This window comes from Thalassomonas sp. M1454 (assembly GCF_007097525.1).
Taxonomy (GTDB): domain Bacteria; phylum Pseudomonadota; class Gammaproteobacteria; order Enterobacterales; family Alteromonadaceae; genus Thalassotalea_A.
On record NZ_VKDD01000001.1, the window covers coordinates 1 to 230686 of the forward strand.

The 230686-nt window shown below is 37.3% G+C and carries 201 protein-coding genes, 1 tRNA gene and 1 pseudogene (1 of these 203 cut by a window edge); 82 read left to right on the forward strand and 121 right to left on the reverse strand.

Annotated features, from left to right (window positions below; all coding sequences use genetic code 11):
• The first annotated feature begins 867 nt into the window (after nt 1–867).
• On the forward strand, nt 868–1326 hold the full coding sequence (locus FNN08_RS00005) for an RNA recognition motif domain-containing protein (RefSeq protein WP_143582591.1): 459 nt from the start codon (nt 868–870) through the stop codon (nt 1324–1326).
• A 79-nt stretch (nt 1327–1405) separates the two neighbouring features.
• Here FNN08_RS00005 and purD read toward each other — a convergent pair whose 3' ends face one another.
• From purD to prmA, 6 genes are all read right to left on the reverse strand, one after another.
• A complete protein-coding gene (gene purD, locus FNN08_RS00010) occupies nt 1406–2689 on the reverse strand; it encodes a phosphoribosylamine--glycine ligase (protein ID WP_143582592.1) in 1284 nt (427 codons plus the stop codon).
• Between the two features lie 29 nt (nt 2690–2718).
• The gene (locus FNN08_RS00015; RefSeq protein WP_143582593.1) at nt 2719–3537 is read right to left on the reverse strand and encodes a class I SAM-dependent methyltransferase; all 819 of its coding nucleotides are present in this window, start codon (nt 3535–3537) and stop codon (nt 2719–2721) included.
• Nucleotides 3538–3653: 116 nt separating this feature from the next.
• Nucleotides 3654–5240, reverse strand: coding sequence for a bifunctional phosphoribosylaminoimidazolecarboxamide formyltransferase/IMP cyclohydrolase (gene purH / locus FNN08_RS00020; RefSeq protein WP_143582594.1), 1587 nt, complete (start codon nt 5238–5240; stop codon nt 3654–3656).
• A 116-nt stretch (nt 5241–5356) separates the two neighbouring features.
• The gene (fis, locus tag FNN08_RS00025; RefSeq protein ID WP_033075879.1) at nt 5357–5644 is read right to left on the reverse strand and encodes a DNA-binding transcriptional regulator Fis; all 288 of its coding nucleotides are present in this window, start codon (nt 5642–5644) and stop codon (nt 5357–5359) included.
• A 16-nt stretch (nt 5645–5660) separates the two neighbouring features.
• The gene (gene dusB / locus FNN08_RS00030; RefSeq protein WP_185962541.1) at nt 5661–6626 is read right to left on the reverse strand and encodes a tRNA dihydrouridine synthase DusB; all 966 of its coding nucleotides are present in this window, start codon (nt 6624–6626) and stop codon (nt 5661–5663) included.
• A 216-nt stretch (nt 6627–6842) separates the two neighbouring features.
• Complete coding sequence (gene prmA, locus FNN08_RS00035) at nt 6843–7724, reverse strand: 50S ribosomal protein L11 methyltransferase (protein ID WP_143582596.1); 882 nt, start codon at nt 7722–7724, stop codon at nt 6843–6845.
• A 175-nt stretch (nt 7725–7899) separates the two neighbouring features.
• Between prmA and FNN08_RS00040 the strand changes: the two genes are divergently transcribed.
• Nucleotides 7900–8835 (forward strand): bifunctional precorrin-2 dehydrogenase/sirohydrochlorin ferrochelatase, encoded by a 936-nt coding sequence (locus FNN08_RS00040; RefSeq protein ID WP_185962525.1) that lies wholly within the window; start codon nt 7900–7902, stop codon nt 8833–8835.
• A 20-nt stretch (nt 8836–8855) separates the two neighbouring features.
• Here FNN08_RS00040 and FNN08_RS00045 read toward each other — a convergent pair whose 3' ends face one another.
• Genes FNN08_RS00045 through FNN08_RS00055 form a run of 3 tightly spaced genes read right to left on the reverse strand, consistent with a single transcriptional unit; the run spans nt 8856 to nt 10055 of the window.
• Complete coding sequence (locus FNN08_RS00045; RefSeq protein ID WP_143582957.1) at nt 8856–9215, reverse strand: MmcQ/YjbR family DNA-binding protein; 360 nt, start codon at nt 9213–9215, stop codon at nt 8856–8858.
• Between the two features lie 22 nt (nt 9216–9237).
• Entirely contained in the window at nt 9238–9630 is a 393-nt protein-coding gene (locus FNN08_RS00050) for a hypothetical protein (protein WP_143582598.1), read from the reverse strand.
• Between the two features lie 26 nt (nt 9631–9656).
• Nucleotides 9657–10055: a hypothetical protein gene (locus FNN08_RS00055; protein WP_143582599.1), complete on the reverse strand. Its 399-nt coding sequence runs from the start codon at nt 10053–10055 to the stop codon at nt 9657–9659.
• A gap of 322 nt (nt 10056–10377) precedes the next feature.
• Between FNN08_RS00055 and FNN08_RS00060 the strand changes: the two genes are divergently transcribed.
• Nucleotides 10378–11631 carry a S1C family serine protease gene (locus FNN08_RS00060; protein ID WP_143582600.1) on the forward strand — a complete coding sequence of 418 codons (1254 nt, stop codon included), beginning with the start codon at nt 10378–10380 and terminating at the stop codon, nt 11629–11631.
• Nucleotides 11622–12584: an FHA domain-containing protein gene (locus FNN08_RS00065; protein ID WP_143582601.1), complete on the forward strand. Its 963-nt coding sequence runs from the start codon at nt 11622–11624 to the stop codon at nt 12582–12584. Before FNN08_RS00060 ends, FNN08_RS00065 begins: the two co-directional genes overlap by 10 nt.
• A gap of 86 nt (nt 12585–12670) precedes the next feature.
• On the opposite strand, the gene trpS is transcribed toward FNN08_RS00065, so the two are convergent.
• Both trpS and rpe read right to left on the reverse strand, forming a co-directional pair.
• Complete coding sequence (gene trpS, locus FNN08_RS00070; protein WP_143582602.1) at nt 12671–13675, reverse strand: tryptophan--tRNA ligase; 1005 nt, start codon at nt 13673–13675, stop codon at nt 12671–12673.
• An 89-nt stretch (nt 13676–13764) separates the two neighbouring features.
• Entirely contained in the window at nt 13765–14439 is a 675-nt protein-coding gene (gene rpe / locus FNN08_RS00075) for a ribulose-phosphate 3-epimerase (RefSeq protein WP_143582603.1), read from the reverse strand.
• 310 nt (nt 14440–14749) lie between these two features.
• Between rpe and FNN08_RS00080 the strand changes: the two genes are divergently transcribed.
• Complete coding sequence (locus FNN08_RS00080) at nt 14750–15412, forward strand: TorF family putative porin (RefSeq protein ID WP_143582604.1); 663 nt, start codon at nt 14750–14752, stop codon at nt 15410–15412.
• A gap of 135 nt (nt 15413–15547) precedes the next feature.
• Nucleotides 15548–16471, forward strand: a complete 924-nt coding sequence (locus FNN08_RS00085; protein WP_143582605.1) for a LysR family transcriptional regulator — start codon at nt 15548–15550, stop codon at nt 16469–16471.
• Nucleotides 16472–16550: 79 nt separating this feature from the next.
• Here the strand turns inward: FNN08_RS00085 and gabT are convergent, their stop codons facing one another.
• From gabT to FNN08_RS16285, 3 genes are read right to left on the reverse strand one after another with little or no spacing between them, the layout of a single operon-like run.
• Nucleotides 16551–17828: a 4-aminobutyrate--2-oxoglutarate transaminase gene (gene gabT, locus FNN08_RS00090; RefSeq protein WP_143582606.1), complete on the reverse strand. Its 1278-nt coding sequence runs from the start codon at nt 17826–17828 to the stop codon at nt 16551–16553.
• A 12-nt stretch (nt 17829–17840) separates the two neighbouring features.
• Nucleotides 17841–19298, reverse strand: a complete 1458-nt coding sequence (locus FNN08_RS00095; RefSeq protein ID WP_143582607.1) for an NAD-dependent succinate-semialdehyde dehydrogenase — start codon at nt 19296–19298, stop codon at nt 17841–17843.
• Nucleotides 19299–19332: 34 nt separating this feature from the next.
• Nucleotides 19333–19497 carry a hypothetical protein gene (locus FNN08_RS16285; protein WP_185962526.1) on the reverse strand — a complete coding sequence of 55 codons (165 nt, stop codon included), beginning with the start codon at nt 19495–19497 and terminating at the stop codon, nt 19333–19335.
• A 318-nt stretch (nt 19498–19815) separates the two neighbouring features.
• On the opposite strand from FNN08_RS16285, the gene FNN08_RS00100 reads away from it, so the two are divergent.
• From FNN08_RS00100 to FNN08_RS00125, 6 genes are all read left to right on the forward strand, one after another.
• Nucleotides 19816–20217, forward strand: coding sequence for an acyl-CoA thioesterase (locus FNN08_RS00100; protein WP_143582608.1), 402 nt, complete (start codon nt 19816–19818; stop codon nt 20215–20217).
• Between the two features lie 253 nt (nt 20218–20470).
• Nucleotides 20471–21241: a gamma-glutamyl-gamma-aminobutyrate hydrolase family protein gene (locus FNN08_RS00105; protein WP_143582609.1), complete on the forward strand. Its 771-nt coding sequence runs from the start codon at nt 20471–20473 to the stop codon at nt 21239–21241.
• Nucleotides 21234–22577 (forward strand): glutamine synthetase family protein, encoded by a 1344-nt coding sequence (locus tag FNN08_RS00110; protein WP_143582610.1) that lies wholly within the window; start codon nt 21234–21236, stop codon nt 22575–22577. The genes FNN08_RS00105 and FNN08_RS00110 overlap by 8 nt, the downstream gene beginning before the upstream one ends.
• A 12-nt stretch (nt 22578–22589) precedes the next feature.
• Nucleotides 22590–23945, forward strand: coding sequence for an aspartate aminotransferase family protein (locus tag FNN08_RS00115; protein ID WP_143582611.1), 1356 nt, complete (start codon nt 22590–22592; stop codon nt 23943–23945).
• Nucleotides 23946–24081: 136 nt separating this feature from the next.
• Nucleotides 24082–24915 carry a hypothetical protein gene (locus tag FNN08_RS00120; RefSeq protein WP_143582612.1) on the forward strand — a complete coding sequence of 278 codons (834 nt, stop codon included), beginning with the start codon at nt 24082–24084 and terminating at the stop codon, nt 24913–24915.
• Nucleotides 24916–25095: 180 nt separating this feature from the next.
• Nucleotides 25096–25431 carry a hypothetical protein gene (locus FNN08_RS00125; protein WP_143582613.1) on the forward strand — a complete coding sequence of 112 codons (336 nt, stop codon included), beginning with the start codon at nt 25096–25098 and terminating at the stop codon, nt 25429–25431.
• Between the two features lie 105 nt (nt 25432–25536).
• Here the strand turns inward: FNN08_RS00125 and FNN08_RS00130 are convergent, their stop codons facing one another.
• The gene (locus FNN08_RS00130; RefSeq protein WP_143582614.1) at nt 25537–26823 is read right to left on the reverse strand and encodes an NAD(P)/FAD-dependent oxidoreductase; all 1287 of its coding nucleotides are present in this window, start codon (nt 26821–26823) and stop codon (nt 25537–25539) included.
• A 156-nt stretch (nt 26824–26979) separates the two neighbouring features.
• On the opposite strand from FNN08_RS00130, the gene FNN08_RS00135 reads away from it, so the two are divergent.
• Nucleotides 26980–27528, forward strand: coding sequence for a cupin domain-containing protein (locus FNN08_RS00135; protein WP_143582615.1), 549 nt, complete (start codon nt 26980–26982; stop codon nt 27526–27528).
• A gap of 74 nt (nt 27529–27602) precedes the next feature.
• On the opposite strand, the gene FNN08_RS00140 is transcribed toward FNN08_RS00135, so the two are convergent.
• Both FNN08_RS00140 and FNN08_RS00145 read right to left on the reverse strand, forming a co-directional pair.
• Nucleotides 27603–30035: a TonB-dependent receptor gene (locus FNN08_RS00140; RefSeq protein WP_143582616.1), complete on the reverse strand. Its 2433-nt coding sequence runs from the start codon at nt 30033–30035 to the stop codon at nt 27603–27605.
• A gap of 316 nt (nt 30036–30351) precedes the next feature.
• A complete protein-coding gene (locus tag FNN08_RS00145; protein ID WP_143582617.1) occupies nt 30352–31848 on the reverse strand; it encodes an aldehyde dehydrogenase in 1497 nt (498 codons plus the stop codon).
• 234 nt (nt 31849–32082) lie between these two features.
• On the opposite strand from FNN08_RS00145, the gene FNN08_RS00150 reads away from it, so the two are divergent.
• Nucleotides 32083–33375, forward strand: coding sequence for an NAD(P)/FAD-dependent oxidoreductase (locus FNN08_RS00150; RefSeq protein ID WP_143582618.1), 1293 nt, complete (start codon nt 32083–32085; stop codon nt 33373–33375).
• Nucleotides 33376–33529: 154 nt separating this feature from the next.
• Complete coding sequence (gene purU, locus FNN08_RS00155) at nt 33530–34390, forward strand: formyltetrahydrofolate deformylase (RefSeq protein ID WP_143582619.1); 861 nt, start codon at nt 33530–33532, stop codon at nt 34388–34390.
• Between the two features lie 5 nt (nt 34391–34395).
• Here the strand turns inward: purU and FNN08_RS00160 are convergent, their stop codons facing one another.
• Entirely contained in the window at nt 34396–35295 is a 900-nt protein-coding gene (locus tag FNN08_RS00160) for a LysR family transcriptional regulator (RefSeq protein WP_143582620.1), read from the reverse strand.
• Nucleotides 35296–35443: 148 nt separating this feature from the next.
• Here FNN08_RS00160 and FNN08_RS00165 point away from each other — a divergent pair, with 148 nt between their 5' ends.
• Nucleotides 35444–35968: an NADPH-dependent FMN reductase gene (locus tag FNN08_RS00165; RefSeq protein ID WP_143582621.1), complete on the forward strand. Its 525-nt coding sequence runs from the start codon at nt 35444–35446 to the stop codon at nt 35966–35968.
• Nucleotides 35969–36019: 51 nt separating this feature from the next.
• Here the strand turns inward: FNN08_RS00165 and FNN08_RS00170 are convergent, their stop codons facing one another.
• Nucleotides 36020–36934 carry a permease gene (locus FNN08_RS00170; RefSeq protein ID WP_143582622.1) on the reverse strand — a complete coding sequence of 305 codons (915 nt, stop codon included), beginning with the start codon at nt 36932–36934 and terminating at the stop codon, nt 36020–36022.
• 106 nt (nt 36935–37040) lie between these two features.
• Between FNN08_RS00170 and FNN08_RS00175 the strand changes: the two genes are divergently transcribed.
• Complete coding sequence (locus FNN08_RS00175; protein ID WP_143582623.1) at nt 37041–37331, forward strand: ArsR/SmtB family transcription factor; 291 nt, start codon at nt 37041–37043, stop codon at nt 37329–37331.
• Between the two features lie 78 nt (nt 37332–37409).
• Here FNN08_RS00175 and FNN08_RS00180 read toward each other — a convergent pair whose 3' ends face one another.
• Nucleotides 37410–37844 carry a PACE efflux transporter gene (locus tag FNN08_RS00180; protein ID WP_143582624.1) on the reverse strand — a complete coding sequence of 145 codons (435 nt, stop codon included), beginning with the start codon at nt 37842–37844 and terminating at the stop codon, nt 37410–37412.
• A 97-nt stretch (nt 37845–37941) separates the two neighbouring features.
• Between FNN08_RS00180 and FNN08_RS00185 the strand changes: the two genes are divergently transcribed.
• On the forward strand, nt 37942–38820 hold the full coding sequence (locus FNN08_RS00185) for a LysR family transcriptional regulator (protein WP_143582625.1): 879 nt from the start codon (nt 37942–37944) through the stop codon (nt 38818–38820).
• Between the two features lie 102 nt (nt 38821–38922).
• On the opposite strand, the gene speB is transcribed toward FNN08_RS00185, so the two are convergent.
• From speB to FNN08_RS00200, 3 genes are all read right to left on the reverse strand, one after another.
• Nucleotides 38923–39879, reverse strand: a complete 957-nt coding sequence (gene speB, locus FNN08_RS00190; protein ID WP_143582626.1) for an agmatinase — start codon at nt 39877–39879, stop codon at nt 38923–38925.
• Nucleotides 39880–39889: 10 nt separating this feature from the next.
• Nucleotides 39890–41308, reverse strand: a complete 1419-nt coding sequence (locus tag FNN08_RS00195) for an aldehyde dehydrogenase family protein (RefSeq protein WP_143582627.1) — start codon at nt 41306–41308, stop codon at nt 39890–39892.
• Between the two features lie 83 nt (nt 41309–41391).
• Nucleotides 41392–43683 carry a TonB-dependent receptor gene (locus tag FNN08_RS00200; RefSeq protein ID WP_143582628.1) on the reverse strand — a complete coding sequence of 764 codons (2292 nt, stop codon included), beginning with the start codon at nt 43681–43683 and terminating at the stop codon, nt 41392–41394.
• Nucleotides 43684–43831: 148 nt separating this feature from the next.
• On the opposite strand from FNN08_RS00200, the gene FNN08_RS00205 reads away from it, so the two are divergent.
• The 3 genes from FNN08_RS00205 to FNN08_RS00215 all read left to right on the forward strand — a co-directional run bounded on the left by FNN08_RS00205 (nt 43832) and on the right by FNN08_RS00215 (nt 47442).
• A complete protein-coding gene (locus tag FNN08_RS00205; RefSeq protein WP_143582629.1) occupies nt 43832–44656 on the forward strand; it encodes a helix-turn-helix transcriptional regulator in 825 nt (274 codons plus the stop codon).
• Between the two features lie 81 nt (nt 44657–44737).
• Complete coding sequence (locus tag FNN08_RS00210) at nt 44738–45931, forward strand: MFS transporter (protein ID WP_143582630.1); 1194 nt, start codon at nt 44738–44740, stop codon at nt 45929–45931.
• Between the two features lie 101 nt (nt 45932–46032).
• Entirely contained in the window at nt 46033–47442 is a 1410-nt protein-coding gene (locus FNN08_RS00215) for an FAD-binding oxidoreductase (RefSeq protein ID WP_260679240.1), read from the forward strand.
• A gap of 67 nt (nt 47443–47509) precedes the next feature.
• On the opposite strand, the gene FNN08_RS00220 is transcribed toward FNN08_RS00215, so the two are convergent.
• The 5 genes from FNN08_RS00220 to FNN08_RS00240 form a co-directional block, all read right to left on the reverse strand.
• Nucleotides 47510–48922: an NAD(P)/FAD-dependent oxidoreductase gene (locus FNN08_RS00220; protein ID WP_143582631.1), complete on the reverse strand. Its 1413-nt coding sequence runs from the start codon at nt 48920–48922 to the stop codon at nt 47510–47512.
• Nucleotides 48923–48976: 54 nt separating this feature from the next.
• Nucleotides 48977–50452, reverse strand: a complete 1476-nt coding sequence (locus FNN08_RS00225) for an aldehyde dehydrogenase family protein (protein ID WP_143582632.1) — start codon at nt 50450–50452, stop codon at nt 48977–48979.
• Nucleotides 50453–50578: 126 nt separating this feature from the next.
• Nucleotides 50579–51250 (reverse strand): cupin domain-containing protein, encoded by a 672-nt coding sequence (locus FNN08_RS00230; RefSeq protein ID WP_143582633.1) that lies wholly within the window; start codon nt 51248–51250, stop codon nt 50579–50581.
• Nucleotides 51251–51328: 78 nt separating this feature from the next.
• Nucleotides 51329–52819 carry a CoA-acylating methylmalonate-semialdehyde dehydrogenase gene (locus FNN08_RS00235; RefSeq protein WP_143582634.1) on the reverse strand — a complete coding sequence of 497 codons (1491 nt, stop codon included), beginning with the start codon at nt 52817–52819 and terminating at the stop codon, nt 51329–51331.
• A gap of 69 nt (nt 52820–52888) precedes the next feature.
• Nucleotides 52889–54226, reverse strand: a complete 1338-nt coding sequence (locus tag FNN08_RS00240) for an aspartate aminotransferase family protein (protein ID WP_143582635.1) — start codon at nt 54224–54226, stop codon at nt 52889–52891.
• A gap of 184 nt (nt 54227–54410) precedes the next feature.
• Here FNN08_RS00240 and FNN08_RS00245 point away from each other — a divergent pair, with 184 nt between their 5' ends.
• The gene (locus FNN08_RS00245; protein WP_143582636.1) at nt 54411–55331 is read left to right on the forward strand and encodes a LysR family transcriptional regulator; all 921 of its coding nucleotides are present in this window, start codon (nt 54411–54413) and stop codon (nt 55329–55331) included.
• A 67-nt stretch (nt 55332–55398) separates the two neighbouring features.
• A complete protein-coding gene (locus tag FNN08_RS00250) occupies nt 55399–55620 on the forward strand; it encodes a DUF2970 domain-containing protein (protein ID WP_143582637.1) in 222 nt (73 codons plus the stop codon).
• A 10-nt stretch (nt 55621–55630) separates the two neighbouring features.
• On the opposite strand, the gene FNN08_RS00255 is transcribed toward FNN08_RS00250, so the two are convergent.
• The 8 genes from FNN08_RS00255 to FNN08_RS00290 all read right to left on the reverse strand — a co-directional run bounded on the left by FNN08_RS00255 (nt 55631) and on the right by FNN08_RS00290 (nt 63149).
• The gene (locus tag FNN08_RS00255) at nt 55631–56470 is read right to left on the reverse strand and encodes a Dam family site-specific DNA-(adenine-N6)-methyltransferase (protein WP_143582638.1); all 840 of its coding nucleotides are present in this window, start codon (nt 56468–56470) and stop codon (nt 55631–55633) included.
• Between the two features lie 59 nt (nt 56471–56529).
• The gene (gene aroB / locus FNN08_RS00260; RefSeq protein ID WP_143582639.1) at nt 56530–57594 is read right to left on the reverse strand and encodes a 3-dehydroquinate synthase; all 1065 of its coding nucleotides are present in this window, start codon (nt 57592–57594) and stop codon (nt 56530–56532) included.
• A gap of 6 nt (nt 57595–57600) precedes the next feature.
• Nucleotides 57601–58119 carry a shikimate kinase AroK gene (gene aroK / locus FNN08_RS00265; RefSeq protein ID WP_143582640.1) on the reverse strand — a complete coding sequence of 173 codons (519 nt, stop codon included), beginning with the start codon at nt 58117–58119 and terminating at the stop codon, nt 57601–57603.
• Nucleotides 58120–58307: 188 nt separating this feature from the next.
• Nucleotides 58308–60380 carry a type IV pilus secretin PilQ family protein gene (locus FNN08_RS00270; protein ID WP_185962527.1) on the reverse strand — a complete coding sequence of 691 codons (2073 nt, stop codon included), beginning with the start codon at nt 60378–60380 and terminating at the stop codon, nt 58308–58310.
• Nucleotides 60380–60913, reverse strand: coding sequence for a pilus assembly protein PilP (locus FNN08_RS00275; protein ID WP_143582641.1), 534 nt, complete (start codon nt 60911–60913; stop codon nt 60380–60382). The genes FNN08_RS00270 and FNN08_RS00275 overlap by 1 nt, the downstream gene beginning before the upstream one ends.
• Nucleotides 60914–61507, reverse strand: a complete 594-nt coding sequence (locus FNN08_RS00280) for a type 4a pilus biogenesis protein PilO (RefSeq protein WP_143582642.1) — start codon at nt 61505–61507, stop codon at nt 60914–60916.
• Nucleotides 61507–62082: a PilN domain-containing protein gene (locus FNN08_RS00285; protein ID WP_143582643.1), complete on the reverse strand. Its 576-nt coding sequence runs from the start codon at nt 62080–62082 to the stop codon at nt 61507–61509. The genes FNN08_RS00280 and FNN08_RS00285 overlap by 1 nt, the downstream gene beginning before the upstream one ends.
• Nucleotides 62070–63149 (reverse strand): pilus assembly protein PilM, encoded by a 1080-nt coding sequence (locus FNN08_RS00290; RefSeq protein ID WP_143582644.1) that lies wholly within the window; start codon nt 63147–63149, stop codon nt 62070–62072. Before FNN08_RS00290 ends, FNN08_RS00285 begins: the two co-directional genes overlap by 13 nt.
• A 131-nt stretch (nt 63150–63280) precedes the next feature.
• Here FNN08_RS00290 and FNN08_RS00295 point away from each other — a divergent pair, with 131 nt between their 5' ends.
• Nucleotides 63281–65938, forward strand: coding sequence for a penicillin-binding protein 1A (locus FNN08_RS00295; protein WP_185962528.1), 2658 nt, complete (start codon nt 63281–63283; stop codon nt 65936–65938).
• 99 nt (nt 65939–66037) lie between these two features.
• Here FNN08_RS00295 and argH read toward each other — a convergent pair whose 3' ends face one another.
• The 5 genes from argH to argC all read right to left on the reverse strand — a co-directional run bounded on the left by argH (nt 66038) and on the right by argC (nt 71994).
• On the reverse strand, nt 66038–67930 hold the full coding sequence (gene argH / locus FNN08_RS00300) for an argininosuccinate lyase (RefSeq protein WP_143582645.1): 1893 nt from the start codon (nt 67928–67930) through the stop codon (nt 66038–66040).
• A gap of 1 nt (nt 67931) precedes the next feature.
• A complete protein-coding gene (locus FNN08_RS00305; protein ID WP_143582646.1) occupies nt 67932–69146 on the reverse strand; it encodes an argininosuccinate synthase in 1215 nt (404 codons plus the stop codon).
• A gap of 60 nt (nt 69147–69206) precedes the next feature.
• Nucleotides 69207–70118 (reverse strand): ornithine carbamoyltransferase, encoded by a 912-nt coding sequence (locus FNN08_RS00310; RefSeq protein WP_143582647.1) that lies wholly within the window; start codon nt 70116–70118, stop codon nt 69207–69209.
• 74 nt (nt 70119–70192) lie between these two features.
• Nucleotides 70193–70975, reverse strand: a complete 783-nt coding sequence (gene argB, locus FNN08_RS00315) for an acetylglutamate kinase (RefSeq protein ID WP_143582648.1) — start codon at nt 70973–70975, stop codon at nt 70193–70195.
• Entirely contained in the window at nt 70975–71994 is a 1020-nt protein-coding gene (gene argC / locus FNN08_RS00320) for an N-acetyl-gamma-glutamyl-phosphate reductase (protein ID WP_143582649.1), read from the reverse strand. The genes argB and argC overlap by 1 nt, the downstream gene beginning before the upstream one ends.
• Before the next feature lie 237 nt (nt 71995–72231).
• Here argC and argE point away from each other — a divergent pair, with 237 nt between their 5' ends.
• Nucleotides 72232–73380 carry an acetylornithine deacetylase gene (gene argE / locus FNN08_RS00325; protein WP_143582650.1) on the forward strand — a complete coding sequence of 383 codons (1149 nt, stop codon included), beginning with the start codon at nt 72232–72234 and terminating at the stop codon, nt 73378–73380.
• A 69-nt stretch (nt 73381–73449) separates the two neighbouring features.
• Here argE and FNN08_RS00330 read toward each other — a convergent pair.
• The 4 genes and pseudogenes from FNN08_RS00330 to metB all read right to left on the reverse strand — a co-directional run.
• Nucleotides 73450–73545 (reverse strand): annotated as a pseudogene (locus tag FNN08_RS00330) (methylenetetrahydrofolate reductase); the annotation flags it as partial.
• Between the two features lie 110 nt (nt 73546–73655).
• Nucleotides 73656–74537 (reverse strand): methylenetetrahydrofolate reductase, encoded by an 882-nt coding sequence (metF, locus tag FNN08_RS00335; RefSeq protein WP_143582651.1) that lies wholly within the window; start codon nt 74535–74537, stop codon nt 73656–73658.
• Nucleotides 74537–76990: a bifunctional aspartate kinase/homoserine dehydrogenase II gene (metL, locus tag FNN08_RS00340; RefSeq protein ID WP_143582652.1), complete on the reverse strand. Its 2454-nt coding sequence runs from the start codon at nt 76988–76990 to the stop codon at nt 74537–74539. Before metL ends, metF begins: the two co-directional genes overlap by 1 nt.
• Complete coding sequence (metB, locus tag FNN08_RS00345) at nt 76990–78156, reverse strand: cystathionine gamma-synthase (protein ID WP_143582653.1); 1167 nt, start codon at nt 78154–78156, stop codon at nt 76990–76992. Before metB ends, metL begins: the two co-directional genes overlap by 1 nt.
• Before the next feature lie 205 nt (nt 78157–78361).
• Here metB and metJ point away from each other — a divergent pair, with 205 nt between their 5' ends.
• A complete protein-coding gene (metJ, locus tag FNN08_RS00350) occupies nt 78362–78667 on the forward strand; it encodes a met regulon transcriptional regulator MetJ (RefSeq protein WP_143582654.1) in 306 nt (101 codons plus the stop codon).
• A 106-nt stretch (nt 78668–78773) separates the two neighbouring features.
• Here the strand turns inward: metJ and FNN08_RS00355 are convergent, their stop codons facing one another.
• From FNN08_RS00355 to FNN08_RS00410, 12 genes are all read right to left on the reverse strand, one after another.
• On the reverse strand, nt 78774–80015 hold the full coding sequence (locus FNN08_RS00355) for a malic enzyme-like NAD(P)-binding protein (protein ID WP_143582655.1): 1242 nt from the start codon (nt 80013–80015) through the stop codon (nt 78774–78776).
• A gap of 248 nt (nt 80016–80263) precedes the next feature.
• Nucleotides 80264–81562, reverse strand: a complete 1299-nt coding sequence (locus FNN08_RS00360) for an adenylosuccinate synthase (protein WP_143582656.1) — start codon at nt 81560–81562, stop codon at nt 80264–80266.
• 145 nt (nt 81563–81707) lie between these two features.
• Nucleotides 81708–81896 carry a DUF2065 domain-containing protein gene (locus FNN08_RS00365; RefSeq protein WP_143582657.1) on the reverse strand — a complete coding sequence of 63 codons (189 nt, stop codon included), beginning with the start codon at nt 81894–81896 and terminating at the stop codon, nt 81708–81710.
• A 101-nt stretch (nt 81897–81997) separates the two neighbouring features.
• Nucleotides 81998–82876 carry a protease modulator HflC gene (gene hflC / locus FNN08_RS00370; protein ID WP_143582658.1) on the reverse strand — a complete coding sequence of 293 codons (879 nt, stop codon included), beginning with the start codon at nt 82874–82876 and terminating at the stop codon, nt 81998–82000.
• 2 nt (nt 82877–82878) lie between these two features.
• On the reverse strand, nt 82879–84039 hold the full coding sequence (gene hflK, locus FNN08_RS00375) for an FtsH protease activity modulator HflK (RefSeq protein ID WP_143582659.1): 1161 nt from the start codon (nt 84037–84039) through the stop codon (nt 82879–82881).
• A gap of 158 nt (nt 84040–84197) precedes the next feature.
• Nucleotides 84198–85484, reverse strand: coding sequence for a ribosome rescue GTPase HflX (gene hflX / locus FNN08_RS00380; RefSeq protein ID WP_143582660.1), 1287 nt, complete (start codon nt 85482–85484; stop codon nt 84198–84200).
• Between the two features lie 32 nt (nt 85485–85516).
• A complete protein-coding gene (gene hfq, locus FNN08_RS00385) occupies nt 85517–85756 on the reverse strand; it encodes an RNA chaperone Hfq (protein ID WP_143582661.1) in 240 nt (79 codons plus the stop codon).
• A gap of 186 nt (nt 85757–85942) precedes the next feature.
• Nucleotides 85943–86869: a tRNA (adenosine(37)-N6)-dimethylallyltransferase MiaA gene (gene miaA / locus FNN08_RS00390; RefSeq protein ID WP_409574589.1), complete on the reverse strand. Its 927-nt coding sequence runs from the start codon at nt 86867–86869 to the stop codon at nt 85943–85945.
• Between the two features lie 14 nt (nt 86870–86883).
• Nucleotides 86884–88749, reverse strand: a complete 1866-nt coding sequence (mutL, locus tag FNN08_RS00395) for a DNA mismatch repair endonuclease MutL (RefSeq protein ID WP_143582663.1) — start codon at nt 88747–88749, stop codon at nt 86884–86886.
• 3 nt (nt 88750–88752) lie between these two features.
• Entirely contained in the window at nt 88753–90060 is a 1308-nt protein-coding gene (locus tag FNN08_RS00400) for an N-acetylmuramoyl-L-alanine amidase (RefSeq protein WP_143582664.1), read from the reverse strand.
• A 48-nt stretch (nt 90061–90108) separates the two neighbouring features.
• Entirely contained in the window at nt 90109–90579 is a 471-nt protein-coding gene (tsaE, locus tag FNN08_RS00405) for a tRNA (adenosine(37)-N6)-threonylcarbamoyltransferase complex ATPase subunit type 1 TsaE (protein ID WP_143582665.1), read from the reverse strand.
• 3 nt (nt 90580–90582) lie between these two features.
• A complete protein-coding gene (locus FNN08_RS00410; protein ID WP_143582666.1) occupies nt 90583–92076 on the reverse strand; it encodes an NAD(P)H-hydrate dehydratase in 1494 nt (497 codons plus the stop codon).
• A 10-nt stretch (nt 92077–92086) separates the two neighbouring features.
• Between FNN08_RS00410 and queG the strand changes: the two genes are divergently transcribed.
• Nucleotides 92087–93238, forward strand: coding sequence for a tRNA epoxyqueuosine(34) reductase QueG (gene queG / locus FNN08_RS00415; RefSeq protein WP_143582667.1), 1152 nt, complete (start codon nt 92087–92089; stop codon nt 93236–93238).
• Nucleotides 93239–93778: 540 nt separating this feature from the next.
• Here the strand turns inward: queG and FNN08_RS00420 are convergent.
• The 3 genes from FNN08_RS00420 to orn form a co-directional block, all read right to left on the reverse strand.
• Nucleotides 93779–94216, reverse strand: a complete 438-nt coding sequence (locus tag FNN08_RS00420) for a hypothetical protein (RefSeq protein ID WP_143582668.1) — start codon at nt 94214–94216, stop codon at nt 93779–93781.
• Nucleotides 94217–94288: 72 nt separating this feature from the next.
• On the reverse strand, nt 94289–95950 hold the full coding sequence (locus FNN08_RS00425) for an Hpt domain-containing protein (RefSeq protein WP_143582669.1): 1662 nt from the start codon (nt 95948–95950) through the stop codon (nt 94289–94291).
• Between the two features lie 185 nt (nt 95951–96135).
• The gene (gene orn, locus FNN08_RS00430; protein ID WP_143582670.1) at nt 96136–96681 is read right to left on the reverse strand and encodes an oligoribonuclease; all 546 of its coding nucleotides are present in this window, start codon (nt 96679–96681) and stop codon (nt 96136–96138) included.
• 159 nt (nt 96682–96840) lie between these two features.
• Here orn and rsgA point away from each other — a divergent pair, with 159 nt between their 5' ends.
• From rsgA to FNN08_RS00445, 3 genes are all read left to right on the forward strand, one after another.
• Entirely contained in the window at nt 96841–97872 is a 1032-nt protein-coding gene (gene rsgA, locus FNN08_RS00435; protein WP_143582671.1) for a small ribosomal subunit biogenesis GTPase RsgA, read from the forward strand.
• A 51-nt stretch (nt 97873–97923) separates the two neighbouring features.
• Entirely contained in the window at nt 97924–98790 is an 867-nt protein-coding gene (gene asd / locus FNN08_RS00440) for an archaetidylserine decarboxylase (RefSeq protein WP_143582672.1), read from the forward strand.
• An 81-nt stretch (nt 98791–98871) separates the two neighbouring features.
• The gene (locus FNN08_RS00445) at nt 98872–99600 is read left to right on the forward strand and encodes a glycerophosphodiester phosphodiesterase (protein ID WP_143582673.1); all 729 of its coding nucleotides are present in this window, start codon (nt 98872–98874) and stop codon (nt 99598–99600) included.
• A 43-nt stretch (nt 99601–99643) separates the two neighbouring features.
• On the opposite strand, the gene FNN08_RS00450 is transcribed toward FNN08_RS00445, so the two are convergent.
• The 12 genes from FNN08_RS00450 to gspC are packed head-to-tail and all read right to left on the reverse strand — an operon-like array spanning nt 99644 to nt 111127.
• Nucleotides 99644–100396: a type II secretion system protein N gene (locus FNN08_RS00450; RefSeq protein WP_143582674.1), complete on the reverse strand. Its 753-nt coding sequence runs from the start codon at nt 100394–100396 to the stop codon at nt 99644–99646.
• Entirely contained in the window at nt 100393–100863 is a 471-nt protein-coding gene (gspM, locus tag FNN08_RS00455; protein WP_143582675.1) for a type II secretion system protein GspM, read from the reverse strand. Before gspM ends, FNN08_RS00450 begins: the two co-directional genes overlap by 4 nt.
• On the reverse strand, nt 100860–102083 hold the full coding sequence (gspL, locus tag FNN08_RS00460) for a type II secretion system protein GspL (protein WP_143582676.1): 1224 nt from the start codon (nt 102081–102083) through the stop codon (nt 100860–100862). Before gspL ends, gspM begins: the two co-directional genes overlap by 4 nt.
• Nucleotides 102083–103186, reverse strand: coding sequence for a type II secretion system minor pseudopilin GspK (gene gspK / locus FNN08_RS00465; protein ID WP_143582677.1), 1104 nt, complete (start codon nt 103184–103186; stop codon nt 102083–102085). The genes gspL and gspK overlap by 1 nt, the downstream gene beginning before the upstream one ends.
• A complete protein-coding gene (gspJ, locus tag FNN08_RS00470; protein WP_143582678.1) occupies nt 103179–103820 on the reverse strand; it encodes a type II secretion system minor pseudopilin GspJ in 642 nt (213 codons plus the stop codon). The genes gspK and gspJ overlap by 8 nt, the downstream gene beginning before the upstream one ends.
• Nucleotides 103820–104206 (reverse strand): type II secretion system minor pseudopilin GspI, encoded by a 387-nt coding sequence (gene gspI / locus FNN08_RS00475; protein WP_143582679.1) that lies wholly within the window; start codon nt 104204–104206, stop codon nt 103820–103822. The genes gspJ and gspI overlap by 1 nt, the downstream gene beginning before the upstream one ends.
• Nucleotides 104193–104771, reverse strand: coding sequence for a type II secretion system minor pseudopilin GspH (gene gspH / locus FNN08_RS00480; protein WP_143582680.1), 579 nt, complete (start codon nt 104769–104771; stop codon nt 104193–104195). The genes gspI and gspH overlap by 14 nt, the downstream gene beginning before the upstream one ends.
• A gap of 34 nt (nt 104772–104805) precedes the next feature.
• Entirely contained in the window at nt 104806–105246 is a 441-nt protein-coding gene (gene gspG, locus FNN08_RS00485; protein ID WP_143582681.1) for a type II secretion system major pseudopilin GspG, read from the reverse strand.
• A gap of 9 nt (nt 105247–105255) precedes the next feature.
• Complete coding sequence (gene gspF / locus FNN08_RS00490; protein ID WP_143582682.1) at nt 105256–106470, reverse strand: type II secretion system inner membrane protein GspF; 1215 nt, start codon at nt 106468–106470, stop codon at nt 105256–105258.
• 2 nt (nt 106471–106472) lie between these two features.
• Complete coding sequence (gspE, locus tag FNN08_RS00495; protein ID WP_143582683.1) at nt 106473–108044, reverse strand: type II secretion system ATPase GspE; 1572 nt, start codon at nt 108042–108044, stop codon at nt 106473–106475.
• Nucleotides 108034–110166, reverse strand: coding sequence for a type II secretion system secretin GspD (gene gspD / locus FNN08_RS00500; protein ID WP_143582684.1), 2133 nt, complete (start codon nt 110164–110166; stop codon nt 108034–108036). The genes gspE and gspD overlap by 11 nt, the downstream gene beginning before the upstream one ends.
• A 16-nt stretch (nt 110167–110182) precedes the next feature.
• Entirely contained in the window at nt 110183–111127 is a 945-nt protein-coding gene (gspC, locus tag FNN08_RS00505) for a type II secretion system protein GspC (RefSeq protein WP_143582685.1), read from the reverse strand.
• Nucleotides 111128–111313: 186 nt separating this feature from the next.
• On the opposite strand from gspC, the gene hslR reads away from it, so the two are divergent.
• The 3 genes from hslR to pckA all read left to right on the forward strand — a co-directional run bounded on the left by hslR (nt 111314) and on the right by pckA (nt 114429).
• Nucleotides 111314–111733 (forward strand): ribosome-associated heat shock protein Hsp15, encoded by a 420-nt coding sequence (gene hslR, locus FNN08_RS00510; RefSeq protein ID WP_143582686.1) that lies wholly within the window; start codon nt 111314–111316, stop codon nt 111731–111733.
• A 1-nt stretch (nt 111734) separates the two neighbouring features.
• On the forward strand, nt 111735–112592 hold the full coding sequence (hslO, locus tag FNN08_RS00515) for an Hsp33 family molecular chaperone HslO (protein ID WP_143582687.1): 858 nt from the start codon (nt 111735–111737) through the stop codon (nt 112590–112592).
• A gap of 229 nt (nt 112593–112821) precedes the next feature.
• The gene (gene pckA / locus FNN08_RS00520) at nt 112822–114429 is read left to right on the forward strand and encodes a phosphoenolpyruvate carboxykinase (ATP) (RefSeq protein ID WP_143582688.1); all 1608 of its coding nucleotides are present in this window, start codon (nt 112822–112824) and stop codon (nt 114427–114429) included.
• Nucleotides 114430–114500: 71 nt separating this feature from the next.
• On the opposite strand, the gene FNN08_RS00525 is transcribed toward pckA, so the two are convergent.
• Nucleotides 114501–115106 carry a hypothetical protein gene (locus FNN08_RS00525; protein WP_143582689.1) on the reverse strand — a complete coding sequence of 202 codons (606 nt, stop codon included), beginning with the start codon at nt 115104–115106 and terminating at the stop codon, nt 114501–114503.
• Nucleotides 115107–115237: 131 nt separating this feature from the next.
• Between FNN08_RS00525 and FNN08_RS00530 the strand changes: the two genes are divergently transcribed.
• Nucleotides 115238–115576, forward strand: coding sequence for a hypothetical protein (locus FNN08_RS00530; protein WP_143582690.1), 339 nt, complete (start codon nt 115238–115240; stop codon nt 115574–115576).
• Between the two features lie 22 nt (nt 115577–115598).
• Here FNN08_RS00530 and envZ read toward each other — a convergent pair whose 3' ends face one another.
• From envZ to greB, 3 genes are all read right to left on the reverse strand, one after another.
• Entirely contained in the window at nt 115599–116891 is a 1293-nt protein-coding gene (gene envZ, locus FNN08_RS00535) for a two-component system sensor histidine kinase EnvZ (RefSeq protein ID WP_143582691.1), read from the reverse strand.
• 10 nt (nt 116892–116901) lie between these two features.
• The gene (gene ompR / locus FNN08_RS00540; protein WP_143582692.1) at nt 116902–117624 is read right to left on the reverse strand and encodes a two-component system response regulator OmpR; all 723 of its coding nucleotides are present in this window, start codon (nt 117622–117624) and stop codon (nt 116902–116904) included.
• A gap of 140 nt (nt 117625–117764) precedes the next feature.
• The gene (gene greB, locus FNN08_RS00545; RefSeq protein WP_143582693.1) at nt 117765–118253 is read right to left on the reverse strand and encodes a transcription elongation factor GreB; all 489 of its coding nucleotides are present in this window, start codon (nt 118251–118253) and stop codon (nt 117765–117767) included.
• Nucleotides 118254–118369: 116 nt separating this feature from the next.
• Here greB and FNN08_RS00550 point away from each other — a divergent pair, with 116 nt between their 5' ends.
• The 4 genes from FNN08_RS00550 (at nt 118370) to FNN08_RS00565 (ending at nt 123972) form a co-directional block, all read left to right on the forward strand.
• Nucleotides 118370–120697 (forward strand): Tex family protein, encoded by a 2328-nt coding sequence (locus FNN08_RS00550; protein WP_143582694.1) that lies wholly within the window; start codon nt 118370–118372, stop codon nt 120695–120697.
• Nucleotides 120698–120823: 126 nt separating this feature from the next.
• Nucleotides 120824–122176, forward strand: a complete 1353-nt coding sequence (locus FNN08_RS00555; protein WP_143582695.1) for a GntP family permease — start codon at nt 120824–120826, stop codon at nt 122174–122176.
• Nucleotides 122177–122203: 27 nt separating this feature from the next.
• Nucleotides 122204–123343, forward strand: coding sequence for a glycerate kinase (locus tag FNN08_RS00560; RefSeq protein WP_143582696.1), 1140 nt, complete (start codon nt 122204–122206; stop codon nt 123341–123343).
• 59 nt (nt 123344–123402) lie between these two features.
• Nucleotides 123403–123972, forward strand: a complete 570-nt coding sequence (locus tag FNN08_RS00565; RefSeq protein ID WP_143582697.1) for an NADPH-dependent FMN reductase — start codon at nt 123403–123405, stop codon at nt 123970–123972.
• Nucleotides 123973–124141: 169 nt separating this feature from the next.
• On the opposite strand, the gene FNN08_RS00570 is transcribed toward FNN08_RS00565, so the two are convergent.
• On the reverse strand, nt 124142–124570 hold the full coding sequence (locus FNN08_RS00570; protein WP_185962529.1) for a Spy/CpxP family protein refolding chaperone: 429 nt from the start codon (nt 124568–124570) through the stop codon (nt 124142–124144).
• 219 nt (nt 124571–124789) lie between these two features.
• Here FNN08_RS00570 and FNN08_RS00575 point away from each other — a divergent pair, with 219 nt between their 5' ends.
• Genes FNN08_RS00575 through FNN08_RS00585 form a run of 3 tightly spaced genes read left to right on the forward strand, consistent with a single transcriptional unit; the run spans nt 124790 to nt 127948 of the window.
• A complete protein-coding gene (locus FNN08_RS00575) occupies nt 124790–125485 on the forward strand; it encodes a response regulator transcription factor (RefSeq protein ID WP_143582699.1) in 696 nt (231 codons plus the stop codon).
• Nucleotides 125485–126909 carry an ATP-binding protein gene (locus tag FNN08_RS00580; RefSeq protein WP_143582700.1) on the forward strand — a complete coding sequence of 475 codons (1425 nt, stop codon included), beginning with the start codon at nt 125485–125487 and terminating at the stop codon, nt 126907–126909. Before FNN08_RS00575 ends, FNN08_RS00580 begins: the two co-directional genes overlap by 1 nt.
• Before the next feature lie 28 nt (nt 126910–126937).
• Nucleotides 126938–127948, forward strand: coding sequence for an alpha/beta fold hydrolase (locus tag FNN08_RS00585; protein WP_143582701.1), 1011 nt, complete (start codon nt 126938–126940; stop codon nt 127946–127948).
• On the opposite strand, the gene FNN08_RS00590 is transcribed toward FNN08_RS00585, so the two are convergent.
• Nucleotides 127941–128843 carry a cation diffusion facilitator family transporter gene (locus tag FNN08_RS00590; RefSeq protein ID WP_143582702.1) on the reverse strand — a complete coding sequence of 301 codons (903 nt, stop codon included), beginning with the start codon at nt 128841–128843 and terminating at the stop codon, nt 127941–127943. The two genes, FNN08_RS00585 and FNN08_RS00590, sit on opposite strands and share 8 nt — an antisense overlap.
• Nucleotides 128844–128940: 97 nt before the next feature.
• Between FNN08_RS00590 and trmL the strand changes: the two genes are divergently transcribed.
• Nucleotides 128941–129405 carry a tRNA (uridine(34)/cytosine(34)/5-carboxymethylaminomethyluridine(34)-2'-O)-methyltransferase TrmL gene (trmL, locus tag FNN08_RS00595; RefSeq protein ID WP_143582703.1) on the forward strand — a complete coding sequence of 155 codons (465 nt, stop codon included), beginning with the start codon at nt 128941–128943 and terminating at the stop codon, nt 129403–129405.
• Nucleotides 129406–129594: 189 nt separating this feature from the next.
• Here trmL and gpsA read toward each other — a convergent pair whose 3' ends face one another.
• From gpsA to FNN08_RS00615, 4 genes are read right to left on the reverse strand one after another with little or no spacing between them, the layout of a single operon-like run.
• Nucleotides 129595–130593, reverse strand: a complete 999-nt coding sequence (gene gpsA, locus FNN08_RS00600; RefSeq protein ID WP_143582962.1) for an NAD(P)H-dependent glycerol-3-phosphate dehydrogenase — start codon at nt 130591–130593, stop codon at nt 129595–129597.
• A 5-nt stretch (nt 130594–130598) separates the two neighbouring features.
• Entirely contained in the window at nt 130599–131102 is a 504-nt protein-coding gene (gene secB, locus FNN08_RS00605) for a protein-export chaperone SecB (protein WP_143582704.1), read from the reverse strand.
• A gap of 55 nt (nt 131103–131157) precedes the next feature.
• A complete protein-coding gene (gene grxC, locus FNN08_RS00610) occupies nt 131158–131415 on the reverse strand; it encodes a glutaredoxin 3 (RefSeq protein WP_143582705.1) in 258 nt (85 codons plus the stop codon).
• A gap of 22 nt (nt 131416–131437) precedes the next feature.
• Nucleotides 131438–131863 carry a rhodanese-like domain-containing protein gene (locus FNN08_RS00615; RefSeq protein WP_143582963.1) on the reverse strand — a complete coding sequence of 142 codons (426 nt, stop codon included), beginning with the start codon at nt 131861–131863 and terminating at the stop codon, nt 131438–131440.
• Between the two features lie 212 nt (nt 131864–132075).
• Here FNN08_RS00615 and gpmI point away from each other — a divergent pair, with 212 nt between their 5' ends.
• Entirely contained in the window at nt 132076–133620 is a 1545-nt protein-coding gene (gene gpmI / locus FNN08_RS00620) for a 2,3-bisphosphoglycerate-independent phosphoglycerate mutase (RefSeq protein WP_143582706.1), read from the forward strand.
• Nucleotides 133621–133693: 73 nt separating this feature from the next.
• Nucleotides 133694–134797, forward strand: coding sequence for a murein hydrolase activator EnvC family protein (locus tag FNN08_RS00625; RefSeq protein ID WP_143582707.1), 1104 nt, complete (start codon nt 133694–133696; stop codon nt 134795–134797).
• 7 nt (nt 134798–134804) lie between these two features.
• Here FNN08_RS00625 and FNN08_RS00630 read toward each other — a convergent pair whose 3' ends face one another.
• A complete protein-coding gene (locus FNN08_RS00630; RefSeq protein ID WP_143582709.1) occupies nt 134805–135383 on the reverse strand; it encodes an RDD family protein in 579 nt (192 codons plus the stop codon).
• A 246-nt stretch (nt 135384–135629) separates the two neighbouring features.
• Here FNN08_RS00630 and FNN08_RS00635 point away from each other — a divergent pair, with 246 nt between their 5' ends.
• Nucleotides 135630–136415 carry a divergent polysaccharide deacetylase family protein gene (locus FNN08_RS00635; protein ID WP_260679241.1) on the forward strand — a complete coding sequence of 262 codons (786 nt, stop codon included), beginning with the start codon at nt 135630–135632 and terminating at the stop codon, nt 136413–136415.
• 9 nt (nt 136416–136424) lie between these two features.
• Here the strand turns inward: FNN08_RS00635 and FNN08_RS00640 are convergent, their stop codons facing one another.
• Together FNN08_RS00640 and prsT are read right to left on the reverse strand one after the other, a co-directional pair.
• Nucleotides 136425–137207: a serine protease gene (locus FNN08_RS00640; protein ID WP_143582711.1), complete on the reverse strand. Its 783-nt coding sequence runs from the start codon at nt 137205–137207 to the stop codon at nt 136425–136427.
• A 6-nt stretch (nt 137208–137213) separates the two neighbouring features.
• A complete protein-coding gene (prsT, locus tag FNN08_RS00645) occupies nt 137214–139976 on the reverse strand; it encodes an XrtA/PEP-CTERM system TPR-repeat protein PrsT (RefSeq protein ID WP_185962530.1) in 2763 nt (920 codons plus the stop codon).
• 248 nt (nt 139977–140224) lie between these two features.
• On the opposite strand from prsT, the gene FNN08_RS00650 reads away from it, so the two are divergent.
• Nucleotides 140225–141262, forward strand: coding sequence for a GNAT family N-acetyltransferase (locus FNN08_RS00650; protein ID WP_143582713.1), 1038 nt, complete (start codon nt 140225–140227; stop codon nt 141260–141262).
• Here the strand turns inward: FNN08_RS00650 and FNN08_RS00655 are convergent.
• Nucleotides 141252–142334 carry a GNAT family N-acetyltransferase gene (locus FNN08_RS00655; protein WP_143582714.1) on the reverse strand — a complete coding sequence of 361 codons (1083 nt, stop codon included), beginning with the start codon at nt 142332–142334 and terminating at the stop codon, nt 141252–141254. The two genes, FNN08_RS00650 and FNN08_RS00655, sit on opposite strands and share 11 nt — an antisense overlap.
• 113 nt (nt 142335–142447) lie before the next feature.
• Between FNN08_RS00655 and FNN08_RS00660 the strand changes: the two genes are divergently transcribed.
• Genes FNN08_RS00660 through FNN08_RS00675 form a run of 4 tightly spaced genes read left to right on the forward strand, consistent with a single transcriptional unit; the run spans nt 142448 to nt 148127 of the window.
• Nucleotides 142448–145060: a hypothetical protein gene (locus FNN08_RS00660; protein WP_143582715.1), complete on the forward strand. Its 2613-nt coding sequence runs from the start codon at nt 142448–142450 to the stop codon at nt 145058–145060.
• Nucleotide 145061: 1 nt separating this feature from the next.
• Nucleotides 145062–146030: a glycosyltransferase gene (locus tag FNN08_RS00665; protein WP_143582716.1), complete on the forward strand. Its 969-nt coding sequence runs from the start codon at nt 145062–145064 to the stop codon at nt 146028–146030.
• Nucleotides 146023–147141 (forward strand): glycosyltransferase, encoded by a 1119-nt coding sequence (locus FNN08_RS00670; protein WP_143582717.1) that lies wholly within the window; start codon nt 146023–146025, stop codon nt 147139–147141. The genes FNN08_RS00665 and FNN08_RS00670 overlap by 8 nt, the downstream gene beginning before the upstream one ends.
• Nucleotides 147141–148127: a polysaccharide deacetylase family protein gene (locus tag FNN08_RS00675; RefSeq protein ID WP_143582718.1), complete on the forward strand. Its 987-nt coding sequence runs from the start codon at nt 147141–147143 to the stop codon at nt 148125–148127. Before FNN08_RS00670 ends, FNN08_RS00675 begins: the two co-directional genes overlap by 1 nt.
• A 5-nt stretch (nt 148128–148132) precedes the next feature.
• Here the strand turns inward: FNN08_RS00675 and FNN08_RS00680 are convergent, their stop codons facing one another.
• A complete protein-coding gene (locus tag FNN08_RS00680) occupies nt 148133–148990 on the reverse strand; it encodes a glycosyltransferase (protein ID WP_143582719.1) in 858 nt (285 codons plus the stop codon).
• Between the two features lie 153 nt (nt 148991–149143).
• Between FNN08_RS00680 and asnB the strand changes: the two genes are divergently transcribed.
• From asnB to FNN08_RS00740, 12 genes are all read left to right on the forward strand, one after another.
• Entirely contained in the window at nt 149144–151030 is a 1887-nt protein-coding gene (asnB, locus tag FNN08_RS00685) for an asparagine synthase (glutamine-hydrolyzing) (RefSeq protein ID WP_143582720.1), read from the forward strand.
• Nucleotides 151027–152079 (forward strand): acyltransferase family protein, encoded by a 1053-nt coding sequence (locus FNN08_RS00690; protein WP_143582721.1) that lies wholly within the window; start codon nt 151027–151029, stop codon nt 152077–152079. The genes asnB and FNN08_RS00690 overlap by 4 nt, the downstream gene beginning before the upstream one ends.
• Complete coding sequence (locus FNN08_RS00695; protein ID WP_260679242.1) at nt 152076–153185, forward strand: glycosyltransferase; 1110 nt, start codon at nt 152076–152078, stop codon at nt 153183–153185. The genes FNN08_RS00690 and FNN08_RS00695 overlap by 4 nt, the downstream gene beginning before the upstream one ends.
• Nucleotides 153186–153187: 2 nt before the next feature.
• Nucleotides 153188–154492, forward strand: coding sequence for an O-antigen ligase family protein (locus FNN08_RS00700; protein WP_143582723.1), 1305 nt, complete (start codon nt 153188–153190; stop codon nt 154490–154492).
• Nucleotides 154489–155424, forward strand: coding sequence for a glycosyltransferase family 2 protein (locus FNN08_RS00705; protein WP_143582724.1), 936 nt, complete (start codon nt 154489–154491; stop codon nt 155422–155424). Before FNN08_RS00700 ends, FNN08_RS00705 begins: the two co-directional genes overlap by 4 nt.
• On the forward strand, nt 155421–156929 hold the full coding sequence (locus FNN08_RS00710) for an oligosaccharide flippase family protein (protein ID WP_143582725.1): 1509 nt from the start codon (nt 155421–155423) through the stop codon (nt 156927–156929). The genes FNN08_RS00705 and FNN08_RS00710 overlap by 4 nt, the downstream gene beginning before the upstream one ends.
• Nucleotides 156926–158182, forward strand: coding sequence for a hypothetical protein (locus FNN08_RS00715; protein WP_143582726.1), 1257 nt, complete (start codon nt 156926–156928; stop codon nt 158180–158182). Before FNN08_RS00710 ends, FNN08_RS00715 begins: the two co-directional genes overlap by 4 nt.
• A gap of 12 nt (nt 158183–158194) precedes the next feature.
• Nucleotides 158195–159385: a hypothetical protein gene (locus FNN08_RS00720; protein ID WP_143582727.1), complete on the forward strand. Its 1191-nt coding sequence runs from the start codon at nt 158195–158197 to the stop codon at nt 159383–159385.
• A complete protein-coding gene (locus tag FNN08_RS00725) occupies nt 159378–160280 on the forward strand; it encodes a sulfotransferase family protein (RefSeq protein WP_143582728.1) in 903 nt (300 codons plus the stop codon). Before FNN08_RS00720 ends, FNN08_RS00725 begins: the two co-directional genes overlap by 8 nt.
• Nucleotides 160281–160341: 61 nt before the next feature.
• Nucleotides 160342–161565 carry a TIGR03087 family PEP-CTERM/XrtA system glycosyltransferase gene (locus tag FNN08_RS00730; RefSeq protein WP_185962531.1) on the forward strand — a complete coding sequence of 408 codons (1224 nt, stop codon included), beginning with the start codon at nt 160342–160344 and terminating at the stop codon, nt 161563–161565.
• A gap of 208 nt (nt 161566–161773) precedes the next feature.
• A complete protein-coding gene (locus FNN08_RS16575; RefSeq protein WP_313904966.1) occupies nt 161774–162145 on the forward strand; it encodes an acyltransferase in 372 nt (123 codons plus the stop codon).
• 262 nt (nt 162146–162407) lie between these two features.
• Complete coding sequence (locus tag FNN08_RS00740; RefSeq protein ID WP_143582731.1) at nt 162408–163187, forward strand: hypothetical protein; 780 nt, start codon at nt 162408–162410, stop codon at nt 163185–163187.
• On the opposite strand, the gene xrtA is transcribed toward FNN08_RS00740, so the two are convergent.
• The 3 genes from xrtA to FNN08_RS00755 are packed head-to-tail and all read right to left on the reverse strand — an operon-like array spanning nt 163177 to nt 166917.
• Nucleotides 163177–164658 (reverse strand): exosortase A, encoded by a 1482-nt coding sequence (gene xrtA, locus FNN08_RS00745; protein ID WP_143582732.1) that lies wholly within the window; start codon nt 164656–164658, stop codon nt 163177–163179. The genes FNN08_RS00740 and xrtA overlap by 11 nt on opposite strands.
• Complete coding sequence (locus FNN08_RS00750; protein WP_221931754.1) at nt 164651–165532, reverse strand: XrtA system polysaccharide deacetylase; 882 nt, start codon at nt 165530–165532, stop codon at nt 164651–164653. Before FNN08_RS00750 ends, xrtA begins: the two co-directional genes overlap by 8 nt.
• A gap of 2 nt (nt 165533–165534) precedes the next feature.
• Nucleotides 165535–166917: a TIGR03013 family XrtA/PEP-CTERM system glycosyltransferase gene (locus tag FNN08_RS00755; RefSeq protein WP_260679243.1), complete on the reverse strand. Its 1383-nt coding sequence runs from the start codon at nt 166915–166917 to the stop codon at nt 165535–165537.
• Nucleotides 166918–167090: 173 nt separating this feature from the next.
• Here FNN08_RS00755 and FNN08_RS00760 point away from each other — a divergent pair, with 173 nt between their 5' ends.
• Genes FNN08_RS00760 through FNN08_RS00780 form a run of 5 tightly spaced genes read left to right on the forward strand, consistent with a single transcriptional unit; the run spans nt 167091 to nt 172893 of the window.
• A complete protein-coding gene (locus tag FNN08_RS00760) occupies nt 167091–167729 on the forward strand; it encodes an XrtA/PEP-CTERM system exopolysaccharide export protein (RefSeq protein ID WP_143582734.1) in 639 nt (212 codons plus the stop codon).
• A 22-nt stretch (nt 167730–167751) separates the two neighbouring features.
• Nucleotides 167752–169338, forward strand: a complete 1587-nt coding sequence (locus FNN08_RS00765; RefSeq protein ID WP_143582735.1) for an XrtA system polysaccharide chain length determinant — start codon at nt 167752–167754, stop codon at nt 169336–169338.
• A 1-nt stretch (nt 169339) separates the two neighbouring features.
• Nucleotides 169340–170254 carry an XrtA-associated tyrosine autokinase gene (locus FNN08_RS00770; RefSeq protein WP_143582736.1) on the forward strand — a complete coding sequence of 305 codons (915 nt, stop codon included), beginning with the start codon at nt 169340–169342 and terminating at the stop codon, nt 170252–170254.
• A complete protein-coding gene (locus FNN08_RS00775; protein WP_143582737.1) occupies nt 170211–171827 on the forward strand; it encodes a TIGR03016 family PEP-CTERM system-associated outer membrane protein in 1617 nt (538 codons plus the stop codon). The genes FNN08_RS00770 and FNN08_RS00775 overlap by 44 nt, the downstream gene beginning before the upstream one ends.
• A 1-nt stretch (nt 171828) precedes the next feature.
• Complete coding sequence (locus tag FNN08_RS00780) at nt 171829–172893, forward strand: ExeA family protein (protein WP_143582738.1); 1065 nt, start codon at nt 171829–171831, stop codon at nt 172891–172893.
• 25 nt (nt 172894–172918) lie between these two features.
• Here the strand turns inward: FNN08_RS00780 and prsR are convergent, their stop codons facing one another.
• The 4 genes from prsR to FNN08_RS00800 all read right to left on the reverse strand — a co-directional run bounded on the left by prsR (nt 172919) and on the right by FNN08_RS00800 (nt 178398).
• A complete protein-coding gene (gene prsR / locus FNN08_RS00785; protein ID WP_143582739.1) occupies nt 172919–174274 on the reverse strand; it encodes a PEP-CTERM-box response regulator transcription factor in 1356 nt (451 codons plus the stop codon).
• On the reverse strand, nt 174275–176353 hold the full coding sequence (gene prsK, locus FNN08_RS00790) for an XrtA/PEP-CTERM system histidine kinase PrsK (RefSeq protein ID WP_143582740.1): 2079 nt from the start codon (nt 176351–176353) through the stop codon (nt 174275–174277).
• 886 nt (nt 176354–177239) lie between these two features.
• On the reverse strand, nt 177240–177914 hold the full coding sequence (locus FNN08_RS00795) for a hypothetical protein (RefSeq protein WP_143582741.1): 675 nt from the start codon (nt 177912–177914) through the stop codon (nt 177240–177242).
• A 97-nt stretch (nt 177915–178011) separates the two neighbouring features.
• Nucleotides 178012–178398 (reverse strand): hypothetical protein, encoded by a 387-nt coding sequence (locus FNN08_RS00800; protein ID WP_143582742.1) that lies wholly within the window; start codon nt 178396–178398, stop codon nt 178012–178014.
• A 220-nt stretch (nt 178399–178618) separates the two neighbouring features.
• Here FNN08_RS00800 and FNN08_RS00805 point away from each other — a divergent pair, with 220 nt between their 5' ends.
• Entirely contained in the window at nt 178619–179260 is a 642-nt protein-coding gene (locus FNN08_RS00805) for a hypothetical protein (RefSeq protein ID WP_143582743.1), read from the forward strand.
• A gap of 107 nt (nt 179261–179367) precedes the next feature.
• Here the strand turns inward: FNN08_RS00805 and FNN08_RS00810 are convergent, their stop codons facing one another.
• Nucleotides 179368–179757 carry a Cd(II)/Pb(II)-responsive transcriptional regulator gene (locus tag FNN08_RS00810; protein ID WP_143582744.1) on the reverse strand — a complete coding sequence of 130 codons (390 nt, stop codon included), beginning with the start codon at nt 179755–179757 and terminating at the stop codon, nt 179368–179370.
• 80 nt (nt 179758–179837) lie between these two features.
• Here FNN08_RS00810 and FNN08_RS00815 point away from each other — a divergent pair, with 80 nt between their 5' ends.
• From FNN08_RS00815 to FNN08_RS00840, 6 genes are all read left to right on the forward strand, one after another.
• Entirely contained in the window at nt 179838–180494 is a 657-nt protein-coding gene (locus tag FNN08_RS00815; RefSeq protein ID WP_143582745.1) for a cation transporter, read from the forward strand.
• 12 nt (nt 180495–180506) lie between these two features.
• Nucleotides 180507–181247, forward strand: a complete 741-nt coding sequence (locus FNN08_RS00820; RefSeq protein WP_143582746.1) for a transglutaminase-like domain-containing protein — start codon at nt 180507–180509, stop codon at nt 181245–181247.
• On the forward strand, nt 181228–182112 hold the full coding sequence (locus tag FNN08_RS00825; protein ID WP_143582747.1) for a cation diffusion facilitator family transporter: 885 nt from the start codon (nt 181228–181230) through the stop codon (nt 182110–182112). The genes FNN08_RS00820 and FNN08_RS00825 overlap by 20 nt, the downstream gene beginning before the upstream one ends.
• A 79-nt stretch (nt 182113–182191) precedes the next feature.
• The gene (locus FNN08_RS00830) at nt 182192–182533 is read left to right on the forward strand and encodes a hypothetical protein (protein ID WP_143582748.1); all 342 of its coding nucleotides are present in this window, start codon (nt 182192–182194) and stop codon (nt 182531–182533) included.
• Nucleotides 182534–182597: 64 nt separating this feature from the next.
• Nucleotides 182598–183827, forward strand: coding sequence for an efflux RND transporter periplasmic adaptor subunit (locus FNN08_RS00835; RefSeq protein WP_143582749.1), 1230 nt, complete (start codon nt 182598–182600; stop codon nt 183825–183827).
• Between the two features lie 11 nt (nt 183828–183838).
• On the forward strand, nt 183839–187039 hold the full coding sequence (locus FNN08_RS00840; protein ID WP_143582750.1) for an efflux RND transporter permease subunit: 3201 nt from the start codon (nt 183839–183841) through the stop codon (nt 187037–187039).
• A gap of 469 nt (nt 187040–187508) precedes the next feature.
• Here FNN08_RS00840 and FNN08_RS00845 read toward each other — a convergent pair whose 3' ends face one another.
• The 8 genes from FNN08_RS00845 to FNN08_RS00880 all read right to left on the reverse strand — a co-directional run bounded on the left by FNN08_RS00845 (nt 187509) and on the right by FNN08_RS00880 (nt 195914).
• Complete coding sequence (locus tag FNN08_RS00845; RefSeq protein ID WP_143582751.1) at nt 187509–187931, reverse strand: sigma-70 family RNA polymerase sigma factor; 423 nt, start codon at nt 187929–187931, stop codon at nt 187509–187511.
• Between the two features lie 261 nt (nt 187932–188192).
• Entirely contained in the window at nt 188193–189110 is a 918-nt protein-coding gene (locus FNN08_RS00850) for a hypothetical protein (protein WP_143582752.1), read from the reverse strand.
• 15 nt (nt 189111–189125) lie between these two features.
• Nucleotides 189126–193337, reverse strand: coding sequence for a site-specific integrase (locus FNN08_RS00855; protein ID WP_143582753.1), 4212 nt, complete (start codon nt 193335–193337; stop codon nt 189126–189128).
• A 286-nt stretch (nt 193338–193623) separates the two neighbouring features.
• Nucleotides 193624–193698, reverse strand: a tRNA-Arg gene (locus FNN08_RS00860).
• 76 nt (nt 193699–193774) lie between these two features.
• Nucleotides 193775–194122: a hypothetical protein gene (locus FNN08_RS00865; protein WP_143582754.1), complete on the reverse strand. Its 348-nt coding sequence runs from the start codon at nt 194120–194122 to the stop codon at nt 193775–193777.
• A 32-nt stretch (nt 194123–194154) separates the two neighbouring features.
• On the reverse strand, nt 194155–194502 hold the full coding sequence (locus tag FNN08_RS00870) for a hypothetical protein (RefSeq protein WP_143582755.1): 348 nt from the start codon (nt 194500–194502) through the stop codon (nt 194155–194157).
• A gap of 26 nt (nt 194503–194528) precedes the next feature.
• On the reverse strand, nt 194529–195692 hold the full coding sequence (locus tag FNN08_RS00875) for an Arm DNA-binding domain-containing protein (protein ID WP_143582756.1): 1164 nt from the start codon (nt 195690–195692) through the stop codon (nt 194529–194531).
• A gap of 9 nt (nt 195693–195701) precedes the next feature.
• Nucleotides 195702–195914, reverse strand: coding sequence for a hypothetical protein (locus tag FNN08_RS00880; protein ID WP_143582757.1), 213 nt, complete (start codon nt 195912–195914; stop codon nt 195702–195704).
• A gap of 162 nt (nt 195915–196076) precedes the next feature.
• Between FNN08_RS00880 and FNN08_RS00885 the strand changes: the two genes are divergently transcribed.
• Nucleotides 196077–196280 (forward strand): helix-turn-helix domain-containing protein, encoded by a 204-nt coding sequence (locus FNN08_RS00885; RefSeq protein WP_143582758.1) that lies wholly within the window; start codon nt 196077–196079, stop codon nt 196278–196280.
• A gap of 142 nt (nt 196281–196422) precedes the next feature.
• Here FNN08_RS00885 and FNN08_RS00890 read toward each other — a convergent pair whose 3' ends face one another.
• The 8 genes from FNN08_RS00890 to FNN08_RS00925 form a co-directional block, all read right to left on the reverse strand.
• A complete protein-coding gene (locus tag FNN08_RS00890; protein ID WP_185962532.1) occupies nt 196423–197394 on the reverse strand; it encodes an aldose epimerase family protein in 972 nt (323 codons plus the stop codon).
• A gap of 1 nt (nt 197395) precedes the next feature.
• Complete coding sequence (galE, locus tag FNN08_RS00895) at nt 197396–198415, reverse strand: UDP-glucose 4-epimerase GalE (protein ID WP_143582760.1); 1020 nt, start codon at nt 198413–198415, stop codon at nt 197396–197398.
• Nucleotides 198416–198419: 4 nt separating this feature from the next.
• Complete coding sequence (gene galK / locus FNN08_RS00900) at nt 198420–199571, reverse strand: galactokinase (protein ID WP_143582761.1); 1152 nt, start codon at nt 199569–199571, stop codon at nt 198420–198422.
• Nucleotides 199572–199580: 9 nt separating this feature from the next.
• Nucleotides 199581–200621 carry a UDP-glucose--hexose-1-phosphate uridylyltransferase gene (locus tag FNN08_RS00905; RefSeq protein WP_143582762.1) on the reverse strand — a complete coding sequence of 347 codons (1041 nt, stop codon included), beginning with the start codon at nt 200619–200621 and terminating at the stop codon, nt 199581–199583.
• A gap of 69 nt (nt 200622–200690) precedes the next feature.
• Nucleotides 200691–201677 carry a family 16 glycosylhydrolase gene (locus FNN08_RS00910; RefSeq protein ID WP_143582763.1) on the reverse strand — a complete coding sequence of 329 codons (987 nt, stop codon included), beginning with the start codon at nt 201675–201677 and terminating at the stop codon, nt 200691–200693.
• Nucleotides 201678–201718: 41 nt separating this feature from the next.
• On the reverse strand, nt 201719–203605 hold the full coding sequence (locus tag FNN08_RS00915; RefSeq protein ID WP_143582764.1) for a CRTAC1 family protein: 1887 nt from the start codon (nt 203603–203605) through the stop codon (nt 201719–201721).
• Nucleotides 203605–206394: an Ig-like domain-containing protein gene (locus tag FNN08_RS00920; protein WP_143582765.1), complete on the reverse strand. Its 2790-nt coding sequence runs from the start codon at nt 206392–206394 to the stop codon at nt 203605–203607. Before FNN08_RS00920 ends, FNN08_RS00915 begins: the two co-directional genes overlap by 1 nt.
• Nucleotides 206395–206415: 21 nt before the next feature.
• The gene (locus tag FNN08_RS00925; RefSeq protein WP_143582766.1) at nt 206416–207147 is read right to left on the reverse strand and encodes a hypothetical protein; all 732 of its coding nucleotides are present in this window, start codon (nt 207145–207147) and stop codon (nt 206416–206418) included.
• Between the two features lie 450 nt (nt 207148–207597).
• Between FNN08_RS00925 and FNN08_RS00930 the strand changes: the two genes are divergently transcribed.
• A complete protein-coding gene (locus FNN08_RS00930; protein WP_143582767.1) occupies nt 207598–207975 on the forward strand; it encodes a hypothetical protein in 378 nt (125 codons plus the stop codon).
• A gap of 109 nt (nt 207976–208084) precedes the next feature.
• Here FNN08_RS00930 and FNN08_RS00935 read toward each other — a convergent pair whose 3' ends face one another.
• The 3 genes from FNN08_RS00935 to FNN08_RS00945 all read right to left on the reverse strand — a co-directional run bounded on the left by FNN08_RS00935 (nt 208085) and on the right by FNN08_RS00945 (nt 211084).
• Entirely contained in the window at nt 208085–209563 is a 1479-nt protein-coding gene (locus FNN08_RS00935) for a sulfatase (RefSeq protein WP_260679245.1), read from the reverse strand.
• Nucleotides 209564–209857: 294 nt separating this feature from the next.
• Nucleotides 209858–210292 carry a hypothetical protein gene (locus FNN08_RS00940; RefSeq protein ID WP_143582768.1) on the reverse strand — a complete coding sequence of 145 codons (435 nt, stop codon included), beginning with the start codon at nt 210290–210292 and terminating at the stop codon, nt 209858–209860.
• Between the two features lie 96 nt (nt 210293–210388).
• The gene (locus tag FNN08_RS00945; RefSeq protein ID WP_143582769.1) at nt 210389–211084 is read right to left on the reverse strand and encodes a hypothetical protein; all 696 of its coding nucleotides are present in this window, start codon (nt 211082–211084) and stop codon (nt 210389–210391) included.
• 198 nt (nt 211085–211282) lie between these two features.
• On the opposite strand from FNN08_RS00945, the gene FNN08_RS00950 reads away from it, so the two are divergent.
• Nucleotides 211283–212482 carry a hypothetical protein gene (locus FNN08_RS00950; RefSeq protein ID WP_143582770.1) on the forward strand — a complete coding sequence of 400 codons (1200 nt, stop codon included), beginning with the start codon at nt 211283–211285 and terminating at the stop codon, nt 212480–212482.
• Between the two features lie 259 nt (nt 212483–212741).
• On the opposite strand, the gene FNN08_RS00955 is transcribed toward FNN08_RS00950, so the two are convergent.
• The 7 genes from FNN08_RS00955 to FNN08_RS00985 all read right to left on the reverse strand — a co-directional run bounded on the left by FNN08_RS00955 (nt 212742) and on the right by FNN08_RS00985 (nt 222473).
• On the reverse strand, nt 212742–213476 hold the full coding sequence (locus FNN08_RS00955; protein ID WP_143582771.1) for a FadR/GntR family transcriptional regulator: 735 nt from the start codon (nt 213474–213476) through the stop codon (nt 212742–212744).
• A gap of 126 nt (nt 213477–213602) precedes the next feature.
• On the reverse strand, nt 213603–214229 hold the full coding sequence (locus FNN08_RS00960) for a 2-dehydro-3-deoxy-6-phosphogalactonate aldolase (RefSeq protein ID WP_143582772.1): 627 nt from the start codon (nt 214227–214229) through the stop codon (nt 213603–213605).
• Nucleotides 214226–215131, reverse strand: coding sequence for a 2-dehydro-3-deoxygalactonokinase (locus tag FNN08_RS00965; RefSeq protein WP_143582773.1), 906 nt, complete (start codon nt 215129–215131; stop codon nt 214226–214228). Before FNN08_RS00965 ends, FNN08_RS00960 begins: the two co-directional genes overlap by 4 nt.
• Before the next feature lie 4 nt (nt 215132–215135).
• Complete coding sequence (locus FNN08_RS00970) at nt 215136–216704, reverse strand: MFS transporter (protein ID WP_143582774.1); 1569 nt, start codon at nt 216702–216704, stop codon at nt 215136–215138.
• 261 nt (nt 216705–216965) lie between these two features.
• Nucleotides 216966–218948: a glycoside hydrolase family 127 protein gene (locus FNN08_RS00975; protein ID WP_143582775.1), complete on the reverse strand. Its 1983-nt coding sequence runs from the start codon at nt 218946–218948 to the stop codon at nt 216966–216968.
• Between the two features lie 20 nt (nt 218949–218968).
• On the reverse strand, nt 218969–220015 hold the full coding sequence (locus tag FNN08_RS00980; protein WP_221931755.1) for a hypothetical protein: 1047 nt from the start codon (nt 220013–220015) through the stop codon (nt 218969–218971).
• A 13-nt stretch (nt 220016–220028) separates the two neighbouring features.
• Nucleotides 220029–222473: an alpha-amylase family protein gene (locus FNN08_RS00985; protein WP_143582776.1), complete on the reverse strand. Its 2445-nt coding sequence runs from the start codon at nt 222471–222473 to the stop codon at nt 220029–220031.
• A 279-nt stretch (nt 222474–222752) separates the two neighbouring features.
• On the opposite strand from FNN08_RS00985, the gene FNN08_RS00990 reads away from it, so the two are divergent.
• The 5 genes from FNN08_RS00990 to FNN08_RS01010 form a co-directional block, all read left to right on the forward strand.
• Complete coding sequence (locus FNN08_RS00990; RefSeq protein ID WP_260679246.1) at nt 222753–224228, forward strand: sulfatase-like hydrolase/transferase; 1476 nt, start codon at nt 222753–222755, stop codon at nt 224226–224228.
• A 337-nt stretch (nt 224229–224565) separates the two neighbouring features.
• Nucleotides 224566–225717, forward strand: a complete 1152-nt coding sequence (locus FNN08_RS00995; protein ID WP_143582778.1) for a mandelate racemase/muconate lactonizing enzyme family protein — start codon at nt 224566–224568, stop codon at nt 225715–225717.
• Between the two features lies 1 nt (nt 225718).
• On the forward strand, nt 225719–227146 hold the full coding sequence (locus FNN08_RS01000) for an aldehyde dehydrogenase family protein (protein WP_143582779.1): 1428 nt from the start codon (nt 225719–225721) through the stop codon (nt 227144–227146).
• A 7-nt stretch (nt 227147–227153) separates the two neighbouring features.
• A complete protein-coding gene (locus tag FNN08_RS01005) occupies nt 227154–228599 on the forward strand; it encodes a sulfatase-like hydrolase/transferase (protein WP_143582780.1) in 1446 nt (481 codons plus the stop codon).
• Between the two features lie 97 nt (nt 228600–228696).
• Nucleotides 228697–230686, forward strand: the 5' portion of a protein-coding gene (locus tag FNN08_RS01010; RefSeq protein ID WP_143582781.1) for a TonB-dependent receptor. It continues 1658 nt past the right edge of the window; the window shows 1990 of its 3648 coding nt (coding positions 1–1990); it begins with the start codon at nt 228697–228699; the stop codon falls past the right edge of the window.

Genomic DNA, 230686 nt, shown 5'->3' on the forward strand with positions numbered 1-230686 from the left:
GTTAAGCCTGCCGCCAGCGTTCAATCTGAGCCATGATCAAACTCTTCAATTAAAAAGTGTTTTTGAATCAACAAGTGATTCGGCTCAATGAATTCTGAATTTGCTTAATCCGAAGATTAAGACTTTACATAAAACCATAACCAATCTTAAGAGCAAGTCCGAAGATTAATTAAGTCGTTTTGTGTGTTCATTCATCATTAAGTTAATTTGCTACTAAGTAGCTATGTAAAATCAACATCAATGTGAGTGCCCACACAAATTGCATGATAACTAATTGTTAAAGATGGCTACACGATGTAGTTATGCAAATCTGTTCATGGATGAACGTTTTGATTTGTACTTCGTATAGAAGAGCTGGTCGCATTCGCCTCGCTCTTTATCTTCAGGCCTTGCCCGAAGCGGATGCGCATTGTACGTCACCCAGTTTTAATGTCAACCTATTTTTTAAAGTTTTTGCTAGTATTTCTAAAAGCTATTTTAAAACGTTTGGTTGCTGTTATCTAAATCAATCAACTTAGTTAACTTATTAAAACACTGTCTTGGGTTGCCCCGAAGAAGTGGAGCGCATTCTATAGATTTAAGGCTGTACGTCAACACGTTTTTTAATTTAATTTGAAATTAATTGCTTTTCGGTCAATAAATCAGCAAAAGCGTTCAAAAACACGTATTAACATACATTTTTTTCACTTTTTATTAGCACAAAGTTATTCAATAGTCGTTAAACCTATTATTAAATTATCTACAGTTATCAATAAGCTCAAAATTTAATCGGCTTTTTTGAGTGATTTGAATTGCAGTTTGTTAAAATTTGGTTAACATAGGAATTGATTAGAATAATTTTATTAAAATAAAAATCAGGTATTTAAAATGAAATCTCCATTAATATTAACTTCGGTACTAGTCGCTTCAGGTCTTACCTTAGTAGGCTTCTTTAGTGCACCTCTTGTAAATTTAGACGCAACCGCTTTAGCAGTAGGCCTTTTTCTAGGTGCTTTACTATCTCCAATCATCATTAAAGCCATGTCTGGTACGGGTACATCGACAACGACTAGTGTTGAGATAAAAACATTATATGTCGGTAATCTTCCTTACCGCGCAAACGAAGGGGCAGTTCGAGAACTTTTTTCTGGCCACGGTACTGTTCACTCTGTTCGACTTATGAAAGACAAGCAAACAGGTAAGCGTCGTGGATTTGGTTTTGTCGAAATGTCTGCTCAAGATATAGATAATGCAGTTTCTTCTCTTAACGATACTGAGTTTCAACAGCGAACTTTAAAAGTACGTGAAGCAAAAGAAAGACCAGAGCCTGTACATAATCACGATTAAGCTTCAGCTTTAAACAAAAAAGGCCATTACTTATTTGAGTAATGGCCTTTTTAATTTCTATAGGTTAGTTAATGACTAACTATACTTCTCTCGCAATTGCTCGATAGGCAATATCAGTTCTAAATTGAACTTCTTCCCAGCTAATTTGATGTAATAACTCATAAGCTGCTTTTTGTGCTTCGGTAACTGTATTACCCAATGCTGTTGCACAAAGAACTCGGCCACCAGCAGTAACAATTTTACCATCTTGTTCAGCTGTACCGGCATGGAAGGTTTTGCGGTCTTTTAAGTCATTTAATTCTAAGCCAGAAATAACCTTACCTTTTGCATATGCATTTGGGTAACCACCTGCGGCTAAAACGACACCTACAGCTGGGCGTGGATCAAATTCAATTGTTGCTTTGTCTAATTGGCCTTTACACGCAAGTAAACATAAATCAGCTAAGTCTGATTTAAGTCGCATCATAATTGGCTGAGTTTCCGGATCACCAAATCGACAGTTATATTCGATCACTTTCGGTGTACCATCGGCATCAATCATTAAACCTGCATATAAGAACCCGGTGTATGGAGTTCCTTCTTTTGCCATGCCTTCAACTGTAGGCATGATAACTTCATCCATTATACGTTGGTGGATTTCAGGAGTAACAACAGGAGCAGGAGAATATGCCCCCATACCGCCAGTGTTTGGACCTTCATCACCGTCATAAGCACGTTTGTGATCTTGGCTAGTAGCAAATGCTAATACATTTTTACCGTCAACCATCACAATAAAGCTTGCTTCTTCACCTTCAAGAAATTCTTCGATTACCACACGATGGCCAGCGTCACCAAACGCATTACCAGCTAACATATCTTTAATTGCGCCTTCAGCTTCAGTCAAAGTCATCGCCACAATCACGCCTTTACCTGCAGCTAAACCATCCGCTTTAATAACAATTGGAGCACCTTGCTCACGTACATAAGCAATGGCAGGTTCAATTTCGGTAAAGTTTTGGTAATAACCCGTTGGGATATTATTACGAGCTAAGAAGTCTTTAGTAAAAGATTTTGAACCTTCAAGTTGCGCAGCTTTTGCACTTGGGCCAAAGATCATTAAACCTTCGGCTTGAAAAGCATCTACTACACCATCAACTAGTGGTTGCTCTGGACCTACAATAGTTAATCCAATATTTTCTTTTTTAGCAAATTCAATTAAGCCATCAATATTTCCTACTGAAATATTAACGTTTTCAATTTTATTTTCAGTTGTTGTGCCTGCATTACCAGGAGCAACAAATACTTTTTCTACTTGATTAGATTGCGCAGCTTTCCATGCAAGAGCATGTTCACGACCGCCACTACCAATAACTAAAACTTTCATTAATTTTATAATCCTATTTGAATTGACCGCTATTTAGCAGGTTTTACAAATTTTAAAGTCATACGATCACTTTCGCCTATAGCTAAGTATTTCGCTCTATCTTTTTCACCTAAACGCAATACCGGAGGTAAAGTCCAAACACCTCTTTCATGATCTGCACTATCTTTAGGGTTAGCATTGATTTCAGATGACGCTGCAAGTTTAAAACCAGCATCAGCAGCTAAATCAATTGTCATTTTCACCGGGAAATAACCGCTTTTTTTGTTTTCTTCCCAAGATTGTGAAGCTGGCATTCTATGTTCAACAACGCCTAAAACGCCACCTGGTTTAAGTGCTTTATAAGCATCAGCAAATACTTGCTTAACGCCAGCATCACCCCAGTTGTGCAAATTACGGAAAGTTAGTACTAAGTCAGCGCTACCTGCAGGAGCAAGTTCACTGGCAACTTTCGGTGTAAAATTAGTAAGTTTAACCTCACTGAACACTTCATTGCTGGCTAGTTTTTTTTCTAACTTACGGCGAGATTTTGAGTAATAATCATCTTTACCTGTATCTGGGTAGTGTGCACCATATAAGGTACCAGTACCTTTTAAAGCAGGTGCTAAGATTTCTGTATACCAACCACCGCCAGGTGCAATTTCGACAACAGTAGAACTTGGCTTTAATCCAAAAAATTCTAGAGTTTGTTGTGGATGACGATACTGATCACGAGACTTGTTTTTAGCAGAACGATGTTCGCCTGAAATAGCTTGTTCTAAAGACGTTGCAGCAAGAGCGGTATTGATACCAGCACTCATGGTAAAAGTTGCTAAAACTGTTGCAGCTAGTAAAGATTTGATTGTTTTCATTGTTATTTTCCCAAAACCTGATTGTTAAACAATCTATGTTATAGCAGATTTTTAAAAGAGAATCAGGCTTTAACCTGACTCTCTTTAAAAACGTTTCAATTGCTATGCTTTAGGTATTAGTGACGGAAGTGACGCATGCCGGTGAAGACCATGGCAATACCATGCTCGTCAGCAGCCGCGATAACTTCTTCATCACGCATAGAACCACCAGGTTGAATAACAGCTGTGATACCTGCTTCGCCAGCTGCATCTAAACCATCACGGAATGGGAAGAATGCATCAGATGCCATAACTGAACCAGCTACTTCTAAATTTTCATCCGCAGCTTTAATACCTGCAACTTTAGCTGAATATACACGGCTCATTTGGCCTGCACCAACACCGATAGTCATGTCATTTTTAACATAAACAATGGCATTTGATTTAACAAACTTAGCTACTTTCCAACAGAATAATAAATCACTCATTTCTTGCTCTGTAGGTTGACGTTTAGTAACTACTTTCAAGTCATCTAAACCAACCATGCCAGTGTCACGGTCTTGTACTAATAAACCGCCATTAACACGCTTTTGCTCAAAACAAGTAGTTTTAGTTTGCCACTGACCACATTCTAATAAACGAACATTTGGTTTAGCAGCAACAATTTTTGATGCCTCTGCAGAAATGCTAGGAGCAATAATTACTTCAACAAATTGACGAGAAACAATAGCTTCAGCTGTAGTTGCATCTAATTCACGGTTAAACGCAATAATGCCACCAAAAGCAGAAGTAGGGTCGGTTTTAAATGCACGCTCGTAGGCATCTAGAATATTTTCACCTAAAGCAACGCCACATGGGTTTGCATGCTTAACGATAACACAAGCAGGTTGGTCAAATTCTTTAACACATTCTAGTGCTGCATCTGTGTCAGCAATGTTGTTATAAGATAATGCTTTACCTTGTACTTGCTTAGCAGTTGATACTGAAGCTTCTTCAGGATTTGCTTCAACGTAAAAAGCAGCATCTTGATGTGAGTTTTCACCGTAACGTAAATCTTGTTTTTTAATAAACTGGCTATTGTAAGTACGAGGAAACTTAGTAGCACTCGCCTCTGCATCGCCGTGAGCAGGAAGCATTTTTCCGAAGTAGTTAGCGATCATGCCATCGTAGCTTGCCGTATGCTCGTAAGCAGCAATAGCTAAGTCGAAACGTGTTTGGTAATTTAAAGAACCATTGTTTGCTGTCATTTCAGCTAAAACACGATCATAGTCACTAGCATTTACAATAATAGTCACATCTTTATGGTTTTTAGCCGCGGCGCGAACCATAGTAGGGCCACCGATATCGATATTTTCAATCGCATCTTCTAAAGTACAGTCTTCATTAGCTACGGTATTAGCGAATGGGTAAAGGTTAACAACAACCATATCAATTGCATCAATATTGTTTTCTGCCATTACAGCTTCGTCCATATCACGACGAGCTAAAATGCCACCATGAATTTTAGGATGTAATGTTTTAACTCGTCCATCCATAATTTCTGGATGACCGGTGTGATCAGAAACTTCAGTAACAGGGATACCGTTTTCAGCTAATAATTTAGCTGTGCCACCTGTTGATAATAAATCGACACCTTGTTTAGATAGTGCATGAGCAAACTCAACAATGCCAGTTTTGTCAGAAACACTTAATAGAGCGCGTCTAATTGGGCGTGGAGTATTCATAGTTTTTCTATACCTTAAATGAAATATTGTTAATTTTATTGTTAGCTATATTGCCAACTTTTAAAAAAAGAAAAGCACCCGAAGGTGCTTTGTTTCGCAGGCGTACCTGCTCGTGTTTAGTTCATACCGTACTTTTTAAGTTTCTTGCGTAAAGTACCGCGATTGATACCTAGTAAGTTAGCAGCTCGGGTTTGGTTACCGCGAGTATATTGCATTACTTCTTCAAGCATTGGCGCTTCGATTTCTGATAATACAAGGTCATACATGTCATCAACATCGTTGCCGTTTAATTGTGATAAGTAGTTTTTAATCGCTACTTTAGCTTGGGTACGTAAAGGTGATGCCTTGGTCTGAGTTTGCAGGTCACCGATAACAAATGGAGAAGTAATATTTTGTTCAAACATATAGTTCAGACTCTTTCTAAGTTAATTTATCAAAAAATACATTTAATGCTGCAAGTTGCTCTTGTGGCTGCTCAATAGCATTAAATATGGAACGAAATTGTTTTCCTTGGTCGTGCGTTTGCAAATACCAAGATACGTGTTTACGAGCTATCCTTGTGCCCATAAATTCACCATAAAAATTATGTAACTCTTGCACATGAGCTAATAAAATAGCTCTAGTTTCAGCCATAGTTGGCGGAGCAAGATGCTCGCCAGTTTTTAGATAATGTGTAATTTCTCTAAAAATCCAAGGCCTACCTTGTGCTGCTCTACCTATCATTACTGCATCGGCATTAGTGTAATCTAATACCTGTTCTGCCTTTTCAGCAGAAGTAATGTCACCATTAGCAATAATTGGAATGCTCACTGCATTCTTTATTGCTTTAATGGTGTCGTATTCTGCATTGCCTTTATAAAAGTCATTGCGAGTACGGCCATGTACAGCTAACGCCTGAATTCCATTTGCTTCGGCGATTTTTGCTATTTCGACACCGTTTCGTGTATTTTCACACCAACCGGTACGAATCTTCAATGTTACTGGTATATCTACCGAGTTCACTACAGACTTTACAATTTGCTCAACCTGCAATGGTTCTTTTAATAACGCTGAACCAGCTAATTTTTTATTCACTTTCTTTGCTGGACACCCCATATTGATATCAATAATTTGGGCACCACTTTGCGCATTCATCTGAGCTGCAAAAGCCATTTCGTCAGGATCAGAACCAGCAATTTGTACTGACCTAATTCCTACTTCATCGCCATGTTCCATACGTAATTTAGATTTTCCTGACGCCCAAACCTTAGGATTGGATGACAGCATTTCTGAAACAGCCATACCCGCCCCTAATCGACAACATAATTGACGAAATGGTCGGTCTGTAATTCCAGCCATAGGGGCTAAAATCACATTATTGTCTAACTGATAAGAACCTATACGCACGTGATTGTTTTTTGAGCTCATCTTCAAAAGGGCGCTAAGTTTACGTGTTTTTTTTGAGAAATAAAAGCATATAATTTGAACAATTTTGTGTTTTTTTGTGCTTTTTAATATTGACTTTTATTGAAACTTATTTGAGCAAATAAAAAGGCTGTAAATAGCAATTATTTACAGCCTTATTTGTTCGGTAATTAACATCTAATCACATAGAAAATTATTTTACTTACGAGTTCCTGATAAACGCACCCATTCTTCTTGCACAGCGATAGGGTCCATATCACACCACTGCCCATAATTAGCTTGTAGTTCACTACCTTGCTCTTCAAGGATCCCTGACAAAGCTAATAAGCCGTTATCACCAACATAGCTCATGATCACAGGAGCAAGTTCACGAAGTGGCCCGGCTAAAATGTTAGCAACAACAACATCAGCTTTAAACTCTGGTTGGTCTTTAGGTAAATACAACTCTAATCTGTCTTCTACACCATTACGCTCGGCATTGGCTAAACTCGCTTGTAATGCTTGCGGGTCAATATCTATACCTATCACTTTTTTAGCGCCAAGTTTTAACGCAGCGAGTGATAAAATACCTGAGCCACAACCAAAATCAACAACCGTTTTGCCCTCTAAATCTAAAGAATCTAACCAAGTTAAACATAATGCTGTTGTAGGATGAGTACCAGTACCAAATGCCAAGCCAGGATCAAGCATAACGTTTACAGCTTCTGGCTCTGGCACTTCACGCCAGCTTGGACAAACCCATAATCGATTACCAAACTTCATTGGATGGAAGTTATCCATCCATTCACGTTCCCAATCTTTATCTTCTAATTGCTCAAGTTTATACTGCATATCAGCTTTATCTGGGTGGATACTCTGTAAATAAGCAATTGCTTTATCCATATCATGACTAGCATCAAACAAGCCCATCACCACAGTATTGTGCCAATAAAGCACTTCATCACCAGGAAGTGGTTCATAGATAGGCGTATCTTGAGCATCAATAAACGTTACCGCTTGCGAACCACAAGCCATAAGCCAATCACTATATTTTTCAGCTGTTTCTTCATTTGCAGCTAAGCGAAGCTGGATCCAAGGCATCTTTTAATCTCTATCTAAATATAAAGTTGAATATAATTGTCTGTAGTTTAACACTTCTTCACTAATAGGTTGTAATTCTTATAACTAATTCGTAAAAATTATTGTTGCTACTCTATGCAGGATCAAGGAAATAAATTAAGCTCGAATGGACTAAATCAGCAAAAAGGCGATATCAGTGGACTACTTTCCTATTTTTTTAGATGCAAAAAAACTCAATACGGTAGTAGTTGGCGGAGGTAACGTTGCTGCGAGAAAGATTGAGTTACTACTAAAAACGCCAGCTAAAATAACAATTGTTAGTCCTGAATTAAAAGCCAGTGTTAAAGCATTATTAAATAACCCGCAAGTGTGCTGGCAACAAGCTTTATATAATAAAGCGGTGTTAGCAAATAAACAGCTAGTGATTGCTGCTACCAACATTGAAGCAATTAACCAACAAATATGCACTGATGCAAACGAGTTAGGTATGCTTATTAATGTAGTTGATGATCCTGCACGATGTAATTACATCACTCCAGCAATCATAGATCGTTCGCCGATGATAATTGCTATGTCAAGTTCAGGTAATGCGCCTATTTTATTGCAAATGCTCAAGTCAAAAATTGATTTAATGCTACCGAGTGGTTACGGTAAATTGGCTACCTTTTGTGGAAAACATCGCTTAAAAATACAAAACGCAATATCGCAATTTTCACAAAGAAAAGCTTTTTGGCAAAATGCCTTAGAAGGTGAGATAGCTAAGCAAGTGCTAGCAGGTAATGAAGATAAAGCAGAACAACTACTAATCAACAATATTGCCACAACAAGTGCAATGCCAACAGGCAGCTTAACCTTGATTAAGGTATTCAATCAAAATCCCGATAATTTAAGCCTAATCGCTTATCAAAAACTTCAGCAAGCCGATACTATTTTCATTGCACAAGGTATTGATAATAATTATTTCGATTATGGTAGGCGTGATGCAGCTAAGCATCAGATGATTGACAAGCAGCTTATAGAGCAATTAATAAATCAAAATCAACAAGTCGTAATCGTTGGCAATGAACAGGAGCATTTTAAAACAAGCTCTTTAGCATTAACGACAATAATTTGTGGTAAGACCGTTGAGTAATTAATTTTATTTTTAAGCGGTTATAAATGTATCTTAATAGCCGCTTGTTCTTTCTTAGTCATTTTATTCACGACTAAGGTAAACGAATTATCAATTAACCGCTCTACTTCCCCCTGTGGTACTGAACCATCAAAATAAACACTAATCCAATGCTTTTTATCCATATGGTAGGCGGGCTTGATTGCGGGAAATATATCTTGCAGTGCTAAAGACTCATCCGGGTCACATTTTAAGTTAATCATATCTAGGTCATTATGATGACCTAATAAGGCGAACATTTTATTGTTAACCTTAAACACAGCGACGTCATCACCAAAAGGAAAACTTAGTGAGGTACATGGCTTACTAAGAAGGTAGGGTTTTAGGTTTAGGTGTGACATAGTACTGCGATGAAGACTCATCTTAAACTTTAATAGTATTTAATTCTTTTTCTAACCACTTAAGCGCTTTTTCTCTACCCATCTGCAAACCAGAAAATTCTTTAAGATTCCAACCATCATTAGCTCGTGTTTGGACAACGTCTTTGGTTTTAGCTACACCCTCTTTATTGTATGTTACGACAGCAATCGCAACTAAATTTTCTAAAGAGGCTATATGTAATTTAGCTTCGAAGGTATAAGAGTAGTTGTGTAATTTATTAACTAAAATTGCGAAAGGTTCGGTAAAATATTCTATTAGAAATTCATCATATTCTTCACACATTTCTAATGTCATCATAGTACCTTGATCAACAATGACTTCTGCAATATTGTCAGCAAGAATATTTATATAACCAAAGCTAAGCTCGTATCTCATAAAAACCTTATTAATTAAATTGTTTCTCAAACACTAGTACTTGATTTAGTTAATTCACTTTCTAACCAGCGAATTGCTTTACCACGTCCCATTTCTAAACCAGAAAAAGAATTAAGATTGATAGCGCTTACATCTTTATATTTAAAAAATTCATCAATGATAGCAATGTTTTCTTTTGAATAAGAAACAACTGCAATAGCAGATAAATCTTCAGTAGAGCCTGATAAAGCAATAGCTTCAGGAGTAAAGCAATAATTATTTATATTGTTTACTAAAACGGCATACGGTTTTTGTAAGTTGTCAGAGATAAACTCTCGGTATTCATGATACATATCAGCATTGACAACTGTATTATTATCAATGATCAATTCGACAATATTAGGTGTGGCTAAATTTAAATAGCCAAAACTTAATGTATAACGCATGACATATCCTTTTTTGATAATGGAGAATATACGCAGGCACATTATTTGTACAGAAATACAAAAATATCAATGAGTAACTCAAAGAAATTCCATAAAAGTTGAAGACCCCTCATCCGTGGGCAGTATCAGTTGAATTATTAGCGTTTAATTATATTTTTAATACATTATTTATAGATGACATTTTTATGAAATGCTAATTTTTTAACTGCTATTTGTTTATATTTCTATTATGTTATTGAAACTAAAACAATAAAACCTAGCTTTTCACAACGATTGATAAGTGGCACAATGAATAATAATAAAAATATCTTTAGGAAGCTCCATGCATCGCATTGCCGTACTGCTACTTAGTTTGTTTAGTTCGCTAGCTCTAGCGACAGAACAAGCACAACAAATATTTCAAGAAATGGCCCCATCTTTATATCAAATTAGGTTAATAGATAAGGCTACTTCAGAAAAATCATCGATAGGCTCTGGCTTTCAAATTAGTGAAAACGGTTATATCGCAACAAATTACCATGTTATTTCTGGTTATGCGCAGTATCCCGAAAAATACATTATTGAGTATGAAGATAGCTTAGGAAAAAAAGGCCAGTTAGATTTACAAACCGTAGATGTCATTAATGACCTTGCTATCGTGTTATTAGCTGAAAACCCGCAACCTCAACATTTTATTATTTCAGAACTTACGCCTGAAAAAGGTGAGGAAATTTATTCGTTAGGTAATCCCCACGACTTAGGCATGATAGTAGTACCGGGAACATATAATGGCTTAAAGAAAGAAGCATTTAATGATCGCATCCACTTTACTGGCTCGGTAAACCCCGGCATGAGTGGCGGACCTGTAGTAAATCGCTTCGGTGAAGTTGTTGGCATTAATGTGGCTTCTTCAGGTAACTCTATTGGCTTTTTAATCCCTCACGACAAATTAGCCAATCTAATTAATCAGTTCGATGCACAAGTAGAAAAAACCATTGATGAGCAAATTACTGAGCAGTTACAAGCAAATCAACAAAGACTTATTTCAGAAATAATCCAAGGAGACTGGCAAAGTAAAGCCTTTGCTGATGCCAACATTCCTGATGTAGGCGTTAATTATATCCGCTGTTGGGGCGATTCAAATGCCGACAAGCCCGACGCATTAATATTTAAAGCGGTAACCAACTGCCAAATGGAAGAGTATGTCTATATATCTGAGTCATTAACAACAGGTCAAATAGATATGGAGTTCCATTATTTTGCCGCACCTGAGTTATCTAGTTCTCGTTTTTATCAAATTTATCAAGCTCAAATTGCCCGTGCAAATACCGGTAACAATGTAAGCAAAGAAGATGTTACAGAATTTGAATGCCAGCATGATATTACTGGTTTAGAAAACCAATCGATTAAAAATAAATCTATCCTTTGTGTTCGTGCCTATAAAGAGTACCAAGGTTTGTATGATGTGATGTATATCGCAGCATCGGTAGATAAAAATAACAAAGCATTAGTAAGTCATTTTACTTTAGCTGGGGTTGAGAAAAAACTGTCTCAGCAGTTCAGTAAGAAATTTATGGAGTCAGTGACATGGAACTAATCATTGAAGAGATAAATAGAGGTAAAAAGCTTATTGGTCGTCACAAGTTTTTCACTAATGAGATACAAGTTGGCCGAGGTTATCATAATGACATGATCCTCAGCGATCCTCATGTATGTGCAAATCACATCAGCTTAAAGTGTGTTGATGACGAATGGTTTATTGAAGACCTTGGCTCCATTAATGGTACAACTATTGGCAAAAAAACTAAGATAACTCACCCTCAAAAAATCCAATCGGGTGATGTAATTGTGCTAGGTAAAACTCAATTACGCTTTATACTGCCTGCCCACCCTGTTGTTGCCAGTGTTAAGTTTAGCGCCGTTGAAAACGTTGTTGAAATGCTTGGCCGTTGGTCAGTTATTGCTGCTTTACTCGCTGTATTTACCGGTTTAAATGTTACCTTTATGTACTTAAACATGCCAACCAAGGAAGTAAACTATAACTCTTTATTCCTTTGGGGGTTTGGCCTAACATTAGCTTACTCTTTATGGCCACTGTTCTGCTCGTTAATGGCACATTTAAATAAACGAGAAACACGTATAAGTGATCAATTAGGTATCTCATTTTTAATCATTAATTTATTTTGGATAATTGATTTCTTAGAAGCCTTTTTAGGCTTTAATGGTTCAAGTGATTGGTCAGGTCAGTGGTTTACTTTGCTGCTCGCCATAGGCCTAACGTATGCAATGTTTTGGTTTAATTTCTATATAGCGTTTGAGCAAACTACAAAGCGTAGAGTTAAATTTGCTTTAGGATTAACCACATTTATTTATGGTAGCTTGTTTGTGTATGACTTAAGCAATCAACCAGAGTTTAAATCTTATCCGCTATATAACAGCACAATAATGTCACCAACTTTTGCTATTGCTAGCCCTATCAGCCCTGATGAATTTATTAGTAACAGTGATAGTTTGTTTAAAGCTGTAGATGAAGAAAGTAAGGAAGAATAGTAAGCCTTATATTAATTCTTTATCCCGATAAAAAAGGCCAATTAATTTTCATTAATTGGCCTTTAAATTTTTATCAGTAGTAACGTCTATGGGCGAGCAATAAAACCTACCGCGTCATAAACTGAAGTTAATACCTTACTAGCTTGTGCAGAAGCTTTTTCAGCACCTTCTCGCATCACGGTATTTAAGAATTCTTGGTCTTCACGATACTGATGGAACTTTTGCTGAATAGGCTCAAGCATAGCAACTACAGCATCAGCTACATCACCTTTAAGGTGACCATACATTTTATCTTCATATTGTGGCACTAAGCTTTCAATAGAATTACCGGTTGCACAAGATAACAATGACAGTAAGTTAGAAACGCCCGGCTTTTCAGCCACATCAAAATAAATATTTGCTTGTTCGTCTGAATCAGTTACAGCACGTTTAATCTTTTTAGTGATTTTTTTAGGGTCTTCTAATAAACCAATAAAGTTGCCTGGATTATTATCAGACTTTGACATTTTTTTAGTAGGCTCTTGTAAGCTCATAACTCTTGCACCAAATTCAGGGATGTAAGGATCTGGAACTTTAAAAGTATTGCCATAGATATTGTTAAAACGGTTAGCAATATCACGAGCAAGTTCTAAATGTTGTTTTTGATCATCGCCAACAGGCACTCTATCCGCTTGATAAAGTAAAATATCAGCAGCCATTAATACCGGATAAGTAAATAAGCCAGAGTTCATATTTGCTTCAGCTTTTTGTGACTTATCTTTGTATTGAGTCATACGATTTAGCTCACCCATTTGCGTATAACAATTTAGGATCCAACCTAACTGGCTATGCTCTGGTACATGTGACTGCACGAAGATAGTACTTTTTGTATGATCAACACCACAAGCTAAATACAATGCTAAACCATCAAGACAAGCTTTATGTAATGCTTTAGGGTCTTGGCGAACGGTAATCGCATGTAAATCAACTAGGGAGTAATAACATTGGTGATCATCTTGCATATCTACCCATTGGCGTAATGCACCTAGATAGTTACCTATAGTTAAATCACCCGATGGCTGACAACCACTTAACACGACTGGCTTGGTCATAATATTCCTTTGTACCTTTTAATACTGTTTACGTTAACTAATTGACCTTAAATTTGATCAATTATTACTTAGTAATTCTTGTTACTTTACTACTGTGCTACTTTACTTAATTCACTGCGCATATGGTCAATTGCAGCTTTGTAATCATTGGTTGAAAAAATAGCTGAACCGGCAACAAACATATCAGCACCCGCTTCGGCAATCTCTTTAATGTTATCGCCTTTAACGCCGCCATCAACTTGCAAGCGGATATCTCGGCCACTGGCTTTAATTTTTTCTTTCACTAACTTTAATTTTTCTAACGTTGATGGAATAAATGATTGTCCACCAAAGCCCGGATTAACTGACATCAACAAAATAACATCGAGTTTATCCATCACAAAATCTAATACTTGGATAGGCGTTGCAGGATTAAGCACTAAACCTGCTTTACAGCCATTGTCTTTAATTAACTGTAACGTACGGTCTATATGGTCACTTGCTTCCGGGTGAAAAGTAATAATATCAGCACCAGCTTTCGCAAACTCAGGCACTAAACTATCTACCGGTTTCACCATTAGATGCACATCAATAGGAGCCGTTATACCGTAATCTCGCAGTGCCTTACAGATCATTGGACCAAAGGTTAAGTTTGGCACAAAGTGATTATCCATAACATCAAAATGCACAACATCTGCGCCAGCAGCTAGTACCTTGGCGACATCATCACCTAAACGAGCAAAATCAGCAGACAAAATTGATGGAGCTATTAAAAACGAAGACATACGCTACCTTAAAATGGGTTCGTTATTTTAGGCGCTACTTTAACCAAATAAACACTTAAGTTGAAGTAACAAAGAGTAAAAAACTCAATTTCACGCATTTTACCTTAAAAACCAACGCACAAAAAGTAATCAATCCGCACCAACTAGGTGCATATGACATTTCGCAAACTTCCTATCAATCCATAAACAAATTCTTACAAGCCTTTATCTATGGGCATTTCAGCATAAAATTTAGTATTGGCACCCTGTTTGCAACTCTTAGTTCAGTAAATTTAAAACTTAAAATAAAAATTTAAATCAGGGAAACATTATGAAAAAAACATTAACTACCTCACTATTACTATCGACTATCGCTCTAGGTTCAACAGTTTCAACTTCAGCTTCTGCTATTGAAGGCATTGAAGGCTTAAGCGCTAACGTTGGTGTTGTATCGCAATACTTCTTCCGTGGTATCGCACAAACAAGTACTGCTTCAGCAAGTGCTGGCTTAGATTATGAAATGGGTAACTTCTCTGTAGGTACATGGGCGGCTGACGTTCAAGACGGTATCGAAATTGATTTTTACGGTGCATACAGTTTAGAAACTGACGGCGGTTTAGGTTTAAGTGCTGGTTTTACTTCTTACCAATACACAGGTGATTTTGACTCAGCTTACAACGAAGTTAACTTAGGTTTAAGCTACAGCTTTTTATCTGCTTCTTTTAACGTAGGTACACACGAAGAAGATACTGGTTTAGGTATCCCAGAGTCAGATTACTCATTCATCAGCGTAACAGCTGAATACGAAGGTTTTTACGCAACAGTTGGTACATGGGGTGAAGACTTTGACGGTGATTACGTAGAATTAGGTTACGGTACTTCAATTGGCGGTTTCGATATTGGTGTAGCACTACTATCTAACTCAGAAGAACTAGACCTTGAAACTGGCGAAGGTGAAGAATCATTAATCTTTAGCGTTGGTACTTCTTTCTAATACGCTTTTATAAATACTGAAAACCGCCACTGCTTGCAGTCGGCGGTTTTTTATTGTCTAAATTTTACTTGAATCAAAATTTAACATGCAGGTATAGTGCAAACTATTGTTAATAAGTTTTAAGTTGATAAAACATTGTCTAAAGCCTCTATAATTCCAAAACCAGTCGCCGAGTATGATTTACGTTTGCTTAGGATATTTAAAGCTGTCGTTGAAAATGGTGGCTTTGCCGCAGCTGAAAAACAATTAGGAGTTACTCGCTCCACAATCAGTATCCACATGACCAATTTAGAAGCTCGGATGCAATTAAAACTATGCGTACGCGGTAGAGGCGGATTTGCTCTTACTGAAGATGGACAAGCAGTTTATCATGCAGCGATTAGTTTATTCGATTCTCTTGATGACTTCTCATTGATTGTTGGTACTCTGGGGAAAGAGCTTAGTGGTGAATTAACTATTTTATGTTCAGATCAACTCGACAAAGAAAAACAGTTAAAGCTTGCACAAGTAATTCAACAGATCCACGACCAATCTCCCAACTTACATTTAGTTCTCGATACCGATTCAATCAACAATATCGAAAAATTACTGTTAAAAGATAAAGCTCATATCGGTCTTTTTCCAAGTTATCAAAGCATTGAAGGACTTAGTTATGAAAACATTCATAGCGAGCCTATTTATCTTTGTTGTGCAAAAGAACACCCATTTTTTAAAGTTAAAGACAGCGAAATAACTGCTGATGCATTAGCGAAAGCGCCAGCTATTCACCCTGGAATAGATATTGATAATGAAGGTCGAGAGCAGTTAAAAAAATTAAACTTAGCGGCTAAGGCATATCAATTTGATACTCGAAAATCGATGATTTTATCAGGGAGATATTTAGGTTATATGCCTCAAGGATACATTCAAAGAGAGTTAACCGAAGGTGATATACGCATTATCCAACCGCAAACATTAACCTATCAATTTGATTTATCTATGGTGCATAAAAAATTTCCAAGAGAAGTGGCTAAAGTTGAATTAGTGAAAGAAATAGTCAATAAGGTATTTAAAGACTAGCTTAATATCAGTAGACGTATAATAAAAAAGAGCAGCTAAATAGCTGCTCTTGTTGTATCAAAGTTTATAAAATATACGGTTAAGCAAGGCTATCAAACAATTGCTCAAATTTATCTAAGCCTTCATTTAGCAAGTCGTCACTTATCGTTAATGCTGGTAAGAAACGGATTACGTTACCGTAAAAGCCACAGGCTAAAAGTACTAAACCATACTCAGCAGCTTTGCCAATAATCGCTTGGGTAAGCTCTGCATTAGGTTGTTCCATATCACCATCTTTAACTAATTCAATCGCAATCATCGAACCCAAATTACGAACTTCACCAATAAGCTTAGGGTGCTTAGCTTGAATTGCAGTTAAACGCTGGTTAAATTGCTCACCAATTTGCGCTGAGCGAGCAACTAAGTTTTCTTCTTCAATAACATCAAGAACCGCTAATGCTGCCGCACAAGCAACCGGAGAGCCACCATATGTGCCGCCTAAACCGCCTGGTAAAGGAGCGTCCATAATTTCAGACTTGCCAACAACAGCAGAAATAGGGAAACCGCCAGCGATACCCTTAGCCATAGTGATAAGATCTGGTTCAACGTTGGCATATTCAAAGGCAAACATTTTACCAGTACGAGCAAAGCCCGTTTGAATTTCATCGGCAATTAATACAATTCCGTGCTCATCACATAAGGCACGCAGAGCTTGTAAAAATTCAGCAGGTGCTTGATAGAAACCACCCTCACCTTGAACAGGCTCAACAATAATTGCTGCAACATCAGTTGGCGCGATATCAACTTTAAATAAGTTTTCAATTGCTTTTAATGACTGTTTTACTGAAATATCATGACTTTCGATTGGGAACGGGGCATGAAAAATATCACCTGGGAATGGACCAAACAAATGCTTATAAGGGCTAATTTTACCAGTTAATGCCATGGTTAAATTAGTACGGCCATGGAAACCACCATTAAAGGCAATAACACCACGACGACCAGTATGAGCACGTGCAATCTTTACACAGTTTTCAACTGCTTCTGCGCCGGTAGATACAAAGATAGCTTTCTTTTCACTCTCCCCTGGAGCAATATCAGTTAGCTTCTCAGCAAGCTCAACCGCTACTTCGTATGGATTAACCATAACGCAAGTATGGCTAAACTTTTCTAATTGCTCTTTAACCGCGGCAACAACTTTTGGATGACTGTGGCCAGTATTACACACGGCAATACCTGTACCAAAATCAATATAACGCTTGCCTTCAACATCCCAGATCTCTGAGTTTACTGCTCGCTCTACGTACACTGGGTACATGTTACCTTGACCACGAGCGATTGCTTTTACTTTACGTGCTTGTAATTGTTGATTGTTCATTTTCATCTAACCTTATTTACCTAAACCGCCCATACAAAGATATTTAATTTCTAAATAGTCATCTAAACCATATTTAGAACCTTCGCGGCCATTACCTGATTGTTTAACACCACCAAATGGTGCGGCAGCATTCGAAATTAAACCTTCGTTAATTCCGACCATGCCATATTCTAAGCCTTCAGCAACTCGCCAAATTCGGCCGATATCTCGAGAATAAAAATACGCTGCTAAGCCATATTCGGTATCATTTGCCAGAGCGATTACTTCGTCTTCATCATCAAAAGCAATGATTGGCGACACCGGACCAAAAATTTCATTACAGGCAATGGCCATATCATTAGTGACATTAGTTAAAACCGTTGGCTGATAGTAATTAGCACCCTGTTCACCACGCTTACCGCCTAAGGCTACTTGCGCACCTTGGCTGATTGAATCGGCAACTAATTTATCAACATCTTGAGCAGCCCCTGCGCTGATCATTGGACCAATTTGTACGCCATCGTTTAAGCCATCACCAACATTAAGCGCAGCTACTTCAGCTACATATTTTTCAGTGAACTTTTCTAACACACCGCGCTGTACAAAAATACGATTGGTACATACACAAGTTTGCCCGGCATTACGGTATTTAGAAACCATAGCACCAGCAACTGCGGCATCAATATCAGCATCATCAAATACGATAAACGGTGCATTACCACCAAGTTCCATTGAAACCTTTTTAACTGTACTAGCGCTCTGGCTTATTAACGCTTTCCCCACAGGGGTTGAACCAGTAAAAGTAAATTTAGCCACATCTTTATGTTCAGTTAACACTCTCCCCATACCACGAGCATCGTCGCCAACCACAACATTAAATACACCTGCTGGAATACCTGCACGCTCAGCGAGTTCAGCCATAGCTAAAGCAGAAAGAGGCGTTTGTGTTGCAGGGCGAACAACGAAAGTACAACCGGCAGCAAGTGCTGCAGCAGCTTTACGAGCAATCATCGCATTTGGAAAATTCCAAGGCGTAATCGCGGCAACAACACCAACAGGTTGTTTGATCACAACAATGCGTTTATCACCTGAAGGCGCAGGAATCGTGTCACCATAGACACGCTTACCTTCTTCAGCAAACCATTCGATAAATGCCGCGCCATAACCTATTTCACCTTTTGCTTCGGCTAAAGGTTTACCTTGCTCAACCGTTAAAATGCGTCCCAAGTCATCTTGGTTTTGCATCATTAAATTAAACCAAGTACGTAATAAGCCTGCTCGCTCATTTGCTGATTTTGCTGACCACATTGGCATAGCTGCTTTAGCTGCTTGTACTGCTAACTCAGTTTCTTTGATCCCAGCATTTGAAACACTTGCAACTACTGCATCATTAACAGGGTTAGTTACATCAATTTGCGCTTCGCTTTGATGCCATTGGCCATTAATATAAGAATGCGTTTTCAGTAATTGTGCATCATTTAAATTTTGCATATTTTCTACCTTGTTTTCAGACTTATCGCTGCGATTAGTTATATCCTAACTCGTAACTATCATTGTTTATTGCATTATATTCATCACAAGAAGCTGTTGACGTTTTGCTTATGCTATTGTTTTCAACCGTAGATTGTTCAGACGGTTTAACTAGCGCAATATCTTTATTGTCTTCATTTATTTGTTCAGATCGAGTCATAACATGCTCCTAACAACGATTAAGTTACACAAATCGCATAGATTTTTATTTCTCTATACTATGAATACATTAAATACCATTTATTAAAGCCAATAAATACTAAACTTTAAACCATAAGTTTGAAGCTTATAAAACTTATAAGCGGCAACATATTAATCGGTTATAAGTACTATAAATAAAGCCTTTAAGGTGTGTTTAAATTATTGAACAAAAAAATGATTGCGTGTTATCTTATAACTCATGGTTTAGGTTAAAAAATAAAGCGATGTTTCAAATAGTTATTCTAATAATACAGCGCTGGTTCAATAGGTATTAAACATGTTCTACGAAATAATTAAACCAAGAGTTGGTGAAACTGACGCGCTTGGGCACATTAATAACACAGTATTTCCTCAGTGGTTTGAAGCGGCTCGAAATCCTATTTTCAAATTATTCAACCCTGATGCATCTCTTAACCTTACCCAATGGAATCTTATTTTAGCTAACATGACGATAGATTTTCATGTACCGCTGAAGTTTGGTAAAGATGTTGAGATTAAAACATTTGTTAAGCGCATTGGTAACACATCGTTAGATATTTATCAGGAAGCTTGGCAAGATAATGTAAAGTATGTATCAGGTACCGCGGTCATGGTTCATTACGATTATGCCAATAAAAAACCACAGCCTATTACTAATGAATTTAAACAAAAACTACATGTTCACTTTTTTAGAACATAAGTAAATTTTATACGGTTGATTTATTTTTTTTGTAAAATATATCAACCGTTTTATTGTTTAATAAATTACTTATCTCCCCAGAACTAGCTACTATAATTAATAATCAAATAAGTAGATTTACCTTATTCACCATAATCTTAGTAACACCTCCTCTAATAAAAGCAGCAACTTTTTTAACATATTTCTCGACTGTAAATAATTTTATATGCTAGTGTGTATTAAATTGAACACCATTATTTAATCACTAAAGTTTATGTCTGATAAAAGTTTACCTGTTGTTGGTATTATTTGTGACCGAGAAATTATTGGTCCACACCCTTTTCATATTGCTGGAGATAAATACATTCAAGCAATTGTTAAAGGTAGTAATTGTTTACCGTTATTAATTCCTGCTTTAGGTAGTTCTTTGGCACTAGAGCAACTGGTTTCCTCTGTTGATGGTATATTATTTACTGGCGGTTACTCTATGGTTGACCCTAACTATTATCAAGATGAAGGCGCAGAGCCTGGCACTAAACTTGACTTACACCGCGATAGTACAAGCCTGCCTTTAATTAAAAAAGCCGTGGATTTAGGCGTACCTATTATGGGGATTTGCCGTGGGTTTCAAGAAATGAACGTGGCATTTGGTGGCAGTTTACATCAAAAACTCCACCAAGTTTCGGGCCTCATTGAACATAGAGAAAATAATGACCTTCCTTTAGAACAACAATACGCAGCAGCGCATCCTATATCAGTTAAAGAAAATGGTAAGTTGGCTCAGATAGTCAATGACTTAAGTTTTAATGTTAACTCCTTACATACTCAAGGGGTAAATCAATTGGGTAAAGGTTTAACCAGTGAAGCAACAGCAGAAGATGGCTTAATTGAAGCTTTTTCTGTAGATAATGCCAAATCATTTGCTCTGGCACTGCAGTGGCACCCTGAGTGGAAATTTCAACAAAATCCGCAAAGTACAAAACTATTTCAAGCTTTTGGCGAAGCATGCTCATTAAGAAAACAGGACAGAAATACCCATGAATAAAGTCACTCAGTGGTTGCAAGATAATAATGTCGAAGAAGTGCAATGTGTTACAGGGGATCACACCGGTATTTCAAGAGGTAAAATTTTACCCGTACAAACATTTATCGATGATCAAGGATTTAGAATTGCAGAAGCAATTTTATTACAAGCTGCTTGTGGTGACTTAATTGACGATAAGTTTTTATTTAAATTAGTTGATGAACGCGATCTCGACATGGTGTTAAAACCAGATGAAAACGCTTGCTATTTACTGCCTTGGACAAAAAAACCAACGGCAATGATCATCCATGACAGTTTCTTACAAGATGGTACGCCTAATAGTTTATCGCCAAGGGTAATTTTACAAAAAGTTTTATCATTATATAAAGATAAAGGCCTTACTCCAGTTGTCGCTCCTGAGATGGAGTTATATTTAACCCAAACAAACGATGATTCAAATATACCTTTAAAGCCACCTATTGGCCGCTCTGGTCGACGTGAATCTGGTCGCCAATCTTTTGGTATTGAAGCGCTTAGTGAATTTTCGCCATTTGTTGATGATATTTATGATTGGGCAAAAAAATTAAACCTCGACCTAGATGCAGTAGTGCATGAAGAAGGTACTGCACAATTTGAATTTAACTTAGTTCATGGTGATGCCTTATCACTAGCCGATCAAGTATTTGTATTTAAGCGTTTAGTTAAAGAAGCAGCAACCAAGCATGGTTTTACAGCAACATTTATGGCAAAACCAATAAGTGGTCAACCAGGCAGTGCCATGCACATCCATCAAAGTATTGTTGACAGTAAGACCGGTGAAAACATATTTGCTAATGAAGATGGTGATACCGAAGCTTTTGCTCATTACATTGGTGGTTTACAACGCTACACTCCTGAAGTACTTGCTATTTATGCACCTCACGTAAATTCATATCGCCGTTTTGTCGCAGGCATTGCTGCTCCGGTAAATATTCATTGGGGATTAGAAAATAGAGCCGTTGGATTAAGAGTTCCTAGCTCACCAATACAAGCTAGACGAGTTGAGAATCGTTTGCCTGGTGCAGATTCAAATCCTTATTTAGCCATTGCCGCAACTTTGCTTTGTGGCTATTTAGGTATGGAAGAAAAAATCGAGCCAACCGAAGCAACGAACCACAGAGCTAATTACAATTTAGACGATAGATTACCTCTTAACATTGATGCGGCAATAGCGGCATTTGAACACAGTGAAACACTTAAAAAGTACTTGGGCGAAGCATTTGTTAAAGGCTTTGCTGAAACGCGTAAGGCCGATTACGAAAATTTTAAAAATGTGATCAGCTCTTGGGAAAGAAACTTTTTATTAACAACCGTTTAGTAAGGCAGTCCAATGCAAAACGAATTACAACAAAAAAATAATGCCCATCACTTTCAACCTTTTAGTGATAACAAAGCACTTGCCGAAAAAGGCCCTCGCATCATTACTAACGCACAAGGCGTATATATGTACGATAGCGAAGGTAATAAATTTTTAGATGGCATGGCTGGCCTTTGGTGTGTAAACATTGGTTACGGTCGTAAAGAGCTTGCTGAAGTTGCCAAAGAGCAAATGAATGAGCTGCCGTATTACAATTTATTTTTCCAAACAACTACGCAACCAGCAACTAAGCTTGCAACTAAAATTGCAGAGTTAGCACCAGCTCACATGAATAAAGTATTCTTTGTTGGCTCTGGCTCAGAAGCAAACGATACTAATTTTAGAATGGTTCGCCGTTACTGGGACTTAAAAGGTAAGCCGACTAAGAAAACTATTATCAGTCGTAAAAATGCTTATCATGGTTCAACCGTTGCAGGGGCAAGCCTTGGCGGCATGGGTTACATGCATGAGCAAGGTGACCTACCTATTCAAGGTATTGAACATGTAGAACAACCGTATTGGTTTGCTGAGGGTAATGGCTTATCTAAAGAAGAGTTTGGTATTAAAGCTGCGCAGTCTTTAGAAGCAAAAATACTTGAACTTGGTGAAGAAAACGTAGGTGCTTTTATTGCTGAACCTTTCCAAGGAGCAGGCGGCGTTATTACCCCGCCAGATTCTTACTGGCCAGAGATCAAACGCATTTTAGCTAAGTACGATATTTTATTTATTCTTGATGAAGTGATCTCGGGCTTTGGTCGAACAGGTGAATGGTTTGCAAGTACTTACTTTGATTTAAAGCCTGATTTAATAACTATTGCCAAAGGCTTATCGTCAGGGTACCAACCAATTGGCGGTGTTATTGTTTCAGATAAAGTAGCTGATGTTTTGATTGAAGAAGGTGGTGATTTTAACCACGGATTTACTTACTCAGGTCACCCAGTTGCTGCAGCTGTAGCCTTAAAAAATATTGAGCTATTAGACAGTGAAGGTATTGTTAGCAATGTTAAAGCAAGCACATCTCCTTATTTACAAAAACGCTGGCAAGAACTCGCTGAGCACCCAATCGTAGGTGAAGCTCGTGGTTTAGGTATGGTAGCAGGTATTGAACTAGTAAAAGATAAAGCTACAAACGAGCGCCTAGAATCTGATGGTAAAGCCGGCGGTGTATGTCGAGATTTCTCAATAGCTAATGGCCTAGTTATGCGTCCTTGTGGTGATACTATGATTATTTCTCCGCCTTTAGTTATTACTAAAGCAGAAATTGACGAGTTAATTGAAAAGGCTAAAAAAGCACTTGATGAAACAGCTAAGCATTACGGCATTATGTAACTGTTATCATTAATAAAATAGACAAATTTAAAATGGTAAATTTGTCTATTTTTTTATATTTTATTGTTTGCCATGACCTAACTCAATATAAAAACAATATGAGCGGCTTAAATCCAAAGGCAATTTAGGAAGTAGAATGATTAGTATATTTAAGAAACATTTTGATTCATGGGGCTACCAAGCTTTTAAGTACATTATTTATGCCCTGCTTGCTTATAACGTGGTGTTGTTCTTTGAAGAAGAATCACTTGCCAGCGCAGTAACCTTTGCCAATGGCTTTTCACTTACTGACATTATTGCGGCATTCTCAGCAACTATTGATACCGCTGCTTGGGTTTTACTTTTGTTGTTATTCGAATTAGAAACCTACACCTTAGATGATGATAAAATTACTGGCTGGACTAAAAGAGCGATGCACGGTATTCGTGTGTTTTGTTATTTTTTTATTGTTTATGCAGTTTATGGCTATATCACCAAAATAGGCTTGGTATTAAACTTCTCAGAATCAACAATCACTGATTTATGTGCAGTAGCGTCTGATTGGCGTTATATGGAAGGCTTAAATGAGTATGTGCAACTGAGTCAATCAAACTGTGCAACTTACCTTGCCAACGGTGCTAGTTTCTACACCTATGACAGCTTAAATGTTATTACTAACTCTGATGATTTATTTACTACGCAAGCTCTTGCATGGGTCGATGCCATTAATGCTGTTGCTTGGCTTCTTGTTGTATTAATGCTTGAGTTTGATGTGCGTGTGCAATTAGGTAAATACACCAGTGTATTTTGGGAAAATAACAGCCACATCATCAAATCTATTGTGTATTTAATTTTACTGGCCGCGTCTATTTTCTGGGGTTTTGAAGGTAGTTTTGTTGACTTCTGGGATAGCTTCTTGTGGTTAGTTGCATTCTTCTTAATTGAAATGAATGTGTTTGAATGGCAAGCCGAAACCGAGCAAGCAAAATAACAAAAAGAAAATTAATTTTTTAACTACAACACATACAACAGGCATTGCATTAGCAATGCCTTTTTTGTGCCTAAAAATGGATCTCATATTTTACCAAGTGCAGATTAACCCGAAATACTAGACATTAATATTTAATTCTGTAGGATAAATAATGTGCTAATCAATAAGTTAAGGAATCTTATGAAAAGAATTAAGGAAGTACAGCAGAAAGTTGAATCACTTTACAATGAGTATAATGCTGCTGTTGGTAAACAACGTCCTGCTTTAGATTTTGATTCACTCGAATCTATCGAAAAGGGATTCCAAGCCATATTCAATGCTGATGCTCGTGCAACACGCAATAAAACCTCTTTACCCAAAGCACTCTCCCTAGAGCTCAGAAAATCATTTGCTGACTTACTATTACTTATGGATGGTAAAGATTTAGTCGGTGATAAACTCAAAGCAGCTGCTAAAGCTGAAAAAGAAGCTGCAGCAAAAGCCGCTGAAGAAGTGCCTGAATCAAAAATAGCATAAATGCAATTAATCCAATAAGCCTAGATTAGCTCGCAGTTTCGAATTAATTTAGGCTTCTTATCATTTTAGAGGACACATACCTCATCTAGCCTAAGCACTAAACCATTAATCGAACATTTTATGATACAGCATCCCGAGTGCTAGCAGCGGTGAACGTAAGTATTTCCCTCCCGGGAAAGTAATGTGCTTAACTTGATTAAAATATTCAATACGAGAGCTTTCATTGGTAATCGCTTCAGCGAGTAATTTAGCGGCCATATGAGTCACATTTACGCCATGGCCTGAATATGCCTGCGCGTAATAAACATTAGTTTGCAAGCGGCCAATTTGTGGCAAACGATTAGCACCAATACCAATCATCCCGCCCCATTTATAATCAATATTAATACCTTTAAGCTGTGGAAATACCTTCAACATTTTCGGGTATAAAGCATCTTTAATATCTTTAGGATCTCGTCCAGAATAGTTACACATGCCACCGAATAACAAACGCTTATCAGCAGATAATCGAAAATAATCTAACGCCACACGTTGGTCACAAACAGCATGGTTTCCTGGCAGTAATTTATTGTGGACTTCTTCAGATAAAGGCTCTGTAGCAATAACGTAACTGCCTGCTGGCAGTATTTTTCCTGATAATTTAGGTTCTAGTCCTTCAATATACGCATTACCTGTTAGTACTAATTTTTTTGCACGAACTTGACCTTGTTCAGTATGTATAACATTGGTTTCGCCTTTCTCTATTTTGATTACTTTAGAATTAGCAAATAACTGAGCGCCAAGATCGCTGGCAATTTTAGCTTCAGCCAAACAAAGATTGAGTGGATGCAAGTGACCACTGCCCATATCCTCTAACCCTGCTAATGCTGTGGCCGAGCCAATGACATTTTGTTGAACTTGGTCTTTATCAAGTAATTTGATCGCGTGCGGATAGTTAGTTTGCTTTAGCTGCTGATAACTTTCTTCAAGCCATTTAACATGTTTGCTTTTATTGGCAAAATCGCAATAGCCCATGGTTAAATCACAATCGATGGCGTATTTTTTTACTCGGTTAGTAACAATTTCAACCGACTCAACCCCCATAGCTGTTATTGCATCAATGCCTTCTTGGCCAATTGATTTTCTAAACGCTTCTAAGTCATGGCCAATGCCACGGATCAGTTGCCCGCCATTTCGACCCGAAGCACCCCAACCAATTTTATTGGCTTCGAGCACAGCGACTTTTATGCCGCGCTCTGCCAATTCCAGTGCTGTAGCAACCCCACTAAAGCCACCACCAACAATACACACATCAACATCGATAGATTCAGTTAAAGTCGGATAGTCAGTTTTGTTATTTACAGAGGAAAAATAATAAGACTCTGGATAGTCATTGGTATGAATTGCTGTCATAAGTTACCAAACAATATTGTAAAATATATCAAACGATATTAGCCTATATAATCTAATATTCCAACACTTGCATGCAATATACTGAACAGCATTGCTTTATATTATGAACACCTATATATTTATCACTATATCGCTTTTAAAACTGAGGAAATTCAATTGGATGTAGGCATAAGATTGAAAGAAGTTCGAATTCTTAACAACCTATCTCAGCGAGAGTTAGCCAAACGCGCAGGCGTGACTAACAGCACTATTTCAATGATTGAAAAGAACAGTGTTAGTCCATCAATTAGTTCGCTAAAAAAGGTTCTTAATGGCATACCTATTTCTTTAGTGGATTTTTTTGCTGAAGAAGTAAACCAACCAAAAACTCAACAAGTTGTTTATACCCCTGAAGAGTTAATGGATATTGGTACTGGTGATGTAGCAATGAAATTAGTTGGGAAAGCATTTCCGCGTAGGCAAATGACATTTTTAGTTGAAACCTACCCGCCAGGATCTGACACAGGTACCGAGATGCTGCAAAATGATGCTGAAGAAGGTGGCTTAGTATTGGAAGGTAAAATTGAGTTAACTATTGGCTCCGAAGTCTTTATGCTATCAAAAAATGACAGCTACTATTTCGATAACAATAAACCTCACCGTTTTCGTAATATATCAAATAAAATTTGTAAAATTGTTAGTGCTACTACCCCTGGTAATTTCTAGTCTCTAGTCTATAAAACAAAAAACCTTTACTGAGCTCAGTAAAGGTTTTTTATTAGCTAAACAACGACAACAAACTAGAAGTTATATTTAACTTTAACGCCACCATTAGTGCCTTGTCCAATACCAAAGTGGTTATAGCCAGTATCTACAACATCATCTTCATAGTAGACTTCATCGGTAATGTTATCTACATAAGCAGATACACTCCAAGCTTCACCTTCAATGGCCAGCTGTGCACCAAGTAAACCGTATGAATCTTGTGATACTAAATCACTACCGCCCATGAATTCATCTGTACCAGTTTCTGATTGCCATGCGTATGAAACTTGCATAGACATGTCGATACCTGCAGATAACTCATAAAAATAAGTACCAATGAAGGCTGCGCTTAATTCAGGACCATCTAGTCTTTGCCCTGCAATAGATACACCTGCTTCGCTCTCGCCTTCAATAACCTCGGTATCTTGGTATGCAGAAGACATAAACAAGCGTAAGTTATCGGTAGCCATGTAAGTAACATCTAGCTCAACACCTTTACCTTCAGCTTCACCAATGTTTTTAATGATTACACCGCCACCATTAGGGAAAGTACCTTGAAAGTCAGTGTAGTCATAGTAATAAGCACCAATATTGACACGTAAAGCGTTATCTAAGAAATCACCTTTCATACCGATTTCATAGCTATCAACAATCTCAGGGTCGTACGATGCTAATCCACTACCTTCAGGCAAGGCTCCACCATATAGCTCAGATGCCCAATACTCTTCATCGGTTTCATCAACTACGCCATCAGGCTCTTCATCAAACCACTCTTCATCCGCATCCCAACCGGTCCAATCCATATAGTTAATATCGAATGAGAAGGTGTTGTAACCACCGGCTTTATAACCGCGAGAGTAGTTAGCATAAATATTTACTTCGTCAGTCAACTGATGATTTACTGCAACACGAGGCGTAAATTCAGACCAGTCAGATTCATCATCGATCCACTCGCCATCTGTGTGCGCACCAGTGATCCAGTAATGGCCTAACCAACCATCTGGCTCAGGGTTATTTAAACCAAATTCTTTTTCATCGTATGAGTAACGAGCACCGACAGTAATATCTGTTTTCTCTGTCACTGACCAAGTCACATCACCGTAAATACCCCAACCGCTATTGGTACCGCGAGCAAAGGTTTCTTCTCGAACGCCGTCAACACCATCTCCAGGAGCTGGAATTTCTTCATCATCAACTAACATCTGAATTTCAGCAGCATCTGCAACCGGATCTAAGCCATACCAGCCATCAACCATAAACTCATGACAGTCAGTGTAATACGCTCCTGGATCGCTTGTTATATTTGATAGCGGCTCATCCCACTCTTCAAAGTAAGGTAGGTATGAACAAAATTCATCGTCGTCGTATTCATTATAAAATTGCGAGTCGATTGTTTCTTCATAAACAGACACACCAATAAACCAGTAGATATCAGAATCGTTATCTGAATTTAAACGAAATTCTTGACTAACGTATTCGGTGTCATCTACTTGCGAGTAGTTACCAAAGGCATAGCTTGTTCCATCGTAATCTTCGACGTAGTCCCAAGTATAATTTTTAAGAGCAGTTTGCGAGGTAAAAATTACGCCACCAAAATCGTGAGTAATATCTAATGTAAGGCTTTCTACTTCAGCAACATCTTTACTGTCTTTACCTAAATCAGAAGAAATTGCATCATCAGGACCTTCAGTCCAAATTGAGCGGTAAATACCACCATCCATATCACGGTCTTCATAGTTCGCAGTTAAACGAATTTTTGTATCATCAAAGCCTTCATAAGTCATGGTTGCACGAAATGCCGTGATCTCTTTATCACGCATTTTTGAACCACCGATATTCTCTACGTGGCTATCTTCTGCCGAGTGGAAACCTGCCACACGCACAAATAAATCATCAGTTAACGCAACATTAAAAACACCGGTAGCTTCGGTTAAGTTATCGCTACCAACGCCAAGCTCAATACTACCTTCGGTAGCATCAACCGCTTCATTGGTATAAATACTGATAGCACCTGACGCCGCGTTACGACCAAATAGAGTACCTTGCGGGCCTTTAGTTACCTCGACACGAGCGATATCAAAAAAACTAGAGATAGCACCACCGCTTCGACCTTGATATACACCATCTTGGTATAAACCAATAGAAGGGTCACCACCGATACCATAATCTTGAGTTACAATACCGCGTATACCTATCGTATCAACAAAGCTATCGTTTGATGTGCCACCATTTAAACCTGGTGTATATTTTGATAAATCAGTCGCATTACCAATATTAAAATCATCAATGAATTCTTCATTAAAAGCACTAACCGATACAGGTACTTCTTTTAATGATTGAGCTCGTTTTTGGGTAACAACGATAACTTCATATTCATCTTTTTTCTCTTCCTCTTGCTCAGCATAAGCAAAGCTAGGTAACAGCACTGATGCCACTGCTAAAGACAGTATGGATTTACGATAGTTCATAGCGTGTAACTTCCCTAAAATATTTTTTTAATGTTATTATTTTATTAATAAAGCGTTGTATTTTAATTATTGCTTACTTCGATAATACACACCGCGTAAAATAAATCAAACAGTATTGTTAAATTTGTGTGAATTTTATTCTACGTTCATATTTTCCCTTAAATAGCTCCCCGATCCTGTGCGCACATGCACCAAAATCATTCATGCAATTGAAATAAATAACTATTTTTTAAATATACGCTAGTAAAATACAGATAAAAAAATAGGAGGCCAAAGCCTCCTATCTCATATTACGTTAATTTTATTTTACAGCGTTTTAATCAAGCTTCATCCAAGTAGCTTTCACTTCAGTGTACTTTTTAAATGCATGCAAAGATTTATCACGGCCATTACCAGACTGCTTAAAACCGCCAAATGGCGCAGTCATATCTCCACCATCCCATTGGTTTACCCACACAGAACCAGCTCGTACTGCTTTCGCCATTTTATGTGCCTTTGATAAATCTTTGGTCCATATACCTGCAGCCAAACCGTAGTCACTATCGTTGGCAATAGCAATTGCTTGCTCCATAGTTTCAAAAGTTATAACCGAAAGCACAGAACCAAAGATTTCATCTTGAGCGATAGCCATAGAGTTATCGACATTTTCAAAAATAGTTGGGTTGATATAAAAACCATTTTCTACTGGCTGAGCTTTATCACCACCTGCGTATAAAGCAGCGCCATCTTGTTGACCTTTTTCAATATAAGAGAGCACACGTTCATGCTGTACTTTATCAACAATAGCGCCAACGATTGTGTTTGGATCGAGTGGATTTCCCGGTTGCCATATTTTTATGGCTTCTTTAACTTTAGCAATAAACTCGTCTTTGATACTTGCTTCTACGAGCAGGCGAGTTCCAGCGGTACATACTTCACCTTGGTTAAAACAAAAAGCAGACGCTGCAGATTGTGCCGCAGTATCTAAATCAGGCGCATCAGCAAAAACTATATTAGGACTCTTACCGCCAGCTTCACACCAAACTCGTTTCATATTTGATTGGCCAGCATAAACCATTAATTGTTTAGCTACACCGGTTGAGCCAGTAAACACTAAAGTATCGACATCGTTATGCAGTGCTAACGCTTTACCTACAGTGTGACCAAAGCCTGGTAATACATTAAATACGCCATCAGGGATCCCTGCCTGTTTAGCAAGCTCGGCAATACGAATCGCGGTAAGTGGCGATTTTTCTGAAGGTTTTAAAATAACACTATTACCAGAAACAAGCGCTGGGCCAATTTTCCAAGCGGCCATATTTAATGGAAAATTCCAAGGTACAATTGCCGCAACAACACCAATTGGCTCATGGGTAACTAACCCTAATTCGTTGTCAGGAGTCGGTGCTACTTCATCATAAATTTTATCGACTGCTTCAGCGCTCCAGCGAATACAGCGTAACGTACCGCCAAGATCCACAGCTAAAGCATGTGAGATAGGTTTACCCATATCTAGTGTTTCAAGTAATGCCAACTCTTCTTGGTGTTGCTCAATTAAGTCGGCAAACTTAAGCATTACTTGTTTACGTTGCGCTGGTGCTTGTTTAGCCCAAACACCACTTTCAAACGCTGCTCGCGCAGCAGCAACAGCAATATCAGCATCGGCGCTATCACAGCTTGCAATATCACTAAGTTTTCTAGAGTCGATTGGACTTATGCATTCAAACTGCTGTTTAGTTGCCCCGTCAACATAACTACCATTGATAAATGCTCGACCTTCGATTGAAAGCTGCTCTGCCTGTTGTTGCCAATAGGCTAAATCTTGCTGACTCATGCAAAACTCCAAAAATGTGAAAATAATTTAATCTAGCTAAACTAGCGAATAGCATAGTAAAATTCAATATATTTTACACTTAAATCCTTAACCTATCGTATCATCTCGAATATTTTTGTTTAAAATTGCCATTAATTAGCATAATATCAGCAAAAACGTTCAATATATAAAACACCAATATTTATTATTAAGTAAATATTTTTAGTAAATAACCCTATAACTAATGAGTAATTCATGACTAATTATCCAGATTCTTATTACGCTGCTTCGTCTAACAGAGATATTGACTACCCAAGCCTAACTGAAAATATTTCAGCTGACATTTGTGTTGTGGGCGGTGGTTATAGTGGCTTATCAACCGCAATTGCATTACAAGAAAAAGGCTATAGCGTGGTGTTACTTGAAGGCAGTAAGATTGGTTTTGGCGCATCAGGTCGTAATGGCGGGCAACTGGTCAATAGTTTTAGTCGTGATATCGACCATATTGAAAAACATTATGGTAGTGATACTGCCAATGCTTTAGGAGCTATGGCATTTGAGGGTGCTGACTGTATCCGCGACTTAATAAAACGCTACAACATTGATTGTGATTATAAACATGGCGGATTTTTTGCTGCATTTACTGAAAAGCAAATGCATGAATTAGCTGCTAAAAAACAGCTTTGGGAAAAGCACGGCAATAAAAAATTATCTTTAATTGATAAAAGTGGTATTGCTAAAATCGTTAATACCGAGGCTTATGTTGGTGGTTTAGTTGATGAACATTGTGGCCATATTCACCCGCTTAAATTAGCTCTAGGTGAAGCTGCAGCATTAACCTCTATTGGCGGCCAAGTATTTGAGCAATCAAAAGTAATTAATATTGACGAAGTTCAACAAGCTGATACCACAAAGTCTATTGTTAAAACTGATTCAGGTAGCGTTACCGCAACTAAAGTGGTTTTAGCTGGTAATGCTTATATGGGTAATTTAGAGCCAAAGTTATCAAGAAAGTCTATGCCGTGTGGTACTCAGATAGTTACTACAGAAGTTTTGCCTGAAGAATTAGCTAAAAGCTTAATTCCGTCAGAGTACTGTGTTGAAGATGTTAACTACAAATTAGACTATTACCGTATAACTGCCGACAACCGTTTATTATTTGGTGGCGGAGTTACTTATGGTGGTGGCGATCCCGCAAGCATCGAACGCTTTTTAAAGCCGCACATGGATAAAATATTTCCGCAAATGGCCAACTATAAAATTGATTTTGCTTGGGGTGGCGATTTCTTATTAACGTTGAGCCGTTTACCGCAACTTGGCCGCATAGGTGCAAATGTTTATTATACCCAAGGCTACAGTGGCCACGGCGTTAACACCTCACACTTAGCAGGTAAACTATTAGCCGAAGCAATTCATGGTGATAGCACTCGTTTTGATGTATTTGCTAATTTACCCCATTACCCATTCCCTGGCGGGCGGTTATTTAGAGTGCCATTTACTATGATGGGTGCTTGGTATTATGGACTCCGAGATGCATTAGGTTTTTAATGCTCATTTTAACTAGGTATAGAAGTAAATATTTTAGTTAATACTAAACTGTACTTAATAAAATTCCTGTTAGGGTCACTCTCTACTAGCACATCATAAAGCTCTTGTGCTAAAAGTATAAATTCAGTTTTAAACTTTTAGCACAAGGCATTCTATGACAAATTCTTACCGCTTAACATTATCCTGTGCCGACAGGCCTGGCATTATTTCCGATGTTAGTGGCTTTATTGCCGGCCATGGTGGCAACGTTACCGAGTCACACCAATTTAGTGATGCCAATAGCGGCATGTTTCATATGCGTTATGTTATCGACCCGAGTACGTTACGCATGGATTGTAAAGGCTTTGAAGAATTGTTTACGCCTATTGCACAGCGATACGCCATGAATGTGCGCTTAACCGATACCAGTAAGAAAACTAAAGTGCTACTTATGGTTAGTAAAATAGACCATTGCTTAAAAGATATTTTATATCGTTGGAAAAGTGGTGAGCTTGAATTCGATATCCCATGTGTTATCTCTAACCATGCAGACTTAAAAGAGTACGTTGAATGGTTTGGTATACCGTTTTTTCATATTCCAGTGCCAAAAGACGCTACAGGAAAAGAACAAGCATTTAACCAAACTTCAGAGGTAATTGATCAATACCAACCCGATACCGTTGTACTTGCGCGTTACATGCAAATTTTACCGCCGTGGATGTGTGCAAAATATCAAAATCAGGTAATTAATATACATCATAGTTTTTTGCCTTCATTTATGGGAGCGAAGCCGTATCATCAAGCATTAGAGCGCGGCGTAAAACTAATTGGTGCTACTTGCCATTATGTCACCCAAGATTTAGATGCCGGGCCAATTATTGATCAAGACATAGCTAGAGTGCACCATTACCATACTGTTGATGACTTGGTGCGCCTTGGTAAGGACGTTGAAAAAAACGTTTTAGCTCGCGGTCTAAGAAATCATTTAGAAGAGCGTGTCTTAGTACACAACAATAAAACGATTGTGTTTGCTTAATATGATTAATCAGGTAGCTGGGCGACCAATAAATCGATAAAACTTCGCACTTTAGGTGATAAATGTTTCTTACTTGGGTAAATCACATAAACATTTATTTCGGGGGTAACGTAGTCTGCAAATAAGATTTCTAGATTATCTCTTGCTAGCTCAGCTTCCATACAAAATGCAGGGAGTCGGCATATTCCATGGCCATCAAGTACCATTTGTAATTCCACTTGCGAGCTATTACATAGGATAGTTTGCTCTACATCTACTTGAGATTTATTATTGTTGGTATCAACAAACTCCCACCTATTTGGCGCTTTTAAATTGCTATAACAAATACATTGATGATTAATAAGATCTTGTGGAGATCTTGGCCTACCAAAGCGTTTAAGGTAGGCTTTCGAGGCAACGACATAAGCTTTACTGGTATGAATTTTACGGCATATAAGACTCGATTCAGCCAGTTGATTTGTCGCTCTTATAGCTAAATCAAAACCGTCTTCAATCACATTTACCTTGCGGTCATTAAAATCCAGTTCCAATTTAACATCTGGATATTGAGATAAATAATTAGATAATATCGGTTGTAAATAAGTTTCACCAAACGCAACCGGACAACTGACTTTCAACAGCCCTTTCGGTTTACTGTTACCTAAATTCAGACCTTCTAATGCTTGAGTAGCGTCTTCAATCATTTGCTCGCACTGTTGATAAAATACCTTTCCTTCCGGCGTAAGACCAATAGAGCGAGTAGTTCGGTTAATTAAACGTAACCCTAGCCTAGCTTCAAGCTTGGTAATTGTTTTACTTATATGTGATGTTGAGTGCCCGGTTTTTTCCGCTGTGGCTGAAAAACTGCCATTTTGGATAACCTGAGTAAAGATCACTATGCCATCAAATAATTTACTATTAACCAACGGTTATACCTTGCCATTATTGAGATAAATACAGTATAACCAATAACAATTCACTGTCATATGGAAACAATTATTATCAATTTAATGTATTAATAATCATAAAGAATATATGTATAGTATCTCCATCAACCAACGAGAAGGTATTATCATGAACGTATTAGCATTCGCTGCAAGTAACAGCAAAAACTCAATCAACAAAAAATTAGCAACTTTCACTGCCAACCTAGTTGCAGATGCGCAAGTAGAAGTTTTAGATATTAATGATTATGAAATGCCGATTTTCAGTGAAGATCGTGAGAAAGAATTAGGTCAACCTCAACAAGCTAAAGATTTTTACCAGAAGCTTGGCGCTGCCGATGCCATCGTTATTGCCTTTGCTGAGCATAATGGTTCGTACACTGCAGCATATAAAAATTTATTTGATTGGACATCAAGAATTGATATGAAGGTGTTCCAAAATAAACCTATGCTGATGCTAGCTACTTCACCAGGACCTGGTGGTGCTGCAACAGTATTAGCTGCAGCAACTGGTTCAGCACCATACTTTGCCGCCGATGTAAAAGCTTCAGTATCTATACCAAGTTTTTACGACAATTTCGATATGGAAACTAATGCCATTACTAACCAAGAAATTTTAGAGCAACTACAACAAGCAGCCCAACAATTAAAATAACTTTAATTTATATAACGCCACAGCCCTTGTGGCGTTATTTATTCTTACCAATTAAAAGATAAATTGGTATAAGAAACCCGCACCTACTGCCATCGATAGAATTACGGTTAAGAAAGCGATTATCATCTGATTTCTAAAAATAGATTTTAATAACACTACTTCAGTTAAGCTTGCCCCTGCACTTCCAATAATTAATGCCATTACCGCTCCTAACCCCATACCTTTGGCAGCCAATGCTGCGCTTAATGGAATTACTGCTTCAGCACGTATGTAAAGTGGGATACCAATTACTGCTGCAATTGGTATTGCTAATGGGTTATCTTCACTGGCAATGTTTGCCACAAATTCGGTAGGCATAAAACCATATATCATTGAACCCACTGCGATACCGCCAATTAAGTAAGGTAAAACTTTCTTAAAATCTGCCCATGTTGTATTCCAAATACGAGCCCACTTACTAATCGGCTTGCCACTTTTAGCGCAGCTTGAGCCACAACCGCTAGACTCTGGGGCTATGTAGGCTTCTGCTTTAATGTATTTTTCAAAACCTAATTTTTCTAATAGATAACCTGCTACAACCGATACGCCCATAGCGATAACAAAATAGAAAGCCGTCACTTTAAGACCAAATGTTACTGCGAATAAACCTATGATTATTGGGTTGAGTAATGGGCTGGCAAATAAGAATACCATCATGGTACCAAAACCAGCTTTTGCACTAAGTAAGCCCTTTAAGAATGGGATGGTAGAACATGAACAGAAAGGCGTAATTGCTCCTAAAAAGCTAGCAATAATATAGCCTTTGCCATTTTTACTGCTCAGTATGCTTTGAATTTTACTTGGTGGAATGTATTCCTGAAGTACGCCAACAAGGTAGCTAATAAGTAAAAACAGTAGAGTTAGTTCGACTGCTAAAAAGGCAAACATGTTTAATGTTGCGAAGATCATTTCAGTGCTAATAGTCATAACTTAAATCTCGGTATTTCTAGATTTGTCGAATTATAAAGAAATACATTCCCTTGTCAATATATTTCTAGTAATATCGAATTATTAACTAGTAAGTGAGAATGTTATGGATATTGAAATTATTGCCAAAGCCTTAAAAGAATTAGGCCACCCGACTCGATTAGCTATATTTAAACGCTTAGTAAAATCAGGAGACCAAGGCATAGCTGTTGGTGCTGTACAAGAAGAGTTAAACGTACCGGGCTCAACTTTATCACACCATATTTCTAGTTTAGCCTCGGCCGGGCTTATTAAGCAGCGCCGTGAAGGCCGAACACTTTATTGTGTAGTTGAATATGAAAAACTACAATCAGTTCTCTCATTCTTGCAAGATGAATGTTGTATTGACCAACAATAAATACAATTAAAGCAAGTGGTTGATGATAGAAGGGTTCAAACCAAGTTGGTCAACAGCGCTATAAAATTTCTGAATTAATTATGTTTGAGGTAAGTTTTCAACAGGCTTTTGCTGCAAACGGTGCGATATCAAATCATAGAGTAAATTAAATAAATAGGTATAAATTACAAAAAAGATAACAGCGCCAAAATCCATAACTAAGGCTTTCAACAAACTCACTTCAAGCACCCACATGATAAGAGGTACAGTGAAAATAACTAGTCCAAATTCAAATGCTAAGCTGTGTATCACTCTGATTTTAGTTGTACGATTAATGCGTGCTCCGGTGAAGATACGATCGAAGAATATATTAAAAATATAATTCCAAAGCATTGCTATGGTAGAAATAACAACAGCTAAACCGGTTAAGCTGGGCAGGCTTTTTTCACTGACAAATGTAGCTAAAGCGACCAATAATAAAATAGCCGTTAACTCAAATAAAAGCGCATGAAAAATTCGTTCTTTAGTCGTCATAGTTTAGAAATGATCAATAAATAAAACGCAATTATATTCATATATATGATACTTTAAAGTTAGTAACTATCACATTTATTGATACAAGAGTTTTACTATGCTGAACCCTGAACAACTAAAAATGCTGGTTTTAACTGATGAGTTAGGATCATTTAGTGCTTGTGCAAAACATTTAGGAAAAGTGCAATCGGCGGTTAGCCAAGGCATAGCTAATTTGGAAATAGACTTAAATGTTAGTTTATTTGACCGTAGCACAAGAAAACCTACTTTAACCCCTGAAGGGTTAAGATTGTTAGATTACGCAAAAGCAATATTACGTCAAAATGAAGAATTATTAAGTGCTGCGGCAGCAATAGACAAAGCAGAGGAACCGCAAGTAACCTTTGCTATTGATAGCGCCTTAATGTTGCCTAAACTAGCAGATATACTTAAACAGTTTAGTGAAAAATTTAAAGTTACCCGTATTAACTTAATGACTATAGAAAGCAGTCAAGTTGCAACAATGGTAGCCAATGGCTCTGCTGATATAGGCCTCATGTTTGCAGATCCTAACTTTTTAAGAGAGATTGAGCTTTGTTATATAGGTAATCTACCGCTTTATGGCGTTTGTAGAAAATCTCACCCACTAGCCATGCTTGAAACCGTAAAAGCAGGAGATTTAATTCCACATAGAGAAATTTTATTTAAAGATTTTCAGCAAAGTAAAAAAACTGAACTACCAACCTTTGGGGCTGAACACTGGTACGCTAACAATTTTCATGAGATAAAAACATTAGTCGAGACAGGTTTGGGTTGGGCCTATATTCCTGAACATATGGTGGGAAAAAATCATTCAGAACAAGACTTAAAAAAGCTCAATTTTAGCTTTGATCATAAACCATGGAGTCCACCGATCGATTGCATTACTCAAAAAAATAGGGCTATGGGAGTATCGTTAACTTGGTTATATGAACAATTAAAAGGATTGTTAGACTAAATACACGCTAATCGATCTTGAGTAGAACTGGTATCGCTACTTTAATTATCCCTATATCAGATAAGAATAACTCAAGTAGCAATATCCAAGTATGTCTACAGTTTATCGGCGGATACAGCCTGGAAAGCTACACAACATTTCAAAAATTAAGTTGGCAGCTAATAAAGAAGTATTACCTGTAGTATCGTAAGGAGGTGATACCTCTACTAAGTCTGCTCCAATAAGGTTAGTGCCGTGCATTCCTCGAATAATTTCTAACGCTTGTGGAGATGTTAAACCTGCAGGCTCTGGCGTACCAGTACCAGGGGCAAAAGCTGGGTCGATACCATCAATATCAAAGGTTAAATAAGTTGGGGTATCCTCACCAATTAATTCACGTACCTCGCTCATTAGAGGTGTTAATGATTTTAACCAGCATTCTTCTGCTTGTACTACTCGTACGCCTTGATCAATTGCCCATTGAAAATCTTCAGAACTATAACCAGTAGCACGTTGACCTATTTGCACCATTTTTTTAGGGTCAACTAACCCTTCTTCAATAGCACGTCTAAAAATTGTACCGTGGCACTCTTTTTCACCAAACATACTGTCATTGATATCTGCATGTGCATCAACATGTACTAAAGCCATAGTGCCGTGCTTTTTATATAAGGCACGTAAAATAGGTAAACTAATTGTATGATCACCACCAACACTAACTGGCTTGATGTCTTTTGCCATTATCTCATCATAGTGAGCTTCGATGATCTTAATCGACTCAGCTAAGTTAAATGTATTGATAGCAACATCGCCAATATCGGCAACTTGAAAACTATCAAATGGTGCCGCTTTGGTATACATACCGTAAGGACGTACTAAAACAGATTCATTACGAACTGATCTTGGGCCAAAGCGAGTTCCACTTCGATTACTAGCACCTATGTCTAGTGGAATACCAATAATGCCAATATCTAGGCTTGCATCTAATTCACTGCTTGGTAAACGAAACATGGTACCCGGGCCACCAAAGCGCGGCATTTGATTACCACCTAATGGCTGATTAAAATTTTGTTCTGTCATGTTACTTACCTTATGTACACGTAATTATGGCTTTAGTTTCTAAGAATTCTTCAACACCTGTTGCGGTGAACTCTCGACCATTACCAGATTGTTTATAGCCACCGAATGGGGCATGATAATTAAATTCACCACCGTTGATCATGCACTGGCCACTCCGAATTTTGCGCGCAATAGCAATGGCACTTTCATCATCTTTAGCAAATACCGCTGAAGACAGGCCAAAAGGTGAATCATTGGCGATAGTAATCGCCGAATCTAATGTTTTGTACGGGATCATACATAATACCGGACCAAAAATCTCTTCTTGGGCAATACGCATGTCATTGGTTACATCCGCAAATATAGTTGGTTTTACATAAAAACCTGATGTTTGGTTTTCAGGGAAATCAGTACCACCATAAACCAAACGCGCACCTTCATCTAAACCTATTTGTATATAGCTTAATACTTTCTGCTGATGAGATTTAGAGCTTAACGGCCCCAAGAAATCACTTTCAGTCATGCCAACAGTTAAGTTCTCTGCCACACTTTTTGCATGCGCAACCGCTTCATTATACAAAGCTTGCGGTACTAACATTCTTGAAAGAGTATTACAGCTTTGACCACTATTAAGCATCACATCTTCAACACCGTAGGTAACAGCAGTTTGTAAGTCGGCATCTGCAGTAATGATTAATGCTGATTTACCGCCAAGCTCTTGAGTTACTCGCTTAACCGTTGGAGCGGCAGCTTGTGCCACTTTAATGCCTGCTCCAGTTGAGCCGGTAAATGAAACCATATCAACATCAGGATGACTAGAAAGTTGTGCACCAACCACCGGACCAGTTCCCGGTACTAAGTTGAATACCCCTTTAGGGACACCACATTTTTCTAATATTTCAGCCATGATGAAGTCAGCTGTAGGCGTTTGCTCGCTTGGTTTAACAACCATGGTACAACCTGCAGATAATGCCGCACCAACTTTGCCGATAAACTGATGTAAAGGAAAATTCCAAGGGTTAATAAAAGCACAAACACCAATGGCTTCTTTAACAATGATACATTTTTCGGCCTTTTCTACTTGTTCAGTAACTTGGGTATGATCAGCAAATAGTTCCATTGCATAAATAGCCCCTTCAACATGCAACCAGCCGGCAATATGCTCTGGACAACCCATAGTCGAAGAAATCGCTGTAACTAATTCATCTTGGCGCTTAGTCATTTCTTTAGCAATATTCTTAATGATTTCACTACGCTTAACTGCAGGGGTATTCGACCATGCAGGGAAAGCTGCCTTGGCAGCAGCAACAGCGATATCAACATGCTCATTAGTACCACAAGCAACTTGCGATATTACTTGTTCAGTCGCAGGGTTAATCACGTCTAGGCTTGCACCATCATGATTATCGACCCATGCGCCATTGATATAAAATTTATTTAAGTTATTCATGATATTTTCTTCGAGATGTTGGAGGTATAAAATAAAAAAACAGTTGTGGCACTAGGGCCAACAACTGTTTTGTTTAAGCAGATTTAGTAATAATTATATTTAACTGTTAAACCAAATGTCGTTGGTTTTTGACGGTAAACTGTACGGCCGGCAAAACCAGTGAATGAATAGGTTTCAGCATCATCATCAAGTAAGTTTCTTGCCCATAATGATACTGTCCAGTTATCTTCATCAGAGCTAAGTGAAACTAAACCATTTAACGAACTAACCGGACCATATTCTGCATTATCATCTGCCAGTTGTGCGTATTGAGTATCAGACCAGCTGTAGCTTGTTTGGAATTTCAAATATAAATTATTTTCTAGTGGCATATCGTAAGCAACTAAGGCGTTATAACTCCACTCTGGTGCTTGCGATAATACGGTACCGTTTTCTAATGGCGCTGCTAATGCATCAACGAAACCAAAGCCATTTTCATTAGCCATGTCATTTACTGATGGATCGGCATTGATACCACGTAAATCCTCAGTAGTTGGTGCTTTAGTCACTTCTGAATCAAGAAAAGCAACACCAGCTTGTAATGTTAGTTCATCTGTCGGTAACCAGTGAATGTCCATTTCAAAACCTGTGGTTTGTGACTCTGGAATATTTGCTAACGTAGTATCAGCAACAGCAAATTCACTAAAGTTACTAAAATCATCAGATACAAAGGTAAGTAATGATTGACGGTTTTCATATTCTAATGCAAATGCGGCACCATTAAATTGCATAGAACCATCAAGTAAAGTCCACTTAAAACCAAGCTCAGCTGATGTTACATCTTCCGGCTCAACGTAACTCCATGCTGATGAATCTAAGATTGCACCACCGTAATAAACGCCACTTTTGTAACTTGTAGATACGTTACCAAATACTAATAAGTCATCATTTACTCGATAATCTAAGCCTAACTTACCTGTTACAGCATCTTCTTCATTAGTTTCGTTTAATTCAGTTACAGGGAACACTTCACCAAAACTTAGGTTGGTTGATTCACCATTGAAGCTACGTTCATCATTTGAGTAACGAATACCTGCAATTAACTTCCAGCTATCATTTAGCTGTGTTTCAGTATGTAGATATAAGCCATAAGAGTCAGTTTCTTGTACGTAATCGGCAGTAAAACGATCAAGGTTGTATGCAGAAATATCTTCTGGATATAACACACCATCAAATGCAGAATCGGTTAAGAAAAATGAATCATCAAATGTATCTACGGTATCAACTTCTTCATTTGAAATATTAAAACCGGCTACCCAAGTAAAGTCGCTACTTGCAGTACTTACGAAGCGAATTTCTTGAGACCATTGAGATAACTCATTCTCTTGTAGTAGTTCCATAGTAGCAATGGCTGAACCATCGTAATTATCGACAACACTACGATCGTATGTGTCCACAGAAGAAATAGAAATCACATCGAAGTTATCAAAAGAATAATCTAAGGTAAGTGATACACCAGAGCCTTCTTCATCACGTTGTACATCAAGCTGGCCAACACTTACTTTATCAGGAGCTGAAGGCGAATTTAGTGTCGCAAATGAGTCATCACCAAATACATCTTCAATGCCTTCACTATCTGGTGAACTAGGCTTTGATTTATCTTGACTCATATACACACGTAATAAGCCCGTACCGGCACTACCTAGCTCAAAACCAAGTTGTCCACGAACAGCAAAAGTATCAATAAAACCGAACTCTTCACCTGTTTCATCATCAGTTTGCCAACCTTCATTTGAGTTAGCATAGTTAACAGCAATTCGACCATTTACTGTATCAGTAATAGCACCACCAACAGCGCTAGTAACTTCTAGTGTTTGATAACTGCTGTAATCAACTTCAACATAAGATTCGAAATCATCCGTAGGCTTTTTGGTAATAAAATTAATTGCACCACCGGTCGTATTTTTACCATACAGAGTACCTTGAGGGCCTTTAAGTACTTCCACACGTTCAATATCAAATAATTGACCGCCTAAATATACAGGGCTACTGGCAAAAATTTCATCAGTGTAAACACCTACACCACTAGTATTGTTTGGACTAAAATCATCTAGACCAATACCACGTATTGCAAATATCGGCGTACCGCCAGATGTTGCGTTAACGGCAACTAAACCAGGAGTATGAGCACCTAAATCTACCGCATTTTCAACGCCGATATCTTCAAGCATATCACCTTGGAAAGCTGTAGCTGTTACACCAACATCGGTAATTGCTTGTGTTCTTTTTTGCGCTGTTACCGAAATTTTTTCAATTTCTTCAGCATAAACATTTTGTGTAACCGCCATTACAGCTAATGCGACAATCGACTTAGTAAACTTAGATTTATTACTCATTTTATATCCCCCTAATGATTTATTTGTTACTTTGTACAAATATTATTTTTGTTATAGTTTTAAGTAACACTTTTTTAACTATTGCAGTTTGTAGTCGTTTTGTTTATCCCCCAAAAAGGGGAGATATAAAAATAAGTTCCAATTATTCATGATTTCTTTAAAAAAAATAAACCTGTGGAGTGATGTTTTAGCTAACGTCATCAGTAAAAAGTTCAGCACCGATTCGATTAATGAATTATTACAAGGTGTAGAGAGCATGCTCGATGGCAGTAGCGGCATGATCACCCTGTACCCTTATTTAGGTAAACCACAAACTACTCACCACCGACTGCTCGCCAACGAAGATCCTAATTGGCATATAAGTACCTATGAAGATGGCGCCTACTTATTAGACCCTTTCTATCGATACGCCTTGGATAACCAAGCTGAAGGGGTATTTAAATTAGATGATGTGGCGCCTGAAGGATTTAAAGAGTCTGAATACTATTCAGTTTTTTATGAAAAAAGTGGTTTTGAAGATGAAGTCTGTATTATGTTGCAGCTCAGTGATAAATCAATTTTAAGTATCTCGGTAGTAAAACATTCTATTCATCAAAGTTTTAACCAAGATCACTTAGCATTTATCGAAAACACTTTTAGCCTAGTAAAAAGTATTTTTACCCAATGGCTACAAGCTTATGAAACAGCTTTTGATGGTAGTTTTGAAGGACACTTAGAACACGCGTTAGGGGCTTTTGGTAGCTCACTACTCACTCCAAAAGAATGTGAAATATTGCATTACGTACTACATGGTTACTCGGTAAAGTACATTGCTGAAAAGTTAGAGAACAGTGTTGAAACCATTAAACACCACCGAAAAAACATCTATCTGAAGCTTGATGTTACTTCACAATCAGAACTATTTTATCTATTCATTGCCTCACTTAAGGCTTTACCTAAAGGCTCAAAAGAAGATCCTTTAAGCTTTATTTAGGTCCCTCCCCCGAATGGGGGATATTATGTTGAGCTAAAATTTGAAATAGTTTGTTTACATTCTATTACAGATATAATTACTATGACTCAACCAACAACCCTTTCCTTATTTGATAACCCCAAAGCCATTGCGGCAGCAGTGATTATTAGTATTGTTGGTAATGCGGTATTCATCGGCATGCCTATGCTAGTTGGCTCTTTAGCTGAAACTTTAGGTTTTGATGAACAACAATTAGGTTGGTTAGCTTCTGCCGATTTAATCGGTATTTTTATAGCATCCATTGCAACTTCATTATTAGTTAACCGCTGTAACCGTCAAACCTTAGCCATAATTGGCACCATAGTTGCGATTATAGCTAATTACAGCTCAACTATTTTTCATGATTTTGACACCTTATTTGCGATTAGAATTATTTCAGGTCTTGGTGGTGGTATTTGTTACTCTGTAGGTGTTGCAAGTCTAGCCGGTACTCATAAGACCGCACGTAATTTCAGTATTTTATTATTTGCTCTAGTTGCGGTAAATGCTATTGAGTTATACACATTCCCATCTATATCAGACGCCTGGGGCGTGAATGGGATCTTCATCTTCTTCTGTTGTGCATTCATAGCAACCTTATTTTTCATACCTTGGCTACCGAAGAAAAGTGATGTTAACGACACCACGGCAACAGATAAGTCAGCCTACTACAACGCTAAAATACCTAAATGGATCCCTTGGTTATGTTTAGTCGCTGTTGCCTGTGTATATATTAATGTTGGAGCATTTTGGGCCTTTATTGAACGTTTAGGTGCGGACAGTAGCCTAAGTGACGACTTCATCGCTAATACCCTTGCTATTGGTACACTGTTTACACTTTCAGGCTGTGCTATTGCTACTTGGATGGGTAATAAGTTTGGCCAATCAAAACCGCTTATTGGCGCTTTTGTTTTAATGACAAGTATTTTGTGTTTACTAATGCTTGAAGTAACACCAATTAAATACGTAATTGCGGCTACCATCTTTAACTTTAGTTGGTTATTTATTGACGTATTCCAACTTGGTACATTAGGTAATATTGATCACACAGGCCGTTACGCTGCACTTGTACCCGCAGCGCAAGGATTCACCCAATCTCTATCCCCTGCCGCTGCAGGATATATCCTTACTAATAACTATGGTTATGACGGCGTAATGATGCTTTGTGCTGTTGGCACCATCAGCGCCATGCTTATCTATATGGTGGTGTATAAGCACTTACGAAAAATTGCACCCGAGATTGCTGATGCAAGTTAGCCCTTAGCAAATATCCTTATTTTATTTGGCTTAACTTAGCCGCATACAGATCAATTAAATTGCTCTTTATTTCATAAATTGCATTAGTAACTGGAACTACAATGATGAACGAACAAGCACAAAAAGCATTACTTAAAACTAAGTTTTTTCCTTACTGGTTAGATAATGAAAATGCCCCTGAGAATGAGCCAAAGCTAACCGAAGACAAACAATGTGACTTACTTATTGTCGGCGGTGGCTTTACTGGGCTATGGGCGGCTATCCAAGCAAAAGAAAATAACCCTGAACGCGATATCATCATCATTGAAGCTAAATGTATGGCAATAGGTGCTTCGGGGAGACCAGCAGCAATTTTATCGACTTCAGTTATGCATGGCCTAATTAATGCTGCAAGATTATTCCCTGAAGATATGGAAGAATTAGAGCGTTTAGGCAAAGAAAATATGGATCAATTTAAAGAGACCATTAAGCGCTATGATATTGATTGTGATATTGAATGGGGCGGAGAGCTTACCGTCGCTATTGGTGATGAAGGCTTACCTGATATAGAAAAAGAATTTGTTCTATATGACAAATATGGTCACGATGCACACTTACTTAATAAAGAAGAAGTACAAAAAGAGATTAACTCACCACTATTTCATGGTGGTTTATGGTCGAAAAAACGCAGCGGTACAGTACACCCTGCTAAGCTAGCTTGGGGCTTAAAAGCTGCGGCGCTAAAATTAGGCGTTCAAATTTTTGAATATACGCCATTAGTTGACAGTAAACACTTAAATCCGGGTGTATTAGTAACAACACCGCATGCCAATATCACAGCGAATAAAGTACTATTAGCCACCAATGCATTTGCTGCTGGACACAAAAAAATCAGTCAAAGAGTTTCTGCTATTCGCGATCGAATTGTTGTTTCAGAGCCATTAACTAAAGAGCAAATGGATAGTATTGGTTGGCAAAATCGTCAAGGCATCTATGACACACGCACGCAATTAAACTATATGCGTTTAACTGCAGACAATCGTATTTTATTTGGCGGTCGCTTAGGCTATTTCTTTAATAATGATACCGACCCTAAAGATGACAAAACAGATAAAAATTACCTGCCGTTAGTACAGCAATTTTACAAGACATTTCCTACTCTAACTGATATGAAATTCTCGCATGCATGGAGTGGCCCTATCGGCTTAACCACAAGAATGGCAGTACATTATCAGCGCTATTATAATGGCGACATGATCTATGCTGGTGGCTATTCAGGTTTTGGCGTTACCGCCACTAGATTTGGTGCGCGCGTTGCTTTAGATATTATCGATAAAAAAGACACGCTAGAAACAAGAATGAAATTTGCTAATACATTACCTGGTTACATTCCACCAGAACCATTTCGCTGGATTGGCGCTAAAATCACTATGTATGCATTAGATACTTTAGATGAGAAAGGTGGCTGGAGAGAGCCTTGGGTAAGATTAGTTGAAAAGATGGGCTTCCCTATTACTCAAAACGAACAGTAATTTCGAGTTCAACTTTAAAAGACAGCAAACTAGTATTTATTAGTTTGCTGTCTTTTCTTATATAGATTTAACAAGTAAAACCTAGGTTGAGTTTATCAAGAAGCTTTAACCATAGCCCTCGTTTACCATTATTTTTATCCGCTTTAACTAATGCCGCGTGAGTTATTTTTACCCCTAACCAACGAAATGGCTCAGGTGCCCAAGGCATAGGTTTCTTTTTGATAAATTGCATATCGAGAATATCTGTTGGGTCATAGCCGAGCAATTCTAAAGCAACGCGAGCGCCAAATCGAGATGCTCCAACACCTAAACCTGTATAGCCAACAGCCCAAGCAACACGTTTATCATAAGCATGACCTGGTACCATACAAAAGCGAGTTGATGTAGCAATGATACCGCTCCAACGATGACTAAATTTAACATCTTTAAGCTGAGGGAAAGTTTCAAAAAACTCTGCGGCTAACTGCTCAAACCTTTCAGGTATATCGGCACAGTCTCTGCGCTTAATATTTTTATTATAATAATAACGTACTGCACCGCCGCCGCCCCATGTAATGCGCTTGTCTTTGGTCATACGATAATAGTGGAACATATTATTGTTTTCACCCAAAGCATGGTGAAACTTATCCCAACCTATGGCTTTAAGCTGCTCTTCGGTTAGTGGCTCTGTAGCAATTTGATAATCCCAAACAGGGATAATGGATTTTCTTATTTGACGTACTGGCGACCTAAAAGCATTCGTACCAACTAGCACTTTGTCAGCGATAATAAGGCCATTAGGGCAAGATGCTTTCATCTTATCTTGGCCTAAAGGTTTTAACATTTCGACAGGAGTATGTTCATAGATACGAACCCCTAATTTAAGTAAAACCTCTTTAAGTCCCCAACAAATTCGAGCAGGGTCAACAATGCCATCTAAGCCATTTCGATATAACATACCCGCCTTATAGGTAGGCGAGTTAACCTGTTTTTGCATTTCTTCTTGGTTATACCAAACCACATCTTCACCAGCGGCTTTTTCTTCTTCGTATAATTCACGAAGATCAGCTTTGGCAGCATCATCTACTGCAACCTCTGTTTCGCCAACACATTCGTAATGAACATCAATTCCATATTTATCAAAGGTAGCGAGCATTTCTCTGATATTTTGTTTGCCTAATTCAGCGAGTTTTTCCTCTTCTCCGGGGAAGTGGTATTCAGTGTTATTTTCACCATGGGCTAGATCGGAACTTAGGAAACCGCCGTTTCTACCCGATGCACCATCTGCAATAAAAGTTTTTTCAATCAAAATGATGTCTAAATCAGGGCGCCTCTCTTTAGCTTGCAATGCTCCCCAGAGACCGGTAAAACCACCTCCGACAACAAGCAACTCGCAAACAACATCCTCCTCTAAAGCAGGCTCTGACTCTGGACGGTCGTCAGAGTCTAACCATAATGAACCATATTTAGAATGTTGTAATGCTTCTAATGCCTGCTGCATAAATCCTCTTTTTATTGAAATTATTTTACTGCTATTAATTTAATTTTTTAATAATTACTTTATGTACCAACCCCAAGGTTCGTCACTTTTAAACGTGGTAATTTGTTTGGTTTCAAGATAATTATTTAAGCCCCATTGCCCTAACTCGCGGCCAATACCCGATTGTTTGTAACCACCCCAAGGCGCTTCCACAAACGTAGGCTGTGAACAATTAACCCAAACAATTCCTGCTCTAAACGCTCTGGCAACACGCTCGCAGCGTTGCTCATCTTTAGACATTACTGCAGCAGCTAAGCCAAAACGTGAATCATTGGCCATGCGCACAGCGTCGGCTTCATCTTTAAATGGTTTAACACATACCACTGGGCCAAAAATTTCTTCTTGCCAGATCCAACTGTCTTCACTCATATCGGTTAATACGGTTGGCTCAATGTAGTAGCCTTTACCAAAACTTGCCGCACGCTTACCACCAGTTGCAATTTTGGCACCTTCAGCGGCACCTTTGGCAATGGCAGCTAAGACTTTTTCATATTGAGTTTTATTTACTAATGGCCCTAATAACACGCCGTCGCTATTACCTTCACCGATAGTAATTTTTTTAGCTTCGCTTATTAAGCACTCTAATAACTTCGGATAAAGAGATTCGGCCACTAATACTCTTGATGTTGCCGAACAAACTTGACCTTGATTCCAAAAAATACCAAACATAATCCATTCAACGGCTTCTTCGATGTCGGCATCTTCAAAAATAACTAATGGCGACTTGCCGCCAAGCTCTAAGCTAATATTTTTAATTTGCTTAGCCGCCATTTCCATAATTTTACCGCCTGTAGGTACTGAGCCGGTAAACGCCATTTTATCTACATCAGGGTGCTGTGCTAATGGCTGACCAGCATCTTGACCAAGGCCGGTAACTATATTTAACACGCCAGCAGGTAAGCCAGCTTCTTCGGCAACTTCACCTAAGGCGATAGCGGTTAAAGGAGTTATTTCTGAAGGCTTAAGCACCATAGTACAACCTGCTGCTAATGCTGGAGCTACTTTCCATGCCGCCATTAACATAGGGAAATTCCAAGGAATAATGGCGCCAGCAACACCAACAGGCTCTTTAATTGCTTTCGAGGTAAAGCGAGGCTCTGGTAATTCCACGCTAGACTCTGAGCTGTTATCAAGTTCTTTAGCAAGGTTTGCATAATACTCAAAACAACCGGCAGTATCTTCAATATCCCACTCGGCTTCAGGGTAAGGCTTACCATTATCAAGTACTTCTAGTTTTGATAATTCAGTTAAACGGCGATTAATGATATCCGCCATTTTTTGCAAATAAACAGCTCGCTCTGCACCACTTAGCTTAGGCCATGGTCCATTATCAAAAGCATCACGCGCTGCTTCTACCGCTAAATTGATATCATCACTATTCCCAGCAGGGATTTGAGCAATAACTTCTTCGGTTGCAGGATTAATAGTGGCAAATGTATTTGTTGTTGCTGGAGTTGTCCATTGACCATTAATAAAGTGTTTGCTTTGCATTGCGAGTCCTTTGTTGTGTTTATAGCTAACCTGACTTTACAGACTAGTTGTTCTTAGCGACAAATGTATCTTATATAAAACTAGTGTGTTCAATTTATTAAACACATTCAAGTGTTAATTTAATGTTTATACCACTACATTACAAAAATATGCCTTAAAATCATCACTTATATTGCAATCAAGGTGTTCATTATTTTTGATAAAAATTGACTCACTAGCGGTGAATGTCTGTTCTTTGTGCGAGCTACTTTTTACCGTTAATGAGCCAGATAAAACGTAGATAAAGCGGTGTTCGTTATTTGCCTTAATATATTCAGTGCTATTACAAATGCCTGCTTTAAATGTGTTTTGCTCATTAATAAATACCTTATTAGTTTGGCTTGTTTTAAATAGGGCTACCGAATCAACTTCACTGTTACCCGGCGCTAGTGTGTCATTGTCTAAAATTACATAGAATTTTTTAAGATAACCTTGTTGCTGCCATTGGCAATCGTAACCTTTAGGAATAACAAAACCTTCACCAGCCTTAATTGTTTCAATATTACCGGTTTTATTATTTTTAATTTGCGCCTGACCTTCTAGCACCACCATAAATTCTTCCATGCCATAAGGTCCTGGAGTCTCATCCATAGTATCAGTGTCCCAAACACCAACGTATAAGCCAAGATCTTCATCACAATAATAGTCATGGCTATGTTGCAACGGAATATCGGATGCAAACATATCGGCAGTCAGTTCATCGGCTTCATCATGGAAACCTTCAGGATACGCTGAAAGGGATATTATCTGGTTAGTCATATATTATCGTTCTCTAGGTATAATTTTTAATATAGGGATAAAAAAGGCCGTTATTTAACGACCTAAGCTTTAACTTAATCAACTCGGGAAGGCGAATGAAACCCCTTCACGCACACCACTTGATGGCCAGCGCTGAGTAATAGTTTTACGTTTAGTATAAAAACGTACGCCATCTGGACCATAAGCATGTAAGTCACCAAATAATGAACGTTTCCAACCGCCAAAACTGTGATAAGCAACCGGTACAGGTAAAGGCACATTAATACCAACCATACCTACTTGAATGTGATCAGAGAAGTAACGTGCCGCTTCACCATCTCGGGTAAAGATACAGGTACCATTACCATATTCGTGATCGTCAATTAATTTCATGGCTTCTTGCATGGTTTTAACGCGAACGACTTGTAACACAGGGCCAAAAATCTCAGCTTTGTAGCTATCCATTTCAGGTGTTACCCCATCGATTAACGTTGCACCAACAAAGTAGCCGTTGTCATAACCTGCAACTTTAGGATTGCGGCCATCAACAACAACGGTTGCACCTTGTTGCTCGGCACTGGTAATAAAACCATTTACTTTATCTTTATGCTGACACGTAATTACCGGACCAAAATCATTACTCGCATTGTCATAAGCACCAACACTTAAACCTGTCATCGCATTTTGCATTTTAGCAACTAGCGCATCGCCCGCTTCATCACCTACTGCAACAGCAACAGATAATGCCATACAACGTTCACCTGAGGAACCAAATGCAGCGCCAAGAAGTTGGTTTACCGCATTATCCATATCGGCATCAGGCATAACAATCGCATGGTTTTTCGCTCCACCAAGGGCTTGGCAACGCTTACCATTAGCATTAGCTGTAGCGTAGATATATTCAGCAATAGGAGTTGAACCAACAAAGCTCACTGCTTTAATACGCTGATCGGTTAATAACGTATCAACGGCTTCTTTATCACCATTAACAACGTTCATTACACCATCAGGCAAACCTGCTTCTTTTAATAGTTGAGCAATATAAAGTGTTGAACTTGGATCACGCTCTGATGGTTTTAATACAAATGTGTTACCACAAACAATCGCCAGTGGGAACATCCACATTGGTACCATTGCCGGGAAGTTAAATGGCGTAATACCAGCAACAACACCTAATGGTTGAAACTCAGACCATGAATCAATATTAGGACCAACATTACGGCTGTGCTCACCTTTAAGTAATTGTGGCGCACCACATGCAAACTCAACGTTCTCAATACCTCGTTGCAACTCACCCGCTGCGTCATGACTTATTTTACCGTGTTCTTGGCCAATTAATTTACAGATATGATCAGCGTTTTCTTCTAATAACTCTTTAAAACGAAACATTACACGTGCACGTTTAATTGCAGGGGTATTGCGCCACTCTGGAAAAGCTGCTTCCGCACTTGCTATTGCTTGCTCTACCGTTTGTTTTGAGGCAAGCAGTACTTTTTTCTCTGCTTCGCCGGTTGCAGGATTAAAAACATCTTGCGTGCGATCACCATCGGTAACCATTTCACCATTAATTAAATGACCAATTGTTGTCATGAGTTTTCCTTGTTTATACCAGCACTTATTGCAAGTAAATAATTCTTAAAAAGTTATATAAATTTATTGTTATTCGACTTCAGCGATAGACTCGCCAATAGCATTGATTAAGCTGTCTATTTCGCTCGCTTGCGTACTAAATGGTAAGCCAAGCTGAATCGTGTCGCCGCCATAGCGTACGTAAAATCCTTTCTGCCAACATTTCATCGCTATTTCATAAGGACGAAGGGCCGGTTGACCATCTTTAGCGACAATGGAAATACCGCCGGCTAAACCATAATTACGTATGTCTGTAATATGATTTGAACCTTGTAGGCTATGTAGTTTTTGTTCAAATGTAGGTGCCAGTGCTTTCGATTGAGCGATAAGTTGTTCTTCTTCTAATAGCTCTAACGTTGCTAAGCCGGCTGCACAGGCAATGGGATGAGCAGAGTAGGTATAGCCATGAGGTAACTCAAGCATATATTCTGGACCTGCGGTATCCATAAACGTATCGTAGATTTCTTGCTTAGCGATTACCGCACCCATAGGGACAACACCATTGGTAATTTGTTTCGCCGTAGTCATTAAGTCTGGTACAATACCAAACTCTTCAGCTCCGGTTTTACTACCCACTCGCCCAAACGCAGTGATTACTTCATCAAAAATAAGTAAGATATTATGTTTTGTACAAAGCTCACGAAGACGTTGCAAATAGCCAACTGGTGGTGGAATAACACCAGCAGAGCCAGCCATAGGTTCAACAATAACCGCGGCAATATTGGATGCATCATGCAAGGCGATCATTTCTTCTAATTCATTTGCTAAGTTAGCACCATTTGCCGGCATACCTTGGCTAAATTTATTTTCCGGCGTCATGGTATGAGGTAAATGAATAGCATCAATACCTTGGCCGTAAAGTGCGCGGTTTGCGCCAATACCACCAACACTTATGCCACCCCAATTAACGCCATGGTAGCCTTTAGCTCGGCCGATAAAACGAGTCTTAGTGGCTAAACCTTTTTTACGCCAATAACCTCGCGCCATCTTTAATGCAGTTTCAACTGATTCAGAGCCAGAGCCGGTAAAAAATACTCGATTTAAACCTTGCGGCATATACTCAGTAATTTTATGAGCTAGCTCGAATGACTTAGGGTGACCAAATTGAAATGCTGGAGAGTAGTCTAATTGCTTTGCTTGTTTGGCAATGGCTTGAGTTATCTTATCGCGCGAATGCCCAGCACCACAGGTCCATAAACCTGACAAACCATCAAAAATTTTACGACCTTGTGCATCGGTATAATAACGACCTTCGGCGCTAACAATAAGACGTGGGTCTTGTTTAAACTGACGATTTGCCGTAAATGGCATCCAATGAGCATCAAGTTGCTCTTGGCTTAAACCACAATTTGCAGGATTATTATTCATTTTTGTCTCGCTCTTTAAAGCCGGTTAATACTGATTAAGCGCTAACCAATAAATATAAATGTTGCTGCTATTATCAATAGTTTGTTAGATTATTAAATCTATAATTAATTAACCTTAGTTAAGTAATCACTTAACTAAGTGATTAACCAAATAACTTGCTAGCTTTAAATTGAATTAAGTAACTATGTCAGCCAATAAAAATTTACTGCCAAAACAAATTGGCGATGCCCATATTCGACTACTGCGGATCTTTAGAGCCGTTATTGAGTCGGGCGGTTTTGCCGCTGCAGAAATTGAGTTAAATATCAGCCGCCCAGCTATTAGCCAAGCCATAACTGAACTTGAAAGTTTGATGAAGATGAAATTATGCCACCGCGGTAGAGCTGGGTTTTCAATAACGAGTGAAGGTGAGCAGTTTTATCAAGCAACAATGCAATTAATGTCTAGCTTAGAAACATTTCGCTCGCAGGTTAATGCGATTAATACCGAATTGGTGGGTGACTTAAATATAGGCATTACCGACAACTTAGTCACCATACCTCAAATGCGTTTAACCAAAGCATTAAGTACACTAAAACACAAAGCGCCTAATGTAGTCATTAATATTAAAATGATCCCGCCAATTGATATTGAAACACAGATTATCGATGGTCAATTACATATTGGCATTGTGCCAGAACTGCGAACATTACCTGGCCTTAACTACCGTAAGTTATATAAAGAAACCTCCCTACTTTACTGTAGTGATCAGCATCCATTATTTAATCAGGATTTAGATAGTATAAGCGACTCAGCGTTAAGCCAATATGATGCTGTTGTACCTAATTACCCACAGCCAGTATCAATTAAGCAACAACAAAATGTATTGAACGCTACCGCAACGTCAACTGACCGAGAAGGCATTGCGTTTTTAATTTTAACCGGGCGCTTTATTGGTTTCTTACCAACTCATTATGCAGAGCGTTGGGTTAACCAAGATAAACTCCGTGCTATTGGCTCACATACCAGAAGTTTTTCTACTAAATTTTCTGTTATTACCCGTAAAGGTGCGCGTGATAACCTAATACTACAAGCCTACTTAGATGCACTAGAAAGTAGTACTTAGCATTATTAATGACGCCGCTTTAAAAAAGATTTAAGCTAGTAACAGTATATTTAATGGATTATTTATTATGAGCAGTAATGAGACTAAAGAAAAAGACGAGAGTAGCCCTTCTTTAAAAGATGTAGTAGCAAGCGTTGCTGCAGCTTTTATTGGAGTACAGAGTAATAAGAATCGTGAACGTGACTTTACTAAAGGTAAATTTAGTCACTTCGTTGTGGTTGGTCTGATTGGCGTTGTACTATTTGTTGCTATGCTAATCGCTATTGTTAGCTTAGTATTACCAAGCTAACTTTCACACATTAATTTTTCGGTTTATACAGGGCTAGTAACTCACCCACTTTTTTCCTATTACCACCTTTTTGGCTAATGGTTCTAGCAACTTTCAATGATTTTATTTTATCGGCATGCTCGTAAATTTTACGTGTCCAAATAGTATCGTGGTTAGAAATTAATACCGTAACATTCTTCTCAGCAGTAACTTCTTCTGCAGCATTTGCTAAATCAGCTTGTTCATCTAAACCAAAACCATTTCCAGCATAGCTAGTGAAACTTGCGGTTTTACTTAGTGGTACATATGGTGGATCGCAATAAATCACATCACCATCTTGAGCACGCGCAAATGTATCTCGGTAATTTTCACATACAAACTCAGCTTGTTTAGCTTGTTCAGCAAAAGCGGTTAGCTCAGTTAAAGGAAAGTATGGACGCTTATACTTACCAAACGGCACATTATAGCCACCTTTAGAGTTATAACGACATAAGCCATTATAGCCATGGCGATTCATGTATAAGAACAGCAGAGAGCGTTGGTAAGGATCATCTGTGGCATTAAACTGCGCACGTAAATTATAATACTCTTCAGCAATATTATATTCTGGAGTAAATAACTTGGCTGCATCAGCAATGAATTGCTCAGGCTTGTATTGCAAAATTTTATAAAGATTTATTAAGTCTTTATTAATATCGTTAAGTACGTATTGCTTGAAATTAGTATTAAGGAAAATAGAACCAGCACCGGCAAAAGGTTCAATCAGTCGTTGACCTTTTGGCAGCATTTTTCGGATTGTGTCACTAAGGGTATATTTACCACCAGCCCACTTTAAGAATGCTCTTTGCTTATTATTATTGCTGTTAGTCATATACTACTTAGATTGCAAAAGGTTGAGCTAGTTAGATTTGGTAGACTTGCTAAAACAGTTTAAATAACCAAGGCTAATTGTTCAAAGGTTATATCATCAAAGATATCGCTTGCTCCAATTGCCGTTGGAATTATCAAACGTATCTTACCCGCTAAATTTTTCTTATCACGGCTCATGTGCTTGATAAAATCATCAAAGCTCATCGATTCAGGCGCTGTAGTAGGTAAATCGAAGTAAGAGATTAATGCTTTAATTCTGGCTACATCATCAGCATTCAGTAATTCAAGATGCTGAGCAAGTTCTGCAGCCTGCACCATACCGGTAGCAACAGCTTCACCATGTAACCAAACACCATAGCCCATTTCAGCTTCGATGGCATGGCCAAAGGTATGACCTAAATTAAGTAAAGCGCGTACACCTGACTCTTTTTCATCTTGTGCTACAGTATCGGCTTTTTGCTGACAACAATGCAAAATCATTTGTTTTAATGTTGCTACATCATTGGCTTTAATGGCTGCTTTGTTTTGCTCTAACCAAGCAAAAAAGTTTGCATCACCAAGAATGCCATACTTAATAACTTCAGCCATACCTGCATTAAATTCACGTACCGGTAAAGTAGTTAGGCTGTCGGTATCAATTATCACCGCTTTAGGTTGATAAAAAGCGCCAATCATATTTTTACCAAGCGGATGATTTACAGCTGTTTTACCACCAACACTTGAGTCTACCTGCGAAAGCAATGTAGTTGGAATTTGAATAAAATCTATACCACGTTGATAACATGCAGCAGCAAAACCAGTTATATCACCAATAACCCCACCGCCTAAAGCGATTAGTGTTGAATCACGACCATGATTCTCACTCAACATGTGGGCCATTATTTTTTCAAAGTTTGCTAAGCTTTTTTCTGCTTCGCCATCTTTCAAAGTGACAACATCAACTTTGAAGTCGCTCAAAATATTTGTTAACTGGGCAAGGTAGAGAGGCGCAACAACTTCGTTAGTTACGATACAAACTCTCTTACTTTTGATGTGTTTGATTAAAGAGCTATTAGTTGATAATAGCCCTGAATCAATATAGATAGGGTAACTACGGTCACCAAGTGCAACATTTAACGGTGCCATTAGTGATTAAAAGTCCAAACGCTCTACGATTTTATGAGCAACAACTTTTGCACTTTGATCATCAGTTTGTACAACAACATCCGCAATTTCTTCATAAAGCGGATTACGTTCAAGTGCTAATCTTTCTAATACTACGCGAGGATCTTCTTCTGTTTGTAGAAGAGGACGTTTGCGGTCACGTTGGGTACGAGCGACTTGCTTGTCGATAGTAGTTTCTAAATAAACAACTATGCCTCGTGCTGATAAGCGATTGCGAATCTTATCGCTGATCACTGAACCACCACCTGTAGCTAAAACAATACCTTGTTTTTCAGATAAGTCTTCAATGACACCTTCTTCGCGAACACGGAAACCTTCTTCGCCTTCTAAATCAAAGACCCAAGCAATGTCAGCACCAGTGCGACGTTCGATTTCTTGGTCAGAATCGAAAAACTCTAGGTGTAGCTTTTCCGCTAATTCTCTGCCAATTGTGCTTTTACCTGCGCCCATAGGGCCGACTAGGAAAATGTTACGTTTTTCTGCCATGAGATTTCTTTAATACTCGTAAATTGTTATACCAAGTTGAGATTTACGATTAACTTGGTAAGAGTTAACGAAAGTGAGGATACTCCTCGAAAAAATTAAGGGCGCAATTATCGCAATTGTTTAGGTCAAATTGCAAGTAAAGCGCCCATATTTCGTTAAATTTTAGCTAAATTATTCTTAAAGTAAGCTTAAAACTTCTCCGTTACGATTCTTGGTGTTACAAAAATCAGTAACTCTTTCTTCTCATTAAACTCACTTGTTGTTCTAAATAACCAACCTACATAAGGAATATCACCAAGTACCGGCACCTTAGATACTGAGTTAATAATTTGTTGCTGATAAATACCACCAAGTACGATAGTTTCACCATTATTAACTAATACTTGCGTACCAATTTCTTGGGTATCAATCGCTGTAGCTAAACCAGTACCTGTAGCAATCGTGTCACCACGGGTATCTTGAGTAATAACTAAATCTAAAATAATACGATTATCAGGTGTAATTTGCGGCGTTACGCGTAAACCTAATACCGCTTTTTTAAATGTTACCGATGTTGCGCCACTTGAAGCTGCAGATACAAATGGAATTTCTGTACCTTGCTCTATGTATGCTTCTTTCTGGTTAGATGTGGTAATACGCGGACTAGCAATGATTTCACCTTTATTTTCTTGCTCCATAGCAGAAAGTTCAAGGTCAAGAATAGTACCATCAGCTAATCGAGCTACTTGGAATGCAATCGCACCAGCAGGATCTGCAACCGGTAAATTAACATTTAAGCGTTGGTCAATTGGAGGTACGATACCAGCATTAGCTGAATCAGCACCTTCTAAACTACCTGAGCTCGATGTATCACCGCCATTGTGAGTTACACCCCAACGGATACCTAGCTCTTCAGAGATATTATCTTTTACTGTTACCATGCGTGATTCAATCACTACTTGGCGAATTGGAATATCAAGCACGTTAATCATGCGTTTAATATCTTCAATACTTTTTGCCGTATCACGAATTAATAAAGTGTTAGTACGTTCATCAACCGTTACGCTACCACGTTCAGATAATAAGCTAGTACCTTCACTCTTTAAGATATTTGAGAAATCAGCCGCTTTGGCATAGTTAACTTGGATGTATTCAGCATACAAAGGCGCAAGCTCAGAAACTTGTTGTTGCGCTTGTAATTCTTTAGCTTCACGAGCAACCAGTTCATCATTAGGAGCAACCATAAGAATGTTACCATCCATACGCTTACCTAAACCTTTAACCTTCAAGATGATGTCTAACGCTTGATCCCAAGGCACGCCATCTAAACGAAGAGTGATGTTACCGTTTACTGTATCTGATGTTACTAAGTTAAAGCCGTTATAATCAGCAATGATCTGTAATACAGTACGAATTGGGATATCTTGGAAGTTTAGAGAGATAGCCTTACCATTAAAATCTTCACCATTTTCTAAGTAAGATTTTTTCTCTTCTTGCTCTTTGATTGTTAACGAGAAGATATTATCAATTTGGTCATGCTCAAAAGTAAATGGCTTACTGGTTGTAATTTCTAAACGAGCACTAGTGCCTTCTTTAAAAGTTTCAATGCTTGAAACAATCGTGCCGAAATCAGTAACGTCTAATTGGTATAGTAAGTCATCCATAATAGCCGTGTTATGGAATTCTACTTGGATTTTACCTAGTTTATCTGCAACATCGACAACTGACATACTGTCGTCTAAAAATACTAAAACTTGGCCGGCTTCTGCTTCGCCCTTTCTAAAGTCAATTGCTTGAATGTTATTAATAAAATCTGAAGATGCATCATCTGCTGCGGCTTTCGGGTTATCAAATGCAGTTAAGCTATTCAATAAAATAACGAATTTACCTTCAACAACAGCTACTTGATAAAGCTTTAACTCTTCAAGAAATATTGTTGCAGTAACTTGACCAGCTACTTGTTTCACATCGATATATTTAATACCAGCATGATTTACTTGAGTATCAGCAAGAGGCTGTGCAAAATCAGCAGCATTAAATACAATTTCAATGCGAGCAGGGTCGGTGAATGTTTTTACCGTTGGCTCTTCAGTAATGGCTTCTTCAAAACCAAAGGTAAACTCGATTTCATCAGCTAACAGGGTATTATAGTAAATATCATTAAGCTTGCCTTCAGCAAACGAGCTGAAAGAAGTTAATAGTAACATTGCTGCCAATGTACTTTTTAAGATTCCCTGATCTGATTTTCTTTGCAATATTTTTGTTATTATACGACTAAACATTAATTCCCTTGCCCCTCTTGATCCGGCTCAACCATGGAGATGGTCGTTTCTCGTTCAACCCAACAGCCTGCGCCATCAGGAATTAACTCGACTATGATAATTTCTTCTTGGCCAACATTGGTAATGCGACCATTATACAAACCTAAATAACTGCCTACAGATACTCTGTGCAATGTTGAGTCGGATGCCTCAACTAGAGCCCAAATAATACCTTGTTCACCTAATGTACCACTCATATTCAAACTTTCTAAAGCAAATTTTTCTAAAGGTTGCTTGCGACGTCTTGGATCTGGGTGTAAACAATCGGACATTTGCTGCATTTTTTCTTGAATCGCTTCAGGTTTAGGTGCAACAAATGGGCTACGTAATGCAAATGCTGAATAATCAAAGTGTTGGAACTCTGTTAGAGTCGGCATAGGCTTAATTTTATTCGGCGTCGATGCTTTAACTTTCTCAATGTGGGCATTGATTTCAGTTAAATCATCAAAACAAGCCGATAATAAAAATACGGAAAGTAAGACTAAATAACGCATCTATTTGCTCTCCCTATATTTGTATGTTTTTGCTTGTAACTTCAAAGTAAGCGAGTTTTCACTGCCCTTCGCATCACCAACAATAGCAAAATCATGCAAGGTAACAATTCTTGGTAATCCAGAAATTTTTGATACAAATTCACCAAAATCATGATAAGAGCCGCTAACTTCAACCTCTATAGGTAATTCAGTGTAGAATTCTCGTTTAATTTCTTCTAACCAATTTAGCTTTTTAAAATCTAAGCGTGAAGTGGTACCAACGAAAGTAATATCATCAAGCAAACCTGGTGTTTCATGACTTTCTGGTAAGCGCTTAACTTGTTTAGCAAACATTTCTTCCGCTTCTTCCATTTGCTCACGGAATAACTCTAAATTAGCCGCCACAAAATACTTAGCTTGATAATCTGTTTTTAACTTACTTTCTTCAGCAATTACTCGATCGAGTTCAGTAATTTTGTCACTTACTAATATGTAATAAACAAAGTAAGAAACAAATACAACCAAAACTACGGCTAAGATAATCTTTGCTGCTTTTGGCCATTGACCAATATTATTTAGATCCAGATTATCAAATTGTGATAAATCAATATTCATTATCGACCACCTCCATTTGCTACTGAATCATTAACTAAACCTTGAATCTTAAGGCTCATTTTAAAGTCACTTAACAATTTGCTCGATTTACCGCTATTTGTTATCGATTGTAGTTCAGCATCAGCTAATAAACTTGAGCTTTGGATCTCGCGAATCATATTAGCCAAGTGGTTATTCGATTCACTTTTACCTTCTAGTAATAATTCATTACCTACTTTTTCAAGTTTAGTAATATAAACCCCTGAAGGAACAATTTTAGCTATTTCATCAAGTACTTGCGTACCAACGTTACGACTTTTCTGTAATTGTTCAATCAGCTTCATACGTTGAATTAAGTCTTTCTTTTTCTCTTCCAGTGTACGAATCTCGGCAATGCGAGCATCGAGGATCTTAATCTCGTTCGTTAAATACTGGTTACGAGCTTTTTGACCGTCTATTTTTGCTTGATAAAACTGGCTAATTAAAAATACCACTAAAAAGCTAATCAGAGCCAAGAAAGTCAGAATCGAAAAGTATTGTTGTTGTTGCTGCCTTTGCGCTTCTTCACGCCAAGGCAATAGATTTATATGTGGCATGGCGAAAAACTCCTTAATGCCAAGCCCGAAGCAACCATTAATTGAGGTGCAACCTTAATTAATGCTTCTTCATCAACTTGTTCCCCTAGCTCCATAGAGTTAAATGGGTTTGCAATGATAGTGTGAATGCCAAGCTCAGCAGATAGTAGCTCTTGAATACTCTCTAGAGCAGCTGTGCCACCAGAAACAACTAAATAATCTAACTTTTCTTTACCACTGAAAGTTAAATACATTTGAATTGCACGTCTAATTTGTTGAATTAGTGTTGTTTGGAAAGGAGCTAATACTTCAAACGTATAGGTTGGTGGAAGTGCATTAGTAATTTTTTCTTTTTCCGCTTCTTCATAAGACTTATTGTAATAAGAAACGATAGAACGGGTATATTGCTCACTGCCAAATAATTGATCACGGGTATAAATATTATTACCGTCTTCATTAACGGTAAACAGTGTCATGGTGGCGCCAATATCAATGAATGCGACTACTTTATCTGCGGCATCATCAGGTAACATTGGCATACATAAATCAGCGGCACGATTAAGGGCATAAGATTCAACGTCAACTACTTTAGTTTTAAAACCACCAGCATCAAGGCCTGCGACTCTGGCTTCAATAGTTTCGGTTCGAACCGCACTAAGTAATACATTTACTTTACTTGGGTCGGATTCGTTTACTTCAAGCTTCTCAAAATCTAAGCTAACTTCATCAAGAGGATATGGGATCAAGCTATCGGCTTCAATTTCAATTTGACTGGCAAGTTCATCTTCGTTTAGGGAAACGTCCATATAAATGATCTTAGTGATCACCGTAGAACCAGATACAGCAACCGCTGCATTTTGAACAGAAGAGATAACTTTTTTGCGAATTTTACGAACCACTGCGCCGACAGCTTCAATGTCTTGCACTTTACGATCGACAACAGCCCCTTTCGGCATGGGCTCTACTGAAAAAGCTTGTAGCTGATAGCCATTCTTGTCTTCGTTTATAAGAACAGCTTTGACGGAGTGTGACCCTATGTCAATCCCGACCATCAACGATGCTTTTTTATTCCATAATTTATTTAGCATAACTTCCTGTGATCATTCTTATTTTTTTTCTTATATAAACATAATATAACTAAAAATACATTTATTACACTAAATATCTCTATATAATAGTAATATTATTTTTTAAATTTAACTTTTTGGTAACAAAAATAGTGCAAATTATTAAACGTTTAGTACAACTTGGTTTTATCTTAGGTCTAATTGCAAGCCTTATTCTAGGCGGGTTTTACCTGTCTATGCGCAGCGATCTACCTAGTGTCGAAATTTTAAAAGATGTGCAATTACAAATACCTATGCAGATCTATACTAGCGAAGGTGAATTAATTTCGCAATTTGGATCGAAACGTCGTATCCCAGTTAAGTTTGAAGATATTCCGCAACAACTGATTAATGCATTCCTAGCAACCGAAGATAATCGTTTTTATTTGCACTACGGTGTTGATCCTATCGGTATGAGCCGAGCGGTGTTGGGACAATTAATGGGCCAAGATAAAGGTGGTGCAAGTACCATCACTATGCAAACTGCTCGCAACTTTTTCTTAACTCGAGAGCAAACCTATACTCGTAAGTTAACCGAGATTTTCATTTCTATTCATATGGAAACGCTATTAACAAAAAATGAAATTTTAGAGCTCTACCTTAATAAAATTGAGCTTAGCCATCGTGCTTTCGGTATTGGTGCAGCTGCACAAGTATATTATGGCAAAGAATTAGATGAGCTAACTTTAGGCGAAATGGCGGTAATTGCAGGCTTGCCAAAAGCGCCAAGTACTTATAACCCAATTAGCTCTCCTGAACGCGCACGTTTTCGTCGCACCACAGTACTACAACGAATGCTTGAGAGCGGTTACATAACCGAAGAAGAGTATACGCAAGCAAATAACGAAGAAATCAAAACTAAGCGCCATGGTGTTGAAGTAGATATTCGAGCACCATATGTTGCCGAGATTGCTCACCAGAAAGTAGTTGAAATGTTTGGTAAAGAGTTCGCTTATAGCAAAGGTTTAAAAGTATACACTACAGTCAATGCCAATCTGCAAAGAGCAGCAACAGATGCTGTTGTGGGTAATGTTTATGCTTACGATGAACGTCATGGTTACCGTGGCCCAATTTCACGCTTATGGATTACACAGCCTGACAAAGAAGAGTTAACCTTGCATGCAGTTACTACCTTAGATGCTGATGAAGCAGATATTTACATCGATAAAATTGATGCGCTTTCAAATGAGGTGGTAAGTGATGATGAAATAGCAAAGCACCTTGCTAAAATTCCAACCTACCAAGGTTTAGTTGCGGCTGTTGTAATGTCAGTAACAGAACAACAAGCAACAGTACAATTAAAAGATAACAGCACAACCATATTAAACTGGGATGGTTTAGCTTGGGCTCGACCTTATATCGATGACAAGACCCAAGGTAAAGAGCCTAAGCTTGCAAGTGAGATACTTAAAGCAGGGGAAGTAATTTACATTAGGGCAATGCCAAATGTAGAGGTAAACGCAGATATAGCAGCAAATGCTGATGAAAACGAAGCAGAAACAGTTATTGCTCAGCGTTACCAGTTAAGTCAACTTCCAGAGGTATCAGGCGCATTAGTTTCTATGTCTCCAGATACTGGCGCTATATACGCAAGTGTTGGTGGCTTTAGCTTTAGCCAAAGTCAGTTTAATAGAACCACGCAAGCTAACCGCCAAGTTGGTTCAAACATAAAACCTTTTGTTTATTCAGCAGCATTAGATAACGGCTATACATTAGCTTCTATCGTAAATGATGCACCGATCAATCAGTGGGATAAAAGCTCAGGATTTGCATGGCGTCCAAAAAACTCACCAGCAATTTATGAAGGACCATTACGTGTAAGAACTGGTTTAGCTAAGTCTAAAAACGTAATGTCGGTAAGGTTGCTTCGTGGTATTGGTATAAAACCACTAATTGATCATTTAGCAAGTTTCGGTTTTGATAAAGCGGCATTACCACGCAATGAAGCTCTAGCTCTGGGCTCTGCCTCATTAACACCACAACAAGTTGTTACTGGCTATTCGGCATTTGCCAATGGTGGTTATTTAGTAACACCGTATATTGTAGATCGAATTGAAGACTCTAATGGTGAAGAAATTTATAAAGCAGAACCAAAAGTTGCTTGTTATGAATGTGAATTAGAACAAGAACGCTATGCAAATAGTTTTGACGCTACAGATGAATTTGATATTGATATGATCGGTAAGGTTATCGCTCCTAGAGTTATTAGCCGTCAAAATGCTTTCCTTGTTACAGAAGCTATGCGCGGCGTTATTTGGGATGGCGGTGGTAACTGGTCAAAAGGTACGGGCTGGAGTGGTACAGGTTGGCGCGCTAAAACCTTAAAACGTCGTGATTTAGCAGGTAAAACCGGTACTACTAATGAATCTAAGGATGCCTGGTTTAGTGGCTTTAGTCGTCGAATCACGGCAAGCTCTTGGATTGGTTTTGATGACCCAAGACGTAACCTTGGTGCAACTCGTGTTAATCGAAACTTAGGAAAAGGCCAAACCGCCGGTGGTGAAGCAGGTGCTAACGCAGCACAGCCTGCATGGATTAAATTTATGGAAACGGCACTTCAAGACTTTGAATATGAAGCTTTTGAACAGCCAGAAAATATTATTTCTATTCGTATCGATAAATTAACAGGTAAACGCACCAATAAAACTGATAAAACATCTACTTTTGAATACTTCATTAAAGGCACAGAGCCGAAAGAATGGGTAGCAGAAAGCACAAGTGATATCTTTGTTGGTGAAGATGATGAAGAAGTTGAAGAAGAGTTATTCTAGTCTCTAGTCTCTAGTCTCTAGTCTCTAGTCTCTAGTCTCTAAAATAAAAAAGGGTGTCAGTTAAAACTGACACCCTTTTTTTTCTACTCTGTGAGTAAATTAACTCACTTCAACCACTTCAATACTTTTCAGCATTTGCGGCATCGAGTGGTGTTCACTCAAATTATAAGTTAATGCCTCTTCATCACAATTATCTTGCTTAGGACATAAATCACAATCTTTCATTACCTTCTCTGGCAAATCATCTTTATTACCAGGAATAAAGTCTAATTTCTCAAAGAAGCTTGGCTTACGTGTTAACACAAAGACTTTTAATAGTGACAAGCTTTGCGCTCTGTCTAATAAAAATTGACAAAGTTTTTGACCGTAACCTTTACCTTGGTGATCAAGGTTAACACCAAGAGAACGAATTTCAGCAAGACCAGTACTATATATGTATAAAGCTGCACAAGCACAAACTTTGCCGTCCACTTCAATTACGGCAAAATCTCTGATGCTTCTGATCAAATCATCTTCACTGCGAGGAAGGTTTTCTTCTTTAGATGACCAGTAATTCACTAACTTCACAATTGCTCTTAAGTCAGTTAATTTCGCATCACGCACAACATAGTCTGCTGTACCAAATTGATGTCTGTTTTGATCAATAACTTTTTGTACTGGCTCAATACCTGTACCACCAAGAATATTACGTTTATCAACTAAGTACTCAAGCTCAAGTACAGGGTAAACGTCTTTTTCAATTAATGGTGAGAATTGTTTAAACTCTTCTAAGCGTAAGCTTTCTAGAGGCTCATCTTGTTGAATAGCATAAAGTACAGCAGCACCCGTAATGTCATGAGCGGTTCTAAAAGGCACTCCTTTAGATACTAAGTAATCAGCAAGCTCAGTAGCATTAGCATAACCTTCACGCGCCGCTTTTTGACACCGAGCACTATTTAACTCGATTGAGTTAACAACTTCACCCGCCATAACTAAACAGCTTAACCACTGTTCCAGTGCATCAAATAAGCCTTGCTTATCTTCTTGCATGTCTTTGTTATAGGCTAAAGGTAAACCTTTAAGTGTCACTAATAGCGCCTGCAGTGAGCCATATACTCGACCACATTTACCACGAATTAACTCCAACGCATCTGGGTTTTTCTTCTGTGGCATTAATGAGCTGCCAGAAGTTACCTGATCGCCCAAGGTAATAAAGTTTGCTTCACCCGAATTAAAGAAGATTAAATCTTCTGCAAAACGAGATAAATGCATCATACCGGTACTTGCAGCGAATAATAGTTCAAGTACATAATCACGATCAGATACTGCATCTAACGAGTTCATACATGGGCCGTCAAAACCTAACGAATTAGCAAGTTCGACTCTATCAATTGGGTATGTGGTACCTGCTAATGCACCACAACCAAGTGGAGATTGGTTTAAACGTTTACGTGCATCTTCCAAACGAGAAATATCACGTTTAAGCATCTCTACATAAGCCATACACCAATGGGCAAAACGAATTGGTTGTGCACGTTGTAAATGGGTATAGCCCGGCAGTATGTGTTGTTTGTTGTTGTCAGCTAAGTTAATTAACTCTTGTACGCAAATTTTTAATTGCTCAACAATAACATCTGACTGCTCACGTGCCCATAAACGTAAATCAGTAGATACTTGGTCATTTCTACTGCGACCTGTATGTAATTTACGAGCAATGTCACCTAGCTTTTCAGTAAGCTCTGATTCAACCCAGCTATGGATATCTTCAGCTGTTGACTGGGTAAAGTCTACTTCACCGTTTTCAACACGCGCAGCAAGATCGAGTAAACCTTGCTCCATTTTTTGCTGTTCTTCAACCGTTAGCACGCCAGCTTTTTGAATAGCTTTAGACCAACCGATTGAACCTTGAATATCTTGTGATGCCAAAACAAAATCAAACGGTAGCGAATCGTTAAACGCTTTAAAAATATCACTACTGCCTGATTTGAAGCGACCGCCCCATAGTGCTGCCATATTATTTCTCCTGCTGTTTTAACGCATTAATTCTGCTTGATAAGCTGAATAAACGGATAAAACCTTCAGCATGTTTTTGATCGTATACATCGTCTTCACCAAATGTAGCAAACTCTTCAGAGTAAAGGCTATTTGGGCTACGACGCTGTGTAACGTTAGCTGTACCTTTGTAAAGTTTAACCACAACATCACCAGTAACTTGCTGAGCAAATGAATTAGTTGCAGCCATTTGCGCTTGTGCCAGAGGAGTAAACCAACGACCATCGTAAATTACGTGTGAGAATTCAAGCGCAACAGATTCACGGAATTTTAGTGATTCTTTATCAAGGATTAATGACTCTAAGCCTTTATAAGCGGCCATTAACACTGTACCACCTGGAGTTTCGTAACAACCACGAGATTTCATACCAACTAAACGGTTTTCAACAATATCTATACGGCCAACACCATGAGCGCCGGCTTTACCATTAAGATAAACTAATGACTCATACGCAGACATCGCTTTACCGTCAACAGCAACTAGCTCACCTTTATCAAATGAAAGCATTACTGAACCAGGCTCATTTGGAGCATCAAGTGGATCTGTTGTCATCGTCCACACTTCTTTAGTCGGCTCACACCATGGGTCTTCTAACTCACCACCTTCGTGCGAAATATGCCATGCGTTCGCATCACGGCTGTATATTTTAGTTAATGAAGCTGAACAAGGGATATTACGCTCGGCTAAGTAATCAAGTAAGTCTTCACGAGAAACCATATCCCACTCACGCCATGGCGCAATTACGGTTAGTTGTGGTGCTAGTGCAGCAAAACAAGACTCGAAACGAACTTGGTCATTACCTTTACCAGTACAACCGTGACATACCGCATCAGCGCCAACTTTTAACGCCACTTCAACGTGTGCTTTAGCAATAACAGGACGAGCCATTGACGTACCAAGTAAATATTGACCTTCGTACACTGCCCCCGTTTTTAAGATAGGGTAAATATAGTCTTTAACAAACTCTTCTTTTAAATCAACTACGTGACATTCAGAAGCACCTGATGCGATTGCTTTTTCTTGAATACCAACAAGCTCTTCGTCGCCTTGGCCAACATCAGCACAAAAGGCAACAACTTCACAGCCGTCGTAGTTTTCTTTTAACCATGGAATAATCGCTGATGTATCTAAACCGCCAGAATATGCTAATACGATTTTTTTGATTTTCTTGCTCATTTTTACTTCTCTCAATTCTTAAATTTTAATTTTTTGCTAGCTAATAAGTTTTATAAATAATTACTTAAATAAACTCACTAGTACTGAATTTTGTGCCCACATACGATTTTCTGCTTGTAAGAAAGCAATCGATTGCTCAGAATCGAAAACCTCAGTGGTTATCTCTTGCTCTAAATGCGCAGGCTGACAGTGCATTACTGCAGTCGCACCAGCTTTAGCCATTAATTGGCTATTAATTTGATACGGCATGAACTTTTCTAATAACTGCTCAACTTTAGTATCATCGCCCATAGAAATCCATGTATCAGTATAAATAACTTGCTGATTTTTAGCATCTTCTATATCGGTTGAAATTGTTAACTTAGCGCCACTTTTTTCTGCCAAATCTTGTGCTGTACTAACAAGAACAGGGTCTGGTTCATAGCCTGTAGGTGTTATGACAGTAACATTGGCCCCTAAAATACTACCCATTAACATCAGTGAATTAGATACATTATTACCATCACCAATATAAGCAATATTTAAGTTTTCAACACTACCAAAGGTTTCTGTTAAAGCCATGTAATCGGCTAGTGCCTGACAAGGGTGATATAAATCACTCAATGCATTTATTACCGGAATCCCTGCATGCTCGGCCATTTCATCTAAAACGCTTTGCTTAAATACACGTGCAACAATTGCATCAGACCAACAAGCTAAGTTTTTAGCAACATCGCTTACACGTTCACGCTCACCTAGCTGGCCATTTTGCTGACCGATATAAAGGCTGTGACCGCCAAGTTTTTGAATGCCAATATCAAAGCTGATATGAGTACGTAATGATGGTTTTTCAAATAACATCACGATTGATTTACCAGCTAATGCTTGTGCATATTTAGATGGATTAGTTTTAATATCGATTGCTTGCTCAATCAGGTCTAGAAGCTGTTGTTTGTCTTGCAGTTGATCTGCTAAAAAGTGTTGTAATGACATAAGTATCTCAATAAAAATTTGTTCGTATTTATACGTAATAAGGTTAAGTTAATTATTTATCGCTGATAAAGCGTTTAACTTAAAGAAGGCTTAATGCGGGTGCCAAAAACATGTCCATTTTGCAATTGTAATAACTGCTCTGGAGTTTTCCAACTGGCCACCGCGATACTTCGTCGTAATTGATTAGCAGCACTAAACGCCGCATTAACTTTTGCCACCATACCGCCAGCGATAACGCCGTCATTAATAAGTTGCTCGGCTAAGACACTATCTAAGTCCTGCATATATTCGCCATCTGCGCCCTTTACCCCGGCAACATCAGTTAATAAGATCAAATCACCTTGAATTAACTGGCTAATAGCTACGGCAGCATCATCGGCATTTACATTGACTAATTGACCATCATCTAATGCGCCAATCGATGAAATAATGGCTAAGCAGTTATTGTTGATAACGGCATTTATAAAATTGTCTTGGTTGGCTTGCGGGATACCCACACAGCCTAAAAACTCTTCTGCAGGAGTACACTTGATCATATTGCCATCGTGCAACGCAAGACCAACAGCAGATAAGTTAAGTGTATTGGCACTAGCGACTAATGCTTTATTTACTGTGCCAGCTAAAGCGCCAGTGATCACCGGCATATGCTCTGGTTCACTAACACGTAAGCCGTTTACTTTTTTACTCACGAATCCTGCCTGAGCTAATAATTCATCGGCAACACAACCGCCGCCATGAACTATCACCACGCTTTGTTTTAGCGCTTGTAATTTTTTTACTACTGAAAACAGGGCAATTAAGGCATCTGGTGATTCCATGATAGCGCCACCAATTTTAATCACTAAAGGAGCTGACATTATTGTGCTCCTCCTAATAAACCTTGGCTGACATTAAATCCATTGGCTAAATTGAAACATTGGATTGCTTGTGAAGCAGCCCCTTTTAATAAATTATCAATTGCACAACTCACTACAACCACTTGTTTTTCTTCGTCTACTTGCCAAAATAAGCTAGCAAAAGGAGAGCCACTAACGTCATCAATTTGCGGCCATGTTTTAGCAATACGAACTAGTGGTGTATTGTCATATGCTTGATGAAAAGCTTGCGCAACATCATCAGCACTTACGCCTGATTTAAGTTGCATAGTAACTGTTGATAATAAACCACGTTTAAATGGTGCAATATGGGGATTGAAAATAACCTGCTGACCACATTCTTGGCTGATTTCTGGTTGATGACGGTGTTGTAAAACGTTATATGCTTTTAGGCTTAATTCATTAAAACTGGTAGCTAAAGATGCTTTTCTACCTGCGCCACTCACGCCGCTAATACCATTAACTACAGTTAAACCATCTTTAACGTTTAAGTCATTGGCAGTAATAGGTTTTAAACCTAATAAACTAGCGGTTGGGTAACAACCTGGTACGGCAACTAACTGCGCATTAGCAATCTCTTTGCTATTCCACTCAGCTAAACCATAAACAGCTTCATCAATTAGGTTCTGATGCTTGTGCTCAAAACCATAATACTTAGGGTAATCGCTACTTTCGCTTAAACGAAACGCCCCTGATAAATCAAAGACTTTAATGCCTAATTCAACAAAGGCGTGTGCCCATTGTTGTGAATATTCATGTGGGGTAGCAAAAAAGACTGCATCTAAATCATTATTAGCACTAAGCCATGCTTGACTAAATGCTTGTAAAGGTAAATCACAGATGGATTGCATGCGAGGATATAGATCAGAAAACAATAATCCTTTCGATTCACTATTTTCAGAAACTAATAAGTGCATTTCATTAATTTGGCTATGTTTTCCTAGTATTTCTACTAGCTCGGCACCGGCATAACCACTTGCGCCAACTACTGCTACCTTCACATCTTTTCCTTTTCTGCAATTTTATTCAATAAATGTAACTTAATAATCTGTAATTCACCAGACAAAAATACGAGTATATAACCTTTTAACTTATTAAAATTACCTTTGATTACAAGCAGAAAAAATAAGAAGTAGCCAGAAGCTTTGGGGTTTATTACACTGAAGGCAACAAAATAACAATTATTGACTACTTATGCAATTATTTAACATAAGTATTTTACGGTTTTAATCTAATTTATGAATAATCTACCTAATTTTAGTGAATCACTTAGCCAACTTATCGCATCTAATTCAATAAGTGCTACAGATAGCTCGTGGGATCAAAGCAATAAAGGTGTTATCACCCTACTTGCTACTTGGTTTGAACAACTCGGTTTTAACATTACTTTACAAGAAGTTCCTGATAGTAGAGGTAAGCTCAATTTATTAGCAAAACTTGGTGATGGTGAAGGTGGTTTATTATTATCAGGGCACAGTGATACCGTACCTTTTGATCAAGAACGCTGGAATAGCGACCCTTTTAGTATTAAAACCGACAATGATAAATTCTATGGCTTAGGTACTTGTGACATGAAAGGCTTTTTTGCCTTTATTTTGCAAGCTTGCAAAGGTCTAAATGCCAAGCAATTAAAAAAACCTTTATATGTGTTAGCTAGTGCTGATGAAGAAACAACAATGGCTGGTGCTAGGTTTTTTATTGAAAGTAAGTTAGCCAAACCAGATGTTGCTGTTATTGGTGAGCCAACTAACTTAGTACCTATAATTATGCATAAGGGCCATATGTCGCACCGTATTTCTGTACAGGGTAAATCTGGTCATTCAAGCCAACCCTCAAAAGGGGTAAATGCGATAGAAATAATGTATTTAGTTATTGGTCGCCTAATGCAATTAAAGCAAGATTTAAAAGCCAACTATGTTAATGAAGCATTTACAGTAACAGAGCCAACGTTAAACTTTGGCGCAATAAAAGGTGGCGATAGTGCGAACCGAATTTGTGGTGATTGCTATTTAGATATTGATTTACGTGCCCTGCCCGGCATTAAAGATGAAGAGTTAGTACACTGGTTGAGCGAGGCACTAAAACCTCTAGCCGAAAAGTTTCCAGGCAGAGTAACAATGGCAGAGATGCACCCAAGCTCGCCAGCATTTGCAGAAGATAAAGACAGTGAATTAGTTAAAACCGCCGAGAAAGTATCAGGACATTGTTGCCAAGTAGTGAACTACGCTACCGAAGCACCGTTTATCCAACAACTAGGCTGTCAAACAATAGTCTTAGGCCCTGGCTCTATTGAACAAGCTCACCAACCGGATGAGTTTTTGGCCTTTGACCAAATAGCCCCTACAGAAAAAATCCTATTAGATTTAATCCAGCACTACTGCTTATAAAATCAAGGGGGTCAGATCAACTTGAAATTCTATTTTTATTTCAAGTTGATCTGACCCCCTTGATTTGCTTTATGGGCGAACGCCTAATGTGTGGCAGATAGCGTAAGTAAGTTCCGAGCGGTTTAATGTATAAAAGTGAAAATCGTTTACGCCTTCGCTGCGTAATATTTTTNCTATTAGATTTAATCCAGCACTACTGCTTATAAAATCAAGGGGGTCAGATCAACTTGAAATTCTATTTTTATTTCAAGTTGATCTGACCCCCTTGATTTGCTTTATGGGCGAACGCCTAATGTGTGGCAGATAGCGTAAGTAAGTTCCGAGCGGTTTAATGTATAAAAGTGAAAATCGTTTACGCCTTCGCTGCGTAATATTTTTACTTGTTCCATCGCAATATTTGCTCCAACTAAATTACGAGTAGTTGGGTCGTCGTCTAAACCTTCGTACATTTTCCCCATCCAGTTTGGCACATTAACGCCAGCTAATTTAGAAAAGCGTTTTAATGTGGCAAAGTTTGATACTGGTAAAATCCCCGGTACGATTTCAACATCAATACCAATTGCGGCACAGCGATCTCGAAATCTTAAGTATGAGTCCATATCAAAGAAGAACTGAGTGATGGCACGGTTAGCACCTGCGTCAATTTTGCGTTTAAGGTTAACCAAATCAAACTGTGCGTTTTTAGACTCAGGGTGTGCTTCTGGGTATGCTGCTACTGAGATATCAAAATCAGCTACACCTTTTAATAATTCAACTAAGTCATTGGCATACATATCTGGTTTTTTACCACTGTTAGGTAAATCACCACGTAGTGCGACAATATGACGAACCCCACTTTCCCAGTAATCTTTGGCGATATCGATAAGCTCTTCACGGCCAGCATCAATACAAGTTAAATGCGGCGCTGCAATTAAGCCGGTATCTTGTTGAATGCGTTTGATCACACCGTGAGTACGATCACGAGTACCACTACCAGCACCATAAGTAACCGAAACAAAGCTTGGTTTTAATGGTGCTAAGCGTTCAATTGAGTTCCACAACGTTGTTTCCATCTCAGGAGAGTTTGGCGGGAAAAACTCAAATGATACATTTAAATCTTGATCTAAATCGCGAACAGTTTGGTTTAATAAGTCTAATTGGCGTGCTCTAGCATTCATTAGTTGATTCCTTTGATTTCTACGGCTTTCGTTGTTACTGCTAACTCTTTACAAAGGTTAACTAAGTCTGAGTGTAAGCCACCTGCGGTGACATCTCGTCCAGCGCCTGGACCTCTAATTATTAATGGGTTGTCTTGATACCATGCTGACTTTAATAAGAAGACATTATCACACGGCGTCAAGTTAGCAAAAGCATGGTCATTAGGTAATATTTCTAAGCCTACTCTTGCGCTAATTTTATTATCTACATCGATAAAGCGAGCTATATAACGTAAGCAACCATTTTGCTGCTGTGCTTGCGCTAGTTTATCTCCATAGTAGCTGTCTAATTCATTGGCTCTGGCTAAAAATTCACTAAGTTCTAGTTTTTGTGCAAACTCAGGAACTAAATTTTCACAAGCAATATCTTCTAGCGCTAAGTCATAGCCTGCTAGCCTTGCCAAAATTAGTAATTTACGTTGTACATCAAGCCCAGATAAATCGTCACGAGGATCTGGCTCAGTAAATCCTTGCTCTAAAGCATCAATTAAAAGTTCAGAAAAAGGTACGCTTCCGTCAAAATTTGCGAATAACAATGATAAAGTACCAGAAAATATACCTGATATTTCCTCGATCACATCGCCACTTTGTTTTAAGTCATTTAACGCGTAATTAATTGGTAAACCTGCGCCAACAGTTGCATTGACTAACCACTTACTTTTAGATAACTCCATCTTAGCAAGTAAGTTATGGTAGTTTTCTGGGTCACTTGCACCAGCAGATTTATTTGCACTAATAACATGGATCCCTTGCTCGAAGAAATCATGGTATAAATCACTAAAGGCACTACTTGGCGTTATATCAACCAACACTAGTTCATCATAAGGATGGTGTTCTAACCATTGCACAAGTTGTTTATTGTCATAATTTTTACTTTGCTCAGAAAATAACTCAACTGCGTGTTTAGCATCAATACCATCAGTATTAATTAATGCTTTTTTAGACGTTGCTAAACCTACCAGATGTACATTCTCTAAAGCATGTACTCGAGTTAATTGTGCTGGCAGCATTTCTAAAAATCGTTGCCCAATATTACCTAAGCCGGCAACGACTAAGCCGATATTGCGAGTATCTTTGGTTACTTTATTATGAACTTTATTCACAAACTCAACCGAACACGCATCATCAAAAAAGGCTAATAAACTATGGCCATTTTCAGAACCGACAAATTTAGCTATTGGCTCACCAGTTAAGGCTCGCTTAAACCTTGCTTTAATTTCACCGCGACTAGCAATGTTATAACCTACAACGGCAATAAGCGACACTGGTTTTTGGCTAAAGCTTAACTGCTGTTGCTCTAAATACTGTAAGGCTAAATCTACAAATTGCTGCGAAAGTACAACACAAGTTTGATCAACACATTGATAAAGAGGCTGAAAACGTAATTCTATTTGCGCAAGGATATCTGCAGTAAACTCATCGCTATGAATATAAAGTAAATCATTATTATGAGTTACTGATATTTCTTGTTTGGCAATTTCACCAAAAGCACCGATTTCCGTACCCGTAATTGTTGGGGCAAAACTACTGGCGACATGTAAATGGATATTATGTGTTGCAAGAGGATTTAACGTATTTGCGTGCAATACAGGGTTACCTAATCGTCCTAACTCCTTTGCAACCGAATTCTCTAGGCGATGTAATTTTCTGGCATTTGGTACTACTCGCGGGTCTGCACTATAAATACCATCTATATCGGTCCATAACACGGTATTACTAGCATTAAGTAAATGCGCTGCAATTGTGGCACTAAAATCTGAGCCATTACGGCCTAATGTTTGTGCTCGCCCTTGCTCATCACTAGCAATAAAGCCGGTAAGTATATTCAATTGGCCAGTTACTTTTTTATTAACTAAGTTTTGCTGACTCAAACTCTCATCTAATTGAAAGTTATTGGTTGAGTCTAAAATATAAACTTGGCGAGCATCTATGGCGTTAGCTGGGCAAATTTTTGTGCTGATAACTTTTGCTAATAAGCGAGCCGACCAAACTTCACCAAAGGCTAATAAGTTATTACGTTGCGCAGCTAACTCTATATTGCTGCGCCATAACTTAATTTGATCAATATCAGCACTTAATGCGCTCAGTAACTCGTGTTCATTCTGCCCACTAAGTAATTCACTAATTAATTGCTGTTGATTAGCCAGAACAAGTTCAAGCTGCTGATTAAACTCGCTTTCGTCATTGTCATTCGCAAGTAATGCAAATAATTGGTCAGTGGTTTTACCATTAGCTGAAACAACAACTAAATCAGATAAATTGGCATTATCCTTTAAAATGGCTACAACACGCTCAATACACTGAGCGTTAGCTAAACTGCTACCACCAAATTTATGAACGCTTATTTCTTTTGGTACAACGCGTAAAGGCTCTGCGCTAGCCTCTGTTGCTATTTTATTTAATTGCTGAGACATTATTCTGATACCGCTAGTGTTGCATTTAAAGCATTATCTAAGTCCGCGATAATATCGTTAATATCTTCGATCCCTACCGACACTCTTATTAGTGTTTGGCTAATGCCTGCTACTTTTTGCGCTTCAATATCCATACCTGCATGCGTCATGGTTGATGGATGCGCGATTAAACTTTCAACGCCTCCTAATGATTGCGCTAACGTAAATAACTCTAATTTTGCAAATAATTCTCGCACCTGTGCATCGCCACCTTTTAATTCAAATGAGAACATACTGCCAAAACCTTGCTGTTGGGCTTTAGCTATTTGATGGCCAGGATGATCAACCAGACCTGGGTAATAAATTTTTTCTATCGCCGCATGGCTTTGTAAAAACTCAACCAATTGTTCGGTATTTTCTTTATGCTGCTTTAAACGTACAGGTAAGGTTTTAATGCCACGCAAAGTTAAGAAGCTATCAAATGCAGCGCCAGTAATACCAATACAATTAGCCCACCAAGCAAGGTGTTCACCAAGTTCAAGATCTTTAGTTACCACTGCACCACCAACAACATCAGAATGGCCATTGATAAACTTAGTAGTTGAGTGAATAACGATATCGGCACCTAACTCTAAAGGCTTCTGCAGAAGAGGTGATAAAAAGGTATTATCAACGGCAACTAAGGCGCCTACTGCTTTAGCTTGCTCACAGATGGCAGCAATATCAATAATACGTAATAAAGGATTGCTCGGTGTTTCTAATAGCACTAATTTTGGTTTTTGTGCTAATGCTTTACTTAATTCAGCCTGATCATTTTGATCAACAACAACTAACTTAAATAAGCCTCTTTGCGCTAAAAAGGTGAATAAGCGGTAACTGCCACCATAACAGTCGTGGGGAATTAATAAAGTGTCTTCAGTACTAAGTAACTGACAGATGAGGTGAATAGCCGACATGCCCGTACTAGTAATAATGCCTTTGCTACCACCTTCAAGATCAGCAATAACTTCAGCGAGTGTTGCTCTTGTTGGGTTGCCTGTGCGAGAGTAATCAAACTCTCGTTTTTCATTAAAGCCTTTTAAACTATAAGTACTCGATAAATGAATTGCAGGTACTACTGCACCGTGATGCTCATCACTATTAATGCCTGCTCTTACTGCAATTGTTGTACTTTTATCGTGTTTCATAGTCGTCTCTTTTGTATTTTGGGGCAATCGGATGTTTAGACGTCTATAAATCTAAATGGTTTATTGTCTTAGGTCAAGAAGTTTTAGCCATCTAAACATCTTTGCTTTTAGATGTTGACTAGAATCTCAGAACCAGTACAATTTATGGTTATTAAAATAAGTGGTTTAAAAGCCAACATAAAAAATAAATTAATGGGGAATATCCATGGCAGAGTGGAATGGGGAATACATCAATCCGTACGCGGAGCATGGTAAAAAAAGCGAACAAGTAAAAAAAATTACTGTTTCGATCCCGCTTAACGTACTAAAAGTATTAACTGATGAGCGTACTCGTCGACAAGTGAACAACTTACGTCATGCAACAAATAGTGAATTACTATGTGAGGCTTTCTTGCATGCATTTACCGGGCAGCCATTACCAGATGATAGTGACTTAACTAAAGATAATGATAACGCTATGCCTGAAAGTGTTCGTAAGCTGTTAGCCGAAAAAGGTCTGCTTGAAGAATAACTATTTTCTACAGCGATTAAATACAAAAAAAAGCACCTAAGGTGCTTTTTTTATTTGTGTTACTCAAAAATTTATTGGTGCTTTAATAGTGAGTTTATTTTATTGCCTACTGCATGTAGTTTTCAGGCATATCAATTTTAGCTACACCTGAATCAACCGCTGCTTGTGCAACAGCAAATGCAACTTGTTTAAGTAAACGAGGATCCATAGGTTTAGGGATAATGTAGTCTTTACCAAAACTTAATGACTTACTGCCACTCGCGATTAACACTTCCTCTGGAACTTCATCTTTGGCAATTTTACGAATCGCATGCACCGCGGCAATTTTCATTTCATCATTAATGGTTTTAGCACGCACATCTAAAGCGCCGCGAAAAATAAATGGGAAACATAAAACATTATTCACTTGATTTGGGTAATCAGAACGACCCGTTGCCATAATTAAATCATTGCGAGCAGCATGAGCCACAGCGGGATCAATTTCAGGGTCAGGATTTGAACAAGCAAAAACAACAGGATTAGGTGCCATTAACTCTAATTGTTCAGCCGATAATAAATTGGGCCCAGAAACACCAACAAAAACATCCGCGCCTTCAATAGCATCTTCTAGTGTTCGCTTATCGGTATTGTTAGCAAAAAGCTTTTTGTATTCATTTAAATCGTCACGGCGAGTATGAACAATACCTTTACGATCGAGCATATAAATGTTCTCACGCATTGCTCCACATTTTATTAGTAACTCCATACAAGCGATCGCTGCAGAGCCTGCACCTAAGCAAACAATTTTAGCAAACTTAATATCTTTGCCCTGAACTTCTAGCGCATTGATCATGCCAGCAGCAGTAACTATTGCAGTACCGTGTTGATCATCATGAAAAACAGGTACTTTACAACGCTCAATTAATGCTTTTTCAATAATGAAACATTCTGGGGCTTTGATATCTTCTAAATTAATACCACCAAAACTATCAGCAATATTAGCTACGGTATTGATAAAGTCTTCAACGGTATTGTGCTTAACTTCAATATCGAATGAATCAATATTAGCAAAGCGTTTAAATAATAATGCCTTACCTTCCATTACGGGCTTTGATGCCATAGGACCAAGATTGCCTAAACCTAAAATGGCTGTACCATCACTTATAACCGCGACTGTATTACCTTTATTTGTATAGCGATAAACATCATCAGGATTCTTGGCTATTTCACGAACAGGCTCAGCTACACCAGGGCTGTAAGCTAAAGATAAATCTTTGGCAGTTTCAGCGGGGGTGGTGATAGTTACAGATATTTTACCCGGAGTTGGTAATTCATGATAATCAAGAGCTTGTTGGCGAAGGTCAGTCATATTGATACCTTAATACTAATTGAGTTTAACAGCTTACAGAAAATGTAATACTACCTGAAAACTTTCAGCTTTCTGTAATGATGTGTTATTTTTTTTATTATAAGTAATATCGGTTTTGTTACGATTTAAAGACAAACAAGCGTTTAACTATGCCTCATTGATAGAAACACGTATAAAGATGATGAAATTTAGATACAAAAAAGCCGGGCTCACTTTAAAGTAGGCCCGGCTTTTTTCGATTTTAGTAATTACTCAGCGAAAGGGTTTACTAAAATAATTGTTTCGTTACGATCAGGACCTGTTGAAATAATATCAACTGGCACACCAGTAACTTCTTCAAGGCGTTTGATGTAAGCAATAGCATTTGCTGGTAATTGCTCAACACTTGTTGCGCCAACAGTTACTTCATCCCAACCAGGAACAGTTTCGTATACTGGAGTGATGTTTTCGTAACCTTCTGCAGCCATTGGTGGCACAGTTAACACTTCACCTGATGCAGTCTTGTAACCAGTACAAATTTTAAGTTCTTTTAAGCCATCTAAAACATCAAGCTTAGTTAAACAAAAACCAGTAATAGAGTTAACTTGTACCGCACGGTGCATAGCAACAGCATCAAACCAACCACAACGACGCTCACGTCCTGTAGTTGCACCAAACTCATGACCAACAGTACCTAAGTGGTGACCGATTTCGTCGTCAAGTTCAGTTGGGAAAGGACCAGAACCAACACGAGTTGTGTAAGCCTTAGTGATACCTAAAATGTAGTCTAAATGACAAGGACCAAAACCACTACCAGTAGAAACACCACCAACAGTAGTATTTGAAGAAGTAACGTATGGGTATGTACCGTGGTCAATATCTAAAAGTGTACCTTGTGCACCTTCAAACATGATTGAGTCACCCGCTTTACGTGCTTGGTCTAACATTTCAGAGATGTCAGCAGTCATTGCTTTAATTGTATCAGCTACAGCCAGTGCATCAGCTAATACAGTATCAAAATCAACTGGCTCTGCTTTGTAGTAGTTAGTTAAAACAAAGTTATGGTATTCCATAATTTCTTTTAACTTAGCAGCAAATGACTCAGCATCGAATAAATCGCTAACACGTAAACCGCGACGAGCAACTTTATCTTCGTAAGCTGGACCAATACCACGACCGGTAGTACCGATTTTCTTATTACCACGAGCAGCTTCACGTGCCGCATCTAAAGCGTTATGGTATGGCAAGATAAGGGGACATGCATCACTAATTAGTAAGCGTTCTTGTACTGGAACACCTTTAGCTTCAAGCATCTTAATCTCTGTCATTAGTGCCTTAGGACACAATACAACACCGTTACCGATTAAACATTTTACGTTATCACGTAAAACGCCTGACGGTATTAAATGTAATACGGTTTTTTCACCGTCAATTACTAGTGTATGACCGGCATTGTGACCACCTTGATAACGAACAACTAAGCTCGCTTTATCAGTTAGTAGATCAACGATTTTACCTTTACCTTCGTCACCCCATTGGGTGCCTAAAACTACGACGTTTTTGCCCATAATATTAATTTACATATTTCCAAAGAAAATTAGGCGGGGATTTTAACAAACACAGGCGATTAGATCACCTATTTTATAATCTTTTTTGTAGTTGAATTGTTAACCAACAATTGTCGATAAAACAATCATAGTTAAAAGTGATGATTTATTGATTGAAAAACAACAACATAAAACCTATTAACAGTAATGCCCCTCCCATCTGACGAAGTACTTTAGGATTTTCTTTGGCCAGTTTTGACATAAATTCTTGCCAGCGATTAGGAAAGAAAAATGGCCCAATACCTTCAAAAATGAGCATTAATGCTAAGGCGGTAATAACAATTGATAGTGTCATATATCACTTCTTTATGGCTGATATTAATAAAAAACCCCAACTTGAATGTTCAAATTGAGGTTTTAATAATTACATCTAGATTAGAATCTTAGCGTATTAAACTATTTTTTAGTTGCTTTTAAGTAGTTAAAGAAGTCGCTATCAGGTTTAACCACCATGATGTCACTCTTACTGCTAAAACTATTTTCATAAGCTTCTAAACTACGAATAAAGCCATAAAACTCTGGATCTTTACCGTAAGCATCAGCATAAACCTTAGCGGCTGTTGCATCACCTTCACCACGTAGGGTAAATGCTTGTTTTTTCGCATCAGCTAACATGATAGTTACTTTAGCATCAACAGTTGCTCTAGCTACTTCTGCTTTCTCTCGACCTTGCGAGCGATGCTCTTGTGCTACCGCTTTACGCTCTGCACGCATACGTTCGTAGATCGCATTACTTACTTCTTTTGGTAAATTGATTTGCTTAACACGTACATCAATAACTTCAATACCAAGGTCAGCTTTACTTGATTCTGCACTAATAAGCGCTTTTTCCATTAATGAATCACGGTCGCCAGAAACAATCTGTTTAATAGTACGAGTACCAAATTCGGTACGTAAACCATTATTCACTTTTTGTTTTAATAGCGCACGAGCATTATCAATGTTACCGCCGGCTGTACGTACATAGTAAGTAGAAAAATCAACGATTTTCCATTTAACGTACGAATCAACTAATAGATCTTTTTTCTCTGATGTAACAAAGCGATCTGGTGCACCATCAAGAGTTTGAATACGCGCATCAATTTTATTTACACGCTCAATAAAAGGTATCTTAAGGTGTAAACCCGGCTCATAAATTCGCATTTCGCCAGCTGAGTCTCGTTTAATTTTAGAGAATTGAAATACTATGCCACGCTCGCCTTCATTAATAACAAAGATTGAAGACACAGTTAACATCGCCAATAAGACAACTATGATAATTGAAAAGTTTTTCATGATTAGTTATCTCCTCGGCTAAAACGATCAGTTCGGCTAGACGTTGAATTCACAGATGAATTCTGGCCTTGCGAAGGATTAACCGGTTTTAATGGTGTTAAGCCACGGTTATATTGGTTAACCGGAGCTTGTTGTTGCTGTTGCATAATTTTATCTAATGGTAGGTACATCATGTTATTACCACCATCAACATCAACCATAACTTTAGAAGTATTACTGTATACTTTTTCCATTGTTGTTAGGTATAAACGCTGACGAGTAACTTCAGGAGCCGCTTTATATTCAGGTAATAGCTTTTCAAATTTAGCCACTTGACCTTCGGCTGCTAATACGATTTGTTCTTTATAAGCTAACGCATCTTGTTCCATACGTTTTGCCGCACCACGCGCTTCTGGTTCAACAGATAATGCATAAGCTTCAGCTTCTAAAACAAAACGTTCTTCATCTTCTCGAGCGGCAATCGCGTCATCGAACGCGTCTTTAACCTGCTCTGGTGGACGAGCATCTTTAAAGTTAACATCAGAAACAATAATACCAAGATTATACGGTTCAATGATTTTATCTAATTCACTCCAAACCGATTGACGTACTTGTTCACGACCTGACGTTAATACTTCATCCATTTTCGAATGACCAACAACGTAGCGCATTGCACTATCAAAAGCGTGTTCTAAACTTGCATCAGAATTAGTTACACTGAATAAGTAATCGCGAGCATTAACAATACGATATTGCACTTGCATTTCAACGCTAACAACGTTCTCATCTTCAGTAAGCATAAAGCCACCTGAAGGTAAGTTACGAGTTGTTTGTACGTCAACAGGAATAACTTTTTCAATGAAGGTAGGCTGCCAGTGAATACCTGGTTCAACCATTGAGCTAAATTCACCAAAAGTAAGTACTACGCCACGCTGTGCTTCTTTGATAGTGTAAAAACCACTTACGCCCCAAACAACAGCAGCGATAGCAATTACAATACCAGCACCAATGCCGCTAAAGCTCTTGTTTGATCCACCAGTACCTTTTGGCTTATTACCAAAAATACCACCGAATTTATTACCAAGATCTTTTAGTAATTCATCTAAATCAGGTGGACCTTGATCACGTCCGCCTTTATTTTTCCAGGGGTCATTATCGTTCTTCCCCGGTTCATTCCAAGCCATTTTGCTCTCCGCTATGTTGCAATATTTAAAAATATTATTTTGCTAATGTCTGATTTATGTACTGACATTAGCGTTATGGTAACTAATATATCAATAAGTGTTACTAAAGCCATCTATTTTATGTTCTAACTTTGTAAGTATTTATTGTTTTAAGAGTATTAATGCTCAATAAAAGCTTCTATTTCAGATTCAGGCGCTTTTATTAATCGATTCCACTCTCGAAGCGGCATTTTGATTTCCATTAAACAATTGCCTTCATCATCAAAATGTTCTTCGGCAATACAATCTAACTCATACAAAGTACCGCGCAGTTTGCCTGCTCGAGGCGGAATTTTTAAACTGTATTTTACTATTTCTGTTGCTAATAATTCAGATAACGCTTGTGACAACAACTCCATGCCAATATTTGCACGCGCCGATAACCATACTCTGATTGGTTTGCCAAACTCGTCTCTATCAATACGAGGAGCAACATCGGCTAAATTATCTATTTTATTACAAATTAACAACTGTGGAATGTCATCAGCTTCAATTTCTTCTAATACATGCGCAACTTGCGCCATATTGTCAGCTCGTCGCTCATCCGATATATCGACCACATGCAATTGTAAGTGCGCTTCACGAGTTTCGGTTAGCGTTGCTTTAAACGCAGCAACTAAGTCATGGGGTAAATGACGAATAAACCCAACTGTATCAGCTAAAATAATACGACCAACATCTTTAATCTTTAGTTTACGTAGTGTTGGATCTAACGTTGCAAACAATTGGTCTGCAGCATATACATCGGCATCGGTAATACGATTAAATATAGTCGATTTACCCGCATTGGTATAACCAACTAGCGAGACAGTTGGCAATTCTGAACGTTGACGTAATCGTCGACCTTGCATGCGCTGCTTTTCAACTTTTTCAAGGCGCTTGCCTATGTTATGCATACGTTCACGTAATAAACGTCTATCCGTTTCGAGCTGTGTTTCACCTGGGCCTCTTAAGCCGACACCACCTTTTTGCCTCTCAAGGTGAGTCCAACCTCGAATTAAACGGCTACTCATATGCTTAAGCTGCGCAAGCTCAACTTGTAACTTACCTTCATGAGTACGAGCTCGTTGAGCAAAGATATCTAAAATCAGTGTCGTTCTATCGATCACTCGACATTCACAAAGTGCTTCTAAGTTTTTTTCTTGGGCAGGAGTTAGCGCATGATTAAATAAAATCACGTCTGCTTCGAATGAACGAACAGCTTCAGCTATTTCTTGAGCTTTACCACTACCGACAAAAAATTTAGGATGGGGAGAATCACGCTTACCGGTTAAAACGGTTAAAGAATTTACGCCTGCAGAAGATACTAACATTTCAAATTCTTGCTGGTCTTCGCGGGCGTTTTCTTGCGGAAAATCTATGTGAACAAGTACTGCTTGTTCACCTGCTTGATGCCTATCAAACAAGTGAACAATTCCAATTCAATTTCATTTAAGCTTTATTCCATCGAGTGATCTGAATCAGTCGAAGTATTTACTGCACGTGACGGTACAACCGTTGAAATAGCATGTTTATATACCATTTGGCTTACCGTGTTTTTTAATAAGATAACAAATTGGTCAAATGACTCAACTTGGCCTTGTAGTTTAATACCGTTGACAAGATAAATTGCCACTGGAATGCGATCACGACGTAAAGCATTCAAAAATGGGTCTTGTAAAGATTGACCTTTTGCCATTATATTGGCCCCTTTTTTTATTGTATATTCGGTTAATATGTACCTAACTTACTAAACAATTTGTTTTTATTTTAGTAGGTTAGACAACGAGCTTTTTAAGTATACACTATGATTTAAACTTTGCTAATGAATAACGAAATCTGTTAATAAATTCTATTTTTACTGCATAGAACTATCTTTTAGTCGTCATTTCAGCGCATTTAAAACCTTTTGTAAATTTGTTTCATCATTGGTGGTTAGCCAATTTAATTCTGGCCAACCTCTGAGCCAAGTTAGTTGGCGTTTAGCTAACTGCCTTGTAGCACAGACACCACGAAAAACCATTTCGTCATAGTCCATTTCACCATTAAGGTGTTGCCACATTTGTCGATAACCAACACAACGTATTGATGGCAAGTTTTCATTTAAATCACTGCGAGCTTTCAGCTTCTCAACTTCTGCTTGAAAACCTTGTTCCAGCATAATGTTAAAACGTAATTCAATGCGTTGATGCAATTCGGCACGCTCAGTTGTAGTAATGGCAAATTGCAATACTTTACCATCAATTGTATCACCTTTAATTTGCGTTAACTCGGTCATCGTCTTATTAGATATACGATAAACTTCTAGTGCACGAGTTAATCTTTGCGAGTCATTTTCATTAATTCGCTGTGCTGAAACAGGGTCGACTTCGGCAAGTAATTTATGAATATGATGCCAACCTTTCTGCTCAGCCAATTCTATAATTTCAGCACGAATCTTAGCATCAGCATTAGGCAGTGGAGACATACCTTCAAGTAGACTCTTGAAATACATCATAGTTCCACCAACAAGAACCGGAATACGACCGTTACTGCGGATCTCAGCAATTTCACGTTTTGCATCTCGGCAAAAATCTGCAGCGGAGTAACTCTGCGCAGGATCGATAATATCAATCAAACGATGTGGATATTTAGCCAGCTCTTCATCAGTTGGTTTAGCGCTACCGATATCCATGTCTTTATAAATTAGCGCAGAATCAACACTAATAATATCGCAAGGTAAGTGATCACATAATTGCATAGCAAGATCAGTCTTACCTGAGGCTGTTGGCCCCATTATGCAGATCACTGGTGGTAATTCGGATGTATTAATTGCGCTCATTGTGCTTATTTATTTAGTTTGCTAATGACAGATGTAAGGTCGACTTCACTAGAATTCAAGCGCACATAGTCAGAAAGATCAATGTTTTGCATTGTTTTTACATTAACAAACAACTGCTGGGCGGCGACAATATCAATAGTTTGAGGGAGTTTTAATGCGGCAAAGGCCTTAACCCAATCTTGCTCAGCTGCATTATCTGAAGCCATTAAGAGCGCTAATAGCCTAGTAAAACTAGTTTGTACGTCTTGATCGCGTAAAGGGGCAGGATATTGTTTTATTACACACTGAACACTAGATTTAAATTCAAGTTTAATGCCAGCATGAAAAAATTCATCGACATTATTTTTAATAAACTCAGCAGCATCTTTATCAACAGTTAGGCTAACAGGTAATAGCAATGGCTGAGAAACAATACCTTGGCTAAATGATTGGCTAAGCTGAGTAATAAGTTGTTGCTTAGCTAAAGGCAATAAGGCGAGACAATATAACTTACCATCTTGTTCAATAAGAGCTGTGGTTTCGGCCACCATAGTCAATAAAGCTATACCTTGATTAACCATAACTGTGGTTTGTGTATGCTTAATATCATCAATAATAGGTTGTTGATTTGGAGCTACTTGTTGCTGTGTATCAATAATAGGTGTTACTAAGCTTTGATAATTATCGACAGCCTGCTTTGAAGGTTTTGCAGAGCTTGAATAGTAATTACTGCCAGCAGCTGAGTAATTAGAGCCAGCGTAAGAGTTAGCTTGACTATAGCCGCTAGAAGTTTCCACAGCCTTTAATGGCTGAATATAATCTCGAGCCGGCGCTGCAATCTCACCAGTTTGTTGGTCAACAAAACTATTATCATGACTATATTGGTGCTCTTGCCAGTCATTATTTAGCGTTTGCTCAATCGCAGAACAAATAAAATCATGCACTAAACGGGCTTGATGAAATCTAACTTCATGCTTTGACGGATGCACGTTTACATCAACTTCTGCGTAATCTAAATTGAAAAATAATACGAAAGCAGGGTAACCATCATGCCCCATTCGCTCGCCGTAAGCTTGACGGATAGCATGATTAATTAATTTATCGCGCATCATACGGCCATTGACATAGCTATAGGCTAAATCATTATGGCTACGATAAAAGCTTGGCTTAGCAATCCAACCCCAAAGCTCTAAATTGTCATGTTTAAATTCGAGAGGGATGGCGTTATCAATAAAACTTTGACCACAGACAGAAGCAATACGTTTTTCGATCTGTTTTTCAGTTTTAGCACTGCGATACTGGCGGATCACTTTAGCGTTATGGATTAAGGTTATGCTTTTATCTAATTGTGATAAAGCGATACGACGTACAACTTCATCAATATGAGTAAATTCGGTTTTTTCGGTACGTAAAAATTTTCGGCGGGCAGGCGTATTAAAAAATAAGTCCTCAACATCGATAGTTGTGCCTTTAGGATGAGCCGCAGGTTTTACGTCCACTGTCATATCTCGACCAACAGCAATTGCTTGCCAAGCAGAGTCTTGCTCATCCGTTTTCGATGTAAGAGTTAAACGCGCGACAGAGCTAATACTCGCTAAAGCTTCGCCGCGAAAGCCAAGGCTAACAATAGACTCTAAGTCATCTAGATTTTTGATTTTACTGGTGGCGTGACGACTAAGCGCTAAGGTTAATTCATCTTTAACAATACCACAGCCATTGTCGGTTATCTTAATGCGTTTAGCGCCGCCTTTTTCAATATCGATAATGATATTAGTCGCGCCTGCATCAATGCTGTTTTCAACTAATTCTTTAACTACAGAGGCTGGGCGCTCAACAACTTCGCCAGCTGCTATTTGGTTAGCAAGGCGTGCGGGCAATATCGCTATAGACATAAACTAATTAACTCGAGGGATTGTTAAAGTTTGACCTATTCTGACCACATCAGATTTAAGGTTGTTAGCAAGCTTGAGTGATTTAACTGAAACTTTATAACGCTTAGCCACAACTGACAAAGACTCACCACTACTCACTTTATGCTTAGTTGGCTTGCGAGAAGCAAATAATGAACCTTCCGGCGGATATTGTTGGAAATAACGTCTTATGCCTTTAAATACCGCAGATGCTAATTTATTTTGATGCGTTGGCGACATTAAGTTTTTGAAATCATAAGGATTTGAAATAAAACCAGTTTCTACAAGCATAGATGGAATATCAGATGATTTTAAAACTGCTAAACTCGCATTTTGCGGTTCGCGCTTATGCATTTTGGTGATTTTAGCCAGTTCTGAAATCACATTTCTGGCCGTACTATCACTTATTTCTAACGACTTATCTTTGGTTAAGTCGGCAATAAATACTGCTAGATGTTCATCATTAGTTTTCTTGATTAACTCACCACCACCACCAAGTAGCTCGGAGTTTTTCTCTCGGTTAACTAACCATCGTGATAGCTCAGATTGAGCTCTTGAATTATTTACGATCCAAACAGACGCGCCTCTTGGTTGGCTAGTATGGAATGCATCGGCATGAATAGACACTAAGAAATCGACTTCTTTTTCACGAGCTATTTGGGTGCGTTTATTCAAATTAACAAAGTAATCACCGGTACGAATAAGAACCGCTTTCATACCAGGCTCAGCATTAATTACTTTAGCTAGTTTTTTTGCGATGGTAAGAGTGATTTTCTTTTCGTAAGTACCGTTTTTAGAAATTGAACCTGGGTCTTCACCACCATGGCCTGCATCTATACCAATGACAACATCACGACTATTATTCTTTGGCTTATGGCTTGCTGTCACGCTACGTTTTGTGTCATTTAAATCAACAACTAAGCGATTACCATAAGGTCCTGCGGCAGGTAACGGGAAAATATGTTCTTTATACTTTTGCGATAAGTCTAAAACGATACGGGTAACGCCTTTCGCACTCGTTTTACTGGTACGGATTGTTTTAATGCGTTTATCATTTTTAGCAAGGTTAGTTAAATTAACAATGTTTTGCGCATTTTTAAAATCAATCACTAAGCGTGTTGGTTTTTGTAGGAAAAAGTAGCTGTAGTTAGGCGTTTCAGATAAATCAAAAACGACTCGAGTATTTTCTGGTGCAGGCCAAATACGCACGCCTTCTATTACGTTAATAGCCCAAGCATTTGGAGCTAATAAACCTAATAAGAAAATAACTATTTTCAGACTACTATTGCGCATAACTTTTTTATTCAATCCTTAGACTACAAGAATAATATTTAACTTATTCTACTTTAAATTTTTTATTATATTATTACCCAGATCGCTCATCGCTGTTAACGTGATACGTCTTTGCTCATTATCATATTCCATATTAATAATAAGGTCTTCTTTTGCTAACAAGCCTGTGCCCTTTTCTGGCCATTCAATAAAACAGCAACACTTATCATTAAAGTAATCTCTTATGCCCATATACTCAAGCTCTTCTGGGTCAGATAAACGATATAAATCAAAATGGAATACTTTCCAAGGGTCTAAGTCATAAGGCTCAACTATGGTATATGTAGGACTTTTTACATTACCGGTATGACCCATGCCCTGAACAAAACCTCTGGTTAAAGTAGTTTTACCTGCACCTAGGTCACCATTTAAAAATACCACTAACGATGGTACATCCAATGCTTTTGTTACTTGTGCTAGGCTTTTGCCCATGTTTACTGTTGCAAACTCGTCAGACAGAGAGAATTGTACTTGGTTCATTTATCAAAGGTTCACTAATTGTCGAATATAAGGAAAAAGATCACTAGCCAACAAACCTTTTTCACCTTCTTTAGCTGCAATATCGGCAGCTTGGCTATGAATATCTACGCCTTGGCATGTGGCATAAAATAAGTCGTCTAATTGTAAACTTAATGCCGCTAATATACCAGAGAGAACATCGCCCATCCCCCCACTTGCCATTCCTGGATTACCTGAAAAGTTAATCGCCACACGTTTACCATCACAAATTAAAGTACCAGCACCTTTTAATACAACAATACCACCATATTTTAATGCTATTGCCTGAACCGCAGCAAAGCGATCGTTTTCAACCTCAGCAACACTTACACCGAGTAGCCTTGCGGCTTCACCTGGATGCGGGGTTAAAACCCAATTCTCATTAAACCTTGGCTTCTTAGCCAATAAATTTAATCCATCGGCATCAACAATCAATCGTTTTTGTTGGGCCAAGGCAAAATCAAAATGCCGTTGTGCCCAATTATCAGTACCTAACCCTGGACCGATCACTATCACATTGGCTTTCGCTATTTTTTGTTGCTCTGATTTTTCATTATTATCGATATCAACCAACATAATCTCTGGACGGTTACTAACCACAATCGACTTATTTTCAACATGGCAAGCTAGCGCTAGTAAACCGGCTCCACTCCTTAAGGCAGCTTCTGTGCATAACCTTGCTGCACCCGGCATGCCTTTATTGCCGGCAAGTGCTAATACAAAACCACTATTGCCTTTATGGCCTGCTGCTAGCCTTTTAGTAAGTTGTGGCAAATTACTTCTATGATTGATAAGAATATTAGATGGAACCTGGTTGGCAAACTCATCTGCAATGCCAAGCCCTGCTATATAAATATCACCACAATAGTTTTTAGCCTCGCCGGTCAGCATGCCTTGCTTCAAGGCAATAAAACAAACGCTTAACTTAGCTTTAATGCAAGCATCACTTACTTGCCCAGTATTCGCATTTAATCCTGAAGGTAAGTCTATGCTTAACACTGGCTTATTCAGCACATTAACAAACTCTATCAGCTCACGGTAATTTGGTTTAAGCGCACCTTTTATCCCAGTTCCTAAAATTGCATCAATAACAACATCAATTTTTTCTTTAGCAATATTATCTAAAGAGCTAAATTCTCCTGCAATTTTCAGGTATTTCTCACTCGCAAGAGCAGCATCTCCTTGATAGTCATCAAAACTTGCTAAGGCATGCAAATAAACGGTTAAGCCTGCAGCTTTAGCTAATCTGGCAAAGACAAAACCATCACCAGCATTATTACCACGCCCACATACAACTAAAACAGTTTTCGCTTGCGGCCACTGTTGTTTAAATAATTCAAATGCAGCTAAACCTGCCGACTCCATCAACTGATACAAGGTTATGCCTTTTTGCTCGGCAATTTTCCCTTCATTATTCTTAACTAGTTCAGCGTGATAGGCATGCTGTGGTATGCTTGCTTGTAATTTAATTGGCAACATAATTTATCTTATGAGTGAACAACCTACTATTAACTATCAAGATTTAGCAGAAAAAATCAAGCTTTGGGGGAAAGAGCTTGGTTTTAGTGATGTTGGTATTTGTGATGTTGACTTAAAAACTCATGAGCAAGCATTAACTAAATGGCTCGAAAATGGCTATCACGGTGATATGGATTATATGGCCCGCCATGATTTAATGCGTGCTCGCCCTGCTGATTTATTACCTGGGACATTACGTGTTATCTCTGCTCGATTAGATTACCTACCTACCGGTGCTAAATTTGCCAAAATTTTAAAGCAAAGTGACCATGCTTATATTTCTCGCTACGCCTTAGGGCGTGATTATCACAAGTTAATGCGAAATCGTTTAAAGCAATTGGGTGATAAAATTACCGCCCATTGTGAACAGCTTAATTTCCGCCCATTTGTTGATTCAGCACCCGTATTAGAAAGGCCTTTAGCAGAAAAAGCAGGTTTGGGCTGGGTTGGCAAACACAGTTTATTATTAAATGAACAAGCGGGTTCATGGTTTTTCTTAGGTGAGCTAATGGTAAATATTGAATTACCTATAGACCAACCAAAAGCAAACCAATGTGGTGCTTGTGTTTCATGTATAAAAATATGCCCAACGCAAGCAATAATAGAGCCATACGTTGTCGATGCTCGTCGCTGTATATCTTATTTAACCATAGAACTACGCGATTCCATCCCTGTTGAATTTAGGCCTCTTATTGGTAATCGCATTTATGGCTGTGACGACTGCCAATTAATTTGCCCTTGGAATCGTTTCTCGCAATTAACTAGCGAGGATGACTTTCAACCAAGAAACCATTTTGACCATGTAACCTTATTAGAATTATTTGCTTGGGACGAAGCGACTTTTTTAAAGAAAACCGAAGGCTCACCTATTCGCCGTATTGGTTTTGACTGCTGGCAACGCAATATTGCCGTAGCTTTGGGGAATGCAAAGTATGATCAAAGTATTGTTGAAGATTTAACTAAGCAAAAACAAATCTCAAGCGAAATGGTGATTGAACATATTGACTGGGCATTAGAGCAGCAACAGTTAAAGCTAAATAAATTAAACGAAGAAACAAACCTACGCCTTACACAAAGATTAATTAGAACGATAGAGAAAGGTTTACCTAGAGATGCTAATTAATTACCGATAGCTAGTTGGTGACACAAGATGTAATTCACAATATCGGAAAAAGAGCATCGTCATTCCATCGTGTTTTTGGATGGAATCTCCTCCAGTTTCAAAGTGGCTCGACCGGCTGAAAAGTGCCATTCTGAGACGGTCGTCATGATAAAATTAACTTGAAATATTATTGTTATTTTTCATTCTATTGACTTTATAAAACCAAATAGAAAGCGTTAAAGAAAGCGCTATTGCGAGAAAAAAATTATATTGGGAAAATGCATCACTAACACGAAAAACCCAGTTATCACATGTATTAATGTCACCATCGAAACATGCCATAAAAACTTGGAGGTCAATATATGTAGCCGTCAAATCGAGTGTAATAATTACAATGGCGAAAACGGCTAGAGTAACAAATATCTTTAATAAAAGTCCCTTTCGACTCTTAATCAAAAAAGCATGAATGATTGCAGATATAGAACACAATATTAATAAAGGAATTAAGTTTAAAAGTTCACCCATTGTTTCGCTTATCGACCTCTGTTATTCACTCTAAACTTATCTCATAAGCTCATGTAATTTATAACTTCGCATAGGACCACACATTATAATCCCATCGCTTTCGGTAGGTGGAAACTCATAACTAGCAGTTAAAAGTATATTCTTTATTTGAGTTCTATCTGCATAAAGATATCCAACGCTATACCCGTTTAAATCTGCTTCATTGTATATTTCTTCATCGTCTTTCAAGACTTCATCAAGCTCGACCGACGTTTGCAGGATTAGCTCTTCGTTTTCAAAAAATGATATTCGAAGTTTTGTTGCGGTTGCCCCTTCAATTATTGTTGGGACAAATACAGCTATACCATCTACTTTTTCAGTAGCAGAAGATTGCAATACCTTAGAAAAAGCAGGAAGTTCCTCAAGTTGCTCACTCGATGAACAGGCAATTACTGATGTTGATAGAAGCATTAATATTAATGCGAAATATTTCATATTATTCTTATTGTGACAGGCGGGTTATCACTCTTCTGAGACATAACCTTATATCTCAGAAGTTACCGAAAACTAGCTTTCTTCTACGTACTTAGCGATCTCAGTAATAGCATTTTGCATTTCTGCTAATAAAGGCACGGCTTTATGGATATCACCTTCAACACAAACTTGTTGTAACTGTTCACATACTTTAATTAAGCGTGGAGCAGATAAGATGTTGGCGGTTTTTAATAATGCAGCGTTTATGTCTTTTACTTTTGCTAAATTTTCAGCGGTAAGTGCTTCTTTTAGCTTGGCAAAGTTTTGTTTGTTGCGGTTAAGGTAATCTTCTAACATGAATACTGCCATTTCAGCAGAGCCGTGGTATTGATTAAATTTGTCTAGGTCGATCACCAAGTTATTTATTTTATAGAAACTTGGCTGCATTTCTTCTGTCTCTTCACCAACGCTGGCAATTTGTTGTTGCTCGGTTTGTTTAAGTTCAGAATGAGTTGGCGCAGCTATTATCGATTCCATTTGTGACTTTTGCTTTTCTTGAGCATTAAGTAAGGCTTTTTCTGCACGAGCTTCTTTTTCGTTTTCAAGCATAATAAAGTCAGCGCCAGCGTGATAACTACGGTTAACTAAAATAATTAATCGCCATGCTAAGAAACCACTGGTGAACATTAGTGCCACGATAAATAGAAAACCAATCGGTAGAATTGTTGATTCTTTCACTTTATAACCAATAAATGGCAAGGCTAGTTCAAATTCTGGTAGGTCATAAAAATTAGGTTGTTCAATTAGCGCAGCTGTTTCAACCAAAAAGTCTTGATAAGAGTTAAGCTGTTCAATAACTTTTTTACTGGTATTGTTTTCATCACGCCATTTAGCAAATAATTGCCCTGCTCCCATCAACTGACTAGTAATAGTTTCAATTTCTTTAGTTAACGAATGCAGTTGATCATCTTCTGATTTTTTTGCTAATTCTTTATTGATATTTTGGGTTAAGTTGGCAATTTGAGTTGATATTTGATTAAACTGATGGGCGCTAACCGAAGAAGATAACGCGGTTAACTGGTTCTGAACTTTCAATAATTCTTGATATAAGTACTGATAAAACTGCGCTTCATTCATCGTAGTCATCATTGAATTTATGGTTTCAGTTTTAACTACATTTTGTCTATTTACAAATTGGTAAGAGTGTTTATTTAAGTCGTTTTGTTTTTTACGACGAATGGTATTAACCGATTTAATGATGTCATTTAAAGTGGCAACATTAGCTTTATATTGACCATTACGAGATTGACGAATTAGTAAAAGATCATCTACCAACTCAACAAAGCGCTTATAACCACTAGCAAACGTTTGCGCAGTAATAGCGATATTGTCAGCGGTATTATCACGTAAATTATCATTTACCATTAACACATGCTGTTTACTTAAATCAGCAATTTCAAGCCAAGCTTGCTTTACATCTTCTAAAGGTTGGTCGAGTTCTTGATGGCGAATAGCTAATTGTTGCGCAACAAGTTGATTTTCTAACTCGGCAACACTTTTCATCAATTGCGCGTTATTTTTTATAAAAGGGATTTGTTGTTGATGAAGAAAATCGGCTTTCGATGCTTGTTGGTTATAAAGCCATAGAGATGTACCGACCAAAAGCAACATAGATGCGATTAGCAAAGCTACATATAGAACGCCTTTGCCCAGTATGCTAGTTGGGGTTTTGACGGCAAAATTCACACCATTCATGGTCACAAATCCTTTTTATTTTTCTTATTTGGTTATTAAGTCGTTAATTAACACTTCATCTTAATATTTATGACATTACATTAATACAAGCCTAGCTTAAAAATAAGCATTTTTTTATTAATTGCATAAAAAAAGCCCACTTATTAACTAAAGTGAGCTTTAAAAAGAGAGCTATTATCTAAATATTAAATTTTAAATGCGTGCTCGCGATACACTTTTAACTCGTCTATTGATTCACGAATATCATCTAAAGCTAAATGTGTTCCCTGTTTAACTACATTATCTAACACCTCTGGTTGCCAGCGGCGTACTAATTCTTTAATAGTGCTTACGTCTATATTTCGGTAATGGAACCAGGTTTCAAACTCTGTCATGTATTCATTAATAAAGCGACGATCTTGACCTATGCTATTACCACACATAGGCGAAACACCTTTAGGCACGTATTGGCTAATAAAATCAATTGTTGCTTGTTCTGCTTGCGCTAGACTGGTTGTTGAATCTTTACAACGTTGCGTTAAGCCGCTTTTAGCATGTTGCTCAATGCACCACTCATTCATATTATCAAGAATTTCGTCGCTTTGATGTATAGCAAACACAGGGCCTATAGCTAAAATATTAAGCTCACCATCAGTAATAATTGAAGCAATCTCTAAAATTTTATCTTGTTTAGGCTCTAAGCCGGTCATTTCTAAATCTAACCAAATTAAATTGTTTGCATTTATTGTCATTATAACTTCAAGCCTCTTAAGCATTTGTGATACCAAAAAACATAATGCTTTTGGTATAAATCAATTGGTTAACTAAATTTTCTTTATCTAGCTAGTGCTTGTATAATACCAAGTAATATATGAATTTACATAAATGAATTTCTAAGTTGAATAAACTACGTGGCTAAAGCAAAAAAACTGACTAAAGGTCAAAATAGGCAAATTAAAAAAAACCTAGCGAATAAGCTTAACAAAAACAAACAGGACACCTTTCAAGATAGTGAATTAGGTGAACAACAACCTGGTGTTATTGTAAGCCGCTTTGGTCAGCATGCTGATGTCGAAAGTGCAGACGGCAGTGTGGTTCGTTGCAATATTCGACGTACCGTAAAAAGTTTAGTTTGTGGTGATAACGTCGTTTGGCGCCAAGGTAAAGAAACTATTCATAGTATCAGCGGTGTCATTGAAGCTGTGCATGAACGTAAATCAGAGTTATCAAGGCCAGATGTTTATGATGGTGTTAAGCCAATTGCAGCTAATATAGATCAGATATTTATTGTTTCATCAGTGGTGCCAGCGTTTAATGCCGACATTATTGACCGTTATTTAGTGGCTATTGAACTTACTGGTATTAAGCCAATTATCGTTCTTAATAAAATTGATTTGTTAGAGCCACAAATTCAAATAGAAATTAAAGAGCGATTAGCCATTTTAGAAAACATTGGTTATGAAATAATTTTTGCCAGTAGTGTGGATAACGCAGGGATAACTGAAATAAAAGATCGATTAAAAGATAAAACTTCTATTTTTGTTGGTCAATCAGGCGTGGGCAAATCGACTTTAGTAAATTCATTAATGCCAGGTTTAGACTTATTAACCAATGAAGTATCAGAAGGCTCAGGACTTGGTCAACATACAACAACTGTTGCAAGATTATACCATTTCCCAACAGGCGGAAGTTTAATAGACTCTCCTGGTATTCGTGAATTTGGTTTATGGCATTTAGCTCCCGAGCAAGTTGATGCTGGCTTTGTTGAGCTGCAAGACTATTTAGGTTATTGCAAATTTAGAGATTGTAAGCATCAAAACGATCCTGGTTGTGCATTAAAAGCAGCCGTTGAAGACGGTAAAATTCACCCTTTGCGGTTTGAAAGTTACCAACGAATTCTTGCCAGCCTTGGCGATAACAAATTAACATCTCGATTTAATTAGACGTAAAATATACGTTGTTAAATCGAACACTAATATTTATAAGGACTATCCGTGTCATTAGATAACATGAAAATTGCTTTACAATACGCTATGCCAAAACATGGCCTATCTCGCTTGGTTGGTAAATTTGCAGCAGCCAAGGCAGGCTGGTTAACGCGCTTTGCAATTAGCCGTTTTATTAAAGCCTATGGCATAGATATGAGTGAAGCTAAGTTACAACAACCTAGCGACTTTGCGACCTTTAATGACTTTTTTACTCGTGAATTAAAAGATGGCGCTCGAGTTATTAATCCTGATAGTAAAGAAATTTGTTACCCAGTTGACGGAGCAATTAGCCAACAAGGTGATATTGTCGATGACCAAATTATTCAAGCTAAAGGCTTTAATTACTCTTTAGTTACTCTGTTAGGTGGTAAAGAAGAAACTGCAGCGCCATTTCAAGGCGGTAAGTTTTCAACAATTTACTTAGCACCAAAAGACTACCACCGAATTCACATGCCAATTGCTGGTACTTTAAGAGAGATGATTTTTGTACCGGGTGACTTATTCTCGGTTAACCCTCTTACCGCGCAAAACGTACCAAATTTATTTGCTCGTAATGAACGTGTAGTGGCAATATTTGATACTGAAATAGGCCCAATGGCGATGGTATTAGTTGGCGCAACTATTGTGGCTAGTATTGAGACTGTATGGGCAGGCACTATTACACCGCCAGCAGGTAAACAAGTACAAACATGGACTTACCCTAGCGATGGTGAGAATGCTATCCACTTAGAAAAAGGCGCAGAAATGGGCCGCTTTAAGTTAGGCTCTACTACTGTATGTTGTTTCCCGAAAGATACTATCGAGTTTACCGAAGGCGACGGACCAGAAACAGTTACACGCTTAGGTAAACCTTACGCCAGCGTTACTAAATAAAGCTAATATTAATTTGATCAACTTAGCCTGTGATTGCAACTTATCACAGACTAAGTTAACTAATATTTATCGGAGTTAAAGATGTTAGTTTTTGCTCATCGCGGCGCAAGTGGCCACGAACCAGAAAATACCATTTTAGCAATACAACAAGCGCTAGCGATGAAAGTTGATGCCATCGAAATTGATGTGCATTTATGTGATGGTGAGTTAATTGTTATTCATGATCGCTGGTTGCATAAGTCAACCAATGGCACTGGTAAAGTATCAGATATTAGCTTTAGTGAATTGCGTAAGCTTGATGCTGGTAAGGGGCAGCCGGTTCCTACCCTTGAAGAAGTGTTAGTTGAGATCAGCGGTCAATGTTTGGTTAATATTGAATTAAAAGCAGATAGAACCGTCATTCCATTAATGAACCTTATCAATAAAGCCGTTAGCGAATACGGTTTTAGTTATAATCAATTCTTATTCTCATCTTTTAATCATCATTTACTATTTGAAATTAAAGCATTAAATAAAGATTTAAACATAGGTGCATTAACTGCAAGTAGCCCAATTGATTACGCTGCATTTGCCGAGCAACTTAATGCCTACAGTGTACATATTGATGTTGATTTTGTTAGTGCTAATTTTATTGCAGATGCGCACCAACGCGGTTTAAAGGTATATGTTTATACCGTAGATGATGAAGTAGATATTATTGAGATGCATCGCTTAGGTGTTGATGGAATATTTAGTAACTACCCTACACGTTCATTAGTAAAAATAGCGCATTTAAAAAATTTAGATTCAGTTGATAATATAAACCACTAAGTTCTATGCTAACTTGCAGTATCAAACTTAGTGGTTAATTAGCTTACAGCTTAAGTTTATAACGGCCTTGGAAATCCTTTTTACCAATAAAGCCTAGTAGTGGTCTTACATTAGCAGGAAAGTCATTTCCTGGAGTAATATAACCTTGACCACTAACTTTACCTCTTGCTGCTACAACCCCTTTAAATTGCAAACCAAGAACGTTTTCTGGATTAACTTCAAAAGTTAAAGCGCCTTTTTCACAACCTAATGTTGCTGCCAAAGTTCCTAAATCAACGTCTTCTTTCATCGCACTAACAAAAGCTCTTTGCCAAGTAACTGTGCCAGCCGATACAGTGCAGATAGGCTTACCTAACACAAACTCCGGAACATCTAAATTAATCTCTCCACCTGCACTTGCATCGATAGGAAGAGGTATATATGCCAATACATCATTTGCCGCAATCGCAACATTGGCGTTATTGACAGTGAGATCATTGGTTAAGTTTGAAAGTTCTAACGAGCCTCTAGGTCCAGGCTGTAATGAACCACCAAACGTTAAATCGACACTTGGGTTAAACAACAATAAAGACAATGGACTTAATGACCATTCAACGTCATTAATGCTCACCTGCTGATAAGATATTAACTTGGCTTCTCCACTCCAAATAGAGCCTGAGATATTTCTGATTTCGAGCCCTTTAGGTAAATCAAACTTGGCTAATATTTTATTTGCTGGCGCTATAGCTATAACAAAAATCAAATAGACTAAAACAAAAATCGATACGATTAATGAATATTTTTTTACGGCGTTCATGAATTTCCTAATTGTAATCGTCTTACTTTAACTGTGCCTTCGGCATCTGAAGGGGCAATATCTACGGCGATTATTCTCATGCCTTCTTGGGTGCTAATTTTTTCTAACCAAGTTAACAAGCTATTAAATGGCACTTCATCAATCCATACCAACAAGTCATCACCTTGTGGCTGCATTCTTGCCACGGTAATACCTAAGCCTCGAGCTGTTCGATTAACTTTACTAGTAAGGCTTCCTGTTGATTTCTTACTACCGCCACGCTTTTTAAGTTCAAGATACTGAGCGGTATTCTGCTTTACCCAAATAGCTAACTCTTGTTGTTTAGTTAGCTTACTTTGCGCTTTAACTAAGTTTTCATTAAGCGGTTGCCATATTAGTGTGTAAAACAAAAATATAGCAACAACAACTCCTAAGAAGATCATTAAGCGTTGATCTTTAGTGTTTTGCTCTAACCACCATTGCTTCATGATTTACTCCTAATATTAAATGAACCAACCACTTTATCGCCTTGATTATTTTGCGCCCCTACTTCAACAATTAAATTAGATTTTTCTAGCTCCAATTTAAATTTTTCAAAGCTTTGGTAATCATTGGCAGTAACGGCAAAGCGTAACTCATTGCGTTTACTATCAAATCTTATTGAATCAGGCTTTAAGTTAGGCACTGCCACAAAAGATGGTCTTACTTTATTAATTAAAGCAAGTAAGCCAACACTCTGATCTACACCGCCAAATTCAGATAACGCCGTATTTAATTGTCGTTTTACGGTATTAATTCTAAAGCGTTTAGTTTTTGGAAACGCTTGCTTATAGTCTCTTTCGATTTGTTCATTAATTGCTGCATATTGAGAATTTAAGTCGACTAACTCAAACACTTTACCCGATAAATTAAGAACAAAAGCAAACAAGGCTATACCGGCAACCCAAAGCCAGTTTTTTACCACCGGAGAGCGCTGCTCTTTAACTAGATACTCACCTTGTAATAAATTGAAGTCTTGTTTCTGATAGCCTTTTGCTAACAATAATAAAGGTAACTCTTCAGGTTGCGATTCAATCTCAACCTTGTCGCAATCTAATTCTACTGGCGAATAACAATTTAAGCTCACTTGCTCTTCATGATCAGCCAGCATTTGTTGCAATAAGAAGTCAGCTATCGATTTGTCACACACCAAACCATCCCAAGCAGACTTGCGTAATAAAAGTTGCTCTTCAATCATTAACGCCGACCAGCAATTATCTAATTGTGGCAGTGCAAGAACATCTGGAAGCATCTGCTTAACCATAATATTTGCTTGGGCAAACCAAGTCAGCCAAATATCCATTTGCTCTTGTAACACAATAGCCATGAAGCAATTTTCATCACCATCATAGCCTTTAGGTTGGCCATGAAAAGCAAAAAACAGTTGCTCAACATCGTGAGACAATTCGTCTTCAAGCATATAAGGCGCTGCACTCTTAATCGCACGCTCTGATTTACCAGGAACTTTTATCGCCTTTAATCGAATATCTGAACTGTCTAATAGCACCCTAACATCACGCCCCTGAGCTTTTTCAGTTAACTCAGGTAATGCATCTTTGTTAGCAAGTACACCACTAGCTATTTCATCGTTGAGCTGGTCGTTGGTTATTAACCACTGGATCGGACTAGTTTCCTGACTCCCTATACGTATAAATAAGGTTTCTTTCATTAATCAGCTCCGATGCTTCGTTCAACCACAGTTATGGTTTGATTTTTATTTACTTTCATAATTGAATTCATACTAAAGTAACTATCGTTAAACTCTGTCTTGGTTTTAAGTTTAAAATAATCACTATCTACAACAAATTGTTGCTTATAAAGATTGAAGTCCTGAATATCTTTTACCGCTTGCGTGGCTGTAAAGTCAGATATTTTTTCAAAGCCTTCTTCACCTCGTTCAGAAAAAATTTCCTCAACTTTACTTTTATCTAGACCGCCAAGCAGTGCTTGCAATAATTCAGGATTTTCTGAATCTAATGTGTTTATATTTACCGCATGTAAATTACTGTTTGGGATAACACAAACATGGTCTTTTAGAGCGTAAATCACCTGCGGGGTAAAATGTTCTATCAATCTTAATTCATTAACACTAGCCAATAAACTATTGGCGGCTAAATAAGGGTATTTTTTTGCCGCATAGTCATTATCTTCAGCCCCACCGGCACTTATAATCGCACTATCACTATCTAACCAATCATAAAGAGATTCAGCCATAGATTCAGCCTCAAAACTTGAAATCCCTTCAACATTGAGAGCAATGACTAACTCCTTAAAGCTGTCTTTTGCCAACTGACCTTTGGTTTTTGCCTTGCTACCATCACTATTTCTTGCTGGCGGTTTCGGTGTTTCAGAGCCAGGTGGATTTTCGCTTGGACCGCTTGGCGGTGCAGACTCATTTTCATCATTCTCTTTGTCAGTTGCCGAAATTTCGCTAGTATTCTTAAGAGAGTTAAGATTAAAACAAGATTGCATATCGCTGATCTCGCCACTAATACTGCCTAAATCAACTGGAAAACTTGTTTCACCACTGGCCCAAATTTGAGATAGGTTAGTAACATCTTGCTCATCTTTAAACGACAGGTTAAGTACGGTTTTAGCAAAAGCTTCAGCCCCCATAGCATACCAATAAGCCTGTTGGTTCGAATTGATATTAGCTGTTCTCTCAATTTGAAATATCAGTGCACTATTCATTTTAGTCGCTAACACCACAGCTATCGCCATAATTAGCATTACGGTAATTAAAGCAACCCCTGTTTGCTTTAACCTAATCATTTTGATTATCCTGTGCTTGATCGATTGCTGAGATGCCAGGCACTAAAAATTGACGACGTATTAAGCCAAACTCTTCTAAATCTAATTCAATTGCAATCGCTAAAGGTAAATCATCTTTAGGCAATTCAGAGCTCCACTTTAAACCATTGTGGAATTCAAAATCTACTTGCTTAACTCCTGTTAATAGCGGCCTAACTTTTGGCTCTTCACCAACAACAGCATCAACAAAAACATAATGTAAACGGTTTAAAGTGTCATCTTCTAACTGGTAAGTAACCGCTTGCACATCACTGCGAGGCAATAATAACCCTGGATTTTTCCATCCTTGGCGAACAAATGCTAAGCCTTGAGTATTTGATGAGTAAGTGGACTCGTTACTATAAATAAACTGCTTTAATGGTTCGTCACCTTCGAGCCGTACCGTACGTCGAGTCATTTGCGAGAAGTCTCTTTCCATCACTAAAAAAGCCATCTGCAATTCATTAAGTTTGTCGCTAGATATTTTGCCACGGTCATGGCTATCTATCATGGTTACCAGCATGCCAGAAGCAGCAAGTGAAATCATTGCAAATAAAGCAACGGCAATAAGCACTTCTAATAAAGTAAAACCTTGGTGCGAGCGAAGATTATTCATTACTTTTGTGCCCGAGGATTACTAACATAAGTAATTAAACTTACTAACGAGTTTTTATCTTTTTCATTTTCTCTAACTTCAACTTGCACCGCTCGCATGTTCTTATCTTCGGTAGCAATAACTGTTTGGCGCCAGTGCCACTCTCTGCCTGCCATTTCAGCCTTACCTGATGCTTTTTTAGGTGGCCAGCTTTTTTGATCCAAATTAGCTTCAACTAATTGATTAGCAGCAACCCACTGAGCAATTGAAGTCTTTTCTAAGTGGCCAACTCCCATTAAGGTTGAGCCAGCTACTTTGAGTAATGCAGTTCCGGCAAATGCGAATACTGCTAACGCAATCATAACCTCGAGTAGGGTAAAACCTTTATGAACTTTAACGTTCTTCATCAAAGAAAGGCCCCTCTACGGTTAAAGGCAAGGTATATTCTCCTGTAACAACGAACTCCATTGGCACATCAAAGTCGTCATCATAGGTAAATGTTAAGGTAAATGGCGTGATATCACCGCCAGATAAAATGAATACTTGTGGGTAAACTGGCTCGTCTTCTTCTTCAAAGGCTTGATCTTCATCTTGCTCTTCATACATTGAACGATCAATTGTCATTTGTTCGTCAATTTCGAGTTCATCTAAAGCAAGAGTAATGAGGAATGGTTCTTCAAATTGCACCACAGCAAAATGGTCGAGGCCTGGGATTGGTTGCCAACGGACACCATCAAAGCCTAAGAATTCATAGCCATTATCTTCAACGAGTAAGCCTAGCTCTACGTTATTTAACAAGGAGTATTCGCTCGCTAGAGTAAATAATGCCGCGAATTTATGGGCATCCTCTTCAAGCTTTGTTTCAACAGGAGAAGAAGTAAGATTAATCACCACAGTATTCAATAGAAAACCGACGACTAAGATCACTAACATTACTTCTATTAAGGTAAATCCCCTGTTGAGCTTTTTCATTAAGTTATCTTTCAACCACTAAGGTTATTAGCTATTACTGAAATTCTGATATGTTCCAGTTGCCAATATCATCTTCAGTACCTTCTTCGCCGTCAGGTCCAACACTAAATACATCGATTAAACCATTTTCACCTGGATTCAATAAAAGGTAATCATTGCCCCATGGGTCTTTTGGTAGGCGAGGTAAGTAACCACCTTCAGGAAAACGACGTGGTAATGGTTCGATATCAGTTTCTTCAATCAAAGCTTCGATACCTTGCTCTGTTGTAGGAAACTTATAATTGTCTAATTTATATAACTTTAATGATTGCTCTAATGCACCAATATCTGACACTGCTTTTTGTAACATAGCTTTGTCACGGTTACCCATAAGGTTTGGTACTACTAATGAGCCCAAAATACCTAAAATTACAATAACAACCATAACTTCAAGTAAGGTAAAACCTTTGGCTGATTTGTGTTTTCTAGTGTTCATATTTTCTACCTAAATTAATGTATTTAACTGCATAATTGGCTGAATTATCGCCATTACTATAAATAATACCACGCCAGCCATCGTAACCATAAGCGCTGGCTCAAATATCTTTAAAGAGATACTTACCGTGGCATCGAACTCTCTGTCTTGGTTATCCGCTGCTCGCGTTAGCATTTGCTCTAACTCACCACTTTTCTCACCACTTGCTATCATGTGTAGCATCATCGGAGGAAATAGCTGCGTTTGTTTTAAAGAGTTTTGTAAACTCGCGCCTTCACGAACTTTGTCTGCTGCTTCTTGAACTTTCAATTTAATGTGTTCATTGGTTAGTACCTCACCAGCAATTTTCATGCTATCAAGTAAAGGTACCGCACTGGCAGTACATATACTTAATGTGCGGGCAAAGCGTGCAGTATTCAAGCCTCGAGTTACCTTGCCCATAATAGGCAAGAATAAACTACGTCGATGCACCATCATCTCAAACTCTGACTTTTTCATCATTTGTTTAAAGACAATACCTGCAATCACCATTAAGCCAATAATCCACAAGATATAATCTTGCAAAAATTCACTTACAGCAATTAAGAAACGAGTAGTCCCAGGTAATTCTTGGCTCATATGCTCAAACTGGCCAACAATTTCAGGTACAACAGCAACAAGCAATATTGTAATAACGCCAACCGCAATGACAGTCATGATCACAGGATAAATTAGTGCTTGGACTAACTGTGATTTCATATATTGACGTTTTTCAGTGTAATCAGCTAAGCGATTGAGAACATTGTCTAAATGCCCTGACTTTTCACCTGCTGCCACCATAGCGCGAAACAATTTATCAAACACGCCAGGAAACTCTGCCATTGACTCTGCTAAGCCATAACCTTCTGTTACTTTCGAGCGAACAGACATAATCATACTTTTGAGGCTATTTTTTTCACACTGTTCGCCAACGGCAACTAAGGCTTCTTCTAGCGGTAAACCTGATTCAACCAGGGTCGCTAACTGACGAGTCATTAATGCTAGTTCTGCTGCAGATACTTTTTGCGAACCAAAGCGAGTACCTTTAGCTTGCTCTTTCGCTTTAGCTAAACTAGGCGTTACCTCAATAGGTATTAAGCCTTTTTCTCGCAATAAACCACGTACTTGTCTAGCATTATCCCCTTCGATAACGCCTTTAGTATTTTTACCTTTGGCATTTACTGCTTGATAATCAAATGCTGGCATAGTTAACCTTCTCTGGTCACTCGCATGACTTCTTCTAAAGTAGTGAAGCCTGCTAAAACTTTACCAAAGCCATCTTGACGAATACTAGGCGTGTGATCACGGACAAATTTTTCAATTGCTTGCTCGCCTTCACCGTTGTGAATTTTTTCACGAACAGCGTCATCAACGACTAATAGCTCATGAATACCTGTACGGCCACGATAGCCAAGGTAATTACAACTAACACAGCCTTTCGCTCTGTAGATATGCTGCGTGTTGCCATCACTGATACCTAATAACTTAGCTTCTTCTTCCGTTGGAATATGTACTTCTTTACACTCATTACAAAGCGTTCTTACTAAGCGCTGAGCAAGTACACCAAGCAAACTTGATGATAATAAGAATGGTTCAACACCCATATCTTCTAGACGCGTAATCGCACCTGCGGCGGTATTGGTATGTAATGTAGATAATACCAAGTGACCAGTTAAACTTGCCTGTACAGCAATTTGTGCCGTTTCTAAATCACGGATCTCACCAACCATTACAACATCAGGATCTTGTCGTAAGATTGCTCGTAAGCCGCGAGCAAAAGTCATATCAACTTTACTATTAACCTGTGTTTGGCCTATACCTTCAATAGCAAATTCAATCGGATCTTCAACCGTTAAAATGTTACGTTCGTTGGCATCAATTTGAGTTAGACCGGCATAAAGGGTTGTACTTTTACCTGAACCGGTTGGTCCGGTAACAAGAATAATACCATGCGGCTTACTGATAACTTCGGTGAAAGTTTTACGACCGGCTTCGGTCATGCCTAGATCTTTTAAATTTAAACGGGCGGCATTTTTATCAAGTAAACGTAGTACGACACGTTCACCATGACTCGAAGGCATAGTTGATACACGGACATCTACCGCGCGACCTGCGATTCTTAATGAGATACGACCATCTTGAGGAACTCGCTTTTCAGCAATATCAAGCTTTGCCATTACCTTAATACGCGAGACTAACATTGAAGCAAGTTTGCGGTTTGGTTTTAAGATTTCACGCAATACACCATCAACTCGGAAACGGATCTTTAAGACTTTTTCAAACGTTTCAATATGAATATCTGAAGCACCTTCTTTGATCGCTTCACTTAACATTGCATTAATCATCTTAATGATCGGTGCATCGTCTTCGTTTTCAAGTAAGTCTTCTGATTCTTGAAATTCGTCCGCTAAAGAATAGAGATTAGCTTCGTTGCCAATATCTTCCATCATTTGCTTAGCTTCAGATGAACCTCGTTGGTATGCTTGCGTTAATAGTTGTTCAAAGTCTTCAGCTGAGTGTTTAGTAATGCTATAACTAGCACCTAAAAAGCGTCTTACTTCCAATAAAATATCTGCAGAAACTAACTCTGTACAATGTAATATAAAGCCATCATCTAAATCTTCAATTAATACACTGTGACGTTTAGCAAAACCAAACGGTAAGCGAAATTTATATTCAGATGATTCTTCTTCCTCAAGTAACTCTTCTTCATTATCAAGAGTTTCTAGGGCTTGCGTTTCTAAGCTGTCAACACTAAGAGTTTCGGAATTATTGCTCATTACCATCTTGCTCTAATGTATTATTTTCAGGATCTTTACCTAACTCTTCAATCGCCCTTTCTTCCATGTACTCATCAAATGTAGGAGGTAATTCCAAATCATCTTTCCACTCAGGTAGTAATGGAAGTACTGCGTCATCCATTAGCGCTAAGCCCTCTTCCTGCTTACGCAACTCATCAGCTCGCATAAAATTGTATTTCTCTTTTGAAATACTATTTAAGATATCGCCTTCACGAATAATGGTTGGCTTGATAAATACCATTAAGTTACGTTTACGAGTTGTGTTACCGGTTGAACGGAATAGCGCACCAATGAATGGTATATCACCTAAAATTGGCACCTTTTGCTGACTTTCTTGTACATCTTCGTCGATTAAACCACCAAGGATAATGGTATCACCATGATCGGCCATTACCGTAGTTTTGATCTCACGTTTGTTGATAGCAATATCAACACCTGTAGTACCACTTACACTAGATACTTCTTGCTCAATGGTTAATTGCACACCTGAGCCTTCATTTACTTGTGGGGTAACTTTCAGTTTAATACCAACTTCTTTACGTTCAACAGTTTGGAACGGGTTAGCATTATTACTACCTGTTGCAGAGCCAGTTATAATTGGTACTTCTTGACCAACAATAAAGTATGCTTCTTCATTATCTAGTGTAGTAATACTTGGCGTTGCAAGAATATTAGAATTAGTATCAGTACTAACTGCTTGTACTATAGCACCCCAACCATCTTCAACTACACCAAACATCATGCCGTTTACGTTACCAAGCAATTGCGCAAGAATACTGTAATCGCCATCAACATCTGGGTTGGTAGTTGTCACAGGATTACCATTGCCATCAATAGTAGTAACTGTATTACCTTCTTCACCCTCAGCAGCTATAGCGCCAGCTGCAACGCCACTAATTGGCACTATGCCATTATTAAATTGCGTAAAGCCACCTTCTTCATGGAACCATTGCACACCAAGCTGTGCACCTTCGCTTTCAAACACTTCAACAATAATAGCTTCAACAAGTACTTGTGCACGGCGAACATCTAATTGACGAATCACTGACTCAAGTGAGCGAAGCATGTCAGGTTCTGCGGTAATAACTATGGTATTTGTATCAGCATGAGAGTCGATACTAACATTACGGTTAGAACCTCTTCGAGATGCAGTAGTAGTTTTGCTTGAACTAGTTTTAGAAGTGGTCGCACTGGCCTGCATGCTATCACTTACACTTTGTAAAACTGAGACTAAGTCTTCCGCTTTAGAGTATTTTAAATAATAAACGCGAGTATTACCTACCGACTCTAGCTCGCTGTCTAAACGGTTAATTAGTTTGGTAATTCTTTCTCTGGCTTGCGCTTCACCACTAATAATTACTGAGTTAGTGCGATCATCGGCAACAATTTTAGGAATTAAAAAAGCAGGGGTATCTGATTTACCCGATTTTGGCTTATTAATATTTTCAATAATACGAACAATTTCGCTTGCTGAAGCATATTTTAAATTAACGATTTGTACATCTTGGTCACCGGCTTTATCAACACGTTGAATGATATTAACCAAGCGATTAACAACCGCTGCCGTACCTGTAAGCATAATTACATTCGATGGTTCGTAATGCACAACATTACCACCACCAGCTTGGTCGCTTAACTGTCTTAGTAATGGTGAAAGTTCACGTACTGAAACATTTTTAACTTCCAACACTCGAGTAACCATCTCATCGCCAACACCAGGGTTTTCATCACCAACTACTGGAATTGCTGAGGTTTTAGCGTTTTTGTTAGGTACAACTTTAAAAACATTGTTGTCCATCTCAACAACAGAGAAACCGTATACTTCTAATACGTTTAAAAAGAATTGGTAGTACTGCTCTTCAGTTAATAAATCGTAACTACGAACATTAATTTTACCCCTAACTTTTGGGTCAATAATAATTGTTTTCTTAAGACTCTTACCAACAATATTAATAAATTCGGTGATTTCAGTGCCCTTGAAATTTGGCGAATATTGAGCCGCAGATACTGAAGCTATAGCTAAAGTGCAGCCAATAGAAATGGTTGCAACAAGGTTAATTGCAACGCGTTTAATGTGCTTTGCGCTAAGAAGCAGGCGCATGTACTTTCTCCAAAATTTAATTATTTAATGCCATTGATATGCTGTGCAATTCACCAGCACGCTCTACCAACAGGTCAACATGTTCGGCTTTTCTTAACTCGATAAGTGCTTTTTGTGCTTGGCGCATATCGGTTAAATCTTTACCATTAATTTGTACGGCTATATCGCCTGGTTTTAAGCCGACCCCTGCGAAAAACTCAGGGTCTTTATTCGGCATTAAACGATAGCCTTTTACTACGCCATCCTTACGATAAGGAGACACTTTAATATAATCAGTTAACTTAGCAGGATTTGCTAAAATATCTGAACGAGCTTTCGCAACTCTCTCTTTAATCCTTGCTTGCTTTTCGGGATCAATTTTTGTTTCTGATTTACTGGTTACTTTAGTTGCAGTTCTTTTTTGCTCCGTAATCGCGCCAGCGCTTCCCGGTACAGTTTTAGTATAGTCAAAGCCATCAAGCATTAGCGTTTCATTACGTCCCGATGTCTCGATAATTACACGGTCAGTATAAACTTGTTTTAATATAGTGCGCGTGCCTTCAATTTTTTCATCAATACCATAGGTTTCTTGCTTGCCTTTGGATTCTATAATTGCAGCAGCTATAGTCGGGTCACTCGAAGCTACAAGACCTGTTAGCGTTAATTGCAACTTAGTTTCTGGAGCAGCTTCGATTTTTTCAACTTCTTTTTTAACTACTGGTTTTTTGTTATATTCACCAAATAAATTTAGCTGTTGAATTTCTCTAATATTAATTTGTTCACTACTACTAACATTAGCTACACTATTAGTGTTATTAACGACGTAGTTTTCTGTTTTTGCAGGGACTAATTTCCAAGTAAAATCGGCAAACCAGAAAGCGATATAAGTTAATAATAAAACTATGATCGTCTGTGTTAAACGCTCTTGTGGCACTTTTGCCCACAAGGCCTTAATTTTATTGATGATTAACACTAGATCCATGATGAGTATATTGACTTTTATAATGACGAAAAATTATTCTGCTCCTGATAATACTTGACCGGGCGCTGAGCAACAAGTCAATAAGCCCATTTATTGGTATTTAATTTACTTTCTGTAACATATTTGTAAGCATTCCACTTTAAATTGTTCATTAGTACAATATTATTAACAAAAGCAGGTTATTTTTTGACAAAAAACTCACAAAAAAATTCAAAACAAGCTAATCAAGACAGCGTAAGATTAGATAAATGGCTTTGGGCTGCTAGATTTTATAAAACTCGTGCTATTGCTAAAAATATGATTGATGGCGGCAAAGTGTTTTATAATGGTCAACGCAGTAAATCGAGCAAAGCGGTATCGATAGGTGATAAAATTCGCATTCGTCAGGGCTTTGATGAGCGCGAAGTGATTGTCGACATACTTGCTGACACACGAAGAGATGCAACCTTTGCACAAACTTTGTATACAGAAACTCAAGACAGTATTAACACCCGCGAGAAAACAGCGGAAGCAAGGCGACAAGGTATTCTATTGAGCCCGGCAAGCGATACTAAACCAGATAAAAAACAACGTCGTCAAATACGACAATTTAAAGAAAGGAACTAAAGTGGCTAATAATTTCGATGTACTAAATCGCTATTTATTTGAAGATTTGCATGCCCGTGGTGAGCTTGTGCAATTAGATCAAAGCTTTAAGCAAATCATCCAAAATCATCAATATCCAGATGCAGTAACCTCTTTGTTAGGAGAGTTGTTAGCTGCAACTTGCTTATTAACAGCTACTTTAAAATTTGAAGGTGAAATATCTGTTCAGTTACAAGGTGACGGTCCGGTACAGTATATGGTGATTAATGGTAATCACTTACAGCAAATGCGCGGTATTGCTAATGTAACAGGCAATGTGAGCGGAAATAGCTTAACCGAGCTTTTAGGAAAAGCGAATATGGTAATAACCATTAGTCCTAAAAATGGTGAACGCTATCAAGGCGTTGTTGCTCTTGAAGGTGAAACATTAGCTCAATGTTTAGAACATTACTTTATGAGTTCTGAACAGTTAGACACTAAAATTTGGTTATTCTCTGACACAAAAAAAATGCAGTCAGGAGGCAGTTTATTGCAAGTTGTTCCTGATTCAGATGATAAAGAACAACAACTCGCCGATTTCGATCATATTGCGCAATTAACCAATACCATTAAAGCCGATGAAGTTTTTGAACTTGCAGCAAATGAACTATTGTATCGTTTATATCACGAACAAAGAGTAATGATGTTTGATCCACAACCAGTATCATTTGTGTGTGGTTGTTCAGAAGATAAATGTTTAACGGCAATCGCTAACATTGGTAGAGAAGGTATTGAACAACATTTAGCTGAGCAAGGTGAGATTGCAATTACCTGTGACTTTTGTAAAACACAGTACATTTTTGACAACAATAAATTGCAACCTTTACTAAATCCAAACTAGCCAAAATCAATTCAGAAAATGTATGTAATTTTATTACATACATTTTCTGTTAAAAATCACTAAAAGCCTCTGATTTTTAGTAAAAAAACTCCACTTTGATCCCCCTATAAAAAAACTTTCATTCATTGCAACATTTCCCTTTTATTAACGTTACATTTTGGTTAATATCGCATCAATCGAACTGAATTTTAGAATTTTTACTCTAACCTGCTTTGGGAGCTTAGCCAGCATGACTAACGCGAAAACAATTGATTTATCACAATATGGCATTAACGATACAGCAGAAGTTGTATATAACCCTTCTTATGAGTTGCTATTTGCCGAAGAAACAAAGCCTGGATTAGAAGGTTATGAAAAAGGCACAGTGACTAAATCAGGTGCGGTTGCTGTAGATACCGGGATCTTTACTGGTCGCTCACCAAAAGATAAATACATAGTTAGAGACGATACAACGCGTGATACTGTGTGGTGGTCTGATCAAGGTAAAAATGACAATAAGCCAATGACTCCTGAAACTTGGTCAAAGTTAAAAGGCTTAGTTACCGCACAACTTTCTAATAAGCGCTTATTCGTGGTTGATACTTTTTGTGGTGCCAATGCTGATACTCGTTTAAAAGTACGTTTTATTACTGAAGTAGCATGGCAAGCTCATTTCGTAAAGAATATGTTCATTCGTCCAACAGATGCAGAATTAGCTAACTACGAACCTGACTTCGTAGTGATGAATGGTGCAAAAACTAATAATACCGATTGGCAAGCTCAAGGCTTGAACTCTGAAAACTTTGTTGCGTTTAACTTAACTGAAAAAATGCAGTTAATTGGCGGTACATGGTATGGCGGTGAAATGAAGAAAGGTATGTTCTCGATGATGAACTACTTATTACCTCTTAAAGGTATCGCTTCAATGCACTGTAGTGCTAACGTTTGTAAAGATGGTAAAACGGCTATCTTCTTTGGTTTATCTGGAACAGGTAAAACAACCTTATCTACCGATCCAAAGCGTGAGTTGATCGGTGACGATGAGCATGGCTGGGATGATAACGGTATTTTCAACTTTGAAGGTGGTTGTTACGCTAAAACCATTAACCTATCAAAAGAAAACGAACCTGATATCTATAATGCAATCCGTCGTGATGCACTATTAGAGAATGTTGTTGTGAAGGATGATGGTGAAGTTGATTACGACGATGGTTCAAAAACTGAAAATACTCGTGTTTCATACCCTATTCACCATATAGAGAATATTGTTAAGCCTGTTTCAAAAGCGGGTCATGCTACTAAAGTTATTTTCTTAACGGCTGATGCATTCGGTGTATTACCACCAGTTGCCAAGCTTACTCCAGAGCAAACAGAATATTACTTCTTATCTGGCTTTACAGCTAAATTAGCTGGTACTGAGCGTGGCATTACCGAACCAACACCAACATTCTCAAGTTGTTTTGGTGCTGCTTTCCTAAGCTTACACCCAACTAAATATGCAGATGTGCTAGTTAAGCGCATGCAAGCATCAGGTGCAGAAGCTTACTTAGTAAATACCGGTTGGAATGGCTCTGGCAAACGTATATCAATAAAAGATACACGTGCGATTATTGATGCCATATTAGATGGCAGCATTGAAAAAGCAGAAATGCATAACCTACCTTTATTCAACTTAAGTGTGCCAGCAGCACTGCATGATGTTGAAAGTGGAATTTTAGATCCTCGTGACACATACGCAAATAGCGAAGATTGGGATACTAAAGCTGATGACTTAGCCAAACGCTTTGTTGCTAACTTTGAGAAGTTTACCGATACAGAGCATGGTGCTAACTTAGTTGCAGCTGGTCCTCAATTATAAGAACATCAGCATTAAATCTAAAGAAGCCGCTCGTTGAGCGGCTTTTTTGTCTAAATATAGCAATAAAAATATTATTTGCGGTTTGAAATTTTAGTAGCTAAGGCAACAAACTCGCTGCAATTGGTATGTAATTGTTTAAGCAATTTCCACTTTTTGCCATTAGCTAAATAAATTGTATATTGAATATTATTTGCCTGATGCCCGACATTCTTTTCGGTGATGTTGACAATGTCCTGCCATTTATATAGGTCTAGTTTAGTAGTATAAAATGGCGAAGTGATAAACTCCTCTTCATTAAAATAACTTCGATATCTAAATGTATGAGCAATAAAGGTTAAATAGGCTAAAGCAAAAAAAACAGTAAATACAAATGCACCTTGCTGCTCTGGCGGATCAACCACAAACATATAACCTAAAACCGTGGCAATAAATGTAGAAAAATAAGCGATTATTTGCGCTAATAAGGTAAATTTTATTACTTTATATTGGTTAAATTTCTGCTGTTGTCTTTGCTCAAATTGATGATTTAAATAACCGACAATAGCGACAACTATTATCGCTAACATAACCGCGTTGCTGCCGTTACTCGTTGAATCCATAAGACCTACTACTTTAAATGAGTGATACAAGTTAAGTTTTGCTTTATCAAAACTTTCGACTAATATTTTTAAATACAAAACCTATTGCTAACCAATAGGCCAACTCATAGACATTCCAATCATATAATAACAAAGCGAATAAATTGAGATATTTTAATTTAATTGCCGCTGTTCATGGATGAAACCCGACAATTTTTCAGGGTATCGATATGACCATATTAGATCAACAAGTGCCATTATCTAGCAATATATACTTTGCCTTACAAAGATACCGCACCTTTTGGCTATTACTTTGTTTAACTGCTGTAATTGACTATGTAACAACATTAAATTTTATGATTAATGGCAGTATTGCGCTAGAAGCTAATGTAGTTATTCGTCATTTAGCTTATGAGCTTGGTATTTTTCCAGGTGTTTTTATAGGAAAGTTATTACAGTTATTTTCTGGTGTGGCATTTTGCGCTTTATCAAGAGAGCTATCTCGAGCAATTTTATTATTACTGATTTTATTGAATCTACTCGCTATTTTTATCAACACCGTTTATTAAAGCACGAAGTTTAAGCTCCGTTTTAACTAAGAGGCAACTCAACTACGGCAACTAAACCGCCAGACTTACGGTTGTGTAATGATACACAGCCACCATGCCCGTCAACTATGCGTTTTATAATTGCTAAACCTAAGCCACTACCTTGCGTACCTCGAGCTGTATCGCCTTGCGTAAACGGTTGGAATAGGCGCTGCATTTCACTTTCCGAAATGCCAGGGCCATGATCCGAAATTTTCACATAAGCAATGTTCTTACTTTGCTCTACACCACAATCAATCTCGACATCACCATCACTGTATTTAAACGCGTTTTGAATTAGGTTGGCTAATACTCGCTTCATTGCTACGTATACCATAGGCAACTCAACGTCTTCACCATAGCTTACCGTTAAGTTTCTGCCGTCAACTTGCTCAAGAGAGATCACATCTTCAATAAGGGTGTTTAACTTTGCCGGTTCCGATTTTTCCATCATGTCATGGCGAATATAGTCAATAAACTGGTCAATGATATTATTCATATCTTCGATATCTTTTTCGATACCTTCTTTTAAATAGTCTTCGTTATCAGACATCATTTCACTGGCTAGTCGAATACGAGTTAAGGGTGTGCGCAAGTCATGAGAGATACCGGCCATTAATAAGCTTCTATCGGCCTCAAGTTGCTTAATACCACCTGACATGTGATTAAAAGCGCGAGTCACAGCAACAACCTCTGTTGAACCTTGTTCCGTCAGAGGTTCAGGGAACTTGCCTTTACCGACATCTTCAGCAGCTTTTTCTAAAGCTTTAAGGGGCCTATTTAACTGCCTAACGAACAACCAACCGCCAGCAACACTTAACACACCAATCAACACCAGATAAAAAATAAGAGGGGAAAAGTTAGACTCTTCAAAACCGGTCAGTGGAATTTTGATCCATAAATTAGGAGCTTGTGGCGGGCGTATCCAAAATAGATACTCTTCTCCTTGGAAAATTCGAACTTCAGCATCACCTTCTAGAAGTTCACTCATTTGTTTGGATAAAAAAGGATAATACTCGGCTTCAGCAAGACCTATGGATAAAGCGTCACGCTCACGATAAACACCAATGCCGGTTTCTTTATGAAATGACTCAGCAAGCCTAGGGCTAAACTGCGCATCCCCCGCATCCATAAAAACCACTTTAACTTGTTTAGCTAAAAGTTGGTTTATTTGCTGCAAGCTGGGTTGAATCACATAAATAGCGACAGATAAATAGGATACAACTTGGTTTATTAACAGTAGAAAACCAATTAATAAAACAGTTTGCCCAAAAGCGCTACGTGGTAATACCTTCATTTATTAAAAATTATACCGATGTGCCGTCTGGTACAAAGACATAGCCTAAGCCCCATACGGTTTGAATATAACGCGGGTTTGCAGGATCTTGCTCCAACATACGGCGCAACCTTGAAACTTGTACATCGATGCTACGCTCTAATGCTGAGTAATCGCGACCACGTGCTAGGTTCATTAATTTATCGCGAGATAGTGGCTCTCTTGGGTGGGTTATTAAAGACTTTAATACTGCAAATTCCCCACTCGTTAGTGGCATAGAAACATCACCTTTGCGCATTTCACGGGTGGCTAAATTCAAACAAAAATCGCCAAACTCATACACCTCTTCTTCTTGAGATGGTGCTCCTGGAGCCTCTTGAGTTTTACGTCGTAGCACAGCCTTAACCCTCGCCAGTAACTCTCGTGGATTAAATGGCTTAGGCATATAATCATCGGCGCCAAGCTCTAAGCCAATAATTCTATCGACTTCATCGCCTTTAGCGGTAAGCATAATAATTGGAATTTCATTTTCATTTTGGCGAAGGCGACGACAAATAGACAAGCCATCTTCACCAGGTAACATAAGATCTAAGACTAATAAATGAAAGTTTTCGCGTTCCAGCAACCTATCCATTTGCTCTGAATTTGCAGCACTACGCACTACAAAGCCTTGCTCAACAAGGTAACGTTCAAGTAATGAACGCAAGCGCATGTCGTCATCGACCACTAAAATTTTTGGAGTTTCCTGTCCCATAGCAACCTTCATTAATAATTATTTTACTTAGCTGAACTATAAGCTAATTATGTTATTTTTCAAAAGCTAAAGAGAGTTTTTTGACGCTTAGTTTGTTACAAGTTATTACTAATTGATTAATCAGCAGCAAAAAACAAAAACTAGAGCTGGCCAGGATTCTTATAATCTATGGCTACAACATCATAAACCCGTTCACCTTCAGGGGTTTTAACAACGACTTCATCATCGACTTGTTTACCAATTAAAGCCCTAGCCATTGGCGAGTCGATGCTAATATCACCAATTTTCACATTCCACTCATCAGGACCGACAATTCTATATCTGACGGTTTCATCATCCTCATTTATTAAAGTAACCCAAGCGCCGAAGAAAACTTTACCTTCTTGTTGTTTCTCTGGATAAACTATTTGCAAATCTTCTAAACGTTTCATTAAAAATCGAACTCGCCTGTCTATCTCACGCAAGCGTTTTTTACCATAGATGTATTCTGCATTTTCACTGCGATCGCCTTGCGCTGCAGCTTCAGATACAGAGCGTGTGATCTTAGGTCGCTCGTCTTTCCATAAGAACTTAAGCTCGTCGTCAAGAACTTGCCAGCCTTCACGAGTAATGTAGTTAGATTTTGCCATAGTTGGATCTTATTAGTTTGTATTATGTTTTATAACATAGCTCTGGGTTGTGAATAAATTTAGTTTAAATGCTATTATGTTGGCAATTATATACCAAGCTCAAGATTATTAATTACATGTTAAATATTTCCCAACAAATTGCACAAGAATTAAGTGTTAACGTTAGCCAAATTGATTCAGCAATTGCCTTACTTGATGATGGCGCAACCGTTCCCTTTATAGCCCGCTACCGAAAAGAAGCCACTCAAGGTCTTGATGATAATCACCTGCGTCACTTAGAACAACGCTTAGGCTATTTACGAGAATTAGGCGATAGAAAAAAACTGGTGTTAAAAAACATTAAAGCACAAGACAAACTTACTCCGCAATTAGAACAACTTATCGCTAATATTGATAATAAAACAGAACTTGAAGATGTTTATTTACCGTTTAGGCCAAAGCGTCGCACCAAAGGACAAATTGCCATTGAAGCAGGCTTAATGCCTTTAACTGATACCCTGTTTAATGATTGGAATTTAGATCCCGAGCAACAGGCTACTAAGTACATTGACGCAAGTAAAGGCGTTGATACTATCGAAGCGGCTCTTGATGGTGCCGGCTTTATTTTAATGGAACGTTTTGCAGAAAATGCGGCTTTAATTAAAAAGTTACGTACGCACATACTTAAGCAAGCACATTTAGAAAGTAAGTTAGTAAAAGGCAAAGACAGCCAAGCAGTGAAATATAAAGATTACTTTGAGCATTCAGAATTACTTGCAAAGGTGCCTTCTCATCGTGCACTAGCCATGCTTAGAGGCCGTAATGAAAGCTTATTACAACTTAAATTAAACGTAGACCCTAGCTTCGATAAAGGCAGTGAATCAAGTTGTGAACAAATAATTCGCGATCATTTTAACCTACGCCTGCACAACCAAAAGGCTGCTTCTTGGTTAAATAAGGTGGTGCGTTTAACTTGGCGCACTAAGTTATCTACATCGTTAGAAACAGAATTGCTTACGGCTTTAAAAGAGCGTAGCGAAACACAAGCTATTAAAGTATTTGCTGATAATTTAAAAGATTTGCTTATGGCAGCACCTGGTGGTGCAAAAGTTACTATGGGTATTGACCCTGGTATTCGTACAGGTTGTAAAATAGCTATCATCGACAACACTGGCAAACTGATTTACACCACAACTATTTTCCCACATGAGCCACAAAAGCATTGGGATAAATCTATCCGCACAATAGTCACCCTTTGCAATCAACATAAAGTTGAATTGATTGCCATTGGCAATGGTACAGGCTCAAGAGAAACAGATAAATTAGTCGCAGAAGCGATAACTAAAATTGAAAAGCAAAAGCCACAAAAGTTAATTGTTTCAGAAGCAGGCGCAAGTATTTACTCTGCTTCAGAATTTGCGGCGAAAGAATTTCCTGAATTAGATGTATCACTGCGAGGCGCTGTATCTATTGCCCGTCGTTTGCAAGATCCATTAGCTGAACTGGTTAAAATTGAAGCCAAAGCAATTGGTGTAGGTCAATACCAGCATGATGTTAACCAAAGTCAGCTAAGCAGATCATTAGATGCTGTTGTAGAAGATTGTGTAAACGCCGTAGGTGTTGATTTAAACATGGCATCAACAGCCTTATTAACCAGAGTTTCGGGTTTAACCAAAACTATGGCGCAAAACATTGTTGATTATCGCGAACAAAATGGTCGTTTCGAGCAGCGTAATGAATTAAAAAAGGTTGCTCGTCTTGGCCCTAAGGCATTTGAGCAAGCAGCAGGTTTCTTACGTATTAATGATGGCAAAAACCCACTAGATGCAAGTGCAGTCCACCCGGAAAGCTACGGTTTAGTTGAGCAAATATTACAACAAACGAATAATGATTTAACTAGTGTTTTAGGTAAGACTGAAGTCATATCCAAGCTTGAAGCCAGTAATTTTGCTAATGACCAGTTTGGTGTGATTACTGTTAGTGACGTTTTATCTGAGTTAGAAAAACCAGGACGCGATCCACGCCCAGAGTTTAAAACCGCCACTTTTAAAGATGGGGTCAACACCATAAATGATCTTGAGTTGAATATGATCCTTGAAGGCGTAGTATCTAATGTAGCCAACTTTGGTGCATTTATTGATATCGGCGTACACCAAGATGGGTTAGTACATATTTCATCTATCACCGATAAATTTATCAGTGATCCACGTGAAATAATAAAAGCCGGCGATATTGTCAAAGTTAAGGTGATGGAAGTGGATAGTGCACGCAAGCGCATCAGCTTAAGCATGCGTTTAGATGAAACAGCATCAGCTAAAACAAATCACTCCAATTCGAAGCCTCAGAGTAAATCAAGCCATAGCCCTAAGCACAATAAACAGCATACTAAGGCAAAGCCGAAACAGCCGGCGAATAGCATGATGGGTAATGCCTTTGCCGATGCATTTGCTAAAGCTAAAAAATAACATTCAGCGCAATATTAATACGGCTCAAGATACAGAGCCGTATTTGTTCTAATACATGGAAAAATCTGTTTTTTAAGTCTATCTTTTATAGAAATTTAGTTAAATTTCTATAAAAGAGAAAGACTTATGTCCCTAGTATTAATTTTAATTGCGATCATAATTTTTATTGTTATTGCCACATCAAAATTTAAATTACATCCTTTTTTAACACTATTAATTGCGGCTTTCCTTACCGCATTTGCATATCAACTGCCAATAAATAGCATTACAGCCACAATCACTGGTGGCGTTGGTGGTTTATTAGGGCAAATAGGTTTAGTCATTGTTATTGGTACCATCATAGGCACAGTACTTGAGAAAAGTGGTGCTGCCATAACTATGGCCGAATTCATTATTAAGCTTCTTGGCGATCGCTTCCCTACCTTAACCATGTCGCTTATAGGTTACATTGTCTCAGTGCCGGTATTTTGTGATTCAGGTTTCGTAATTTTAAATTCATTAAAAGAATCAATGGCGCAGAAAATGAAAACCTCACCGGTTGCAATGAGTGTTGCTCTTGCCACAGGTCTTTATGCTACCCACACCTTTGTACCACCAACACCTGGGCCGATAGCCGCGGCAGGTAATTTAGGCTTACAGGACAATTTAGGCTTGGTTATTATTATTGGTGTTTTTGTTGCTGCAACGGCTGCAATATCAGGTATGTTATGGGCAAATCGATTTAGTAAGGTAGAGCCAGATCTTGAAGAAACTGCAGAGCACCATATACCTGACAGCGATGAAGTTAGAGCCAGCTATGGTGAATTACCTTCAACATTTATGGCTTTTGCGCCAATTATGATACCTATTTTATTAATCTGTTTGGGCTCTATTGCAAATTTACCTAGTCGCCCTTTTGCCGAAGGCTCTCTTTACTCATTATTTGTTTTTCTAGGCAACCCTCTAAATGCTTTGTTAGTTGGTTTATTAATCTCATTTGGATTATTAAAAGGTGAAAACAAAATAATACTTTTTAGCGAACGCATTGCGCAAGGCTTAACTGCCGCCGCACCTATATTACTAATTACCGGTGCTGGTGGCGCTTTTGGCGCAGTTTTAAAGGCTGCGCCAATTGGCAGCTACCTAGGCGAAACTCTTTCTGCTTTAGGTATAGGTGTATTTATGCCGTTTATCGTTGCTGCAGCATTAAAATCTGCTCAAGGGTCTTCAACAGTTGCTTTAGTGACAACCTCTGCATTAGTAGCACCATTACTACCAGAGTTAGGATTAGCTACTCAAATGGGTCGAGTGCTTACTGTAATGGCAATTGGCGCTGGTGCGATGACAGTTTCACATGCCAATGATAGTTTCTTCTGGGTAGTTTCACAGTTCAGCCGAATGAGTGTCTCGCTAGCCTATCGAGCTCATACAATGGCAACTTTAATTCAAGGTGTGGTTGCTATGTTGCTTACTTATGTATTAAGTTTAATACTACTGTAATTTAGAGTTGTCTTATAGGGAAGTTAAGTGAAAATAGTTATTGCACCAGACTCATTCAAGGAAAGTTTAACTGCGCTAGAAGTCGCTAATGCAATTGAATTAGGATTTAAGCAAGTATTTCCTAGTGCCACTTACGTTAAGTTGCCTATGGCCGATGGCGGAGAAGGTACTGTACAAGCTATGGTTGATGCCACCAAAGGCACAATTATCGAACTTGAAGTTAGCGCACCATTACATAATAAAGTTACTGGCTTTTATGGCGTGCTTGGTGATGGTGTAACCGCAGTAATTGAAATGGCCGCCGCTTCCGGTTTACATCTAGTCGAACGTTCTAAAAGAGACCCTCTACTGACCTGTAGTTTTGGCACAGGTGAGTTAATTAATCACGCCATTAATAGTGGCATAAAGCATATTATTATTGGCTTAGGCGGTAGTGCAACTAATGATGGTGGCAGCGGCATGCTAAGAGCATTAGGCGTAAAACTATTAGATACTAATCAAGCTGATATTCCTGTTGGCGGTGGCGGCTTAAGTCAGCTCAATAATATAGATTTAAGCAACTTTAACCCGCTGCTATCACAAGTTAAATTCTCTATCGCTTGTGATGTTGATAATCCATTATGTGGTAAATATGGCGCGTCTCAGATATTTGGACCTCAAAAAGGCGCAACTGAGCAAACCATAAAAACTCTAGATGATAACCTTAATATTTTTGGGCAAAAACTAGAGCAAGCATCAGGTAAAAGCATTATTAATATTCCCGGCTCTGGCGCTGCAGGGGGGATGGGCGCAGCCCTATTAGCTTGTTTAAATTCAACCTTAACCCCGGGAATTGAGATAGTTACCTCAGCATTAAATTTATCATCTCATGTTAAAGATGCCGATTTAGTCATTACTGGCGAAGGTCGAATTGATAGCCAAACTGTATTTGGTAAAACGCCTGTTGGCGTTGCTAAAATAGCGAAACAAAACCAATGTAAAGTGATTGCATTGGCAGGCAGCCTTGCTGATGATTATAGCGTTGTTCATGACCATGGTATCGACGCGGCATTCTCTGTTATTCCGAGAATAATGGATATTGATGAAGCGTTAATTAGTGGTCATGAAAACTTAGTTACCAGTGCTCGAAATATTGCCAGTTTGCTAACTTTTGCAGAGAAAAACTAGATAAACAAAATAATCCGTTCTATTGTGTATTTTTACTCTAAACATTTGAATCTATTTTTATGAGCAAAATTCTCGCATTTTCAGGAAGTAGTCGTAAAGGTTCCTTTAACCAACAATTAGTTAGTATTGCCGCCCGTGGAGCTCAAGCTTTGGGTAGTGAAATTACCATTATTAATTTAGCTGATTATCCAATGCCTATTTTTTGTCAAGACCATGAAACTGAGCATGGCATGCCTGAATTTGCTAGTAAGTTTAAACAACTACTATTAGAACACGATGGCTTACTCATTGCCTCTCCTGAGTACAATAGCTCCTACAGTGCTCTACTAAAAAACACTCTTGATTGGGCATCTCGTGCCACCACCCCAGATGAAGTTCCTTTAAGCGCATTTAAAGATAAATTTGCAACCATTATGTCAGCTTCTCCGGGAGGGTTAGGCGGTATTAGAGGTTTAGTTAACCTAAGAATGCTATTAGCTAATATGGGCGTAACAGTAATGCCTGAGCAAGTAGCGATAGGCCGAGCATTCTCAGCTTTCTCGCAAGGTAAGTTAGTCGATGAATTTAAACATCATGAAGTACGTGAGCTTGGAGCAAGCTTACATTTACTGTTAGAAAGATTAAAGTAAGCACTTTCTATTTATGCCAGGCTCATTAAATAACTACTCATTTCAATGACTAAAATAAATCACCACTGCCTCATAAAAAAAGCCCCTTAAGCGAACCTAAGGGGCTAAAAGTAGGTTGGGGAACCTAAAATAGTTAGATCTTTATTGGTAATTATTCATACCAATTCCATTAATTATTGGACTTGGTATTAGCTTGTTTGTTTTTCTTATTCGCCATTTTTTCTTGACGTTTAGCGCGATGTTGCTGTTTTAACTGCGCATACTTTTGTTTTTGCTCTTCGGTTAATACTTGGTAGGTTGCGTGTTTAGCTTTCGCCATAATCAACGCAGCTTGATTCATCTTTTCCGACTTTTTACTCTGTAGATCAAGAAATGCTTGTTCATCAAACGTAGGCGCTGTAAATAAGCTTTCAAGCTCTTCTTTAGAGCCTTCTTCGCGCTCACCTTTTAAGGCTTTGATTTGCTCTTTACTCGCAGCTTTTATCGCTTTAATCTGCGCGCTTTGCTCTTCGCTTAAATCTAACTTCGAGATGAACATGCGCATTTCATCATGATGTCGATTTTTTGTCGGTGGTTTAGCAAATGCTGTATTTATCATAAAACAGCTTATTAAAGACCATAAGATTAAGCTAAATTTGTTTTTAAGTTTGATGCTTTTCATAAAATTTTTTCCCAATCAATTAATTCGTCTTTAAGCATAGACAATTACAATGTAAAGATGTGCAAGCAAAGGGTAAAGATTGAGTAAATTTACTGACTATAAATAACAAAGTCGCTATTATAAATCCTATATAGATAACAATACTGAAGAGTAAATATGACTGCTGCCAAACTATTACTTATTGATGATGACCAAGAGTTAAGTGAGTTATTATCTGAATTTTTAACGAGTGAAGGCTTCTCATTAACTTGTTGTTTTGATGGCATAACTGGCTTAGAGCAAGCAAAAACGACAGATTATGACTTAATTTTACTCGATGTAATGATGCCGGGCTTAAATGGCTTTGATGTACTTAAAGCGCTTGGCGGTAAACATCTAACTCCAATTTTGATGTTAACGGCTAAAGGTGATGAATCAGACCGCGTACTTGGACTGGAGTTGGGTGCTGATGATTACTTAGCTAAACCTTATAATCCAAAGGAGTTATTAGCTCGTATCAAAGCAATACTAAGGCGAGTAGATATCTTAACTAACAAAACAAAATCGCAGCCAATACAAATTAATGGCATTGAATTATCTCCTGCATCTAGAGAAGTCACTTGCCTTACAAAGCCAGTATTACTTACCGGCACCGAGTTTGAGATGCTACATTTACTTATGGAAAATCTGGACACAATAGTAAGTAAAGAAATGCTTTCTGAGCAAGTCCTGAATCGTCCTTTAATGGCTTTTGATAGAAGTATAGATATGCATATATCTAACATTCGACGTAAGTTTCAACAATTTAGCTCTGAAGAAAAAATCAAAACTATCCGTGGCGTAGGCTATGTATTTATGAGCGGCGATAAATAATGTTTTTAAATCGCTTAAAAGCAACTTTTTCATCGTTAAAAGTAAAAATATTTTTAGGTTTTTGGATCATTGCCATTATTACTATGTCCATAACTCAGTGGGTTACAGAACAATATAATGAAAACGAAAAAATAATTGAAATAACCAAAGCAGACCAATTACACCTACAATTAACCGCTAAAAAATTAGTTCGTAATTTTTCCAAAGAAAAATTAAGACCCATCGACGGAGTATTAATTCGCAGTAGAAATATTCCGCGAGGGATTTGGTTAAAAGACCCTAAAACTAATCGATTACATTCCAATACAGCACAGCTTCCATTTCGCATTCCACGTACAATTAAAGAGTTAGAGTTTTCGCATGCCGTTGACATTACGATCCCTGGATATAATTTAATAGGCCCGCAAGAAGTTGTTATTCGAGATAAAACTTATCACTTGTTTATTGGCAAAATTATTCAGCGCAAAGATATCCCGCAATTTCTACAACAAATGCCTGATGGACTGAGAGTTTTTATGGTTCTGGTGATCACAGGTATGCTTTGTTGGGTATTGTCATGGTATCTAATTCGACCTTTGAAGAAATTAACATCCGCTACCAAGCTTATTGGTAAAGGCGAGTTAGCAACTCGATTACCTGAGTTTGAAAATCGTTTTGATGAAGTTGGTCAATTAGGGCAAGCGCTTAATGGTATGGCCGATAAGTTAGAGCACTCTATTGCAGCTCAGCAAAGGCTTTTAGGAGATATATCCCATGAATTACGCTCTCCTTTAACTCGTATGCAATTATCTTTATCTATGATTGAAAAAGTTCAACATAACAACCCTACTCTAGATAAATATATAGTTCGGGTCGCTACGGAAACTAGCCGCTTAGATAATATGATAAGTCAGGCATTACAGCTTTCACGATTAGAAAGTCAATTACAACAAATGCACAACAGTACATTTAATTTAAGTAGCTTACTTGAAAGTTTAATTGATGATGCACAATTTGTTGGCAACGAAAAAAGTATTAGCATTAAGGCTGATATTATTGAAAATATTAAATTTTTTGGTGATCACCAATTACTTAGCAGTGCAATAGAGAACATTCTTAATAATGCCCTAAGATACAGTATTAACGATTCGCAAATCAGCGTTTCTTTAAAGCTTAAAAACCATAAAATTAGAATTATAATTTGTGACCAAGGACCTGGAGTTGATGTTAAATACATCAAAGATATTTTTAAGCCATTCTTTAGAACCTCAGAAGCAAGAGACCGGATTAGTGGTGGTACAGGGTTAGGCTTAGCTATTGCGAGTAGAGCGATTCATTGTCATCAAGGTCATATTTATGCAAAGTTAGCAACAACTAGTAATGAAAATCCAGGTTTATGTGTAATAATGACACTACCACAAGCGACAGATACACCGTCTAGCTAATAAATACCTTTGGAAGTTTGTTTACGTAATGGTTAGCTCTTATACATTTACCCAAGAATCACAATTAACGGCTAAATTTCAACAAGAAATTGCTGACTTTTGGCTAACAGGTGAGTTCTCCACATTTACCAGCTTTGACGGGCTCAATATCGCGTTTGCTTTATTTTATTCGCCAAACAACCAGCGCCATATGGTTATTTCTCCTGGTCGTTCAGAAGGCTACTTAAAATATAAAGAAACCGCCTATGACCTGTTTGCGCAAGGTTATAATGTCGCCATAATAGACCATCGCGGCCAAGGTTTGTCGGAGCGTATGCTCGCTGATCCACACAAAGGCTTTGTAAGTGACTTTAATGACTATGTGCTCGACTTACAGCACTTTGTACAAAATGTTGTTAAGCCAAAGTTTAATGGCCCACTCTGTCTTATGGCACATTCAATGGGCTGTGCTATTTCAATCAGGCATCTACAACAATTTCCATATACCTTTAACGCTGCCGTACTTTTATCGCCGATGATTGCTGTTAACGGTGGCGCTATCCCTAGCTGGGTGGGTAAACCTTTAACTAGCATTAGCTATTACATAGATAGCTTAATATCAAAACAGCCAAGTTATTTTTACAGTTATGGTCCATATCAAGTTAAAGCTTTTGCTGATAACAAATTAACCAGTTGCGAAACTCGCTATAATATTTTTCAACAAGAGTACCAACTTACTCCCCAATTACAGCTTGGAGGTATAACCTTTGCTTGGTTGCAGCAGGCGATTAAGACAGAAGCCAAATTGTTTAAAGATTTAGATAAAATAACTACGCCAGTCTATGTCATTCAAGCAGAGCTAGACACAATAGTAAGAAATGACAAACAAACAAAATTTTGTAAAAAATTACATCAATTGCATCCACAGTCTTGCCCTAACGGCAAACCTTTAATCATAGATAACGCTTTGCATGAATTGCTATTCGAAGTGGATACGATAAGAAACCAAGCATTAAGCGCTGCCTTAGATTGGTTTGATCTACACGAGAAAGTTAACTGATTTGTTTAGTTAATTCTTTCGCTACTACTGACTGCGGGTCTTGGTGGATAAACACCTCGGTATCGTTAAATATTTTAAGTAACTCTTGTTCCACTTCATCTGATATCTGATGGGCTTGCAGTAAACTTAAATTATCATCTAACTCTAAATGAAATTGAATAAAGCGCATTTTTCCTGCTTGTCGAGTGCGTAGTTCATGAAAACCATGCGCTTTCGGGTGTGAGTTAATTACAGCTTTTATACTTGCTAAATCTTGTTCATCTAGCTCACGATCCATCAAGTCATGAATACTGTGATAAATTATTTTAACCGCACCACTAAGTAAGAATAAGCCGACGAACACAGTAAAAACACCATCGGCTTGTGGCCAATTATATTGGTTTAAAACTAGAGCTAAAATAACGCCGGCATTAAGCAATAAATCAGACTGGTAATGCAAAGAGTCGGCACCTATGGCTACCGAGTTAGTTTTACTAATAACGTATTTTTGTACGCTAATTAAGGCAATGGTTAGCACGATAGCCAGTACACTAATAGCAATAGCAGTTGAGCTATGACTTACTACCTGCGGTGATATAACTCTATCAACGCCATGGAACATTAATAAAATAGCTGAGCCAAGTACAAATGATGACTGCATAAGTGCGGCTAGATTTTCTGCTTTACCATGACCAAAGCGATGCTCTTTATCTGCCGGACTTAACGAAAATCGGATAATAATAAAGCTACAAAGAGAAGCAAATACATCAAGAATTGAATCTGTGGTCGAAGCCAGCATTGCCGACGAGCTAGAAATCCACCAAGCATAAAGTTTGCTTACAACTAAAATAGCCGCCACTAAAATAGCCATTTTACTCGCTAACTTAACTAAATTTTCATAACTTTGGTTCGACATAAATTGCACTATTGATGAGATTAATAAAATTATACTTTAAGCTAAAGTTGAGAGCATTGTATACTAGATATTATTTTATATGTAATTGCAGACGAAAATGTTAGATATCGTACTTTTTGAACCAGAAATCCCACCAAATACAGGCAACATAATTCGTTTATGTGCCAATAGCGGCTTTCGCTTACACTTAATTGAACCACTTGGTTTTGACATAGACGATAAACGTCTGCGCCGTGCTGGCCTAGATTACCATGAATTTGCCAATTTAAAATTACATAAAAGCTATGAAGACTTTATTAAAAATGAGCAGCCGCAACGAGTATATGCCTCAACGACCAAAGCTACTCGCTTTCATGGCGAGGTAGAGTTTAGCGAAGGCGATTACATTATTTTTGGCGCAGAAACTCGTGGCTTACCTGATTCAGTAAGAGATCAAATTCCAGATCAGGATAAAATTCGCATTCCAATGACCGAAGGCTCTCGCAGCATGAACCTATCAAATTCCGTTGCTGTTATTGTTTATGAAGCATGGCGTCAGCTTGGTTTTAAGGGTGCAGTATAAAACCAAAACAGATTTTATGTTCCCGACAAAATCAGCGCTACCGAAACTAAACCATCCATGGCGTTTCGGCATACCCCACATCGTGAGGGGCACAGATTTTACGTTCCAGACAAAATCTAAGTACCTACATCCGTGTAGGCAAAAAAAAACCGCTCAATTGAGCGGTTTTTTATCATAAATTAGTTAAGCTTACTCGCTTGTCTTATTGCGTCCAAGTAGCTGTAATGCAGCTTCTTTTGCCGACTTACCTTGATATAAAACTTGATAAACTTGCTCTACGATAGGCATTTCAACATTGTTACGCTCGGCTAACATGTAGACTTCTTTAGCATTTCTATAGCCTTCAACCACCTGACCAATATTTTCAATCGCGGTATCAACTGTTTCCCCAGCCCCTAAAGCGAGGCCAAAGCGTCGATTACGGGATTGATTATCGGTACACGTTAGGACTAAATCACCTAAACCAGCCATACCCATAAAGGTTTTTGGATCAGCACCTACTGCAGCACCTAAACGACTCATTTCGGCTAAGCCACGAGTAATTAAAGCTGTTCTAGCATTCGCACCAAAACCTATGCCATCGGCAATTCCGGCGCCAATTGCAATAACGTTCTTAACGGCACCACCAAGCTGTACTCCGATGAAATCATCGTTAAGGTACACTCTAAATGTTTTTTCACAGTGTAAAAGTTCAGATAGAGTATGAGCAAAATCAGCATCAGTAGACGCTAAAGAAATAGCCGTTGGCATACCTGCAGCCATTTCTTTAGCAAAGGTAGGCCCTGAAAGAACTGCTAAACTCGTGTCAGCACCTAAAATATCAGTGGCAACTTCTTGCAGTAAACGCCCTTCAAGTGGGTCTAAACCTTTTGTAGCCCAGGCAATTTTGTGCTCTTTAGTTAAAAATGGCTTTATTAGCTCTAACATTTTAACAAAAGCGTGGCTTGGTACGACTACAAGTAAATTTTTACTCGCTTTTACCGCTGTTTCTAAATCAGCTATTAGCTCTAAAGAATCAGGAAAAGTAAAACCAGGCAAATACTTATCATTACTTCGTGATGCTGCCATGGCTGCAACATGCTCATTTGAGCGCCCCCAAAGTAAGGTTTTATGCTTATTTCTAGCTAAGCAGAATGCTAGAGCAGTACCATAAGATCCTGCTCCAATCACACTGATATCAGCTTGCATCGACATTAAGCGTCTGCAGTTTGTTGTGCTGCTTTTGCTTGTTCTGCACGTTGTTGAACGTAAGAAGCAAATAACGCATCAAAGTTTACAGGAGCTAAGTTTAATTGTGGGAATGTACCACGAGATACTAAGCTACTTACCACTTCACGTGCGTATGGGAAAAGAGTGTTAGGACAGAATGAACCTAATGTATGAGCCATTTGTGCTTCAGGCATGTTACCAATAGTAAAGATACCGGCTTGTTGAACTTCACATAAGAAAGCAACTTCTTCGCCTAAGTTAGCAGTTACAGTTAATGATAAAACAACTTCAAAAGTACCCTCTGCTAATTTATTAGATTTAGTATCTAAATCTAATTTAATTTCTGGCTGCCATTCTTTTTGAAAAATAGCTGGACCTGCTGGCGACTCAAAAGATACATCTTTAGTGTAAACTCTTTGAATTGCGAATTGTGGTTGTGCTGGAGCTGATTGGTCAGCACCGTTTGTTGCTTGGTTTTCTTCAGACATTATCTGTACTTCCTAAAATTTAATTAATTACATTGTAGTCTGGGCTACAAATTATTTACTCGGCTAATAACGTATCTAGTTCTTGTTTATATTCAAGAGCCATTAAATCATCACAGCCACCTATCACTTGATCATTAATAAAGATCTGTGGAACTGTCATGCCGCCTTTACTGCGTTCTATCATTTCAACTCGTTTTTCCGGCTGTTTATCAATACTAATTTCAGTATATGAAACTTGCTTTTGATCTAACAAAGCCTTTGCTCTTATACAGTAAGGGCAATAATCACGAGTATAAATTGTTACGTTAGCCATTTTTTCGCCTTAATAAGTAATATTACTTGGTAACAGGTAAATTAGCTGATTGCCAACCTGAGAAGCCACCTTTCAATGAACTTACTTGGCTAAATCCTGCTTTTAATAACTTTCTTGCTACAGGTAAAGCAGTCATTCCTGCTGTACATACTACAATAATGGGTTTGTCTTTTGCTTTTTCAAGGCCTTGTAACTGGTTATTGTTAATTTTTTCTACAGCAAGGTGCTTAGAACCTAAGATATGGCCCTTTTTGAAATCCGCTTCGCTACGAATATCAATTACTTGTGCATCTTCGCGGTTAACTAACAAAGTTAACTCTTGAGTATTAATTTCTTTAACTGGCGACAATTTACTTTTGATAGTAATAAATACCAGCATACTTGCAATTGCTAACCAAGCCATTGATAACATCGCGTTATTCTCAGCAAAAGTAATTAGTTGTTCCATCATTATGTTCTTCTCTATTTGATTTGGTCATAACCAAAAATATGGCTATTGGTAAAAATTTAAGAGCAATAGTATACCTTTTGCGCCGATAGCAAGTCTATTTAAAAAAAATTAGCCAACAAAAGCAGACAAACCTAGCCCTGAAGCATTATATTTGGCAGAATCAAGGAACTTACGTTTAAAATCAACAGATACATTATCAGGGCAGAACAATGAGCAATAAAAAATCTATGGTGTTATTAATTCTCGATGGCTGGGGTTATCGTAAAAACAGCGAATCGAATGCCATTTTTCATGCTAACACTCCAGTAATGGATAAACTTATGCAAGAACGACCAAACATGCTTATTGAGACTTCTGGTATGGCGGTTGGTTTACCTGATGGTCAAATGGGTAACTCAGAAGTTGGCCATGTTAACCTTGGCGCTGGACGCATCGTTTATCAGGATTTCACCCGTATTACCAAAGCGATTGAAACTGGCGATTTTAAACAAAACGATACTCTTATATCTGCTATCGATGGCGCTGTTAGCCAAGATAAAGCTGTACATGTATTTGGCTTGCTTTCTCCTGGTGGCGTACACAGCCACGAAGATCACATCTTAGCCTTACTCGATATGGCGGCAGAGCGCGGCGCAACTAAAGTGTATTTGCACGCCTTTTTAGACGGACGCGATACACCACCAAGAAGCGCAGCTGATCCACTAACGAAAGCAGAACAAAAATTTGCTGAACTAGGTAATGGACAAATCGCCTCTATTATTGGCCGCTATTATGCAATGGACAGAGATCAGCGTTGGGATAGAGTTGAAGCTGCTTATAACGTTATGGTTTGTGGTGAAGGTTTACACACAGCTAATACGGCATCAGAGGCATTAGCAGCCGCTTACGCACGCGATGAAAACGATGAATTTGTTGGTGCAACCGCAATTTTAGATGCCAATGGCAATGCCATAGAAGTTAATGACGGCGATTCAATGATTTTTATGAATTTCAGAGCCGATAGAGCACGCCAATTTAGCCGCTGTTTTACCGAACCTGACTTTTCTGGTTTTAGCAGAAAGAAACAACCTAAATTGCACGAGTTTGTGATGTTAACTCAGTACGCTGCCGATATTGATGCGCCAGCCGCTTACCCTCCTGTTGAATTAAACAATGTTTTAGGCGAATGGTTAGAAAAGCATAACAAAACGCAACTGCGTATTTCTGAAACGGAAAAATATGCCCATGTCACATTTTTCTTTAGTGGCGGCCGAGAAGATACATTTAAAGGAGAAGAGCGTATATTAATCCCTTCTCCGCAAGTTGCTACTTATGACTTACAACCTGAAATGAATTCAGTATTACTTACCGATAAATTAGTTGCAGCTATTGAAAGTGGCGAGCATGACTTAATTATTTGTAATTACCCGAACGGTGACATGGTAGGCCACACAGGTAAATTTGATGCTGCAGTTAAAGCCTGCGAAGCAGTTGATACTGCTATTGGTCGTGTGGTCTCTGCCCTAGAAAAGACTGGCGGAGAGTGTTTAATTACCGCCGATCACGGTAATGCTGAAATGATGGTTAATGCTACCAGCGGCCAGGCTCATACAGCTCATACTTGTGAACCTGTACCTCTTATCTATGTTGGCCGTAATGCAACACCAAGTAATACCGGAGCATTAAGCGATATAGCGCCTACTTTGTTAGAGCTTATGGCAATGGAGCAGCCTAGCGAAATGACGGGCAGCTCTTTAATGAAGGTTACAGATTAATTTTATCTTGATTATTGTCTCCAAAAAACACTCTAATTTAGCAAAGATATGCCTCAAACGAGGCATATCGATTGTGCTTATCTGCCACTTAGCTTTATTGAGTCAGCAAAGCTTTGCTCAGAGTAGTTCGCAAAAGAGTGATTTGAATGCAGTTAAAAATAAAATTGAACAACAAAAAAAATCAATCAAATTAACCAGTAAACAGCAAAAAGAAATTGAGAAAAAACTAAAGCAAGATGATTTAGCCATAGCTTCAACAGCAAAAAAAATGAATGAGCTAAAACAGAACAAGCAAGTTGTAACAGATAAAATAAGCACTCTTAATAAGCAGCAAAAAGAGTTACTAGTAAAGAAACAACAGCAAGAAGATGTTTTAGCTGAACAAATTCGGAGCGCCTACTCTGCCGGTCATCACGACTATTTAAAATTATTACTAAATCAGCAAGGGCCAAGTGACGTCGATAGAACGTTAACCTATTATCAGTACTTAAATGATGCCCGTATTCAGAGCATAGATAACTTTAAAGAAGTAATTACGCAATTAAAATCGGTAGAACAGCAACAGCAGCAGCAAGCTGAAGAATTAGAAGCTTTAGTGAATAAACAACTTGCTCAGAAGCAAGCTTTAGAAACACAGCGTAGTGAGCGTAAACAGACCCTCAAAACCTTAAATTCACAAATATTGTCAAGTAAACAGCGTTTGAATAAATTAGAGGGTGAAGAAAAGTCGCTTATTCAAGCGTTAGCTAGAATACAAGCACAGCTACAAAAAGAGCAAGAGTTAAAAGGCCTGAGTAAATTAAAGAATAAATTACGCTGGCCAGCAAAAGGTACACTAACCCATAGATTTGGCACTAAAAAGCAAGGCTACTTGCGCTGGAAAGGTGTGTATTTAAGCTCTCGATTGGGCCGAGATGTTACCGCTATCCATAATGGCACAGTTCTCTTTGCCGATTGGCTTAAAGGCTATGGTTTAGTTGTGGTCTTAGACCATGGTGAAGGCTATATGAGCTTATATGGTCATAATCAAGCCTTACTTAAGAACGTTGGCGATAGAGTAGAAATAGGCGAGCCTATTGCGCTTGTTGGTCAAAGTGGTGGGCAAAGCCAAACCGGTTTGTATTTCGAAATTCGCCATAAAGGTAAACCGGTCAACCCTAAACTTTGGTGTAAGTAGCTAAACTCTAGCTACTTGCTCCACCTACTACTAAATTAGTTTTAACTGAAGACTTAACCACTATAACTGTGCCAGCAAACCAATCTTGCGTGGCTTGTTTACGCTTATTAAATAACATCACAATAAATTCGCTCGCTAACCAATAAGAAAATAACTGCGCACAAATTACAGCCTCATCAGCAGCCAAGCTAGAAAGATAAGCTTCTCGAGCAAAAAAGCTAAGCTCACTAAAATAATTAAAATCAATCTGATAAATTGCAGATAGCGCGATAAATGCTCCGCACATTGCAAAGACTAAATCGACCACACCCCGCTTAAAAGCGACTTTTTTATCAATTCGCTGCATCTGTATGTTAAGAACTTGGATCCCCATAATGTGTTTGCCAAGAGTCGCGCCAAAACGAGCATGAAAATAATAGCTATAAAACCAATAAGCAAAGTGGCTAAATAACAAAGCCAATATCGCCACAGAAATATCAATAAAAGCTAAGCTACTAATCACTAACATAGGAATTAAAATTAATAAGCCATCGATGGCATTGGCAAATAAACGCTGCATCATGTTTGCGTAAACAACATTGTTCATATTTCATCCTAATAATGATTAATAATAAACATACTCTACTGCTACAACTAAATGTAATCAAGCTGTAATCGATTTATTATCTTCTGTAACCCTTGCTGTTAAAGGGTTTGTTAGAAACTATTTAAATAAATGTTATAGTTAATCGATTTTATCTTTAATTATTGTTATTCTGATAATCATAAATATGAATGCTAACTTTGATTATTAGCATTTAAATCAATAATTAATAAAAATAAGAATTTTCCTGTGCGTATTTTTTTCTCTCTTGTTATTTTTGTTTCAACTCAAGCTTTTGCATTTAATGTAGACAAAGTCGCCATTGTAATCGATGATATTGGTTGGCGTGCTACAGATAAAACAGCGCTAAATTTACCCAAGCAAGTTACCTTCTCAGTGTTACCACACACTCCTTTTGGACGAAGCCTTGCTGAGCAAAGCAATAAACAAAACCGAGAAGTTTTATTGCATGTACCTATGGAGTCTATTAATAACCGAACACTAGGTCCTGGGGCGCTTACCTCAAATATGGCAGAGGAAAGCGTACATCAAGTTTTAGCGGCTTCTATTGCTGATATTCCCCATGTAATAGGCATTAACAATCATATGGGTAGCAAATTAACGCAGATGTCTGAGCCTATGTCATGGACGATGAATTTTTTAAAAGACAATGATTTGTTTTTTTTAGATTCTAAAACGAGTCAATATTCACAAGCTGAATATATAGCTCAGCAAGTAGGGATCCCAAGCTTGCATCGCCATATATTTTTAGATAATAAAATTGATGAACAATATATAGAAAAGCAATTTGAAAAACTTGTTCGTTCAAGTAAAAAATATGGCAATGTGATTGCTATAGCACACCCTCATCCAGAAACCATTAAGGTTTTACAAAAGATGATCCCTGTATTAGCTAGCAATAATATTGAACTGGTAGCTATTTCTCAGTTACTGCCAACCGATCACCCAGTCAGATTAGCCCAACAAGCGAAATCATTACCACAAAGTTCTGATGGTGAAAGCCTATTAGAGTAAGCAAATAGCTTACTGCTTGCTAATAACGACCTCAATTCCATTTGTTTGTAGAAGTTGATGTAAATATTTAACCGGGATTGCGTAAGTAATGCCACTGGGGTTACTTAATGCCGCTTCTTTACTTTGCTGGATAAAAGTTTTATTTATCACGGCAATGACCTCCCCTGAATCAGCTGAGTAAACGGGACTACCACTGTTGCCAGGGTAAGCAATCGCATCTAATTGATAGACAAGATATGGATCCTTGAGAGTTTTAATCATTTCTGCAGTTAACTGATTTGTACTACCCGCAGGCACTATTACCGGCGTTATGCTCGATATAAACCCTTGATGAGTTACAGGATATAGCCCCAACACGGCTCCAATAGGAAAGCCGGTAAAGGCAATTTTACTCCCTTCAGGAATAAATGGCTCTGGAGCTAATTTTAATGCAGGTAGTGAAAATTCTAGAAGTTCTAATACGGCTAGATCATAGGTTTGAGACTCTGCAACAAGTTTAACTTTATGCACCCGACTTAACTTACCGGTACCTGAAAAAACAACCTGAGTCTGATTATTCTGTAATTTATCTTTAGGGGGTAGTACATGATAGTTAGTAACGATGTATTTGCCATTGCCTATAACAAATCCTGTGCCATAAAGTTTATTCTGAGGGTGTTCATTAGCAGTAAAAATACCAACTCCGACAATAGCAGGCTTAATCTTTGCAATTGTTTCAACAATAGGCTCGGCAGCTAAAACCTTACTACTCAAAAAGCAAAATAGGGCAATAATGCTAACTGCTCGGCGCATCTAAAATTACCCTTTTGAAGAAGCGATAAGATTAATCAATTCTTGTTTTTCAGAACTATTTTCTAAATTGTCTAATACTGCTTGTGCTTGGCTGAGTTTACTCAAATGGATCAAGGCCTCAGCATAGTGCAAAGAAACAGATACTTCGTTAGGTAGCTTTTCTAAAACCTTTACAAGAATAGATTCAGCCTCTTCATAGTTGCCCAATTTCATTTGTGCCACAGCCAGAGTATCTAGCACTTGTGGCTGGTCTGGGGCTAATGCAACGGCTTTCTGCGCACTTTCTAATCCCAATTGGTAATCATTAACCAAAAGAGCTGACCAAGCTAGATTATTTAACACGACATAGTTATTCGGGTTATCCTTGGCCAGTTTTTGATAATAAGCTAACGATTGCTCAGGGTTATTATCAACATTCAGCTCAGCTCGTAAATTTTCTAACGACGGTGTTATGCCGAATTCATTAATACTTTTTTCAACAATTGTCAGTGCTTCAACCCTATTTCCAGACTTTTGCAAGACTTGCGCAAATAACAAACTATTATTGTAATCAGGATTTAAGGAATACAACTGTCTTGCATATTTCAATGATGCATCTAACTCGCCAACTTGCCCATGATATTTGGTTTTTAATGCTAAGTATTTTGATGGGTTAACTTTTGTTTCATCTATCTTATCTAGTGTTAGTTTTGCTTGGGCAAAGGATTTAGTTTTCAATAGATAATGTACTTCATATAAACGCAGCTCAGCTCTGGCCGGAAAGATAGTTTGCGACTTCTTCACTTGCGTAAAAGCTTGTTGAAAATTTCCTTGCGCTTCATATACTGAGAGTAAGCCGACGTGTGCTGAAAATAAATTAGGGGCAATAGTAGTTAATTGTTTAAAAATACGTTCAGATAATTCAAATTGACTGTTTGCTAAGGCAAGCGTGCCATATAAGGTTAAATAAGTTTGGTTTTGATATTGCGAAGACTCTAGTTTCGCTAATAATTCCATTGCTTGTTCAGCTTTACCATTTTTGACTAAAATTTTAGCCTTACTTAGCTGTAATGATACTTGCTCAGGATTGTTAATAATTAATGAATCAATAACCTTAATAGCTTGTAACTCATCATCTAACTTATCACTAATATTAACTACCAAGCGCAGGCCCCCCTCATGTGTAGGGTTCAACTCTAATAGTTGTTTTAAATAATTAAACGCTGATTGATATTGTTTATTATTTACATCTAAAGCCGCTAAATTATATAAGCCCCCCAAACTATCAGGTACTTGTTGCAATGCCATTTTGAATGACTTTTTAGCCTCAACAGTATTTCCCTGCTTTCTCCACACTAAACCTTGGGCTAGGTAGCCACCATCTTTTTTAGGAAATTCATTAATCCAAACATTGGCTACTTTCATCGCCTCTGCATATTTAGCATTGCGTAAATAATTATAAAGTAGAGCCAGGCGAGCGTTATCGTAGTCAGGATCTAATGAAATAGCTTGCTCTAAGTCTTTGATACCGCCGGCATCATTCACTGAAAGTTTAAACACGCCTCGTTTGCTTAGTAAACGACTGTCAGTACTTTCAATACTGTCCATACGCTTAATATATTCTTGAGCTTTTTCTCTATCACCAGTACGAATAAGGGCGACACTTGCATTTGCAAGTAATGAGAATTCATCTTCAGTTAAATCTTCAATTGCATCTATTACGGCAATAGCTTCTTCGGTATAACCTAAGCGTAGCTTCACTGTGGTTAGTATTTGATGGGCAAAATGACTTGGCGGCAAGCGAGATTCAATTAATGCTAAATGATGAAAAGCCATTTCATCGTTACCTGATTGATAAAACCCTAACCCCGCAATTAAGTTAGACTTAAATAGGCCAGGTTGATTAGTTAAAGCAATACCAGCATATTCTGCAGCTTCTTTATACTGGCCTTGGCGTAAGCTAATTTCAGCTTTAAGTTCATTGGCAAACCATGCATTAGGAAACATTGATAATAAGAAATCAGTTTGTTTTTCAGCATCAACTATTCTATTAACCTGCAATAAGGTAGAAATATAAGTTAACCGCACAAGATAATTATATTGGAAATTTTCAATGTAATTTTCAAGTAGATCAATTGCCATATCATGCTGATTATTCACTATATACAAGTTAGCTAATAATAACTGCGCGTCTTTAAACTCGGAGTCTTCAGCCATTAGTGTTTTCGCCATAGCAATGGCTTGCTCAACTTGATCGTTATTACCAGCAACCCACACTTTCGCTAACTTATAATAAAAATTATCGACTAAATCACTTTGTAAGCTTTCTGCTAATAACGCTTGCCCTTGTTGTGGCATACCAAGGTAGCTAAGGCCGATGCCAGAAATTGCATTGACTTCTATTTGGGTTGCTTTTGCAAGACTTACTTGTTGTTTGTTTTGATCCACTAAACCATTACTATCGCCCACAAACAGATCGCAGCGAACTAGCAATGGCTGAATTAAGTTCAAATCAAAGCCTAATTCCAATGCTCTATTTAATTCTTTCTTAGCGCCGTTAATCTCACCATTTAATAAATAGCTCTTACCTAATAAATAACGACTTTCTGTATCATCTGGCTTGTTTTGCAAGGCATTCTTAAGAGAGATTATTGCTGTTTTATAATCATTATCAGCCATGCTTTGTTTTGCATCTAATTGATGTTCTTCTAATGATTTTGATACGTCACAGGCAGACAAAGTAAGCAGGCTAGAGAAAATAATAGCAGGATAGATCAGTGAAACTCTCATTATAACTCCCTTGATAATGATCGAGCGCTCTATTGGATTGCGCATTTATTGTTCAAATAATCTACTAAGTATAGAAGAATAATTAAAAAGTACAGGCCGATGAATAAATAAATTAATTTGATATAACACGCTAATTTAAAAATCATTTTTACCAATTTCAATAAATGCATCTACACTATAATTGGTCATAAAAAAAACATATAAAAGCCGGGTAAAATGCGCAGAATCTACTTTAGGTATCACTTAATTTGCAAATAATAAGTTTAACATCTAAACATTATTCATTATGGGATGAGTACGTTAAAAAACATAATCAGGCATCCCCATACCACCTGCTTGCCTACAAAAACACCTTAGAGACAACTTATAAATTAACTTGTCCTTATTTACTTGCTATTGAAAACGATAGTGTTGTTGGCGTACTACCTATAGCAATTTTTAAAACTATATTTGGCAAAAAAAGTTACTGCTCACTCCCTTATTGTGATATCGGTGGAGCGTTAACTAACTCCCGCAAAATAACAAACAAGCTACTATCTTCAGCCGAAAAGCAAATGGCTGAGCAAAATATTAAGCAATGGCAGTTACGTGACAGTGCAAGCTTACCATTGAAACCTGAAGCAGAAATTATCGAGGGAAGTAAAGTTAGAATGATTCTAGCTTTGCCAGATAGTCGCGATGAACTTTGGAGTGGATTTAAAGCAAAGGTTCGTAGTCAGGTCAGAAAGGCAGAAAAAAATAAGTTAACTTGTGAAGTTAATCAAGATTCCAGTTTAAGCGAGTTTTATGATGTCTACTGTAAAAATATGAGGGCGCTTGGCTCACCCGTACATACATTTACTTGGTTTGAAGGTATCAACAATCATTACCAAAAAAATGTCCACATTGTGATTGTGAAACTAAATGAACAAGCTATTGCAGGAGGTATGATAATTAATTCAAAACAAGTTTGTAGCGTACCTTGGGCGTCAAGTTTACGAGAGTTCAACCATACCAATGCTAATATGCTGTTATATTTTAATATGCTTAATATTGCCATAGAGCAAGGCTGTAACTATTTCGATTTTGGCCGTTCTAGCTTTGGCCAAAACACTTTTAAGTTTAAAAAACAATGGGGGGCTCAAGCACTACCTTTAGCTTGGCAAACAAGGCCTTATAGCAATATATCTAACCCTGCAGCCACACTCTCTACTTATCGAAATATAATCGCCAAGCTTTGGTCATTCTTACCTTTGGCTGCTACTAATTACATTGGCAGCAAAGTAAGGCGATATATTAGCTTGTAGAAATAAATACAGATTTTATCTTGCGAGCAAATTGTTCAATAATTAACAGTACAGAATTTTTGTAATAACAGCGCATACTTTGTGAGTATTTTTGATTCGACAGTGAGCGTTTATATTGGTAATCGCCTAACAAGAAGTCATATGATGTCATACCTATGCTTTGATAATATTTTATAGCCCAACTATGAAGTACATTACCTATATTTATATTGGGCAGAGCATCCGTATCAATAGCACTTAAATAAAAATATACCTTATTACCTTCAACAAAATTTAATAAATAGCCGATATCTTTATTATCTATTTGTAACTTGATTAATTGCGCACTTATTTGCTTGTTACTTTTAATAAGCGCCCTGATAAATTGATAAAAGTGCTCATTGCTAAAACCACTTGGCGGGTTATGATTTTGCCAGCGTTTTATATGCCAATTAGCAATAGTGGGTAATGCTTTTATAATTTCATCTGAATTAGTTATATGGGCAAAATTTACTTTTCCGAATAGCTCTAGCTCACGTTGATTCTTACTTAGTTTTTGACGTGTGTTTTTAGATAAGCTTTGTTCAAAACATTGCTCTTGTATTTGAGCAAAGTTAACTCGATAACCAACTAACTCGATAATCCTGCGTTTATTAACAGCTGATAAACTACTAGCTTCTAATTCATCCTCAGCCGCCATGCCAATGCTCAGTTCATGCCAATGTTGTGAATTAGCAAGAGCCGTGAGTAATGCTTCTTTAGCAGGCTTATTGATAGCTAAAATATCATTATACTCAATCCAACACTGATCAACTTTTTGCACGCCCGCTTTGTTAAGGTGCCATTGCTTCACCGTAAAAAATTTAAATATCTTGCGACTAGATTGGCCAATTAATGCGATGGCAACAAGCTGATTGTTTTCTTTGGCCTCAACAATAAAAAGTTCACCATCAAAACTCAGCAACCAACTTGAAATCCAATCCCAGGATAAAAAAAAGTTACACTCCACTTTTGTCGATATTGTTAGCCAATTCTCGCCGAGCGTTTGATGGAGTTGCTTTTGATACGGTGTAAAGGTAACAGTGATTGCCATTTTATTGTTTTTTGTTCACTTGATTAGTTTGCTAAAAAATTGACTTTTAAGGATTTTAATCCTAATTAAATACAAAGACCCAATAACAATAAATAGTAGTTCATTTCTTACTGATGTTCGAAGTTCCATTAAATATTAATGAAAAAGACGCCTTTGACCGTAGCAATAGTTTTGTAAAACTATCATTTCCGATCGCCCTAAATAAAGTGCAATCTGAAGCTGAATTAGTATTAATTAATGAGCAAAACAAAGTGGTTGAAGCTCATTTTTCAAGCTTAGTAAAATGGCAAAACAACTCTCTAAAATGGGTTGAGGTAAGTTTCTTTATTGATCTAGACGCTAACAAATCTATAGCATTAAAAGTTGTCAAAAGCAGTGAGTACAGCGGTATCATTACCGATACACTTGCAACAGGTAAACTTGAATTATTTGATGAATTGGACCATTACACTGTAAAAGTTAATGAGTCGAATTACTGTTTGTCAAAACACCATTTGGGATTATTACAACAGAGCCAAAATGACAAAAACGACTATAAACAAGCAATTGATTCATTCGAGTTAGCAGATGAAAACAACAAGCTTTTTTCGCCGTCGATAAACTCAGTAAAGGTGACCAAACATACTTCTTTAGAGTTGGTCATTAATTATCAAGGCATATGGAAAAATAAGCATAAAGCATCGGCCATTGAATTTAATTTCAGCTTTAGTTTTTATAAAAATAGTAGCCGTGTAAAACACAATTTTAGCATTCATAACCCTTTACCTATGTTGCATCATAAAGGGAAATGGGACTTAGGCAATGAGAATTCATTTTTATTTAATTCGCTTGTTTGTAAAGCAAATACTGTGCATAAAAGCACTGTTGAATATAAGTTAGACGGCAATAAGCCTTGGCAAAACTGCGCGACAAATTCACTTTCTATATTTCAAGCAAGCAGTGGCGGAAAAAATTGGCAGAGTAAAAATCACATCGACTCTAAAGGCAAATTAGCTTTAGAATTTTCAGGCTATAAAGTCAGTGATGGCGATAAATCATCGATTCATCAAGGACGATCATCGCCAATAATTAAATGTTCAAATGCCAAGCAAAGTGCGGCCTATGCTATTGATGATTTTTGGCAAAACTTTCCAACATCTATCGCTTGCAATCAACATAATATAGAGTTTGGTTTATTCCCAAAAGATCATTCTTATGGCTATGAACTACAACCAGGAGAAAAGAAAAGCTACACCTTTCAGGTTGATTTTAACTGCCAAGAAAATAACCGAGAATTTTATCTAAAACCTTTGCTATGCAATATTGATACTCAATATTTAACGAGTACCAATGCCATTCCTTACCTCATTACATCAGAGCATCAGTCAAGCCTGCACAAACTTATTAATTCAGGGATTGATTCAGATAATGACTTCTTTGTTAAGCGCGAAAAAATTGATGAATTTGGTTGGAGAAATTTTGGCGATATTTTTGCTGATCACGAAACTTTAGAAACTAATTACGCTACAGAATTAATTTCCCATTACAACAATCAGTATGATCCTTTATATGGGTTTATTTATCAGTTTTTAAAAACCAAAGATCAGCGCTGGTGGACATTGGCACAAGATCTTGCACAGCACATTAAAGATATTGATATTTACCATACCGAAAAAGACAAAGCACATTACAACAACGGGTTATTTTGGCATACCGATCACTATTTATCTGCCGAAACAGCTACCCATAGAACCTATTCAGCCTTACAAAAAAGTAATGCCTATCAAGACCATGCCGGCGGCGGCGGTCCGGGTACTAATCACTGTTACACCACAGGTTTAATGCTACATTATTTATTAACAGGTGATCAAAGCTCTAAAGATGCGGTATTACAATTAAGTCAATGGATCACTAATGTATTTGAAGGCACAGGTACATTTGGGGAAATGTTAGTCGCTTTAAAAAATAACAACCGAGCAGACTTAAAAAACACTCTTAAGCAACAGTATCCACTAGATCGAGGTACAGGAAACTATGTTTCAACTCTTATTGATAGTTTTGAGTTAACTAGCAAGCAAAGTTATTTAGATAAAGCAGGGTTAGTGATTAAACAAACCATTAGCCACTTTGATGATATTAATAAGCGCGATTTACTTAATGTTGAAGAGTCTTGGTTTTATACTATTTTTCTGCAATCTGTATACAAATACCTGTTAATTAAAGAAAGTATCACTCAGTTTGACCATTGCTTTTATTTGATAAAAAAATCTTTCATGCATTACTGTCATTGGATGTTAGATAATGAATATCCTTATTTAGATAAACCTGAAATTCTTGAGTACCCTAATCACACATGGACAGCACAAGATATAAGAAAAGCCAACATCCTTTATATGGCATTTTACTTTGCAGAGGATAAAACAAGCGCACAAGCCTATAAAGCTAAAGCAGACTTTTTCTATCAATATGTAGTGCATACTTTAGAGCATGAACCTTCAAGAACTGTAACTAGAATATTAGCCATTTTAATGCAAAATGATGGCATCAAAGAGTTTGTAAAAAGCAATAAATGTAAAGCGCCAAAGTATAATCTTATGGTTCAACAAACGATAAAACCATCACAAACTAAACAGTTTTTACTCAACGTTTTAACTGCCTTTGAACAAACTTCAATTAAAAAAGAATTTTTTTGGCTACGCACCCTATCGACTAAATTGAACTGTTTTTTAATTAAGGCAGGACTTTAATATGGCGGTACAAGTATCTTTTATTATTCCCCACAAAGGTCGGGAAGAAATGTTAGTACAAACTTTAGATTCCATTTTTGCACAAGACTTTATGCAAGAATTTGAAGTGATAGTGGTTAGTCAGAATGAGTTTTTTGCCGCAGAAAAGTTATTCATAGAAAAAACAAATTTAAAGGTGATTCAAGCATCAACAGCTCTCACCATTTCCGCACTACGAAATTACGGGGCCAAATTAGCTAAAGGGGAATATTTTGCATTTTTAGATGCCGATATTGATTTAGCTCCTAATTGGCTAACCAAGCTACTCAACACTTTAACAGCAAACAGCGATATTGCGCTCATTAGTGCAATACAAAAAAATAGCCCTAGCGAGCCAGCACTTGAACAAATACGTACCGCATTGAGTAACGCCGATATTGATACTTTTGTAAGTTTTTTACCTGGCAGAAACTTATTACTTAGCGCAGCAACATTTAAAAAAGTGCATGGTTTTCCTGAACACTTAACCACGTGCGAAGATTACTATTTTACTCATAAAGTAAGTGAGCTAGGAAAACTACTTTATTCCTCAAAAAGCCACTATGTGCATCTAGGAGAAGATAAAGAATTTTTACCTATGTTTAAAAAAGAAATTTGGCGCGGGCAGTCAAATTTAGGCTCAATATCAGGTCGCATACCGCCACTAAGAGAATTACCTAGTTTTATTATCCCTATTCTATTACTCCTACTGTTAGTTATATCCCTATTCGCCATAATCACCCTACAAAGCCAGCTGTTTATATCTTGTATAACACTAATGCTAATACCGGTTGTTATTTACAGCATTAGACTATTTTTTATCGCCCAAAGAAAAATCAACATAGTTAATATTTTAAAGTTTTATCTTTTGTATTTTCCCGCCAGAGCAATAGGAACATTGTTAAGTATAAAGACCTGGATACAAACCTTGGGAGATAAATCTAATGGCTAAGAAAATTAAAGTATTAGAGTTTATTTGCCCTACAGGATTTTATGGCGCTGAGCGCTGGATTTTGGCGCTAGTAAATAATAACAAAGCACAAAACATTAACTATGAACTAGCAGTAACCCTTGAGCAAAATAGCCAAAACTTAGAATTAGTGAAGCAATTTAAAAAATACAGCGAGCATACTCATGAGATCCCCATGAGCAATAAATTTGATCTTAGCGTTATTAACAAATTAGTGCGCTTAATCAAAAACAGAGGTATAGACATTATTCATAGTCATGGCTATAAATCAGATATTCTCGCTGTCATTGTTGCTAAAAAGGCTGGGATTAAAGTAGTTGTAACACCACATGGATTTGAGAATGTTGACGATTTAAAACTAAAAACTTTTATTTGGCTTGGCTGTCATATGATGCGTTTTGCCGATAAGGTAGTGCCTTTATCTAAACAATTAGTTTTAGATGTTAAGCGCTATGGCATAACCAAACCTAAGTTAGAGTATATTCAAAATGGTGTCGATTTAAGCGAAGTTGAACAGCAACGAACTAAAGCTAAAGCGGCAACAAGTAAAGTAAAGAATATCGGCTTTGTTGGTCAAATGATCAGCCGTAAGAATATTCAAGATTTACTCAATATTTTCGATAGCTTATTTCAAACAGACCCAAATATTCGCTTAACTTTACTCGGCGACGGCGAATTAAGAAAAGATTTAGAGCAGTACAGCCAAACATTAAAATCAAAGGATTGTATTGATTTTCTTGGTTTTAGAGATGACCGGCTTGCCCTATTACAGCAATTTGATTTATTTGTGATGACTTCAAGCTTAGAAGGTATTCCTCGCTGCTTAATGGAAGCTATGGCAATGGAAATTCCAGTGGCAGCTTATGATATAAAAGGCATTGACCAGTTAATTACTCATCAACAGACAGGTCTTTTATCAAATTTTGGCGATAAAGCAGATCTACAACTACAATGGCAAAAGCTTTTAAATGATAAAAGCTATGCACAAACCTTAGCCAAAAACGCTAAGGACTTTGTCTACAAACACTACTCAGCGCAACGTATGGCAGCTGAATACCAACAATTATTTGAATCAATGCTAATGGATAAGTGATGACCCGTTTAACAAACAAGGACGATGTAATATTTATTCTCACAGTAGATACTGAAGAGGAATGGGATTGGTCTGATGAATTCCCTAACGATAACTTTTCGGTGAGTAATATATTCGAACTTCCAGCGTTCCAATTATTTTGCCAAGAACTAGGTATTAAGCCCACCTATTTTGTTGATTATGCTGTTGCAAACAATACCGATGCAGCAAATGTATTGGCCAATATAAATCCAGAACTGTGCGAAGTTGGCGCACACCTACATCCATGGGCGAATCCACCATTCTTTGGCGAAACAACAGAAAAGTCTTCTCATGTAGTTAATTTGCCAATAGAGCAAACACAACAAAAATTAGACTTATTAATTAATAAAATTCAGCAAAATATTGGCTCAACACCTCGTTCATTTCGCACTGGACGTTGGGGGATAAATGGAGAGATCCTACAATTACTAGATGACAAGGGCTTTGAAGTAGATTCAAGTATTTACCCCTTGTACAGCAATGAGTTTTTTAGCTGTGAAAGTGCCAATACATCACCATATTGGCCTAATTTTAGTAAGCCGAACCAGCAAGGTTCACAACGAAAACTTTTTGAAATACCGGTTACTTGTGGCTTTAACAGAAATAATTATTCATTCGCGCAAAAATTGCATCGAGCAATGGAAAAACCACCATTTACTTGGATAAAAGCCAATGGCTTGCTATGGCATACTAAGTTACTTCGTAAAATTTATTTAAGCCCTGAACTATGTTCAGCTAAAGATATGATCAAACTAGTTGATTTAAGCCTGAAAAAGAAGCACAAGGTTTTACATATGTACTTACATAGCTCAAGCTTAATTGAAGGTGTTACTGGATTGTCTCAAGATAAAAATGCCAGAGAAAGTATTTGTAATAGAATTCAACAGGTTATTGAACATAGTAAACAAAAAGCCAATATTAAGTTTTGTACTATTTCACAAGCTAAAGAAATACTTAATAAATAAAATACTTATGAGGTTAGTATTTTAAAAAAGGCATATGGATGATAAAAAGTTTGGATTCCATAAAAAGATAAGTACGGTTTCCAACCTATATTAAACATATACTTTTTAATTAGTTCAGCTTGTTCTGGTAATTCATCGAGACGATTCTGTTTAGCCAAAAAATAAAAAACCTCTTGTTGAAAATGCCTTAATGCATACCTTTTATACCTTGTGTGCAACATTTTTAAATTCTTAATAGAAATTTTTATTCGAGGAATTACCGGACCACTACTTTCAATCACTTCTATAATTCGGTTTTCATCTAAGCCTGTTTTATAATCAAAGCCTTTTTCTAAAAGGTACATAACTAAAGAATCATCACCAATATAGCCAACGGGCAGTTTAAAATTATAACGTTTAACTTCTTGAATAAAGCGAGGTGATACACCATAAAAATTACCTGAAATAAACCTGTTTTCAGCCAAGAATGCCCTCAAACTCTCTGATACACCGATAGGAATCATAGCAATGCCGATACTATTACTGTTCATTCCAACACTTTCTATATGATCTAACATCAAAGCCGGCAACCAATTATCTCCATCCATAAAGAAATGAAACTGGCTTTCATCAATGTCGCTATATAGGTAATGATTCCAAGCATTAGATTTATCACCAAGCGATATTTCTACGCATTGAAATTGAGGATACTGCTTAGAAAAATTATTAACCAATAGGGCAGTATCATCAATACAACCATTTACTAGAACTTTCACATTCAATTTTTCAGGGGACGAGGTTGCTTGTACTATGCTTTGCAAACATCGAACTATAGAGTCGCTTTCATTATGAGCAAAAACAGCAATATTAATTTTATTTTCCAATTTAAATACCTAAAAACACATCTCAACCTCATTAATATAATGTAGCTCATTTTCAAAATAATTAACCATTTCTTAATAACATAGCTAAATATTGAATTCGCACCTATATTTTAAATAAGTTTTCAATTTTCAAATACTAGGATTATGTAGTTAGTGTGTGGCATTGCTGGTTTTACTTTATTAAACAACTCATTTTTTGATCATAAAACACTCGATAATATGGCGAAGTCTATATTGCATCGAGGCCCAGATTCAGGGTCAAAATTTATTGATGAAGATATAGGCTTATGCCATCGACGTTTGAGTATTATCGACTTATCTGATGATGGTCTGCAGCCAATGCATTCTAATTGTGGCAATTTCATTATTGTATTCAATGGTGAAATTTATAACTTCAAACAGTTAAAACAAGATCTGCTTGAGCTAGGTCATCAATTTAATTCCCAAACCGACACCGAAGTCATTCTTTCTTTATATAAAGAGTATGGGGTAGATCTACTTAGCAAAATCAATGGTATGTTTGCTTTTGCTATTTGGGATAAAGTGAAGAAAAAGTTATTTGTTGCACGCGATAGAATTGGAAAAAAACCTTTATATTATAGTGTTATAAAGCAAGAACTAGTCTTTGCTTCAGAATTAAAAGCTATTTTAAAAATACCAAATATTAATAAAGAAATCAGAGCAGATGCTGTTTATGATTTCTTTGCTTATCAATATATTCCAGACCCAAAAACCATATTTAAAAATATCTATAAACTTGAGCCTGGCCATTATTTTATATTCGATAAATCAGGCTTAACTAAACAGCAATACTGGGATATTTCTTTTGCAAAGCAAAGTAATGAAAGCCTGCAAGAAAACACTGAAATATTACAAAAAAAACTAAGCGCAAGTACTGAATCAAGAATGATCGCAGATGTGCCTCTAGGAGCATTTTTAAGTGGTGGCGTAGATTCTAGTGCTATTGTTGCTTTAATGAGTAAAAACAGCGATAAACAGCCAACAACGTGCTCCATTGGCTTTATTGAGAAAGAGTTTGATGAAACCGACTATGCTCAGCAAGTCGCCTCTCAATATCAAACAGAACATTTTCAATTTCAAGTTGCTGAAAACGCACTAGACAAATTAGAAGATATCGTCCAATTTTTCGATGAACCTTTTGCCGATCCGTCATTAGTACCTACCTTTTATGTTGCCCAATTAGCCCGAAAAAAAGTTACGGTTGCGTTAGCCGGTGATGGCGGCGATGAAGTGTTTGCAGGATATGAAAAATATAAAATAGATGCTATCGAAAATAAATTACGTAGCTCTATTCCTAAATTTATCCGTCATAGCTTATTCCCTATAACAGCAAAAGTCTGCAACAGCTTGAACAATAAATTTTTCCAAAAAGCATCATCATTACTCTATAGCCTCAGCTTAGAACCTGCTCAGGCTTTCTACGTAACTAACGCTCAAATAACCGATGACGAATGGTCAAAACTAGCAAACATAGAAACTAAAAATGAATTAGGTAATTATCATCCAGCAAAAATTAGCACCGACTTTTATAACCAAAGTGATGGTTTAGATCACCTCTCAAAAATTATTTATACCGACTTAAAAACTTATTTACCTGGCGATATTTTAGTAAAAGTTGATCGCATGAGTATGGCTAACTCACTAGAAGTAAGAGCGCCTATTTTAGATTATAAAATTTTAGAATTTGCTGCGACCTTGCCTTCTAAGCATAAATTAAATAAAAAAGAAAAAAAATTCATCTTAAAACAAGCATTCAAAGGTGAGTTAAGTGATGACATTTTGTATCGCAAAAAGATGGGATTTAGCCCCCCTTTGGCGAGTTGGCTAAGAAACGACTTAAAAGAACTTGCCACAGAAAAGTTATTTAACCGTAGTGCCGGCGTAACCACTTACTTTAATAAAGAAGCGATTCAAAAATATTGGCAAGCACATCAAGACAAATCTAAGGATCACTCAAGCTTATTGTGGAGCATGTTAATGTTTCAGCTGTGGTGGGACAATTATATGGAAGATGCATGAAAGCAAGAAATGTATCATTAGATGTAATTAGAACGATTGCAATAACTACCGTTGTGATTGCGCATACCGTATTAGCTTACGGTGCACCTGAAAACCTTGCCCCATTACAATTTGGCGGAACAGGAGTAGACCTGTTCTTTATGTTATCCGGATGGCTTATCGGCTCCCAATTGTACAAAGAACTTAATTCGTCTAACAATATCAATATTATTAAATTTTGGACAAGGAGGTGGATGCGAACTCTTCCTGCTTATTACGTTGTGTTGCTATTTACGATAGCGCAACTAACTCTAACTAAAAATGACTTCTCAATCCCATACAGTTATTTCTTTTTTACCCAGAATTACCAAACATCACTACCTTTTTTTACTATAAGTTGGTCTTTATGCGTAGAAGAGCAATTTTACCTTGTGATAGCTCCTTTAGTTTTATTTAGTTTTAAAATGGCACCTAATAGACAGTTAACCTTACTTCTAGTTTTATTATTGCTGCCTTCAATATTTCGTGAATTAGAGTTATTTAACAATATTAAAGAAACTCATGTAAGTTGGGATTGCTGCATTTTAGGTATAATTCTAGCGAATATAAAACACCTTAACCGCACAAAATGGCACTACCTCAGTAAATACTCATCCATTTTATTTTTGTGCTCAGTGTTTCTTTATCTATTTTTCTTCGCAAATCGATGGTTTCCTGAATTAAATATATCAGACCCGTCAAAATTGATATTATCTTTCATTTTTTCTACTTGGATTATTTTTGTAGATAATAAAAATATTAAATACCCAAAAATATTTCAGCGTCTTGTTATATATATTTCAACCCGTTCATACTCAATTTATTTACTTCATGTTGAAGGTTTTTCCATTGTAAACAAATTTTTTGCTGAACTTTCTTTCTTTTCTTTTTTCATTTTATGCACAACTGCAACATTGATTTTATCTGAAATTTTATATCGAATTATTGAAAAACCATTTATGGATTTAAGAGAGAAAATTAAAGTTTCTCAACATGCTAAAACAAATGAAGTAGCTAAGGCATGCCTATGATAAATATCCTACACATTACCTATGATATGAGAATAGGCGGTACAGAACAGGTAATTAATAACCTTATATCAGGCGCTGACAAGCAAAATTTTTCGATGAGTGTACTTTGCATAGAATCTCCATTAGGCCCTTTTTCAGAACCTTTAATACAGCAGGGTATACAAATCCATCAACTAAATAGAAAGCCTAATTTTGATTTCGATTTAGTCATCAAAATTAGAAAAATAATAAAAGAACATGACATTCATATAGTCCATTGTCATCAATACACGCCATGGGTTTATGGCGCTTTAGCCGCGTTTAAACAAGCAAAAGTTGTATTTACTGAACATGGGCGGTTTTATCCAGATTCGAGCAGTTTAAAAAGAAAAGTTGTAAACCCAATAATGGCAAAGCTAACCGATAGTGTCACTGCTATTTCGCAAGCAACGAAAAACGCTCTAGTAACTTATGAGTTTTTATCTAAGAAAACAATTAAAGTCATCTATAACGGTATAAAACCATTACAAGTTGAAGATAAAGAGGTAGAGGAATTACGACTCAAGTTAGACATATCGGAACAAACTATAGTACTCGGCACAGTTGCCCGGCTAGACCCTATTAAAAATCATCCTATGATGCTCAAAGCATTTAAGGCAGCATTAAATAACCACCCCAAAATAAAGCTCATAATTATTGGAGATGGTGAAGGGAGGGCAGAGATAGAATCAATAATTTCAGAATTGAAACTCCAGCAAAACGTTATTTTAACTGGTTATATCCCTTCTCCAAAAGCATACATTGCGCTTATCGATATTTATTTACTTTCGTCTTTTAGCGAAGGTACTTCGATGACGTTGCTGGAGGCCATGTCACTAGCTAAACCTTGCATAGTAACAAATGTAGGCGGTAACCCAGAAGTTGTCATTGATAATAAAACTGGCTTAGTGTGTCCTAGTGATGACCAATATAAGTTTAGCGATGCCATGGCTAAATTAATTGAAGAAAAAGAACTGTGTTCTAGCATGTCATATGCGGCTAAACAACGTTTTGAAGACACTTTCACCACTTCATCGATGGTCGATAAATATCAGAAGTTATATAAGAATTTAGTGGGCGGACAATAAGCATGGAATATCTACTTTTATTTCTTGTTGCAATAACCTGCATAACATCAATTTTTACTCCATGGATTGGCGTTATTGCTTATTTTGTTCTTGCTATTTTATCCCCTCAAAGTATCTGGCCATGGATATTTAAAGACTTAAGAGTGTCATTTTATATTGCTATAGCAACAATTATTGGCTTAATTATCAAGATTGTCCTTAAGGAAATTGAGTTTAGTAAACTTAGCCTGCCTGAAAACAAAGCGTTACTGACGCTATTTATAATTGTGCAAATATCTCATTATTTATCTCCTTATTACGGCACCATCGCACCGCAAGAGATTCAACCTGACTACGTATTAAGTATATTTAATAAAATAATCAGCTTTTTTTTCATTTCAATTTTATTAATTGATACGCGAGATAAATTAAAGATATTTACCTACATAGTTATATTCTCAGGTATTTACTATACCTATTGGGCAAATGCCGCCTACTTAACAGGTGACATGTGGCTATATTCAGATAATGGTAGATTAAAAGGCCCGGGATCGTATAAAGATGAAAATGCATTTTCTATCTTATTTATTGTTTCTGCGCCATTCATTATTTGCCAGTTCCTCAAATCTAAACATTTAATTATAAAACTGAGCTTAATAATAATAATCCCTTTGCTATGGCACTCTGTATTTTTAAGTGCGTCTAGAGGAGCATTATTAGCACTGGCAATTTCAAATTTATACCTAGCCTACCAATTAAAATCAAAAATAATTGGCTCATTGATAGTTGCGACATTTTTAACCGCGCTGATTTATCAAGGTGGAAATATTTATGATCGCTTCACAACTACAGTAAAGGCTTCACAAACAACGGAAAATATTGAAGAGATAAATCCTAGAATTAAAACTTGGATTGCAGGCATAGAGATGGCTATCGATAACCCTATATTAGGCGTTGGTGTAGAACGATATCAGCAGGCGGGTATCTTCTATATAGAGGGAAGAGTTCAAGTTGCGCACAATACTTTTATTCAATTTGCTTCGCAAACTGGGATTTTTTCTAGCTTAATTTTCTTGTGGCTAATATTTACCCCTTTTAAGTCAAAATATAACAATAAAAGCTTACCTAAGGCTCAATTGGACATGCAAATTCCAATAAAAACATCTCTAGTCGGATTTTTTATTTGTAGCTTATTTTTAAATTTAATGATCAGTGAATTTTTATACTTACTAATTTTATTTCATATTCTAAATTCACAGTTAGTTAATCCCCAAGAGGCGTTATTAACCAACGTAGAAGACTTGCCTTTACCTAAGGAAAAAAAATGAAAGTTTCAATATTAATGCCTGTATACAACAGGGAAGCATTTGTCGAATACGCAATAGAATCAGTACTAAAACAAACGTATTTAAATATTGAATTGATCATTATAAATGATGGTTCCACCGATAACACTGTTGAAATTATCGAGCGCTACCAAGCTAATTACCCTAAGCTAATAAAGGTAATTCACCAAGAAAATCAAGGGCAAAGTATTGCTAGAAATAACGGTATCAATAATGCTACAGGCGAATATATTGCCTTTCTTGATAGTGATGATATTTATCAACCAAACATAATAGAAACTTTATTATCCCTTTATAAGCAAAACCCTGAAGCCGCGTTTGTTTATTCAGGTTACAAAGAAATTGATATTAGTGGTGAAGTAATTAAATCGGTATATCCAAACCAAGAAAGCAATGATGAAATATATAGTAATCTTTGGTTGTCTCAGTTAAATATTTGGGCAGGAACCATGATGACAACAACTGATAATCTAAAACAAATAGGAGGGTTTAGCACTAGCTTAAGGGGGGCTGAAAATCATGAATTACGTTTAAATTTATCTAAGCTAGGGCCAATCTACTTTTCTAAGTTATTACTTTCAAATTATAGGAAACATCCAGATAACTCAATTCGAAACTACAAATCAGGGGACAATAATTATTTAAGAATTGTAAAAAAACACCTTGGTGAGCACGGCGAATTGAATCATTCGCTTTGGAAAAAAGTAATGGCAAACTTTTATTTTAAGCTAGGTATGCGTTTTTTTGGTGCTAATCAATATAAACCAGCAATCAATAATTTTGTTTTGAGCATTAAGCATAACCCAAGAAAAATCCAAGCTTATGCTCAGCTATTTCGTTCGCTATTAGGAAAAAAAATTAATCAGTTAATAAGTAACTATAAAAAAAAGAAGCCTGAAAATAACTCAATATGAAAAAATATTTTTACAGCATATCTTCCAATTGGATTAACCTATTAGTTGCAATAGCAATAGCTTTTATTGTTAGCCCAATATTAGTTAATTCATTAGGGAAAGATGTTTATGGGATCTGGATATTAATTGTATCTATGACAAGCTATTTCACTCTTTTAGATTTAGGGGTAAATAGTGCGATTGTTAAGTATATTTCCGAATTTATCGCTAGAAATGACCACAAGAATGTAAACCGGATTTTTAGTACATCCTTGTTTTTATTTTTTTTGTTAGCAATGATCACCCTAGTAATTTCAATTTTTTTAGCGTTAAATTTTCATTCTTTTTTTGAAATAACCATTTTTAGCAAGAACTATGTTGCGCTAACATTTTTTATCGTAGGTATAGATCTAACCATTAATTTACTCTTTAGTGTTTATTTAGGCACATTAAAAGCGTTTAATAAATTTGTTGCTTTAAATATTATTAATATTGTTATAGCCATCACCAAAAATTCTATTTTTGTCTACCTGCTGCTGTATCAAAGTTCCTCAATTTTAACTCTATCTCTTGTTCAGTTAATTTTTACTCTGATTAAAACCTTCATACATTATTTTTTAATAAAAAGCTTACCTTTTAGGGTACGTTTTTCATTTAACCATATATCTAAATCTTCATTAAAAATATTATATCAATACAGTATTTATAGTTTTTTAATTGCCGTATCTCATAAAATGATTTTTTATACAGATACCATTATTATTGGCGCAATTATTGGTGTAGAAGAGATCGCATACTATGCCATTCCGCTTACTTTAGTTCAGTATATTGAACAATTTGTCTGGGCTATTATAGCGGTGCTCATTCCTATAATAAGTGCCAAATCAGCCTTTGACGACCTTAGCTCAACTAAAAAGATATATAAATTAGGAACAAAGTATATCTTTCTCTTATTCTCCCCGGTTTTAGTCGTATTATTCAGCGTAGGCGATCAATTTATTGGCATGTGGATGGGGGATGATTTTCGTATTCCTTCAGGAAAGATATTGGTGATCTTTTTATGTGGCTATACTTTTCTCCTTGGTCAATTAGTTGCTCATGGCATATTAAAGGGTATTGGCAAGCATAAATGGTTGGCCATTACTCTACTTTTCGAAGCAACTCTAAATTTATGTATTAGCCTATTGTTAGCGCCAGTATATGGTATTTATGGTGTTGCCATAGGTACCGCTATTCCTATGGTAGTGATGAATCTATTAATTATTCCTTACATTACTAGCTACCAACTCAAAATTAATGTTTATAAATATATGCTTAACTCTTTTGCAATGCCTCTACTAATACTTATATTAATAACAAGTTTACTCATCATGTTAAATGTAGAGTTGGAGAGTTATTGGCAGTTAATCTTGTATAGCTCAATTGTGGTATTAATTTATCTTCCTATTTTTTATTTTTCATTAGAGAACTCAGAAAAACTAAAAGCGGACAGTTATCTTAGTTTATATTTTGGAAGTCGACGATGAAATGGACTACTAACAAAAACCCTGCAATTTTTATTGGGCAGATGTCAAAATTCATCTTAAATAGTGGTGAACAACAAACCTTTACTATTTCACTAGAAAATAGCAGTGCCCTTATAAAAATTTACTCCTTGCTAAGGATCAAGCTTTTACTATTAAAAAAATCTTCTAGAAAATATGATTTAATTGCAAATTACCCAGCATTGTCTTTTAAGGTAGAAACAGCAACAATAAATTATGCCAATAATAACCTCCTAGCAACTAGGCGCATAAATTTTAAAGGCCGATTATTAAATACTTTAGATAAATTTATCGGCTTACATTCATCCTTGCAGAGTTTGACAGTTATAAAACAACCTTTAAATTTTAACCCTGAGATTGCCCGTGCAAATCCAAACAATCATCCATTTATTTTTATATTCACATCCAATCCAACATTGTTATTTATTAATAAAGAGAATCAACCTGAAATTGTAATAAGCATTGCACAGGGTAATCCAAAATCGGCATGGGAAATAAAAAAGGCATTATTTAATTACTTACCTAACAGATTCGCTCAACCCATTAAGCTAGTTAAAAATAATGAATACAGCTTTATAATTGAACAAGGCTTAGACGGCAGCCCATGGTTTCAAATTTTAAGCACTTTCCCCCTAGAAAAGCTATTACCTAAAGCTCTGAATGCATTACAAGAATTTCAGTGTGCTATTAACCAAAACCAAGCATGGCATCAACAAATCAACCTTAAAAAAGAATTTACAAATCTCATTGATGATGCAAGCAAATCTACTGATTTAAATTTAAGCTTCCTTGAAGCTGTTAAATTAAGATACTTAACTATATTTAATGATCATAATTCAATTATCAAATCTGCAGCACAGCATTCTGATTTTTCAGTAAACAATTTACTATTCAAAAAAGATCATGCCTATATTATCGATTTAGAAGACTTCGGCCGTTCAATGCTTCCCCTGCAAGACGAAATGTCATTAGCAATTTCTTTTTATTTACTGGATCAAAAAAGCACGAATTTACCAAGTCTTTTACAGGCTTGCATCAAATCAAATCCTCAGTATAACCACCTTCCACCAGAGATAATAAAAGTACTATTTATATGCCAGTTACTATTTAAACTGGGTAGCTGGTCTCGAGATAAGCAAAGATATGAGTTGCGACTTAAGGTCTTTAATATACTTAAAGATTTTCTAGAGGACGAAAATAAATATGTCGACTACACTTCAATTAACATCAAGTAATTAGAATTTTTTATGCTAAAAAATATAATGTTATTCATGATATCTTGCTTTTGTATTGCAGCTAATGCTCAAGTAATCTCTGGGGATGACCCAAAGTCGATAACTTATTCCAATTATAAATTTAACTACATAGGTGCATTTAGAATACCGGCAGATACATTTGGTGATTCTCGGGTAACTTATAGCCAAGGTGTATTTACACTAAAAGATGATGGCAAGTCATTTTTTATCGTTGGACATAAGCAACATCAAGCAATTGCAGAATTTAGCATTCCTGAACTAAGTAATGATACGAAAAATATTGAAGATCTTGCCTTTGCAAATAACCTGCAAAAATTCTCTAAAATATTAAAAATCGATAAGTTAAAACAATACCCTAAGCTAGATACAATTACTGGTATGGACTATATTTCAGGACGACTAGTCATCAATGTTATGGAGTACTATGATGCCAATAGAGATAATAATCATACAACGATAATTTTAAATACCCCGAGTCAATTATCAAACGCAACAATAAGCGGACCATTTAGTTTAACTGGTGGAGCTCACTTATCGGGTTGGATCAGCCCTCTACCGAAAAGCATATCCGCATCATCACAATATAACTACCTCTTTGGTAACGCGAGTAACCTGCCAATTAATGGCCGTTTAAGTATTGGACCAAGCCTGTTTTTTGTAAAAGTGACACCTGAACAGAGTGCATTTAGCACCAAGTCGATAATGGATTTTTCATTAGACAGCCCATTGCATGAAGATAGTTATAATAAATCTATGACCAACAATGTTTGGACTGAAGTGTCACAAGCAGCTTATGGTTTTATACCCCAAAATAGTGATTCATATTTTGTTTTTGGTTTCTCCGGAGGACATAACAGTAAGATTGGCTACAAAATAACACAAGACAATAACCACAAGTGCCCTGGACCATGCCCTTATGCTGCCAATGATTTTTATAATTACTTATGGGTATGGGATGTCAATAAATTATTAAACTCGCCACAGTCCAAAAAAAACGTAACTTATGGGAAGATCAACTTGCCATTTTCAAATAACATTAATGACTCATTAATCATTGGGGCAGATTACCACCAAGAAAAAAGCTTGTTATATATATTATTAAAAAGCCCTGATACTTTACAAAAGCCATTTGAAAAAGCCCCTTTGATGCTTGTTTATCGCTTAAGCGACCATAATGCGTAATTTATTCATCATAGGTAGTCCCCGCTCAGGAACCACATACCTTGCAAAGTATTTGCAAAAGTCTAGTTATGGCAAAGCTTTTGAAACTCACTTTATTATTAAATATTATAAAAATCTCTACCGCTACAAACCATTGCATACTGATAACCTGAAACGATTATTAAAAGATTTATCAACTGAGAGATACGTTAAGCAATGGAATATTAAGTTAAACAGCAAAGAAATACCTATTGCAAAAAATGACTTAGATACATATCTGAACCTAGTTAACTATATATGTAACCAAATTCGAATAAGTAAGCATTGGGCAGATAAAACCCCTCATTATATTCATGATTGGGGATTATTAGATCGCCTATTTCCACAAGCACGGTATATCTATATTATTCGAGATGGCCGCGATGTTGCGCTGTCTCTGTTAAAAAAGTCTTGGGGCCCAAATAATATTTATACTTGTGCAAAATTATGGAGTGAGCAAAACAATAATTTTGAAATGGTACAAAAATTAGAGCGTGAGCAACGAATTTTAATAGTAAAATATGAAGATTTAATACAATCACCTAAAAGTACCTCAAGCTTAATTATGTCGTTCATAGGAGAAGAACATGATGAAAAATTTTTCGAGGAAATTAAAAGCAATACTTTGTCAGCCAATTATAATAAATGGCAACAGAAACTTAGCAAGGCGGAACTCAATGTATTTAACTTTATTGCTTTTAAGGAATTAAACTTTTGGGGATATAAAACAAGTGAATATACAACCCCACCATCCAAGTTGCAGATAATAAGATACCGTGTACATGACTTTATTCTTTATTGGTGTCACCACATTAAGCAAAATACTTTAGATTGGCTGCAAATAAAACTAAAAATAAAGCAACCATTCAATCAATGACAACTTTTTTATTTGCACTGCTATTATTAGAAGTAATCTAAATAATAAAAAAGTAACTGTATTGAATATACTCTTTATAACGCAGCGGGTACCTTACCCTCCCAACAAGGGAGATAAAATAAGAACTTATAATCAGTTGTTACACCTTTATCAGCGAGGACACCATATTACTGTCGCCTGCCCTGTAGATAGTGACAGTGAATACAACTACTTAAATAAGGTAATAAAAATTATAAATGCTGGTACATTATTTGGCACCAGTTTGCCTTTTATTGTAAAAGCAATTTACAGTTTACTTACCAACAAACCTTTTAGTATCTGTCACTTCTTTTCACCTCAATTAAAGCGCAAAATTGACAACAACCTTCATCAGTACGATCTGATTATGTGCTCAAGTTCAAGTGTCGTAGAGTACCTTTTTCAAAACAAAAAATTTAATGATTTTGGTAAGGTTATTGTCGATTTTATGGATTTAGACTCGGATAAATGGAAACAATATAGAGATGCTACTACTGGTATAAAGAAATGGATTTATCATCGTGAATATAAGCTACTGCAATCATATGAAAGCAATATTCAGGGTAAGGTAAAATATTGCTTATTTACCAGCACCAAAGAAGTTCAAATATTTAAAAAAGATTTGGCCCCAACTCAAAACAAAGATAATTTAATTCATATAGGGAATGGCCTTGATTATTCTTATTTTAGGCCGGTAAATAAACCCTTTGATGTTAAGTATTGCCAGTTTATATTCACCGGAGTAATGGATTACACGCCAAATATCGATGCGGTCACTTGGTTTTGTTCTGCTATTTGGCCCCAAATAATTAACTATGCGCCTCATGCAAAGTTTTTCATTGCGGGGATGAATCCAACCCCCAAAGTAAAAGCATTAGCTAACCTTAAGGGCGTTGAAGTGACAGGCTTTGTTGAAGATATTCGAGATTATTATAAACAAGCCGATTTCTTTGTTGCGCCACTAAGAATTGCTCGCGGAGTACAAAATAAAGTGCTTGAAGCATTTGCTTGTAAGCTTCCCGTAGTTACTACTCCAAATGCCATTCAAGGTATAGAATGCGAACCAGAAGAGCATTGTTTACAAGCAAGCTCTGCGGATGAGTTTATTAGTCAGATTCAACGACTAATAGCAGATAAAGAGTTACGGGAAAGGCTCAGTAATAATGCATTACAATTAATTGTTGATAAATATTCTTGGGAGGGTCAACTACAAAAGCTTGATAAACTGATAAATAATGACTTAACTAAAGAAAAAAAGATTCTTTAGGTTGCCTATGAAAAAGATAATAGTACTCATCACCAGCATAATTATGTTGCCTCTTACTATTATTTTCTATTTAGTTAAGCCGATCGTCTCTATCGATTCCTTTTTTTCGAGCTGTGCACAACTTATAAGCCTTTTCCCAGGGAAATTAGGTAGTTACCTTAGGATAGGGTTTTATCGGTACAGTATGTCTCACTGTAGCTCCAATTGCATGATTAGCTTTGGAGTTTTGTTCTCGCAAACAGATACTGAAATTTTTGATGGTGTTTATATTGGCCCCCAATCAAATATAGGGAGCTGCGCTATTGAGGAGAATTGCTTACTTGGCTCTGGGGTGCATATTCTTAGTGGTAAACGCCAACATAATTACTCAAACCCTGATGTGCCACTTAAAGATCAAGGAGGTGAGTATATCAAGGTAACCATTGGTGCAAATACTTGGATTGGTAACGGCGCAATAGTAATGGCTAATGTGGGTAAAAATTGTGTAATTGCCGCAGGCAGTGTAGTTACTGAAGATGTTGCTGACAACTCAATTATGGCTGGCAACCCTGCAGTATTAATTAAACCTACTCATGCATAAAATTCTACTGTTAATTGTATTAAGTATAAGTAGCTATAGCTTTGCTAGTGAAAATATCTGCTTAGAAGAAAGCTTCACAGTATCTAATAGTATTTTATTTGATGATATTTTAAAACAAACCGCGCACTGTAATAGCCATCAAACAATAAGTTTGAAGTCAGGTTATTACTCGATATATAGCACCATTCAAATTAAACGTAATAACCTCACCATTACCAGCAAAACTAACGATCCAAGTGATGTAACCATTGCCGGCGATGCCATGAGTGTTGATGCAAAGGTAGGTAATATATTCAGAATAGCTGGGCAGAATATAAAAATCTCAGGTTTAACCATTGAAAAAAGCGGATATCACTTAATTCAAATTGCTGGTGAGAATGGAGCGCAAAGTCCTATCATTGAAAATAATATATTTCGCGACTCTTACCAACAAATGATTAAAGTTACCTTTGGAGAGGATAAAAATAATCGAGTTAAAAATGGCATTATTCGCAATAACAAGTTTGATTACCCCGCAGGTATTGGGCCAAATTGGTATATTGGTGGTGTTGATGCGCATGGCATTATTAACTGGCAAATCACTAACAATTATTTTGCAAATATCGCCAGCCCCAATAAACATATAGCTGAACATGCTATTCATATTTGGAATCAATCAGAAAATAATTTAGTGGCAAATAATACTATTGTAAATTGCGATCGCGGCATTGGTTTTGGAATGGGAGAACGAGGCAATGAAGGTGGGGAAATAACAGGCAACAAAATTTATCATCAAGCGAATAATCATCCCTTCGCTGATGTTGGTATTTCATTAGAATCAAGCCCTAATTCAGTAATCGATAGTAATATCATCATATTAGAGCACTCTTATCCCGCTGCTATAGAATATAGATTCGAACACACAACAGGCGCAAAAATTAAAGATAATATCTTTAATAAACCGATCAGGAAAAGAGATTCTGCGCAGGCGAAGCTAACTAATAATAAACTAATCAGTCAACAACAAAGTAAAACGTTGATTGAGAAATATTTTAATCATTAAGCTTTTCAATGATCTGTTGAAAAACAAGTTTTGTTTGCTCGTCACTAATCACCTTAGGCAGTACAACTCCCACAAAAATTAAATCCGCTTTATTACCTTTGATCACCTCCATAGTATATTTTAACCTGCTAGTTGTTGAGGATGCAGACCATTCGCTTCCATAATAAATACTCGAAAGTACAGTTAATTGCTGTTTACGATAGTTTTCTAATACTCGTTTTTGCCCACTACCGAGCGAGCCATTTTGTTTAATTACGAAGGGACTTATTTCTATATTTTTCCACTTTTTAGATTCAAATAACTTATTAGTTGAGGAAAACACATCACCCTCGGCACCAAAGTCATACCAAGCGACAAATACTTCGATTTTAGTGCCATCATCTAATATCACTGAGCCACTTATTTTATCAGTATAACCACTAAAACTTGGGGTTATTGAAATAGGCTTTTCTTGCACAATACTTTGCAGGTGCATTGAACGCGTATTATTTGTATCTGAATTACCACCTGCAGAAAGCCATAGCTGCCATAGAATAGTTAATAGCAAGAGTGATATTAAAGGAATTGTTTTAGGTAACGATAAGTTAGTAGAAAAGCCATGCTCTGTGGCAGGCTCTTTGATTACTGGCTTATCTTTAATTTTTTCGCCAATAACAATCAAGACAAATAAAACAAAACAATAAAACACCCAACCATAAACTAAATGATCGGTACCAACTGCATGCTCCATACCAAAGTAATGGCCTATTAGCACAATACCAAAAACCCTTAGCGCATTTGCTAAAATGGGCACAGAAAAAGATAAAACTAAAAATAATATTTTTTTTGGATATTTCTCAAAAGATAAATAGGCGTATAAATTCCCAAACACCACAGAAACAATTAAAAAACTTATACCGGAGCAAGCCTCTGCTACATGAAATCGTCCAATGGGGATCTCAATATAGAGGCCTTCTCGCAGTACTGGTGTGTTGATAAGTTGCAGAAAAAACACCGACAAGTCCGCCGTAATCTCTTGTAAGAAGGGGATTAACTCATCACCAACCGGGATAGCAAAAACGATAAAAAATAGAGGGAATAGTATTTTTAAACAGGCTTTAGTGCCGAGTAAAAACCAAAAAATAATAGGTAAACTGCCAAATGTGCCTACGTATTGAAAAAGCTGAATATCGCCAGCCACTCCAAAAATATAAACAAAGGCTAATAAAACGATAATGGGTACGGCGAAATAATTAATGTTTGTTAGTTCAGATAAAATCTCATCTTTTTTTTGATAAATTAACCACAAGCTAACTGGTACAACGAAAGCTCCGTGATGAAAAATTTCAGATATCCACCACACTGATGCGGCAGATTTAATTCCAATAAAAAAAGTAATAAACCACAAGCATAAGAAAATACTCACTGTTACAACAGCTGGGTTATGATTCGCTATATTCTCTCTGTTTAACCCTGTAGATAAACTAGCCACACTGTATTTCCTTAGTTAAGTTATTGCTAGTTATTTGCTCTTGATATGCATCACTGACACTTTGCCAATTAAAGCACTCGAGAAGTTTAACTATCTTGCCTTCCATGATGTTTAGGTTAGTGTAATGCCTTATTTTCGATTTATTTGATGCCTGCTTAAACCTTGGTTGTTTTGGATCTATTTCCCACGGGTGGAAATAAAACATATAAGGTTGCATCTCGTTCTTAACAAAATGATTTATCGCCTGTTTATTTAACCAATAAGGTAAAAGTCGATAATAACCTCCACCCGCAATGGGATAATTTTTACTGGCAAGCTTTAACGTTGATACTGGTATTTCTAATATACCTTGCTTTGTTTGATAAGCTGTTCGAGGCCAGCTAGGCTCGCCATATAAATCATGATTTATGGGATAAGTGCTAGAGCTATACCTAAAATTTAATTGCTTTAAAATATCGTAAATCCATGTATTACTAGAATTTATAGAAAAACTTGGCGCTCGATAGCCAGTAATTAATTGCCCCGAGGTATCTTCCAGGATTTGCTTACTTTGCTCAATATCGGTAAAAGCTTGCTGTTGAGTTAATGTGGTCAGCCTTTGATGGCCATAGCCGTGTGAGGCAAGCTCGTGGCCATCATCAACTATACGCTTAATAATGCTTGGGTAGCGCTTAGCAACCCAACCTAAAACAAAAAATGTCGCCTTAGCATTATGCTCATTAAATAAATCTAAAACTTTATGAGTATTATGCTCAACTCTATGTTCAAGGCTATCCCAACTTGCTCTATCAACAATATTTTCAAATGCTGAAACTTGAAAATAATCTTCCACATCTACAGTTAAAATGTGTTTGCGTAAACTCAATTTAGACACTATTAGCGCCCTTTACCAAACAACACAACTTCTGCTGTTTGAATCAGAATGAGTAAATCTAATAAGAAGCTGCGATGTTTAATGTAGTAAAGATCAAATTTTAACTTTTCTAAAGCATCAACTTCGTTTTCCCCATAAGGATATTTTAGTTGTGCCCAGCCGGTGATACCGGACTTAACATTATGTCTTTCAGAGTAATAAGGAAGTTTATTTTTTAGGTCATTAACAAACTCTGGCTGCTCAGGTCTTGGCCCTACAAAGCCCATATCATTACATAACACGTTATATATTTGTGGTAATTCATCAATTCGATACTTACGGATAAAGCGCCCTACGGCAGTTATTCTTGAATCACTTGCAGTTGACCATTTAGCGCCGTCTTTTTCAGCATCGGTAGTCATTGAACGAAATTTAGCTATCGAAAATTCTTTGCCATGTAAACCGACCCTTTTTTGCCAATACAAAACAGGAGCATTAAAACCATCCTCTAGCTTAATAGCGATAACGGCTAACAACATAAAAGGCCAAGTCAGAATAAATAGAATTACGGCTAAGCAGGCATTAAATAACCAATCAAAGGTATTCCTTAAATCATTGCTTGAATGAAAACCTTCAGAGTAAATTATCCAACTTGGGTAAATTAAATTTACCGCAATTTGCCCAGTTTCCTTTTCAATAAAATCAAGTATCTCAGTTACTTTTACACCTCGAAGTTTACAAGCAAATAATGAATCTACAGGTAAGTTTTCGCGACGTTCATCGGTTGCAACTACAATCTCATGCACTTGATTTTTAACCACATAATCCAATAAATTAGTTTCAATGGTAATAATATGATCGGGATTAATTTCAGATTTTAAATCACCAGGCATATGCACAAAACCAACTAAATTAAAGCCTTTTCGGTCTACTTCACGGCGCATACGTTTTTCAATAATCAAAGCTCTTTGACCATTACCCAGTACAAGAACATTACGCCGAGCAAAGCCTAGAATATTAAATTTGAATAAAAAATAGCGAAATACAGAGGTAAACAGAAAGCTTAAAGCACAAGCTCGAATTAAAAAATCATCATCTAAATAAGGATTTTCAATAAGTTGTTCGAAAATGACAATTAAAATAAAGGTAATGGCACTTGCCAATAATAAACGTCTTAAAACACCAAAAAAGGTTTCTCGTAATTTAGATTTATATAAACCTAAACCTAAGCAACTTAATAGCATAGTAAGCACAAAGAATGTTGTGGTAAATATAAATCCTTGCTCAGATTTGTCTAATACAGGCTCAGTTACCGATAAAACAAAAGCGCAAATAAACAAAACTATATCTGCACATATTAATAATTTGAGCATTAATGATGAGTAATTAGAATTGTTATTATTCAAACTGCATTACCTCATGGAAATAGATTTATTATTAGATACTTAACGTTTTGTAAATTTAATAATAGACCAATCAGGTAGATAGCAAAATTTTTTGGTTAAATTTTATGCATTTTTTTAGCGTTAGACTAATCTGATATACAGTAATAATAATTAGTTAAATAAGGCATTTAGTTATGACGAAAGGATTTTTGTCTCTGTATAAGTTGGTTTTTACCACTATATTGCTCACCACACTATCAAGCTGTAGCTCTAACCCTACACTACCAACAGCAACCATACACCCTGCAAAAACAGATGCTGCCGAGTCTTATAATTACTTAATTGGCCCTGGTGATCAGCTAAATATTTTTGTTTGGCGCAATCCTGAAGTTTCAGGCAGTTTTGTAGTTCGCCCAGACGGCAAGATCACAACATCTCTAGTAGAAGATATTCCTGCATCAGGTAAAACTCCAACTCAACTCGCTCGTAATATTGAAGAAAGATTATCTACCTATTTAAGAGAGCCAATTGTTACCGTCACTATCAATGGTTTTGTTGGCCCCTATAGCGAACAAATAAGAGTTATAGGTGAAGCAGCGCAACCTAGGGCTGTTAGCTATGGCAAAAATATGACTCTCTTAGATGTAATGATTGCAGTGGGCGGATTAACAGAGTTTGCTGATGGCAATGATGCAGTTTTGGTTAGAATTGAAAATGGTAAACAGCGCCAGTATCAATTATTTATCGAAGATTTAATTAAATCCGGTGACATTAAAGCTAATGTCGATGTTTACCCTGGTGATATTATCGTGATCCCTGAAGCATGGTTTTAATAGCTAAACAAGAAGTATCATCATGCATGAACAAATAGAAACAATAAAAGAAATCGTACTTGGAGTTTGGGCTAAAAAACACTATGTCATCATATCTACTTGGTTGTTATGCCCTATAGGTTGGGTAGGTGTATCTACATTACCAGATCAATACGAAGCTTCAGCTCGCGTATACGTTGATACCCAATCATTACTTAGGCCACTGATGAAAGGCTTGATGGTAGAAACCGACCCAAACACGCAAATCAGATTGATGATCAAAACTCTACTTAGCCGCCCTAACTTAGAGCGTATTACTCGCATGACCGACTTAGATTTAACAGCCAAAGATAGCGAAGAATTTGAAAGGCTGATAATTCGACTCAAAGATAAAATAAAAATTGATAGTGCCGGTAGAGAAAATATATATACCTTATCGATTAGTGAAAATGATCCCCAACTGGCAAAAAATATTGTACAAGCTGCTTTATCGGTTTTCATCGAGAATACTTTGGGTGAAACCCGCAGCGATACTGATACTGCACAGCAATTTTTGCAACAACAAATAAGCGAGTATGAACAACGACTTATTCTTGCTGAAAAGCGTTTAACCGAATTTAAACAAAAATATAGCGGCATAATGCCGGATAATTCAAATGGTTTTTATGCCGCTTTAGATAATGCCAAACGCCTATTAAAAGCGACTAATTTACAGTTACTTGAAACACAAACCAGGTTAAGTTCAGCTAAGTCACAACTCGTTAAAGAGAACAGTCTTAAAAGCCAATTGTCAGACAATGTGATAGAGCAAGATTCAATTACTACAACCTATGATGATTCGATAATTTCATTACAGGCTAATTTAGATAATTTGCTGATCAGTTACACCGAAAAGCACCCAGATGTACGCGAAATGACAAGGCGTTTAACTGAATTAAAGTCATTACGCCGTAAAGAAATTGAAAATTATTATGCAAATACTGATGCTGATACTGAGGGAGGGAGTTCGACTAATAAAAGCCAGGTTTATCAAGCAATGAAAATCCAGGTAAATCAGTTAGAAAGCGAAGTAGCCTCTTTACGTGTTCGTAGCCAAGACTATCAAAATCAAGTGGATGAATTAAATACTAAAATTCATATTTTACCAGAGATAGAAGCTGAACTCGTCGGCTTGAATCGAGACTATGACATTAATAAAAATAAATACGAAGAATTACTCTCTCGAAGAGAAACAGCTTCGCTTGCTAAACAAGCCGATGCAACTTCAGATAAAATTCAATTTAGAGTAATCGACCCGCCAAGAGCACCACTTGAACCAACAGGTCCATATCGAATTCTATTATCTTTAGCAGTCCTGGTTATTGGCATTGGAGCAGGCATTGGTGCAGCCATTTTGATGATTCAATTAAATCCTAAAGTAATTTCAGCAACCCAACTAAATCGCAGCACAAACCTGCCTATTTTTGGCGTAATAGCAGCATCTGAGAACTTACATTTACGAGCCATATATAAAAAACAAACTCGTCGTTTTCATCTATCTAACTTAATGATTTTGCTAATGATGCTTGCTTTTATTGGTTACTTCTTAGCTCCTGAACTTATACAGCCGCAATTAAAAAGGATATTTTAATATGTCGACTATAGAGCAAGCATTAGCTAAAAAACTAGCAAGCAAGAATGACTCTGCAAATGTTCCTGTAGAAGCTGAAGCAACGACCGATACGACTTCTAATATACAAACGACCTCTACCACAATAGAACAAGCATCAGAGCAATCGGGGCTAAATGCTAACAAAAATAACTACATAGAAATCAACCTAAAGCGATTAGCCGATAAAGACTTTATCGTACCTGAAAAAGTTGCAGCTAACCGGATATTAAAAGAGGAATTTCGACAAATAAAAAGGAAATTACTCAATAATGCATTTGGCGCCGTAGCGAAAACGTTAGATCATCCCAACTTAATTATGATCACCAGTGCCAGACCAAATGAAGGGAAAACTTACATTTCAATTAACCTCGCATTAAGTATCGCCTTAGAACAAGATAAAACAGTGCTGTTAGTAGACGCCGATGTATTAAAACCTAGCATGCTTAAAGAGTTTGGGGTGAAGTCCAAACCAGGCTTAATTGAATACCTGCTCGGTGAAAAACCTAATATTTCTGACATTATTTATCATACTAATATTGATAATTTAAAAGTGATCCCGGCAGGTACACCACATCATTTGTCTAATGAGTTATTAGCAAGTGAAAAAATGGCAACTCTCGCGGGAGAGCTTTCAACTCGTTACCCTGATCGGGTAGTTATCTTCGATACACCACCATTACTAGGGGTAACCGAAACACCTGTTTTAGCACGGTTAATGGGACAAGCCTTAATTGCCGTTGAAGAAAATAAAACCTCATTAATTGATGTTAACCAAGCAAACTCTTTATTACATGAAGATTTAGCAAAAGGCTTGATATTAAATAAAGCAATTCATTCTCAAAAGGAAATTTATGGGTATTACGGTTATGGATACGGTAAGCAAAGTACGGACTAAGTTACCAGTATTTATTCTACTATACCTACTCGCTTTTCCTAGTTTTTCAGGCGACTGGCAGGCTACTCCTCGCGTAAATATTGATGAAGTGCTTACTGATAATGTGGAGCTCAATGAGTTTGATAAAAGTAGTAGCGCGGTTACTATTTTTTCACCAGGACTAAATATTAACTATCTAGCAACCGGCGCAGAGCTCGATATAGACTACTCCTTATCACAAGCTTGGTATAGCCATGATCATGACCTTGATGATGATTTTAATACGCTCAAAGCAAACGGAAGATTAAGCCTACCAATTAATGGTTTGTCACTTATTGGCTCAGCCTCAATCACTAACGTTAGCCAAAACACCGCCAGGAACTCTCTAGCCGATATAGTCTCTGGCGATACCGTTGAATACAAGAATTACAGTTTAGGGTTAACATATAATACTCAGTCTTCTAGTTTTAGTATTGATTCCAAAATTAACTTTATCCTAGATGATGCACAGGACGATGTGGGTGAAAGAGATGGTTACAACGCTTCTTTTCTATCTGTCAGTGGCAGTAACTCTCGTTACGTTTTTTGGTATCTCAATGGGGAATATACAGACTATCAAAATGACTCAAGAGACGGATCTTTTTACACTTCTGAAATTAAAGTAGGTTATATAAGTAACCCTAAAATAAATCCTTTTATTCGTGTTTATGATGAAGATGTTAGCGGCAACTTAAATGATAATAAAATTCAAGGCACATCATCTATAGGTGTCGGTGTCAGGTGGTTAGTTGCAGAGCATTTTGTAGTTGATGTTGCTTATAATAAAGTTGATGAAGAGTCCGACTCTATCGGCGAGGTCTCAGATGAGCAAGAAGATTACACCAGCGCAGCAATTGAATGGCAACCTTCAGCTCGAACTAATATTTACGCCAAGTACTATCAACGCTTTTTTGGTGATGCTTATGAATTTAACTACAGTCACCGAACCAGGCGATTAACCACATCAGTAGCTTATAATGAATCGCTTAATTTATTTGATCGCTTAGAATTAGCTCCTACTAATTATCAAGACGTATGGTGTCTTTCAGGCCAACCTCAAAACATTGATAATTGTTTATTTTCTCCGGGGGACGATGTTGACTTAAGTGACTATGATTTTTCAGGAATATATTCAGAGTTAGAGTTACAACAAGCCGAGAGTTTTAGTTTGAATCAAGCATTAACTTTGTCTTCGCAACTCAGCTTAAACCGTATGTCATTGCAATTAAGTTTAGGCAAACGTAAAAGAGAGAACCTTGAATTAGAAGATTACGATAGCTACGACACAGCCAGTTTTTCAATTGTGCGCCAGACATCTCGCAATGCGACCATGACGTTAAAGCTCAGCTTTAATAAAAACAGTTTAAATAACAATAGTCGTTACTCTACTAAGCAAGAAGATTATTACCGAATATATAGCCTGAATTGGCAGCATCAGTTGAACCGAACTTTACAAGTGACCTATTCGGGTCAACACTTAAATAGAGCCTCGAATCATTTTGGTTACTCCTACGAAGAGAATCGTCTTTCATTGCTTTTAGTAAAAGAATTTTAATATGTATGAAGAACATTACCGAATAAACAGCAAACCTTTTCAATTAACTCCTGACCCAAAGTTTTTCTTTGCTTCTGACAAGCACAAACAAGCCTTATCCTATTTAAAATACGGTCTTGATCAAGGGGAAGGTTTTATTGTTATTACTGGCCCTATAGGGACAGGAAAAACCACTTTAGCGCAAAGCTTGCTTGAATATGTAGCCAATACAAATATCGAAGCTATTCAAATAGTTGTACCAAACCTTTCGCCATTAGATTTACTTATTACAATAGCCAAAGAGTTTTCTATCCCGCATCAAAACAAACAAAAATCTGAGCTACTTACCTGCATAGAAGCACGTTTAATAGAGCTTAGCATGCAAAATAAACGCGCCTTACTGTTAGTAGATGAAGCGCAAAATTTACCAAAAGATACCATTGAAGAATTACGTATGTTATCTAATTTTCAAAAAGATAATAAACCACTTTTACAAAGCTTTCTGTTAGGCCAAGAAGAATTAAAAGCCATAATCCAAAGCCCAGATTTAGAGCAATTTAGACAAAGAATAATCGCCTCATGCCATTTAAAGCCATTATCGATTAAAGAAATAGAGCAGTACATTACCCACAGGCTAACATTAGTTAATATGCCAAACCCTAATATTTTTAGCATCGATTGCTATCCTTTAATTGAAAAGATAACGCTTGGCATTCCCAGAAAAATAAATTTATTAGTCGACAGAATACTCTTATCTGGATTCTTAAACGATCAACAGCAGTTTTCATTAACTGATGTGCAGCTAGTTATTGACGAAATGGCTGACGAGTTAAGCAGTCCATTACAGCAAACAGCAAATGAGCCTGAAAGTAATAATGAACAGATTGCTACCCCTGCACCACAGGTAGTAATTCCACAACGAAATAAACTGTTAGAAACTATGCAAACTATGGATGATTTTTTACAAGAAAATATTGAACAAAAAATAAAAATGAATCGCTATCTAGATAAATTAATACAGCAAAAAAATTTAACTTTGGCGCAGTTAGATACACTAGATTTAGCTAATGATACAGATAATGAGTAATCTAGCTTGGGCACATCAACTACAATCAATGCTCATCTAATTCTAGCTTAATATGATGTTTATCAACTAATCCATACAGTGTAGGCCTTGTTACCCCGAGCATCTGCGCAGTTTTACTCATATTACCGTGTGCTAAGGCAAATGCTTGCTCTATTGCCTTTGATTCAGCCCGCTCTCTGACCACCCGTAAATTCAATTCTAAGTCGACTTTATCTTTATCAGCGATAAAGCCTAAATCATCAGCAGTAACTTGGGCACTACTTGCCATAATAGTGGCAGACTTTATCTTATTTTGCAGCTCCCTGATATTACCGGGCCACGAGTGTTTTTTAAGGGCATTGATAGCACAATCACTAAAGCCTTTAACTTTAGCTTTATAGTCTTTGGCATATTGCAATAAAAAATAGCGAGCTAAAATGATCACATCAACATCTCTATCTTTTAACGGGGCTATGGGGATAACAATTTCACTGATACGATAATACAAATCTTCTCTAAATGTTTTATCTGCAACCATTTGCTCTAGATCTTGGTTAGTTGCACAAACAACTCGTACATCAACAGCAATTTCTTGTCGCCCGCCTATCCTTTCAATGACTCTCTCTTGTAAAAAACGCAATAACTTAGCTTGTAAATTAAACGGCATATCACCAATTTCATCAAGAAATAGAGTACCGCCTTGCGCCATTTCAATTTTCCCTTTAGTCGCTTTGTGCGCACCAGTAAATGCGCCTTTTTCAAAGCCAAACAGTTCACTTTCAAGTAAGGTTTCAGGAATAGAAGCACAGTTAATTGCTATAAATGGCTTTTTGGTGCGATTGCTTTGTTGGTGAATTGCATTAGCAATAACTTCTTTACCCGTACCGCTATCACCTAATAATAATGCGGTTATTTCGGTCGGCGCTATACGCTTAACAATATTACGTAATTTGTCCATCACCGCGCTATTACCAATAATTCCAGAGTCGACACCACCAAGCTCTCTTATTTCTCTATTTTCTATTTCAATGGCTGCTAAATTAAACGCCCGAGTAACAATGACATTAATTACATCAGCATCTATCGGTTTTTGATAAAAATCATACGCCCCCATATTAATTGCGTCTAAAGCAACTTGATGGTCATCATTGCCGGTAACAACAATTACTTTGGTAAATGGAGCAAGTGATTGAATTTGCTGTAAGGCCTTCAGCCCTTCACTAGCATTATCGGCATCGGGTGGCAGGCCTAAATCCAGCAAAATAACTTTAGGCTCGTGTAACCTTAGGGCAGTTATTGCTTCATTTCTATCACCGGCAAAAACGACTTCATAATCAGATAAGCTCCATTTAAGTTGTTTTTGAATACCTAAATCATCATCTACTATCAGTAATTTTTCCATTTACTCTACTTCCTTCAATTGCTCATCTGCGATAGGTAATTGCACAGTAAAGGTTGATCCTTTTCCTACCTCACTACTCACTTTAATTACACCATCATGCTCTTCAACAAATTGCTTAGCTTCAAAAACACCGATACCCATTCCAGAATTTCCTTTGGTTGTTCTAAATGGTTGGAATAATTGCGTAGCGATAAATTCTTGATCCATGCCGCAGCCAGTATCTGATATCTCAATAAGTATGTACGCTTCTATTTTAGTAACAACAACAGATACATCACCACCATTGCCACAGGCTTCTTGTGCATTTTCAATTAGATGAATAAGCACATTAGTTAATTGTTCTTTATCAATAGTTAAGAATAGATCATCAGTGCAACTTACGCTTACTTCAGGTGTTTTTTGGTTGCATACAGCAAGTACATTATTGAGTAGCTCGCAAACATTAACCGACTCCACCTTCACTGCTTTTATTTTGGTTGAATGTAATGAAGCATCTTGTTGATCTTTAGCTTTCACTCTCAACTGACTAACCACCTTATCGAGCCGATCTGTGGCAGCAGCAATGGTGCTAAATGCATCGTCAACAAACTCAGGGTTATGTTTGTGTTGCTGTGCATTCTTGCAAAGTAAAACCAGCTGCGACTGAATATTTTTAAGATCATGTAAAACAAATGATGACATTTGATGAAAAGCTAAAAACTGTTGGTTTTGAGCTAATGTTGCTTGCGCCTGATGCAGTGATAGATAACTACCTAATTGCTTCGATACAGCAAATAAATAATCCCGATTCTCCCAATTTAATGTAGGGCTATCTTTAGGTCCTGGCAACACAAAGTAACCCAGTAGTTGTTGCTGATGATAGGTTGGAATAATAACTTCAATATGGTTATCAATTAAATAAGCAGAATCTATATCAAGACCTTGATAAGAACCCGGAGTCGCATGTAATTCTCTCACATCAATAATCCAATGGTTAACTTGGCAATAATTATCAATTAATTTTAATTGCTGTAACACTTCATCGGTAAGATTGAGTTCCCCCTGATGTTTAATTGTTAGAATATTATTTTTGATAGCAACAAAACCACAGTAATTTACTGCAAGGCTATTGGCCATGGCTTTACACGCATTAGCAAATTCATTGGCTGAATTGGCCGATTCAATTTCAGAGATTAATCTTAGCCACTCCACTCTATAGTCGTATCGATTGGCAAAGAAGTGCTTAGTAATAAAGACCTTAATTTTATTTCTAAAGGTTGTGGTAATAAGTAGAGTGAACAAAACTACGCCGCCAAACACCATAAAGAAGATGCTGAACATATCACTCCATTGGCCGCCAATAAAACGAATGACATAACCCGAGAGCGCCAATAACAATAAATAAACACCGCTTAGTACCAGCATACTGCTATAAAAAATAACATCCCGAGAGATAAATAAATCTGGGCTTACATCTTTCAAGCGTTTTGAACTAAGTACAATAAATGGCAAGGCTAATAAAATAATAAAGCCTCGAACATACCAAAAGTCAAAGTCTAAACGGGTAAGTAAGGCACCTTGGGCAAACATGATAAAATCAAAGATAAAAATCATACCTAGCCCTGACAGCAGCGGCCAAATAGCCCATTTGAGTTGCGATTTATGATTTCGATAGAGTTGCTCTAATAAAACTAACGCCCATAAGTTAAGGGCTAATAATGCAATAAATAGTCCAGTGTATTGAGCAAAAAATAGTACCGATGAGACAGTTAAAATCACACATACAAGACAAATAAATAGATATTTTTTGACCTCTGAACTTTTAATTAATTGGCTAAAAGACCCCGCACCGCAGTTAAGGCTAATAAGTAAAGCCGACCAGGAAATAGTTTTAAGAGCTTCAAAGACAATGGATATTTGTAAGGGAAAGGAATAATAAAGCTGAGCAGCGGATATGCTACAGGCAACAAAGGTTATAAAACAAGAAAACACCATTAGCTGACTAGCAAATAGTTTTTGCTTTGCCACTAACAGTAAAAGTAAAAAAAATAGATAAGCTACAGCCGCAATGCCGTAACCAAGCAAACCAAAAGTTTCCATGCTTAAGCCAAGTTATTATTATTAAATCAATCGCTTATTAAGCATAGTAGAAAATATAAACTTTGCGCTTTATACCTCTACATTAATAACAAAATAACTGCCTAATAATACAGCGATTAATCAATATAACGAGTTCATTTGTTGACTCTTGCTTAGCTCAGTATAAAATGGCGTCTTAAACCACCCGTAGCTCAGCTGGATAGAGCGCGCCCCTCCGGATACCGAAACGCTCACACACCCTAATCAACAAAAATACATTTAATCGTGACAAAAACTCATAAACCCCTTTAAAATCAAGCAAGAGCAAACTACACAAAAACTAATTTATGTGACATTAAAGATTATTAGGTTTGCCACTTTTTATAAAGACCCTCCATAAAGCTTGTCACGTTATTTTCACTTTATGTAACCACTAATATTTCAGAATATAGCTTACGATCAATAATTGAATGAATATAGGTGCCGGTTTATACATATTTCAATTATAAAAATTAGCTCGAATTCCAAATTATATCCGGTGAGTCCAAGCGAAAGTAATCCCCATTCATTACGACACAAAGCATTCCAAAGAAAGAAGTTAAATAACGTTACACTTGAATTTCAAAACCTAAATGATAGGTAAGCTTATTACTACTTTATTTTCTAGTAGGCTCATAGTGAGGTTTCGTTAGGATAAGTAGTTATTAGCACCAAATGTTAAAATGCCTTAACTGACTCTAGATATTGATATCGTTTAATGTCTCTAAGAGGAGCCTCCTGCCGCATGCCGTGACTAAAAACATTCGTCATGAACTGGTTTCAGGAGATTGTTAGGAATAATAGTGACAGGCAGAAAAGTCGTCTTACCCTATTTTTGTGAACAATTGTTCAAGGTTCGCTCGTAACTCTATACCTTTGGCCAACGACCTTCATTTAGTTCAAAGGGTTGTGAAACATTCATACCTAGTCTGTCAAATTCATCAATCCAGAAATCTCTAACTTGAACAAATATTTCAGACAATATAATTTCAGAACCATCTTTGAGGTAAATAACTAATTTTTCATCGATTAATTGGGGCTTTGAAAAGTCAATGTTGAAGATGGGTGGTGGCAGGCCATCATCAGGATCGGGTACATTTTTAGATTGCAAACCTGTCGAAACTAGTTTGACCTCTCGTATAGATTCAACAATTTCTTTAGCTCTCTTATTACCGATTTGATAATGTTTAGTTACTAATGCTATTGCTTCGACATATGCAAACGCAGGGCATTTATCCATAATGCTATCGATATAACCTTTTGCTTTTTGGAAACCTAAATTATTGTATTCAGTAACATCATAATCTAGTGCAAAGCCATGCACATATTCAGCCATATGGTACAAACCACTTGCAGCATTAAATGCCGCCCTTCGACTGCCTTGATCTCTTAATAAATCTAATACATTGGGGTTGACTACTTCGTTGAAAAATTCCAGTGGAGGTTTAAAATCTCCTCTGCACAGTAACCCATTTTCGCTTCCTTGTAGAATCTTTTCCGTCATCGTAAATCCAATAAAATACTTGCTAGTTAAAGCTACCATAATAATACTAAAACTACCTAGCATTGCTTGTAACTTGACGTAACACTTTGAATTAGATTAAGTTATGCTTAAAGTGAGGTGTAGCCATTCACAACTGTTAATTACGGTCGCATTCAAGAGTTAATTCTGATGTAACACTTTCACCTTCAGCCGCATCACTAAAATCATGGTAATAAGCTTCACCATTTGGTTTTAATTGAATTTGATGTTTACCATCTTCGCCGAAGTGCCAATAACGTTTTAAACCTTCTTTTCTGTAATATGCGCTCTCATATTCACCATCAAAGTATACTTTTCCCATATATTCGTCTGGGTAGGCATCTAGTCTAACTAGTTCTTTGCTACTTCCGAACATTTCTTTACATGACCATGACAGTTTATTCGGAACTGATTCATTAGTTGTAGCGGCAGCAGTCGAAGTTTTTGTTGTAGCTTTGCAGCCAACAGATAAAAGCACAAAAGCCATTACTGTAATAAATTTCATAATAAACACCATAAAGTTCAATTGTGTTTATTTTATCAACTAAGTTTCACTATTATCGTTATGTTTTTGTTGGTTATTTGTAAAACCGATGTTTGTTTGGCCGAAACAAACAAATGCAGGCAATAAAGCACCTTACCTTGACGTAACGCTTTGATATCGTTAATGTCTGTTAAGAGCGATAACCAGACCCTCATATTTCAACGATTTCAAAACATTTATTATGCTATTAAAAGAATTCGACTTAGATATACCTTCATTAGATAAAGTTGAAAGGTTTGACTTTGCTAACCAGATTAGATGTATATCTTCTCATTATGAAAGGTATTTTCATAAGCGGTTTCATACTCCAAATTTTTGGAAAATATTAGTTGAATGCCATGATGAAGAAAGTGACGAACAAAACACCTACCTAGGCGTTAGAGTTGTAAAAGTAAGGTTTGATTACGAAAAGTACCTTAATAGCTCGGAATCTGAAAGAAAAAAACAAGCATTAGCATCATTGCACTACGGAGCTTTAAAGGTTGCTCAACACTTTGATTTTGATTTGGAACTATTCAATTTTTGTAATGACTCTGTAGTATCAGATGAATATGAAAACCAATGGATATGGAAGAAGCCTAAATCGAATAAACCTAGAACTCATAAAGTTCAAGTTTTATGCCAGCATGAGATGAAATCTTTTGTCGCTGAACTACAAGTATTAAATAAAAGTGGTGATGTTGTTAGCCGAGAAACGGCATTTATTAGTGAGCCAAATGAGTTTGCATTTGCAGCTAACTTTGGTGAACTAAAGTGGCTTTCTGAAAACCAAGCTGCGTTTTATAGTAAAAGTAGAAACTTATTAGCTAGCATATCAATCTAATGCCGAACGGCAGTAAATGGCACATTTGCGTCACACAAGAAAATAACGTAAGTTAAATCAAAAGCCTAACGGCAGTTAAGAGCGAAAAGCGGACTTAGAGGTTTTAATTAAATATCTAAAGATTTCATTATTCCGCATTGTTCAACAGTATTATCAGAGGAGCAAGCTTTCTTCATCAATTGAAGCTCCGACTTTAATGTTTTCAGCTCCTTAATGCGCTTGTTGACTAAATCAAGCTGGTTTACAATTAGATTATTGATTGAAGAGCAGCTTTCTTCTGGCCTGTCCTTAAGGTCAAGCAATGTCTTAATATCTGACAAAGGAATATCAAGGCTTCTGCAGTGTTTAACGAACTCAAGTTCTTTCAACGCTTTATCGTCATATAGCCGAAAATTCCCCTCACTTCGGTTAGGTGATTTAAGTAACCCTTCCTTTTCGTAATATCTAATTGCTTGTATCGAACAGCCAGATACATTGGCTAGTTGACCTATTTTCAAATTTATTCAACCCCTAGCTTGACTCTATAGCAACTATAGGGTCTATGATTAAGCTTTACAAGCTAATAGGAAATTAAAATATGAGTGGCTGTGGTTGCGAAGTCGAATTAAAAGATGCGAAACAAAAGCATGTACTTTATTGGTTACTAGGCATTAATGGCGTTATGTTCTTTGTTGAAATTTCCACAGGTTTATATGCAAATTCAACTGCCTTGATAGCAGACTCATTGGATATGCTCGCTGATGCAATTGTCTACGGTATAGCCTTATATGCCGTAAGTAAAACCTTAAAGCATAAAGCCAATGCAGCTCTTATTAGCGGCTATTTTCAACTAACGCTTGGATTAATGATCATTTTTGACATAGCTCGAAGAATACTTGGCGAAGACGAACCGCACTCTTGGTTTATGATCGGATTTGGCTTTGTAGCATTAATAGCAAACGTTATTTGTTTAACCTTAATTAAAAAGCATAACAATGGTGAAGTGCATATGCGTGCAAGTTGGATATTTTCGGCAAATGATGTAATTGCAAACTTGGGGGTTATTGCTGCTGGTATTTTGGTGATGGCACTTGATTCTCGCTGGCCAGACATTGTAATCGGTAGTGTAATTGCTACCCTAATCTTTAGAGGTGCTTACCTAATTATTATTGATGCGAAGAGGGAGCTTAGCAATATCGAGTCAAAGAGCGAAAGTAGTAGGTGTAGTGGGAATAAATCAAAATCATGTTCTTAATGGAGATAGGCTATGAGTGTTAATTATCTAGTAAAAACAAAAATATTAGATTTTGATAATCACAACATCCAGTCATTGATTACTGAGCGCAATTGGAAAGCATTGGATGATTACAACAAAATTGGTGCCGCTTACACTTTTGTTAAGGACGAGATTAAATTTGGTTATAATCGTAGTGATGATATAACTGCTAGCGAAGTGTTGGCTGATGGCTATGGTCAATGTAATACCAAAGGTAACTTATTGATGGCTCTACTACGGGCACTTAATATTGAATGCAGATTTCATGGTTTTACGATTGACCAGCAGCTTCAAAAAGGCGCAATTCCTTCTTACGTATTTTGGCTAGCGCCTAAATATATTATCCATAGTTGGGTTGAAGTTTTCTTTGATGGTAAGTGGGTTAACTTAGAAGGGTTCATACTCGACGATGCTTACCTAAGTTCAATTCAATCCAAATTTAGTCGTTTTAAAGATAATTTTTGTGGATACGGCATCGCAACAATCTGTCTAGAAAACCCAATGACCGAATGGGTTGGAAAAAGCACTTATATACAAAAGGAAGGGATTCATGATGACTTTGGCTTATACAACTCACCAGATGTGTTTTACAGTGAAAAAGGGACTAATTTGTCAGGAGTAAAGCGCTGGTTATATCAATCAGTGATTCGTCACATTATCAATATGAATGTCAATCGATTGAGAAACACTTGCAACCAAGGTAGTGATAAAAATGCACAGCCACAATCATAGTCACCATACACATGATAAAAATGAGCGCATTGGTTGGACATTTTGTCTAAATGTCACTTTTACCATCATAGAGTTCATTGGCGGTTGGCTTACCAATAGTACAGCTATCATGGCTGATGCTGTTCATGATTTAGGTGATAGTATATCTATTGGTTTGGCTTGGTTATTGAGCCATTTTTCAGATAAACAAGCACCTTCGACGTACAGCTACGGTTATAAACGTTTCTCATTATTTGGTGCCTTGATAAATAGTGTTGTTTTAATTGCAGGCTCTATTTTTATCTTGGTTGAGGCTATCCCTCGCTTATCAAACCCTGAAATGCCGATGGTAGAGGGAATGTTAGGTTTGGCATTACTCGGCGTTACGGTAAATGGTTATGCTGTTTATAAACTCAGGGCAGGAGCTACATTAAATGAAAAGGTTTTAACATGGCACCTATTGGAAGATGTCCTTGGTTGGGTTGCAGTTCTAGTTGTTTCTGTTATCTTGATGTTTGTGGATTGGCCTATTTTAGACCCCTTGTTATCGATAGCCTTCACGCTGTTTATTTTGTTTAATGTAGTCAAAAATTTAAAGTCAACCTTAGCATTATTTCTACAAGCATCACCTGATAAAGAAACACAAAACAAGATAATGGATGCCTTGTTATATAAGCCAGAGGTGAGAGAAGTTCATCACTTGCACTATTGGTCTTTAGACGGGGAAAGTCATGTGTTAACTGCGCACCTTGTCTTGAATGCTCCATACGATGTAGCTAAGTTACAATCACTCAAGCAAGTAATTTCTGAAGACTTAAGAGCTTTTGACTTGTCGCATACCACCATTGAGTTTGAATTTCCCAATGAAGTTTGCAGAGATGATTAACATTTTTACTTAATAACTGGCTTAGATTTGTACTCATAAATTTGTTATATTACATCCGTCTAACGAAGAGAATAGAAAATTGAACATTAACATTGCTTTGAAAATACTGCTGATAATATCGATTGCCTTACAATCGTTTGTCGCTGTATCTGCAAGCATGGAAACTCATCAGTTAGACGTTGAGCATTTGCAAACCGTTCATGATCACGAGAAAGAGCATTCTCCTAAGCTCGATAATGATAACGAACACGATATGGACGACTGTCACCATTGTGGGCACTGTAGTGGCAACCATACCAGTTGGATTTTGCTGAAAGCATTTGCACCAAGTCTGTCTTTAAATCATTCACAAAACTTCAACAATTTGATTTTGTTGCCTCTTGGTATCTCATACAGGATCTATCGACCACCTATCGCTTAACTTTACTCCATACAGTGCGTTTTTACGCAAACACAATTTGGTTTAATAAAAGTTAAGAGTCATTATGAATAATATTTTTCGAATCACAGGCGTAGCCTTAGTGATCATCTTGGGTGTGTCTTTAACAGACCCAACATCGGCAGGTGAAAGCCAACACAACACAACACACAATGAACATTCACATAAGCATGAAAAGCCCACTAAAGAACCTGAGCATGACCATGTTCATGCTGACGACACAGGTAATAGCCCTGAAAAGATAGCAATTGAAGAAGATGAGCATGAAGAAGGGACTTCCTTGAGTGCTGAAAAAATTAAATTAGCAGGTATAAAAATTGAGGGAGTGTTTCTAAAGAAACACCTAAACACGGTTTATGCCCCTGGAGAAGTCAAGGCCAATGGTTACAAGAGTTACATTGTTTCGCCCCGTACAGATTCAGTGGTTATTAATCGCCATGCGAGCTTAGGTGACCATGTGAAAGTTGGACAAAAGTTGGTTACTTTATTCAGCGAGACAATGGCTCAAACTCAAGCTGACTTTTTGATTGCGTCATCTAACTGGAAGCGAGCTAAAAAGCTAGGTAGAGATAATGTAAGTGAACGTATCCTTGTTGAAGCTGAAAACATCTATAAAGGAGTTTATGGCAAGTTGGTGGCTTTTGGTTTAACAAAACAGGCAATTGAAAAAATATCCCAACAAGGTAGCTCAACCTTTGGTCAATATGCTCTCGTTGCTGAGCGAGAAGGTGTTGTTTTACAGGATGGTTTCATGCAGGGCCAACGTATCGAGGCGGGTGAAACCATCATGTTACTTGCTGATGAAACAGACCTATGGATAGAAGCGAATGTTCCCCCAAATAAAGAATTAAATTTATCATTAGGCAGTCCTGCATTAATTGATTTGAATGGTGTCAAATACGAAGCCAGCGTCATACAAGAAGCTCACACAATTGACCCTGTCACTAGAACCCGAACAGTAAGGCTGTCGGTTACTAACACTGGACATAAACTTCATTCCGGTATGTTTGTGAAGGTCTATTTTCAGTTCGAGTCGAGCAATGAAGTCATTGCCGTACCAGAAGAAGCATTAATAAGAAGTAGCGATGGTGACTGGACAGTGTTTATCGAAGATCACCCAAATGAGTTTAAAGCGGTTGAAGTAACAAGAGGTCGGTCTTTTGGAGAGTATCGCGAAGTTTTGGGTGTTGAAGCCGGAACGAAAGTCGTTACACGCGGTGCTTTTTTTGTCGCCTCTGAGAAAGCTAAGGGCGGCTTTGATCCGCACAATCACTAAGGAGACCAGCCATGTTTAATCGAATTATTGATTGGTCTATTAACAACAGATTGCTCGTATTAATCTCAGTAGTTGCGCTGATAGCAAGTGCAGTTATCACTATACCTAAGTTGAATTTAGACGCGTTTCCAGATGTAACAAATGTACAAGTTGCCGTTAATACCGAAGCGCCAGGGTTAGCCGCTGAAGAAGTAGAGCAACTTATCACCTATCCAATAGAAGCTGTGATGTACGCATTGCCGGATGTAGAACAAGTGCGCTCTATATCAAAAACAGGTTTATCGGGTGTCACCGTAGTGTTTAAAGAAGGGACAGATATATTTTTTGCTAGGCAATTGGTTTTTGAACGCTTACAGGCTGCGAAGGAGCTTATACCTACTGGGGTTGGAACGCCAGAGATGGGGCCTAACACTTCTGGTTTAGGGCAAGTATTTCAATATTTGCTGATTTCAGATGACACAAGCAAGTATGACTCGATGGCGCTTAGAAGTCTGAACGACTGGATCATTAAACTACTAATAATGCCTGTAGACGGCGTGACAGATGTGTTGTCATTCGGCGGTAATGTTCGTCAATATCAGGTCAATGTCGATCCTTCCAAGTTATTGTCTTATGAGTTAACTCAAGAAGATGTGGTATCAGCGCTTGAAAATAACAACGCTAATGTTGGTGGCTGGTACATGAATCGAGGGCAAGAACAGCTAGTTATTCGAGGTACTGGTTGGTTCGAAAGTGGTGAAAAAGGTCTTAAAAATATTCAGCAAGTGCCTGTGAAAACACTTAATGGTGTCGTAGTTACAGTGTCTGATGTTGCTAAAGTAGAACTCGGTTCGGAGATCAGACAAGGTGCTGTCACAATGACACGTAAAGCTGATAATGGCGCTGTTGAAAACTTAGGTGAAGTAGTATCTGGCATTGTTTTAAAGCGCATGGGTTCGAATACCAAAGCGACGATAGATGGGATTAATGCCAGAACTAAGCTTATCAATCAGGCTTTACCTGAAGGTGTAAGGTTTGAGCCTTTTTATGACCAAGCAGATCTAATTGAAAAAGCGGTGACAACCGTCGTTGAAGCTCTTACTTTAGCTTTTATCTTTATTACCATTGTATTGGCGCTCTTTTTAATGAATTTAAGAGCCACATTTTTAGTGCTTATCTCAATTCCAATTTCTATTGGTATTGCATTAATGGTAATGGCTTGGTTAGGTATTTCAGCCAACTTGATGTCGCTTGGTGGTATCGCTGTAGCTATTGGCATGTTAGTCGATGGTTCAGTTGTTATGGTTGAAAACATGTTTAAACATTTAAACCGTCCAGACCCCACTCATTATAATGAAGTTCATAAGCGAGTGCCCGCAACAGATGTCGATCCCCATGATGTTGAAAGTGACTCAAAAGGAATTGATTTACGACTAAAAGAAGCGGGTAAAGAAGTTGCTCGCCCAGTCTTTTTTGCAGCATCAATTATTCTTGTCGTTTTTACACCATTGTTTAGTTTCGAAGGAGTAGAAGCAAAGCTATTTCAACCAATGGCTGTAAGCATAATGCTAGCCGTGGTATCGGCTATTGTCGTTGCTTTATTTATTGTTCCTGCACTTGCTACTTTCATGTTTAAAAAAGGTATCAAGGAAAGGCAAAGTTTGATTTTAAAGCCCATCGATATTTTATATCGAAAGTCATTGAAAATCGCTTTAAAGCAAACCAAGTTCGTTGTTTTTGTGTCATTAGCGCTTGTCGTTTCAGCAGCGGCAGTTATTCCACAAATTGGAACTGAATTCGTGCCAGAATTAGAAGAAGGAACGATTAACCTAAGAGTTACGTTGGCTCCTTCTTCTAGCTTGGAAACTGCTCTTTCGGTTACGCCTGTGTTGGAAGAAAAGCTGATGGCTTTCCCTGAAGTGACTTACGCATTGAGCCGGATTGGTCGAGCAGAGATTGGCGGCGATCCGGAACCTGTGAACAATATTGAAATTTACATCGGTCTCAAGCCTGTTTCGGATTGGACAAGCGCATCTAATCGTTATGAGTTGCAAGATAAAATGGAGCGCTCATTGGAAGAGTATCCGGGGCTGTTACTAAATTTCTCGCAGCCGATTGCCACGCGTGTAGATGAGTTGCTATCAGGTGTAAAAGCACAACTTGCCATTAAATTATTTGGCTCTGATTTAAAGGTACTCGCAAACAAAGGGCGAGAAATAGAAACTGCGATTAAGTCAATTGATGGTGCTAAAGACGTTGCACTTGAGCAGATTGCAGGTGAAGCACAACTTGTTATTGCTCCTAATAGGCTTGAGCTTTCTAGATATGGTTTATCTGTTGGTGATGTCATGGAAGTTGTTCAAGACGGGATCGGTGGAGTTGATGCTGGTCAAATTATTAATGGTAATGAACGTTATGATATTTACGTGCGCCTAGATGAGGAATTCAGAGCTAACAGTGAAGCAATAGCTGATATAAGGCTTCAATCTCCTACAGGAGCTTGGGTGCGAATTGGTGATGTAGCATCTGTGTCTTTTGAGTCTGGCCCTCCACAGGTTAGGCGTGACGATGTACAGCGTAGAGTAGTCATTCAAGCTAACGTCCAAGGCCGTGATATGGGAAGTGTGGTTAAAGATATTCAGGCAACGATTGCTTCTGAGGTAAAATTACCAGCAGGTTACTCCATCTCGATAGGTGGACAATTCGAAAGCCAGCAACGAGCGCAACAGCGCCTTTCTATTGTAGTACCGTTATCGTTGGCTTTGATAGCTTTACTCCTTTACTTTGCGTTTGGCTCTGTAGGCCAGGCTATGTTGATCCTGCTTAACGTTCCCTTAGCCGTTATAGGGGGCGTATTTTCACTATACCTTTCTGGTCAATACCTTTCAGTTCCAAGTTCTGTTGGTTTTATTACCTTGTTTGGCGTAGCGGTACTTAATGGTGTTGTCATGGTGGAAAGCATTAATAAACGAGTCAAAGATGGGCATGCGACAGCAGAAGCAATATTTGATGGTGCGACTTCAAGGTTACGCCCAGTGCTTATGACTGCAATTACATCCGCACTAGGTTTGATACCGATGCTGTTATCAAGTGGAGTTGGTTCGGAAATACAAAAGCCCCTCGCTAGTGTGATTGTTGGCGGATTGATAACGGCAACGTTATTGACACTTTTTGTTGTGCCAAGCCTATACCAGTTCTTTTCGAAAGAAAAATTAAAAGAGTTTAGGTTATAGCAATTCCATTTAGCCCCATTCCATTTTTTGGGTGGGGCTATTCAGGTTGGCATATGAAGTGCTCCCCACGAGTAGATTAATAAGTGAATTGAAGGTCTCTTATTGGCACAAAACAGCCTCTCAGCACGTTCAATGAGATCCCGTATCTCGTTTAGGGTGATATCATTGAGTAGTTATAACTCAATATCCTCATCTCGTTCCCAAAGTAATTGGGGTTCACTCAAATTGAGTGCAAGGCAGACCTCTTCAATAGATATAAATGGAGTTATAAAGCCCCCTTATGACCATAGGAAGGCCATCTTTATCGGTTGAAACAACTAAAGCTTTACCTTTTGGTAGCTCCTTACAAAGGTACATCGAGGTTTTTATAATTCTCATAATGATCCATGTTTGAGGATGAAATTAATCAATAGCTCGTTTTAGTAATACGACTTAAATTTCTAAAATGAGCTATTTGATTCAATTCCTATTAAGCTGAGTACTGAGAAGATATTTCAGTATTAATAGCTTTAACTATTTTTCTGCAATGATGAGAGCAGATGCCATGTTCGTCAGCTAATTCATGCACACCTACACCATTACGCATCACTTGTTTCCAAATTCTTTGATTTCTCTCTGGAAAGCTTTGTATAAACTGGTCACATTCATCATGAATAAAAATACTGGTCATATCAGGTATATAACCATTATTTTCGGCAGTATTTTCAATATCGACAATTTCCACAAGTTTATTATTGCGAAGCTCTTTTTTAATTAAATCCTGTATGCGCCAGATAGCATTGCGCATGCAATAATTAAACAAGGCGCCAACATAGAAGTCATTATGATTATGCTCATATTTTTGCATAGCATCCATAAAATGAATGGTAGCTTCTTGAACCAGGTCATCCATTGATATGTGATTTCCCAAATTGGAAACGCTAAACTCCTCGTATACCTTTCCTTTTATAGCTGAGCTATAAAAGGAAATTATTTTATTGCCAGCTTTCATATCTCCTTGTTTGAAATTATTTATATCATTTAGACTAATCGACGCTTTATTTTCATTTAGGTTTGTAAACATTTAGCTATCTCGCATTTCAAGTTAATGGAGATAACAATTTCTCATTGTTTTTATGGGCGACAAGTCACCCATAATTTATGCGCTAAAAGTTTAAAGTAAAAATTCTTCCTCGTATGTTAAATAATTAGTAATAAGGTATTTTTCATGGTCAATGCTTTTCCTTCTTAATTGAAACTCAATATAAGTTTTTTTGCCTTTAAATTTAAAAAGTTCATAATATTTTTCACATCCAGCAGATATAAAAATTTTACTTTTTCCACGTCGAAGTTTAATTTCTATGTGTTCGTTATTTTCACAGCCTAGAGTTATTAGCTGGCCTTTTATCGTTTGGGTAAGTGATTCCGTTTTATTCTGTACTTTGCGGGTTGCGATTGAGTTCTTTGGTGCAACGTAATGAATAGGAGAGATTACCTCAGAGTTTTTTGTATTAAGATGCGAGTCACTTATTGCTGTATCTGACAAAGGCTCATCGGAATCATCCGTAATACATGTGAAATTAGTAATTTGACACTCTGTAGGAAATTTTGGAATTAACTTAATATAATCATTAATAAGGTTTTCAAAAGCTTTACTCTTAATGACGATTTGCTGCCCCGCAACTTGACAGTGATTATCAACCATTTTGTTATATTGATATTTAAAATTGTTACTTTGATTTTCACTTTGCTCTGCAAGCTTATCAAGCTGAGTTACAGCTTTATTTAAAGCGTTAGCCACAACCAAAATATCTTCAGCCAATGGTGTGACTAATTCCAATTCCCAGTCATCCTTAGGGACAAACGCCAAACCCACACGTTCTATATTATCTGCACGCTGAATTTCAACATTTGTTTTGGGGTGATTCAACTGCTCTTCAAAATCTTTATCGTGTCCCAAGTATTGGCAAATTTTCTTCGTCAATTTAGGCAACGCATCGCCGTATAATTCATTACTTATAGTGATAGATAAAATATCTTTACTCTCTTCATGACTTTTTTTGTTAATAAATTCTAGTAGGTTATATTGCATAGTAAATTCCTTTAGTTATTTGTTTTTTAAAATTAATGCGTTCGATATTTCTTTCTCAATACCTCTATATTTTCTACTTCTAATTTGACGAATATTATCGACGCTTAGTCCGGTAAATTGACTTAGTTGTATAGAAGTAATTGGAATGATTGGATTTTCTGCGAATGCATCTTGTATATAGTACAGTTGAGTTGAATCCGGACTTGCATGTCCTTGGATAGCCGAGTATTGCCAAACTTCTCTATACGATGTGTAGTTATTATTATTAAATTTTTGACTAGCAAAATAATGTCGAATACTTCTTAAGGTGATTGGCCGTCCAATAATTTCTTGGATCTTTAAATTAAGAGTATTTTTAAATTGATTATAGGTTGGCTGATTTAAGGATAAACCTTCTCGATCAAATATTGCTGCTTGTTTTGCTAGCTTCTTTCCAGTTTTAGGATCAACGATACTTTTAATTTCATATAGCAACGATAAAGTTTCGTCACTAAGTTCATTAAAGGAAAAAACTCGACGGCTGTGCCTGTTTTTTAAACGTTTTAATGCATTATTTCTGAAAATAATATGGCTAAATTTTTCACTTACATCTCGATTGATCAAATAATATATTTCGCTTACCCTTGCCCCCGTATCTATTAATAAAGAGATAAATAACTTTTCTTTATCTTCAAATATATTATTTGTAACAAGCTTCTTAATCTCTTCTTCGCTGAAGACATTAGTATTCACATGAATCTCTTTGTGAAAATTAGAGCTAAAAGGAATTGGAGATTTACCTAAACCTAAAACTAAGAAGCGCTGCAAGTTCATTAGTACTGGATGGCTATTCTCTGTGGAATTTTCCCCATCTAGTATTTCTTCAAAAGTTTCAGCTTGATCATACTCGTCACCAACAAAAATATTAAGAAGTTGACTATAATCTAGGGCTAGAAGTGACGGCTCAGCTAAATATTGGCATATCGTAGATACTGCTGGGCTTCCTGCCTTTACAGTTCCTGTATCGATCATCAACTGGCCCCATTGAGTATAGAAATTTGTTAAAGGGCAGCAACTCAACTCATGTTTAGTTAGTACTTTCTGCAATTCTATTCGATACTCGCTAGCTCGCATTGCATTGTAGTTGTTTCGTATATCGTTTATTTCGTGAATGAAAGACAAGAACTCTTCAGAATTACTACTAATTTTAAAGTTACGCTTTTCTTTAAACGGTTTAGAGTTCGCAGGAATATTCTGCCTAGGAAATAATACGTTACCAATGCGCTGATTCCATTCACTCGGCGAGGAATAGAATAAAGCGCTGTACTTTCCAAGTTTTTTCACTTTATCAACAGTTATTCGGGTATTTGTAATGGCTGATATTTCATTTTTGACTTTCTCAATTACTGGCGTCGAAATAGTAATTTTAGAAGTAGATAACTTTTTTCTAAAAGTTTTAATAAAGGCAAGAATATTCGTTGAAGGAAACCAATTGTATTGACTTTTACCATGCGTTATTGGGAAGTAATATTGACCATTTCTAATTTCGGCTGGCACACTTATCATCTCGATAAACTGGGCTAGAGAAACATATTTAGGCAAATTACGGAGTAAAGCCGAAAAATAGTTTAATACGACAATTTCCTTGAATTTTTTATCGTTATTTACATCAATTAAATCAAACAATCTCGCGTCTACAGACTTATGAACGATTAAAAACTGCTGAGCTGATGCCAATTCTTTAAACGATTTTATATATTTTAATTCGTCGCCAACATTACGCCAAAGAACGAGGGGCTTTAGATTAAAGTATTTATAATATTCATCAATTCTCTGCTGAATCAGACTTTTTACTTTTCCTTGAATCCTATTGGGAGCTTGTTCCGCGCACTGCTCCATTGACTGCTTTTCTATATCTGAAATTAGTACTGCATTACTCTTGGATAAAAGCCTTGGGATATGCTCATTTAAATATGTATCAACTAATTTTTTAGCTTTTCTTTTCTCTTTATCAACCCTCTTTTCTCTGTCACTTGATCCAAACTTGTTAGTAGATATTTCGAAGTGGTGATTAAGCTTTAAAACATCAGAATTTATACCTCGCAGCCCTTTTACAGCTGTAATTTTTAAAATATCACTAGCAAAGTATTCCAACCCATTCTTTACTGGCTTTAATAGTATTTGGATATTGATTGGATTATTTATATTTAGAGGATCTTGGCCTTTTTCTAAATGACCTAAAAGGTTATTTATGTATTCGCGAGGTACCTTTTGTTTGGTCAAGTAAGACGATAAAAAGTATCTATTAAAATTTGCGGGCAGATCAAACTCCGGCCCCCAAAAATTTTGAAGAACAGATCGTGATATTCCTTCAAGATTTTCATTCTCTATCACAAAAAAGAAAGGTTTATAATGTGCTTTTTGAGGTTTTGCCGTGTAGTTAATATTACCGGCTAAAGTAGCATTATGAGGGTAAATTCTTTCTACTAAATTAGCTAAATGACTTTGATAATTTTCGATCTGGCATTTTAATAACGAAACTACTGGCACAAACCTTAAATTATTTGTGTCGGTCTTCTTATCGGAAATAGCTAGCAACTCTTCTTCCAAAAAGAAAAAGTTCCGCTCATTAAACACATCATTAACAGCTCTGTGCCCGGTTAAAAGCATGGCTATTGTTGCTACATATAAAGTGTATTCGTTATGATATTCAATTAAACTATGAATACTCCGATCTTTTACTTTCAACTCTGATATTTTCTTGTTCTTGCACTTTACCCAGTCAACTAACTTGTCCTCATCGATCGCAAATCGCGATCCTATATAACCAGGCTTCATTGGTTGTTCTACAAAGTGGATACCATGAACCAGTTCCATTGCGCAGGTATAAACATGATAAATTTTAGATAATTCAATATGGGTATAATAAATTCCTGTCGGAGGGCGATAATTTGAAATCGGCGTCATCAGCGTGGCGACCAATTCATCTTTACACTGTCTATAAAATGCGTTGAATCTAAATTCTCGAATCAACCTCAAATCGATTCTATTACCTAACCTACCGCGAAGTTTTTCTATTACTTTTTTAATACATGCTAGATTTTCACTTGTACCAAACTCCTGATCTTGATACGTATCTAAAAGCTCTCGAATACCAGCCGAACAAGAAAACTCCAAGTGAGTTTGATGGCCTTTCTTAATAAAACGACCGTTAGCAACTTGGTCGATTCTTTTTTCACCCAACACGGGAACTCTGAAAAAATAGCTGCCCGATGCCATAACTAATATTTGGTTTGCTGATAAAGAAGATATCTCACTAGTATCAAAATTTTGAGTAACACTAACTCGGTCTAGCCAGGTTGGGTCAAGCCCAAGCTCCAAGCATAGCATCAGCGAAAAGCATGCTTTTTTATCAGAGTTATTATCGCTAGTTTTATGAATCGAATTTAGTTGCCCGTAAATAGCGATGGCTTCCTCATTCATCAGAACCCAGCGAGATTGCTGAGGGAAGTTATTTTGTAAGGGGTCTCGGCTATTGTCACCGATATTAAGAGCCTTGTATTTAAAAGAGTTTTCGATTGCCAAAGATAAGTTAGACCGAGTGCTAGAAACTTTTAACTCATTTTCCCCTACAGGCCAAAATGCTTTAACCATATCTTTTACCGCATAAAAAGCAGCCTCTATATACCCAAAATAGGTTTTATTTGAAGCCGTATTAGTATCCGTATAAAGGAATTTTTCCAACTGTTCGAGGAGTAACTGAGCCTTTGATTTAAAGTCAGTTTTACGTTTTATCGCTTTTAAATTTAATCTAGCGGTTACATTATTGACTAAGTCCGCATTGCCAAGGAGTAACCTTATTTTATTCGCTTTATTATTAAATATAGGCAATTGTCCACCGTGCAATATGGAGCAGCATATAATTGATATGAAGTCATTGCCAGAGTCCCAAATATCTTCATCAATTTCTTGGAATAAATAATAAATAGGGTAGTCAGCGTGGGTATGATTTTCTTCAAAAGAATGTAGCTGCAACTTCTCATGCTCAAAAGAATCCATTTCTCTCAATAAAGGAATAAAAACTGATGCATCAGGGAGTCGTTCACTTATATCTTTTAGCCTAGAGATTAGAATATTAAACTTTGGTAAATTCGTAGGAGTAGTGTCACCGTTAAAGGTTAAACTAAAAGCACAGCTAAGATCTTTAACTGCGTATGGAAGGGTTATGTTTTCATTTATTTCATTCATTTTAAATAGTCCTTAATTAGTCCTATCTAAATACCTGTGTAACTTTTTCTGAAAATACGCAAAAAATATTCAAAAAAACGAAATAAACAACAAATACCTAATAAAACAAATAAATGCAGCATAAATAACTAATAAAATAGATTTATATAGAATTATAAACTACAAAAATCTCTGATTTATTTTTGTTTAACGATTAAGAGTGGTGTTATTTAAAGCTTTCTCTTAAAGTTAAGCTGGAATGAACTTCAAATTTAGTGAATTTTACGATTGAATTGAAATTTAGAAATGGCGCTCTCGGCAGGAATCGAACCTGCAACCTAGACTCCGGAGGTCCATGTGATATCCATTTCACCACGAGAGCGCATTAAGGAGGGATTCTATTAGATATTCCTTGTTATATCCATAGAGACTTATGCATTTTAACTATAAATTACTATTTATTGAGTCTGCTCAATACGATTCATCAAATCTACAATAAAAGCCTCTTCAATATCTTTAATGCAATAAGCTTCAAGATCTATATTTCCTTCTACTAATTGATCTAATACCAAAGCTAAAATGACTTCTTGGTTATTAATTTTTGGTAAATTGTAATACTCATATAGATTAAAATTACGAGTAACGTTCATAGATCTAATTAGCTTTATTGTTATTTCATCAGCTAAACTTTTATAGTGATTAACTATAGTCTTTTGACGGATTTTTAGTTGTAGCAATGCTGATAACAACTTAGTACTTTCACTTTGGATTCTACCAATTTCTTCAATATCATTAACTGTTTTCATATCCTGTCCTTTCTTAACATATTAAAAATTTTCTAATTACTTGTATTATTCATGTTCATAATTAATTCATAAAATTCACATTTAACCTCCTTAAAACTTACCTCTAAATATGGGTAGTGACCTTTAACCATATAATCAACAACCCAAGCATATATAGCTTCGTAATTTCCTAATTTAGGTAATCCTAAAAAGGAACTAAGCTGACCATTTTCTTGCAGATATAAATTTCTATAAAGCTTGTCGGATATTCTAGTTGCTTCTAATTTATGTCTTTCAATAGTCCTAAACTTTACCCCTTCAAGTAATACTTTTTTACTCGATAGATAATCAATTTTTTGAACCACGCGTTTAACATTATTTGCATCATTAAAGTCTTTCATATTCGTACTCCGAAATAAGTAGTAAGTTATTTAACATCCTTTATAAAGCGTTCAAATCTTTTTCCATCCTCTCTAGTTATGTTTGGAACAAACTTGCTATATGTTCTAAACAGCATTTCTGTTGTTGAATGCCCAAGTTGTTTTGCTATCCATTCAGGTGATTCGCCCGATGATAACCATAAAGATGCAGCGGTATGACGAGTCTCATACATTCTTCTTGGTTTCATCTTTAATAAACGCAGTGCTGGATGCCAAATTCTCTTACTTATATTGTTATTATTTAATGGATTACCCTGGTTATTACAAAAGATATAATCATCTTCATCGGTAAATAAGCTTGTCTTTTTATGCTCAAGCAAGGAGTTAAAGACTAGCTGTGACAACTCAATTGAACGGTATGACTTTTCTGTTTTAGGCTCTAAAACTTCTCCATTTACGATTACCCTTTGAACATATAAAAGGCGTTTCGATTCATCAAAATCACTCCATTTGAATCCATATATTTCTGCAGATCTAACCCCTGTAAAAAATCGAGTGATAAAATAAATACGATAGTCTGAACGTATAATGGATAAAAATAACTTTACCTCTTCAATTGATAGAGGATTTACCTCTACTCGATCTTTTTTTAGTGGTTTTATTTTCCGAGTTGGGTCTTCAAATTTGAACCTTTCAGCACCTTCTTTAATTACTGTTGATAGCTTTGAAATCATCTTATTAATATGGTTCTTACCTAATAAAACATCCGCTCTACCTTTCGTATGAATTAGATTTGATCTAAAAATCAATAGATCAGATTTAGTAATTTCATCGAGTCGTTTATTACCTAAACTTGGCAAAATATAATTTTCAAACATGCCATTAATAGTTTTGTAATAAGTAATCCTCCAAGGTGCTGAGTTTTCCTGAAGCCAAATTTGATAAAAATTGAATAACGTAGGTATTGAACTACCAAGCTCTTTACTTTGAGAGTTAATATTTTCGAATTTGTGTAATTTCTTCGATTTAGGAAAATAACGCCCATAATCTAGCTGACCTAAGACAATTTCAGCTTCAATTTTTTGTAATATCTTTTCAGCCTGCTTCCTATTGCTTTGACTATCAACTAGCTTAGTTGTCTCTCTGCATCGAATCCCAAGATACATAAAATCAAAAACTAGCTTGCCATTTCTTTCTCTGATAGATGACATAACCGCCCCTTATTGCAAAGAAATCATAAGGTCATTATTCATGTTTGTTGAAAGCATTGTTTCTTCAACTTGCTCCCAGATGTAAAGAATTTTACGGCCACCAAACGGACGAATATAATGCCGACCTTCAATAAGAACAGAATCTTTTAATCTGGTAGTTATTGTTCTAGGTTCATATTTAATTCGTTCAGATAATTCATTAGTTGTTAAATAAGTTTGCATGGCGTGCTCCCAGTAAATGAGTCTCTAAAATCTACTTACATTTAACAATACGAATAAAGAACTAAATATGAACATTTTAATCTTCTAGAGATTATTTATTGATAATAAATAACTTTAGGATTACTTTATATAAAGGAACTAAATAATAAGATTTGGATAATTATGATTAAATGTCATCTGTCGAGGATTATGGGTGAAAAACGCTTAAAAATAGCTGATGTTGCTAAAGATACAGGTATTAATAGAGGGACTATTACGCGCATGTATCATGAACAATCGCTTAGGGTTGAGTTAGATATAATTGAGAAACTTTGTGTATACTTAGATGTAGGAATAAGTGATTTATATGAATTAAAAAAGCCTTAAAAATAAAAAATAGATTTTTCAACATCTCAATAATCGAGCAAAGATAATCATCTTTACTCACGACTAGAAAACATAGAGGCTACTTTTCCACTAAAATACCACTAGCATATTCAAAATATTTCGCTTTAAGTTATCGCGAAGGTTAGTCCCAGATAAACAAATATTCAATTGTTTTCTTGTATGTATCTCCCGGCTCTAATACCGAGCTAGGAAAGTTACCTTGATTTATCCCATTCACATACCCTTGAGCCTCAAGGCATGCTCCTTGAAATGGGGTAAAGCTGCCTTGCAAATATTTACCGGTATAGAGCTGTATAGCAGCTTGGTCGGATGATACTTGTAGACTAATATTATTTTGAGGATTAATTAAGGTCGCTACAGGCTTAGTATTATCATTAACGATAAAACAATGATCGTAACCTAATCCGCTAGCAATAGTAACGTCACTGGCACTCGCTTCAATTGTACCAATATTTTGTAGCTCTCTTAGATCAAAGTCCGAATTACTTACCGATTTAACCTCGCCAGTTGGTAAATTGTCTGAGGTTTTAGGTAAATAGTTATCAGCATTAATTTGTACATTTAATTCATGCGCACTTTGAGCACCTAAACTAAAATAGGCATGGTTGGTAAGGTTAATTGGTGTCGCCTTATTGGTCGTGGCTACATAGTTAATTTGTAAGCGGTTATCATCAAACAATACGTATTCAACAATGATGCTTAAATCGCCAGGAAATCCTGTTTTCATATCAGGACAAGTTAGTGAGTACTTAACCACATTGTTTTGATTATTTTCATTATCAACTTGCCAAAAGCGATTAGAAATACTATCAAAACCACTGTGTGAACAATTATCTCCGTCATTTTTTTGTAGGTGATAACAAGTGTTATCTAATGAAAATTTGGCTCCACTAATTCGGTTACTGACTCTGCCACAAGTAGCCCCTAGGTAGTATTCATCATCAATAAAATTATCAGCTTCCTGATGAGTTACTAACATTTCCTCTAAAGAGCCATCGACGGGAATTTTAATCGATACAATACGGGCACCAAAGTTAGCTACCGTTACTTGCATGCCATTACTATTGGTTAATATCTGTTGCTTAATACTCATATCAATAGCCATTTGGGTTATTTGACTGCCAGCGCCAGGTGTCTGTCATCATTTGCAATAAGCTTCTTTTCGCTTGCCAGTTAAGTTGACTATTAGCTTTACTCGCATCCGCCCAAAAAGCTGGTAAATCACCGCTTCGACGTGGGGCAAATTCGTAAGCTAACGTTTTGCCATAAGCTTGCTCGAACGCGGCAACAATTTCCAATACTGACACGGCATTTCCTGTGCCCAAATTAAATACTTCAGCACCATTAAAATTAGGATTATTCTCTAACCAATCAAGCGCCGCCACATGCCCTTGTGCTAAATCCATCACATGCAAATAATCACGTTCACAAGTGCCATCTTCTGTGTCGTAGTCGTTGCCAAAAATACTAAGTTTGTCACGTTTACCTACCGCCACTTGTGCAATATAAGGCAATAAATTATTTGGTATGCCAAGCGGGTCTTCGCCAATTTCACCGCTTTCATGAGCGCCAATTGGATTGAAGTAACGCAGTGATACCGCTCTAAACGCATTATTAGCTTTAACAAAATCTTCAATAATGCGTTCGACCATTACCTTGGTCGCGCCATATGGACTTGCTGTTGTACCAAGTTTCATTGTTTCTAAGTAAGGTGGTTGTGCCTCTTCACCATAAACCGTCGCTGAAGAGCTAAATACAAAATTGTTTACTTGATGCAGCTGCATTACTTCAAGTAAACACAATGAACCATAAACATTATTTTGATAATATTCGAGTGGCATTTGGGTTGATTGCCCAACCGCCTTAAGCGCAGCAAAATGGATAACAGCATCGATATCATTACCAATAAACAACTCGTTTAGTTGTGCTTTATCACACACATCACCTTGAATAAAGGTTACAGATTTACCGCTTAAACGCTCAACACGCTTAATCGCTTCAATACTTGAATTACATAGATTATCAAACACGACCACAGAGTGATTTTCAGCCAATAAAGTTAATACAGTATGTGAGCCAATATATCCTGCGCCGCCTGTCACTAATACATTCATAATTTTACTCGCTAAATACGCCTGCACCATCTTGCGCGGTACAAATAAATATCGATGGCTCTAAGCTCGTCTTTTGTTGATATTGCGCTTCAACTGCAGAAACGACACTTTCAACCATTGCCGTTGGCACTAAAGCAACCACACAACCACCAAAGCCGCCACCGGTCATACGAACGCCGCCTTGCTCTCCTATTGACTCTTTCATAATGTCGACAAGAATATCTATTTCACTACAGGTAATTTCAAAGTCATCACGCATTGAAGCATGAGACTCAGCCATTAAACGCTGCAATGTTTCCATATCGCCAGCTTGCATAGCATCAGCAGCCTCTACTGTTCTTTGGTTTTCGGTGATGATATGTCTTGCACGCTTTGCTGCAATTGGTTCTAAATCGCCTGATTCTTGATTAAACCGTTCAATATTCACATCTCGCAATGCTGGCACATTAAAATACGCTGCTGCTTGCTCACATTGTTCACGGCGTGTGTTGTATTCACTATCCACTAAACCACGTTTTTTATTTGAGTTTACAATTAATACAGAGACACCTTTCGGTAGCGATACCGCTTTTGTTTCTAAGCTTCGACAATCAATTAATAATGCATGCCCAGCTTCACCTTGAGCGCTAATTAATTGGTCCATAATGCCGCAATTGCAACCAACAAATTTGTTTTCAGCTTCTTGACCTATCAGTGCTATTTTTTGTGAGCTTATATCTAAATTGCACAACTCTTTAAAACACTGACCAATAACAACTTCTAGTGCAGCTGATGAGCTAAGACCTGCACCTTGTGGCACATTGCCACTAATGGCAATATCCGCGCCACATAACTTAAAACCATTGAGTTGCAGGTATTTGACTACACCACGAACATAGTTAGCCCAACCTTGGCGATTGTGTTTAATATCTTCATCAAGGGAAAACTCATCAACAGCATTATCATAATCGACCGATAATACTCGAATTACGTTATCGTCACGTTTACTTGCCAGTGCGACAGCTTGATAATTAATCGCACAAGGCAATACAAAACCATCGTTATAATCAGTGTGTTCTCCAATAAGGTTCACTCTGCCTGGTGCTCTTACTTTAAGGGCACATTGATAACCAAAAAATTCTGTGAATGCTTTTTCTGCGTTATTTACTAAATTCATATCTGATACCTAACCGTTTAAGTAATGGGTTTCGCTTAATGCTGCAAGTCTTGTCGCAGCTTGCTCTGCCGTTAAATCTCGTTGTGCTTCTGCCAACATTTCATAACCCACCATAAATTTCTTTACTGAGGCACTGCGCAATAATGGCGGTAAAAAACTCGCGTGTAACAACCATTCCGGATGATTTTCACCATCATAAGGCGCACCATGCCAGCCCATAGAATAAGGAAATGAACACTGAAATAAATTGTCGTATTTCGCTGTTATCTTTCGCAAGATATCGGCAAGAGATTGTTTTTGCTCTGCATTTAAATCTGTCATTCGTTGCACAGAAAATTTAGGTAATAGTAAGGTTTCAAACGGCCACGCAGCCCAGTACGGAACAACAACAAGCCAATCGCTATTTTCAACAACGATACGCTCTTTATGCTCAAGTTCACGTTGTACATAATCTAAGAGTAAATTTGATTTATGCTCGGCAAAATACTCACTCAAATTATGTTGTTTTTTGCTGACTAATGTTGGTAATTGATTTTGCGCCCAAATTTGTCCGTGTGGATGAGGATTTGAACACCCCATTACGGCACCTTTGTTTTCAAATACTTGTACCCAGTTATATTTTTTGCCTAAATCTGCGCACTGCTCTTGCCATGTACTAACCACATCAACAACGGCTTGTTGTGATAACTCTGGCAAAGACTTACCATGATCGGGAGAAAAACAAATAACTCGGCTTTCACCACGCTCAGACGCTATTTTAAAAAGCGGGTCTTCGCTACTAAACTCAGGCGTATCTTCGTTTAATGCAGCAAAGTCATTGGTAAATACAAAAGTAGAAGTATACTCAGGGTTTTTCACGCCATTAATGCGCGTATTGCCTTTACACAAATAACAAGACTCATCATAAGATGGTTTTTGTTCAACATCTGTTGCCTCTTCTTGCCCTTGCCAAGGCCGCTTTGCTCGATGCGGTGATACTAATACCCACTCACCAATTAGCGGATTAAACCTGCGATGAGGGTGCTCTGTAGGGTCAAATTGACAGCTCATTCTATTATTCCTAATTTTGTTCTTTCAATATCGGAAAGTTTAGATTTATAAATTTACTTAAAACAACGACTATTTCTGTTGCCACACACGTACATATTCGATTTCAAAATCGACAACGCCATCATCCTTTTCACCTTCGGGACTATTTCGTTCTAAATCTTCCTTACTTTTTGGCACACCATGCCAAGGAAAAGTTTCCTGATCTAACCACAAGGCAATTGGTTTTGTTGCAACATAACCATTGTAATCATCTGGTACTTCAAGGTTTTCTCGAGCATATTTAGTCGCTTGTTCTGCGCTTACTTCTGAAAAAAGCTTGCCGTCAACATAGTACTTCACACCTTTTTCATTCCACTCGAAACCATACACATGAAAGTCATCAGCAACTCTAAAACCTAGGTTTTTACGCTCTGTGTAAGTTGGTTTGCCTTTAACCGTTTTACTCCAATCACGAATTGACCACCAAAGTTGGCTATCAAGGTGCTTTTTATTCGGTTGGCTTGAACTACCAAACAACTCAAAAAAGTCTATTTCTAAGCGCTCACCCATTGCCCAAAAAGCACTCGATATTTCAGCATCAGCGGCTTTACTCTTGATTTCAATATAACCATACTTAAACTCTTTACGACCTATTAAGCAGGCAGTCGTGATATTTTCATACTTAAGTGCTTCACCAAAAACAGGAGTATGCATTTTTTCTTCAAATGGAAAATCTGGTTGCCACCTTGTTTCTAAGATAAGACGGCCATTTTCTAAACGGTAATTATCGCCAGAAAATTGCGACGGAGCTCTGCCTTTCCATACTTTTTTATTTGGCTTATCAGGGTGCTTGTATACAGGGTAACCGTCTTCAAGTTTGCCAACAATATACCAGCGACCTTCGTCAAGCACAGGCCCATCAAATTCGTCACTAACTTCTTTATTAAGGTGCCAGTTACCTTTATTTTCTTGATCTGAAAACGGCAACACTTGCGCTTGTGTTGACGTACAAAACATCAATAAAGATAGTAAAGCTAAAGGGTTGTATAGCTTATTTGTAAATTTCTTATGGTTCATAATTCCAACTCTAAGTTAAGTGTCTTGCGATTAGGCCAATATTAATTGCCGATTTTAGTTAATGTGTTTATCGATACGTTATTGATGCTTTGGCGTTCAAGGTTACTCCATACAACATTAACGCTATCAACCTTATTGCAACTGCCTAATCCAAAGTGCAATTTAGTATTTTCACCTTGAGAAAATGGCGACGAGGTTGCCCCAACGCGGCGTACAATTGATTTATCACAAGCTTGCACTTCAACGCTTGCAGCGATTGAACTCACTTTATGCTTAGGTGAAGTATTTACATCAACAATGATAAAGTTTCTCTCCTTGCTAGCTAGTTTATTGGTTGAGTTTTCAAATAAATGCCATTTACCGCGTTCATGAGAATAAATGATGTCTAGGTCTCCATCACTGTCGTAATCAAAATTTTCAATACTCCCACCTGTCACACCGAGCTCGCCCGCATATAGGCCATGAGTATTGTCTTGATTAAATTGTTTACCTTGTTGATTCAGCAATAATATTGGGTGTTGGGTATTAGCCATATTGCCATAAGGAACAATTAACAAATCTTGCCAACCATCATTATTAAAGTCACCTGTAGTAGCACTTGTAGATTGACCGCCAACGGTTACGTTGAGCGATTGAGTCACATCAACAAACTTTCCGCCTTTATTTTCTAGCAAATAAGCAGGTAGCTCTTGTTGAGTTATCGTTGATGGCGTATTTAATACGTTATGAACCACTGCTGCAGTAGTGGAATTGGTGTCAATGGCGATACGCCACATATCATTACCAAGATAACCAATATATAAACCTTTCTCAGCTCTTTGCTCTGGCCACCCTTTAGCCTCACTTTGGCTTATGGTGTAATTTCGCTCTGCACCTCTGTCTGCACCTTGTGCGAGTTGTGTTTTGTTTGCTCCAACGAACACATCATAACTCGGATACGCCATTTGTAGATTTTCAAGTATTAAATCGCCTTGGATTTGTAAATCATCGAATGCAAATGGCTTAAAACGTCCAAAAAAGGCAAACGTTTTAAGCTCTTGATCTAGAAAAGTTTGAGGCTTAAATTGATGCTTTGCACGAGTTAAAAATAAATCTTGGTCGCCATCATTATCAAAATCGATTTCTGTAATACTGCTAATATCTGAGATATTTCTTAACTCACCAAAGCTTGACGCCGTAACATTGGTAAAATCGAAACCTTTGCTGCCCTGCACAGCAGTTAAGTCTGCACCACCATAAAATATTAAATCGCTGTCATAGTCATTATTAAAGTCTGTTACTAAAACGCGATAGCCTAGCCATTTGGCTTGCGGTAAATGGCCAACAAATTCAAAGTTTCCATTACCATCATTTTTATAAAGGTGATTAGCCCCTTGTTTTTGTGATTTCATTGGAAAACCAGACAACACCATATCTAGATCGCCATTATTGTCTACGTCTACATATTTAACCGCGCGCCCTCGGCCTTTTTCAAAGTGATCGAACGTTTTGCCTTTAGATATATTTCTTTGCCCATCAATTTCAAACACTTTTGGTAATCTAGGGTTTGTGCCAGCGCCGCCGCCTTGCGATATAACAAGTTCGACTTTGCCATCACCATCGTAATCGGCAGCAGACGCACCGTGAGTATCACCTCTAATGACAACCACTGGTTCAGAGAATGTGCCATTATTATTCCAGTAAATACTTGCAGCCTGGCCATGTTCCGTTACTAATAAATCCTGAAATCCGTCTAAATCAAGATCAACGATCAGTGGGCTATCCCATTTCCGGCGAGACAAAGCCGGAAAACTAATGACGCTATTATCTGCTTGAGAAAATAGTGCTGCAGATCTAGTAGCTGAACTCTTATTCGAGCTAACGTTGCTTTGACAGGCACTAATTGAAACAGCACCTACTATTGCTGCAAATACAAAATAATGCTTCATTATTTATTAACCTTTATCGTAGTGTTCGTTTTAAACGAAAAGGCTCTTACAAAGCCGATAACAATTAACACAAGTAAAATGCTCTGGCTTCCACCAGATGATTTCTCACCTTGTTCAGGTAATTGAATTTGTTGGTTGTTGTCAGTGTTTGAAGAGTTATCATTTGTAGTTTCTTTAGCCTCAACTTTCAGACTAATTTGAGCTGACTTAGTAGTATTTTTAGCAACAACCGAAATAGTCACATCACCAACAGCTAATGCTTTTACCATACCGTTTAAATCAACACTGGCAATGGATTCATCACTCGATGAAAATAACACTTCTTGATTTGTGGCATCAATGGGTAATATAGCCACTTTCAATGCTAACGTTTCTTCAACCTTTAACGATTGTGCAGGGCTACTAAGGGCAATAGAATCGACCTCTATAACGTTACTTTCAAGCGCAGACGACAGCTCTAAAAACCTTACATCCATCGGTTTCATTTCAAAACCGTTAGATTCTGTATTTTGGCTGATTTTGTCTTTAATGCTTATTGGCTTAAACGAACCAGCAGTTAGATCAATGAAAAGGGTTTGCTGACTGGTGTTGATTAAAGAAGTAACGTATTTACCATCTTCTTTTTTCAGTTGACTCACTAATACACCATAATTTCTTTCACCTGCAGAATTTCTGGCAACAATTTGCAATTCTGGCCAAATGTCGGCACTCGCTAAATGAGACTCAAACAGCTGGCTCATTTTCAATACGTTACTAAAACTAAATGAAGATAGAGTCCCAGTTAACGTGTTGTTTGATCTTGTTTTACCGATTTCAGTCATAGCAAAATCATCATTGCCGGTTACTAATACAATTTGGCCATCATTATCGGCAAAGTTTTGTAGGGCATTAAAGTCGCTATCTGACATATATGTTGTTGGCGAAACGACGACGACTTGCTCGTCTTTGTTAATATTAGCCAGAGTGCTTGGGGTAACAAAACCGACTGCGGCATTGGTTAACTTTAATGCTTCATAAACATCGGTAAGCTTTAGGGTATAAGTGTCGTCTTGAATAACCGTATCCTTGTTATAAAACAACATTAATTTACGTTCATCAGGTGTTAATGACATAGAATCATTACCATGAGCATTCACTTCTTTAATTGCACGACCATAGGCATCTAATTGGATAGGTTGAGTGACACTGGTACCAATAAAGTCTGCTCTATTATCAATTGAACCATCGGCCTTTCGATTCCACACCCAAGTGGTGACAGAGCCTAAACCATGGGTAACACCTAACCAAATTGTAGCTCTGACGTACTCAGGCGACATATGATAATCGCGCCACCTAGAGCCTGAAAAAGCGTGCCACTCAGAATCATATAAGTGTTTTTCAGGCGCAATTGACTTCATAAAATCAAGCATTATCGACTGACTGCGCCATTCAATACTCGATCTATCTCGCCAACCTTGACTGTAACGTAAATTCCACTCGGCAGCATATGAAGACATTTGTGAATCGGTACCTGGAATATCAACTAAATTTGTTACGTATTCAAAATCGATGCCTTCAGATAAGTCAGGGTAATGAACTGAACGCTCGCCAAGTATTTTTACGTGAGTTTTAGCATTACTGTCGACGCTATGTACGCCATTATGAAGGTAAGTAAACCAGTCATTAACTCGCTCTAAATTGAATATATGCCAATCATACCAAACAGGTCCGCCGCGATAATTATGGGCCAATGGTATGGTGTATTGTGAAGTGGCGGCTGAGAATGACGCATGGTTCGTTTGATAAACTTGATTCAGCTTTTCAATAGTATCGTATTTAGTTATTAAAAATTGACGGTATTTATCCATTGTAAATTGAGTGACACCGTCAGTGGTTCTATGGTCGTTGCCTGATCCCGCAATCGCAAAAGTTGGTTCATTGGCAATCATATGCACACGTTCTAACTCACTTGCAGCCTCAACACCATCTTTTAGCTGTTTTTCAAAGAGATTATCTAACCAGATACGAACATTAGGATCATCAATATCGTAATCTGTAAACGTTCGATAACCATCGGCAAATGTTTGTGGGTAATTTTGACGCAATATTCCGCCACTTGGCACTGTATGCCCGAGGAAAAATTGCAATGGTGCACGGTTGGATTCTACTTCACCTTCTACTCTATCTATGAAATATGAACGTCTACTATTCTTTACTTCAAACTCTGAATCTAGATCGTTAGCTGAATAATACGATTCTCCGCCTCGACCAAACGCTTGCAAAACTTCTTCATCGATTGGCTGCCAAAAAAACTTACTGGCAAATACTTTCTGATCGTCAAGTTGATATGTATCATCAATAAGCTCAAGCTTGGTCTTGGCAAAATTAGGTGGAACGGTTAACTTAATTTGTTGTTCTAATTGCAAGTCTAGTTCGGCAATTGCGGCATCTGCGACTTCAAGGCAATCCGCCAGTTCATCAAATGGTAATCCAATAGGACCAACCGGATCGAAACGACCAAAACTCTTAGCATCGTACATCGCTTGCACTTGTTCAGGGTTGGCTCTATCCCACGGCGCAAATTTATCTTTAAACAGATCAATTGTGACGATAGAGACTTGCGCGTAATCAGTACTATAACCCGCCGCTTTAACAGCCTCCATTTTAGCTACAAGTTGGGCACGTTTATCAGTAACTTGATTAAGTAATTCGGTAAATTTTTGATCGGTTGTCGGACCATTATATACGCCGGCTTGAACATTGCTAAATTGCATAATTATTAACAACGCAAGAGTTATTGCCTTTTTCATTATTCCACCTAAAACCGAACGCTATTTTGCGTTTGCTATATTAAAATGTTTACCAAATTTGCGTTTTTCGAGCTGTTGGCCTTTTTCATCCACTAAATAGATCACCCATGCATATCTGCCAGCAGGAAAATTTGTCACGATTTGTTCAAATGGCAAGGTCATATTGCCAGGCTCTTTAACCGGAAATTCTATTGCTCCAAATTCTTTCCAAGTTTCACTTTCTAACAACTTTACATGTAAGATTCTTGGCTCGGTAACGTCAAAATCAATCGACAAGTCATAACTATTGTCATCATTAATTTGATCAGGCCAGTTAACTTTACTAATTTTGTCGCTAGTGCCTAACACAACAGGGGTTTTGTATAACTCTCTATTTACGACATCCATCATCGCCATAGTCGAATCTGCTAATCTAAAATTCCAGTTTTTTCCTTTAGGCGTTAAATAAGCATTCCAGCGATAACTTCCTGGTTTTAACGTGCCAACATCAAGTTGAAATTTGTAGGTACCAGACTTTGAAATACGTTTAAATTGTGATTTGATCGATTTAAACGTTTTGCCATTTTGTAACGCGACATAAAGATCTCTAGTTTGAGCAATATCAACATCAACAGTAATAATTGGACGCTCCGCAAAGCCTATTTTGTCTGGTACAGAAAGCGAAATAACACCTTCTTGTTCATTAGCGTGTACACTAATTGAGAGCACTAGGGCAGCTATAACCATCCAAACATTTTGCAATCGCTTTACCATCAATTTTCTCCAAACAATATTGTTGAATTTATTTCAGTGTATATTTATCAAATACTAAAAAAACATAAGATACTAACTATTCAAACATATGATGTTTAAATTTGCAACGAATAATTAACAACCCACGAAAACTATAAAAAACAATTAAATACAATAGATTAGCAATTTAACTATCTATATTTATAGAGAAGCAATGTTTAAATTATCTACAATTAATAGTAAAACTTACTTTAAATGGTTAATAATAACGTATGTATAAAATCAAAATGCTAAAGCATTGAGTGCTGCTACTTGATTAAAGGACCTAACGAACTTGACATGCCTGAGTTATGATAAAAGATGGTATAAATACATCTTATAGTCATAATATTTGGCTTTTGCGATTCAATATTTAACTAAGCAATTAAAGAATACCGGAAAAACATACTGGCGTTAGTTGCAAGGAGTCATATGATTAACATTACATCTGCCGTTTTAATTTCCATTGTAAATATGTATTTCGCAATTGTTATTTATCTATCGCTTCATGGTTGGATTGTTCAGCACGAAGAAAGTGGTATGCAGTTACTTATTCATCTTTTCATAACTGCTCCAGTTATTCTTTTGACGACTGTTTGGCTATATATGCTTAGTAAGTATAAAAAATGCAGCGGCATGTTCTGGAAATTTAATTTAGTAAGTTTCCTTGTACCAATAATGAGCATGCAAACAGGTGTTACTTATTACCATTATGACAAGGTCGGGGTTACGGTAGCATTGGTCGTTATAATCGCTTTGATTGTTCTTTATATTGGCGAGGCTAGACGGAAAATGTGCAAGAAACAATAAATGTCAATGCCTTGAGCCAGCTCAATATCTTGTTGTAAAAGGACAACTTTCAGAGAATAAAGGAGGCCTAGTATAATGACGAAATACTAGGCCAATGCTCACTAAATGTTTAATTTAGCTTGGGGAGAGCAAAAGTTTCATGGAATCGTGGCATTGATTTTTCGCGCCACTCAAAGCCTTCCTTTTGAATATGAAACCATAACGGTTGAGTATTACTCCAGCTCCATATTTCCATTTCAGCAACCATTTCTCGTAAAATAATCGGATATTTTTCACTCAGATCATTTTCTTCGCCAGGGTCTTTTTCGATATCATAAAGTTTCCAAACTTTACCTACATTGATTGCTTTAAAATTATCTCTTCTTGCGGAAGCTTGAGAAAGCCCCTTACGATGGCGAAGTGCGTAGATCATTTCACCAGGTCGTGCGCTTTTGTTATTAGCTAAAAATGGATAAAGATTTTTACCATCTAGTTTTTTGGTATTGGCAATTTTTGCGTTGGCTAAACTTGCAAAAGTTGGATATAAATCGAGTGTTGATATTGGGTGAATATATTCTTTACCTGCCTCAACTCCTTGTGGCCAGTGAAAAAACATCGGCGTTCTAAAACCACCTTCTTGCACAGAACCTTTAACCCCTTTTAATGGAAAGTTACTCGCTCCATAGTCAGCTCGGCCACCATTGTCACTAAAAAATACAATAAGAGTATTATCTAACTGCTCTGTTTCTTTTAAGGTATCGACTATTTTCTTTACTCCACGATCAACGGCATAAACCATCGCCGCATAAATGCGACGCTTTTCATTTTTTATATGCTTAAATACCTCAAGATCATCTTTGGTTGCTTGCATCGGTGAATGAGGTGCGTTGTATGCTAAATATAGAAAGAATGGTTGTTGTTTATTCTTTGATGCTTGACGTATAAACCCTTGAGCTTCACGTGATAAGCCATCGGTCACATATTCTGTTTCATCGACTTCTACGCCATTACGCTCTAATGGACGCAAATAATGAAAAATTGTGTGGTTCATACCGCGCTTTCGTTGACGCTCATATGCCGCTTTAAAGTTTTCAGGGAAATAGTCGTGGCCACCATTTAAAAAACCGTAAAATTGGTCAAAACCACGATTATTAGGATGGTATTGTGCTTCTTCGCCAAGGTGCCACTTGCCAATAGCACCAGTAAAGTAACCAGCATCTTGGAGCTCTTCACTGATGAAAGTTTCATTAACAGGAATGCCAATGCCGCCTGAGCGGTTACTGGTAGGTAAGTTAAATTGCGAACCAAATTTATGCGGATATCTACCTGTCATTATACCAGCTCGACTTGGACCACAAAAAGGGTGAGCGTTATACGCCGAATCAAACCTAGTACCTGCTGCCGCCAATTGATCCAAATTTGGGGTAAAAATATCTTTCGCGCCATTAAAACCGACATCTCCGTATCCCATATCATCGGTTAAAATAACTAAAATGTTTGGTCGTTTAGCATCAGCTTTGGTTATAACCTCTGACGCCATTGATGTATTGGCTGAAAAATAAAGGGCGAGCCCCGTTAAACAAATACATATATTTTTAATTTTATTCATTTCTGTAAATACTCTGGTTCTTTACAATTTGATAACATCAATACAAACATATGATGTTTAAAATTACAAGTATTATTTATTTGATAATTGAGTGTGACACGGATCGTTATGGGTACAAAAAAGGCTATGATCAACATCAAGCTGATTACCTAACGTGGTTCTGCTGCGGTAAAAACATGAAGAAAGCCCAATAGTTATTATCAACTATTGGGCTTTTTAATCTGAGAAAGATATTCTTATAGCGTATATTAGTATTAGCTAACAGACCGTTCAGTGCCAATAGCGGAAGTAGAGTTATTTAGGAAAGCACATGAAACTTTCTGTTTCTTCTGGCTTGGATAAGTCATGAGTAATAGTTAAAATTGAGCCATTACGTTTAAAAACTAGTTCTTGCTCAATATTCCCATTTAAACGACTAGCATAAAAATCATAGTTGATTGTATGGATGATAAAAACCTCTTCGTGACCGTTTCTACCTACAACAGCTTTGCCTGAATTCTCTTTAATGTAACGATTCTCTGTATCCTTGAGACTGAAATATATGCTTTTAGTTTTATCTAACCTTTCATAAGCATTATTTGACTTAGAGTTTGTATCCCACCCTGAACACCTAAATTGAATTTCATTTGAAGTTGATGGAGGCAAGACTATATGTTTTGTAGGTGCGGTTTTAGTGCTACTACATGAAATTAATATTAACGAACTTAAAATAACATATAGCTTATTCAACTTTATCTTCCTTGTTCAGTCTCTTTATCGCTCTTATGAGACCTTAACCTTTTCAGACAGTTAACGTCAAATTTGTGCCAATCAGAGACATAAAGGTTATTTATTTTCACCCACAGCAGGTAGCGATGCATCTTCAATTAATGAGAAATCTTGCAAGTTTATAACCGCAGAATATAGAGACCCATTCTTTTGATAAATCATAAGAAATTCGTTATCAGAAATTAACTCACTACTATTAAACTTTTCCACGCCAGACAATACCTCTAAATATCCAGTTCCATTTGGTTTAGCGAATGCAATCGTAATATGGTCACTTACTGTTAGGTGATTATCTGTATTTGAATCTAATTTAACAAGGTGAAACATTGTAGCTATGACTGGTGCTTTTGATGAGTAGTCACCTTTTCTTATGTTCTCACTTTTCTCAATTAAGTAATTTGTATGGTCAAATAACCAATATTTATCATAGGTTTGTGTGTTGATATATAGATAGTTTCGAGTGGATGTTGAGCTTTTACTATAATAACTACGGCTATATGATTGGTCTGATTGTAATGGTGCTTTCAGAACGCTCGTACCTTGAACGCTGTATATTGAACCTAAAGTCCAGTTTTCTTTAACTTCAGTATCTTCGGCAACATTTACAATATTATTAACCGTTCTCTCTCTAGTTGCGTCTTTTATCAGCTTGTATGAAACAAACAACAATACAATTATTGCTAAGATGCCAGCAATAGAGATAATTAATCCGTTAAAACGCCATACTAGTTTAAAAAACTTACTCTCTTCCATGTTGATTCTCTTGTAGTTTTATATTTTACGATGGACTGCTTATCGCTCTTATAAGACATTATCGCTTTAGCAGAGTTAGGTCAAATGAGATATTTCAACGGTGATTATTTAATTGAAGTAACAATGTTAAGTGCTTGCTATTACTTTATTCATTAATTAGCTAGTATGGATACTCAATAATTTCAAAAAGAATAATAAATGTTTTTATACGAACCAACGGAACTGAGAAGTGCAAGTGTGAGCTTTGATTTAACTCAATCAGTTGCAGGAAAGAAACGTGCTGATTTAGGTATTAGTGACAATTACGCTAAAGCATGTTTAGAAAAGCTCATTGGTGGAGGTATTACATCATTTTCTCAACTAAATGCTGCTGAACAATGCATACGTAGTTTAGTTTTCCATGAGCAAATAATATGCCTAACCCCGAGTGTAAAAATTAATAACATGTTTAATACACCAATTCAGTTATGTAGATCGCCAGTAGCGCTTACTGATTACCTAGGACAGGACATTATTAAATCCAGTATTGGTAATATTAATTACTTACATGGTTTTCAAAGATTAGAAGAGGCTAAAAAAGAAATTCAAAAGCGCGAAACTCTAAGAGCTAAAAGCAAATTACATTTACCAAGACAGCCCATCTTTTCATTAAGCCCAAATACAACTGATTTGAAGCACGTTGCCGATAATATCGATGACTATGCACAAAATTGCTTTTCTACCGATAAGGTACTCCAATCAAGATATTTATTACCAATAATAAAAACAAAAGTACCTTCTTATATAGCATACCCTTTCTTGATAGAAAATTTTGAAGACAATGTTATTCCACCTCAAGCAAATGAATTTTTTAATTCTTTAGATGATAGGTGGCTTGTGTATCAAGATAAACTCAAGAGTAGAATCGACCTAGCATTTCCGTTATTTATTTCTATAGTGTTGGATCGAGCAGAGAAAAGGGAAGATATCGGAAAAGTAATCATGGAGCTGAGAGAAGAGTATTGCGATTGCCGAAATGGACTATGGAATATTTATGAGCAGCTAGATAATGAAAATCTAAGTGATAGTAGATACGTTCAAATTCTTATCGACGTAGAAGAGTCGACTAAAGAAATTTTTAATCGTTCCTTACTAGCTAGTTCAAAATCACAGTTAACATTATCTTTAGATAATCAAAAGCGCTTAGGGTCTATTTTGACAGCGGGTGCTTCGTTATTTGATGCGGGAATGACATCAATAATCGCAACTATAAATGCGATGCTAGGCGGGATGACTATCGGGAATACCTTCGACCTAAAAGCAGCCCAAATAACTGCGCAAAACATAAAAGATTTAAACCAGCTTAACTTACTAACTAAATTTTTTACTGCTGATGAATTAAATGCTTTAAAAGAGTAATGCAATCAGGTTATTTTAATTTTTACTAGAATAATTTCTATCGATAGAATAAGTTAATTAAAAATAAACACAGCGGAAGTTTTCCGCTCGCCTATATTCATCCTAATGATTCAGTAGCTATTGTAAACAATTAATGTAAAAAAGCATAAAACTAGTCTAGTAGTTTTACGCTTTCAAGTAGATCCACGTTAGGTAATAGGCTTGGATAAACATAGCCTTATTTTTAAATTGATTCTTTATTGATTTGTTCAGCGTACAGTTAACTATCAAAATTTTCTTTTAAACGTCTAATCGCATCTGTTAATAATTTTTCTGTTAATCGTTCAGCTTCATCGCCATCACCATTAGCTACTGCATTACAAACCTCTCGGTGAAACTCAACAGAATGACTATTTTTTCGAGGGTCTTGGTTGGTAATTCTTACACTCACCAGTAGTGCTGAATAAATAACACCCTCCATAGCATTTAAAAACTCATTGTGTGCAGCTTTTAACATGGCTTGGTGGAATAGTGCATCGGCTACAATAAACTTCTCGATTGAACCGCTTTCTTGCTCCATTTGTAAACAAGCATCTTCAATTAATTTTACATCTTCAGGAGTTGCTCTTTCAGCAGCCCAGCGTGCAGCTTTAGGTTCAAATGCCAAGCGAATATCCATCAGTTGATTTATAAACTCTGGATTTGGGGTTGCTGTGATATGCCAAGCAAGTACATCATCATCAAGTAGAGTCCACTCGTTGCGCGGCCTAACTTTAGTACCAATGCCTCTACGAACGTCTAGCATGCCTTTGCCAACAAGAATTTTGACCGCATCTCTAACAACAACTCGACTTACCTGAAACCTGTCAGCTAATGCATTTTCATCATCGATTAATGCACCGGGTTCAAATGAACCAGCAACAATTCTACGTCCTAACTCTCTAGCAACTTGTACTGACAGACTAGGTGACATTTTGGTCGCATTTTTTAAATCGTAATATACTAATTCGCTCATAATTTTGAGTTATATATCCATGTAAAGTGTAATTTCAACATATTAAGCTAAAGATAATATGTTTACTGTTTTTCATTATAACAACAACAATATTTATTTCACTGATATTAAAGATATATTTGTTATTTAATTACATTTTCGAAAATTATATACAAAATCCTCAGCATTTTGTTTAATTTCAGCCAATGACATTGTCGGTTTGTATAATGATGAACCTAAACCAAAGCCTGAAGCGCCAGCCGCAACAAATGGTTGCATACTTTCAATTGTTGGGTCTATACCACCAACTGGATAACATAGCGTATTTTTGGGCAATACAGACTTAAGAGCCTTAAGGCCGTCAACACCCACCATTGAAATAGGAAACAGCTTAATGCCTGTGGCGCCGGCTTGCAGGGCAGTAAATGCTTCAGTTGGCGTAACTACACCTGGAAACGTTGCACAACCTGCATCGACTGACATTTTTATCACCTCGGCATTGCAGTTAGGTGTCACCACTAACTTAGCGCCCGTATCAATAACTTGCTGGGCAAGTTCTATATTGGTTACAGTCCCAGCACCGATCAAATAATCATCGCCATAAGCCTGCACTAACTTGCGAATACTATCTAAAGCATTTGGACTATTTAAAGGTACTTCTATCATAGTAAAACCAGCTTCGATAAGTACCTTAGCTACATCTAAACATGTATCTGGAGTAACACCACGAATTATCGCAATTAGTGGTAAATGTTTTGATAAATCTTGAGTCATTTTTTGATCCCTGAAATTAAATTATTCATACCCGCTAAAAAGCACTCATTACCGCTAAAGTATTGAGTGTCTTTACCCAAAGATTCTGCGGCTAATTGATAGCGTTGGCATAACGGCTCTCCGCCGATAAAATAAATTTTTTGCTTCTTGATGTTACGAAGTTCAAACCCTATTAAAAGACCCGATAAGTAATCTTCCATTTGTGCTTCGTGATACTTTTTAAATACTCGGTTAGTCCATGCTAAGAACACTCGATTGCTAAATTCGCCTGACTGTGCGTCTTTAATGCCATCTAGAAATACAGTTCGTTCAAACTCTTCGTTTTTTTCACGAGTCGCAATAAGGCTATGTTTAGATAATAATGAGAATAACTCCCCTGTCATATAGCTTGAGAACTCGCTAATTCCGTGATCATAAATAGCATGTTTGCTGTGTGTGCCGGGCAGAACAATACAATTTTGGGTGTCTTGGCTGTTTGTTTTATCTAGCAAGGCAGATAAACCAAACAACTGCACCTCTTCACCGCGCATAACATCAAACTTATCGCCGTCATACTGATGGCTTACACCTGGAAAAATAGTCGCTTTTGCGCCCCAAGGCGAATCAAAGTGATAAGCTTTTGCAACGATATTTTCAATAGAGCACGGCGTGGTTGCGTAATCTACATTAACCCACCCTTTTAATGAGCCAACCATACCTGCCATATAAAGAGGCAAACTCGCATAATCTTCTATCCAATCAGTTAGGATATCTTCTAGTGCTTTGGCGAAATTGCCATCTTTTACGTTAAGCAAACCAAGCGAGAGCTCTTTTTGGCTGACTACTTGGGTATTTTCATCGACAGCAAAGGCTCTGAAATTTGTGGTTCCCCAGTCAATGATAAGGTACTGTATTTTACTCATTGCTTTACGCTCTAACCAAGTCAGCTTCAATCGCTTCGATGGTTTTACCTTTGGTTTCAGGTAATGCAAAATACATCACAACAAGACCTGTAAAACCTAAACCAGCATAGATGGCAAAGATACTAGCAACACCCATATTATCTAATTGCCATGGGAAAAATTGTTGAATACTCCACGATGAGATTGTTTGTACTAGCGCTGCAAACGGTAAGGCCACACTGCGCACACTGTTAGGAAATATTTCCGAAAAAATCACCCACATAACTGGGCCGATAGATAAATTAAATGCCGCTAAGAAAGCGAATATGCCGAACAGTACCAGCGGCACACTTACACCAGTAATCGTGGCATTAATGATTGCGCCAGAAACCATAGGCAATTCTTTGTTAGAAAATACCTGCTTCATTTCTTGTTTAAGAGCGACATCGTCTGCAAATGTTTTGCCTTTAAACGATGCTAACTTTGTCGTATCTATTTGTTCAGCATTAAGTTGTTGTTCTATTTCAACAATTGCTTGTTCATTAAATACATACGTTGCTTGGCTAAAGCCAAAATAGGTGGAGCCATGAGCAACAACAACCAATAGTAGACCAGCAATGGTTAAGATTCGACGACCGTGTTTTTCAACAAACGCTATGGCAATAAATGTCGCTGCTAAGCCAATTGCACCAGTCATAATGGTTTGCATAAACGTATCTTCGACACTCATACCCACTTGCTCAAATACCATAGGAGCGAAGAATAATACGGCGTTCATACCAGTAGCGCCTTGCACAATAGCATAACAAACGGCGATAAAAACTATAAAGCGCATTTTTGAACTAAATAGCTCTTTTAGCTGGCCAGTTGTATTTAGTTTTACGTCTTTATTTAGGCTGTTTTTAACTTGTGCTACTAAATCATCAGCTTGTTCAGGTGCAGCGATCATCGCAAATATTTCTTTTGCTTCTTCTTCTCGACCTTGTTTAACCAACCACCGTGGTGATTCTGGTATTTTTAATAAAAGCGCAACCCAAACGACATTGGCGACAAGCTCAGCCCCTAGCATTACACGCCAAACGTTATCATTATTTATCCAAGATATTTGGTCCATTAAAGTTACTAAGAAGTAGTTGACGACAAAGGCAAGTAACAAACCAAGACCAATCATTAGTTGATTTACGGAAACAAATTTACCGCGTTTTTCAGCAGGAGCAATTTCACCTATATACATAGCCGAAACCGTAATTGAGGCAAATGCTACACCGCCAATAAAGCGACCTAGAACTAACATTTCATAGTTCACAGCAGTCGCAGATATGATTGAAGATAATGAGTAAGTAAAACCAATAATAAGTAACACTTTGGCTCGACCAAATTTTTCACAAAGCGTGCCGGTTATAAAAAGTGCACAAATAACACCAATAAGGGCACAACCAACCACCGTGCCTTGTTGCAGGCTATCTAATTCGAATAACGAACTTACATATCGTATTGCACCGGAAATGTTAGCTGCATCTAAACCAAAAACAAAGCCACCGAATGCGGCAACCATTGAATAGAAGGTGACTCTTTTGTTTGCACTACTTGTCATAACTTACTCATTACATATTATTATTTTAAACATAGTATGTTTAAATTTTGTTAAATACAATCTTTATCAATGTATCGACTTTCAATATAATTTTGATTATAAAAATTGAATATTTTTTGCTTTTAGCAAAAGCGAACATGACTTTTTAACGCCATGTTTAAATCGAAGTTAGCGAGTTATTTCGCTGTTACAGAAACATGAAAGGACTCAACTATACAGCTCTAAAAAAATAAAGCTGCATAGTTAAGAGCAATATCACTGTTACTTCCAAACAACTGGCATAAATACCGTCATTTCAGCTAACCCACGGTTACTCCAAGCAAAATATGGAACTAACTGGGTTGCAACATTTTGCCAACTCGGTTTAGCCAAGCTATTGTACATCTTGTCTGGTGTATCAGTTCTCACCATTAAATCAGCGCCAATTGTCGTTATGCCGCCCATCAAGTTTGATTGATGGTTTGTTTCCAGTTGGGTGTCACCTGAAATATATACATCCAAAATACTGGTACTATCTGGTAAGTCTGGTGATTCGATGCAATACACGACAGGCCCACGTTTAACTGCAACCTGATTACGAACTTCTTCAATACGAGGATGACCTTCGATAAAGGTAGCTTCCATAGGAATATCAATAACGATCACATCACCTTGTTGCCATTTACGATTAACCAATGCATATGTTGCCGGTGTAGTATCAATATTTAAGGCTTCACCATTCACACTAATTTGTGCGCCTGTTGCCCACCCAGGAACTCGCAAGGCAATATCAAAAACGTCGCCACTACATTCATCAACGGTAAGTTTTACTAAACCTTTCCATGGATACTCTGTGTCTTGAGTTAATTTAATAGAGCTGCCATCACGCATTGTTGTAGCAAGGGTATTACTACCATATAAGTTAACGTATAAGCCATTATCAGCAACACTGTATGCCCAACCAGAAAGATTAGAAATCGTGCGAACTAAGTTTGGCGGACAACAAAAACACGCTAAGTAACCTTCTCTGTTAGCCGTTTCAGTCACATCGGCATGAGCGTCATAATCACGAGTATTGTGGATCATTCTTAGTGGATTAGCGTAAAAGTAATCTTTACCTTCATGACTAATTCCAGACAAGCCACTGTTATACATAACAAGCTCAATGATATCTGCATATTTGGCTTGACCGTGTATGCCTAACATTCTAAAACTAAACATTGCGTTACATAAGTTTGCACATGTTTCATTGTAAGCCGTTAGGTTAGGCATCATGTAATCATCGATAAAACCTTCTTCGATCATGTCGCGATTTACCGAAGCACCATAGTGAGTTTGACCAACGGCACCGGTTGCGTACATTTTCTTTTCAGTAACGCTTTCCCATAATCTATCAAGTGCTGTAATAAGAGCCTTTTCACCTGTTTCTGCGTAAACATCAGCAGCACCAGCATAATAGTAAAGCGCTAGTACAGCGTGACCAACAGGCTCTGTTTCTTCTCTAAGTGGCGTGCGTTCTTGTACCATGTCACCTATTGGGTAACCAACAGTTGTAGAGTCATGTTCAATTTCATACGTTCCGCGGCGGTCAATAAATTTTTGCGCTAGCTCTAAGTACTTTTTATCGCCAAGCGTTCTATAAAGCTCTACTAGGCCCATGATTTGCGTTTGGTTAAAACCAAAACGACGATAATGTTTAGTGTCAGGGAAGAATATTGTATACAACAAATCCGCATGCTTAATGGCAATATTTAAGAAATTGCGTTGCCCCGTAAGTCGATAATGAGCACAAGCACTGATAAACAAATGTCCTGTGTTGTACATTTCATGATATTTACGATTTTCATAACGATCGGCATCTTCGCGCAGCTGAATTTGCGTTTGTAAGTAACCATCAGGCTCTTGAGCTTTGGCGATGATGTCAATGTACTCATCTAATTCAGCTAAAACATTTTCATCTTTAGAAAGGGCATACGCATAAGTTTTAGCTTCTAGAAATTTATAAAAATCTCCGTCATGCCAAAACATGCCTTTATGTTCGCCTTCTTTTAAGCCTGCGGCTATTTTAAAGTTGTTTAATGCATGGCCAATATCACCACATAATACGTCGCCCATGTAAGGGATCATTACATCGATGGCTTTTTTAGTTTTCTCTGCCCAAAAGCCTGTAGTCCATTGACAGTCGCCAAAGTTAGTAGCTTTTAATTTAACATTTGGGCTTTGCGTATTGGCTACAATCGCCCTGTCAATAAGTTGCTCATTCATTATGAGTGCCTCTGTAAAATTTATTGTAAATCGATATATGAAAGAGTGTAAGGTTTACTATGCTTAGTATTCCTTATGCCATTACCTTTCATTAAATCGAAATTGGAAATGATTAGTTTGTTGTCGAAAACCATAAGATCCGCAGGCTGATCTATCTGACCATTAGCGCCGTTATTATCTGGATAGTCAGCGAGTTTGGTTAGATTTTGCTGTGCATCAATTTTAAAAATTTGATTTAAACCAAAGCCAGCCAAATATAAGTTATCAAATTCGTCGAAGATAATACCGTCTACCCTAGTAGTATTAGGCAAAGTTGCAAAAATACTTTTTTCACTTACTTCGCCCTGTTCATTTAAGCTAAGTTTAAAAACAACACTATCACCTAATACCGCAGTGTATAAGTCACCACTACTATCAAATGCTATCCCATCTAAGCCAAAATCAACTTCAGAATTTTCTGTTTCGGTATAGAAAATTAGATGCTTATCATCTAAGGTATTATTCATCTTCAAATTTCGATCATTTACATTAAATCGATAAATACCACTGGTCATTTTTTTAGATTTAACTTTCGGCATTTTTAGTTGAGTTATGTATACCGCATCATTATGAATACGTAACCCATTTGGGTTAATACCAGTAGCGATAACTTCTGTTTTACTAAGCTTTTTGTCATTTGAAAATGTCAGCTTTAACACTCGGCCATTTTTTATACCCCGAGAATCTGCCACATATAACGCCCCATCTTCATCGTATGCTATGCCCATAGGGTTAGCTTTATGTTTCAGCTCTAAGGTTGGCACGGTTGCTAGGTGCGACACTTCGCCTTTGCTATTAATTGACAATAACTCTCCTTGTAAATTGTTATTGGCAAAGTTTGGACATGACAGTGTTAAAGACCCATCTGGCGCTATCGCTAAAGCATCAGGCGTAGGACAATTATCCGGTAAATTAGCAAACAATTTGGCGCTTTGCATATTTGCAAAACATATTGTAGGAAGCAGGCTTGCAAATACTAGCAAGCCTTTAATATTTTTGATGCCTTTGTTATTAGTTATTTTAAACATTATTTTCCCTAGATTACTCAGGTGTAATTTCAAGTAATAAAACGCCTTCTGACGCCAGTTCAAATTGAGAATCAACAGGGTTATTTGTCATTAAGTCTTTTACTTTAAAACCTTTGCCATCACGCAAGCTAATAGTTAAATTTGCTGTATTGTGACCAAAATTTAAAATATTAACTAAATAACTGCCATTTTCTTGCTTAGCTGTGCGCCACGTAGTGGTTTTATGATCTACGCCATTGTCTTCACTTAAAACTACATTAGCTAAGCTTTCTGGATCGATTGCTGCTAATGCCGCGTTTTTAATTTCGTTAAGATCTTTTGTTTCGAGAACTTTTAATGTGCCGTTTCCAGCAACCAATTTCTTATTTCGTTTTTGTCCATATTCGTTAAGCGACAGTGCTTCACTTGAATCAAGTATCACTGTTCCACCATTACTTAAATAGGCTTGAAGTGCATCAAATTCAGCATCGGTCACGAATTTATTACGGTAAACAACAACGATATCCCAATTATCATTATTTTGTTTCTCAATGATGTTCTTGGTAGCAAAACCTATTGGGAAGCCTTCAAAAAATAATTCCTCATAAAGCTTATAGCTTTCACTCATATAGTCATCAATATTGATCGCTGTCGTTTCAGAATAAAACAAGCGAAGTGGACGGCGTTGCTCTCTAAGCTCAACTATTTCCTCTGAGAAAGTATTTAAGTCATACATTACTTGCGTTACTTCGTTAGTAACATGAGGTTGCATATTATTAGAACCAGCATAAGCACCACCTAAACCTGGGTCGAAAAAGTCTAAATCACCTTCTAAACGATCTTCTGGAGAGCCATCAGGATCACGAGCCCAAAACCAGCCCATATTAGCGTCCATACCAAGCAAAGTTGCTAGCCAGTAAACACTGCGCACATAACTTGTACGAGTATCTAAATCACGCCATTGACCCGACGATAAGAAATGAGATTCGGAATTAACATTTATTTTATTAGGCGCTACAGATTCCATAAAGTCATGGAACATAGCAACAATGCCCCAATGATAACTATACTTTTCTAACCACTGTGATGATTTTCCAGGGCGGATATTCTTACTTCCGAACGATTTAGCATCGTGGCCCACCATAGTCGTTAACTCGGCTAATGCTTCAGTATCAATACCACCAGAGCGCGAATCGTACATAAACATGCGCGGCATAACTTTTACATGGGTATCTGCATCAGGGTTTACTGAGTGCAGTTCATCTTGCATAAACTTAAACCACTCAGTTCCGCGATCCATATTGTAGCGGCTCCAATCAAACCAAATAGGCTGACCTTGGAGGGCAGGATCAATTGGGATTTCAATTTCAACCGTATCGAAACTGCTAAATTTGGTGTTCCAGTTGCTATTAAGGCTAGCTATATTTCCTGCATACTTAGTATCTAACCATGCTCGAAACTTATTTAAGGTATACGATGAAATGGAGTTCATTTCTTTGAAGTTTTGAGTCCAGTGACCTTTTTCAGCAAACCAATGTGGCTCATTTGCTAATACAAAACCAAGTTCGGTAACTTTTTTGTCTTTGGTTAATTCACCAGTTCTACGAATTATTTTACCCCACAAGTCACGGGCAAGCGGATTATCAACATCAAAACCAGTAAATAGAGAGCGCCCTTTACGAACTTCAGGCTCCTGCTTTTCTACCCATTCAGGAATACCCATAATCCAATACACTAAAAAACCAATGTTGGTATCTGGAATATCGGTTAGCTCTTTCATTAACTCTTGATCGAAAGTTCCGTCTTCTTTTAATAAAAATGAATTAATCGCTCTATCATGATCAACCGGATATAGGTTTTCACCACCATGGTATAACGCACCTAGATGATCATTATATACATCAGTATTAGTTAAAGGCTGACCCACTGTTTTAGAAAAGTAATCATATGGAAATATTGGCTTACCGTTACTAATAAACATATTGTCAGCAGCTTTAGTGCCTTGCCAATCTACTTTATTTACCGGGCGACGTTTAATTTCACCTCTTAATTCTTGACCTAAAACATCAATGCCTTTATCGAGTATTTCATTAACTTTTCTGCGCTCAAAATCTGGTAGTTCTTCGGCTAACCTTTTTTTATCAGCCGCATAGTAACGCTCGTAACCAAATGCTTTTTCTATAGTGTCAGGATTCGCTTCATCCCAGTTGGCAAACTTTAAAAACTGCTCAGAAAACCATACAATAGTTTCTTCACGAGCGACATCAATACCTTGATTACGTGCTTGTGCCATCATGTTCTCAAGTTTTTTTAATTTTATTCGTGCATCTTGCTCTAAAGGGCTCGCTGAACTGTAATCAACTTCAACTGATGTTGTAAGTTCAGTTTCATTATTTTCTAATACTGTATTGTTCTCACTGCACGCTGAAGTTAGCAATAATGCTGACGCTATAGAAAGAGTTAATAGATGTCGCTTCATGTTGTTATCCATTTAAATGCTGTATATATCGAACAATAAGTAAAATTATTGTTACATTCTGTGTTAGCCAATATACTATAACGTAATACAATGTCAAACATCATATGTTTGTTTTTTATTTACATTTGCTTTACTCTTTAGTTCAACATTAAACATATCATGTTTACTAATATGGGATTTAGCTTGGTTCCATTAGTATTAAAAACATAAATAAGTATTTATATAGGTTGACCAAAAATGCTAAAAAAAATCCTCCATCTTCTCTCTTTATTCATTTTTATGAGTGCTAATTACTCATACGCTAATGAATCCATAAGTTCTGAAACACAAAATAAAGCCAATGTACTTGTGCTTATGTTCGATGATATGAGATTTGATACTTTTTCCTATAGAGGCGGTCCAGTAAATACGCCAAACATAGATCAACTTGCTGCGGAGTCTGTGCGTTTTGATAATGCTATGTCTACAACAGGTTTATGCTCACCATCACGAGCAGCTTTCTATACGGGCCGATGGGGTCATAAAACGGGCTTAGATGATAATGTTGAGTTGTACTCAACTCGACTCGCTGAACTTGACTTAAAAGAAGGTGGCTTATTGCGTAGAGCATCTGAAGCTGGCTACTTAGTTGGTCATGTGGGTAAATGGCATTTAGGAGCAAGAGGTACAGAACTTCGCGGAGCTGAAATAGATTTAGCACATGGCCATGAACCCAGAAAACGGTTTTCACGCGTTTACACTCCTTATGCAAAAGTGCCACAGATAAAAGGCTACTACGAAGGTAAGCTAGATAAAAACGATGAAAAACATGAGTATTATATTACCCTTGATGGCGGCTATGAAGATACTCAAGCCTACAAAAAGGTATTAGCTGGCAAAAAAATGCTGGCACAAATGGCTAAAGATAAACGTCCATTTTTCGGTGTTGTTAGTTTTAATCAGCCTCACCCGGCGTATAGAGTACCTGAGCCCTACGCAAGTATGTTTGATCCAAAGATGGTAAAACTGCCTAAAAATCATTTGGCAAAACGTATTGATAAACCACTAGCTCAAGATGGTATATGGTGGCCATGGCACGATGTCGGTCATATGACAGATATGGACTGGCGTAAATCAAGAACCTATTACTATGGCGCTATTGCAATGGTTGATAGAATGATTGGTGAGTTAATACAAACAGCTAAAGATGAAGGTATATACGATGATTTGCATATCGTCTTACTGGGCGATCAAGGTAGCATGTTAGGTGAACATTCTTTATATGATAAAGGGCCATATGCATATGATGAATTAATGCGAATGCCACTGTTAATTAAAAACCCAACAATTGAACCGAAAATAATAAACCGACAAGTATCTTTACTCGATATCACACCAACATTGGCATCTTGGATGGGACTAAAAAGTGATGGTGACGTCGATGGCCACAGTTTAATACCATTAATGACGATAGGTGACAAAGCCGAAGCAGAACTACCCGATACCGCCTTATATGCTTATGAATGGTATAACGGGGCGTGGTTTGGCATAAGAGCGGTGCGTACTCCCGAATTTAAATTTGTTTGGAACCCTGGTGATAATCGCGATGAATTTTATGATTTAACAGCAGATCCAGGTGAGATGGTCAACCATATAAAGACACCGAGCTATAAAAAACAACGCGCTAAGATGGTCAAACTTCTTATGTCAGAATTAGAACGTGTTAATGATCCGTCTTTAGTTAAATTAAAACATCATGCCAAAGCTTATTTATAATATTCAGAGCAAGTTTATTTAATTTTTGTACAACTATTTCTCATTTTTGCAGCGCCCTAGGCGCTGTTTTTTTTCCTATTCGTTCAAAAAACATCATTTTTTCACTTAATTTTTGTACTCTCAAAGTAACGAAAAAACACCGCTTTTATCATAACCTATTGATTTTATTCATTTATATTCGAATTACGTTGATTTCAATTTTTTTTAGCTTTTATATTGATAATGTAAACATCATATGTTTAACTAGTTAGTATCAAGTTATTAATATGTAAGACTACCGTCGATATAGATTTAAATAAAATTTAAATAGAGATCGCTAAATAGGTTAATTAAATAGATGAAAATTAAATGCATCAAAACCCATCTTGTACGTTGTGATTTAAAGCAACCGTTTGGGTTCTCTCAATGGTCTTATGATCACCGCTGTGTACTTATTGTTGAAGTTATCACTGACACAGGAGTATCTGGCTGGGGTGAATGTTACGGTCCAGCTGAAGTAATTCAAACTGCGGTAGAAAAATTTTACTCACCTAAAGTTATTGGAATGGACCCTATTTCAACAGAAATGATTTGGCACCATATGTGGCGAGCTTCTCTTGATTTCGCTCGCGGCGGCGTAATGATGGCTGCCATGTCAGGAATTGATATGGCTCTTTGGGATTTAAAAGGTAAGTTACTAGGTTTAAGTGTAAGCGAATTAATGGGCGGCCGTTGTCGCGATACAGTCCCTTGCTACGCAACAGGCATGTATTTTCAGGATATGCCTGAAGACGTATTATTAAAAGTGTTAGTTGAAGAAGCTTGCGTATATTCAGAGCAAGGTTTTAAAGCCATGAAGATTAAAGTAGGTAAGAATCCTGAATTTGATATCAAGCTGATCGAATTAATGCGCAAAGCTTTACCTAATACAATTTTAGCTGCTGACTCAAATCATGCTTATGACCTACCTGAAGCAATAAATGTAGCCAAAGCTTTAGAAGATAACGATTACATCTGGTTTGAAGAGCCTCTTTCTCCAGAGCACCCTGCTCAATTCAAACAATTACAAGAAACCACACGCGTAGCAATTGCAACGGGTGAATGTGAACAAACACGATTTGGCTTTAAGAAATTATTAGAGCAAGGTGGTGTTCAATTAGTTCAAGCTGATTTAGCTTACTGTGGTGGTCCAAGTGAAGCATTGAAAATTCGCACAATCGCATCAGCCCAAGGCCTTAACATGATCCCACACGTATGGGGCACTCAACTTAACCTTGCAGCCGCAACCCATTTCTTAGCAACGGCTTATTCTGAACCAGGACGTGCCGAAAGCAAGCCTTTATTCCTTGAATATGACCGAACAGAAAACCCATTAAGAGATGAGCTTTATAGCGTAAACGTAGAAGTACGTAATGGCTCTGCGATAGTCCCTACCGGTGTTGGACTTGGTGTTGAAATAAATGAAAATGCTTTAAAACAATTTTCAATTAACTCTACGGAAACAAAATAAAATGACTAATTACTCTATGTTAATTAATGGTCAACTTGTTTCATCAGCAACAAGTTTCGAAGTAACCAATCCTGATACAGGAAAAGTAATCGCTAGCGTTCCAGATATCGAATCAGAGCAAGTGCAACAATGTTTAGACGCGGCAGACTCTGCTTTTAAAACATGGTCTAAGACGTCAATCGCAGAACGTGAAAAAGTAATGCTTAATTACGCCGATATTTTAGAGAGTCATAAAGACGAAATTATTGACATCTTAATCAGCGAAACAGGAAAACCACTGGATAATGCTCAATATGATTTTGGCATGTTAACTACATGTTTACGCTTTTTTATTGAAGAAATGAAGCGTGTTGAGCAACCTGTTATTCAAGATCCTGATGGCCGTTTCCATCATTATATTCAACGTCAATCATTAGGCGTTGTAGTTGGCTATTTAGCGTGGAACTTCCCACTACTTAACCTTGGTTACAAAATTGGTCCAATTTTAGCGTCAGGCTGTACAGGCATTATTAAACCTTCACAAGTTACACCTTTGGCAACATTAAAATGTGCTGAGTTAGCTATACAAGCCGGTATTCCACCAGGTGTGCTGAACGTAATTACAAGTAATGATTACGATGTTACTAATCCGTTATTAACTAGCAACATACCTTCTTTGTTCACCATGATTGGATCTACACAAGCTGGTGTTCGTGCAATGCAAACTGCGTGTACTTCTGTTAAGCATTTTTCTGTTGAACTTGGCGGCAACGCACCAGTTGTCGTTTATGACGATGCAGATATAAAGAAAGCTGCTCACAACATTGTTGATTTAAAATTTGGCAATAGTGGCCAAGTTTGTGTGTCACCAAATCGTTGTTTTGTACATGAATCAGTTTATCAACAATTTCTCTCAGAAGTAGTTGAACATACTAAAGGAATACGCTTAGCGGCAGGACGTGAAGAAGGTCGCATTATGGGGCCACTGATGTCTGAAAAAGAACGCACACGTATCCTAGCGGCTATAGAGACAACAGTTAAGCAAGGTGCTCGTGTATTAATGGGCGGTAAAGCGCCAGCGGATAAAGCTGGTTACTACATTGAACCAACCATTATTGCTGATGCTAAACCATCAATGGCTCTATCTTGTGATGAAATTTTTGGCCCTGTTCTTCCGGTTATCAGTTTTTCAGATTCAGATGATGTTATTGCTATGGCCAATGATTGTGAACTTGGCTTAGCAGCATATGTATATACCGATAGCTTAAAGCGCGGCTTGCAAGCAGCTGACCAAATCCAAGCAGGTAGTGTATGTATTAATGAAGTTCATTATGGCGTGCACTTGCCACATGGCGGCTTAAAACAAAGTGGTGTTGGTAAAGATTGCTCTAAATATAGTTTACAGGAATACCTTACCAATAAACGCGTTTCTATTTTGGTTAATGAGTAAATAGACGATGAGTAAGTTAATTAATCTAATCAGTACGTTTATTTTTCTTTGTAGCACCAGTGCATTTGCTTTTGAAGAAAACAAACCAAATATTGTTCTGTTATTTGCCGATGATGCAGGTTATGCCGATTTTGGTTTTCATGGCAGTAAGGTTATGAAAACTCCAAATCTAGATAAACTAGCTCAGCGCGGTATTACATTTGCTCAAGCTTATGTATCAGATGCAACGTGTGGTCCTTCACGAGCGGGTTTAATGACCGGTCGTTATCAGCAGCGTTTTGGCTTTGAAGAAAATAATGTTCCTGGCTACATGAGTGCTAATTCTGCAGCAGATGGGCGTGATATGGGTATCCCTCTTTCAGAAGTTACGATGGGCGACTACCTTAAAAAGCAAGGTTATGCTACTGCATTTTATGGCAAATGGCACTTAGGTGGCGATGATAAATTTCACCCTCTAAAGCGTGGTTTTGATGAGTTCTATGGTTTCAGAGGTGGAGCTCGTAGCTATTATGCTTATGATAAAAATCCACCAAGTGAGCTTGATTGGATGGAGCGGAACTTTGAGGTTATGGGTGAGCATGAAGGTTATTTAACCGATGTATTAGCCGATGAAACCAACAAGTTCATTGAAAAAAATGCAAAACAAAAACAACCTTTTTTTGCCTTTGTTTCATTCAATGCTGTCCATACGCCAATGGATGCAACTCCTGAAGACTTAGCCCAATTTCCAACCCTTAAAGGTGATAGAAAGACTGTTGCAGCTATGACGTTAGCACTCGATCGCGCATCTGGAAAAATTATTGATAAGCTTGAAGAATTAGGTTTGTCGGACAATACGTTAGTAATTTTTACTAACGATAATGGTGGACCTTCAGATCGTAATGCATCAGACAACTCACCTCTTAGCGGCAGCAAATCAAATCATCTAGAAGGCGGTATTCGCGTTCCATTTATCGCATCATGGCCTGCCAAACTAAACAAAAGCTATATCTATCAAAATCCAATCAGTTTACTTGATTTATTACCAACATTTTACGCTGCAGCTGATGGTGACTTGAGCAAAGTAACTAATTTAGATGGCGTTAACTTACTACCTTATATAACAGGTGAAATAGAAGAACGTCCTCATCCAGTATTATTTTGGAAGAAAGATGTTAGAGGCACAATCCGTGTTGGCGACTGGAAACTAATGCGTTTTCCTGACCGTCCGGCAAAGCTTTACTATTTACCAGATGATCTAAAGGAACAGCATGATTTATCAGCACAAGAACCAGAACGAGTGCAAGCCATGTTCAAACAACTATTCGAGTGGGAATCAACGCTAGAAAGACCACGTTGGTTACTACAAAGAAAATTTGAAAACTACGATATAAACCGAATGGATCTCTATCACGATAAAGTATTAGAAGGCAGTCGTGGTAAAGAGAAAACTATAAAAACGCAAATAAATTAAACCGTTTATCTAATTATTTTAGGTAAATAATACAAAAATTCAGGTAAATAATAAAAGCAGTAAAAACCTGAAGAAGCACACAACCCAGGGGGCTAAAATGAGTCACAAATTTAAGTTATCAGCAGTTTCTGCAGCGATAATGGCAAGCTATATAGCAATGCCAGCATATGCTCAGGAAGACGCTACAGTAACGGCAGCAGCTGAAACTGAAGTTGAAGTGAAAGCTGATGCTGAAGATATCAGTGAAATAGAAGTTATTGAAATAACTGGCTTTAAAGGCAGTTTACGCAAAGCAGTGAATTCAAAGCGCTTTTCAGAAAGCGTTAGTGATTCAATTCATGCTGAAGATGTAGGTAAATCAACCGACCAAAACATTGCAGATGCGCTATCACGTGTCACAGGTGTATCGGTTCAAGAAGAAAATGGTGAAGGTGCTCGAATTTCAATTCGTGGTACAAGCTCTTCGATGAACCAAATTCAAATGAATGGCGTAGCTTTAACAAGTGGCCTTTCTGGCGATCAAGGCTCTAGCCCTACTGCGGACCAAAGTGTCGATTTATCTTCATTTTCATCAGATATTTTATCTTCGATAGATGTCATTAAAACGTCTTCTGCTGACCAAGATGAAGGTTCTCTTGGTGGTACCGTTATACTTCACACGGTTAAGCCTCTTTCATTAAATGAACCTCGCCGTTCTTTAAGCGTAGAAGGTCGTTACAATGAATACTCAGGTGAAGAAGACAGCCGTATTACTGGTAGTATTTCAGATAAGTTTTTAGATGACACCCTAGGTTTTGTACTAACCGTAGCTAAAGATACACAAACAACAAGGCAGGATAGATTAAATACTGACTGGACTGATGCTGCAATTCCAATTGCTGACTTATATGCTGACAGTGGCCGTACTGCACACGATTTAGAAACAGGTAAATATATTCGTATTCTAGATGAAGGCCAAACGGTTGAAGACTTAGCTAACTGGGATCCAGATACACAAATTGCACACCAAGGTCCTCTTGATGTATTAGCAAGAAACTACACCAGAATATCAACATCTACGAGTGAACGTGACCGTCTTTCAGTTTCTGCTGGTATAGAGTGGGCACCTCTTGATACCACAAACATTCAACTTGATATTACGCATACTCAACAAGATGTTGACGAAGAATATCACGCGTTTACTTTAAATTTTGCTCCACTTACCGGTGTTTCGGGTGCCGACCCTGTTGCAGACTGGAATGGTGTTAATTTAGATAACCGAACATTGAATAAGTCATATAGCCGTAAATCTGGTGGTGGATTCAACCGTAGTGGCGGTCTAAGAGAGTTAGAAACAAACGTTGTTTCTTTAGAACTTGATCATGACTTTAATGATTCATTCAGAATGAATCTTAGCCTAGGTTATTCAGAAACTACCGATGAAACAGATAATCATGTAGGGTTAAGCTCAGCAACATGGGGAACTGTTGGTAACACAATCCTAGAATCTGTTCCATTAGATCAACTTGAGCCGATAGGTTTAGACTGTACAGCAAGCGATGGAGATTGTGCTTATACTATGGGTACAATCCCAGCTGTATTTGATCCATATGATGGCAGTGTTAATTCAGTTACCAGTAAATTTAATCCATTTGATTTAGAAGCAAACCATTTAGGTTCGTTAAACTTTCGAGATAATCAACAAGAAGATACCAATAAATCGGTACACTTAAATTTTGATTACGATGTTGATAAATACAATGTCACTTCTTTAGAGTTTGGATTTAAGTATGCTAAACGTAATAAAGATGTATACACACAAAATACTTCCGTCAATACAGGTACGGCGTTAATCGATAACTCAGACCCTGACACAAGTTACTCTACTGTTGGTATGGGTTCAATTAATCTAGTTGATATGCTATCTGGTGAAGCATTCCCGTTTGATAATTTTGGTGAAGACTTAACGGATAATAGAGACAATGCTTTCTTTGGCGGTTGGCCAATGCTTGATGCTGATAAAGCTATTGCAGAATTTGTAGGCAGAGATCCTGGCACTGTTGGTGTTGCGGCTAATAATCAAGGTACGCGTGAGATCGAAACAGAAA

Excerpts from the sequence above, each read along its gene's own strand:
- FNN08_RS00705 (WP_143582724.1), top strand. The coding sequence starts at position 154,489 with ATGAAAGTTTCAATATTAATGCCTGTATACAACAGGGAAGCATTTGTC.
- FNN08_RS00640 (WP_143582711.1), bottom strand. The coding sequence starts at position 137,207 with ATGCGCCGAGCAGTTAGCATTATTGCCCTATTTTGCTTTTTGAGTAGT.
- FNN08_RS00175 (WP_143582623.1), top strand. The coding sequence starts at position 37,041 with ATGGATATTGAAATTATTGCCAAAGCCTTAAAAGAATTAGGCCACCCG.
- FNN08_RS16285 (WP_185962526.1), bottom strand. The coding sequence starts at position 19,497 with ATGACTCGATCTGAACAAATAAATGAAGACAATAAAGATATTGCGCTA.
- FNN08_RS16575 (WP_313904966.1), top strand. The coding sequence starts at position 161,774 with ATGATTAGCTTTGGAGTTTTGTTCTCGCAAACAGATACTGAAATTTTT.
- gspG (WP_143582681.1), bottom strand. The coding sequence starts at position 105,246 with ATGAACACTAGAAAACACAAATCAGCCAAAGGTTTTACCTTACTTGAA.
- gspF (WP_143582682.1), bottom strand. The coding sequence starts at position 106,470 with ATGCCAGCATTTGATTATCAAGCAGTAAATGCCAAAGGTAAAAATACT.
- aroK (WP_143582640.1), bottom strand. The coding sequence starts at position 58,119 with ATGGCAGAAAAACGTAACATTTTCCTAGTCGGCCCTATGGGCGCAGGT.
- FNN08_RS00925 (WP_143582766.1), bottom strand. The coding sequence starts at position 207,147 with ATGGTAAAGCGATTGCAAAATGTTTGGATGGTTATAGCTGCCCTAGTG.
- gspC (WP_143582685.1), bottom strand. The coding sequence starts at position 111,127 with ATGGATCTAGTGTTAATCATCAATAAAATTAAGGCCTTGTGGGCAAAA.
- FNN08_RS00285 (WP_143582643.1), bottom strand. The coding sequence starts at position 62,082 with ATGCCACATATAAATCTATTGCCTTGGCGTGAAGAAGCGCAAAGGCAG.
- FNN08_RS00280 (WP_143582642.1), bottom strand. The coding sequence starts at position 61,507 with ATGAATATTGATTTATCACAATTTGATAATCTGGATCTAAATAATATT.
- FNN08_RS00100 (WP_143582608.1), top strand. The coding sequence starts at position 19,816 with ATGTTCTACGAAATAATTAAACCAAGAGTTGGTGAAACTGACGCGCTT.
- FNN08_RS00870 (WP_143582755.1), bottom strand. The coding sequence starts at position 194,502 with ATGAAAGACTTTAATGATGCAAATAATGTTAAACGCGTGGTTCAAAAA.
- prmA (WP_143582596.1), bottom strand. The coding sequence starts at position 7,724 with ATGCCTTGGATCCAGCTTCGCTTAGCTGCAAATGAAGAAACAGCTGAA.
- trpS (WP_143582602.1), bottom strand. The coding sequence starts at position 13,675 with ATGACCAAGCCAGTCGTGTTAAGTGGTTGTCAGCCATCGGGTGATTTA.
- FNN08_RS00225 (WP_143582632.1), bottom strand. The coding sequence starts at position 50,452 with ATGCAAAGCAAACACTTTATTAATGGTCAATGGACAACTCCAGCAACA.
- purU (WP_143582619.1), top strand. The coding sequence starts at position 33,530 with ATGACAAATTCTTACCGCTTAACATTATCCTGTGCCGACAGGCCTGGC.
- FNN08_RS00985 (WP_143582776.1), bottom strand. The coding sequence starts at position 222,473 with ATGAAGCGACATCTATTAACTCTTTCTATAGCGTCAGCATTATTGCTA.
- secB (WP_143582704.1), bottom strand. The coding sequence starts at position 131,102 with ATGTCTGAAGAAAACCAAGCAACAAACGGTGCTGACCAATCAGCTCCA.
- FNN08_RS00970 (WP_143582774.1), bottom strand. The coding sequence starts at position 216,704 with ATGACAAGTAGTGCAAACAAAAGAGTCACCTTCTATTCAATGGTTGCC.
- FNN08_RS00165 (WP_143582621.1), top strand. The coding sequence starts at position 35,444 with ATGAACGTATTAGCATTCGCTGCAAGTAACAGCAAAAACTCAATCAAC.
- FNN08_RS00120 (WP_143582612.1), top strand. The coding sequence starts at position 24,082 with ATGATTAGTATATTTAAGAAACATTTTGATTCATGGGGCTACCAAGCT.
- FNN08_RS00045 (WP_143582957.1), bottom strand. The coding sequence starts at position 9,215 with ATGTCACACCTAAACCTAAAACCCTACCTTCTTAGTAAGCCATGTACC.
- gpmI (WP_143582706.1), top strand. The coding sequence starts at position 132,076 with ATGAGCAATAAAAAATCTATGGTGTTATTAATTCTCGATGGCTGGGGT.
- FNN08_RS00235 (WP_143582634.1), bottom strand. The coding sequence starts at position 52,819 with ATGACAACAATTGGTCATTTAATTAATGGTGAAATGGTTACCGATGGT.
- FNN08_RS00590 (WP_143582702.1), bottom strand. The coding sequence starts at position 128,843 with ATGTCGAACCAAAGTTATGAAAATTTAGTTAAGTTAGCGAGTAAAATG.
- gspD (WP_143582684.1), bottom strand. The coding sequence starts at position 110,166 with ATGCGCCTGCTTCTTAGCGCAAAGCACATTAAACGCGTTGCAATTAAC.
- FNN08_RS00095 (WP_143582607.1), bottom strand. The coding sequence starts at position 19,298 with ATGCAAAATTTAAATGATGCACAATTACTGAAAACGCATTCTTATATT.
- FNN08_RS00850 (WP_143582752.1), bottom strand. The coding sequence starts at position 189,110 with ATGCAATATAACCTACTAGAATTTATTAACAAAAAAAGTCATGAAGAG.
- FNN08_RS00580 (WP_143582700.1), top strand. The coding sequence starts at position 125,485 with ATGTTTTTAAATCGCTTAAAAGCAACTTTTTCATCGTTAAAAGTAAAA.
- pckA (WP_143582688.1), top strand. The coding sequence starts at position 112,822 with ATGACTAACGCGAAAACAATTGATTTATCACAATATGGCATTAACGAT.
- FNN08_RS00840 (WP_143582750.1), top strand. The coding sequence starts at position 183,839 with ATGTTTAATCGAATTATTGATTGGTCTATTAACAACAGATTGCTCGTA.
- FNN08_RS01005 (WP_143582780.1), top strand. The coding sequence starts at position 227,154 with ATGAGTAAGTTAATTAATCTAATCAGTACGTTTATTTTTCTTTGTAGC.
- FNN08_RS00715 (WP_143582726.1), top strand. The coding sequence starts at position 156,926 with ATGAAATGGACTACTAACAAAAACCCTGCAATTTTTATTGGGCAGATG.
- FNN08_RS00575 (WP_143582699.1), top strand. The coding sequence starts at position 124,790 with ATGACTGCTGCCAAACTATTACTTATTGATGATGACCAAGAGTTAAGT.
- gspI (WP_143582679.1), bottom strand. The coding sequence starts at position 104,206 with ATGAAGAACGTTAAAGTTCATAAAGGTTTTACCCTACTCGAGGTTATG.
- greB (WP_143582693.1), bottom strand. The coding sequence starts at position 118,253 with ATGGCAAAATCTAACTACATTACTCGTGAAGGCTGGCAAGTTCTTGAC.
- FNN08_RS00930 (WP_143582767.1), top strand. The coding sequence starts at position 207,598 with ATGATTAACATTACATCTGCCGTTTTAATTTCCATTGTAAATATGTAT.
- FNN08_RS00990 (WP_260679246.1), top strand. The coding sequence starts at position 222,753 with ATGAGTGCTAATTACTCATACGCTAATGAATCCATAAGTTCTGAAACA.
- FNN08_RS00360 (WP_143582656.1), bottom strand. The coding sequence starts at position 81,562 with ATGGGCAAAAACGTCGTAGTTTTAGGCACCCAATGGGGTGACGAAGGT.
- FNN08_RS00255 (WP_143582638.1), bottom strand. The coding sequence starts at position 56,470 with ATGACTAACAGCAATAATAATAAGCAAAGAGCATTCTTAAAGTGGGCT.
- galK (WP_143582761.1), bottom strand. The coding sequence starts at position 199,571 with ATGAATTTAGTAAATAACGCAGAAAAAGCATTCACAGAATTTTTTGGT.
- FNN08_RS01000 (WP_143582779.1), top strand. The coding sequence starts at position 225,719 with ATGACTAATTACTCTATGTTAATTAATGGTCAACTTGTTTCATCAGCA.
- FNN08_RS00935 (WP_260679245.1), bottom strand. The coding sequence starts at position 209,563 with ATGAATAAAATTAAAAATATATGTATTTGTTTAACGGGGCTCGCCCTT.
- FNN08_RS00410 (WP_143582666.1), bottom strand. The coding sequence starts at position 92,076 with ATGTTGCCAATTAAATTACAAGCAAGCATACCACAGCATGCCTATCAC.
- FNN08_RS00825 (WP_143582747.1), top strand. The coding sequence starts at position 181,228 with ATGCACAGCCACAATCATAGTCACCATACACATGATAAAAATGAGCGC.
- FNN08_RS00855 (WP_143582753.1), bottom strand. The coding sequence starts at position 193,337 with ATGAATGAAATAAATGAAAACATAACCCTTCCATACGCAGTTAAAGAT.
- purH (WP_143582594.1), bottom strand. The coding sequence starts at position 5,240 with ATGAATACTCCACGCCCAATTAGACGCGCTCTATTAAGTGTTTCTGAC.
- tsaE (WP_143582665.1), bottom strand. The coding sequence starts at position 90,579 with ATGAACCAAGTACAATTCTCTCTGTCTGACGAGTTTGCAACAGTAAAC.
- FNN08_RS00980 (WP_221931755.1), bottom strand. The coding sequence starts at position 220,015 with ATGTTTAAAATAACTAATAACAAAGGCATCAAAAATATTAAAGGCTTG.
- FNN08_RS00920 (WP_143582765.1), bottom strand. The coding sequence starts at position 206,394 with ATGAAAAAGGCAATAACTCTTGCGTTGTTAATAATTATGCAATTTAGC.
- envZ (WP_143582691.1), bottom strand. The coding sequence starts at position 116,891 with ATGAAGGTATTACCACGTAGCGCTTTTGGGCAAACTGTTTTATTAATT.
- FNN08_RS00690 (WP_143582721.1), top strand. The coding sequence starts at position 151,027 with ATGAAAGCAAGAAATGTATCATTAGATGTAATTAGAACGATTGCAATA.
- FNN08_RS00915 (WP_143582764.1), bottom strand. The coding sequence starts at position 203,605 with ATGAAGCATTATTTTGTATTTGCAGCAATAGTAGGTGCTGTTTCAATT.
- FNN08_RS00450 (WP_143582674.1), bottom strand. The coding sequence starts at position 100,396 with ATGAACGCCGTAAAAAAATATTCATTAATCGTATCGATTTTTGTTTTA.
- FNN08_RS00215 (WP_260679240.1), top strand. The coding sequence starts at position 46,033 with ATGATGAACGAACAAGCACAAAAAGCATTACTTAAAACTAAGTTTTTT.
- FNN08_RS00765 (WP_143582735.1), top strand. The coding sequence starts at position 167,752 with ATGCATGAACAAATAGAAACAATAAAAGAAATCGTACTTGGAGTTTGG.
- FNN08_RS00960 (WP_143582772.1), bottom strand. The coding sequence starts at position 214,229 with ATGACTCAAGATTTATCAAAACATTTACCACTAATTGCGATAATTCGT.
- queG (WP_143582667.1), top strand. The coding sequence starts at position 92,087 with ATGAGTGAACAACCTACTATTAACTATCAAGATTTAGCAGAAAAAATC.
- fis (WP_033075879.1), bottom strand. The coding sequence starts at position 5,644 with ATGTTTGAACAAAATATTACTTCTCCATTTGTTATCGGTGACCTGCAA.
- FNN08_RS00060 (WP_143582600.1), top strand. The coding sequence starts at position 10,378 with ATGCATCGCATTGCCGTACTGCTACTTAGTTTGTTTAGTTCGCTAGCT.
- metF (WP_143582651.1), bottom strand. The coding sequence starts at position 74,537 with ATGAATGCTAGAGCACGCCAATTAGACTTATTAAACCAAACTGTTCGC.
- FNN08_RS00015 (WP_143582593.1), bottom strand. The coding sequence starts at position 3,537 with ATGAAAACAATCAAATCTTTACTAGCTGCAACAGTTTTAGCAACTTTT.
- FNN08_RS00205 (WP_143582629.1), top strand. The coding sequence starts at position 43,832 with ATGATTTCTTTAAAAAAAATAAACCTGTGGAGTGATGTTTTAGCTAAC.
- FNN08_RS00310 (WP_143582647.1), bottom strand. The coding sequence starts at position 70,118 with ATGTCATTACAACACTTTTTAGCAGATCAACTGCAAGACAAACAACAG.
- FNN08_RS00240 (WP_143582635.1), bottom strand. The coding sequence starts at position 54,226 with ATGAATAATAATCCTGCAAATTGTGGTTTAAGCCAAGAGCAACTTGAT.
- FNN08_RS00875 (WP_143582756.1), bottom strand. The coding sequence starts at position 195,692 with ATGTCATCTATCAGAGAAAGAAATGGCAAGCTAGTTTTTGATTTTATG.
- FNN08_RS00655 (WP_143582714.1), bottom strand. The coding sequence starts at position 142,334 with ATGGCAATCACTGTTACCTTTACACCGTATCAAAAGCAACTCCATCAA.
- FNN08_RS00975 (WP_143582775.1), bottom strand. The coding sequence starts at position 218,948 with ATGAATGAGCAACTTATTGACAGGGCGATTGTAGCCAATACGCAAAGC.
- FNN08_RS00675 (WP_143582718.1), top strand. The coding sequence starts at position 147,141 with ATGACCCGTTTAACAAACAAGGACGATGTAATATTTATTCTCACAGTA.
- grxC (WP_143582705.1), bottom strand. The coding sequence starts at position 131,415 with ATGGCTAACGTAACAATTTATACTCGTGATTATTGCCCTTACTGTATA.
- FNN08_RS00065 (WP_143582601.1), top strand. The coding sequence starts at position 11,622 with ATGGAACTAATCATTGAAGAGATAAATAGAGGTAAAAAGCTTATTGGT.
- gspL (WP_143582676.1), bottom strand. The coding sequence starts at position 102,083 with ATGAAAGAAACCTTATTTATACGTATAGGGAGTCAGGAAACTAGTCCG.
- FNN08_RS00145 (WP_143582617.1), bottom strand. The coding sequence starts at position 31,848 with ATGAGTCAGCAAGATTTAGCCTATTGGCAACAACAGGCAGAGCAGCTT.
- FNN08_RS00995 (WP_143582778.1), top strand. The coding sequence starts at position 224,566 with ATGAAAATTAAATGCATCAAAACCCATCTTGTACGTTGTGATTTAAAG.
- gspE (WP_143582683.1), bottom strand. The coding sequence starts at position 108,044 with ATGAGCAATAATTCCGAAACTCTTAGTGTTGACAGCTTAGAAACGCAA.
- FNN08_RS00770 (WP_143582736.1), top strand. The coding sequence starts at position 169,340 with ATGTCGACTATAGAGCAAGCATTAGCTAAAAAACTAGCAAGCAAGAAT.
- FNN08_RS00630 (WP_143582709.1), bottom strand. The coding sequence starts at position 135,383 with ATGAACAATGTTGTTTACGCAAACATGATGCAGCGTTTATTTGCCAAT.
- FNN08_RS00220 (WP_143582631.1), bottom strand. The coding sequence starts at position 48,922 with ATGCAGCAGGCATTAGAAGCATTACAACATTCTAAATATGGTTCATTA.
- orn (WP_143582670.1), bottom strand. The coding sequence starts at position 96,681 with ATGACAATAAATGCAAACAATTTAATTTGGTTAGATTTAGAAATGACC.
- FNN08_RS00565 (WP_143582697.1), top strand. The coding sequence starts at position 123,403 with ATGAGCAAAATTCTCGCATTTTCAGGAAGTAGTCGTAAAGGTTCCTTT.
- FNN08_RS00845 (WP_143582751.1), bottom strand. The coding sequence starts at position 187,931 with ATGGATGACCTGGTTCAAGAAGCTACCATTCATTTTATGGATGCTATG.
- argH (WP_143582645.1), bottom strand. The coding sequence starts at position 67,930 with ATGGCAGCACTATGGGGCGGTCGCTTCAAATCAGGCAGTAGTGATATT.
- metL (WP_143582652.1), bottom strand. The coding sequence starts at position 76,990 with ATGTCTCAGCAATTAAATAAAATAGCAACAGAGGCTAGCGCAGAGCCT.
- FNN08_RS00615 (WP_143582963.1), bottom strand. The coding sequence starts at position 131,863 with ATGGAACAACTAATTACTTTTGCTGAGAATAACGCGATGTTATCAATG.
- FNN08_RS00185 (WP_143582625.1), top strand. The coding sequence starts at position 37,942 with ATGCTGAACCCTGAACAACTAAAAATGCTGGTTTTAACTGATGAGTTA.
- mutL (WP_143582663.1), bottom strand. The coding sequence starts at position 88,749 with ATGTCTATAGCGATATTGCCCGCACGCCTTGCTAACCAAATAGCAGCT.
- hflC (WP_143582658.1), bottom strand. The coding sequence starts at position 82,876 with ATGAAAAACTTTTCAATTATCATAGTTGTCTTATTGGCGATGTTAACT.
- gabT (WP_143582606.1), bottom strand. The coding sequence starts at position 17,828 with ATGAACAATCAACAATTACAAGCACGTAAAGTAAAAGCAATCGCTCGT.
- hfq (WP_143582661.1), bottom strand. The coding sequence starts at position 85,756 with ATGGCAAAAGGTCAATCTTTACAAGACCCATTTTTGAATGCTTTACGT.
- FNN08_RS00865 (WP_143582754.1), bottom strand. The coding sequence starts at position 194,122 with ATGAAAACAGTTAATGATATTGAAGAAATTGGTAGAATCCAAAGTGAA.
- FNN08_RS00130 (WP_143582614.1), bottom strand. The coding sequence starts at position 26,823 with ATGACAGCAATTCATACCAATGACTATCCAGAGTCTTATTATTTTTCC.
- FNN08_RS00725 (WP_143582728.1), top strand. The coding sequence starts at position 159,378 with ATGCGTAATTTATTCATCATAGGTAGTCCCCGCTCAGGAACCACATAC.
- hflK (WP_143582659.1), bottom strand. The coding sequence starts at position 84,039 with ATGGCTTGGAATGAACCGGGGAAGAACGATAATGACCCCTGGAAAAAT.
- FNN08_RS00570 (WP_185962529.1), bottom strand. The coding sequence starts at position 124,570 with ATGATAAATACAGCATTTGCTAAACCACCGACAAAAAATCGACATCAT.
- FNN08_RS00665 (WP_143582716.1), top strand. The coding sequence starts at position 145,062 with ATGGCGGTACAAGTATCTTTTATTATTCCCCACAAAGGTCGGGAAGAA.
- ompR (WP_143582692.1), bottom strand. The coding sequence starts at position 117,624 with ATGGGACAGGAAACTCCAAAAATTTTAGTGGTCGATGACGACATGCGC.
- FNN08_RS00230 (WP_143582633.1), bottom strand. The coding sequence starts at position 51,250 with ATGACTAACCAGATAATATCCCTTTCAGCGTATCCTGAAGGTTTCCAT.
- galE (WP_143582760.1), bottom strand. The coding sequence starts at position 198,415 with ATGAATGTATTAGTGACAGGCGGCGCAGGATATATTGGCTCACATACT.
- FNN08_RS00005 (WP_143582591.1), top strand. The coding sequence starts at position 868 with ATGAAATCTCCATTAATATTAACTTCGGTACTAGTCGCTTCAGGTCTT.
- FNN08_RS00885 (WP_143582758.1), top strand. The coding sequence starts at position 196,077 with ATGATTAAATGTCATCTGTCGAGGATTATGGGTGAAAAACGCTTAAAA.
- FNN08_RS00890 (WP_185962532.1), bottom strand. The coding sequence starts at position 197,394 with ATGAGTATTAAGCAACAGATATTAACCAATAGTAATGGCATGCAAGTA.
- purD (WP_143582592.1), bottom strand. The coding sequence starts at position 2,689 with ATGAAAGTTTTAGTTATTGGTAGTGGCGGTCGTGAACATGCTCTTGCA.
- FNN08_RS00420 (WP_143582668.1), bottom strand. The coding sequence starts at position 94,216 with ATGAAATATTTCGCATTAATATTAATGCTTCTATCAACATCAGTAATT.
- FNN08_RS00115 (WP_143582611.1), top strand. The coding sequence starts at position 22,590 with ATGCAAAACGAATTACAACAAAAAAATAATGCCCATCACTTTCAACCT.
- FNN08_RS00355 (WP_143582655.1), bottom strand. The coding sequence starts at position 80,015 with ATGACTGACCTTCGCCAACAAGCTCTTGATTATCATGAATTACCAACT.
- rpe (WP_143582603.1), bottom strand. The coding sequence starts at position 14,439 with ATGTCTTCGTTTTTAATAGCTCCATCAATTTTGTCTGCTGATTTTGCT.
- FNN08_RS00670 (WP_143582717.1), top strand. The coding sequence starts at position 146,023 with ATGGCTAAGAAAATTAAAGTATTAGAGTTTATTTGCCCTACAGGATTT.
- FNN08_RS00805 (WP_143582743.1), top strand. The coding sequence starts at position 178,619 with ATGCTATTAAAAGAATTCGACTTAGATATACCTTCATTAGATAAAGTT.
- argE (WP_143582650.1), top strand. The coding sequence starts at position 72,232 with ATGAATAATCTACCTAATTTTAGTGAATCACTTAGCCAACTTATCGCA.
- FNN08_RS00305 (WP_143582646.1), bottom strand. The coding sequence starts at position 69,146 with ATGAGCAAGAAAATCAAAAAAATCGTATTAGCATATTCTGGCGGTTTA.
- gspM (WP_143582675.1), bottom strand. The coding sequence starts at position 100,863 with ATGAAGCAATGGTGGTTAGAGCAAAACACTAAAGATCAACGCTTAATG.
- FNN08_RS00910 (WP_143582763.1), bottom strand. The coding sequence starts at position 201,677 with ATGAACCATAAGAAATTTACAAATAAGCTATACAACCCTTTAGCTTTA.
- FNN08_RS00760 (WP_143582734.1), top strand. The coding sequence starts at position 167,091 with ATGACGAAAGGATTTTTGTCTCTGTATAAGTTGGTTTTTACCACTATA.
- FNN08_RS00945 (WP_143582769.1), bottom strand. The coding sequence starts at position 211,084 with ATGGAAGAGAGTAAGTTTTTTAAACTAGTATGGCGTTTTAACGGATTA.
- FNN08_RS00210 (WP_143582630.1), top strand. The coding sequence starts at position 44,738 with ATGACTCAACCAACAACCCTTTCCTTATTTGATAACCCCAAAGCCATT.
- FNN08_RS00445 (WP_143582673.1), top strand. The coding sequence starts at position 98,872 with ATGTTAGTTTTTGCTCATCGCGGCGCAAGTGGCCACGAACCAGAAAAT.
- prsR (WP_143582739.1), bottom strand. The coding sequence starts at position 174,274 with ATGGAAAAATTACTGATAGTAGATGATGATTTAGGTATTCAAAAACAA.
- FNN08_RS00950 (WP_143582770.1), top strand. The coding sequence starts at position 211,283 with ATGTTTTTATACGAACCAACGGAACTGAGAAGTGCAAGTGTGAGCTTT.
- argB (WP_143582648.1), bottom strand. The coding sequence starts at position 70,975 with ATGTCAGCTCCTTTAGTGATTAAAATTGGTGGCGCTATCATGGAATCA.
- FNN08_RS00270 (WP_185962527.1), bottom strand. The coding sequence starts at position 60,380 with ATGTTTAGTCGTATAATAACAAAAATATTGCAAAGAAAATCAGATCAG.
- FNN08_RS00905 (WP_143582762.1), bottom strand. The coding sequence starts at position 200,621 with ATGAGCTGTCAATTTGACCCTACAGAGCACCCTCATCGCAGGTTTAAT.
- FNN08_RS00780 (WP_143582738.1), top strand. The coding sequence starts at position 171,829 with ATGTATGAAGAACATTACCGAATAAACAGCAAACCTTTTCAATTAACT.
- gspK (WP_143582677.1), bottom strand. The coding sequence starts at position 103,186 with ATGATTAGGTTAAAGCAAACAGGGGTTGCTTTAATTACCGTAATGCTA.
- FNN08_RS00815 (WP_143582745.1), top strand. The coding sequence starts at position 179,838 with ATGAGTGGCTGTGGTTGCGAAGTCGAATTAAAAGATGCGAAACAAAAG.
- prsK (WP_143582740.1), bottom strand. The coding sequence starts at position 176,353 with ATGGAAACTTTTGGTTTGCTTGGTTACGGCATTGCGGCTGTAGCTTAT.
- FNN08_RS00080 (WP_143582604.1), top strand. The coding sequence starts at position 14,750 with ATGAAAAAAACATTAACTACCTCACTATTACTATCGACTATCGCTCTA.
- FNN08_RS00720 (WP_143582727.1), top strand. The coding sequence starts at position 158,195 with ATGCTAAAAAATATAATGTTATTCATGATATCTTGCTTTTGTATTGCA.
- trmL (WP_143582703.1), top strand. The coding sequence starts at position 128,941 with ATGTTAGATATCGTACTTTTTGAACCAGAAATCCCACCAAATACAGGC.
- FNN08_RS00800 (WP_143582742.1), bottom strand. The coding sequence starts at position 178,398 with ATGAAATTTATTACAGTAATGGCTTTTGTGCTTTTATCTGTTGGCTGC.
- FNN08_RS00530 (WP_143582690.1), top strand. The coding sequence starts at position 115,238 with ATGACCATATTAGATCAACAAGTGCCATTATCTAGCAATATATACTTT.
- FNN08_RS00400 (WP_143582664.1), bottom strand. The coding sequence starts at position 90,060 with ATGCGCAATAGTAGTCTGAAAATAGTTATTTTCTTATTAGGTTTATTA.
- FNN08_RS00555 (WP_143582695.1), top strand. The coding sequence starts at position 120,824 with ATGTCCCTAGTATTAATTTTAATTGCGATCATAATTTTTATTGTTATT.
- FNN08_RS00125 (WP_143582613.1), top strand. The coding sequence starts at position 25,096 with ATGAAAAGAATTAAGGAAGTACAGCAGAAAGTTGAATCACTTTACAAT.
- FNN08_RS00965 (WP_143582773.1), bottom strand. The coding sequence starts at position 215,131 with ATGAGTAAAATACAGTACCTTATCATTGACTGGGGAACCACAAATTTC.
- FNN08_RS00105 (WP_143582609.1), top strand. The coding sequence starts at position 20,471 with ATGTCTGATAAAAGTTTACCTGTTGTTGGTATTATTTGTGACCGAGAA.
- gpsA (WP_143582962.1), bottom strand. The coding sequence starts at position 130,593 with ATGCAAGCTGATATCAGTGTGATTGGAGCAGGATCTTATGGTACTGCT.
- FNN08_RS00170 (WP_143582622.1), bottom strand. The coding sequence starts at position 36,934 with ATGACTATTAGCACTGAAATGATCTTCGCAACATTAAACATGTTTGCC.
- speB (WP_143582626.1), bottom strand. The coding sequence starts at position 39,879 with ATGACAGAACAAAATTTTAATCAGCCATTAGGTGGTAATCAAATGCCG.
- FNN08_RS00695 (WP_260679242.1), top strand. The coding sequence starts at position 152,076 with ATGATAAATATCCTACACATTACCTATGATATGAGAATAGGCGGTACA.
- FNN08_RS00710 (WP_143582725.1), top strand. The coding sequence starts at position 155,421 with ATGAAAAAATATTTTTACAGCATATCTTCCAATTGGATTAACCTATTA.
- FNN08_RS00140 (WP_143582616.1), bottom strand. The coding sequence starts at position 30,035 with ATGAACTATCGTAAATCCATACTGTCTTTAGCAGTGGCATCAGTGCTG.
- aroB (WP_143582639.1), bottom strand. The coding sequence starts at position 57,594 with ATGGCACCGTTAAATGTTGCACTTGGTGACCGTAGTTACCCTATCTAT.
- FNN08_RS00180 (WP_143582624.1), bottom strand. The coding sequence starts at position 37,844 with ATGACGACTAAAGAACGAATTTTTCATGCGCTTTTATTTGAGTTAACG.
- FNN08_RS00365 (WP_143582657.1), bottom strand. The coding sequence starts at position 81,896 with ATGACACTATCAATTGTTATTACCGCCTTAGCATTAATGCTCATTTTT.
- FNN08_RS00880 (WP_143582757.1), bottom strand. The coding sequence starts at position 195,914 with ATGCAAACTTATTTAACAACTAATGAATTATCTGAACGAATTAAATAT.
- FNN08_RS00110 (WP_143582610.1), top strand. The coding sequence starts at position 21,234 with ATGAATAAAGTCACTCAGTGGTTGCAAGATAATAATGTCGAAGAAGTG.
- FNN08_RS00245 (WP_143582636.1), top strand. The coding sequence starts at position 54,411 with ATGTCAGCCAATAAAAATTTACTGCCAAAACAAATTGGCGATGCCCAT.
- FNN08_RS00055 (WP_143582599.1), bottom strand. The coding sequence starts at position 10,055 with ATGCGTTATACATTAAGTTTTGGCTATTTAAATTTAGCCACACCTAAT.
- FNN08_RS00200 (WP_143582628.1), bottom strand. The coding sequence starts at position 43,683 with ATGAGTAATAAATCTAAGTTTACTAAGTCGATTGTCGCATTAGCTGTA.
- metB (WP_143582653.1), bottom strand. The coding sequence starts at position 78,156 with ATGAAACACGATAAAAGTACAACAATTGCAGTAAGAGCAGGCATTAAT.
- FNN08_RS00820 (WP_143582746.1), top strand. The coding sequence starts at position 180,507 with ATGAGTGTTAATTATCTAGTAAAAACAAAAATATTAGATTTTGATAAT.
- gspJ (WP_143582678.1), bottom strand. The coding sequence starts at position 103,820 with ATGAATAATCTTCGCTCGCACCAAGGTTTTACTTTATTAGAAGTGCTT.
- FNN08_RS00050 (WP_143582598.1), bottom strand. The coding sequence starts at position 9,630 with ATGAGATACGAGCTTAGCTTTGGTTATATAAATATTCTTGCTGACAAT.
- gspH (WP_143582680.1), bottom strand. The coding sequence starts at position 104,771 with ATGAAAAAGCTCAACAGGGGATTTACCTTAATAGAAGTAATGTTAGTG.
- FNN08_RS00775 (WP_143582737.1), top strand. The coding sequence starts at position 170,211 with ATGGGTATTACGGTTATGGATACGGTAAGCAAAGTACGGACTAAGTTA.
- FNN08_RS00660 (WP_143582715.1), top strand. The coding sequence starts at position 142,448 with ATGTTCGAAGTTCCATTAAATATTAATGAAAAAGACGCCTTTGACCGT.
- FNN08_RS00425 (WP_143582669.1), bottom strand. The coding sequence starts at position 95,950 with ATGAATGGTGTGAATTTTGCCGTCAAAACCCCAACTAGCATACTGGGC.
- FNN08_RS00290 (WP_143582644.1), bottom strand. The coding sequence starts at position 63,149 with ATGCTAAATAAATTATGGAATAAAAAAGCATCGTTGATGGTCGGGATT.
- FNN08_RS00740 (WP_143582731.1), top strand. The coding sequence starts at position 162,408 with ATGAGTGTTGATGCAAAGGTAGGTAATATATTCAGAATAGCTGGGCAG.
- FNN08_RS00250 (WP_143582637.1), top strand. The coding sequence starts at position 55,399 with ATGAGCAGTAATGAGACTAAAGAAAAAGACGAGAGTAGCCCTTCTTTA.
- FNN08_RS00150 (WP_143582618.1), top strand. The coding sequence starts at position 32,083 with ATGACTAATTATCCAGATTCTTATTACGCTGCTTCGTCTAACAGAGAT.
- FNN08_RS00700 (WP_143582723.1), top strand. The coding sequence starts at position 153,188 with ATGGAATATCTACTTTTATTTCTTGTTGCAATAACCTGCATAACATCA.
- prsT (WP_185962530.1), bottom strand. The coding sequence starts at position 139,976 with ATGAGAGTTTCACTGATCTATCCTGCTATTATTTTCTCTAGCCTGCTT.
- FNN08_RS00550 (WP_143582694.1), top strand. The coding sequence starts at position 118,370 with ATGTTAAATATTTCCCAACAAATTGCACAAGAATTAAGTGTTAACGTT.
- FNN08_RS00275 (WP_143582641.1), bottom strand. The coding sequence starts at position 60,913 with ATGCGTTATTTAGTCTTACTTTCCGTATTTTTATTATCGGCTTGTTTT.
- metJ (WP_143582654.1), top strand. The coding sequence starts at position 78,362 with ATGGCAGAGTGGAATGGGGAATACATCAATCCGTACGCGGAGCATGGT.
- FNN08_RS00195 (WP_143582627.1), bottom strand. The coding sequence starts at position 41,308 with ATGAATAACTTAAATAAATTTTATATCAATGGCGCATGGGTCGATAAT.
- FNN08_RS00585 (WP_143582701.1), top strand. The coding sequence starts at position 126,938 with ATGGTTAGCTCTTATACATTTACCCAAGAATCACAATTAACGGCTAAA.
- FNN08_RS00835 (WP_143582749.1), top strand. The coding sequence starts at position 182,598 with ATGAATAATATTTTTCGAATCACAGGCGTAGCCTTAGTGATCATCTTG.
- FNN08_RS00955 (WP_143582771.1), bottom strand. The coding sequence starts at position 213,476 with ATGAGCGAATTAGTATATTACGATTTAAAAAATGCGACCAAAATGTCA.
- FNN08_RS00795 (WP_143582741.1), bottom strand. The coding sequence starts at position 177,914 with ATGGTAGCTTTAACTAGCAAGTATTTTATTGGATTTACGATGACGGAA.